Raw genomic sequence first — 230,686 nt, 5'->3', positions numbered from 1 at the left:
ATCACGCCACATTGCGCATATGCTGGGGGACCGACGATGTCTGATGCCATCACCGTCATCACCACCATCCGCGATGGCGACTGTTTTCGTGATCGTTTTTTTGAAAACCTTGCCGCGACCTCACGCGACCAAGACTTTGCGGTAATCGTTGATGATGGCTCGAAACATCCAGTGCAATTGCCGGAATATCTTGCGCAAGACCCGCGTTTCACCCTGATCACGCCCGGTAAAATTGGACGGGGTGCGGCACTTAATATAGCCATCAAAGCCGCCCCAACCGATCTGATCGCCATTCAGGATGTCGACGACCTTTCCCGACCCAATAGGCTGGCCGCGCAAACAGCGTTTCTTATCGCAAATCCTGACTGCTTGCTCTTTGGCCGCGCCACATCTGATCGACCTTGGCTCTGGCCGATGCCCCATCGACATATTTCCGCCAAACGCCTTTATCGCAGCAACCCGCTGCACCATTCAACACTGGCGTTTGATAAATCAGTTTGGCAGCGTGCCGGTGGATATGATCCTGATCTTGCCTGTTGCATTGATCTTGATTTTTATCTGCGGGCCGTGACCTCAGCCGGGGCAAAAATGATCCAGTTGCGCGCCAAGATCGTTGACCGCAACCTTGCCCCGCAAAACCGCTTCTTTGCCCAAATCAAACCAGAGATCTATCACCAGACCCATGATCAGGTGCTGGCACGCTATCGCGATAAAATCGCCGCTCTGCCATTTTCAGAACGGGTCGCTAAACCAAAATGCATTGCCATGGTGCAATTGCCCCCGCCGATGCATGGTGCCGCAGCGATGAACCTGCATGCGGTTGACGCACTTGCGCGTTGCACGGACTTAACCGTCCTTGAAATGCGATTTGGCAAAGAGCTTGGCGACATTGCCAAATTCTCTCTGCGCAAAGTCGCCATTGCCCTGTGGCTTCTGGTTAAACTGGGCTTTCACCTGCCCCGCGCCAAGGCATTTTACATCTGCTTTGCGCCCAACGGGGCCGCCTTTTACCGCGATTGTCTTTATGTCCTGCTGGCCAAGTTGTTTGGCGTTCCGGCGATCTTGCATCTGCACGGGCGGGGCTTGGCGACAATGCGTCAAAACCGAGGGGTTGCCCGACTGCAACGGTTGGTTTTCGCCAATCAAACCGCGATTGTGCTCGGCTCAAGATTGATGGATGAAGTTGACAGCCTGCCCTGCACCAAAGTCATCATCCCAAACGCCCTACCCACTCGCGCCTTTGCGCCCCAAGGCACCACAAAGTGGACGGCACACCAACCGGTCAGACTGCTGTATCTCTCTAACCTGTTCCGCGCCAAGGGCATAGAAACCCTGCTCAAAGCAACCGCACGACTGATCAAAGACGGTGTTGCGGTGACACTCGACATTGCCGGTGCGCCGGGCGACATCACCTCACAGAAACTCAAGCACCTTCTGTCCGAACATGGGATTGCGCACATCGCGACCTATCACGGGGCAGTCAATGCGGATCAGCGCATGGGATTGTTTGAAACCACCGACCTGTTTGTCTTTCCCAGCAATTATCCCAACGAAGCCCAGCCGCTTGCTGTGCTGGAGGCCATGGCCGCCGGTGTACCGGTGATCACCAGCAACATCGCCACCCTGCCCGAATTTGTCCGTGATGGTGAAACCGGGCGCTTATGTCAGCCCGATGACCCTGATAAATTAGCACACACCATCAAGCAGGCCATCAACAGCCCCGACCAAACACATGCCATGGCACAGGCCGCGCGCCTGATGTGCCAAACCGATTTCACCATGGATCGTTTTGCACGTGATATCTGCGGCGTTATGGGTAGAGTCTGTAAAATCGAACCTGCCCCGAAAGAAGGACCCGACAAAAATGACCCGTGACGAGTTCAACGATTTTTGCAAATCCCTGCCCCATACAACCCATGTGGTGCAATGGGGTGGTGCGGATGTCTGGAAAGTCGGCGGCAAGGTTTTCGCCATCGGCGGCTGGACCAAAACCGATACGCTGGGCATCACGTTTAAAACGTCCGAAATCGGATACGAGGTCCTAAAGGATCAACCCGGTTTGCGCCCGGCGCCCTATCTGGCGTCGCGTGGGATGAAATGGATTCAGCATTTTGACGAACCGGGGCTTGATGATGATGACCTTAGAAGTCACATCGAAAGTTCGCACCGCATTGTTTTCAAAGGACTAACCAAGAAACTGCAGCGCGAGCTTACTCTTCACCAAAAATGAATAATCAGGCCGATTATATCGGTCTACAGACGCCAAAGGTCGATATCAGCCGGCACCGCATCACGCGGCAAAACAGCACGCACATCAGCAACAAATCCCTTGCCGTCTTTCAACAGGCTTTGCACCAGCGGCCAGCCCTTGGCGACATATTCCTTGTGCGATACCGCCAGCACCAGTGCATCGGCAGGTTTAAGGTCGTCATCCCCACACAGGTTCAAGCCATCAAACTCATGCGCGACTTCCGCCTTGTCGGCATGCATGTCATGGACCTGAACCGTGATGCCGGCATCTTCCAGTGATCGGATGATGTCAATCACGCGGGTATTGCGGATGTCTGGCACATCTTCCTTAAAGGTCAGGCCCAGCACCGTCACGGTCGGGTTTTTGGTTGCCCCTTTACGCAGCAACGCGCGGATGACTTTATTGGCAACAACCTCGCCCATGCCATCATTCACCCGACGCCCGGCCAGAACCACCTGCGGGTAATAGCCAAGTTCTTCGGATTTATGGGTCAGGTAATAAGGATCAACCCCGATGCAATGCCCGCCAACCAGCCCCGGCGTGAATTTCAGGAAGTTCCACTTGGTCCCGGCTGCTTCAAGTACATCACGGGTATCAATCCCCGCCCGGTCAAAGATCAGCGACAATTCATTCATCAGCGCGATATTCAAATCACGCTGGGTATTTTCAATCACCTTGGCCGCCTCGGCGGCCTTGATGGTTGGTGCCTTGTGAATGCCTGCCATAACAACGCTGCCATAGACATCAGCCACAATATCAAGCGTCGCCTTGTCCTGGCCCGAGACAACCTTGGTGATCGTGGTAAAGCGATGTTCGCGGTCGCCCGGATTGATCCTTTCGGGCGAATAGCCGACCGTAAAATCACTGCCCGACTTCAGCCCCGACATCTTTTCAAGGATCGGCACGCAGACTTCTTCGGTCGCACCGGGGTAAACCGTGCTTTCATACACAACGATGTCGCCCTTTTTAAGAATGGCGCCAACGGTTTTTGAGGCCGAACGAAGTGGGGACAGATCGGGACGGTTGGAACTGTCAATCGGGGTCGGCACGGTGACGATGTGGAAATCGGCCTTCGCCAGATCCTTCGGATCGTCACTGAGCAACAGGTCGGCTGCCGCCAACTCATGCGCGTCAACTTCACCGGTGGCATCATGACCAGCTTTAAGCTGCGCAATACGTGCCTTGTTAATGTCAAAGGCAACAGTGCGCCCGATGGCCGCGCCAAAAGCCACCGCAACCGGCAACCCGACATAGCCCAGACCGATAACAGAAATCTTGCGCCCGTGGCTCATTGCTCAACCCTTGAAATGAAGTCTGACTGACTTCTAGCCAGACTGGCCATACCCGTCAATAAAAGAGCAAAGCCCAAACTGCTTTAAGGAATCAAAAAAAAATGTGTTAGAATAAATCTTTGGCAAATCAATACGTTGCTCATGCGAAAATTATCTTCCATCATTCTCATGGCTGTTTTTTGCCTTGGCGTCGGCATCCACGGTGCCCGCGCAGACAGTACCCCGGTCAGTACCCCGGTGCGCATTGTCCTGCCCTATATCCCGCTGATGGCCGAAGGCCCGACCGAGGGATTTTTCATCGAGATGTATCAGGAAATCGCCAAGCGCACGGATAAGGACATCGTGATTGACGTTGCGCCCCCTCGCCGCGCGGTTCAGGCCTTTGTATCTGGCGATTATGATGCCTTGGGCGCCTTCCCGTCGCTGACCGCCCTACCGGTATCACTGGCATCCGTGCCCTTTTACCTGCGCGAAAACCTGATTTTCTATAAATCAGGCCACTTTCCCGCGAACAGCCTTCAACATCCTGACAATCTGGCCGGACACACTGTTGGCCTGTCGGCCTATCCTTATCCCCCCGCCATCACCAATCTTGCGGGGGTTAATTTTGAACGCGCCCCCAATGATCAATCGCTTTTGCGCATGCTTGCCAATGGCCGACTTGACGCCGCGATCCTTGAAAAGTTCTCGGGCTTTCATCTGCGCGAGCAGTTGGGTCTTTCCGATGTGATTGATATCGCGGATGTCTCGGTCACAACGGAAAATATATTCCCCCTGTTTCAGGCCAACCGACAGGGCATTGAGAACCAGAAGGCATTTAATCTGGCGCTCTATGACATGCTGTGCGACGGAACGTTAGCGACCCTTTTTGGGCGAGATGACGTTGTGCCCGACTTATCGCTTCTTGAACGCGACATCCCGGCGCAAAACCAGCGCAAGGACTGTGTTGCCTCCGGCTCCAACAAGACCCGGTAAACAAAACAGGGCGCGTCATATCAACGCGCCCTGCTTGAAAACCGATCACAGTAAGGGGCTTACCCCTTGACCACGATATTGAGCAATTTCGGGGTTGGCTTGGCGATGTAGATCACCTTCACAATCTCCTTGCCTTCAAGATGGCGGGCGATGTTTTCGTCCGATTTGGCAAGGGCTTCGACCGTTGCCTGATCGGCGCCAGCGGCGACCATCACCGATGCACGTTTTTTGCCATTGATCTGAACCGGCACTTCGAATTCATCATCCTTGGCTTTTTCGGCATCAAATTCCGGCCAGTCAAACTTGATCACCGATTTTTTGGTGCCAAACTCGTCGGCGGCCAGTCGGCTCATAAGCTCCTCGCCCAGATGCGGGGCAAACGGGGCCACCATCAACGCCAGTGCCTTGGCATGATCATCATGCACCGCATCCTGTTTGGTCAGGGCATTGGTCAGTTCGATCAAGGCGGCAATGGCGGTGTTATGGCGAAGTTCGGCAACGTCCTTGGTCACCTTGGCAATGGTTTTATGCAGGATCGTTTCGATCTTGCCATCCACCGCGTCGGTGCGTTCCATCTGGGTGGTCACTTTCCAGACGTTGGACAGGAACCGCATCATGCCAATGATCGCATCGGACTGCCACGGTTTGGAGCTATCGAGCGGCCCCATATACATCTCATAGGTCCGGAAGGTATCAATCGTATATTGGTCGCAGATTTCTTCGGGCGGGATGCCGTTTTTATAGCGCTTGCCCATCTTGCCCGGAACGGTCGTCAGGGCCTCGTTGGTCTTGGCGTTAAACGGTGCCTTTTTGCCATCGACATCGCGCATTTCAACGTCGTGAATATCAACATAGACACCACGCGCATCGGTGTAGGCATCGGCGGTAATCATGCCCTGATTAAACAGTTTCTGGAACGGCTCGGGCGTGCCGACATGGCCAAGGTCAAACAGAACCTTATGCCAGAAACGTGAGTACAGCAGGTGAAGCACGGCGTGCTCCGCCCCGCCAACATAAAGGTCAACAGCCCCCGGCTTGGCATGGCCCGCATCATCGGTGGTGTTGGCCCAATAGGCCGCAGCCGCATCGGATGCAAAGGCGTCCGTGTTGTTGGCATCGAAATAGCGCAGGTAATACCAGCACGACCCGGCCCAGTTGGGCATAGAGTTGGCATCGCGTTTAAACGCGCGCACTTCATAGTCCGCACCGTCATGGGTATGGGTCGAACCAACCGCCGCATCAACCGGCAGAACCGAACCATCAGCCAACACAATCCCGGTCACCGCCATCCAGTCCTTGGCACGTGCCAAAGGTGGCTCTGGCTCAGAATTGGGGTCTTCGTTTGATTGCGGTTTGAAATCGGTCATTTCGGGCAAGACAACCGGCAACGCCGCCTCGGCAACCCCATGCACCTGTCCGGTTTCTTCATCAAACAGCACCGGGAAAGGCTCGCCCCAGTAACGTTGACGCGAAAACAGCCAGTCGCGCAGTTTATACTGTACGCGGCCCCGGCCAATGTTCTTGGCTTCCATCCAGTCAATGATCGCCGCCTTGGCATCCGGGGTCGAAAGCCCGTTTAGCGAGACTTCGTCATTGGCCGAATTGATCGTATCGCCGGTATCGGTCTGGGCGACCTTAAACTGACCCGGTGCGGTTTCATAAAGGGCGAGCAAGGCCGCATTATCAAGATCATCCGTGCCATCGGGCGCATTGGTACGCAGCCAGCCATCGGATGGCTTGGTGGTGGCCTTGATCGGCAGATCGAACTTATGGGCAAATTCAAAATCGCGCTGATCACCGGCGGGTACGGCCATGATCGCACCCGTGCCATAGCCCATCAGGACGTAATCGGCAATCCACACCGGGATGTCTTCGCCGGTGACCGGGTTGGTGGCATGCGCGCCAATAAACACGCCGGTTTTTTCGCGGTTGGCTTCGTCCTTGGACGACACCGGCCCTGCCAGCTTGACCTGTTCACGGTATGCCGCAACCGCATCCTTGGCATCCACGCTCGTCAGTTTATCAACCAACGGATGTTCCGGGGCGAGTACCATATAAGTCGCGCCAAAGATGGTATCGGGGCGGGTGGTATAGACCGCGATTTTGTCCTCGATGCCATCGGTGCGGGTGACCGGGAAGTTCACGCGTGCGCCAACCGAACGCCCGATCCAGCCCTTTTGCATTTCAACAACGCCGTTGGGCCAATCAAGCCCTTCCAGATCGCCAACCAGACGGTCGGCATAATCGGTAATGCGCAACATCCACTGTTTCAGCGGGCGTTTATAGACCGGATAATCACCACGTTCGGATTTGCCATCGTTGGTGACTTCCTCGTTCGACAGCACCGTGCCCAGCATCGGGCACCAGTTGACCGGCACCTCATCGACATAGGCCAAACGCCCACGATCAATCGCCCGGTCAATTTCCGATCCCTCGGCCTTGGTCCCATCGCCAATTACGGCTTTGGGCTGCGGCACGCCATCCTCATCAAGCAACCAGACGCCGGATTCCAAAAGCGGGCGCAGCTCGGCAATCGGGCGGGCACGGCCTGAAATGGTCTGGCCTTGCGGGCCTTTCCATTCAATCGTCGGGTCATAGAAGCTGTTGAAAAGTTGCAGGAAAATCCACTGCGTCCATTTGTAATAATCAACGTCGGTCGAGGCAAACCGACGATGCGGATCATGACCAAGCCCGATGACCTGGAGCTGACGCAGCATATTTTCGATGTTGGCTTCGGTGGTGATGCGCGGGTGCTGGCCGGTTTGAATGGCGAATTGTTCCGCCGGCAGGCCAAAGGCATCAAAGCCCATGGAATGAAGCACATTATAACCGCGCATGCGCTCAAAGCGCGCCTTCACATCGGTCGCGATATAGCCCAGCGGATGGCCGATATGCAGGCCCACCCCGCTTGGATAGGGGAACATATCAAGGATGACGCTTTTCTTTTTGGTCGCGTCAAAATCGGCATCGCCCGGATTGGGGGTGCGATAGGTATCGTTTTCGCGCCAATACGCCTGCCACCGCTTTTCAAATTCCCGCGCACTGTCCTGATAGTTCGCCACGCCGTATCCACTCCTGCCTATCGGGGCCCGTTTGTTGGCCTCGGGCGCGGATCATAAAAGCGCGCCTGCGATACCAAATTGGGTTACATATAAATCTGAACCTGTGTTCATAAGCGGGCTTTGGCCGCTGTGCAACATCAGATCACATGAAATCGGCGCAAATACTGTCAATTTGCCCCTTGGCCCAGACTGTTCTGGTCCATACAACATCGCCCTTCCCGCAAGATGAAACATGACGCCGGGAACCTCATCGCAGCACATGCCCCACACCAGAGTTGCCCGCCTGCGCGGGAAGGGCGATTTTTAACGCGTTATCCATCCCTCGTCAGAACCTCAGACCATCACAGGACTGGATTTTTACCCCCATTCATGCCATATTAGGGGTTGGTATTTGCCAAGTAGTTGATTGTGCACGGATTTGGTGTGCGCATCAGTACTTGGGTCCACGTGCAGTCGTGTGGCACAGCTTTCAACGCTCTCGTCCAGGGAGGACGAATATGGATATCACCATTGGCGGCCTGACGTCCCAGCAAACCGGCGCTTCTTCGCGCTCGGCGCAATCGTATTTGCCCGGTCAAAGTGACGCGGACAAAACCGGGAACAACGGCACATCGGCCTTTGCGGCCGCGACATCGGTTTCCCTGTCCTCTCAATCGGCCAATCTTTTATCGGCTGATAAGATCGTCGCAGCGATCAATGAAAGCCTGTCGTCAACCGGCATTTCCATTCAGGGTGCCGATCCCAGTGATTACACCCCCGAAGCCGTGGCTGATCGTATTCTGGCCCGCGTTGGTGATTTGATTGCGGCCAATTCCGATACCGAAGGCGAAGCCCGCGAGATTTTCGAAAAGGCCAGCGAAGGCATTAAACGCGGCCTTGATGATGCGCGTGAGTTCCTTGAAGGCCTCGGTGCGCTGAATGAGCAAATCAACGGCAACATCACCGAAACCGAAGACCGCCTGAACGAAGGCCTTAAATCCATCGAGCAGCGCCTGACCGAGCTTTATAACAGCAGCCCGTCAGAAGAAGCCGCCAACATAACCCCGGAACGTGACGAGCAGGTCCTGCAATCGCAGGTCACCCAGACCGCACAGGCGAGCCAAGCCTATGCCGAGTCCGCCACCAACGCCCAGCGCAATGCGCCGCGGTATGGGACGAACGGGTAACCTCAAGACCGACTTCAAGTTTGGAATTTATTAGAAAGCCGGTCGAAATTTCGACCGGCTTTTATCTAAAGAAATGCCGAAGCGATGATGTAATCAGCCACCGGCCAGCCAACTCATTACCGAGCGGACGCCGTCAATACCCGGTATTTGCTCTATGAAGTTCTCATCTTCAAGGCGCTCAACAAATACTCTGTGAGCGGAAGTTTGCTTTGATTCCAAGCCAAGTTGCTTTTCGATAGCCCCCATCGGCCACACCCAAATTGCATGATCATCTTTGAGACGTTGGTGAAGTTGAAGGACTGCGGCTGCGTTTTCGTGAGCTAACATCTCGTAAGCACGAGCTGCGGGTTCGCCATTATGTTTTTTCGGCAAACCAGCCTCATCAAGACTAATGACACCCTTGCTTGCCAAAGCGGCAAAAGTCTCTTTACATGAAATGACATCCCCATTATCCGCATCAATTAGATCATTTTTTATAGCCCCCCGACATGCGAAATCTAGATCAACAACAGCAAAGACTGGGATTCCCATTTTCAATAAGATTTGACGAGTCTTAACAACGCTATCGACGCTATCAACTTCGACCAAAGCCATCCTACGTTCGTCAAAACTATGACCTGTCAACTTTTTGAACAGCTCAGGTAACAGAACACGCTCAGTTTTCCCCTCACACAAGACAACCTTGTCAGTGAAAAGAATTCGTGATGCGTTCCCGAGCGAGAACAAAATGTCTGATTGATGGTCAGCGTTTTCAATCGCGTCCGACACAGCCTCTGCTACACGAGGCAGAGCATATGTGCCTAGATCGGCTGTCCTTCGCATCAACAGAGTGTTAGGTACATCTTTTCTGTGGATCATTGCTGGCGAGTGGGTAGAGAAAATTAATTGATACTGATTCCCAGCCAGAGCCGCGAAAGCCGCTCTGATTGCCTCAATTGCTTGTGGGTGAAGATACAGCTCCGGTTCATCAACCAGAATAACGGTCGTACGGCCTGCATTCCTGTCTCCTGCCCTTGTTCTTGCAAGGCATTTAATAAGCGCTATCTGCACAGACCGTTGAACTCCATGTCCAAACGATCCAACATCCCGCTCTTGATCGATAGCGTCGCCTTCGGATATTCGAATTGTTGCCCCCTTAAAAAAATCACTAAAAGAAGGCAACGGAATATGCGTCTTTGCTGATACCCCCGGAAACAAGGGTGACAACTCATCTGCGATCATTCTGTCAAAATTGAGCAAATCCTCATCTTTATCAGTACCATTAGACGAGATTTTCACACCAACAGGGGACAAAGCCTCGGAAACTTCCTCAGCATATCGTGCACTAATAGGATCGATCACTTCTTTAAGTAGCTTTCCTATCGTTGAAGTACTTGAGAACTTAGCGACATCGTCAGTTGCGTTTTCCATAGCTCCAATAACGATAGGCTCAGGAAGCAAGCCAGAAATAGAACCTTCAATTCCATTTGGATTTACCACCCAACTAGGATTACCGTCTAAATCTTCCGCCAAAACTTCAATATTGAGATCTCTGGTCGAGACCCCTGGTGCAATTTGTGTCCTGCGAACAACTAGTTTACCATCGCGCACATGAGGTTCGATCCTATCGCGATGCCTCGGCTCTATGCTCCCAAGAACCCGCTCATCAATTCCATCAATAGTAGCTTCCACCGTCACCGACATTCCCTCATCACAGAAATCGCCAGCCTGTAAGCTAGATTTTTTTAGTAGCCATCCAATTGCCTTTAATAGGTTCGATTTACCGACATTATTATTCCCGACCAATGCCGTATATTCAGACAAAGCAAAGTCTGCCTCACGAATGGACCTAAAGTTTTGGACGGAAACCTTTGTTAGTTTATGCATTTCACCCTAAATCAAGCAGTTGAACGCTCATTCAACCCTAAGCCGAAAAGCCAAATCCATCACGAACTAAATTAGTTTTTTGTTGGGTAACGAATATCTAGCGACGACTTAGGACAACCTTTCCCCTGCTCAATCGTCTATGATTGAAGCGGTTGATCTAGCCAGCCTTGCCGATCACGATCGTATCAAATCGGCCTCAAAGCCCCATACCAGACGCGTCGTCATTGTCGCGGATTTTGAAAATCTTGTGCCCGGCGTCCTGAATTTTGCTGAAGGCGTCCTTGGCCATAAAGCCCGAGACGAAGGCCATGAAGGTCACAAGATACGGGCTGATATCGACCTGCCCGCTGCCATTCGGCCCGCCTTGGGTCAGCATCAACATCCCGGCTTCCGAGAACAGGAAGATTGCAATTGCGGCGGCAATCCCCTCCCCCGTCATCATCAGCAGACGGGCCGAGGCCATGAGGCCATACGCGGTGTCATCCGGTGCGACGTCAGAGGACGTATGGGGCATATAGGCCGCATGTGCTGCTGGGTCGGGCGGGTCTGAGTTTGGTTGGTCTGAGCTTGGTTGGTCTGAACTGGGCACATCTGAACCGGGTTGAGGGGGGCCGGGGCCTGTGTTTGGGGCCGTCTCTTTTGAGCTGTGCCCAAAATTCTGGCGGGTGAAGGCAACCACCGCCCCCAATCCCCCGGCGGCGACCGTGACCAGCAGGGTCAGCATGATGGTCGGCAACTGCACCAGAATGGACAGAAACCCGCCAATCGGGTTCTGAAACAGGGCGACAAGGGCGGAAAGATCGATCTCCTTTTTGCCCGTGCTCAGGGCAAGTTCTTCTTCGATCTCGTCAATCTGGGCCTGCATGTTGCGTAAAATCTTGTCGACCTGGCGTTGCTCCGCCCGGATGTTTTCCCACACGACCCGCGACTGGATGTTTAGACCCTCAAAATGTCGAAACGTTTTGCCAAGCTGATCAACCGTGTCATAGACCCCTTGTTCAAACGGGCTGACAACCGTTAAGCCGATGTCGCCTGTCGTGTCTGCAAAGGCCAGTTTGGCCAGAGCAGCGCGCAGGGCGGCGACGATCTGTGCCCCGTCATCTGTGTGCAATCGCCCGGATGTCTGCGTGTCGCCGTTGTCTTGACCCGAAGGCGGGTTTTGACCAGAAGACGGGCTTTGCTTTTGCGCCTGAAAGCTGGCGACAAAATCATGCGCCATCGTCATGGCTTCAAGGTAGGCGGCAACAAAATCATCCTCAAACGTTGCGCGGTTTTGCATCAGGATTGAGCTTAGGGCGGCGGCACCGTCATAGGCCTGCCAGAAGGCCGCCATCGCATCTTTGCGAAGGGTTAGTCCGGTGCGGAATTTTTCAAGGGCTGCGGTATTTGTTTTGCGAATATCGCTTTGTAATTGTTTGATTTCTTCGCGAAGCTCGGCCTCGTAAAAGCTTTGGCGGATCATGCGTTCCAGATCACCGGGCGCGGATGTGGCGATTTCACGGCTGAGCATGTCGCGCTGTATATCGGCGGTGAACCCGGCAAACAGGGTCCCGACAAATCCAAGATACAGCACGCAGGCCAACACCATCAGAACCCCTGATTTGGCAAGGCGTGCTATTGCGGTTTCTGGGTCATTTTGTTGTGCCATCCATCACCTGTCGCCAAACGTCTGCTTATTGACGCAGACCGCGTTTGGATGTGAGGCAACAGATAATCCAAAACTGCCTTTATTTCGGGCCGTCTTTCCCCCTATTGTCGTCGCATCTTTAAACCGACAGCTCGGATGATCATGACCCATCAGGACCAAACGACGTGGCACAACCTTTCCTCTGACTGGATCAACTGGGCCGATCGCCTTGCCCCGGCGGCGGGGAAAATCAATCGTCATATGATTGAGGCGGTTGATCTGCCCGCCCTTGCCCATGCAAGAGGCGGGGCGGATTTGGCGGTACTTGATCTGGCATCCGGGGTGGGTGAACCGGCATTCACCTTTGCCCGTGCGCTTTCGGGGCAGCGCGATGTTAGCGCTAACACACCGGGCATGACCGGCCATGTCACCGCCACCGATATCGTGCCCGAAATGTGCGACGGATTAAGTGCGCGCGCCCAAGAAGACGGCATTGCCAACATCACCGTCATGCCCGCCAATATGGAAAACCTGCCGTTTGACGACCAGTCGTTTGATGTGGTGTCGTGCCGGTTTGGCGTGATGTTTTGTGAGGACCCCGATCTGGCGTTGCGCGAAAGTCACCGGGTGTTGCGGGCCGGTGGCCGGGCGGTATTTATGGTCTGGGCGCCGTTGATTGATAATCCGTTGTTTGCCGCGATGGATGCGGTGCTGGGCAATATCCTTGGCATCGGGTTCGATGCGGCCGGGCTTGATCCGTTTAGCTTTGGCAATGTCGATCAATCGATGATGCGCCTTGAAAGTGCCGGGTTTCGGGGCATTCAGGCCACCACCCACAGCCCGGCGGGGCGTATTCCCGAAACCGTTGCCTTCTGGAAACCGCAGATGGACATGCTGTTTGGTCATATCCTGCGCGAAGCATCGGATATGGAGATGGGATCGATTAATGCGGCGATGTTTGAAACACTTTCCCCCTATATCGAAGACGGCCATTTCCAGGTTCCGATTTGTTTTCATGTGCTTAGCGGGACGCACGCCTAATCAACCGTGTTTTTAACCGGCAATTTTGATCAAAAGCCAAGCATCCCTGCCAATGTGACATGGTCGAGGTGCTTGGTTTTTTCTTGCCTTTTTACCGATGGCGTGGCACACCGCGCAGCCTTGGAACGATGTACGTTCCCCTGTCGTAGCACCAGGTTAAAAACACGAAAGACATATGACTATGAAGACGATTGTCGTCTGCTCTGGCGGGCTGGATTCCGTCACCCTGGCCTATAAGGTCGCGGCCGAGCACAAACTCCATTCCCTGATTTCGTTCGATTATGGCCAACGCCATAAAAAGGAACTCGATTACGCCGCACGTACCGCGCGTGATCTTGGGGTTAAACATCACATTGTTGATTTGACGTCGGTCGGTGCGCTTTTGGGCGGATCGTCCCTGACCAGTGATGACATTGATGTGCCCGATGGCCATTACGCGCAAGAAACCATGCGCATCACCGTAGTGCCCAACCGCAATGCCATCATGCTGGCCGTGGCCTTTGGTGCGGCGGCAAGTGCCGGGGCGGATGCGGTGGCGACCGCCGTGCATGGTGGCGATCATTTCATCTATCCCGATTGCCGCCCCGATTTCATCAGTGCGTTTGGCACGATGCAAAACCATGCGCTTGACGGTGTTAAGGACGTTTCGCTCTATACCCCGTTTGTCCATGTATCGAAGGCCGACATTGCCCTTGAGGCTGGGCGCCTTGGCGTGCCGATTGACCTGACATGGTCGTGCTACAAGGGCCATGACACCCATTGCGGGCGATGTGGCACCTGTGTTGAGCGGCGCGAAGCGCTTGAGCTGGCGTGTGTGAAAGATCCGACGGTGTATGAGGATCGCGATTACTGGAAACAGGCCCACGCCGAGCATGTGGCGCGGAAATTTGCCCGTCAGAACGCACCGGGATAACACCGCAAAGTAATCCTCATACAATTTATGTGCAGCGACATGGACCATGGATGCCCGCCGAAGCTGTCATGACGGGGCTTCCTTTGTAAAAAGGAACGTAGGTCATTCCCGCCAAGGCGGGAACCTCGCGCCGCATGGTCGCCGCACCAAAGAAACACCGAAAGAAAACCGATGTTTACCATCACCAAACAATTCGCCTTTTCCGCCAGCCACCAGCTGGCCGGACTTGATGCCGATCACCCCTGTTCGCGCCTGCATGGCCATAACTATATTGTCGAGGTGGAGCTTAAGGGGGCGACCCTTGATGCGCGCGGGTTCGTGCGTGATTACCGTGAACTTGGGCCGCTTAAACGCATGATTGATGATGAATTTGATCATCGGCACCTCAATGAAGTTCTGGGTCACGATCATCCGACGGCGGAACAACTAGCCCTGTTTTTCTATGACTGGGCCCATGATCGCTGGCCGGAAGTATCGGCTGTGCGGGTTTCGGAAACCCCGAAAACATGGGCGGAATATCGGCCATGACCGTTCAAGACCCGCACTTGGCAGATATGTCGCAGTCGCGCGATAAAATCCGCATATCGGAGATTTTCGGCCCCACCGTGCAGGGCGAAGGCACCCTGATTGGCACGCCGACGGTGTTTGTGCGCACGGGCGGCTGTGATTTTCGCTGTGCGTGGTGTGATACGCTCTATGCGGTTGATCCGGCCTTTCGCGCCGACTGGAAACCGATGAGCCCGGATGCGGTGCTTGATGAAGTCAAAAAGCTGACCGGTGGTGCGCCGATCCTGATTACCCTTTCGGGCGGCAATCCGGCGATCCAGCCATTGGGCCGGTTGATTGAGCTCGGTCAGAAAGAAGGCTTTAGCTTTGCGATTGAAACGCAGGGCAGTATCGCCAAGGACTGGTTTGCCGATCTGAATTACCTGACCATCAGCCCCAAACCGCCCAGTGCCTCGACCAGCTTTGACGCCGATGCGCTTAACGCCTGCATTGATGCGGCCAATGCCAAGGGGATGCTTTCCGGCCCGGCGATCACGTTGAAATTTCCGGTGCGTGATGAGGCTGACCTTCTGTTTGCCGATCATGTGCGAAAACTTCACACCGGCATTCCGGTCTGTGTGCAGCCGGTCAATACAACGCCCGCCGAACCCCATCCCGATGGCGCGGACGGTGTTGATCTTGACGGGCTGACGGCGCGCTATCGCTGGCTGGTCGATGAAGTCGCCAAACGCAAATGGTTTGATGTGCGCGTGTTGCCGCAATGGCATGTGCATGTCTGGGGCAATCTGCGCGGGGTATAGGGATCGGTGGTTGGGCGCACTGGTTTTATTTCATCTGATGATATGAAAATATATTTTATCCCAAATTGCTGATCCTTATCATGGGGATGGCGGTTGCCGATGCCACTGGATTGATCATCGCGATTTGCTATTGCGCCGATCCTCTACATTTCCAACAAGGAAGCGCATTTTGTGCTTCACCATGGAAAGTACAGATCATGTCATTTCGCGATTTTTCCAAAACCCATCCCGAAACGGTCAAAAACATCCCCATTCAGCCATTGGACGGCGTCACACGCGATGCGCCCGGATCGCTGCCCGATAAATCGGCCGCAGAACACGCCCCGATGCCCGCCCCGCATCAAGGTGCGAACGACTGATCTTTGATCTTTGCACGGACGGAGGGGCATGCCCCTCCGTCGTTGTTTTACCGTTCGCCAACGTTACAGGGCACCAGAATCATGACCATTTCGCGCACATCCAACCAGACAGTTACGTTTCGCCATCCGTTTCAGCTTAGCGGGTTTAAAGACCTTTTTCCGGCGGGAAAATACGTGGTCGACACCACCGAAGAACTGATCGAAAGCGTCTCGATCACGGCCTATCGCCGGGTGTCGACGGAACTGCACCTGCGGACCAAAATCAACGGCATGATGTCCGAACGGATTTTAAGCGTCACTCCGACGGATCTGGACGCCGCCCTTGCCAAGGACGCGGCCTTTCTGGGTGCACCATCCACCCCGATAGAGGTTTCAAACCGCTAAAAATATGTTTGATGTCAAAGACATAGCGGGTATGGAATTGCACATTCGCAGCAACCTTACCATATTATAGGTAGAAGCTATTTCGCGCCTAACTTGCAAAATAGCACGCATGTTGTTTCAGGGTCCCTGCCCGCAACAGGATGCCCCGAAAGATCGGGATCAAAATCGGGAACACGGGCCCTGTCAAACTGCCGGAACGCTGTGCGTATCAACAGATCGCATCGCGACGCGCCGGTTGCTCGAAGGAGCCATGATCATGAGCATTACCCGCACAACCCATCGCACGGTGACGTTCTTTCATCCAACCCACCTGCCCGGTCATGACGGATTGCTGCCCGCAGGTGAATATGAGATCGATACGCTTGAAAAGCTTGATCTTGACGCGCCCATGCGCCGCTACATCGCGCTTGAATGTCATGTCCATATCTGGTCGGACAAAGACAAAAGCGAAGCCACCAACATCCTGACTGTTGATCCGCAAAAACTTGAGGCGGCACTTGCCCTTGATTCTGATCCGCTGCGGGCTTCTGATCGCAAGCAAATGATCATATCGCATGGTGGCCAGCCAGAGGATGATGCGGCCTGAGAAAGCCTTAGCCAAACCCGATAGAGGCTGCTCACCCCCAACCCCGGAACCTCGCCCCGCCCGTATATGTTACGGCAACCTGATCTGTGGCATCAGCCAGCCGTGATCTTGCAAGAGCTTCACACCTTCAAACACCGGGATTGCGATTAGAAACCACAGGGCATCGCGTGTGGTGGCAAGATATAATGATGGTTGGCAGATCAGTTTGTTTTCATCTTGCCAGCGGAACCAGGTCGGCCGAAAGCGTGCCACCGTGTTTTGATAGCGCGTGAAGACCACGCCGAACCGTTCAGCCAACATTGCCTCTTCACGCAAAACGACGCTTCGAAGTACCAGCCAGCATCCCAGAGCAAAGATAAAACCCATCGTCACACTGCCGGTCTGTGCCCCACACCCGAAAGCGCCAATAAAGCTGAAAACATAAAGCGGGTTACGACAGATAGAATATGGACCACGCGTCACCAGTTCGGTTCTCTTGCGTCCGCCAATATAAAGCGAACACCACCCCCGACCGAAAATACAGATTGCAATCGCAACAATTCCAATCGTCGTGATCATCTGGTGAAGATAGCCTTCGCGGGCAGCCATCGATTGACTTCCGGCCACCAAAACCAAGAGCATCACGACCCCAATCCGCAGAACCAGTTTTCGACGACGCTGTATCTGTCGCAGATCATCGGCCGTCGGTGCTACGGTTTTTGTCCCTTTATTGGGGGAATGGGCCTTAGACTGGCGATACATTTTCTTGGGCTCCTGCACTAAAAACTGCAGAAGCTCTATCGTCAAATTACTGTTATGGCGTCCTATGCTGCGCATCTGGTCGTTCGGGTGCTACACCGGACGCGTCGGGTTGTTGATTTTCCGCCTTCTTTGCCGCCTCGCGCACCGCACTTGGGGTTTCACCGGTCATTTTCTTAAACGCCAGATTGAACGTCGATTTCGAATTGAACCCGACACTGAGCGCCACATCAAGAATGGTGCGATCAGGTTCCAGCAGCAAGACCGATCGGGCTTCCTCGATCCGGGCACTGTTGACGAAATCAAAGAAATTCTGCCCAATATGATGATTAAGCACATAAGACAGCTGATTGGGCGATACGCCAACTGCACGTGCAAGCTTTGGCATCGACACCAGCGGATCATTCAGGATGTCACCACGCCGTTGAAAATCCCCCAGTAAGGCGACCACCCGTTCAACCCCGTCCTCATCGAGTAACGGCCGCACGCCTGTCGGCTCGGTTGTTGCCGGACGTACTTTTTCTGTCGCATCAGCACTTCGGGCCGCCACACTGGTAATTGAGCCGGTACTCGCATCGGACATGTTACGATTGGGCAGATTTGATACGTTTGATGGACGTGAAAGGTCGCCGCCGCCCCTGATGTCGTCGGATTCAAAATCGGATGGCCAGTCGGGCATGACAAATAGAACCGGGCGGGTCGCGGTTTCATAACTCATGGCAAACAGCGCGAGGGTGAAGGCGATTTCGGTGCCAAACATGTCCGTACTGTCAGGCATATAAAGTCCGATAATCCGCCCCACGGCCACGGAAATAAAAGCAAACGTCACGCCGCCCAGAATAACCCACATCCAGCGTTGCATCGCCTTTCGATCCGCGCCGAGCTGTACTTGTGTCTGGCGGAAGTAACGACATGCCACACGCCACAGAAGTGCTATATAAGCCGATATCTGAACGAAAATGGCGCCCCAGCAAATTGCATCGACGATCTCGGCCATCGAAAGAGCCCCGGTCTGTTCTTCCTGACGGAAAACCGTCCAGCCCATCAGATTGAAAACAATCAGGGCAGGAATGAAATGCACCCATGGTCGGCGTGACGGGTTTCCCGATATTTCACGGAAGTACAGATAGACAGCGGGTGCGATCACGAAATTGACTGGCCCGAAAAACAGGTTCAGCAGCCTTTCACTGTCACCAATGACGAAGATATCGGCAACGTCTTCGATCAAATTAAAAGCGATGGTGATGATAAACAGGATCATCCAGCGGTTCGCGCCAAACGCCCGCCCGCCTTCGGAGCGTAGCAGCAGACATAAGAATACCGCCTGCGCCAATCCGATCACCGCAACCACGACACTTACATAGTCCGTCCAACCCGCCATTCCGGCATGCTCCTGATCATTTATATTGCATCTGCGTTGGTCCGTTTTGCCCCATCAGTCCAACTATATCGTTTCAATAGACATAGTCGGACGTGAAAAGCGTCCGACTATGTACAAACGGACGCAGGATGTCGCATTTTAAGACAATTTGGCGACCAACCGATCAACATCCCCTTGATGTGCGGCCATAGAATTTTACGGGCTGTCTGTAACATCGCACCATCATGGATCGTCCTGGTGGAAAGATCGTCACAGAATTTTCGCCCGTATTCTATTGACTATATCAGTTCGATATATGACACTCCGACATATATCGAGCTGATATAGTCGTTCTGGCATCTTCCCCCGCCAGTACGCCGTCAGTTCGGGGGAAGTCAAAAAGGACACTGAACAGAATATGGATGTACGTACACTTTGCCTGGGCGCCCTGATGGGCGGGGAAGCGACCGGATATGAAATCCGCAAGATGTTTGAAGATGGCCCGTTTAGCCATTTTCAAATCGCGTCGCTTGGCTCGATCTATCCGGCTTTGACCAAACTGACACAAGACGGGCTTGTGACGTTTGTCGAACACGAACAGGAAAACCGCCCGGACAAGAAAATCTATCGGCTGACGTCTGATGGCCGACAGAAATTCATCCGCACCCTGTTGCAAAACCGTCCGGCGGAAGATCGGTACCGTTCCGATATTCTGTTCACGCTGACCTTTGCCGAGGAGCTTCCGATTGAGCTGACCGAGGCGCTGATAGATGAATTTGCCGTTCGCTATGAAACCATGAACAACCTGATTGATCCGAACAACCCGGACAAAGAGGACTGTGCATCGGGCCCCGGCCGAGATGATGACGGCAATATCAAGCCCGGTTGCAAGTTCGTTGCCGGACTGGGTCAGGCAATGTGCGATGCCACGGTGAAATTCATCAAAGACAACAAACAGGACCTGATCAAAGATTTGAAGGCCTTCAAGTCCAAAAAGTCCTGATCAGACGGCAAGCCCCGAACGGCCCCGGACGACATCTGATCACCAGCCAAAGACGTGCCTACGCCTAAATGTCAAAGACGCATTCCGCCACCGGAATATTTGAGGGAACAAGAACATGAATGCATCACGGCTTATTGCCATTTTTCTGGTCGTTGGGACCGTCATATGGATTGGCTCGGCCTATCTGGTCGGAGACGATACTGCCGATGACGCCGCCATGGCACAGGGTGATGACGCCAGCACGACAGGTGCAGGTGCGTCAGGGACTGCGAACGCAACCGGCACCGATGGAGCTGAGCAGCCGCATGCCAGTGTTCGAACCATCACCAGCAATGCGGTTGATCATGTTGATTTCCTAAGAGTATCGGGTCGAACAGAGGCGGTCATTTCCGTTGAAATTCGCGCGGAAACCGAAGCAAGCGTTGTTGAACTTGGCATCGCCAAAGGTCAGCCGATCAACAAGGGCGATCTGATTGCCAAGCTGGCCGTTGATGGCCGTATGGCACAGGTCGAAAAGGCGCGTGCGCTTGTCGCCCAGCGTGAACTTGAAAGCAAGGCCGCCGAAAGTCTGGCCGAAAAGAACTATCGGTCGAAAACCGGTGTTGCCCAAACGTTGGCCCTGCTTGAAGAAGCACGTGCTGACCTTAAAATCGCGCAAACCGAATTGAACCACACCGAAATCCGCGCCCCGTTTGACGGCATTATTGAAAACCTGCCCGCAGACATCGGCGATCTGATGTCGATTGGGGATCCGGTTGCAACCCTAATCAAGGCAGACCCGATGTTGGTGGTCGCCCATGTGCCTGAACATTCGATCCGGGCAATTGATCTGGGCCAGCTTGCCCATGTGCGGCTGTATGACGGAACTGAATATGACGGCATCGTGCGGTATGCCGCGCGGGTTGCTGACAACAGCACGCGCACTTTCCGGGTCGAAGTTGAAATCGACAATAGCGATCTTTCCATTCCCGACGGCATGACTGCCGAGATGGAAATTCCAGTTGGCACCAAACGTGCCCATCAGGTTCTGCCATCTGTTTTGACGCTCAATGACGAAGGCGCACTTGGTGTGCGTTCTGTGGTTGATGGCAACAAGGTCGATTTCCTGCCGGTCGAGCTTCAGGGCGGCAATCGTGAACGGGTCTGGATTGGTGGCCTGCCCGAAAAGTTCGAACTGATCGTTGTCGGCCATGACTGGGTCAAGGAAGGGGCGACTGTCGATGTCGTGCATCTGGAAACAGATGAAAACGGCCTGCCGATCCCGACCAAGGTGAAAGACGCCAAGACGGATGCCGATGACCAAAGTGCGACCACCCTGTCGGAAAAAGTCGCGCGCTGATGCGTGGACATGAGGAGCAATGAAAATGTCCCTGATTGATCACGCATTACACAGATCACGCACGGTTATTCTGGTTCTGATCCTTTTGCTGGCGGCGGGTTGGGTTGGCTATAACACCATCCCCAAAGAAGCCGATCCGGATGTTCAGATCCCGGTTTTATACGTTACCATGCATCATGACGGCGTATCGCCCGAAGATGCCGAACGTCTTTTGCTGCGTCCGATGGAACAGGAACTGCGCAGCATTGAGGGCGTGAAGGAAATGAGTTCCCAGTCCTATCAGGACGGGGCCTCGGTCACGCTTGAATTTTATTCCGATGTCGATATCGACGAGGCTCTTGCCGATGTCCGCGAACGGGTTGATATCGCCAAATCCGAATTGCCTGATGACACCGACGACCCCGAGGTCCATGAGGTCAATCTGTCGCTGTTCCCGGTTCTGGTTGTCACCCTGTCAGGCGATGTGCCAGAGCGTGCATTGCTGCGCATGGCGCGCGATCTGAAAGATTCTATCGAAGGATTGCCTGCGGTTCTTGAGGCCAACCTTGCCGGGGACCGTGAAGAACTGGTCGAATTCATCATTGATCCGATGAAGATCGAGGCCTATCGGCTGAATGGCATCGACATCGTATCGCTTGTGCGTAATTCGAACGCACTGGTGGCTGCGGGGGCGGTCGATACCGGCACGGGGCGCTTTAACATCAAGGTTCCCGGCCTGTTTGAATCGGTCAATGACATCCTTGATATGCCGTTGATTGTTGATGGTGATTCCGTCATTCGTTTCCGCGATATCGGTGAAGTCCGCCGGACGTTTAAAGATGCTCAGAGCTTTGCCCGTTTGAACGGACAGCCCGCAATCGCGATTGAAGTATCCAAACGCGTTGGTGAAAACATCATCGAGGTGATTGACGCGATCAAAGCCACCACGGCCGAAGCTCAACAGGCGTTTCCACCCAACCTGACCATCAGCTATTCGCAGGACAAATCATCTGACATTCGAACGATGCTCAATGACCTGCAAAACAGTGTGATCCTTGCGGTCTTGCTGGTGATGGTTGTGGTGATCTGGTCGCTTGGCTGGCGGTCGGGTTTGCTGGTCGGCCTTGCGATCCCCGGGTCGTTCCTCACAGCCATTTTGATCCTTTGGGGGCTGGGCATGACGGTCAATATCGTTGTGCTGTTCAGCCTGATTTTGGCGGTCGGGATGCTGGTCGACGGGGCGATTGTTGTCACCGAATATGCCGATCGTAAGATGATCGACGGCCTGCATCGTAGCAAAGCCTATCCACTGGCGGCCAAACGCATGGCAATGCCAATCATTGCATCGACGGCAACGACACTTGCGGCCTTCCTGCCTCTGGCATTCTGGCCAGACGTGGTTGGCGAATTCATGAAGTTCCTGCCGATTACGGTGCTGTTTACCCTGACCGCGTCGCTTGCCATGGCATTGATATTTGTCCCGACCGTTGGCGCATGGTTTGGCAAGCCCGGTGCAACATCGAATGAAAGCTTGCAGGCCATTGCCGCCGACCATGCCGATGACATTGACAAGGTCAAAGGTGGCACCGGGTTCTATATCCGGCTACTGCGCGGGTCGCTTCGTTATTACTGGGCGATTGTTCCGGCGGCCTTCATCGTTCTGGGGACGGTCTGGTATTCATTTGGTGTTCTTGGCAAGGGGGTTGAATTTTTCCCCGAAGTTGAACCGGAACTCGCCGTTGTTCAGGTCCGTGCACGCGGCAACATGTCTTATTACGAACAGGATGCGCTGCTCAAAGAAGTCGAAGACCGTATTCTGGCGCTTGATACCCATCACGAAGGTCAGAACTGGTTTGATACCGTCTATGCCCGGTCAGGCAATGGTGCGGGGGGTAATGAGGCCGCCGAAGACGTGATTGGTGTGGTCCAGCTTGAATATGCCGATTGGCAAACACGGCCCAAGGCCACCGAAATTGAAAAACGCATTCTGAGCGAAACCGCCGATCTGGCCGGCATTCAGGTAGAGGTGCGCGCCGCAGAAGCAGGACCGCCGCAAGGCAAGGATATCCAGATCCAGTTGCGGTCGTTCTATCCCGAACTTCTTGACGAAACCGCAAGCAAACTGGTTGCGGGATTGCAGGAAATCGGCGGCATGTACAATTACGAGGACGGTAAGTCACCACCCGGTATTGATTGGGAATTTAGCGTTGATCGCGCACAGGCGCTTAAATTTGGCGCCGACATCAATCAGATTGGCAATGTGATTAAACTGGTGACCAACGGGATCGATTTTTCGACCTATCGCCCCGATGATTCCACCGAGGAAATCGACATTGTCGGGCGGTTCCCGGCCAAGTATCGATCCCTTGATGAGCTTAACAACCTTCAGATTGCGACCGAAAAGGGATTGGTGCCGCTGGCGAATTTTGTCAAACGCACGCCAAAACTTAAAACCGGTACGCTGACCCGTGTTGACAGCCGCCGTGCGCTTACGGTCAAGGCCGACGTTCAGGATGGTGTTCTGGTCGATACCAAGCTTGGTGAAGTCAAAGCATGGATGAGCGGCCTTGATATCGATCCACGCGTGTCGGTCGAATTCAAAGGTCAGGATGAAGAACAGCAAAAATCGGCTGACTTCCTGGTGAACGCCTTTACGGTCGCGCTGTTCATTATGTTCATTATTCTGGTGACCCAGTTTAACAGCATCTCAAGCTCATTGCTGATCATGATTGCGATCATCATGTCGACAGCAGGCGTGTTCCTTGGCCTGATGATAACCGGGCAGGCGTTTTCCATCGTGATGAATGGCATCGGGGTGGTGGCACTGGCGGGGATTGTTGTGAACAACAACATCGTTCTGATTGATACGTTTGACCGGCTTAAACATACCGCTGGCAGTATCGAGGCGGCGATCCTGCAAACCGGTGCGCAACGTTTGCGTCCGGTGATGCTGACCACGGTGACGACCATTCTGGGTCTGGTACCGATGGTGCTTCAGATCAATATCGATTTCACCGCCCGCGACGTCAGCATCGGTGCACCATCGACCCAGTGGTGGGTGCAGCTTTCAACCTCCATTGCGTTTGGTCTGGCGTTTGCCACTGCCCTGACACTGATCTTTACCCCGTGTGCGTTGATGATGCGCCACAAGATGGGGGGCAGTTTCAGGCGATTTAAACCATGGATTGGACAAAAGGCGTCCGGGGTGATGGGCAAGGTCAGGCCCGCGACCTCGCGTTAACCCAATAGCCGCGCGACACTTCCCCCCCGACCCCGCCGCGCGGTTAGACCAGCCCCCAAACTTCCCCGTTTGGGGGCTGGTTATCTTTAGGCTCATGGCCCAAAACACTGCCGGAACGGTTTTCTGGTCAGTTTTTCACCACGACAGCGCCCCTCTTTAAGGTTTGTATCGCCTTACATACATATTTTGATAAGGGTTTCTGGCTTATCCTTATCGCTAAGAAGAAGGCGCATAAGAATAGTCCGTGTGGGAAGATCGAATGGAAACAGCGGTTAAAAAATGGCTGAGGTGCACCGCGTTTGCCGGTGCGTTTTTGATGTGCGCCTTTGCACAGCCAACCGCGCCGTTGGCAAAGGAAATGCTGACATGGGCCGTTCCCCCGTTTGCGCCTGCTTTCATCACTGAGCAGTCAAACCTGACAGGCTATGCCGCCGATACCCAGAACTGGTTCGTGCAGCGTTTGACCGATTATGACCACACTGTCCTGCACATTCCTTTGTCACGCCTGCTTGCAGAAATGCGCAATACGGCGGATGGCATCCGGTGCAGCACCACCCTGATCCCGACCCCGGACCGGCGCGAATTCATTGTCTTTGCGAAAACGGTTCTTTTGCATCTGCCGATTTCGATTGTTATCCGCCAAGAAGATTTTGATCGTTACAAACCGTTCATGAATGATCAGGGCCACCTTCTTTTGTGGCGGTTACTGTCAAACGTTCATTTTCAAGGTGCGGTACGCCTTGGGCGTGCTTACGGCGGGCTGATTGACAGCCATCTGGCGCGCTATCGCAGTTCCGATCAGGTGATGGAAGTTGTCGATGACACCGCGTTTTTAAAGATGCTGGCGTTAAAGCGGATCGACTGGACCCTTTATTTCCCGTCCGAAGCAGAATATTACCGCCGCCAGTCGACCCCTGATCAGGCAATCATGGCATTGCCGATTGAGGGCAACACCAACTTGCTTGAAGCAACCATTGGCTGTGCCAACACGCCAGCGGGGCGGACAGTGATTAAGCGGATCAATGCGATCATTGATGCCAACCCGACCATGCCCTGGACCGACTTTTACGCCGCATGGCTTAATACCAAGGACCGCGAGTGGTTTGAGCAGGCCCGCCAGCAATTTATCAGTGCCAGCGTTTTCTGATCTTGATCCAACTTCCCCTCAAGCTGGACCATTCATCTGAGCAAGCATCTGATTAAAATCAGAAAAAATTTGCAAATTCCATCTGCAGTACACTTATTACTAAAGGTAGAATAGATTTTAATGAACAACCGGTTTGGTGTTGATGCTGTTATTTCGTTCCTGCCTTAAGCGCGCCCGACGGATGGCGCTGGGATTGTTTGCCCCAGCATTATGCGCCCCGGTATTTATGTCCCCGGCTTTTATCACCCCGGTGTTGGCCCAGCCGGTGAATGAAATTGTCTGGACCCTGACGCCATTACCCCCGGCGATGGTCGAAAAAGACGGCAAGATTGTCGGTTATGGGGTTGATACGCTTGACTGGTTTATTGATCGTCTGCCGGCCTATCGCCACAAAAAGGAAATCGTGCCACTTCCGCGCTTGATGCAGTCGCTTACCGAAGGCGGGACGCTTTGCAACATCGGCATGAACAAGACACCGGAACGCGAACAGATCCTGGTTTTTTCCGATGCTGTTTTACCCCATCTCCCCGTCAGTCTGGTGACACAGACCAAGAACGATGATCGCCTTGCGCCGTATCTTGATGATGACGATCATGTTGATCTGGTGCGCCTGATCAAAAGCGGGAAACTCAATGGTGCCATTCGCGCCCAACGGTCCTATGGCGCGGTCGTTGACCCGATCCTCAAATCATTTTCGGGCAATCCAACCATGACCGTCATCGGAACGGATGAGCAGTTTCTCCCGATGATCACATTGGATCGCATTGACTGGACGCTCTATTTCCCGGCCGAGCTTGAATATCACCGGCGTCAAAAAACACCCGACACCCGCTTTACCACTTGGCCGATTGCAGGGAATGATCATGTTATTCCAGCATCGATTGCCTGCACTAAAACCCAGACCGGGCACGCGGTCGTCAATGACATCAATGCACTGGTTGTTGAACACCCCGAAATGCCGTGGGTCACATTCTATACCGCGTCACTGTCGCAATCAGACCGCAAACGATATGCCCGTGAAGTCCGTTTCTGGCAGGCGCACAAAGACGACATCACAGAGTAAGCATTGCTTTGCCTTGCCGTGTCACACACGGACATGACTTCAAACACAAAAAAGCCGGCACGTGATGCCGGCTTTTGCGTAACAGATCACAGCATTTTAAATTCAGTTCTGATGAACGCGGTTAAGACCCTCTTCGGGGTCTTCGTCAGATTCCCCGTCATCGTCTTCTTCGTCTGCCTTGTCCATCTCGTGCTGATTTTCAACGCCCATACGGCGGTAAGACCGATAAGACAGCGGCATGCTGATCAAATAAATCGCCGCAATCGCCGACAGTGTCAGCCACGGTGAGGACACCAGAAACGCCACCGATGCGCCAAATGCCAGCATCAAGGGCAAGACCCATGCACGCGGGATTTTGACCTTTTTAAATGAATAGGTCGGCAGACGCGACACCATCAGACAGGCAATCAAAACACCATAAGGTGCAACGATATAGGGGCTGTCAAAAATGCCTTCGCCAAACTGCAGGGTCAGGACAATCGGCCACATTGCAAGGGCCGCCGCCGCCGGGGCCGGAACACCGGTAAAGAAGCGATAAGCCCATGTCGGCATTTCCGGTTCGCCCAGCATCTGGGTGTTGAACCGTGCCAAACGTAGCGACATGCAGACCGCAAACAAAAGCGACAAGGCCCAACCGATTGGCCCCAATTCATGCAGCGACCAGAAATACAGCATCATCGCAGGTGCGACGCCAAAGCAGACAAAGTCCGAAAGACTGTCCAATTCGGCACCAAAGCGGCTTGAGGCGTTCAGCATACGGGCCAGACGGCCATCAAGACCATCAATGATCCCGGCAATCAGAATGGCGGCAACCGCGGCTTCCCAGCGATCCTGCATGGCAAAGCGGATCGACGTCAGGCCCGTGCACATCCCCATCAGGGTTGCGACATTGGGCACAAGGCGGGTCAAGGACAGGGCCTTGAACCTGCGCGGACGGTTGATCGGTCGGATGCCGCCAGCCATTAACGGATCTCCCCGATGGCGGCTTCCTTATCCTTGACCGACACATCGGCAAGGATGGTTTCACCGGCAATCGTGGTCTGACCGACAATCACGTTCGGCGAGACACCTTCGGGCAGATACACATCAACGCGCGAACCAAACCGGATCAGGCCGAAACGTTCACCGGCCTTAAGCTGCGATCCGGTGCCAACGTCACACAGGATGCGGCGTGCCACCAGACCGGCAATCTGGACAACACCAAACTCGCGGCCTTCCTTGTCACGGACAAGCAGGATCTGACGTTCGTTGTTGTCTGATGCCTTATCAAGTTCAGCATTCACAAACTTGCCGGGCACATAGGCCTCACCCACCACTTCGCCATTGATCGGGCAGCGGTTGACGTGAACATTGAACACATTCATGAAGATCGAAACGCGCGTGCGCGGCGTTTTATCGTCAAGTTCAAGTTCCTTGGGCAAAGGTGCCTGCGAGATCATGCATACGCGGCCATCTGCCGGAGAAATGACAAGGTTTTCGTCGGTCGGGGTAATACGATCCGGGTCTCGGAAGAAATACGCGCACCACAGCGTCAGGATCACACCGGCCCACCCCAGTGGTTCGGCGATCAAAAACAGGATCACAGTGATCGCCGCGAAGATCGCAACGAATTTCCAGCCTTCTGGATTGATCGGCACAAGAACGGATTTCAAAGTCTTAATTCCCTGGTTGCCATGGGTTGGGCACATCAAATTGGTACGATTGGTACCGTTCGGGCGCGTTCTTAGCATCTAGTGATGATACAGGGCAACGCAACCCGGACAAAACTGTTCTTCTTTTCAAAAAGAAAAGGGCAAAACACACTTATCATGTGTTTTGCCCCTCGCAAAGAACAGCTGTTACTCCGCTGCATTTTCCGTGGTCGGCAGGGCGAAAATCTGCCCCGGGTAAATCAGGTCAGGATCGCGGATCTGTTTGCGATTCTGCGCATAGATAACCCAGTATTTCAGCCCTTCGCCATAGGTGCTGCGCGCAATCCGCCACAGGCTGTTGCCCGGCTGAACCACATAACGCGACCCCGGCTCAAGAATTTCTTCCGGGCGCGCCCGTTCAAACGGAATTTCAACACGTGCGGTCACCTTGCCCGCCGGATCAAGCTGATCGGCACGCATGGTATAATTGCCCGGTTCAATCGGCTCACCAATCGTTAGCGCCCAATTGCCGTTTTCATCGGCCGGTGCGGTCCCGACAAGCTTGTTATCAAGATATACCTGAACGTCATGGTCCATGTCGGCATTGCCCGACATCGCAACGCGGCCTTCGGTGTCATAATCAACAACCCCAATCGACAGGCGCGGCATTTTTTCAGCCGCGTCTTTGCTGTCTTGTTTGGGTTCGGCGGCTTTTTCGGCTGCCGGTCCCTGCATCACGGTGACAGCACCGCCTTCATTCGGGACTTTCAGGGCAATGATCGGCTGATCTTTTTTATCTGCACTGGTATCGGCAGCGTCGCCGGTATCTTTAGTGTCGCTGCTATCCGCGGTCGCCATGTCAGTGGCGGCGTCAGTGGCGGGGGCCGGTGCATCCGTCGGTTCAGCAGCCTCATTTTTCTTTGGCGCTTCATCCGGGATCAGGACAACGATCTTGTCGTCGGCCTTGCTGACGGTTCCGGTGTCGTCTTCGGCTTCAAGCGAAAGTTCACGGTCACCACTTGTCAGCGGCTTACCCGGCAAAACAACCCATTCGCCACGTTCATCGGCCGTTGCTTCGCCAATGACTTCTTCGCCTTCGCGGATGCGAACTTTGCTGTTGGGTTCCGCGCGACCGGCAATCACCGCATTGCCATCCGGGCCAATGCGCACGACATCAAAACTTGGATTTTTGATTTTCGGCGCAACAGGGTCCGATCCGTCAGATGGCTCTGCCGGGGGCGTCGGTTCTTCGGTGCTTGAAACCGTTGGCGGTGCTTGCTCTGCGGTCGTCGCCAGATCTTCGTCGGCGGTCTGCGTCAACATGTAGTTGAGCACAATCGCGGCCAGGATCAGTACAACGCCGATAATGACGAGGATATAGGGTCGTTTCACCGGAAATATCCTTGAACGATGTTTATGTTATTTACGGACGCGACCAATGCTTTGAATTTGCTTGTCATATTCCCCCCAAACAACCGCCTTGGACGCGAGAAGTAGAAACTTGTACTACGTTCGTCCCTCGGTTTCCATACCGTAACGAACTTACGATATCTTGCAACCGTTAGGTAAAGATGAATAGAATCAGTCTGTTTGCTGTTTTCCTAATACGCACTGACGCGCATCATTGCCCCGACATAGGCCACCAGTGCCGCCATCACCAAAGGCAACCCCAAAACTCCGATGCGGATCACCGCACCAAGCAGTGCGGTTTGTGCCGGGTTATCTTGTGGTAAAATGACTGAAATCCGGGCCGCCGCCGGACCGGCAGAGACCACCAGCAACAAGACAGCCACCGCAAAGCACGACGCGGGCATCAAGATCATAACGCCGGTCGCACTGGCCATCAGCGCACATACCACCGCCAGCCAAACTGCCGCGCGATATTGTGGTGCAGCCTTTTCCGATACCAACGCCACCAGCAAGGCCACGGTCAATGCGGCCTGAAAGACAACAAAATCGCTTAAGCGAAACTGATCAGCAATGATCCCCTGCCCCAGTGACAGGGTCATCAATACCGCAACAGGTCCCGGTGTTGCAAAACCAGCAACATCACCGTCACTGACAGAAGACGCGGCTTTGCCAGCCTTGACCGTTTTGGTCGATTTGGCAGAACGGGCTTTGGTTTTCTTTCCTTTCGGCGCATCGGCGATATCGTCTTGTGAAAAGTCGGGCCGCGTTACCCACAGGAAACATCCACCGACAATCACATAGGCGCTCCACGCCAGAACCTTGATCGATGTGGGGTGATAGGCAAGCCCGCTTACCGGGGCGGCCAACACCATCCACGCGCCAAGCAGCAGTAAAACCGCCGCGACACCCAAACAAATGCGTTCGGAAATCTTTGAAAAATCAAGGATCGCACCGCAAACCCCGCCCAGGACCAGCATCAGCAAGGCAGCACCAATACCGCCGCGTGCGGTTTCAGGCAGCCCGATGGCCGCAGGGACCGCCACCGCAACAGCGGGAATAACCGCGCCCAGCACAATACGCCGCGCAATCGCACGGTCCAGACCAAGCCATAAGGCCAGCATCAATACAGCGGCAATGACGGCTGACACCAAAATGGCCAGCCAAAAAGGATTGTCGACAAACACGTTGGGCGATCCTGCCTTCTTTTCGTTTGATATTATGTGATGCGAGAAGGAGCTCGCATGGAACTACCCTTCCCACAATCAGGTTCAGAACTTGTTAACCATCGCGCGAAACTTTGCCGATTAATCTGACAGTACGGCCGAAATTCCGATGCGCGCGTTTCAGGTCTCCTATCGTGCAGGCAAAAGCAACCAAATTGCGGCAGTCGCGCGTCATTTAGGGTCAGAACCCAGATTTAATATACTGCAGCACGGAAAATCTTGGCCCTGCCTGCCTGTCATCGGCTATGGTCACCAATGTACGCACGAAGTTACGTCGCGTACAGCCCCCGTACGGGGCGGATACCCGGCACATCCCGGTGCCGTCCCGCTACCTGCGAAACAAGAAACAAAAGGCAGGTTGCCATGACAAATGTAAAATCAATCTGTGTCTTCTGCGGTGCTTCGGACGGCAAAGACCCCCGCCATATGGAAAACGCCATAGCGTTTGGCAAGATGATGGCCGAACGCGGCATCACGCTGATCTATGGTGGTGGGCGCATTGGCCTGATGGGGGCCGTTGCCGACGCTGTTATGAAAAATGGCGGCAAGGTTGTCGGGATCATCCCGGCACATCTTGATGACATCGAAGTCGGGCATACCGGACTTTCGGAATTGATTGTGTGCAAATCCATGCATGAGCGCAAAGTCGAGATGTTCAAGCGCTCGGACGCGTTTGTCACCCTTGCCGGTGGATTGGGCAGCCTTGACGAAGCGTTTGAAGCCATGACGCTGCGCCAGCTTGGCATTCATGACACCCCAATGGTGTTTTTCAACGCCCTTGGATATTGGGACAAGTGCCTTGCGATGATTGACGGCATCATTGCCGATGGCTTTGCACGTGAAAGCCATAAAAACCTGTTTACGGTGGCCGATACGCTCGACGAAATCTTTGAGCAACTTGCCGCCGAACCGGCCCCGAAATTCGACCCGCGTGAAAAGCTGTTCTGATTTTCGAAGGACCACGCCGCTAAACCAAGCATGACATACCAATGTTGCAGGGCCTTTTAAGGCCATGACGACGCCGACAGACCGCCCTTGTGAAAGGGCGGTTTTCTTTTGTCTCGTCCTGTCCGGCCCATTCCCCTGCCTTTTCTGTAACAATAAAAGTTACAAGATAATTGACATCAATCCATCATGATACTTATAAAGTTACATGAATAGTGCCATCGCATGTCATTCCAACAGGCAGGACCCCAACCATGACTGACCACATCGCCGTCACCGCCCCCCATGCAAATGCCAACGCGTCACCCGATACCCCGCCCTTTGATGTTGCCATCATCGGCGGTAGCTTTGCCGGACTTTCAGCCGCAATGCAGCTTGCCCGTGCGCGGCGCAAGATTTGCGTGATTGACGCGGGCCAACCGCGCAACCGGTTTGCCGCCACCTCACACGGTTTCTTTGGTCTGGATGGTAAAAGCCCGATGGAGATTCGCGATATCGCCATGTCGCAACTTCGGGCCTATCCAACCGTGACCGTCCGCGACGGGTGGGTAAGTCATGCCAGCCCCAGTGCCAAATCCAGTTCCCGGTCCACCGCCGGAACGGATGACGGGGATATGCGGTTTGACATCACAATCAACGACCGCGACGTCATCACCGCACGGCGCATCCTTCTGGCAACCGGTGTCCGCGATATCCTGCCCGATATTCCCGGCATGACGGACCGTTGGGGAACTACGGTTTTACATTGTCCCTATTGCCACGGCTATGAAGTGCGCGATGAACAGATCGGTGTTATCGCCACCATGTCCCATTCAAGCCATCAGGCGATGATGCTGCCTGACTGGGGACCGACCACCTATTTCACCCAAGGCATCCATCTTCCCGATGCCGAGACACAGACCGCAATGATCCAGCGCGGCATTGCGATTGAAAACAGTCCGGTGGTTGAACTTCTGGGCACTGCCCCGTCCCTTGATGCGGTGCGTTTGGCCGATGGCCGTACTTTGCCAATGACGGCGATCTTTACCGGGCCGAAAGTCACCATGCCGTCACCGGTTGCAGAAATGCTGGGCTGTGCCTTTGACGATGGCCCCCAAGGCCCATTTATTACGGTCGACAGTACGCAGGAAACCAGCGTTCCGGGCATCTTCGCCGCCGGGGATGCTGCCACCGCGCGCCACAATGCGACACTGGCCTCAGCAGCAGGTGTCATGGCCGGGGTCGGAGTACATCAATCACTGATTTTTGGCTGATCGCGTTTTCGAAAACCACTCAATGCGGCGGGCCAAGCAATGTTTTTTGAGCCCGTCACATTTTCAAAGCACATTCCGCTAGCGGTTATCAAGAATGCGCTCGGCAATGCGTTTAACATACTTGTCGACATCGTCGTTACTACCGATCTGGACGGCAACCTGCGCCCCTTCTAGCAGGAAATTGAACTCAGCCGCAGCAAGGTCCGGTTCAGCCAAACCAGCCTTGCGGCACAGCTCCAGCATCCGTTGCGACTGAATGCGTTTGTGGGTTTCGATTGCACCACGGATCGGGTGTTCCGGGTCGGGAATCTCAGCTATGGTGTTGATGAAGTTACAGCCGCGATGCGAAATATCGGTTAGTGAATTTACCACATAATCAATCCAGCCTCTGAGCTGTGCATTGGCATCGTCGGGATAATCGGCTTCGAGTCCATCCAGAACGGCACGGTAACTGTTAATCCAAGTTGTTACCCACAGTTCGACCAAATCGTCTTTGGTCGTGAAATGACGATACACGCCCATACGCGTCGTACCCGCATGAACGGCAATGTTTTCAAGCGTCACGTGGTTGATTCCATTTTGTTCGAACAATTCGAAAGCCGCCTGTGTGATCCGCTCGCGCAGGGAAATACGGGCGGCTGTTTTGAACATCGGTTGCTGGTCCACGCGAAGAATTCCTTGACATGATACTCGAATGCATCATTGATACATCAACGTATCATTGATGCAGCAATGTATCTCCCATTTTATCCAGAACAAAGGATGACGAGCAATGATGGAATTGCGCGATTATGTTTCTTATGACGGCGCCGGGCTGGCCGAACTGATCAACAAGGGCGATGTTTCCGCCCCTGAGGTCGCAGATGCCGCCACGCGGGCAATCATCGCAACCAACGACAAAATCAATGCAGTGAACAATCACTGGAGAGCGGCCGAAGCGGGCAGTTCATCACAAGAGCTCGGCACCGTTTTCAAGGGCGTCCCGTTTCTGATCAAGGATCTGGCCGTCAGCATGATCGGCAAGCCAAGTGAGCTAGGCAGCCGCCTTGCCCAAGGCATGATTGCGGATGCCGATTCCCATTTGATGACGCTTTTTCGTAAGGCCGGTCTGATTACACTCGGCCGCACCACAACACCAGAACTTGCTATAAGCACCACAACAGAAGCCGTTTTTGATGGCCCGACACGCAATCCATGGAACCCCGATTACAATTCAGGCGGATCAAGCGGTGGTGCCGGTGCTGCTGTTGCGGCGGGCATGGTCCCACTGGCCCATGCAACAGATGGTGGCGGTTCCATCCGCGTTCCGGCGTCGGTCAACGGCCTATTTGGGATGAAGCCGACACGTGGACGGGTCTCAAACGGCCCGGCAATTGACGAAGGCTGGAACGGGATGGTGACCCAACTTGGCGTCAGCCGGTCTGTTCGTGACAGTGCTATTTTGCTTGATGCCATCAGTATCCCGCAAATTGGCGAGCCCTATTATATTGCAACTCCACACCGGAGCTTTGCCGCATCGGTCACAACCCACCCCCGCAAACTGCGGATCGGGACGATGATGGCACCGCTTAACGGTGGTAATGTTGCCCCGGAAGTCCGCAAGGCTTTCGAAGATACGATGAAACTTTGCGCCGACCTTGGTCATGATGTTGAGCATGCCCCCCTTGATCCCGGCATCAGCTGGCAGGCCTTCGTCACAGCCAATGCACGCATATGGAACGTCAATACCGCAGCATGGATTGATCTGATCGCATCGCTTACCGGTCGCGACATTTCGGATGCGTATCTTGAACCGGCAAGTCTTGCGGTCTATCACCATGGCAAAACAGTCAGCGGTACCGATATGGTCGAAGCCCTTGGCCTGCGCAACGCTGTAACACGTGCATTCGGTGCCTATTTTCAGAAATATGACCTGCTCCTGACGCCGACCCTGCCAACCTTACCTCTGCGCATCGGCGAATATAACAAGATCCAGTGCGAACCCGACGGGCATGGCTGGATTTCCCATGTGTTTGATCAGTCGCCCTATACTGCCCTTGCCAATGTGACCGGTGTTCCGTCGATGTCGGTACCGCTGGCACAAGACAACCATAGCCATCTTCCGATCGGCTCTATGTTCACCGCCCCCTTTGGTGATGAAACAACCCTGTTTGAATTGGCCGGACAGCTGGAACGGGCGGCCCCCTGGATCGAACGGAAACCAGAAATCTGGGCCGGGGAATAACCAAGGCCACATTACATGCGCCACTACTGGGTTGATGGCCAAACTCGCCCCGTCATCTACCCATCTGACATCTGCCGCCCCACACCTTGGGGCGGCATTTTTTGTCACGAAGCAGCCCTTTTGAGCGGTGTTTGCAGCCGTATTCGGAAAAACACCCACCGCCAAAGCAAGGTTTTCTGCGACTTTCACCGTCCAGATCAACATTCATCTGAATGTCATGCTTCTGAAATCTTAGTGACAACGAAGCCGCGTATGATCGTTTTCATGTTCAAAACAACAAATTGAACGATCAAATGAATATATCAACGCGACAGCGTGACATTATCGACATCCTGCGGCGCGATGGATTTGCCTCCATCGATGCGCTGGCCGATCATTTTGACGTAACGCCGCAAACCGTGCGACGCGACGTTAATATCCTTAATGATTCCAACCTGGTCCGGCGGCGTCACGGCGGGGTGGAATATGCCGGGGAACCGGGCATGAACCTGTCGTATGAAAGTCGTCAGGTCACCAATATTGCGCCAAAGCATGCCATATCCCTTCATGTTGCCAACCTGATCCCCGATGGGGCGTCGATCCTGATCGGGATTGGCAGCACGCTGGAACTTGTCGCGTTGAATTTGGTCAATCACCGCCATTTGACGGTGATCACCAACAACATGAATGCCGCCATGGCGCTGGGCAATAATACCGGCAACCGGATTGTGGTGCCGGGCGGGACGCTGCGTCTGCCTGACCGCGACATCATCAGCCCGGAAGCCGAGGCAATGTTTCACAATTACAAGGTTGATTATGGCCTGTTTGGCGTTGGCGGGATCGAACCCGATGGCACCTTGACCGATTTTGACCATCGCGAAGTGTCCTTGCGTCAGGCCATTGCGGAGAATTGCCGCAATTCCATTCTGGTCGCCGATCAATCGAAATTTGGCCGCCCGGCCCCGGCCAAGGGCGGGCATATCACCGACCCGGATGTTGTGGTTGTCGACCGCATTCCCGGCGGACCTTTTAATCCCTTGTTTGAACGCCAGGACGTCCGTGCGCGCCTTCAACTTGCAAAAAGCGAAGTTCTGAAATGACGGCCCAATCCCCCTTTATCGAGATCCATTCCGTATCGCGCGTTTTCAACGGCGGTAACGGGGTCCATGATCTGTCCATTGATATTCCACGCGGCAGTTTTGTCGTTCTGCTGGGCCCGTCGGGATGTGGCAAGTCAACAACCCTACGTCTGATTGCCGGGCTTGAAACCGCCGATCAGGGAACGATCAGGATTGATGGCAAGGATGTCACCAACACCCCGCCGTCCAAGCGCGGATTATCCATGGTGTTTCAATCCTATGCGCTGTTCCCGCACCTAAGCGTTGCTGAAAACATCATCTTTGGCCTGAAGGTACGTAAAACCGACAAGAGCGAAATCAAAACCCGCCTTGCCGAGGCCCTCAGTGTGACCGGCCTTGACGGATGTGAAGACCGTAAACCGTCTGAACTGTCGGGTGGGCAGCGTCAGCGTGTTGCCCTTGCGCGCGCCATTGTCGCGGGCCATCCGCTGTGTCTGATGGATGAGCCACTTTCCAACCTTGATGCCAAACTGCGCCATGCCGTGCGCAAGGACATCCGCGATTTGCAGCAGCGCCTTGGCATTACGGTGGTCTATGTCACCCATGATCAGACCGAAGCCATGAGCATGGCCGACATCGTTATCCTGATGAAGGATGGCCGTATTGAGCAGGCAGGCGACCCGGCAGAGCTTTATCTTCAGCCCGCAACCGCCTTTGCCGCCGGGTTCGTCGGCAGCCCGCCGATGGCACTTTTGCCTGCCACGGCGTTGCCAAATGACGTTTTGCCAAATGGCATTCCCCCCAAGGGTCTGACGTTTGGTATTCGCCCCGAGGACCTCAAACTTTCAACTGATCCGGCGAGTGAGGCATGGGGCATTGCCGCCACCGTCACGGGCAGTGAATTTTTGGGTGCGGAAACATTTGTTTATGTCTCGATCGCCGGAACGGACGGGGCGACAGCCCGCCTTCCGGGACGTGTTCACATTTCGCCCGGGACGGAAGTCTCGCTCAGTTGGGCTGGCGTTGCGGCCCACTGGTTTGATCGCGAAACCGGTCTTCGTCATGCACAGGCGACGACCGATATAGCAGCCAACGCACCATCACAGACGACAGAATTTCAAACTTCACCTTCGACAGTTTCGACACTCTAACAGGGAAGATATCTTCATGCGTAACATCGTAACCCGTGCTGCGTTTGCCGCCGGATTGATGGCAACGGCGGCGACACCTGCCTTTGCTGCGACTGAGCTCACCATGTATTATCCCGTCGCCGTTGGCGGCCCGCTGACCGACGTGATCGACGGCATGATTGACGGTTTTGAGTCCGAGCACCCGGACGTCAAGGTCAATGCCATCTATGCCGGCAATTATGATGACACCCGCCTGCGTGCTGTGTCCGCGATCAAAAGCGGCGATCCGGCACAGCTTTCGGTCATGTTTTCCATCGACGTTTATGACCTGATCGAGCAGGACCTGATTGTTCCGTTTGACGATGTTGTCAAAACCGCCGAAGACAAAGAATGGCTGAACGGCTTTTATCCGGCCCTGATGGCCAATGGCAAAGTCGATGACAAAACCTGGGGCATCCCGTTCCAGCGGTCGACCATTGTCATGTACTACAACAAGGACATGTTCCGCGAAGCTGGTCTTGATCCTGAAAGCCCGCCGCAAACCTGGGAAGAACTGGTTGCCGATGGCAAAGCCCTTGCCAAAGACGGCAAATGGGGCCTGATGGTGCCATCAACCGGGTATCCTTACTGGATGTTCCAGTGCTTTGCCGTTCAGAATGGCAAAGAGCTTATGAGCAACGATGGCACGGAAACCTATTTCGATGATCCGGCCGTAGTTGAGGCGCTTGAATTCTGGCGCGGACTTGCGACGGATGAAAAAATCATGCCTGAAGGCACGATTGAATGGGGCACGCTGCGTCAGGCCTTTGTTCAGGGTCAAACAGCCATGATGTGGCATTCAACCGGCAACCTGTCGGCTGTGAAACGCGAAGCCAAATTTGATTTCGGTGTTGCGATGTTGCCAAAACACAAACAATCGGGTTCGCCGACCGGTGGTGGTAACTTCTATCTGTTCAAGAACTCAACCGACGCACAGAAAGAAGCATCGCTTGAACTGATCAAATACATGACCGCACCGGACCGTGCCGCGGAATGGTCGATTGCGACCGGCTATGTTGGTGTGACGCCAGAAGCATACGAAACCGATGCGCTTAAATCCTATGCGGCTGATTTCCCGCAGGCATTGGTTGCCCGTGATCAGCTTGAAGTCGCCATTCCGGAATTCTCCACCTATGACACCGCGCGTGTCCGCGATGGGCTTAACAACGCCATTCAGGCGGCTTTGACCGGTGAAAAGACGCCGAAAGAAGCCCTTGAAGGGGCGCAGGCCGAAGCAAACCGTCTTCTTCGGGCATTCCACTAAGACTGTCCGTCTGCACGCCGGAGCGGGACCCCAATGCCCGCTTCGGCACCTTTTTTCTTTAATGCCTTTCAGTTTTTCGGATTGCAGGACGTGCCGACCATGAACGAGATGGCCCAACTTCAAAAACGCCGACTGGCGCTTTATGGCTGGATGCTCGCCGCCCCGGCCTTGGCGTTGATGAGCCTGTTTGCCTTTTACCCGGCCATTGCGACCTTGTGGCACAGCCTGTTTTCGCGCGGCACCTCGCGCCGTCCGTCGGTGTTTGCCGGGCTTGATAATTATGGTGATCTGTTTGCCGATCCGACCTTTTGGACGGTGGCGTCGAACAATCTGATTTATGCGGGCATCACCATTCCGGTGTCGATTTTCTTTGCGCTGGCCATGGCGCTTTGGGCCAATGCGCACATTCCTGCGCGCAGTTTTGTGCGCAGCGCCTATTTCACGCCGACCATTTTACCGATGATTGCCGCGGCCAATTTGTGGCTGTTTTTCTATACCCCCGATCTGGGTGTGATTGATCAAATCACCGGTTTTTTTGGCGCGGAACCGACCAACTGGCTCGGCCAGCCTGAAACCGCACTGGCATCGATCATTATCGTGACGATCTGGAAAGAGTCCGGGTTTTTCATGATCTTTTATCTCGCCGCCCTTCAGACCATCCCGCCCGACTTGCGCGAAGCCGCCCATATTGAGGGGGCTGGTCGCTGGACATATACCCGGCGGATTTTACTGCCGCTTTTGATGCCGACGACGATCTTTGTTTTTGTCAATGCGATGATCAATTCGGTCAAACTGATCGACCATCTGTTCATCCTGACCAAGGGCGGCCCCAATAACGCATCCAAGCTGATCCTGTACTGGATTTGGGAAATGGCCTTTGCCTATTTCGACAGCCCGCACGCCGCGGCCATGACCATCCTTGTCCTTCTGACCCTTGGCATTGTTGCCGTCATTCAGTTCCGGCTGGTGGAAAAACGGACCCATTACCGATGAACACGATTGTTACATCAATATCATCCAAACGCCGTCTTCCCGACCTTGATAAGGTTTTTGATGCCGTCGGGGCGTGGGTTTTGGCCATTGTCTGGATTTCGCCATTGCTGTTTGCCACATGGGCGGCATTGCAGCCATCAGGCACGGCCCTTGGCATGGATTTTTCAAACCCGCTGACGTTTGAGAATTTTGTCTATGTCTGGAACGCGGTGCCATGGGTTGGCTATTTCACCAATACCGTCGTGCTGGTGACACTTATTCTGGCAGGTCAGCTTGTGCTTTGTACGCTGGCCGGGTTTGCCTTTGCCCGGTTTGAATTTAAGGGCCGCGATACGGTCTTTATCCTGGTGTTGCTGCAACTTTTCATTCTGCCCGAAGTGCTGATTGTCGAAAACTACGCCATTGTTTCCAAACTTGGCCTGTTTGATACCGCCCTTGGCATTGGGCTTCCTTATATGGCCAGTGCGTTTGGCATCTTTTTGCTGCGCCAGGCATTCAAGTCCGTTCCGATTGAACTGGAAGAAGCAGCAAGGATTGAAGGATGCAGCTGGATGGGGGTTTTGTGGAAGGTCTATGTGCCTGCCGCCAAGCCGGTCTATCTGGCCTATGCGCTGGTGTCGATCGCGACACACTGGAACAACTTCCTGTGGCCGCTGATTGTTACCAATTCACCCGATACCCGCCCCCTCACCGTTGGATTGTCCTTATTCGGCGCGCCGGAAACCGGGGTCGACATTTCGGTCATCAGTGCGGCGACCCTCATGACGATCTTGCCATTGCTTGTCGCCTTCCTGATTTTCCAGCGCCAATTCATTCAGGCGTTTTTGCGCGCAGGTATTCGATAACGTACGATGAACCGGCTAGGTCTATGAACCTGTCCGGTTTCTTTTGGTTAGATGCATCAAAACGAGCTGCTACCAAGTCGCTTTCAGGACATCAAGCAAGGCCGATATGGTCGGATTGTCCTTGCGGCGTTCCATCGTGATCAGACTGAGCGACGCCGGGATTGAAACGGTTTTGCAAACGGCAAGGCCGTAAGTTTGCTTTTCATGCAAAGCAATTGAATCCCGACACAAACTAAGCCCGACACCGGATCGCACCATTTCAAGCATGGATGCTTCCTGATCGACAAGGGCGACCGAGTTTTGTGCGCAATCAAACTCATTAAAAATGCGTTTGAGAAGGCGGGAATGCACAGACGCTGGCGTTGTTCCAATCCAAGGCAAGGCCGCAAGCGCTTTCCAATCAGCATTTTCCACCCTGCTTTCCCAACCGACCGGCGCAATCACCCGATAGCTGAAGTCGGCAAGCTTCACCGCGGACACGGGTTCCGGCGTATCCGCACCAAGCTCGTCGTCAACATCAAGGCCGCTCAGATAAAAGCCCGCATCAATCTGATTGCGTTTTACGCCGGTCAGGATGTCACCACTAACCCCATGCATAAGCTCGGTCTCGATATCGGGAAAATCAATGCGTAGTTGACTTAACAGACGCCCAAGGCGGATGAATTCCGGATCGACAATCGTGCCAATTCTAAGCTTTCCGCTTATGCTGCCCGCCCGCTTGCGGGCACTGCGGCGAAACTCTTCCATGGCTTCAAGCACCTGCTCGGCTTTTTTGAGCATCGCCTGACCATCATGGGTGATCTGAAGCCCCGTTGATGTGCGCTTAAACAGGGTAATACCAGTTTCTTCGCCAAGACGTTTGATCTGATGGCTAATCGCGGGTTGCGTTAAATTAAGCATCGAGGCAGCACGCGACACACTGCCTTCACGGGCCACCGTAACAAAGGCAAGCAGCATATTGATATTGGAAAAACGGGTCATATAAATAACTTTAATATTGCTCTTCAAGTTTTGTCATTAGATTTGTGCATCCCTTCGGCTCTAAATGGAAAACTGCAATTCGCAACGGAATATGCCAGCTTGTCACTGACCGCTCAGACGATCTTTAACGGCCCGTCATGCACACGTTAATTTCAGGCAGTTTCCTTAGCGAAAAATCAGCTAAAAAAGCGAAGGGAAAGCGTCACAATGAGCCAAACCAACCCGACGTTTGACTATATCGTTATTGGCGCAGGATCTGCGGGCAGTCTGGTCGCCAACCGGCTGAGTGCAGTTCCATCAAACAATGTTCTTCTTCTTGAAGCCGGAAAACCGGATCGCTATCCGTGGATTCACATTCCTGTCGGATACCTGTATTGTATTGGTAATCCGCGTACCGACTGGATGTATGAAACCGAACCTGACAAGGGTCTCAATGGCCGCGCCTTACGCTATCCGCGCGGTAAAACGCTTGGCGGGTGTTCGTCGATCAACGGCATGATTTATATGCGTGGTCAGGCCCGTGACTACGACAACTGGGCAAAGCTGACCGGTGAAGACGCTTGGGGCTGGTCGCAATCGCTTGGTGACTTCAAACGTCACGAAAACCATTACAAGCTTGATAATCGCGCAGTCCCCAAAACGTCTAATGGCAAACCATTCTCTGATACCCATGGCCACGGCGGCGAATGGCGCATTGAAAAACAGCGCCTGCGCTGGGAGGTGCTCGATAGCTTTATCAAAGCTGCCGGCGAAAACGGGATCGAGCCAACCGATGACTTTAATACCGGGGACAATACAGGCATCGGGTATTTTGAAGTTAATCAGCGCGCCGGATGGCGCTGGAACACATCAAAGGCATTTATCCGACCGGTGAAAGAACGCCCCAATCTGACAGTCTGGACTGAAGCACAGGTCGAAAAACTGACCTTTGCCAAAAAAGCCGACGGCCAGTTGGTTTGTAACGGTGCCATAGTGAACCGGGCAGGAATATCGCAACAAGTTTCAGCAACCAAAGAAATCGTACTGTCTGCCGGAGCGGTCAATTCACCACAGATTTTGCAAATGTCTGGGATCGGCTCGGCTGATCTTTTGAAACGGCATGGCATTGATGTTGTGCTTGATGCGCCAAATGTCGGCGAGAACCTTCAGGATCATTTGCAAATTCGTGCGGTATACAAGGTGCGTGGTGCACGCACGCTCAATACGCTTGCCAACAGCCTTGTCGGCAAGGCCAGGATCGGCCTAGAATATCTGCTGAACCGGTCCGGTCCGATGAGCATGGCACCAAGCCAGTTGGGTGCCTTTACGCGTTCTGATCCTGAACAGCAACATTCAAATCTGGAATATCACGTTCAACCCCTTAGCCTAGAGGCCTTTGGCGGTGACTTGCATGATTTTCCGGCCATCACGGTTTCGGTCTGCAACCTGAACCCCACCAGCCGCGGTAATATTCAAATCACGTCTGATGATTTTCGCGATGCGCCGAAAATTGCCCCGCGATATCTTGATACCGATAAGGACCGCAAAGTCGCGGCCGACAGCCTGCGTCAAATCCGCGACATCATGGCCAAGCCTGCCATGGCCCGCTATGAACCCGAAGAATTCAAACCCGGCGTTCAATATCAAAGTGACGAAGAATTGGCCAGGCTGGCAGGTGACATCGCCACGACGATTTTCCACCCGGTCGGAACCGTCAAGATGGGTCACAAGGACGACTCATCTGCCGTACTCGACCCGCATCTTCGCCTGAAAGGCGTTTTAGGTTTGCGCGTTGTCGATGCATCCGTAATGCCCGAAATCACCAGCGGCAACACCAACTCCCCAACCCTTATGATCGCTGAAAAAGCGTCTGGCTGGATCTTGTCCGGTCAGTAGCCTTCATCTGCAGATCCCTACGACACAAGCAGACTTTGGAGGAAAAAATGTACACCCGGTTCTCCCAACTCCCACTGACTGGGGTCAAAGTCGTCGATTTCAGTCAATATATTGCTGGCCCGGCGGTCGCCATGCTGCTTGGCGATCTTGGCGCCACAGTGGTTCACATTGATCCCCCGGATGGCCCAATGTGGGACAGTCCGGCAAATGCGACGCTTAACCGCAACAAGGTGATCCTAAATCTGGATCTAAAATCCCATGATGGCCGGGAGAAAGCGCATGCTTTATGCGCCGAGGCCGACATCATCATTGAAAATTTCCGACCGGGGAAATTTACGAAGCTTGGCTTTGACTTTGCGGAAATGCGCAAGGAACGACCGGAACTGATCACCTTGTCCGTACCGGGATTTGCATCAAACGATGAGGAACGCCGCGAACTGCGCGCCTTTGAAAGCATCGTTGCGGCAAGTTCTGGTGTCTTTACCGATATGGGGCTAAACCGCGTTCTGATGGGGCTGAATCCGTCCTTCTCTCCGCTTCCTTTATCATCGGCATATGCGTCGCAAATCGCCGCATCCTCGGTTGTCCTCGCACTGCAATCGCGACAGGTCACCGGCCTTGGCGATCAGATCGAAGTACCCCTTGCCGCTGCGGTGATGGAAGGGCTTTGCTATAATTCGATCAAGGTATCGGACATGCCCAAACGTTATCTTACCCAGCGCGAACTGGAGATCGAACGACGCCGCGTCGAAGGCCTGCCAATGAATGTCAGCTACGAGGAATTGCAGGAACTTCTCGACCCGTTCTTCAGAAGCTACATGTGCAAGGACGGAAGAATGTTTTACGTGGTTTGTCCAAGCCACAAATTCCACGCCAAACGGTGCCTTGAAGTTCTTGGTCTGCATGACGAACTCGTCGCCGACGGCCTGACATCAGAAGACAACACCTACAAACCCCAATCGGAGTGGGAGTCTGAAACATCCCTTGGCGTCTATCCGATGCCAAAAGACTGGGCCGACAAGATTGCCGCACGCATGAAGGACGTGTTTATGACCCGAACATCGCATGAATGGAAAAAGATGTTTGGCCGTGGCGGCATTCCCGGTGCGCCACAACGCTGGCTGCAAGAATGGATCCACGACGAATACGCCGAAGGGTCGGGTTTGATGATTGACACCTGGGACCCAGAATATGGTGAGATGACAACGCCCGGCCCAGTTGTCTGGATGGAAGAAAGCGGTGAAGAGGCCCTTAAACCCGAACCTCGCCGCTGGATTGAGTTCGACGAGGCGCTTAAAATCCTCAAAAAGCATCGGACCGAAATCCCTGAACCATCTAATGAAAACGCACAGGAGGGATGGCTATCTGGTGTTCGCGTCCTAGATCTTTGCAACGTGATCGCTGGCCCGCATTCGGCAAGTTATCTTGCGCGGTTTGGCGCAGATGTCATCAAGCTTGATCCATCCGTGCCCCTTTATGACAGCTGGAACACGGTTATCTATGGCCTGTCGCAAATGCGCGGCAAACGATCCATTCTGGCCGACATCAAAGCCGAACACGGACGCAAGGTCTTCGAAGACCTAGTCAAGACCGTTGATGTGATCGTATGGAACGCCCCGGACAGTCAGATTAAGCGGATGGGCCTTGATGCCGAAAACCTGCGCAAACTCAACCCAAACGCCCTTTTCTGTAAACTTGATTGTTTCAGCGGTGTAAATCGCGGTGTTCGGACCGACTATATCGGTTATGACGATCTGGTGCAGGCTGCCACGGGTATCATGTTGCGGTTTGGTGGTGCCATGGATCGCCCTGAAGAACACGCCCATGTCGGGACGATTGATGTCATGTGCGGCTTTGGGGGTGCCCTGGCGGTTGCCGCAGCACTCTATCAGAAGTATCGCTTTGGTCGTATCGGACGTGGTCGTACGTCCCTGACAGCCAATAGCGGTCTTCTACAAATCCCGTTTGCCTATGATTTCCGCGGACGCGGGCTGTTTGACGAACCATCGGGTCCGGAAATGAACGGCAATGATGACCTGAACCGCTTTTACAGCACGGCCTCGGGCGTCTATCTACTGCTCAGCGCCTATGAAAGCGACCTGCCAAGATTTCGCAATGTCGAAGGCCTTGAAGACTTGCCCGATATTCCAGCCGACGAACGCGCAGTTTATCTTGCAACGGCGTTTCAGACCATGCCCGCCATTGAATGGATTGAACGCCTTCGCACGGCGGATATCGGTGTTGCCATTTGTGACAATATTGATGCCTTGCGCGCGGAAAACTGTCGCGATGCAGACGGAACGCCCGGAACGGAAAACGGAAGCTACTCCTTCTCGCTCTATTCTGACCACCCGAGTGGCCACGAGGTTACCCAGCTTGACCCCTATGCGGTTCGCACGACCCGCTCCAAGGTCTTTGCCCTACCACCATCCGAGAAATTCGGTGCGTCAACGCGCAGCATTCTTAAGGAACTGGGATATGCCGATCAAGCGATCGAGATCATGCTCGAATCTGGTGACTTAAGTGTTTCATGGAGCGATGAGTATATCCCAAGCTAAGGGGAAATAACGCAAGCATCTCCAGTGGTGCGACATAAAACACTCCTACAAGCACCCTGTTCCTTGTATCCCGTCACAGAACTCCTCTGTGACGGGATTTTGGTTTCATGAATTAATTTCAGATGTTTACCTTAAAAATCTGGTCGTCATTTTGGCGGAACGGGTGCAGAATGCTCGATCAATCATAACTTTTATGAATTTATCATATGCCTGTATTGGTCCTGCTTTTTACCACCACCTTGTTCTGGGCGATGTTGCTGGTGTGCAACCGAATTGCGCTGACCAGCTTTGACATTGATCCCTATGCCATGACCTGCTGGCAGTTGGTGTTTGGCGGGATTGCACTTGTGCTGATGGCACCGGGCAGACGCATTCCGTGGCGGCAGTTTACCCTGCCGATCAATTGGGCCTATGGTATTTTGCGGGTGATGACCGGGGTGACATGGACCGCTGCACTTGTCTATATCAGCGCACCCCAAAGCGGTATTTTGTCACAAACCGGCATGCCATTGGCGGCCCTTGCCGCGACCTTTATTCTGGGCAGAGCCCCCGGACGGTCTGAATGGCTGGGTCACGCAACCTTGATTGCCGGGGCGGTTTGGCTGGCGTGGCATCTGCCCGGTGGCTTTACCAATCCTGCCGTGCTGCTGATGCTGGCATCCGAGGTCACGGCCATTTCATCATCGGTTCTGGCGGAAAAACATCCCGATAATCAGATCAAGGATGCATGGGCGCATCTGCGCTTTACCGGGGTGTTGTTGCTGATTACAGCATCGATCTTTTTGGCGGTCCCGCCACTGGTTGACCTGATCAGTCCGGTGCCGATCCCCTATATCTCGACAGCGGGTCTTTTTGGCACCGAAACGCTGATTGCCGGACTTTTGATTGGTGTTCTGTTTCGCGGGCCTGCCATGGTGTTATCGCTGCGATCAATCAAAACTGCCGGGATTGAAAAATACATCCTGTCGACATCGGTCCTGCCCTTTATCCTGCTGGGGCTTGAGATGATCGCAGCGCGTCTTGGCCTGACCCCGACGCCCGCACATGACAGTGTGTTCTGGATCTCTTCCCTTCTGGTGATGATCGGGATAGTCCAGATTACCGTTTCAAAACAACGTCATTCGGCAAAACTTCGGGCCCTTGCCACAGAACCAATACGGATCGAAACCTGATCACCATTTGCATCGCTTAGCCGATGTCACCGATGCAAACGATCCCAGACAAGGTGTGGTTCCCTTTCCCCGGGGGAGCATCATTTCAACCGTCCCCCAATCTTGTGGTTGGAATGTCACCCCACCTTGTCGTCTTCCGGCAACCTCCCTGCCGGAAACCAGAAACGCCCGGGATTTCCCCGGGCGTTTCGTTTTTTCACTTCACAATAAAAATGCCGGCCCCCGGGGGACGGGGACCGGCCAAGCCGCACTCAAGCTTGCGCTTGCGGGGTCGGGGGAACTGTGTGCGGCCTGTTTCGTCGCCCACGCCTGTCGGCTTGGGCTATTTGGGATGCGTTAGTGACCACCTCCGCCTGCCGGTGCCTGCCCTGCGGGGCGTGCAAGCGGCAAAAGGAGGAACGCGATAAAGAATGTCGCGGCCATCGCCAGATACACGTCGTTAAACGAAATCATCGATGCTTCGCGCGTAACAAGGTTAACGATGAACTTCATTGCCGCCGCATGTGGATCGGCAATGCCCATGTCCGAATAGCGTGCCATGATGGTGGCAAGATATTGCTTGAACGCGGTGCTGGCCGGGTTGATGTGCTCGGCCAGATGCGAAAAGTGATAATCAATCCGCTTATCGAGCAACGTGTTGATCCCCGCCATGCCAATCGCCCCGCCAAGGTTGCGCATCAGGTTATAAAGCCCGCTGGCGTTTTTGATCTTTTCGGGCGGTAAAGTACCCAGTGCCAGATTGGTCACCGGCAACATGCAGAACATCAAAGCCGCCCCACGCACGATTTGCGGGAAGATCAATTCATTGAACGACACTTCGCTGGTGTTAAAGCCGTGCATGGCAAGACCAATCGCAAACATGATCAACCCAATGCCCAACACAACACGCGGCGGGTATTTCGCCGTCATTTTCCCGGCAATCGGGGCGCAGATGAATTGCGAGATTCCGGTCACGGCCATGACAATGCCGATTTCAAGACTGTCATAGCCGCGAATACGGCCCAGCATCAGCGGCATGATATAGACACTGCCATAAAGCCCGATGCCAAGGGTGAAGCTGAATACACAGCCCATGGTGAAATTGCGATCCGCAAAGGATTTCAGATCGACAATCGGCTTGTCATAGCGAAACATCCGCCAGAAGAAATAGATCCCGGCAATCACACAGACAATGGTCCCGTAAACGATTGCAGTTTCATCAAACCAGTCGTCTTTCGGCCCCTCGTCGAGCACATATTCCAGACTGCCCAGAAACACCGCCATGGCAATCAAACCTTTAAGGTCAAACCCCTTAAGCAGGGATCGGTCGCCCTTATCAATCCGAAGGGTCATGCCAACCACGGTGGCAATCAAAATCCCCGGAATAACGTTGATCAGAAACAGCCAGTGCCACGACAGCGACTGGGTCAGAAACCCGCCCAATGTCGGGCCAACGGTTGGGGCCATGGTGGCAATCAGGCCAATCATCACCGATGCGGTATTGCGTTTTTCCGGCGGGAAAATGATATAGGTCGTCGCAAACACCGTCGGGATCATGGCTCCGCCGAGGAACCCCTGCATGGCCCGGAACCAGATCATGCTTTCGATTGACCACGCAAAGGCCGATGCAATCGACATCACCGTGAAACCGATGGCCGAAATCACAAACAGCCAGCGGGTCGACATCAGGCGCGACAGGAACCCTGAAAGCGGGATCATCACCACTTCGGCAATCAGGTAACTTGTTTGCACCCAGCCAATTTCATCGGGGCTTGCCGAAAGGCCTGCCTGAATGTTTTCAAGCGAGCTTGCGACGATCTGAATATCAAGGATTGCCAGAAACATACCGACAACCATCGCCACCCAGCCAATGAACTGGATACGATCAACCTGTCCGCTTTGCACGGGCATGGCCCCTTGCGCGGATGAGGCGGATGTATCAGATGAACTGGGGACGGTATTGCTCATTAGTTAAGCTCCGAAACTTCCGTGCTGGCAATCACACCGGGCACAAGTCCGGATCCGGCAATATGCTGTGTGCCGTCGGCATCGCGGGTATCGACATCGACCACCACCGACAGACCGGGCCGCAGGGCCGTTGCCCATTTGCTGTTATCAAGGGCAATGCGGATCGGGACACGCTGGGTAATCTTGGTGAAGTTTCCAGTCGCGTTTTCAGGCGGCAACAGGCTGAACTGAGCCCCCGTGGCGGGTGCGAAACTTTCGACATGGCCGGTGATATCGGCATTGGGAAAGGCATCAACCTCCACCCGGACGGTTTGGCCACGTGCCATGTGACCGATCTGGGTTTCCTTGAAGTTTGCCACGACGTAAACGCCCGGCAACGGGACAAGGACGAGCAATTGCTCACCGGGCTGAACCAGTGCGCCGGTCTGAACCGACCGGTTGCCAACCACACCGTCAAACGGTGCATAAATCTTGGTGTCATCGAGTGCCTGCATGGCAAGGTCACGTGCAGATTCTGCCTGACCGACAGCACGTTCAGCTTCGATTTTTTGGGCCTGCAAAACGCCAAGGCGGCCTTTTTCAACCGCCATGGTCGCATTGGCAGCAGCAACCTGCGCCTGTGCTTTCTGGCGGTCGGCTTTGGCATAGTCAAATTTCTGGCGGCTGGCAGCCCCCTTTTTGACCAAATCGTCATAGCGCTGGAAATCTTCGGTCGTGCGATCAAGCTCGACCTTGGCGATGCGCACATTGGCATCGGCCTGCGTGATCGCGGCTTCCTGAAGCACGATCTGCTGATCCATCGTGGTCACTGCTGCACGGCGTGCTTCGAGGGTTGCATCTGTCTGGGCCAGTTCAAGACGGTAATCTTCGTCCTTGATCGACAGCAACAGATCGCCTTTACGGACCGACTGATTTTCATCAACACGCAATTGCCCAACATAGCCAGATACCTTGGGCGAAATGGCAACCTCGTCGGCCTGCAAATAGGCATTGTCGGTATTTTCGAAATACTGACCCTCGGTCACCCAATAGAACCCGTAATATCCACCGCCACCAATAATCGCCGCTGCGATCAGGGGCAGAATGATTTTCTTCACACTCATGACTGTCTTAATTCCTTTTGGTATTGCCTAGTACCATTTGCACCTTTATGGTACCAATCAGTACCAAACGTCAAGTGCAGAATTGGAACAGATCATTTGCCCGACGCAAAAAAGCCGGAAACACGAAAAATAGACCCCAGAACGCTCAAACGCCGTGACGTCATGATCGACGCGGCAAGAGAACTTTTTTGTGAGCACGGTCTTGCGGGCACGACACTTGAAATGATCACCGCCGAGGCGGGCGGATCACGCCGGACAATTTATGAGTTGTTTGGTAATAAGGACGGGGTTTTTGAGGCCGTTATCCGTGATTGCACGGGGCGGGTAACGTCTGTCATGGCGGGGCTTGAGTTGACCGACCTGCCGTTGCGCGCGGCCCTTATTCATTACGGCGAAACCCTGATGACGCTTCTGACAACGCCCGATACCATCCGGTATATGCGGCTGTTTCTGGGCGAAGTTCCCCGTTTTCCCAAGCTTGGAAAAGTGTTCTATGAAAGCGGATTGATGACCGGGCGCAAGTTCATTGCATCCTATTTCGAACGCCAAATGGCCGAAGGAAACTTTCCCAAGGCCGACCCAAAACAGGCTGCGGTGTTTTTCTCAAGTCTGGTCAAGGCCGATTACGACATTCGCCAGATGTCCTATATCGACTGGGAACCTCAAGCCAAGGATTTGCATAGCCACGTGATTGCGGCAGTGGACATGTTCCTGCGCGGGTATGGGATTGATCCGCAACAAACCCGCTAACACCAACCGCGCCAAAGTGCTGCAAACCCAAAGTACTGCAAACATAGCCCCCCGACCCCGTTTACAGATAACTGACCGCGTTACGCAAACAGGGTCAGCAAGCGCCATGCAATGGGGGCCAGCATTGTCACCAGACCGCCCCACATCATGGCAAGGCCCCAGCCCCGGTCACGGTTGTTAAACCCCACCGCCAAAAATCCAAAGCCGACCACACACAGGACGAGGATGATATTGTTTTCGGTTGCCATGTTTCTGACAGTCCCCATTTTAAAATGATTGCACACTCACCGGAGTCTTCATCCTTTTAGCGCAACAGCCCTAGTTTAGAACTGTTTGGAATGTGTTTTCTTTGATCCGTGTCAGACGGCTTTGATTTTTTGACACAGTGGCGTCCTGTTTTAAATTTCGCACTGCTTTGCGCTAAACAACGGGCAACTTTGCCTTTTTGTCGGTCAAAACCGCTGGCCGCGACATGTGCAAACCCAACAGAATCCTCGGTTTCGACGTGCGACGACGATGATGTTGCGTCGCCCTCTTTGATTTTCTGATGGCTTCCTGTATGTTCGGGCTCCCGACGCGGCCAGGGCGCTCCCTCGCGCGCCGGAAGACAAAGATTTAACCATCTTGAATGGCAGCCGCGCTGTATTCCGGCAGCGGCCAGCAAGGGAGTATTCTATGAGCAAGATTCAAGTTAAGAATCCAGTCGTCGAGCTTGACGGCGATGAAATGACCCGCATCATCTGGGACTTCATCAAAAACAAACTGATCCTGCCGTATCTCGACATTGACCTGAAATATTACGATCTTTCGGTTCAGAAACGTGACGAGACCGACGATCAGATCACCATTGATGCGGCAAACGCCATCAAGGAACACCGCGTTGGTGTTAAATGTGCGACCATCACCCCGGACGAAGAACGTGTTACGGAATTCGGCCTGAAAAAGATGTGGAAGTCGCCAAACGGCACCATCCGTAACATCATCGGTGGTACCGTTTTCCGTCAGCCGATCATTTGCTCGAACGTGCCGCGTCTGGTTCCGGGTTGGACCCAGCCGATCGTTATTGGCCGTCATGCATTTGGCGACCAGTACCGTGCGACCGACTTTAAAGTTCCGGGCGCAGGTAAACTGACGATTAAATTCCAGCCGGCAGACGGCGGTGAAGCCATCGAACACGAAGTCTTCGACTTCCCGTCTTCGGGCGTTGCGATGTCGATGTACAACCTTGATGACAGCATCAAGGGCTTTGCACGTGCAAGCTTGAACTATGGTCTTAACCTTGGCTGGCCGGTTTACCTGTCGACCAAAAACACCATCATGAAAGCCTATGATGGCCGTTTCAAAGACCTGTTCGAAGAAGTCTATCAGACTGAATTTGCTGACAAATTCAAAGCTGCTGGCATTACCTATGAACACCGCCTGATCGATGACATGGTCGCATGTGCCATGAAATGGAACGGTGGTTTTGTCTGGGCCTGTAAGAACTATGACGGCGACGTTCAGTCTGACACCGTGGCACAGGGCTTTGGCTCGCTCGGTCTGATGACCTCTGTTCTGATGACCCCGGATGGGCAGACCGTCGAAGCAGAAGCCGCACACGGCACCGTGACCCGTCACTATCGCCAGCACCAGCAGGGCAAAGAAACCTCGACCAACCCGATTGCATCGATCTTTGCATGGTCGCAGGGCCTGAAATACCGTGGTGAATTCGACAGCACGCCAGAAGTCGTCAAATTTGCTGAAACCCTTGAGAAAGTTTGCGTCGACACCGTCGAAGCCGGCTTCATGACCAAGGATCTGGCACTTCTGATCGGCCCGAACCAGAAATGGCTGACCACCACCCAGTTCCTCGACAAACTGGACGAAGGTCTCAAAGCTGCAATGGGCTGATCCGTTTACTGATCTGCCACCGTTAAATTGACGGGCAGTTTTACGCTTTAGGAAAGCCCCTGCTGTTTGATATCAGCGGGGGCTTTTCACATTGGGGCTTCTTGGTATGAAGACCAATTGTTCCACGCTGAAATGCGCGATCGCCATGAGAGGACCATGATTTCAGATCTCTGGTTGATGGAAAAACTGTACGATTGAAATTGCAGGCGCAGCCCTGTTGATCGACTTTTGGCCCTATGCCTTGCCTGCAAATCAATCTTAAATAGATTATTACATTCTTTTTGAATATGATCCGGGTGTCTTCCTTGATCGGACGTTTGGGTCGTCATTGCTCTATTATCTGGGCAATGGCCCATTATTCGGGGGATGGACATTGGGGGCCGCAATGACCTATCTGCAAAACCATACGATTTTGTCTTCGAACGATTTAGATGAGGTTCGCGAGTCCATCAGGGATCTCGCCTCGCGGCATGACTTTGATATTAAGGGGCCGAATGCGGAATTGAATGTCCGTGTTGCCGCCGTGGAGTCTGGTGACATCAGCCTCATGCATGTGACTCTCGATGCGACCAAACTCAGTGTGACTTCTTCTGAACAGGATCCGGACGGGTTGCTGTTATATATGCTTACCAGTGGCTCGGGGGTTGCCCACCATTGTGGAAAAGACCTGACATTCTCAGCCGGTCGGGGGTTCATGCGTGACTTGGCTGCACCGGTAAGCGCCACGGAAGATAACTTCGGCGCCTTCGTCCTTAGATTATCAAAGGACAAATTGAAGAATCATGCGCGTTCTCTGGTTGGAGATGACGTTGATTTGATGGGATTGAGTTTCGATCCCGCGATTGATTCCTGTGCGCTTGGTTGGACTATTTTCCGCAATACCGTTCACTATGTCGCCGAAGCACTTGATGGTCCCTTGCGCGAAATGCACAATCCGATCGTCACAGCACAGATGGAAGACATCCTGTTAACCCAGTGTCTAAGCCTTCTGCCCAACAGCTATCAGGACAGCATGAATGGCCGTGACGCCACGACGGTTGTTCCATTTTACATCAAACGTGCGCGTGATTACATCCACGCCCATGCCGACAAGAAAATTGGGCTTGCCGATATCGCGGCTGTGGCCGGGTGTGGGTATCGCGGAATACAACGGGGGTTCGTGGATGCATATGGTAAGACCCCGATGGCCTATTTGCGCATTGTTCGATTGAAACGCGTCCGGGCAATCTTGCTGGCAGAGTTAGACGGCCATGCGATCTCGGACGTCGCGAAACAGTGGGGGTTCACACACATGAGCCGTTTTGCGCAGGATTATCATCGGGAATTCGGCGAACTTCCTTCAGAGACGATCCGTAAAAACGCATAGAGATTCCTCCTTCAATATCCGAAAAACGGCCGCAATATCCGAAAAGCGTCATAAACGTATGATCGCTTGTGAATACGTGTTTCCTTATCTCCGCACCTGTTCAATTCTCTGCGCGGGGATTGGGCCGTCTTGTCTTCATTTTCAGACGTGACGGAGAGTGGGGGAACACTTTGTTCAAAGGACAGTCCTGAAATTTGTCAGGACTATCCACCCAACAGCAATCAAAGCGTTGACCTTGCTCTGCAAAGACTTGGTGTGTCGCTGTTTGATCTGCTGCCTGGCAATAATTTCGGGGTATCCCGGTTCATCTCATCCCCAATGCAGTCCATGGGAAAATCCCGTGGCATTTTGCGCTTTGATCTCTGATCCATCGCAGGATTACAGGCGCAAACGACAATATATTTTGGTTGAGGAATGACCCATGCGAACCCGTTTTCGGCCTGCGAAGACAGTCTGGCGCAGCTTGCTTGTCCTGACTGTTTTCATTATCGGTGCTTTGACAAATGCGTCTGATGCAAAAGCACAATCACTGGAGATCATATCCGGATCGACCGCAACGGAAGGCCATGTGATTTGCGGTGCAATGGATTTGAAGACAGGTAAGCTTATGCCGCCTTGTGGTTTTGATAAGGCGATGAAAACCCGGAATGCCGTCGGTAGTTGCCCAAGCGGGTCTTTCTTTGATATTGGAACGTGGTCCTGTTTCTCCTGCCCAAGAGGCTACAACCGAACCGGTTTCGCGGTCGATACGCCGAAAGCCTGTTCCAAGCAAATTTCCGCGCAATACACAGGCGCGACGCGAACAGGCAAGCATAAGGCTTGTCCTAAAGGGTCGTTCTTTGATGGTCGCAACGGTGGCGAGTGCTGGGCTTGCCCAGCCGAGTTCGGACGCACCATGTCCTCGGTGGATTCTTGGGATGCCTGCGGCAAGATTTTTGAAGATGCGCGCCGGGCCGAATTCATCGATAGGATTTGTCCCGAAGGGTCGTTCCCCGATCTCAATGGCAGCTGCTACACCTGTCCGGAAGGTTTTAACCGTACCGGCAATGCGGTAACAGGAAACCAAGCGTGTTTCCGAAATGAATCATTGGTGCCGGCGACCAAAATGGCCTCTTTATCATGTCCGGCCGGCGAACATTTCGATTTCATCGACGGGGGAACCTGCTGGTCATGTCCGGTGAATTCGGTCCGGTCGGTTTATGGCGTTAAGACCAATCAGGCTTGTGAATACCTTACCATGCGTTGGGAACCCGCAAGACGCACGCCGAATGGGTTGTTCGGTCTGCCTGGCGCCCATGAGATCGTTGCCGAGGTGATTAAGGACCGTACGCTGATCGATGAAGGCATCATCAATTACATCGCAGCAGCCGGACTCAATAAAGCCAAAACAGACGAGCTAAAAGCCGAAGCTTGGAACCTAATCCTGACGGAACCCGAGGACTCAGCGGTCCTAAAGGCGGCCGTTTATATGCATGTTTTCAACGTGATCAAAAGAGGGCCAAAGACCAAGCCAGAACGGGACTTGTTGAACTATATGGCCGTGTACGTCCAAAAATCCCGACTTTTGGTGGCGACAGAAATGCAAAGCGTCTGGCAAAGCTGGGAGCGCGGCTTGAAGGTCGTGCGGCCAGGTATGTCAGACGGCTTGAATCCCAATGATATTGGTGTTCGTCCGCCACAAATGGAAGACCAGGTAGGCGACATCATGTTGCTTGCACCTGGTGCTGCAATTGTCGTCGCATATGCAGGGTTTGGAGGCGCAACGCTTGTATCAACGTCCGTCGCCAAAGCGGTGGGGGCGGTTGGCAAAGCAATTTTTCCCTACCTGAAACAAGGCTTGAAAGAAACAGCGAGAATAACAGTAACGACGACTAGTATTGGCACCACCTCTATGGCCTTTATGGCGCCAACAATGATTATTTTGACCGCAAGCTCGATTGTCGCCAGCATCGGAACCGATATTGCCCTGGATCAGATCAAACAGTCATCCATTATCACTGACGCCCTGGCGAACTCGCAAAAGCCCGTAAACTTATCCCGCCTTCTATTGACCGATAACGGCCGGACAGAGGTATTAACGAACTGGGCCCTGATGACGCAAGAGCCCATCAAGCCAAACACACGGACCTGGGCGCAATTGATGCAGTCTGATAAGGCACAGAGCGGCGTGACGTTTGAAAACGGCAAGGTTGTTGTCGGCAACTTCGAAATCGATACTGCTATTGATGGCGGCCAACCTAATACTGACACGATCACGTTAACCCAGATTGAATCGATCAGTATTGACGCCTCGGCCGGGCGTTCGGCGAAATGGGATCTTATACCGGGAGAAGCCACCGATGTCGCAATTGGCACGGATGGAACGACGTATGTAATCGGCATGACCAAGGCCGGTGGCGGGTATGAAATATTTAAACGTGCGAAAACCGCAAAGCGATGGACCAAAATGGCCGGTGCGGCAACCCGTCTTGCCGTTTCCGATAATGAGGCCTGGGTCGTCAACGAAACGGGGCAGATATTTTCCCAATCGGGGTCCAAATGGCGGCGTATTCCCGGCCCGGCGGCACAAGACATCGGTGCCAGTGCCAAGGGTGTCTGGATCATTGGTGTAGATGGCAGCATCCATTTCCGCGACGGAAACCGCTGGCAAAACGTTGCCGGATCGGCAAAACGGATCGACATTGATCAGAATGGTCGACCCTGGGTCGTGAACGACAAAGGCGATATCTATGTCCATGACAACAACAGGAAGTGGGAAAAGCTTCCTGGTACTGCTGTCGATATTGCGGTTGATATCCCAGGTGCAGCGATCGTCGTTGGCACGAACGGCAAGACTTACCTGTTCAATGGCAAGAAACGCGATTGGGATATGATTGCACAAGACACGGAGTCTAACGCCGTCGGTGCTGGCGGCGGGCAGGTATGGCGCCTGACCAAGAACAATCAAATTTACCAGATGGAATAAGGGAAAAGGGCTGAGGCAATTTCAGCCCTTTTCGTTCTGTTTTTCAATTTTTGATGGCTTTGGCAATCCGGACAGTCTCGTACCCCGGATTGCCAAAGATCGAATGATAAATGGCCGTCGGCGCCGGGGGGCGCTTTGCATTTAAGCAATAAGACGGTTGATTCTTTGTGGGGAAGTGGCGCTTGGTCCAGATACGTAAACAATTTAAACGCGATCCGATACTTAAGACATCCTTTAGGGGCGCATTGGTTCTATCAACGTTGCTGGTTGCGGGTTGTCAGACAGCAGGTTTGATGTCTGATGGCGCCTTGGGTGGTAATGCAACGCCGTCAGTGGCGCGCGATATTACCCAAAAACCGGTTCTCACACGTTCCGTCGTCCAAGATGATGCCGTTCAAGCACTAGTGCGCGAAAGTATTAACGCACTGGAAGCCCAGAACATGGATGAAGCATCACGCTTGATCAATCTGGCTTTGAAACTTGATATCACCAATCCGGACTTGCAGTTTCTCAACGGTTTGACCTATCACCTGATGGGGGTTCAGGGCGACGCCAGCAAGTTTGAGCTGGCCGAGCAAGGATACAAACAGGCGCTTAAATTCGACCCGGGGAACTTGTCGGCCAATTATCAGTTGGGCCTTTTGTATATGGACCAGCGACGCTATGTCCTGGCACAGGGCTATTTTGCGGCCGTCGCGCTTCATCGTGGTGACGACCCGGCGGTGCTGTATAGTCTGGCATCCGCATCATATTATGCCCGTGACCCCAAAACTGCGGAAGCCGCCCTGAAACATTTGCTGGCTGTGGCCCCAGAGACCAAAGAGCAGCCCGAAGTCCTGAAAGCCGCCGCATTGTCGTTGGCGGCGATGGATGATCGTGCGGGGGCATCGGCGTTTGTATCAGCCTATCGCAAGGCCGTTCTGGGACCGGAAACCATCGCATATCTCGAAGACCGGGTTCAGGGATGGCAATCGTTCTATGACAATGATGCCAAGGTTATGATGGCACAATATGGCAATGATCCATATGGTCCGGGCAATAATCCATACGGTTCCAGTGATCCCTACGGTGCGGCGGCACCCGCTCCTTATGGCGCAGCACCCGATCCCTATTCTCAGCAGCAGGGGGGATATGGCGCCCCCACCGCGCAAGGTAATTCAGGACAGCAAGGTTTTGCCGATACAAGCATGGTGGTGGTCGATGTTGTCTTGATCGGCACGCAGGAAGATGTTCGCAATTCGCGTGGGATCAATCTGTTGAACGGATTGCAGTTGCAATTTGGCGACCCCCTGACCGGGACGGCGGGGTTCGGCTATGGATCGACACGCACCAAGGACTATTTGAATACCGGGCTGGAGGAAAGCACGCAAACAATCACACGCGCAATCAGCATTCCGGCCGTGACATATTCATTGAATATTGCCAATTCTGCCGATGCAAACAATCAGGTCTTGGCCAAACCAAGTTTGGTCGCGCAGGCAGGGCAAACGTCGGAATTCTTCTCGGGAACTGAAATTCTTGCTGCGGCGGTTTCGGGCGGAAATGGTGACAGCGTGTCGGTGCAAAAGGAGGTTGGTGTCAAACTTGCGGTGACACCGGAAATTCTGCCTGATGATATGATCCGCTTGCATGTGGTCGCAGAACGTACCTTCCTGACCGACCCGTCCAATTCAGTGGTATTTGAATTCCGTCTCGACACCACCAAAACCAATGTGAACTCCACCGTAACCATGAAGTTCGGTGAGACCCTTGTGCTGGGCGGATTGAGCGAGCGCGAAACATCCAAATCAGCCGATGGCGTGCCAGGCTTGATGGATATTCCGATCCTTAATCTGTTGTTCTCGCAGCGGGTTGAACGCCACTTCGAACGGTCTGTCCTGATTTTGATGACGCCACGCCGCCCCCTTTATGCCCGTCGCGCACAGGTTGATCGCGATGGCATGATCGAGGAAATGTCAGATCTGGAACGTGACATTGAACGTCTTGAGCAACGTCACAAGGATTGGTTTACACCGCGCGCGACCTTTAGCGAAGTCATTGAAAAGCTTCAGGGACGTGAATTCTTTGAGGAATTCAGAAACGGGGATGTGAAAATTCAGTCTTGGCAAAACGATGCCACCGGCCAGCAACACATTGCGATGGTGCGTGACCGGTTGCTTGATCAATAACGTTTTATTTTTAGAAACTGTGATGCGAGGTCGTCCGATGACGTTGGCGATAGTGCGGTTTTGTCTGGTTTTGTTCTGCGTCGTGCTTGGTGCCGTCATGCTTCTCAAGGGTGCTTGGGCGCAAGAGACACCAACGGCTGCGAATTGGACCCGTCTGCCCGGTACGGCTGTTGATATATCTATCAACAGTCAGGGGCAGGCCTATGTTGTGGCCCCGGATGGCACGCCGTGGCGCTGGGATGCGCTGGAACAACGCTGGCGCAAAATGTCCGGGGATTTTGTCCGGATTTCAGCAGCAGAGGGAAACCGTCCATGGGCGGTCAACGCAGATGGCGCGGTTTTTCGCTATAACGGTTTGTGGTGGGAAAGCAAAGACACAGACGTTGCCGATGTCGCCGCCGACGCGCAGGGCAATGTCTATATCGCCAAGGTAAATGGCGACATCAAAAAATGGAACCCGTTGCGCAGTGAATGGCAACCCGTTCAGGGTCAGGCGTATCGCATTGCATTGGACATGGCGGGCAATCCGTGGACCGTAACCCGTGATCGTCGTATTGCCGCGTTTGATGGCAAAAATTGGGTCCCCATGCCCGGACGTGCCGTCGACATTGCCATTGGCGGGAACGATACGGTGGTAATTGCCGATGCCGAGGGGCGAATACGGTTTTGGAACGACGGTCAGCGCAGTTGGCAGGCAGTCGCCGGAGTTGAAGGTGTAACAGCGGCGGCGGCAACACCCGACGGCGGGCCATGGGCTGTCCTCGCGGATGGCGTCATTATGGCGACCACCTTGTTGGTCGCACCAGAGAAAATCAAAACCGAAGAAGGCCGGGCACCAGAAATCAAGGCACCTTTGGCGGTCGCCCCTGTCGATACCGCCCCCGTCGCCATTGCCCCGGGGGTTTCGGCGGCACCTTTAACACCATCAGGAGCGATTGCGCCTCCAGCCCAAGTCCCACCGGCGACCACAGCGCCGGTTCAAACTGCAGCGACGCTAAGCGCGTCGCCGGTTTCCCCGCAAACAGGCACAACCGGGCAAACTGGCACCAAGAGCGTCGCCCCCGCAGCAGGGAACGATGCAACGATTGATCCGGTCGCGGTGACAACGAACGAAAATATTACCTTTGTGAACACTCAAAAGACCGCCTCGGCACTGGCGATCGGGCGCGATGGCAGTGTGTTTGGCCTGGATGCTGCGGGCAATGTCCTGCGCTGGTCGAACAGTCGCAAACAGTTCGAAAGTTTCCCCGGCACCTTGGTGCGTGTTGCGGTTGACGCACTGGGCAACCCATGGGGTATTTCCACGTTGGGACGGGTGTTTCGCCATACCGGAAATCAATGGAAACAAATCACCGGCGCGACGGGGTCTGACATTGCCATTGGCGGCGACGGGTCGGTGGTGATCGCTGATGCTTCGGGCACTTTATCGAAACTCAATGACGCCATGACCCGGTTTGACCGTATTTCCGGACAGGGCCTTCTGGTGGCGGTAGCCCCGGACGGCATCCCTTGGACCATCCGTTCTGACCAATTGGTGCAGCGTTGCGCCTCATCACCCTGCGAAATTTTCGCGCAAAAAGCTAAAAGCATCGCAATTGGTCCGGATGGCAGTGTCTATGTGGTGTCCGACAAGGACCTTCTGATGCGTCTGGACACGGATACAACGACCTTTGACGTGGTGCGCACACCCGGCCATACACCACAAAGTGTCGCAGTGGGTCCAAATGCGTATCCTTGGGTAGTAACCAAGGATACGCTTGTTCTGGCCTCCAAATTCTTTGAACGTGATGAACAGGCTGACCGTCTTGTCGCCGCGTCAACCGTCGGCGATACCACCGGCACCGGCGACACTGCCGCAGTGGTGGATGTTACATCCGAAAGCGCCTTTACGTTTTCGAAAAACATAACCTTCGAAACATTCTCCGCAAACCTCAATACGATTGATGAAATCGTCGTCGGACAAAATGATGGTTTCTATGTTTATGGCAGCCCGCAAGATCAGGGGCCAAGACAGCTTTTGACGTTCAACACCAAGACAAAGAAGCTTGAGGAAGTTTCCCTGTCCTTTAATCAGGAACTCGAGAATTTCGATTTTGCCAGTGACGGCAGCATCTGGACAAATGGAAACAGTTCGAATTCGATCTATAAACTGTCATCAACGGGTACTATCCAGCGGACCTATTCGGTCACGTCGGGCAACATTCGAAATGTGTCGATTGGATCGGACGGCACCGTCTATGTCGTCATCACCGACAGACTTTATCACTTAAAGCCCGGAACCAATGCGTTTACCAAATTCAGCAACGATGACGTTGTCAAGGTTGCGATTGGTCGCGCAGGTGACCTGTGGATTGCAGATTCCAGCAACATTGTGCAGCAGTTTACCGGGACAAGGTTCGAAAATCGTCCATTGGGGCAAGGTATAAGGATCGAGGATATTGGTGCCGGAACCGACGGCAGTGTCTATGTCAGCTTGTCCGAGAACAATGCGTCCGTTTTGAAAAAATGGAATGCAACAAACGGCTCATTTGACAAGGTCAACAACGTAAATGCGAACAAGCTAGATGTGCTGTCAGATGGACGTCCCTGGATTGCCAACACCAGCTCAGGTACGGACGTAAGGCGCGCAAAAGATTAGGGTAGAACACATACATGCTGTCCATAGCGCGGCCAGATCAGTCGCGCCCTAATACCGTTCTTGAGACAGGATTTTCTCAAGTTCACCGTTCGCACGCAGTACCGCAAGACCGGCATTGAAATCCTTGATAATTATTTGTGCTGATGGGTGATTGACGCCGACAACGAAATAAAGCGGCATGTTCGACAGGCTCTGCCCGATATGGTCGAACTCATCGGGCGAAAAGCCTGCTTCTGCCATGGCATTGAGGGCCTCTGGCACCGGAGACACGACACTGTCGACCCGTCCTGCGGCCAGCAGCTTAAAACAGGTTTTCATATCGGGCGGCGACACGCGTTTTGCCTGTCCCGATGCCAAAAGTTTTCCGGTATGGCCAAGTTCCCCATGCCCCAATGGCAGGCAAAGCGACTTTCCCAGAAGATCTATATTGTCATCGTAGGTTTCGTGTTTTCTGGCAAACCAGCCATAGGCCGACAAATTGGTAATCGGTTCGGAAAACAGCACCAGTTTTTTGCGTGATGGCGTCTGGGCATAGGGGAAAGTACCATCCACCTCCCCCTCGACGGTCATCTCAAACCCTTTGAGCCATGACCGCCAGATGATCGAGACATTCTGATAGCCCATGACCTCAAAACTGTGGCGGACAACTTCGGTAATAATGCCGCCCCCATCAGACGCCCGGTCAGCAAAAGGCGGGAAAGCATCGCCTGTGACCAAACGCATTTCCGTACGCAGGTCATGTGCATTTGCGGGCACATTTACAGGCATCACTGCCGCAAAGCTTGCCAATATCACGGCAGCATAAAAGATGTGTCGCACTGCAAATATCATCGCGCAGTCTTCACCGTCTGTTTCGTACATCCTATAGGTTAGAAAAACCCATCGTCTTTTCAAGGTTACAGTTGCACCAAAACGGGCTTTAAACCTTTGAGATACAAAAAGCCCCGACCAGACCAGACGACTGAATAGACGACTGAACAGACCGGGGCTTTTGCAGTACAACGTGACGCGGTAGTAACGTAAAACTTTACGATGCCGCCTTGCGGACAAAGTTTCCGTTCTGGAAATCGTCAAACGCCTGCATCAGATCTTTCTTACTGCTCATGACAAACGGGCCATAGCGCACGACCTCTTCACGCAAGGGGCGCGCGGCAATCACCAGCATCCGGCCGCCATCTTCACCACCCGTAAGTGTCACGCCCTCCCCATTGGCCAGAACAGCCAGATGATGGGTCGGGACATCCTTTTGCGCAACCACGGCATCGCCGATAAAGACATAGACCACGGCGGCATGCCCCTTGGGCAACGGGATGGTGACCTCGGCCCCCGCATCAAGTTTGACATCAACAAAAACAGGGTTCGTCGAAATGCCATTGATCGGGCCGGTTTTGTCAAACATTTCACCCGCCAGCAAACGCAGGTTTACCCCCTTACCCGGTGAGAATTCCTGTACTTCGTTTGGCTCAAGGTTCTGATAGCGCGGATCAATCATTTTGTCCTTTGCAGGCAAATTGATCCAAAGCTGGAACCCTTGCAACAGGCCGCCTTCCTGTTCAGGTTTTTCCGAATGAACGATCCCGCTTCCCGCGGTCATCCACTGTGCACCGCCAGAACGCAAAACGCCCTCATTGCCCATGCTGTCCTGATGGCGCATCGCCCCTTCGACCATATAGGTCACGGTCTCGAACCCGCGATGGGGATGTTCGGGGAAGCCTGCGATATATTCATCGGCATTATCGGTCGAAATCGAGTCCAGCATCAGAAACGGATCAAGCATATCAAGCTCTGGCGTGCCGATGGACCGTTTAAGCGACACACCCGCACCATCGGATGTATCCATCGCCCGTAAAACCTTGGCGACATTGCGCAAATTGGAAACAGCGTCGGACATGGGTGACCTCCTGTATTTTGATGCGCCCGCAAAACCGGGCAAATTTCATAGCCCCACTTTCGCACAAAACTGTCGCCAAACAAGGTTCAATCAGGCACCTGATTGTTTCCCTATGACCAACAAACACGTCTGAAGGCCGCCTTTGGGCCCAAGCCCATATCAAAGGCAGCCCCGGTTTCCCAAGGCTGCCTTTGGTGGTTTACGTGATTGCGACTGATCGTGATCAGCCCGCCAGTTTTGCGGCCAGTTCGGCAACGTGATTGCCCTGGAACTTGGCGATATCGAGTTCGTTTTGCGACGGTTGGCGCGAACCATCCGCACCCGCAAGCGTACCCGCGCCATAAGGCGACCCACCGGTGATTTCGTCCATATTGGTCAGGCCCGCACAGCTATAAGGCACACCAACAATCACCATTCCCTGATGCAGAAGCGTCGTATGGGTCGAGGTGATGGTGGTTTCGTGACCGCCATGCTGGGTTCCGGTGGATGTAAAGACAGAACCGATTTTACCAATCAGTTTGCCCTTGGCCCAAAGACCGCCAGTTTGATCAAGGAAGGTGCGCATCTGGCCGGGCATATTGCCAAAGCGGGTCGGCACGCCAAAGATGATCGCATCATATTCAGGCAATTCGTCAACCGTGGCGACCGGGGCTGCCTGATCAAGTTTGGCACCCGCACCCTTTGCCACGTCTTCGGGCATGGTTTCAGGCACACGTTTAACATCGACATGGGTTCCGGCCACACCGCGCGCACCGTCGGCCACGGCATTCGCCATGGTTTCGATATGTCCGTACATCGAATAATAAAGCACGAGAACTTTAGCCATTATCGCCTCCTTGGTTGAATTTTATCGCCTGCAATAGTGCCGCTGCAGGCACGCATTGGAAACGCGAAAGTTAGAAACAGTCTGGTGCACATAACGCAACAGACTGCACACTGTTTCAGTTTATCAGCACATCAGGATGCGGGATGTTCCGCCAGATATTGCACAACCTGATCAGGGAAATCGGTGAAGATTCCATCAATCCCGGCATCATCAAAAATTGCATCGAGCGCAATATCCATATCTCCCGCCCATTTCGGCAGGCTATCGGCACGCAGGGTATAGGGATGGATCATCAGCTGCGCGCGCTGGGCGGCAATCAGGGTTGGCGTCATGATGGCCTTACCTTCCGCACTTAGTCCTTCGATAACCTGGGGCAACCATGGACCGATCCCGTCAACCACACCTGCCATTTCGACAACGCCTTCGTCGGATTTCAGATAGTCGTAATCGGTACCTTCGGGCGCGCCCCACTTGTTCTCGCCAATCAGCTGAACCAGTTTACCCTGATAGTTAAGTTCATTGCGGATGCGCTTGGTTTCCGCCCAGTCAAAGGACTGCACAAAGGAATTGGACGAAGGATTGTTATATCCCCATTTTTCCAGCACCGTGATCACGGTCTTGGCGATGTCCTTGCCTTCGGCATGATGGAATGCCGGATCCTTGATTTCCGGGTAAATTCCGACTTCACGTTTGTTGGATTTATTCAGCCCCTGGATCATCATGATTTCTTCATCAAGGGTCGGGATTTTAAACATCCCGAATTCCTTGGGAAAACGTCCGCCAAAGACCTGCTCACCGGTATCGGCTTTGAACCGTTCGGTGACGTTTAGGGCTTTGAGTTCAGCAAGCGTGAAATCAATTGCATAATACCGCCCGTCTTCGCGTTTGCGATCGGGAAACTTGGCTACGACATCGGTGGTGGTATCAATGTGAATATCATGCAAAACAACCGGCACACCGTCCTTTGACAGCACCACATCCTGTTCGATGTAATCCGCCCCCATGCCATAGGCCAGTGCCACGGCGGGCAAGGTATGCTCAGGCAAATAACCCGATGCCCCGCGATGGGCAATCACCATTCTTTCCTGGGTAATATCCTGTGCCGCGGCAGGTGTGACACCCAGTCCCGGCGCCATCAGAAAACCACCAACCGACAGGCCGACACTCAACAGCGCCGTGCGGATCATTTTTTGTACCAGCATCCCAAATTCCTTAAATTCCATGTGCCACCGCCCTTTTTCAGGCTGTGTTTTCTGGACTATAGGCTCAGTGTCATGACAGACAAACGCGCCAATGCGCCGTTTTTATGTTCTTCATGAAACTGTTACACGTTAGGGACAACGCATGGTGATCGATTGAGTTCCACAATCACCTATCAGAGGTATCTGCACTGCCTAGAAATTCCGACGCAATCTCCGCCAGAAAATCAGGCAGCACGCCGTAAGCATACGGCGCGTAAAGCCGTTCATGGCGCTGATGATATTCGCGCCCCCATGGTCCGATATTGACCACCGGATAGCGTAGCGCATCCTCCACCGGATGATCGACCAATTCTGCAATCGGGGTGTTCGCGGCGATGATTTCAGTATTGCCCACGTCCGGTGCATGCCCAAAAAAGCTCATATCGGAAATTCCCATGAAATAGCCACGGTGACAAATCTCCGTTTCATGCCGGGCCTCTATCGTGGATCGAGCCCGATCAATCGCATCCAGGAAAACTCGGTCGGCTTCCTTGGCCGGATCGACATGGACCGGCGGGTAATGCAACCCGGCAACCCCGACCACCACGGCGGGACCGCGTAAATGGGCCTCGTCAAGCATCGCACGGACCAGCTTGCGGCTGCGGTTCAGTGGATTACCCTCCGCCGCACTTGCCGTTGAAACGGCGTCAATCCGCTCAAGCGCGTCCGCCCCACCAGCGGCAAATGCCATGTCACGCAATTGCGCCACCGTTAAAACACGCAAAGGCGGCATCGGTGCGGGGGCGTCTTGCTGGTTTGCTTTGGCATAGGACTTGGCATTTTGTTCGAACCGCTCCAACGCCCGGTTGCCCGCCGTGGTCACGATGTCGGTAAAATCGGTCATCAGGTCCGCACAGCTTTTGCCCATCACCAGCCAGTTAAACGCCATCCAGACATGTTCCGGCGTGGTGACCTCATAATTATCGCGCAGGTCACGGGCTTCGAGACAGACCGGGGGTGGGGCCGTTTCATGCGCGCCGCTATCACATAAATCGCTGTTGGCTTCAATCGCCCCCATGATTTCAGATGCCATCGCGTGGGCAGAAATGCCGTCAAACGGATATCCAACATGGGTCGGCAACCCGGCCACCAGTGCAAAAGGCAACAATTTGCCGACCGATCCATGGAAAATGGCCCTGCCGATTTCACCATTTGCCGGATCGCTGCTGGCGTCCAGATTAACCCCGCCGACAATCTCGATATTCCAGCGCCGGGTCAGTTCGGGCAAGGCATTGCGCAAACTGCGCATCCCACAGGAATTGCGTTCCTCATCGGGGGTCAGGAACAAAACCACATTGCCCTGTCGCTCAGACTGCTGGCTAAAATGTTCAAGAAAAGCTATGCCCGCGGCATCCCCGCTTTTCATATCCAGCAACCCGCGACCGGGAATGAAATCGCCGCTTTGAAAATCACGCAGTGCCAGTTTTTCCGCCTCGCTTGGCGTCGCCTTTCCTGACAGATCGCGTATCAGGGCATCACGCAATTGATCGGGGCTGAAAGCCAGATGTTTCAGATCGTGATAGTTTTCAATCGACACCACATCGAAATGGCCGGCCAGCGCCAGAGTCTTGACCTTAGTCTGTCTCGATGCCTGTCGCCCGGTGCCCCGCACCAGCGCCACGACACTTTTGGCCATTTTTGCACCGCCGGCAACCGGATGGCTGTCGATCACGGCGATATCGTCGGGATTGTCCCGGAAATAGGGAATTTCACTTAGAATTTCGACAATCAGACCGGTGATATCGGCTTCGCCAGCCGTGCCGGTAACACTGCCAAACCGGGTCAGTCGGTCGGCAATTTCAGCAGTCCGGGCAAAAGGCGCCCACGGATTGTCAGACGTGGCCATGTGATTACTCCCTGATAACGTGAGCAATAATATGCCGCGCCAAAATCATTTAAAACGTCAATTTAGTGGAGTTTTACGCGATAAACTGACATTTTCATCAGGATAATTGGTGAAATCGTCAAAACCAAAGAGCCCGCCATGGATGATCTTGACCGTCGCCTGCTTGCCGAACTGCGTATCAATGCCCGGGCTTCGGTCCCGAAACTGGCCCAACTTCTGGGGGTGGCAGCCGGTACAGTCAAAACCCGGATGGACCGCCTGACCGAACAGGGCGTGATTGCCGGTTTCACGGTCCGGCTACGTGATAATGCCGCGGATGGGACCATTCGTGGGATGATGATGATTGAGCTGTCGGGCAAGAACGTCAAATCCATGGTGGCAACCTTGCGCAAGAACCTTGGATTTTCTGCCCTGCATACCACCAATGGCCAATGGGACCTGATTGCAGAAATTCAGGTCCCCGCCCTTTCCGATTTCCATCAGACCGTGACCACGGTCCGCGCCATGGAAGGCATCGCCAAAACCGAAAGTTACCTGTTTCTTGGCCCGGCCTGATCGGGAGCCAGAATGTGCGCATGCATGGACTGCGGGTGGGCTTAACGATTAAGTTCCCCGGTCATACGGTCCAGCCCATCAAGCGTCAGGGGGAACATACGCCCCGCCATCAGTTGATGCATGATCTGGATTGACTGGTGGTACGGCCACCAGTTTTCGGCCTGCGGGTTAATCCACGCGGCATGGTCGAAATGATCAAGCAGGCGTTGCATCCACACCGCCCCGGCTTCTTCGTTCCAATGTTCAACTGCACCACCGGGATAGGTAATCTCATACGGGCTCATGGTGGCATCGCCGACAATCACCAGCTTATAATCCGATCCATAGGTATTGATCACATCCCACGTCGAGACCTGATCGGACCGACGGCGTGCGTTGTCCTTCCACAACCCTTCGTAAGGGCAATTGTGGAAGTAGTAATATTCAAGATGTTTGAATTCGGTTTTGATCGCGGAAAACAGTTCTTCGCAAACCTTAATATGGTCATCCATAGACCCGCCAATATCAAACAGCATCAGGACCTTAACCGAATTGTGCCGTTCGGGGCGCATTTGCACATCCAACCAGCCCTGCCGCGCGGTTGATGTGATCGTGCCGGGCAGATCAAGCTCATCGGCCGCCCCGGTGCGCGCCCATTTGCGCAATCGACGAAGTGCGACCTTGATGTTGCGCGTCCCGATTTCAACACTGTCATCAAGGTTCTTAAACTCGCGCTTGTCCCAGACTTTTACCGCGCGGCGATGGCGCGATTTGTCCTGCCCGATCCGCACCCCTTCGGGGTTATAGCCATAGGCGCCAAATGGCGATGTGCCCGCCGTTCCAATCCATTTATTCCCACCCTGATGGCGGCCTTTTTGCTCCTCAAGACGCTGTTTTAACGTCTCCATCAGCTTTTCCCAGCCGCCAAGCGCTTCGATCTCGGCCTTTTCTTCCTCAGACAGAAATTTCTCGGCCAGTTTATGCAGCCATTCCTCGGGGATGTCGGTTTCAGGCACCTCATCCATCCCGTCGGCCAGATCAATCACCCCTTTGAAATGCTCGGAAAAGACCCGGTCAAACTTATCAAGATTGCGCTCGTCTTTCACCAGACTTGCGCGCGCCAGATAATAGAAATCCTCAACCGAATATCCCGCCAATCCCTTTTCCACCGCCTCAAGCAATGTCAGGTATTCACGCAACGATACCGGAACGCGGTTTTCTTTGAGCTTATAGAAAAAGCCGGTGAACATCGCCGATTATCGACCTTCGCGCCGGGTCATGAAGGCCAGCCGTTCAAACAGATGCACATCCTGCTCATTTTTCAAAAGCGCGCCATGCAGCGGCGGAACAGCCGTTTTGGCATCCTTGGCCCGAAGTGCCTCAGGCGGTAAGTCCTCAGCCATCAGGAGTTTTAGCCAATCAAGCAGTTCGGACGTCGATGGTTTCTTTTTCAGCCCCGACACATCGCGCATGTCGTAAAACAGGGTGAGCGCCTCGGCGACCAGTCGTTTCTGAATACCGGGGTAATGCACCTCGATAATCTGGTTCATGGTATCGGCATCGGGGAAACGGATGTAATGGAAAAAGCACCGGCGTAAAAACGCATCGGGCAGTTCTTTTTCATTATTCGACGTAATGATCACGATCGGGCGGTTGGTTGCCTTAATCGTTTCCTGTGTTTCGTAAACGAAGAACTCCATCCGGTCGAGCTCTTGCAGCAAATCATTGGGAAACTCGATATCGGCCTTGTCAATCTCATCGATCAACAATACCGGCGCGCTTTCATCCTCAAACGCTTCCCACAATTTGCCCTTTACGATGTAATTGGCAATGTTATGAACCCGCGCGTCACCCAACTGGCTATCGCGCAGGCGCGACACCGCGTCATATTCATACAGCCCCTGCTGCGCACGCGTAGTGGATTTGATCGACCATGTGATCAGTTTTTTGCCCAATGACTTGGCAATTTCTTCGGCCAGAACGGTCTTGCCGGTACCCGGCTCCCCTTTGACCAAAAGCGGTCGTTGCAACGTGATCGCCGCATTGACCGCCACCATCAAATCGTCGGTCGCGACGTAATTTTCTGTGCCTTGAAACTTCATGTTGCCCTGCAATAGAGGTTGACGTTTACGTTAACCTAAGACGTTGTGCGCCTTTGAGCAAGGGATCAGAAAAACTTCGTGATGATCATGCCGATAAGCAGGCTTTACCGGTCTTTCCAGCGCAAGGCACTGGCCGGGCTTTCGCCAAACCAGTCGCGATAGGACCGGGAAAAATTGCTGACATGGTTAAAGCCGACTTTTTCGGCGACCTGCTTAACGGTCATATCACCCGCCATCAACAGCTCTTGCGCAAGCGCCATGCGTTCACTGCGGATAAATTCGCCGCAGGATTTTCCCGTTTCGATCTTGAACAAGCTGTTTAAACGGCTTTCGGAAACACCAACATCAACGGCCAGCTGGGGAACCGATATCGCCGCCCCCGGATTGCGGGTGATCTGTGAAACCGCCGCGTCATGCGCGGATTTTTCAAAAGTCGTTAATTCTGGTGCAACATTGTCCACCTCGGACAGGGCGCGGTAACTGTCAATAAGTTCGGCGAGAAACAGGGTCGATAGGCCTTCAAGTTTGAATTTGTGGCCCAGCCCCGTCACATGCGGTGAAAACATCGCACTGACAATGCTGCGCATTCGATTGGACGGCGGCACGGGCTTGATCAGGACCACATCTTGACGATCCGACAAAAACGGCGCCATCGCCTCTGGCAACATGTCACCAAACCTTTGACGCAAGGGATCAAGCGTGGTGACCACACCAACATGGCGGATCACTTGTCCGGCGGGCAGGAAATACCGCGTTCCAAGCGGATCAACCCGCATCACCATCGCCGCGTCGGGCGACTGTGAATGCCGCTTGCCATCGGGGCTTTCAACCTCAAGCTTGCCCATCACGTTGGTCGAACCGGACAACCATCCCGGCGGCAACGCATTTTTCACGTTGAAGTATGAATCCTCGCGGACATGAAGTTCGGCACGGTACAGATACATGCCGTTGCCAAAATCAAGACGTTCCAATCGGCCTTGCGCACCGGGCAACTCAAACAGATCACCATCGGCAAGGATCAGGTCGCCGACATCAGCATCGCGTTCGTACGCCGATACATCGTCAAACGCACCCCGCGCCGGGTCATCCTTTATCTGCGGCATTCGCTTCCCCAACGTCACGCCATGCATTTTGTCCACGGCTTTGTTGTCGCTTTATCACAGCTTATCTTATTGAAGTTGTTATCATTGATTGACGATTTCAACTGTGATGTGGCGCACGCTGGTTTAACGACCCTTGCTTACCAATGGATATGGGCTGTCGATCAAGAGGCGACATTTGAAACAAGCAAGGCAATCGGCTCATTTTGCCGGGCGACTTCTGCTTTTAGGCCCGCAACATCCATTTCCTCGTCTTTGACAAACTCGATGAACATCATGTTGACGTTGTTAAAGATCAATTCGCCCATTGCATCGCAATCAACATCCTTGCGCACGACCCCGCGTGACTGCAAAGACCGGAACAGATCGCAAACCTGCTTTGACAGACGATGATCAAGGGCTGTGTAGCGTTTGGAAAATGGCGTTTCGGGCTGTCCGATCGAAAGTGACATCGCGGTGCGCCACATTTCTTTGGATAAATATGTCAGTGAATGATCGTAATATTTACCGATCAAGTTGGCCAAAGCATCCCCGACATTTTCAATGTCACTTTCAATGATCGCATTGCCCGTATCCAACACTTCCTCGACCTCCATCGAGACCGTGGCCATCAGCATATCGCCCTTGTTTTTATAGTAATTATAAAACGTTCCGACCGATACACCGGCCATCTCGGCAATGTCTTCGATGCGCGCAGCATCATAGCCGACTTTGCGAAACAGGGTTGTTGCCGCGTCGAGAATGCGGCGGTTCTTGTCGGCTTTCTTTTGGGCACGCAAACCTAACATTCTTACTCCGACGAAAACTGAACAGGTTCAAAATTTACATTGACTCAAAAAATGAACACGTTCAATATTTTTTCAACGGCACCGCAACGAGTGCCGGGATATCCAAGAAAAGGGAGGCCTCAATATGAAATCAGGGAGAGCCAATGTTTCGTCACGTTTCCACGGGGAAAACCCGCAATAAGCTGCTTGGCGGCGCTGCGACCATGCTTTTGGGCGCACTTGCCATCGTTCCATCTGCGCAGGCAACCGAAGAACTCAACGCGCTTGTCTGGTGCGACCATACCGACCCGGCCTTGATCGCGCCGTTTGAGAAAAAATACGACGTCAAAGTCAATCTGAAGGAATACGAAGGCACGGGTGCTGGCCTTTCGATCATTGAACAATCGCGCGCCGGTGACTGGGATGTGATGGTGATTGACGGCGTTGATGTCCACCGCGCGGTTGACATGGGCATTCTGGCCGAAATTCCGGCCGATGCCTTGCCAACAGCCGATCTTTTCCCCGAAGTGGTTATGGCAGACAACAATATGGTCGATGGCAAAACCTATGCCGTCACCGAAAAGTTTGGCTACAACACCATCTCGTTCGACAAAACCAAAGTCGATCCCAAGGATATGGAAGACATGTCGGTGATCTGGTCGGACAAATATGCCGGGCGGATTGCAGTATATGACTATTACCTGCCGGTCATTGGGCTTGTCGGGCTGGGGCTTGATATTGATACGGCTGATCTTGGTGCGGATGACATGCCCGCCATCAAAGAAAAGCTGTTCGCCATGAAAAAGGCGTCCAAACAGGTCGGTGAAGTTGTTTCATCCCAAACCGCCCTTGCCACAGGTGAAGTCGATATTCTTGTTGGCGGTGGTGAATGGATCACCGCAGTTCTGTCCGAAGACAAACCGAACCTTGATTGGGTCATCCCCAAACAGGGCGGGCTTCGCTGGGCTCAATCAATTGCGGTGATGAAGGATTCCGAAAAGCCTGACTTGGCCCTGAAGTTCGTTCAATACATCCTGAGCCCCGAAGGTCAGGCGCGTCTTGCGACCTCGTCATGCTATTGGGGGATGCCCGCCAACGCCAAGGCTGGTGCGAACCTTACAGATGCGCAAAAATCCGCCCTTCGCTGGGACGATCAGGAAGGCTACCTTGCGAATTCGCAACTTTATCCGATCCCGGATGCCGATCTGGATGCCCAAATGCAGGATGCCTGGGTCGAGATGCTTCAACAGTAAGCCCCTCCCTTGCTTATTGTGTACCCACCATTGCCCCGTTTTTTTTTGCGGGGCAATGGTTCGAACTTGCGTTACGCTTGATCGACGGTCGCCCCCATTCCCACGCCACCAAAGAAAGCAACCGGGCCTTTGCCGGTCTTAATCGTTGCTGACAAGGATACCGTGATGGCTTCTGCCACGCTTGAAACACGCGAAAATCGCCGGGCATGGGGTTTTGTGACACCGGCCCTCCTATGGACCGTCGCGTTTTTCGTGATCCCGTTCATCGTCATGGCCGCCATCAGCCTTGCCACCCGCAAGGGCCGCGAGCTGGTCATGGCGTGGAATCTGGACAACTACATCGCATTTTTTGAAAAGGCCCATTTGCTTAAAGGGCTTTTTGTATCGCTTGAAATCACCTTTACCGTCACCCTCATTTCCGTCGTGCTGGCCTATCCGCTGGCATGGATCATTGCCGAACGGATCCCGCAAAAATGGCAACGCATGGCGCTGATCATGGCGATCCTGCCCTTTTGGACAAGCTACGTGGTGCGGTCCTATTCGTGGCTTTTGGTCTTGGCCAAAAACGGGGTAATCAACAATACCCTGATGCACATTGGCCTGATTGCCGAACCGCTTGAACTGGCCAGCACACGCTCGGCCACGGTAATTGGCTTTGTGCATTTCTTTGTCATGCTGCTGACCTTAACCATCTACGCCAATCTGGTGCAGATGCCACCAAACTACCGACGTGCGGCCGCCGACCTTGGAGCCAACGGGTTTCAGGTGTTTTGGCATGTGGTGTTACCGCTAACATTGCCGGGCATTATGGTCGGTGCGTTTCTGACCTTTGTTCTGTGCATTGGCGATTACATCACCCCGCAAATTCTGGGTGGCAATAACGAACTGGCTTTGCCGCAAATCATCATGCTGCAACTTGGTCGGCGCGCCGATTTCCCGATGGCCGCGACCCTTTCGATCATTTTGATGGTGGTGGTGACACTGGCCTATATCGCCTGTGCCCGCTGGCTTAAAATGGAAAGGACGTGATCATGATTTCATCGCGCTTTTCCAAGGTTCTGTCGTGGGCGTATCTGATCGCGCTGTATGGCTTTATCTTTTTACCAGTCGTGGTGCTGGTGCTGTTTTCGTTTCAGGATGGCCGCCTGCCGGTCCCGCCGTTTAATGGTGCGACCTTGAAATGGTACGGGGAGGTTTTCGCCGACAGCCGCCTGATGTCCGCCCTTGGCAATTCATTGATGGTCGCTATCGGGTCATCGACCATTGCCTGCGTTCTTGGTTTCTGTGCTGCCTATGGTCTGGCCCGGTTCATGTTACCGGCATCGCGGCTTCAGCGCGGGCTTCTGGTTGCACCAATGACGGTCAGCTACCTGATCATTGCCCTTGGTTTGCTCTCCACCTTTAACTGGCTCGGCGTGTCACTGTCACTTTGGACAGTCGCGATCGGCCATGTGGTGATTAATTTGCCGCTGTGCTTTGCCATCATTTATGCATCCATGGGCGACCATCAGAAAAACATCGAACGGGCCGCACGTGATTTGGGGGCAGCCGAATGGCAGGTCATGACCCAGATCAGCGCACCGATGTTGATGCCATCGATCCTCGCGGCATTTTTCCTGTCGGTGACCTTTAGCTGGGATGAATTTATCATCTCATTCCTGCTGTCGCGCTTTGACGTCACCCTGCCAGTTGAAATCTGGAGCATGCTGCGGTCGGGCCTGAACCCGAAAACCAACGCGGTCGGAAGCATTGTCTTCCTTGTATCGGTTGCCCTGCTGCTTATTCTTGAATTGAGTATCTTTAGAAGGACGGCAAAGAAATGACCGCCCCAGTCTCCATCCGCAATGCCACTAAAATCTTTGGCGATTTCACCGCCCTTAACGATGTCAGCCTTGAGATTGAGGCCGGTGAATTCATCGTTCTGCTGGGACCATCTGGCTGTGGCAAAACGACCCTTCTGTCGCTTCTGGGGGGCTTCCTGTCGCCAAGTTCCGGCACGGTTGAAATTAACGGGCAGGACATGGGCCATGTGCCGCCATCCAAACGCCCGACCACCACGATGTTTCAGGACTACGCCCTGTTTCCCCATATGAGCCTGCGTGACAATGTCGCGTTTGGCCTGAAAATGCGCAAAATCGGCAAGGCCGAACGCCATACCAAGGCCGAAGACCTTCTTGATATGGTCGGGCTGAAATCATCGGCCGATAAAAAACCGCACGAACTATCGGGCGGGCAACGTCAACGTGTTGCCCTTGCCCGTGCGCTCGCCGTTGAACCCGATGTGTTGTTGCTTGATGAACCGCTGGGCGCGCTTGATCTAAAACTGCGTCGCCAAATGCAGGATGAACTGAAAGCCATCCAGAAACGGGTTGGTACCACATTCGTTCACGTCACCCACGATCAGGAAGAAGCCATGGCGATTGCCGATCGGATTGTCGTGATGAATGCTGGTAATATCGAGGACGTCGGACGCCCCGAAGACATTTACATGCGGCCCAAAACCCTGTTTTCGGCAAGCTTCATGGGCGAGGTCAATTTCATCCCCGGCACCCTTGGCAAACGTCATGACGGTATGGTCGATGTTGATACGGTGCTGGGTCCTGTCAGCTTGGCCGAAACCGCACTTCGCGATGAGAACCTGACCAAGGGCACAAAAGTCACCCTTGCCATTCGGCCCGAACATTTCCGCGCCAGCACCGGAACCGGCCCGCGTATTACCTTTGGCAAGGCCAAGGTCACCGATGGTTCGTTCTTTGGCACCCATCACCGCGCCCATCTTGAACCCGTTGACGCGCCAGACATCGTCCTCACCGCTCATATGCCCCAATCAGCCGTGATTGAAGCCGGGGCGTGGATTGATCTGACGATTGATCCGGCATCGGTGGTTGTTCTGGCCGGGCACCCTGACACCACAAGAACCGAGGACGCGGCATGAGTATGGAACGCGCCAAAGCCGAAGACTGGTACAGCCTCAAACGTGTCGGTGATGACATCACCTATATCGGGGAGCCGTTTATCGAAGAGTTCTATCGTTGCAACATCTGGCACGTCCGCGGACGTGATGGCGATATGCTGATTGATAGCGGCATGGGGGTTGTGTCGCTCACCGAATGGGTGCCACTTGTGACCGAACGATCCGTTCAGGCCGTTGCCAGCCACACCCATTTTGACCATATCGGCTGTCATCACGAATTTGAAAACCGGATTTGCCATCGCTGCGAAGCCGACCTTCTGGCCCATCCAACCCGCCAAAACACCCTTGCCGATCCGTATGTCACCGATGACATTTTCACCAAACTGCCGCCCGCCCCTTATGCCTCAACCACTTATGCGGTCAAGGCCGCCCCGGCAACGCGGATTGTTGAGGACGGCGATGTGATTGATCTTGGGGATCGCACGTTTGAAGTCATTCACACACCGGGCCATTCACCGGGCGGCATTGCCCTTTGGGAAGCCAAAACCAGCATCCTGTTTTCCGGTGATATTGTGTATGATGGGCCGTTGATCGAAGACACCTATCATGCCAACGCAAAGGACTACGTTCGCTCCATGGAACGGCTTTATGACTTGCCCGTCCGTGTGGTTCACGGCGGACATTTCGCCAGTTACAGTGGTGAGCGCCACCGCGAAATTATCAAAAACTGGCTGCGGGAACGGACCTGAAAACAGGCCCGCTGCATTGAATGCAAAGACCACGGCACGGCCAACCAACCCAATATGATCAGGAAGACTTCCGATGCAAAACGCAGGTAAATTCTATATCGATGGCAAATGGATTGATCCGATTTCGTCGCAAAAAATGGACGTTATCAATCCCGCTACCGAACAGGTCATCACCCAGATTACGCTGGCCAGCGAAGAAGATGTCGATCTTGCGGTTGCCGCCGCCAAGCGCAGCTTTGAAAGTTACAGCCAGACCACCGTTGACCAGCGTCTTGGTTGGCTTGAAAAGCTTCTGTCGATCTACAAGCACCGGTATCACGACGTAGCCCAAACCATCACCGCCGAACTGGGCGCGCCGACCACCATGTCGCACGAACAGCAAGCCGCCGCAGGCGTTGATCATCTTGAAGATTTCATCAAGGCCCTCCGCGACCTTAAAACCGAGGAAACCCTGTATAATGGTGAAACGCTTTTGCGCGAACCGATTGGGGTGTGCGGCCTGATCACGCCGTGGAACTGGCCGATGAACCAGATTGTGCTCAAAGTCATTCCGGCCTTGGCGACCGGCTGTACCTGCGTGCTCAAACCATCCGAATTCACTCCACTGAACGCGATGCTTTATGCCGAAATGATCCATGAGGCCGGCTTCCCGGCCGGTAGCTTTAACCTTATTCAGGGGGCTGGCCCGATTGCTGGTGCTTCCATGTCACGCCATCCCGATATCGCCATGATGTCCTTTACCGGATCAACCCGTGCGGGTAAGGCGATTACCAAGGATGCCTCAGAAACCATCAAACGGGTTACTTTGGAGCTGGGCGGAAAATCGCCCAACATCGTGTTTGACGATGTCGATATCGAAGACCGCATTACCTTTAGCGTTCTCGATGTCTTTAACAACACCGGTCAAACCTGCGACGCGCCAACCCGGATGCTGGTGCAACGGTCGATCTATGACGATGCGGTCAAAGTCGCCAAGCGCGTTGGTGACGCTGCATCCGTCGGTGATCCAACGGTTGAGGGCAATCATATCGGCCCACTGGTCAGCCACATCCAATATGACCGGGTTCAAACCCTTATTCAGGCTGGTATTGACGAAGGGGCAAAACTTCTGGTCGGGGGTGTGGGCAAACCTGATGGCATCAACGAAGGATACTTCACCAAACCAACCATCTTTGCCGATGTGAACAATAATATGCGCATCGCACGCGAAGAAATCTTTGGTCCCGTCGTCGTCATGATCCCGTTTGACAGCGAAGAAGACGCCATCAAGATCGCCAATGATACGCCCTATGGTCTGGCGGCCTATATCCAGACCCCCGATGCGGCCAAGGCGGGCCGGGTTGCCCGTAAATTGCGGGCGGGTATGGTCCGCATCAATGGTGCCTTCCCGCGCGCCGGAAGCCCGTTTGGCGGCTACAAGCAATCGGGCGCTGGCCGTGAAGGTGGTATGTTCGGCCTTGAAGATTTCATGGAAATCAAAATGCTACACAAGCCCTGATCACAGAGAAAAAACCTTACTCTAACAAGGCCCCGGCATGTTCCGGGGCCTTTTGGTTTTGAGACAAAATATACCGCGCAACCGGTTGCAATCCTCCCCACATGATATAGGGCTGGTAATGATTGAGCCGGGCACTATAATCCCATCGTTAATCGATAAAGTGAGGGGTCCGGACAACGGATCGTCGAAGGATTGGGAGACCACAAATGAACGCAATGTCCTTTTCTGAAATGGGACTTTCGGCCCTGAAAAGGCGACAGTTTGATGCGGCGATCAACATGCTGCGACAGGCACTTGGCGAAGATGAAGACAATTTGAATGCCCGGTTTGGCCTGGCCCGGGCCCTGCATGAAAAAGGTTCGATCACCGAAGCACTTGGCGAATATCGTACGGTGCTGCAATCTGATGAAGGCCACGAAGACTGCCTGCATCACATTGCACGCGCTCTGCTGCAAAACGGGGATGCGCGCAGCGCCCTTAACCACGTTGATATCCTTTTGCGCAGCAAGCCAACCGACGCGGAATTTCTGACATTGCGCGCGCAAGCCTTGATGGAACTTGACCACGCCGAAAGTGCCCTGGCGAGTTTGCAAACCGCAGCCCATCACAATCCGGGGTCGGAAAAAATCCATCGGCTTATGGCCGCATGTTACCGGATCAGCGAAGATGGCGAAGGCGAACGCCGTGCTGTCGAACAGCTGTTGCGGATCGACCCGACGTCGATGACCGCAGCCAACGACCTTGCGGTGATTGATCTGCGCGAAGGCCACCCGATGACGGCGTTTGAAACCTATGAGAAAATCCTTGCCCAACAGCCAGAACATGCGCAAGCCACCCTTAACCGGGCGATTGCGCTGACGGTGATGGGCGGCATGGATCATGATGCGATCTGGGATCGGGTGATGGATGTCTGTTCCGACATCGATGATCTTGACGACATCCGCGCCCTCGCCGACACGCTGGCGAAACTGCCCGATGCCAAACGCAAAGGCAGCTCCGAGGCCGCCGCCCTGACAGCGCGTGCCGCCTTGGCCAAAGTTGCCTATTAAAAAAAACAAATGCCCGTGTAACAGCACGGGCATTTGCCAAATCATAATACAGTCATAAGGATGCACAGCAAATGCTGACGTATCCTTTTTTATTGGGATGGTTAAGACACCGCGACAGTTTCCGCCGTTGGTGTCACCGAACGGGTTTTCACCCAAGCCAGAATACCCGCCACACAGATGAAGGCTGCAATACATCCGACGATAAAGGGTGCATTGCTGTTCATTCCGGCAAGAACCCCACCCAGCAAGACGGCAACAGTTTCCGCCAGAACGTGGACGGACCGATAAATGCCAAGTGCCTGCCCCTGTTCATGCGCCCCGGTCCCGTTGGAAATAAACAGGCTGGTGGTGACCTCACACCATGCAATCCCGAATGCCGCAATACACATCGGCACGAATATCCAGACCAGCCCATCGGGCAGGATAAAGGTCAACAACCCAATGCCAAGGAACAAGTGCCCAAGGACCGCAACCCCGCGCAATCCAATCGGACGCTGGGCTCGTTCGACGGTTAAGCCGGCAATGATCAACGGGATCGAAATGATCGCCGAGCACATGCCAAGGAAGCTGCTGGTCACATCGTGGTTTTGAACCAGATACACCCCAAAGAAACAGAAGAACAAAAAGATCGCGCAATAACTAAAGAACGATACGACAAAGGCCGGTAACAGCCCCGGATCGGTCAAGGTTTGCCAGATAGTCCGACTGGTTTGCGGACCGTCGTCGGGCGTGCGTCCCCGGCGCCGCGCATATTCAGGGATCCGTAAAACAACTGCGACCACCAGCAGGTTAAAGCCATACATACCCGCAGCAAAAAAGAACGGCCACGACACGTTAAAGGATGGATGGATTGTCGGGTCCGAAAAGAACCCGCCCATCAACGGACCAATGATCCAACCGACATTAATCGCCACCGTCAGAAGACCGAAATTGCGCACCTTGTTTTCGGGTGTGCTGATATCTGATGCAATCGATTGTGCAATCGCCATGTTGCCTTCGCACAGGCCCGACACAAACCGACCGATCAACACCATTGGCAGGTTCGCGGTCGCAACCCCAACCGCCACCACGATATAGCCACTGGCCGCCCCCAAAAGAGACGCTAGCAAAACCGGCTTGCGCCCGATTTTGTCCGACATCCGTCCCAGCCACGGCGCACCGACAAACTGCCCAATTGGATAAAGTGCCATCGCGACCCCAAGCAGGATGGTGCGGTATTGTTCCGGCACAGATGGGTCAAGAAAGCCAAGCTCAGGCTTTAAAAACATCGGACCGAAAACAGGATAGGGCAAACTAAAACCGGCAAAGCCAAAAAGAACAGTCAGAAAGACTGCTGACATTGCCTTGTTTTCCTGCGACATGAGAACTCCGTGGGGCTTTGGTATTATGTGTAATTAACGTGATCAAGGTGGTGGAGGCAGGCAGGCGCACTCAGGGTTGGGGCATTTCGGTCGCCGGGGCGGCATACCGCCGGGCAAGGGATCGCACCTTTTGATGTGCATCATCGACCTGCCATCCGGCACCAATCAGCAAATCGGCCAACGCATCACACAGGATATTGACCGCATTTTTGCGCAATTCCTGCCCGTAATGCCGGTCGGTGATTTCGGATAAAACCAGCACATTGATGCCGTATCCCAATCCCCAACTGCCAAGATTAAGGTTCCGCGCACGGTCCGTCCGCTCGGGAAGGTCACCCGAAATACCCAGTGCATCCGCGCCCGCATTCAAAAACGTCTGAAACATCTCGGTCACGGCACCAATCTGGTCAAGCTGCGCCTGATGACGGGCCGGTGTTGCCCGTTTCCAGACCGATGGTGCCAAGGCCAGATATTCGGCCTCGAACAATTGCGGATGATCGATGGAAAAGCGCAGATCAAGCAAACTGGCGATGATGTATTTCTCAATCGCACTGCCGTCATGATTGCGCGCAATGTCAAATTTTTGCGCCCGTTTGGCCCCCGCCATGACGGCCAAGCCAATCAGAAGGTCTTCCTTGCTGGCAAAATGTCCGTACAGGGTCCCAACCGAAATCCCGCACATCTTTGCCAAATCTGATATTTTCAGCTCAAAGAAACCGACTTCTGAAATCAGTTTCCCTGCGTTATCAAGGATTAATTCTTCGCGGTTTTGGCGTTTTTCCATGCGGTTCTGGGCTACCATGTCAGGCCAGTCTTCCATCCATTGGATCATAAATGACGTAAAATCGAATTTGGTTCATTTTTTAATTTGAAACAATCGCTGTTTTTGCATAGGTGGGTTTCCAACTGATATTCGCCCCTGTTTTCAGTGATGAGCATACCTTCACCTTACCTGCACGCACGCCAATATCTGATTGCGCAAGAACGGACAGGCCAAACACGCAACCCTTTGTCAGAATGCAGTCGCCAGCTTATCCATAACCCATCGGATTTTTATCGTGACACCACTGCCCGACGCCACAATTCCAGACCGCTTTATCCGGGTGATCGATCATATCGACAGCCATCTTGAAAGCGTTCCGGGTGTTAAGGTTCTTGCGGGCATTGCCGCCTATTCGCCCTATCACTTTCACCGGCAATTCGCGGCCCTGTTTGATATCCCCGTCGCGCAATATGTTCGGCTGATGCGACTGCGCCGTGCGGCCCATGCATTGGCATTTCGCACCAATCAGCAAATCATCGAAATCGCGTTTCAGGCCGGGTACGAAACACCCGAAGCCTTTGCCCGCGCCTTTCGCAAAATCCATGATCAAAGCCCGACGGACTTTCGCGCCGCCCCCGATTGGGAAAACTGGCAAGCCCCCTATGACAAACTACGCACCGTCAGAGCCAGGAGCAACAGGATGACCACCCCCTCTGTCGGCGACATCGCCGTCATCGATTTTCCGCGAACCCGCACGATCTGCCTTGATCATCACGGACCACAAGCACACCTTGGCCACACCATTCGGCGTTTCATTGACTGGCGCCGTGCACACCACCTGCCCCCATCAAAGGCTGCGACATTTAACATCATCTGGTGTCATCCCGATGATACGCCGCCCGCCGATTTCCGGTTCGGACTTGGAGTTGCCACACCCAACCGCCTTACCGCGGATGATGCAAATATGGGACTGTATGAATTGATGTTACCGGCAATGCGCTGTGCGAAGCTGCGCCATATTGGCAGTGACCAAATGATCGGCGACAGCGCCCTACGCCTGTATCGGGACTGGTTGCCCCAAAGTAGCGAAACACCGGGCGACTTCCCGCTGTTTTTTCAGCGCGTTTCGTTTTACCCCGACGTTCCCGACCACGAGGCCATCACCGATATCTTCCTGCCGCTGGCGTCATAGCCATTTCACAAGGAACAGCCCCCATCGCTCGGCCCATTAGAATTACAGGACCGCACGAAGGGGTGTCGGGTATATAATACACCGACAAGGGAACTGATTTTCTCATCGAACGTTTAAAGTAAGGTACTCATTCCTCTCACCCGCAGTTCTTTGGGCTGCAGCAAAAAGAACGGGGCTGTTTCGAAATGTTCCAACGCTTCATCCGAATATGGGAATTTCTAAGTCACAGCCTTTGGTTCACTCCACTGCTCTATGCGTTTGGCGGCGTTATTCTGGCCTTGCTCTCTGTGCGTGTTACCGATGCGGATATTGCGGCAAGCCTGCCCGACTTCTGGCCGCAGTTTAGCACCACCGAAACCGCACGCGATTTGATATCAACCTTGCTGGCGACCCTTGTCACGATGACAACGTTTGCCCTTTCAATCACAATGGTTGTCCTGACTTTGGCCGCCGGGTCCCTTGGCCCCCGAACCATTCGCAATTTCATGGGTGATCCTAAAACCCAAAACGCGATTGGCTGCTTTGTCGGATCAATCCTGTTTTTCATCGGCGTGCTCGTCATCATGGGGGGTGCAACCCAACCCGATCAGGTTCCGCAAATCGCAACCATGTCGGCCATCGGGCTTTTTGTGGTCTGCCTGTTTGTGCTGATCCTGTTTGTCCATAACCTCGGACGATCGATTGTCGCCGATCAGGTCATTCACCGGGTTGGCAGCAACCTTGAAGACACAATTTCTTCTGCCCTCGATACCCTTAAAAGCCCGATTGAGGCCGCCCAAAAAGATCACTGCACCCTGCCCGAGAGCACCGACATCAACGATGTTAGCGCTATCATCGCGGCAAAATCGGGCTATGTGCAGGGACTTGATTACGATCATTTGCGCGATGTCGCGATCAAACACGACATCACGATCGCGCTGATTGTTCACGCCGGACAGCACGTCATTAAAGGCGAAACCATCGGTGAAATAAAATCCCCTGACGATGAGGGCGCATCAAACATCGATATGTCGGCCTGTCAGGAAGACACCGCCAAGCACATCATGATCGGCAATCAACGCACCGAGATGCTTGATATCGAATTTGCCCTGCGCCAACTTGTTGAAATCGCACTGCGCGCCCTGTCCCCGGGGATCAATGATCCCTTTACCGCCATTGCCGTGATTTACCGTCTGGGTCGGGCCCTGCCAAAGGCAATGTCATTTCATTACCCTGTCGGGTTGTGGAAGGATGACGACGATCAGAACCGCCTTTACGGCTACCTTCCCGATTTTGGCGGCATGCTCGGCGCGGCCTTTAACCAAATCCGGCAAGCCGCCACGGCCAAGCCCGATGTTTTGCTACCGATGGCCGAAGTGCTTGAAAGCCTGATTGGCTTGACCGAAAACACCGAGCAACGTGATATTCTATGTCGTCATGCAAAATTGATCGGCCATGCCGCCGCACGTGACATCCCCGAAGCATCAGACCGTCAGGCTGTTGAACGCGCTGTCAAATGCATCTTGCGCAAGAGAACGGCCTAACCCGATCATTTGGTCCGTTTAACTGGTGGTACCGTCCCAGTCACTTACCTGAATCCCATAAAAAAGGGTCCCACGCGGGGACCCTTTTTTACATTCGTTTCTGGGGCGATCAGCCTGCGATATGGGCTTCAATCGCGGCCAGTGCGGCGTCCGCCTGCGACGGGTCTGAACCACCGCCCTGCGCCATGTCCGGGCGGCCACCGCCACCTTTGCCACCGAGTTTTTCAACACCGATACGCACCAGATCGACAGCACTGTATGTGTCTTTGAGGTCTTCGGTCAGGCCAACCACGATGGACGCCTTGCCACCATCGTTGGAAATCAGGGCAACGATGCCCGATCCCATCTGATCGCGCAACTCATCAACCATGCCTTTGAGTTCCTTGGCCGGAATACCGTCAAGCGCACGCAGGGCCATTTTAACGCCGTTAACGTCCTTAAAGGCATCGCCACCCGATGCCTCAGCCGATCCTGCGGTTGCCAGCTTTTTGCGAAGGTCGGAAACTTCGCGTTCCAGACGGCGCCGTTCATCGACAAGCGCCTTCACACGGGCCGGGACGTCTTCGGGGGCGGCTTTAAGGTCGGCTGCCACCGTGCTCAGCACGTTTTCGCGTGCGGCCATATAGTTCGCCGCGTCCGATCCGGTCAGGGCTTCGATCCGGCGCACGCCGCTTGAAACCGCGCCTTCGGAAACGATTTTAAACATACCGATATCGCCGGTGCGTTTGACATGCGTACCGCCGCAAAGTTCAAGCGAATAGGCATGTTCGTTGGCTTCGGGCAGGCCCATCGACACAACACGGACTTCATCGCCGTATTTTTCACCAAACAGCGCCATCGCGCCCAGTTCAATCGCCTCATCGGGCGTCATCAAACGGGTTGATACTTCACTGTTTTCACGGATCAGGCGGTTGACATCGGTTTCAATCAGCGCGGCCTGCTCGGCCGTGACCGGTTTGGGATGGGACACGTCAAAGCGCAGGCGGTCGTTGGCCACCAGCGACCCTTTCTGGGTCACATGATCGCCAAGATGTTTGCGCATCACCGCATGCAGCAAATGGGTTGCCGAGTGGTTGGCGCGCAGCGAGGATCGGCGCGCATGATCAACGCGGAATTCTGCCGCATCGCCAACTTTAACAGAGCCCTCAATCACTTTGCCAAGATGCACATGCAAGGTGCCGAGCTTTTTCTGCGTCGCGCTGATTTCAATCACCGCACCGGCTTCGGTTTTGATGATGCCAGAATCGCCCTGCTGGCCACCAGACTCCCCAAAGAAGGTCGTCTGATTGGCAACAAGCGCGATTTCGTCGCCCTTGGCAGCAGTTTTAACTTCGGCACCGTCCTTGATCAGGGCCGTGACCACACCTTCGGCGGTTTCGGTTTCATAGCCGAGGAATTCTGTCGCACCATCGCGGTCCTGAATATCAAACCAGACTTCTTCGGTTGCCGCCTCGCCCGAACCCGACCATGCGGCACGCGCCTTGGCCTTTTGTTCTTCCATGGCGGTGCTAAAGCCGTCTTCATCAATACCGATTTTGCGTTCCTTGAGCGCATCGGCCGTCAGATCAAGCGGGAAGCCATAGGTGTCATAAAGCTTGAACGCGACATCGCCCGAAAGGATTGCGCCTTCGTCCATGCCATCGGTCGCATCGTCAAGCATCTTAAGCCCGCGATCGAGCATGGTTTTAAAGCCCTGCTCTTCAAGCTTGAGTGTTTCTTCGATCAAGGCCTGCGCACGCACCAGTTCGGGGAAAGCCCCGCCCATTTTGCGGACCAGTGCCGGGACCAGTTCATACATTACCGGGTCTTGCGTCCCGACCATATGAAGATGACGCATGGCACGGCGCATGATCCGGCGCAGAACGTTCCCGCGACCGGCATTGGACGGCAAAACACCATCCGCAATCAGGAAGCTGGTCGAACGCAGATGGTCGGCAACCACGCGGTGCGACACATTATGCGGCCCATCAGGGTCGGTATTGGTGAAATCAGCCGATGCTTCGACCAAGGCACGCATCAGATCAATGTCATAGTTGTCGTGCTTGCCCTGCAAAACGGCGGCAATACGTTCAAGCCCCATGCCGGTATCAATCGACGGTTTTGGCAGATCGACCCGATCCCCATTTGCCATCTGTTCATACTGCATAAAGACAAGGTTCCAGATTTCAATGAACCGGTCACCGTCTTCTTCCGCACTGCCCGGAGGACCACCCCAGATGTGATCGCCATGGTCAAAGAAGATTTCCGAACACGGGCCGCACGGGCCAGTATCGCCCATCGACCAGAAGTTATCGGATGTCGGAATGCGAATGATGCGGTCATCAGGAAGACCAGCGATCTTTTTCCACAGCGAATAGGCCTCGTCATCGGTGTGATAGACAGTCACCAGCAGCTTATCCGCCGGGAGGCCGTATTCCTTGGTGATCAGATTCCAGGCAAATTCAATTGCGTTTTCCTTGAAATAATCGCCAAACGAAAAGTTGCCGAGCATTTCAAAAAAGGTGTGATGGCGGGCTGTTCGACCGACATTTTCAAGGTCGTTATGTTTGCCCCCGGCGCGTACGCATTTCTGCGACGTGGTCGCGCGCGAATAGTCGCGCTGTTCCTGACCGGTGAAAACGTTCTTGAACTGAACCATCCCGGCGTTGGTGAACATCAGGGTGGGGTCATTGCGCGGCACCAGCGGGCTGGATGAAACAACTTCATGGCCGTTCTTGCGGAAGAACTCCAGAAACGTGGTGCGGATATCATTAACGGTCTGCATATCTCTCCAACCCGGAAAACGCGGAACAAACACACCCGCAACACCGCGGGCAGGACTGCCCTATTTAGCGGCTCGGCCCTGCGCTGTCCAGTCGGGGAAAGGCTTTGCGGTGTTTAAGTCAAGATTTCCGCATTTATATACGGCAGATATGCCGTCGTCAGGCCATCGCGGGTGAAACGTTATTCAAGAACCGGGCGCATAAAACTGCGTTCATAGCTGATGATGCTGCGGTTGCGTTTTTCAAGGTCGAGCGTTGCGACACAATCGGCGTCATCGGCCATGCGGTTGCGATAATCCTCATAGGCCGCAAGGCTTGGGAAGCTAAACAGCGCATAGGCGATGTTGCTTGCCCCTTCGTGGGGCAGGAAATAGCCGTGATGGGTGCCACCCATGCGATTGACGATGGGAATCCAGCGACGGGCATAATCCTCGAACTCGGGGATCTTATGCCCATCAATGATGTATTTCAGATAGCAGGTGATCACGGCCAAACCCTTTGGAAACCGTATGTATCAACGAATGCCTAGTTGGTGCCTTCCTGAATCTGCTCACCCAGTTTTTCAACATCACGGCCAAAACCGGCTGCGGTTTCACACGCGGCAAGTGACATACCAAAACCGGCAATCAGCGCCAGCGCCAAAATACGTTTCACAAGGACCGACATCGTTTCTTTGCTCCTGCCTTTAACGACATGTTGATTTTGAAGCACGAAGCTTCGGGTTCAACCAAGTTTATACACGATTGATGATGCTTAAAAGCGGCAAAAATCAGGTTGTTATATTGTCCCCGGAGCATGCAACTGGCAACTGTTTACTTGGTATTTGCCCAATGGGCACACAGCAAAACGGGCGCGCCGTAGCACGCCCGTTCTGGTTTGCTCGTGTTATTTTTGCACCTGATCAGACAGGTGGGCCGCGCCCACGCAACGCATTGACCAGAAGTGAAACGAGGAACAGCACGATAAAGACAAAGAACAGTATCTTTGCAATTCCAACGAATGTCCCGGCCAGACCACCAAAACCAAGAACGGCGGCGATCAGGGCAAGAACCAGACAAAAGATTGCCCAACCCAACATAGCTTTCTCCTTATTCTGTGCGGTTTATCCCCCGCCCCAACGGAACGGGATCACACCGGAATGGTGCGATAAAACTTAACGCACGGAAGAATGAATGGCTTACTCAGCTTCTTCCTGAATGGCTTCGCCGGCATCTTCGACGTCCTGACCAAAGCCTTCTGCAGTTTCACAGGCGGCAAGGCCGAGCCCCATACCTGAAATCATTGCAATGGCGAAAATCTTTTTCATAATATCAGACATCTTGTTTGCTCCTGTTTGCTTGCAGATGTTTGTATTGATTAAACTGTTCACACTAAACAAACGGGGCAGTTGCAAACTTGTTCCACTCCCCACTGCCAAGTTGTTGATTTGGCAAGATTAAGGCAGGCGAAATCATAGGTTTTCTATTGACTTACACCAATCGTGATCATTTTGGGGCACGTGAAACTCTGGGTGTTTAATCCGTATTTTCGACATATAGAAACAACGGGCGTGCCAATGCACACCCGCTTTAGTCACCTTGATCGTATGGGGCGCACACCAAGCCCCCACTGGCTGTTTACGGCAAACCAAGGAATGTTGCGATTTGGTCGGCAATCTGCCGATGGACTAAACTGCGATCAGTTCCCATCGGGTCCGTGCAAATCGGATCATCGTCCATTTCTTCAAGAAGCTTGGCGGCACCGGGTTCACATTCCGCCAGAAATGTCAGGTGATAGGCCGGGGCAAACACCGCCAAGGATGCATCTTTTACCTTTGCGACAAGGTTGCTACCTGACGCACTGACATCCCCCGCCAGCCAGCCGTGCTCTTTGCCCAGCTTGATAAACAGCACGGGATTTGACACATCGGCCAGACTGTCGGGTTTGACGGCAAAGGACATTCCCGGTTCGATTGCGACGGTTTTGCTAATCCGCGTGTCGCGATAGCCGTTTGTGAAATCGTCGGGCAAATGCGCGAAATCCACCCCGCCCTTTTTATAGAAAATGCAATCTTGCGCGCTGTCTTGATATTTAACGCAATAGTCGCGGTAAGCCGCGCGATCAAACTGCATCCCCGCAAGATTAAGAACCGTTGTCCCGCCAAGTGAGAACCCAACGGCAGATATGTTGGTGGTGTCGATGTAGGGCGCAAACTCAGGATTGGCGAGAACCTGATCAAGGGCGGCTGTGACATCAAGGGCACGTTGCCCCAGATACATCGTCCGGCGCGGGGATGAGTCGCCTGTGGTGGTGCCGGGGTGATTAACCGCCAGAACAATCGCACCGCGCAATGCCAGTTGCGATGATAGCCAGCCGATCCCATCCATATTGCCCCCCGATCCATGCGACAGTAATATGAGCGGATGTTTGCCCGGTTCGACTGCCGCCCCGATATAGGCATTCGTACTTTGCCAGATCGCACTTTTGCCGACCGGGGCCACATATATGTGGCTGCCCGCAGGATACCAGATTGATGCTGCAAGCGGTCTGGACCGGTGGGCAGCCTGCACGTCGAACCGATCATACCCGGCAATGTCTTGTCCGGCCGTGGCAGGCATGGATGTCGCCGCGGTAAAAAGACCCAGCCCCAAGGCCAGCAGCATCGCAAAAGTTACATGTTTCATGATTTCAATCCGTGTTTTAATGTTTAACGGTTTGAAATTGCGCCGGTTTGCGCGGTGTGGCGTCCTCGAACCGGTTTTAGGACACGCAAAACCGGTTTCAGGACATGGTTGATAAGTTGATTAAACGCCGATGATCGTTTTACCCGTTCCGATGGTTGTTGCCCTGCTGCTGGGTTTTCTGTTCTTGCGCGCAACCCTGTTTACCGAGACGCCCCGGCTTCTGGCAGCGTTGCTTTTGGCGTGTGCATGCCAAAGTGTGACGGTATCGGTTGTGCAATATTACGGGGTCAGCGAATTACGCTTGCTCCAACCGATCACCGCATCACTGATCCCGGCATTGGCGTGGGTCGCCTTCCTTGAAGGCGCGATAAGATCGCAACCCAAATCCCGTGATCTGCTTCATTTTCTGATCCCGATTGTGATGGCATGTGCGGTGTTGGCCATTCCGGTCACCATCGACGCTTTGCTTGCCGTGATATTTGTCGGCTATGGGGTGGCGATCCTTGTGATGTTGCATCGTCATAGCGATGACCTTGCCAATACGCGGCTGGCATCGGGGCATTTCCCCGCTGTGATCTGGCGGATCATTGCCATTGCGCTGATTGCATCCGCGATCAGCGACATTTGCATCACACTTGCGCTCAGCTATGGCTACCGCGGGGCGCCGGGCCTGATTTTGAGTGTTTTTTCATCTGTGGCGCTCTTGATGATCGGTTTTTTGTGCTTGTCGCCCGACATCGTCACCGAACCTGTTGAGGGGGACGGTGACGAATATGACGCCCCATCAAACGCGCCCGGACTGCACCGACAGGAAAACGCGCCTCATAAAACCAATGAGGATGTGCCCGTTCACGCCATCATGGAACAGCTTGAAGCACTGGTCATTGGCAAGAAGCTTTATCTTGATCCTGATCTGACGCTGGCACGGCTGGCGCGGCGGTTGGGCTTTCCGCTTAAGCAGGTTTCAACCGCGATTAATCTTGTCACTGGCGAAAACGTGTCGCGCTATATTAACAAGCTGCGCATTGAACATGCCTGCCGGGAATTGGAAACGGGACAGAACGTCACCACCGCCATGCTGGCAAGTGGCTTTAATACCAAATCAAACTTCAACCGCGAATTCCTGCGTATCACCGGCAGCACGCCAACCAAATGGCAAAGCCATTCGACCGTGACACAGCAAACCAGCATCTCACAGTAATCAGCCCCCAGACACCTCGGCACACAAAAACGGGCGCGCCCAAAGCACGCCCGTTTCTTAGTCGTAGATCAAAGAAGATCAATCGTCGTTTGACGGATCTTCTTCTTCTTTCATGTTGGTCATGGCCTCAGAAATCAGACCGGCACTTTCGCGAATGCTGGCTTCGATTTCCTTGGTCATTTCGACATTTTCGCGCAGGAAGCTTTTGGCATTCTCACGGCCCTGCCCGATGCGGGTCGAGTTATAGGAGAACCAGGAGCCTGATTTTTCGACAATGCCAGCCTTCACACCAAGATCAAGGATTTCGCCCATCTTGGAGATGCCTTCGCCGTACATGATATCGAATTCGACCTGTTTGAACGGCGGTGCCATTTTGTTTTTAACAACTTTGACACGGGTCTGGTTGCCCACGACCTCGTCACGGTCCTTGATCTGACCGATGCGGCGAATATCAAGGCGGACAGACGCATAGAATTTAAGCGCGTTACCACCAGTCGTGGTTTCCGGGCTGCCAAACATCACACCGATCTTCATACGGATCTGGTTGATGAAGATCACCATGCAGTTGGACCGGGAAACCGAACTGGTCAATTTACGCAGCGCCTGGCTCATCAAACGGGCCTGCAGGCCAACGTGGGTATCACCCATCTCGCCTTCAAGCTCGGCGCGCGGCACGAGGGCTGCGACCGAGTCAATGACCAGAACATCAATCGCACCTGAACGCACCAGCGTATCGGCGATTTCAAGTGCTTGCTCACCGGCATCTGGCTGCGAAATCAGCAATTCGTCGGTGTTAACACCCAGTTTGCGAGCATATCCCGGATCAAGCGCGTGTTCCGCATCGACGAAGGCACAGGTGCCGCCCAGTTTCTGGGCCTCGGCCACCGTATGCAGCGCCAGTGTGGTTTTACCCGAACTTTCCGGACCATAAATTTCAACAATACGGCCCCGCGGCAAACCGCCAATGCCCAGTCCGATATCCAGACCAAGCGAACCGGTCGAAATCGAGGAAATATCAACGGCGCTATCGCGCTGGCCGAGCTTCATAATCGAGCCCTTGCCAAATGCGCGTTCAATCTGCCCGAGGGCGGCTTCGAGTGCCTTCTGCTTATCCATAGTATCCTTATCCACCAAATGCAGCGCGGTCTGAATCATTGCTCGAACTCTCTTATTCCACAGGGCCGGGTAGGATGCAACGCAGGCGGTTCCCCGGACCTAAATGCGGAACGCCACCGCTTAAGAAGCCTGCTGCCTTAACAGATTGAATTGCCTGTGCACGCCAGCAGAGCGCTTGAGAACATAATGCGAACATTTACATAGAATTTCCGATGTTGCAAGTTTGTTCTCATTTGCGGTTCTGAATATTTGGATCAAACACCCCCGTATTGACCGCCCTCTCATGCCCCACCATACCGTGATGCTGCGGAAAATAAGGAAATTACGTCGTGATTTTCAGATGTTCGTGCTTATGCGCATGACCATGATGATCGCCACCGTGGTGATGGGATTCCACATGCATCTCGCCGGGCACGGAATAAAGTTCACCGTGGCGGACACCGGGCTGGGCCAGAACCTTATCGGCAAAGGCACGAATTTCGGCAAGACTGCCGCGCAGTGTCACGCTTTCAAGGCAGGTATCATGATCAATGTGAAAATGAACTGTCGATACCGTTAAATTATGATGTTCGTGCTGAGTACTCATCAGGCGGGATGCCAGCATGCGTTCTTCGTGATCATACACATAATTCAAGACCGCAATCCCCACCCCGTTTGCATCTTCAGCAAGCTTGGTGTTTTGCAGTTTTTCACGGATCAGGTCGCGAAATCCTTCGGATCGGTTGGTATAGCCGCGCTGATTAAGAAAGGCATCGAAGGCCTCCATCAAATCATCTTCAATCGATACGGTGACGCGGGTCATCACAATTCCCTTTTCAAAATCATCGGCTTGACTCGTATGAACAAATTTGAAAAGTTCATACTTCCTTTTCTATAGACCTAATTTCCCAAAGGATAGCAGATGTTTCAATCAAAGTTCGCACCCGGTGTGATTATTGCCGCCCTTGGCTGTATTTTGAGCGGTGTGGCAACCGCCCACGAATTCACCACAACCAGCAGCCCAACCGATGTCAAACCGGGCGATACGGCGACTTTCACGCTTGATTCAAGCCATCTGTTTGGCACCCCGGAAGAAGCCGAAGCCGCCAAGCATCTTCGTGCGACTTTGATCACGCGCGATCAGAAAACAGCCCTTGATTTCAAAATCAACCCTGATGCCCCCAACCTGATCGGGACGTTTGATGTGCCAGAAACGGCCGCGTGGCTGTCAGCGCATCGCCTGCCCGTCGTGTGGGCACAGACTCCCGATGGTTGGCAGGAAGGCGGTCTTGATCAACATACCGATGCGATTGCCGCGGTCCGCTATGAAAAATTTGCCAAACATCTGGTTGGCGCAGCGTCCGGCGATGGCGCCGATGATTTCGTCAAAACCCCGATTGGCGACAAACTTGAAATTGTCCCGCTTTCTGATCCCCGCGATACCGCGATCGGTCAGGATGCCACGTTCCAGATCCTGCTTGATGGGCAGCCCCTCACAACCACGGTCTTGGCGACTTACGGCGGATTTACCGATACGCCGTCGTCATGGGCCTATGCCAGTGAAACACTGACCGATGAACGCGGCAGCGGCATTGCCAAGGTCCGCATCAGTGCGCCGGGCATGTGGGTGGTACGGGTTGCCACCGATGTTTCTGATCAGGAACAGGGCATTCGCGGTCATAACCTGCGGGCGACCCTGACCTTTAATGTCGCAGATTAAATCGATGCCCTCAGAGGTCAGATGCATGGTCAGACTCATGGCAAAACGAATAGTCATACAAATGATCAAACCACTGCCCGCTGTGGTAATGGCGTTGACGGCCCTGCTTTGTGCAGGGTCGTTAACCGCACATGCCCACGGGGCCGGATGGCAGGTTGCAGACAATAGTCATACAATTAATTATCGCTTTGGCTATACCGACGGGACGCCAATGGCCTTTGCCGAGGTCGTGGTAACCGGCCCGAATGGCAAAACATGGCAAAAGGCCCGCACCGACCGTACCGGCCATTTTGCCTTTGGGGTTGATCGCGAAACGATCGGCGAAGATATATCCGGTGCGCTTTCAAACGGTTGGCAGATCAAGGTTGCCGATGGCATGGGACACATCGTCAACCTAACCCATCATGCACCCGAGCTCGGCCCCAAAGACGCAACGGCGACAAAGGCCAGCCCCACAAAACAACATACATCGCTACGCGGAACATCCGCCCTGTTTGATTTGCCCGTTTGGGCAGGTGCTCTGTTTGGCATGAGCCTTTTGGTCAATCTTTTTGGCGGCGTGTTCCTGTGGTCCCGGCGGGTCAAACCAACCTAAGGTTGGCCCGAAATACATCAGTGCATAAACAAAAGCGCAACACCGCAAAAGGCAAGGCAGGTGCCCATCACCGCCTGCCAGCCGACCGGTTTGCGCAAGATCGCCCCTTCAAAGACAATCAGGATCACCGGCGGCAGCGCCATCAAGGTTGATGCAATCCCGACATTGGCATTTTGCACCGCCAGCATCGACAACCACACCCCCACCGCCGGCCCGATCAACGCCCCCAGAAACAGCCATTTGCCGACATCAGGCGCAATACAGGCGGTCACAGTCCGGCGAACCCGCCCAAGCAAAAGCGCAAAGCCCCACATGGCAATCACCGCCACCATGGTCCTGATCCATGTTGCCGACAGGGCAGAATAGCCGCCGATCAGGGCATATTTGGCCGTGATCAGATTGCTGACCTGACCAATCGCCCCGCCAAGACCAAACAGAATACCAACCACATAATTGCGTCCGGCCAATCCCACCGGACGGCCTTTTTTACCGACAATCACCAGCAAAACGCCACCAACCCCACAGGCAATACCGGCAATTTCAATTGGTATGAGGATTTCATCAAACAACACCCAGGCCAACACCGCCCCCATGATGGGCACGGTTGACATCAACAGCATCGAAAGACGCGCGCCCAGCATGACAAACGCCTGAAACAGCATGGCATCGCCAATCACAAGGCCGAGGATGGATGACAGCGATAGCCAGCCAAGCTGTTCCCATGTCACTGCGTTCGGCCAAGGTTGTCCTTCCATCACCCAATGCAGGATCGTCAGACAAAAGATCGAACAGGCCAGCCGCCCGCGATTAACCGTTTGCGCCCCGACCTTGCCGCCGATATTGGAAAAAATCATGCTTGATGTCGCCCAGCACAGGGCAGCACTAAAAGCGGCGGCTTCGCCGAGGAAGGGAACCATGGGGCGCGTTTCCAAAGAGTGTTTTTGTGACCGGCAGTGGTGGCAGCCGGACGCCATGATAAGCGCGATTTTTCACGGTGTTGCAACTTCAAATTACACACTTGGTGCGTGAGACAAAACGCACCTCGAACAAATCGCTCAATGGCTTGCGATTTTTCCAACCCACCGTATGCTCATCTCAACACATCGCAATCTGGATATCGCAGCACCAATGGCATCCCCCCGTAACACCCCCCAGAACAAAACGACTGGAAAACCGTTCAAAGGCATTCGCCGCCATCTTCAGGATGGTGAAGTCGTGATCATGGACTTGCCGATTTCTGGCGTGTCGGTTCTGGTGCCGGGCGTTATCAAGATCATCTGGATTGCGGTTTTGATTTATGCGTCCTACCACTGGCGCACAATTTACGATTTCCTGATGCCACAGTTCAGAAACCTTCTAACCGGGCCCGAAGCATTCGAAGCCCTTGATCAGGTTTGGGAAGACTATGAATTTGTCTTTTCCATTGCCCTGTTTGGCGTGATCATTGCCGCGATTTCAATTGTCTGGAAAATCCTGCGCCGCGCACTTGGCATATCCACACAGGCCGCAAAGGACAGCATCCTTTTGCCGCTTACGGCCATACGGGACCTGTTTTTCTTTGAACGTGTGATCACCAACAACCGCATTGTCACGCGCAGCGGTGTGCTACGCAAAGATCAGGATGATCGCGGATTTGAATCGATCAAATCGACCCGGATCAGCAAAAGTGTCGTCGGCAATATTTTTGATTACGGCAACTTGCACATCACCGACCGGTTGGGGCACAGCTTTACCCTGCGTCAGGTCAGCAAACCCGAAGATGTTGCCAAGAAACTTTCCGATTATTTTGGTCGCGTGCGCCCCAGCCATAATACCGGGGATCCGATTGACATCACCCATCGCGGCACGGAACAGGCGATTGAGACCAATCGACAAGACAGCATCGAACATCTTGATCGTTAAAGCATGTTGCTTAAGGGTCAGGGCTCGCGCGATAGAGCAAGCAGCTTTTGTTGATATGCGCGTGTGCCTTCATCAAGCTTGGGCAGGAATTCGGAAAATTCGGCACGCAGCCAACTGTGGACGACGATATCTGCAATCGGAATGCCCTTGTACCCGTCCGGCACCCCGCCAGAAATCTTAAGCGAATAGGCATCCATGAGCATGGCATCAAGTCGGCCTTCGCGCAGCATTTGCTGCATCATTTGCGGGCCACGCGGAACCCCGATGACGTTTGGGTAACTGGCAATCAGGTCTTTTGACCAGGTTTCACCAAGCCAGATACCAAGGAGCTCGTCTTTTAGATCCCCTATCCCGGCAATATCGCCGCTGCGGACAATCAATAAGCCCTTGACGTTCCCCAGTGTAACCTTACCCGGCACAACCGCGACACCGGCGAGAACAGGCAAATCGTTCACAGCAGCAAACAGCCCATCAATGTCGCCCCTGCGTATCGCAAGAACCGACCTTGCATTGGGCATTGGAACGGGTTGAACACAAAGCCCGGCCTCGGCCATGACAGTGCGATAGGGCTCAATACCGCGTTGGTCGGTGTAAACTTCAGGCATGCCTATGCGCAGGCATTTTTCCGCGGCATGCGCTGCGGGTAATAGGCTGAAAGAAAGGAAAAGAGCGATTACAAAAATTACGGCAACGAAACAGGATCGAACGAACCTGTTCTTTGGATTACGCGCCATCTAAAACCCCACGGCATTTCGTTTTTTTTGTTCTTATCCCTTGCGGGACATATGCCGTTCCAACCAATCCCACCCCGGATAATTACAATCAGGGGTATTTCCGAACCTTATTTTCCGATCCGGTGTACTGCCACAGTAATATCTAAGATTAAACTTGGCTATATCGTATGGATAAAGTTGCCAGACTTTATTTTATCGCTCGGAACAAGAAGCCCCGCCAGAAGTTAGAAACATGGAAGCATGACATACTCGAAAGCGCCCCATGCCCCTTGAAATTTCTGAGCTGACCCTGCCGATAACCAGCGTGATTTTTGCCGTTTGCGCATTGGTCATCGGCTTTGCCGGAACCCGACTGGCCAGCGTTGCCGTCAAACTGGCCGAACGTACTGGCATGGGGCAGATCATTGCCGGTGCCCTGTTTGTCGGCATGTCAACCAGCCTACCGGGCAGTGTGCTGTCGGTCACCACCGCATGGCAGGGATATACCGATCTTGCGATTGGGAATGCGCTGGGGGGCATTGCAGCGCAAACGACTTTTCTTGCGGTTGCCGACCTCGTTTACCGCAAAGGCAACCTTGAACACGCCGCCGCCAGTGCAACGGGACTGGCACAGGCAACCTTGCTGATGAGCATGCTTGCAGTACCTGTTCTGGCATACGCCGGACCGGATTGGATGATTTTTCATATTCATCCTGCATCAATCCTGCTGTTTGTCATCTATGGGTTCGGGTTGTCGTTGCTTGCGGAAATACGTAACGAGCCGATGTGGCACCCCAAGAAAACCGATGTAACAGACGAAGACGCCAAAGAGGACGACAATGACATCTACCCCGAGAGTAGCCAGCGTCTGTGGGGCGAGTTTTTTGCCCTTTCCGTGATCACTGCACTTGCCGGGTTTGTCATCGGTCAAAGTGGTCTTGCAATTGTTGCAAAGACAGGCATGAATGAAACTGCTGTGGGCACCTTCCTGACCGCAATTGCAACGTCACTGCCGGAACTTGTTTCTGCGGTTGCCGCTGCTCGCCTTGGGGCGGTCAACCTTGCCCTTGGTAACATCATTGGCGGGAATGCATTTGACGTGCTGTTCCTCGCCGCATCCGATATTGCCTATCGCGATGGATCGATTTATGCCGCCTTTACCGACCAGCACCTGTTTACCATCGGGCTGGTGATCCTGATGACCGGGGTGTTGTTGCTCGGCATGCTTAACCGCGAGAAACGCGGGATCGGTAATATCGGCTGGGAAAGTGTTGCGATGCTGGGACTTTATCTGAGCTCGATCTTTTACCTGTCAGCTTAACAGGACATCGACGTCCGACGGCCTCAAAGCACTTCCTTGACCTTGGTCGCCAGATCCTTGAGCGAGAATGGCTTGGGCAGGAAATGTACGCCGTTTTCTTCGTCAAGTTCATCGCGATAGGTATCTTCGGCATAACCGGAGATAAAGATGACTTTAAGTTCCGGTTTCTGTTCACGCAGCATGCGGACCAGGGTCGGGCCATCAATCCCGGGCATCACCACATCGGAAATCACCAGATCAATCGTCTTGTCGGTCTTGTTTAAGACCTCAAGCGCGTTTTCGCCGTTATTGGCCTCAAGCACCTCATAACCCTTGCTACGTAGTGCGCGTGCGCCAAAGGTCCGCACCGCGTCTTCGTCCTCGACCAGAAGGATCGCACCGGTGCCGGTCAAATCGCGGGACGGGGCTTCTTCGGCGACGGCCTGTGTTTCAGCCAGCTCTTCCTCGGTCGCCTCATAGCGCGGCAGATAGATGGTAAAGGTTGTGCCTTTGCCTTCTTCGCTGTCGACGGCGATAAAGCCACCGGTTTGTTTGACAATGCCATAGACCGTTGAAAGCCCAAGCCCGGTTCCTTCGCCGCGTTGCTTGGTCGAGAAGAAGGGCTCGAAAATACGGGTCAGATTGTCCTTGGGAATACCAATACCGTTATCAGACACCTTGATGCCGATATAATCGCCCGGCGGGATAACTTCGGTGCCAGTTGCCTTGGGCTCGTCAATAATTTCGGTGCTGGTCTGAACCGTCAGGACCCCACCCTCGCCTGCCATCGCATCACGGGCATTGACCACAAGGTTAATGATCACCTGATCAAGCTGGCCCGGATCAACCTTAACCAACCCGATGTCCCGGCCATGATTGACCTTAAGATCAATCTTCTCACCAATCAGGCGACGCAGCAGGTTCGACATTTCCGCCAGCGCATCGGTGATGTTGATGATTTTAGGCTGCAGGGTTTGACGGCGTGAAAACGCCAACAGCTGCCGAACCAGATTGGCCGCACGGTTGGCATTCTGTTTGATCTGCATGATGTCGGCAAAGCTCGGATCACCCGGCCCATGACGCGATAGCAACAGATCACAGAAGCCAATCATCGCGGTCAGAAGATTATTGAAATCATGCGCCACCCCACCCGCAAGCTGACCAACCGCCTGCATTTTCTGGGACTGGGCAAATTGTTCCTCAAGGTTCTTCTGCTCGGTCGTATCAAGGAAGTTCAGAAGCAACGCACCGGCTTCACCCGAACGCCCGGCAACCCGTTGCAGGTAAATCTGTGCCGCGACACCGCGCGCGCCCGAAAGGCGGGCTTCGATCTGTCCGCCCTTGCCCATGCCCATAACGGCCTTGGACAGATAACGCGCAACCTCGTCGCGGTCTTCGGGCAGGATCAACTCAAGGATCGACCGGCCGACCACATTTTCATGGCGCTGCCCGGCGGTAACGATAAAGGCCCGGTTGGCATCGGTCACCGTGCCCGACATATCAGCCAGCACAATCGACAGCGGGCTTTCATCAAAGAACCAGCGTACCCGGCGCTCGGTTTCCGCCAGTGCATGTTCCCATTCGTGGGCTGGCATCGGATCGGGGAAGATCACGGCCTGACTGCGAACCGGCCCTGTACCCGGGGCATTGATCGAATGGGTGACAAAGCATCGGATCGGCTCGCCGCCTTTGACCTTAAGCTTGACCTCACCGTTGATCCCGTCACCGACAATCAAATCGGCCAATTCAAGCGATCCACTATTGAAATCTTCTGGATCGCCGCCAAGCCAGCTTGCCAAGCGGCGGTTAAGATACAGAATACGGCCTTCTTCATCCAGACCACACACCCCGACCGGCAGACGTTCAATCATCTGATCAGCATGTTCAAGCCCCCCCGCAATCGCACCGGCAACAGCGGGCAGCAGTGCGGGCATATCGTCGGCCTGCTGGGCGGCAATCTGGAATGGGGCATCCTCGCCATGCGACGGCATCAATACCGACGCACCGGTTTCTGTCATGACAGACGGATCAACACCATCGACTGTCCATAACATTTGGCCGGAACGGGCATTGCCCGCCGTAACCGCGATGCGCAGGCACGCGCCATTTGCCATTGCAGCCGGCGCAGTGTCGTCACTTGCATCGGTTATGTCTTCGCGGTCGCTCTGAGCATCATCGGGTGTAGCAAGATGATCAGCCGCAACAAACTTTTCAGATCGCGACAGGTCGATATACATCTCCCCGCCTTCGCCGCGCATGGCACGGGTGCGAAGTTCGGCCAGATCGGCACTGCCAATATCAAGATAGGAAAGACGTGCTTCAAGGGCAGACAGCATATCCGCCCCAGGTTCGATCGCCAGTTTGCGCGAGAACGCCGGGTTGGCATAGATCGTCCGACCATAGGCATCAATCAGCGCAACGCCGATATCGGATTTCGAAAGACCATTGATCACAGGGCCGAGTTCATCATGGCCGCCATTGCGCCAACGCGCAGACAGCGACAATGCCCCGACCGCAACAATTGCGACCCCGGTCACCATCGACCCGATGATCCACATCAGACGCGCATCAAGACCTGCCTTTGCCATGACCTCAAGCAGGACATAGACAAACGCAACAAATGCGACACTTACAGCAAGGATGAGCCCCCGAAACAGCACGCGACCGCCTTTAAAGCCAATAACTTATCACTATAGTCTATACTTTTAGCTGCTTATCGCCCGACTGGCTACCGACAAGTTTTGTTGCCGTAAAACAAAAGGCAGGACTCTTTGCGGAGCCCTGCCTTTCCGGTTAAATCGACTTTATGAAGCCAATGTCGACGGTATGATTTCTTACGCCGCGCGTGCCGGCCGATCAGAAAACTTCCGGATGTCAGCCTCAGAGATTTTCATGGCGTCAAATTCCACGCTAACCTTATCGTTCATGACATTGCGGATAATTGCACGTACCGCCGTGCCGTTTGCTAGCAAATCAAGTTCAACCTTGCCTCCGGCGCTCATATTCATATCCGTAGTAAGCAAGGCCCCCCCTTCGGAGATATTCTCAATCTTTGCACGACCGGACTTGCCATTGTGGCGCAGATTGATGGACTGCGATGCCACGTGTCGCTTCGTCCCACGACGATCAACATCTGTTGTCGAGGTCCGCACAACTTCGATCAATACAGTACGCAGATCGCGAACCGCCTCTGCTACCTTTTCGGACAACAGACCAACGTCAGCAGCCATTTTACCGGTCACTGATGCTTCGTCAGAAACTTCGTTGATACGGGTGGAAACTTCGCGTGAAGCCTGTGCTGTCTCATTGACGTTTCGGGCAATTTCGGCGGTCGCGGCACTTTGTTCCTCAACAGCGGCAGCAATTGCCGTTGAAACCTCATCCATTTCGTGGATTTTTTCTGCGATGGTCGCGACGGCTTGTACGGCAGTATCGGTCACACTTTGGATTTCGTTGATTTGGCGGGTAATTTCATCTGTAGAACGGCTGGTTTGCGTCGCGAGATTTTTTACTTCCTGTGCCACAACAGCAAAACCTTTACCCGCGTCACCGGCACGCGCCGCTTCAATCGTTGCATTCAACGCCAGAAGATTAGTTTGTTCGGCAATCCCGGAAATCAATTCAACCACTTCACCGATACCACGCACACTATTGGCAAGCTGCGATACTGTTTGCTCGGTCGATCGACTTGCGTTCACGGCATCCTGGCTGACCCGATTGGCACGTGAAATCTGACTGTTGATTTCACCAAGCGACGAGTTCAGTTCCTCGCCTGCGCCAGCGACCGCCTCAACGGTAGCAAGTGCCTGTGCCGACGCCGCGGCGACGGTTTCAGAGTTACCCTGAACAAGGTTAGCAGACCCCGACATACGTTTGGCCGCCGCTGCAAGCTCACCTGTTTGACCAGAAATCGTTTCGACAACCCGACGCGTTTCAGTTTCAACTTTTTCGGCCATCTTCATCAATGACTGTTGACGCTGTTTTTCAGCCTGCTCACGTTCGACTTCCGCCTGCGCGCGCATATTCACGTTGTTGCGCCCAGTTTCACGGAAAACCTCCATCACGCGGACAAGATCACCGATTTCGTCACCGCGCGTGGATTTATAGATGTCGACATCATAGTCCCCATCGGCAAGACGGCGCAAAAGCGCGACACTGCCCGCAACAGGTTTTGCTATCCGACGGTGCATGACAAAAGCGATCAGTGCACAGATCAGAATAGAAGCAACCGTTACCGAGTTCGTCAGCCAGAATACCGATTGAACGTTCGACTCTAGGCCACTAAGTTTTTCAACCAAATCATTCTTTATTGAACTACTGTATTGTTCGGTTTTTGAAACAGCGCCCGCAAGCGCATCTGACATGTTTGCCGCTGCGCCATCAAAATTGGCCATCATTTTGTTGCCGACCTCTGGGCCACCGTCGATATAGCCCTGTGCCATTTGTTTGCCGGCGTCGTAATAAGCCGGAAAAGCGGCTTCGACTTTGATGAGAGAATCATAAAGGTCAGTTTGGCCAAGTTTTTGCGCAAGGTCCTTGGCTTCTTTCAGGTTCTCGGCAAATCCTATTGCAGCAGACTTGGCTTCATCAAAACCGTCATTCAAGCCATCAAGGCCACGCGTCGCAGAAATGTCCGTCAGCCATTGCTGTACCTGAATAACATTGTAGCGTGCACCTGCGATTGCGTTGATAAGTTGCGGCACATCTGTGCTGGCAACAACACCTAGTTTGGTCGCTTCGCTGGTCGCGTCACGTCCTTGCGAATTGACGACACCAATGCCAATTGCAACCGCGATCAACATGATAACTATGATCGCATTCGACAATGCAATCTGCCCGGCAATTCTAACTTTCATTTGTTTTATTCCAATTCTGACAACACACACGCTTCAAGACATGCCAGCTGCATATAAGCAAGTTGCCATCTGCGTGAAATCAATACTTTCGTATAGCATCGCATATACTGTAATTTAGTCAGTTGAGAATTGATCTAGATCATGCCGGTGCAAAATTTCTAACGCAGCATTCCTGAATGCTGGACTGATATCAAAATCGCCCGCATACGCAGGTCCGCCATTGGCGTCACCCCAGTTTCTTGCCCTTTTGGCGGAAGACGAAGGAAATGATTTCGGCGACTGCCTTGTAGTGTTCGGGGGGAACTTCCTGATCGATTTCAACCGTGGCAAACAGCGCACGGGCAACCGGCGGGTTTTCCATCACCGTGACACCGTTTTCTTCGGCCACTTCACGGATTTTAAGCGCGATGTTGTCCTGCCCCTTGGCGACACACATCGGGGCACCCATCGTATCGATGTCGTATTTCAGTGCGACGGCAAAATGGGTCGGGTTGGTAATCACCACGTCGGCAGAGGGAACGTTTGACATCATGCGCTGTTGAGCGCGTTGCATACGGATTTGACGGACTTTGGCCTTGATTTCCGGGCTGCCTTCGGTCTGCTTATATTCGTCCTTGATTTCCTGCTTGGACATTTTCATCTGCTTGTTGAACTCATACCGTTGGTAGGCAAAGTCCAACCCGGCAATCACGGCTGTCAGTGAAATGGTCGCAATCAGCAAAATCACGATCATGTCGTAGAGACGCTCAAGCGTTAAAGCCAGTGGCATTTGGGGGTACAGTTCGACGTCAACCAGTTCTGGCATGATTACAAGCGTGAGAACCACCCCAACCAGCAAAAGCTTTGAGACATTCTTGACGAACTCAACCATCGTTTTCATCGAAAACTGATTTTTAAGCCCTTTAAGCGGATTAAGCTTTTCTGGCTTTGGTTCGATCCGGTCAAGGGCGACCACAAGGCCATTCTGTAACAGATGACCGGCCGCCGCAAAGAAAACCAAAAGCACAAACGGGATGCCCAGAACCCACAGCATGCCCAGCATCACATCCTTAAACAGGATCGGCATGCCTGCCCTGCTGACATCAATCATGTGCGGATGTTCAATAAAGCCAAGCGAAAGGTCGCGAACAGCTTCGGCCATGCTCGGCCCAAGCATCATCAGGACAAGACCGCCACCAAACAACAGCATGAAGTTACCGACTTCCTTGGAAACCGGCACCTGACCCTTTTTGCGCGCGTCTTCAAGCTTTTTACTTGTGGGGTCTTCTGTCTTTTGGCTGTCGTCTTCTTCTGCCATTGGCTACCCATTCATGGCCAGAGCATCACCCCGACAATCGGAGCACTCTGCCCTACGGATTGATAAATGCCTCAAGTCCGTTTTCGTAGTATTCAAGAAACACCATCATCATGGATGGCAATGCCAGCGTCAATAAAAGCAGCGCCAACCCAATTTGAACAGGCATGGCAACGAAGAAAACCGGTAATTGCGGCATCAGTTTATTTAACAATCCGAGTGCGATTTGCAATACCAGCGCAACAATCAGGAACGGTGCTGATATTTGGGCGGCAATCATGAAGCTGTCACTGATCGCATGGGCGAAAAACTCACTCATATCGCCAACCGGCAAGGCCCCGCCGGGCGGAAACAGCGAATAGCTTTCAAACAAGGCCTGGATCATCAAATGGTCCATCCCGGTGGCAAACAACAAGACAATCCCGACCTGAATCAACAGGTTGCCGGTCACCGCGCTTTGCGCGCCTGATAACGGGTCCGATGAAAAGGCGTTCGCCATCGATGACAGGTAGGCAATAATGCCCCCCGCTGTTTGCAAACCGGCCAGCATGACTTGCGCGAACAAGGCAAAGAAAAGCCCGACCGTAATTTCATACCCAATAGCCAACAGCAAAGACGCCGCATCCGCAGGCTGAGGCGGGAACAAAGGCCCCGCAAGCGGGGAAATCACGACCGCGACCCAAAAGGCAAACAAAAGACGGGCGCGTGCGGGAACACTTCTCGCCCCGATGCCGGGCATATACATAAAGGCGGCCCCGACCCTGGCGAAACTCATCAGGACGACATAGACGTTAAGAGTAAGAAACTCCTGAAGATCCATCTTGCCTTAGGTGCCTTGGGTTACGAAACGGAGCGAATGATAGTGCCGGGACGACGGGGACGTGTCGCGGTTAAAAGAAGAAACAGTTCGTGCGAGCCGTCGCTAATTTGGCAGTCCGATGAAATGATCAACCATCCGGCCCATAAATTCGACCATTTCCGTCATCATCCACGGCAACAACACCAGAAGAGCCACAAAAATCACCAGAATTTTGGGCACAAACGTCAGTGTCATTTCCTGAATCTGTGTCAGGGCCTGAAACAGCGCGATGACCAGACCGACCCCAAGTGCGATCAACATCAGCGGCGTGGTCACCTTGAGCAGCGTCCAAACTGCGTCATAGGCCACATCCATGATTTCCGCTTGATCCATCTGGTCTTCCCGCCTCGTCGTGCTCTTGCTGGCGATCATGCCGCCGGTTCATTCTTCATACAGGATATGGCCGCCCGATTGCCATGATTTCCTGTTGTATCAAATGGTTCTTCAAAAACAAAAAACCGCACGGTCTATCGTGCGGTTTCGTCTTTACGTCATAACGCCTGCATTCAGACCGGCATGTTCAGGATGCTTTGATACGCCTCAACAGCTTTGTCACGCACCCCAACCACAGTTCTCAGTGTCACCTCAGCCGCCGAAACCGCCGTCACAACTTCATGGAGTTCAGCATCGCCGGTAATGGCCTTTTGGGTCATCTGTTCGCTGTTGACCATGGTATCGCGGGCATCATATGCCGCCCCGCGGACCATGTCGGCAAAACTTTCCCCCGGATCAACGGTATTGCCCGTACCGGTGACACGTTCGGCAACGGTATCGGTCTTGCCCGCAGCCGCATTGCGGTAGGCAGAAATGGCATCGTTGAAGCTGGAGACCATCGGTTGAGATCCTTAAACTTGTCTTGGTCCTTTAGATATGACTGCTTACTGCAGGATATCAAGGGTCTTGAGCAACATGCTGCGCGATGACTGGATCACATTGAGGTTGGCCTCATAGGAACGCTGTGCTTCGCGCATGTCCATCATTTCAACCAGTGTTTCGACATTCGGGGTCTGAACGTACCCCTGATCGTTGGCTGCTGGATGGCTTGGTTCGTACTTCATACCAAAATCGGAGCGATCAGGCACGACCTTATTGACCTTAACCATCTCAACACCGACTTCGCGGTCCATGACATTTTTAAATGTCAGAAGTTTACGGCGATATGGGTCCTGTCCCGGCTGGGTCGGAAGGCTATCGGCGTTGGCAACGTTTTCCGCGGCAATACGAAGACGGGTCCCTTGGGCGCGCATACCAGCAGCAGAGATTTGAAAAGCTTTGTAAAGTTCCATGATTTTAACTCTCTACGATCGGGTTAGATGCGGCCGAGGGCGGAAATGAACATCGATTTCTGCTTGGAATAAAGACGGGTCATGGTCTGATAATCGACTTGGTTTTCGTTCATCTTGACCATCTGTTCTTCAAGGATGACGGCGTTTTTACCCGGTGCGACTTCGTAGTTCTTGCGCACTTCCTCGTCCTTGAAGTTTTGCGGTTTATGCAGGCCCTGGCTGTGGCCCGGCGTGGTCGCGTTCATGGCCAGAATGAACTGGCGATCGCGGCCGATATTCTTAGGGTCGAATTTTTTCAGATCGTCGGGGCGGTAATTTGGCGTATCGGAGTTGGCGATGTTCTGCGCAATGACTTCCTGACGCTGTGTCAGCCAGTCCATCTTTTCTTTAAGGTTGGCGAACATGCCAAGTTTGCCGATATCCATTTTCTGCTCCTTGTCTGCGCATTGCTCAGTATTGGGTGCGCGGGTAAAGCCGACGTTAACGCCATCGCCCTTGCGGGGCCGGTTTGATCAAAGAGGCGATTTTTGCCGCGCCGAACATTCCTGCCAACCTAAATGCATGAAGCGTGCCAGAGCCGAAAACATCCTTGAATTCGCATAGATTTCCCGCAAATGAAGGCTGGTACTAGACCGCGCGTTTGAAAGCGGGCATATTGTGCACGATCTGGTAAATTATGTTTGCCATCTAGCGAAACCGGGACACCGTATGCTCTATCTCACACGAAAAGTCGGCGACTCCGTTGTCATTGACGACAATATCGAGGTCACTGTCGTTGAGGTCCGTGGCAAGACCGTAAAGCTCGGCTTCACATTCCCTGAAGACGTTCAGGTCCTGCGACGCGAACTTTATGACCGCATTCAGGAAGAAAACCGTTCTGCTGCCGTCAGCGAAGACCTTATCCGTCATCTCGGACAATCTTCATCGCCATCCGCCAAAACGGTCGAAAAAGAAGCTGACATCGGCAAGGACGCCGATGATAGCTGACGTTTGATCCGTTCCCCCGCGCCGGGCGGCACCATTTCCAGTGCCCGTTTAACCGATACCCGCCGTTAACGTCGCGGATATCCTAAATCCGGCCCGGACATCTGTCCTCCTATATTGCAACTTTCTGTGGTGAACTGGTTCGACAACGATTTGTTGACCATCTCGGGTCTATGGTCGAACCTGAGATTTGAAATTCAGGCAAAAGCGTCCCGGGTTGAAGGGCAGTATGAGCGGGAAAAAACCCACATATGACATAACGGACGCACCGGCATCCAAAACGGAAAAATTTGCCGCGCCCGGAACGTCTGAGCAAAAGGCTGTTGCCCTTCGCTATGCGCATGGTCGTGACAACGCCCCGGTCCTTAGTGCAAAGGGCGAAGGCGGCGTTGCGGAACAGATATTGCAGGTGGCCTTTGCCAATGGGATCAAGGTCCGCAAGGACACCGATCTGACGGAAATACTGATGGCTGTTGAAGTCGAAAGCGAAATTCCGCTTGAAGCGTTTGCTGCCGTCGCCGAGATTTTGAACTATATATACCGGATCAACCGTATTTACGGCGATCCATCGCGCAGTCAGACCGAGCCGACCGACAGGGTCTCGGCTGCACCATCAGGTGATCGAAACGGGGAAGGCCAATCATGAGCCCTGAACATTTCAAACCCGATCAGTTCAAGAAGGATCTAAAGCGCGTATTGTCGCTGATCCGAACCAGTCAGCGGTATCTTGAAGACGGCAAGGTTGTCGAGCTTTCAGCCCTTGAAACCAAAGTTGCCGATCTGTGTGCGCAGGCCCGTTCCATGAACCCGGAACAACGCACCGATGTGACACCGCTGCTTGCAGCCCTTACCGATGAATTGGCCCTGTTTGAAACCAATATGGAACAGGAATACGCCGACCTTCAACGTCAATTACGGGGCATCAGTAACACTGCACAGGCCACAAACGCCTATGCCCATGCGGCCAAAACCCGATAAGGGATTTTGATTTCCATGGTGGCAAAAGGCTGATTTCAAACGCCTTACCAGTGCGAACATCGGTTTGACATCTTGTGTGACCGGTGTGGTCGCGGTAAACAGAAATATGGTCGTTGCGGGTAAGACGTCACTTTTGGACAGTCTCGGGTCGATCACGGGGATGACTACCTGATGGAACTAAGCGCTTATTTCCGGTTTGTTGCTGCCCTGATTTTTGTTCTGGGCATTATCGGGGTGTTTGCCCTGATTGCACGGCGTTTTGTGCCTGGTGCACGCAACATCAACCGGCGCGGTATTAAACGCCGCCTGTCCATTGTCGAAGTGGTTCCTGTTGATACCAAACGCCGTCTTGTTCTTCTGAAACGTGATGATACCGAACATCTGGTCTTGTTGGGGCCAAATGGCGATATGATCGTTGAGCGCAACATCGGCACCCATTTTACCGACCTTCTCGACAGTGACGTTACAGATCCCCCGGAAACCGCGGAAAAAGATGCCGATATCCTGTCTGCCACCCGCAAGACCCTCGACACGTCCGACAGGAAAGCCCCCGTATGAGCCGTTCTTCTGATCATAACGATACGTCGCACAACACGGTCGCGTCATCGCCCGCACGATGGCGTGCACCACGCTGGTTGACGCTATGTGCGATCTGGTCACTGCTGCCCCTGATTGCCATTCTGATCGGTGGCGATACGGTTCATGCGCAAACGTTTAATTTTGATCTGGGCGAAGGCCCGGGGGTGACATCATCGGGGCGCATGATTCAGTTGATCGGTCTGATCACGATCCTGAGCATCGCACCGGCCATCCTGATGATGGTGACATCCTTTACCCGTATCATCGTAGTCCTCAGCCTGCTTCGAACAGCCCTTGGCATTCAGCAGTCCCCACCCAATCAGGTTCTTGTCAGCCTGGCGATGTTCCTGACCCTGTTCATCATGATGCCAACCCTTGAAAGGGTCTGGGATGAGGGCATTCAGCCGATGATCAATGGCGACATTGATGAATTCGAAGGGTTTGAGCGTTCTGTAAGCCCGGTCCATGATTTCATGATGACGCAGGTACGCGACCGCGACCTCGAATTGTTTGTTAATTTGGCAAAGGTCGAAATCACCACCCCCGAAAGCATTCCGCTGCGCGCCCTGATCCCGGCCTTTATGATCAGCGAGCTCCGTCGGGCGTTTGAAATCGGCTTCTTGTTGTTCATTCCGTTTTTGATCATCGACATGGTGGTTGCAAGTATCCTGATGTCGATGGGGATGATGATGTTGCCGCCTGTCATCATCTCGCTACCATTCAAGTTGATTTTCTTTGTGATGGTCGACGGCTGGTACTTGATTGCCGGGTCTTTGGTGGAAAGTTTCGGGGGGTAGCCCCCGAAAGCGCCGAACCCCAAAAATCACCCACCCAAAACAAAAGCCGCCCTGCATGTGCAGGCGGCTTTTTTAGTGCGTTGGACGTTTCGTCCCGACCATCATCTCCGCAACGAAAACGCTACGCTTTGTATTTACCGGACTTGGTACCCGATTTGAAAACACCATTTTCGAGCGGTTTCAGACCAAAGCTGCCGCGGCGTGGGCCGGGATTTTCGGCAACGTATTTTTCGGCCACGCGACGTTCTTTTTCACTCATGCGGGCCAAAACGGCTTCCATTTCGCGGTATGCCTGACTGCCTTCGGCAGGGGACGACATACGTAGCCAGTAATAAGCCAGCACATTGTCCTGTTCCACGCCACTACCAATGGCATACAGGCGACCAAGGCCAGCCTGACCGTTGGCAGACCCTTTGCGTGCGGCACGCTCAAACCATGTCGCCGAACGCACCATGTCAACAGGCACGCCAAGGCCATGCTCGTACATCACCCCAATCAGGTGATAACCGCCGGGATGGCCAAGCTCAGCCAAATCCATCGCAATATCAAGCGCTGCGGCGTAATCGGGTTCGCGATGCGGCACGCCAAAAATCAGGATTTGCGTCATTTGATATTTGGCGGACACATCGCCCTGATCACAGGCATGTGTCAGCATCGTCCAGCCGCGGTTAAACAGCTTGAGATCCGAGGAGTGACAGAAATACATCGCAAGGTTGGCCTGCGCGTATGCGTCACCCTCGCTGGCGGCCATTTCAAACCAACTGATGCTTTCGGCCACATTGCGCTCCGCACCAAGACCAACGCCAAGCGCATAGCCAAGGGCCGATGCGGCTTCGACGCTGCCCGCACGTGCCGCGCGCATGTTGTATTCAAAAGATTTGGACGGGTCGCGGCTGACACCACGGCCTTCAAGATAAAGATAGGCAAGAACACTGGCTGCAGACGGATCGTTCAGTGCGCTCGCGCGCTGCAGATACTCGATTGCCGTTTCATCATCCTGGGGAACACCCCAGCCGTTCAGATAGCACACACCAAGATTGTAAAGCGCTGCCACAGAGCCAAATTCAACAGCTTCTTCAAACCAGTGCGCGGCGGTTTCGGCATTTTCCTGAACGCCAAGCCCCTTGGCATAAAGATAGCCAAGATTGTTGGCCGAAATAGACTCACCCGATGATGCTTCTTCGTTAAACCAGTACGCCGCTTCGCGGTACCATTGCTGGCCTTCGCCAAGGTCCTCGGCAACGCCGATTCCCTTACTGCGCATGTAGCCATAGCAGATCGCAGCAAACGCACGGCTTTGACGGTGAATCTGGTCAAGGATACGTCGAGTCGCACTTTCGTCACGCGGCATTCCCGCGCCCTGAAAATGCTTTTCGGCAAGCGAAAGCTGCGCAAAGATGTCTTTTTCCACCTTTACGTCATCATAATAGACCATCTTTAAAGCACGATCCATCACAGCAACTCTTTCGCCATAACCAAAACATCAACGGAAAAAGGGCGCAAATCGGTGCTTTTTAGCTCCGCATGCGGCTCACACCATTGTTCGAGCTTTAATTTATAGCACTAAGCTGAGATTTTTCCAACTGATCGCGATAATTTGCGAGGAAGCCCTGGAAGTTCTCCACCTCGTCAACCTTGTCTGCCAAGGTCCGATAATCGATCAACCCTTGTGTCGGTGACGAGGTAATCAGATTAAATGCCTGTGCAAACGGGCTTGCGGCCATGACCTCGCCATAGCGACGTTTGAGCATATTAAGCGTCCGCTCCTGCCCGCCCATCGCAAGGTTCACAGCCCAGTTCAAGACATAGCGCGCACGCTCGTCAGAGAACCCGTCAATCACATCGCCTTGATCCCCACCGACCAGACGCTGGAAGGTTTCTGCCGCTGACAAGAAATCACGTGTTCCACGATAGTAGTCGACCCGCAGCAGTTCGGCATTTTTGGAATAATCACCTTCAAGCGATGAAATGGCTTCGGCCCCGCGATCAACATCCAAAAGAGCGCGCGCCTTAAGATGACGCCGTTGGGTATCGAGCTCTTCGGAAATGCCCGGTTCTTCGGTCTTTTCAATCACACTGATGGTTTGTTCAGGTTTGCTGTCGAGCAAATAGACCAAGCCAAGGCGTGCCCCGACACGTGCCTTTTCCACCCCATCAAGGCGGAAATCAACCTGATGTTCGAGTAACTCTTCGGCGCGCTCAAACAGTTCGACACTGACCATCCGATCGGCAAGACGGCGGATCAGCTCATCACCCTTTTCACCGGCCGGGGTCAGTTCGCGGAACTCGTCATACAGGGCCACCGCCTTGATCGCCGAGATATTGTTGATGTCGTCGCCCAGATAGAGGTTATCAAACGTCTTGTGCATCAAGTCGGTTGCTTCTATGGCAACCGGCATATTCGGGAAGAAGATCGCAACCTGACGCAGGGTATTTAATCCATCGCGGAAATCTTTGTTTTCGATCTGCAGTTCACCAATACGTTTGAGCAACGCCATCTCAAAGGCATCGCCACGCCATGCAAACCGCAACTTTTGAAGCTGTTCGATCGCATCATCGGCTGTTAACCGCTCCAAACGCATCAAAAGTTCTGTTCTGTCAAAGATAGCATGGGCACGGGCTTTGCGGTTTTCGCCCTCGGCCACCTGATCCCAGGTCGCAACCGCTTGTTCCAGTTCGCCAGCTTCCTCTTCGAAGATGCCTTTGAGATACTGGATGTCCATGATCTTGCTTTCGGACAACCCGCTGGTCAGCAACATTTTTTCAATCAGGTCCATGCCTGCTTCGGGATTGCCAACCAAAAGCGCCTGTTCGGTCGCAATCGGTCCAATCCGCCCCAGAAGTTCCGGCGGATAGAAATCAAGGATATGGACGCTTTCAAGCAAATCACGTGCGCCTTCGTTCGGCCGCCCGCGTGCAGCAAGGGTCACCGCCCGCCATAACTGCATTTCCGGGATCGCCTTCAGACGGTCGTCGTCAAGCAGTCGTTCGGCTTCGGCGTAATCACGATTCAGGAATTTGACCGCCGCCTTCAGGGCACGGAACTGAACTTTCTGCGCAATCAGCGGATCGTCTTCTTCCATAACGGAAACGATGGCATTTGCTTCTGGCCCAAGACCGTTGGCCAAATAATATTCCGCCAGTTCCAGTCGGGCCTTGTTACGGTGTTCGTCACCACTTTGCGCAATCGCCCGGCGCAACTTATGAATGGCGTTGTTGTAATTATCGAGCCCCCCGCGTCGCCAGTCATCAAGCTCGAAGATCAACCCTTCGCGACCATCGCCGGTTGCGGCCCGGACCCCGGTTGCGGATGCCAGCAACCGCGCGCCTTCAGGCGAGATGTTAAGACCATCCTCGGCAGTAACAACCACGGCCTGACCGTCGCCACGACTGGTGACCTGTACAGTTTCGTTCATGGGCGCGACCACAACCCCCTGCACGGATGGCAACACTTCAAATTCCGGATAGCGCAGGGCAACCTCGATGCCGTAACCGCGTTGAGACGTGGTCACAACACGCAACATATCGCCCACTTCCGGGTCATCAATTGGAATGGTTGGCCCGATATCATCAAGTGGCACAATCAGGCGCGCGCGGGTCTGTTCATCAAGCTCAATCGAGGGGCCAAGTTTTTCGATTGGCTGCAGAATACCTTGTTGCAGCGTGACCCGCCAATCACCGGCGTCATTGACAGTGGTATAAAGTCCCACACCTTCAGGGATGGTCAGACGCACAACGGTCGCATAGGGACTGTCGATCTGCTCAATCACCCCAACAATCTGGGCGGCTTCCTGTCGGACGGCTTCAAGGTCAAGATTGGCCCGAACATCAAAGACTGCCCACAAGAATCCGGCACGTGACCAGATTGCCGCCCCACCGGGCTGACCAAACGGGAAGTTAAGGGACATCTCTGTTGCCGTTTGCTCAACCGTAACCGACAGATCACCAATACTTTCACGTTCTTGCGCACCACCGCCAGTCGCAATACTTTGCTCAGCATCCGCTAGCGCTTTTGCGGCCAAGGCTTCTGGTGACGTCGGATCGATCCCGTCGTTTACCGCTGGACTGGACCCATCTGGCGTTTGCGCGGAATCGGTATTGGCGCTTGCCGGTGGAGCAGCAGGCGCAGTCGGTGCTGTGGCTTGAGATGCAGGTGCTGTGGGTGCAGGTGGCGTTGCTGCGGCGCCAGGGGTCGTCGCCGGGCGGCTGTCTTCGGCCGTGGTTACCGGGGCGCGCTGTGCCCCCATAATATCAACTACAACCTTGTTACCAGACCGGAAATGGCGCAACGAGCGCGGTGGATCTGTATCAATAGCCACAGCAAGCGGGTTTGTCGCAGATTGACGAATGCGTACGCCTTCGGGGAGACGACGCGAAATTGCCGCCCCGTCAATACGCGCGGGGGCCCCAAATGCAACTTTTTGCGATCCTTGCGCACCGCTTAACTCATATTCGGTGCGATTGGGCCAATCAAAAACCAACCGGTAGAAGGTTGGGTGGCGGCCAACCCGCACATCAAGCGTGCGCAAATCGGGATCAGTGTTTTCAATATTTGTGGTTTCAACCGGCACGGTCGGCGCAGGTGTGACTTGCGGTGATGTTTGTTCTTGCTGAGCAGGTTTGCTTACCGGCACCGGCGGTGTTGGCGCAGGTGGAGTGGCTTGTGGCTTATCAAGGATATCAAGAACCACGTTGCTGCCGACATTAAAGGCCCGCACTTCGAAATCATCGCGCAACACAAACGCAACTGTGCGACCGTCCGGATCAAAGAAACCGTCTTCAACATACTCGGAAACCGGAGAAAGCACCCCGCGCAGGGATGCGACAAGCGGCGCGTCAAATCGCACAACGAGCTGATCACCGATGATTTCAGCGGTGTAATTGACCGGCTTGCTCCATTGCAGAACAATTCGTCCATAGCCGCTATGCATCCCGGAACGGATGATCACTGGATCAACCGCCTGGGCCATTGCAGGGCGCATTCCGCTAATGGGCAATAAAATTGCCGTGGCAGCCGTGATCGCAGCCGCCAGCAGGATGCGCACAGCAAGATTTGCCATACTTACGTGCCTCCGATCCCGCTTCCGCCATGGGGTTCGATGACGATATCGACCCGACGCGCCATTTCAAAGCGCGTATCTTCATCGACCGTTTCAGGAAGCTGGTCGTATCTTGATGCAGCAAATCCGTAAATATTTATGTAATCTGTGTAACCTGATTTTTTCAATTCGTTCGCAACAGCCGCAGCACGCGCCAGCGAAAGTTCCCAGTTTGACGCATAAACGCCCCGTCCGCTGAGCGGTCTGGGGTCCGTGTGCCCCTGCACACCGACACGGTTACCAATATTTCGCAAAACGCCGCCCAGCACAAAAAGCGCCTGCCGGGCCTTTTGGGTCATTTCCGAACTGCCACTGACAAACAGAAGATCACCCGGAAGTGAAATCACAAGTTTGTCGGCATCACGCGACATGCGTGCATCGCCAAGTACCGGGTTATCATCAATCGCATCATCAATAACCGCACTGAGATAATCAAGGTTCATTGCCGGTTTGCGATAAACGCGCGGAATGTTGAGGCTGGCCATCGGTTCGTCATTTTCTTCGCGCGGCGATGGTTTGATCGATTGCGACAAAGAATCGACAACCTCGTCCCAGCGGTCAATTTTGACTTTCGACATTGCAAACAGCATGACAAAGAACGTCAGCAGCAACGAGATCAAATCTGCCAGACTGAGCATCCAGACCGGTGGACCACTTCGAGTTTCGTGCTTTTTGAATTCTTCTTCAGCCATCAGCTCCCTCCCCCTGCCTGCGGTCCAAGCGGGATTGGTTGATTGACAGCAGGCTGGTTCCCCCCTGGAAGCGGGATGGTCATTCTTTGCGGTGCAAAGATACCGGTGTTCCCGTTTCCAGTTGGCGCGACGCCAGCAGGCGTTGCACTGCCATTTGCGCCATTTGGTGTATCGCTTTCACGCTCAATCGGCTGGGGTGGTTCTTTCGGCCCCAGGTTCCAGAAGAACCGGAAGGTCACGATAAATGGATCAGCGCCGGGATCAATACCCACAAAAAGATGATCCTGTGGTGCGCCAACGTCGATCAATTCACGGGCGAATGATCCAGCACGGGCGATTTGAAGGTTGTTTTCAATTTCGACCGTCCCCTTGGAGCCGACTTCACTGCCCATCACCATTTCCATTTCATAAGACGCATAGCCCTGATCATCGGCCAAAACCCTTGCCAGCTGATCCATGAACTCTGACTGACGTTCGCGAATGAGAATGGAATTGGGATCAAACAGCTGATCCACATGCATGATGACTTCCATCAATTTGCCGGGCTGGATGACCTGAACCCGAACAACTTTGATTGCCGTCTGGAAAAGATGTCCCAGCTTTTCCTGCATGTCCTCGGCCGCAACAACCGGACCTTCGATTGAGGTCACGGTCTGCAAGCTGGTCGTGGGGGGTAAAATAGACGCGAACGCAGAAGAAAGACTTTCCTGCACTTCGCGTGTTTTGACCTCTTCAAAGGTCGAAATGGTATTGAGCAGAATAAAGAACGCCAAAAGCAACAGATAGAGAGCGAGAAACAGCGCCACCGCACCATTCGCAGGAGGTGTTGGTGGTGTTGGTCCGTCGTCCTCTATCTCCGCCATATCAACGCCACTTAGTTAAACATCGCGTCAATGTCAGCCTGCGAAACGCCTTTGCCCTCAAGCTGCGGGCCATTCAAAAGTGATTCATCACCTTCTGGCTCTTTTTTGGTTTTCGGATTGGCTGCTGCGTATTTGGCAATTTCATCACCAAATGCCGCCACCAGTCCTTCAACACGTTCCTCAATGGATTTAAGAGCCTTAATGACCTTGGTCGTGCGCTGCCCTGTAATATCCTGGAAGTTACAAGCTTCGTAAACACGCATTGTTGCGCTGGTTACGAGCTCAGCCTGTTCGGCGGGCAACGTTCGAGCGAATTCTTCAAGTGCATCCATGGCATCAAGAATTTCATGGGTCGCCCCCGCTGTCGCATCCACAATCGCATCAAGTTCGTCTGTTGCGTTGGGAATGTATTCAGCCTTGATATCGTCCGGACGCAGCGACGCGATTTCCGACTTCATCTTGCGAATGATGCCTGAAAGCTCGTCAAGTTCACCAAACAGACGCTTCTGATCCCCGGTCGGCTTGTCACCCACAAAGCGTGACAGCTGATCCATCAGTTCAGAGAGTTGTTCAATCTTCAGATCATCCCCTTCGAGACGCTCGTGAAGATCATTCAACAATTGGCGTATTTCGTCCTTGGACGCTTTGGACATAACGGTATCGCGGGACTAATGTCCCGCGCCCCTGATCAGAAATCACCAATAACAGTCTTCATTTTACCCTTCAACGTCTCTGCGTTGAACGGTTTAACGATGTAATTGGATACACCTGCTTTTTTCGCCATGACCACATTTTCGGTCTTGGCTTCTGCCGTAATCATGATGAAGGGCAGGTCCTTCAACTTGGCGTCTGCACGGACTTCTTTAAGAAGCTGAAGGCCGGTCATCGGCTCCATATTCCAGTCAGAAATCACGAGGCTGCACGGAGCTTCACGCAACTTACGAAGCGCCATGCTACCATCGGTCGCTTCTTCGATATTCGTAAAGTTGAGCTGCCGCAGAAGGTTACGGATGATACGCAACATGGTTTTGTAATCATCCACAATCAGGATCGGCATATTCGGATCGACGGCCATTCACAACTCCATCAGCTATCTGATCTCTTACCCTTACCGCACGAAACGCGCATGTTGGTAAGGCCCCTAATAATCGTGATGTACATATTTAATAATGGTTAATCAAGGTTTTTGACCATTACCAGTTTGCGCCATCACATTGACTATACTCGAATAATTGCACGTTCCAACCTTTCAATGAAAAGGTGCAACGCAATATTAGTGCAAATTAAACTGCCATCTATTGCAACGGCAGCATGTTGATGTCCTGCTTATAAGCCAGCTCCGAGGTCAAGGCCCGCGCGCGGTCTGGTGTCATTTCTGACAACACGGCTGCGGTGTTTGCCTCGCGCATGCCCAGTGCGACCTGCAGCAAGATATTCATATCAAGATCATTCCAGATGCGGGCTGCATCCTTCGGTTTCATTTTTTCATAGACGCTGATCAACTTTTTGATCCGGTCGTCTTCCTGAACTTCCTTGGTCTCGACAAGCTTTTCAATCGCCGTTTTCAAGGATTTCATTTCGTCGATCTTGGCATCAATGCGGGCTTCTGCCGCGGCAATCAGGCTTTCACGTTCATCAAGGCGCTGTTCCTTACGGTCAAGTTCGCCGCGACGCACCGAAAGGTTCTGTAGCAGATCGATTTCTTCCTGCGTGAAAAGGGTCGGATCGCCGCCAAGTGTTGGCGGAACGTCGCCTTCTTCCATGGGTTCACCTTCCATGGTCAGGCCAGCCGGATTATCCAAGCCGGGATCCCCGGCATCCGGTGTTTCAGGCGGCGTTGCGGCCTCTTCGGTGGCAGGGGCCTGCGCCTGCGCCATCTGCACCATGCTCACACCTGTGTTTTCGGCGATTTCGGCTTTATCCGAACTTTCCGAGAACAGGTTGACCACCCGCATTGATAACACCATCAGGCCGACAAGAACGACCAAAGGCAGGATACGCACACCAGACATTTATTCACCTAAGCAATTTGGCATCTTGTGCCCATGCTCCTTCACGCTTGTTTTGTCTTTAATCTAACAGAATGACATCACACTCTTTAGATAAAAACGAATGTCATAATAACAAGTCCGGCAGCCCCGAACAGTGTTCGGCCCCCCCCCTATCGAACCGATCGCAATGCCGCAAGCAATTCGCGCTCTGCCTCGGAACGACCGGCGTCTTCATCCTGATCATAGACATCAGATGACATGCCACCGTTACCGGTTACTGAACCGCCATTGCCATAACCGCCTCTGGACCGGCCACCGTCATCATCATATCCACCGGCTGGTTTTCCCATCCGTGGTTCAGGGTCCTGGTCTTGGGCGTCACTGCGGCCACCGCGTTCCATATCGCGCACCATGCGGGCGGCTAATTCTTCGGCCCGTGTTTCCACGCCATATCCGTCGCGATCATCAATCACATCGTTGCGATCTTTGCCCGATGACGCCAAATCAGACACCCCGGCAGTGTGTTTGCCCGACGCGGCGTTACCCGATTTTGATGATGGGCTCGAACTGCTCGCAGAATTTCCACCCCGGCGCCCCGCGTTGACATCGCTTGCCGCTTTTTCAAGACGGTTGGCGATGCTTTCACCGCGATCCACCATAAAGGTCAGGTCTTCGTTAAGCGCCTCAGCCTTTTCGATATCTTCGCGCAGCTTTTCGCCGGAATCCTCTGCCATTTCCTTAAGCGCCCTGATCGAGGTTTCCGCGCGTTCGTTTGCGGCATTAAATGCTGTCAGGAAGTTCTGCATGTCTTCGCGGCTGCGCCGAAAAGCCGCCAATTTTCGGTTCAGGATCACGGCATAGATGATCGTTGCGATTAGCAAAACAATCATCACAAGATCCAGATAGAACGCGAAGTCCATTGGCTAATCTTCCTCGTTTATGCGCGCACGATCACGCACCTGGATCGCAATGCGGTCGCCTTTGCGCCCCATCATCCCTTTAAACAGCGGGACATCACCACAACGCACCTCAACTGGCGACGTCGGACTGGTATTAAGGATCAAACGGTTGCCAACCTCAAGGTTGATAACATCGCCCAGCGACATCACCTGCTCGTCGAGCACTGCCAACAAGTTGATATGGGTCTGCCAAAGCTCGTTTGCGAGGTGATTTTCCCAGATGGAATCGCGACCGAACTTCTCGCCCATGAACATTTGAAGCAGCAGTTCACGAACCGGCTCAAGTGTCGCATAGGGTATCAGAAGCTCAAGCCGACCACCGCGATCTTCCATATCGATGCGCAACTTGGCCACAATGGCCGCATTGGCATGACGGGCAATCGTTGCAAAACGCGGGTTGGTTTCCAGACGTTCAAACCGGAAGGTCACAGGGCTCAGCGGATCAAACGCGGCGGAAAGGTCGCCCAAGACCACATGGATCATGCGTTCGACAAGGTTGCGTTCAATTGTTGTATAAGGACGCCCTTCAATACGCATGGCAGCCGTACCACGGCGCCCGCCCAGCAGCACGTCAACGATGGAATAAATCAGGGCCGAGTCAACGGTCAAAAGACCATAGTTGTCCCATTCTTCCGCCTTGAACACACCCAGCATCGCCGGCAACGGGATCGAGTTAAGGTAATCCCCAAAACGCAGCGACAAGATGTTATCAAGCGACACTTCAACGTTGTCAGATGTGAAGTTACGAAGCGACGTCGACATCATACGTACGAGGCGGTCAAACACCACCTCAAGCATCGGCAGACGTTCATAGGCGACCATCGATGAATTGATGATGGCCTGAATGCCCGACTGATCACCCGCACCAGACCCATCATCAAAACCAAGCAGACTGTCAATTTCGTCCTGATTTAGGACACGCGCAGATGGCCCGCTGCTGACCGCGGTTTCATCGCCAGCATCATCCTCATCATCGTCGCCGAGCATGGATTCCCATTCGGCGGCCATATCCTCGCCGCCGTCGTCTCCACCCTCGTCATCACCACCGGCCATGGCTTCCCATTCGGCGGCGAGTGCATCATCATCTTCGTCTTCATCAGCCATCAGCAATTGGTTCCTGATTTTGGCATTCGGGCTGTTACAAGATTACTGTACCAGCATTTCCTTGAACAGAACGTCGTTAATTTTCGCTGGTTTCGCCGCCGCACTGACACGGATCAGCAATTCTTCACGCAGCCGGAACATGCCCTCGGACCCGGACAGGTCTTCGGGGCGTAATTCGCGAAGGTAAACCTGAAAGTTGTCGACAATACGCGGCATCATTTCTTCGACTTGCGGCAGCATTGCCTGATCGGCAACTTCAAGACTGACCCGGATTTTAAGGTAGCTCTGCTTGCCGCCCCCGGCATTCAGGTTGACCAGAATCTCGGGCAGATCGACAAAGCCAACATTCTCGGGAACACCCGGTGCGTCTTCGATCGAACTTTCTGAAATCACTTCTTCGGTCGGCGCGCTATCGCCGCCCGACAACATATCAATGACTGGCTGAAGCAACCCGGTGAAATAGGCTGCCGCAGCGCCGCCAAGCAAAAGCAGCACGATCAGAATGACAACGACCAGCATCTTTTTGCTGCGCCCACCGCCACCTTCGTCCATTTCGATTTCGTCGGCTTCTTCGCCCATTGGTTCGCAAATTCCTGCGTTCTGGATTTCTGACTTTCCATCCAGCAAACACTGTGCCGGATTAAAAGCCATAACGCTATCACGTTAAAAATCCGTTTCTCTTCTGATCATTAGCTCGTAACACTTGCCATTCACGACCGACAGTCAGAACTTGCCGGGTCAGGGCATCATACGCGCTCAATCTCTTACCAGCACACCTTCCTTACAGGATATGGCTTAAGAACTGCCATTTTTCGGTGGTTTTCTTTGTATTCTCAGTCTTCATAAAATTTTGCACAAGCAACTAAACCACGATTTAGCGTCATTGTGATTTGACGGCGTATCTTTGATTTGGTGCGGGTTTACGACCATACCATCACCCAAACCGGAAAACTTTTTCCGTCTTGCCAATGACACGCGGCACTTTCTGCAATTACCGCGATGATTGCGCCCGGCAACAAATGCCGGATCTAGTTTTTATCATTTTAAAACAATGCATTAATCATACTGGCATGCCGTTCGCATTTGTCTTGGGGAAATTCACAGCCTTAATCGGCCTATCTGCCCCAACTGGGAAGTCGACCATGGAAAACGTTTCATATATCGCTCTGTCGCGGCAAAAGACGCTCCGCAGCATGATGAACAACATTTCGCAGAACCTGGCGAACATGAACACGACCGGGTACAAAGAACAGCGGATGATGTTCACAGACTGGGTGGCCAAGAACAAGGATGCCCCATTCCGCGGCGAACGCGAAATTTCGCTGGTTCAGGACATCTCGCAGTATCGTGACACCACGGTCGGCAATATTGAACATACCAATAGCCCGCTCGACGTGGCATTGAGCCAACCAGACATGTTTTTTGCCGTCGAAACCCCGTCGGGCACACAGTATACCCGTTCGGGTAATTTCAACCTGGATCCGGGCGGGCAGCTTATCACCAATGATGGCTACCCTGTGTTGAGTGACGCTGGTCAACCTCTGTTCTTTAACGAAGCAGACGGGCAGATCGAAATCAAAGGCGACGGCACGATTTCCACGGACATTGGTCAGGTTGGCAAACTTCAGGTCGTCACCATCGACAACGTTCAGGAAATGAAAGTAACGGGCAACACCCTTTACCGCGCACCGGATAATGCAGATGGCAACCCGGACAATGCCGCAATGGAACTTGTCGAGAACCCCGGCATCGTTCAGGGCGCACTTGAAAAATCAAACGTCAATTCGATCGGGGCCATGACCCAGATGATTGACGTGCTTCGCACCTATCAATCCGTTACCCGTTCGCTCGAAAGCGAGAACGAACGGATGCGTAATATGATTAGCAAACTTGGCGATATTCGCGCCTAAGGGCTTGCGAACACGGCCTTGATTAAAATTTGGCGCACAGTCTGCGCAGACGAAGGAGACAAGAAATGCGGTCACTTGACATTGGCGCCCTAGGGATGCAGGCCCAATCCACCAACGTGGATGTAACCTCACACAACATCGCCAACATGACGACCACTGGCTATAAGCGCCAGCGTGCCGAATTTCAGGATTTGCTGTATCAGGACATGCGCCGCGCGGGGTCACCCTCGTCAGACACCGGCACGATTGTCCCGGTCGGCGTTCAGGTTGGCCTTGGTGTGAAAACGGCCGCAATTGGCCGTTACATGGGGCAAGGGTCCTTGAGCCTGACGGAAAACGAACTTGATATCGCCATTCAGGGCCGTGGCTATTTCCAGATCGACCTGCCCAGCGGTGAAACTGCGTATTCGCGCGATGGTACGTTAAAGCTCGATGCCAATGGTGCGCTGGTGACCAAGGATGGCTATGCCGTTCAACCGGGCATTACCGTTCCAGACAATGCAACTTCCGTCACGATCAACAGCAATGGCGAAGTATTTGCCGAGATTGATGGTCAGGTCGCGCTTCAGAACCTTGGCCAAATTCAGTTGGCCACCTTTATCAACCCACCGGGTCTTGATGCGTTGGGCGACAACCTGTTCCTTGAAACCGAAGCATCTGGTCAGGCGAATGCCGGTGCGCCGGGTGATGTTGGTTATGGTACGGTTTTGCAAGGTTACCTCGAAGCTTCGAACGTCAACGTGGTTCAGGAAATCACCAACTTGATCAAGGCACAGCGTGCCTATGAGATGAATTCCAAATCCATCTCCACCACAGATGAAATGATGAGCGCAGTCAGCAACCTACGTTAATCTCGCGTCCTGACTGATCGTAGCAAATTTACGCAGACCACGTTCTGACCGCACGTGTGTCTGCGTAAACTGTGTTTACGCCCTATATACAGTTCCGTGGTATAGTAGGCTCATGAAGACAAAGAAAATAATCCTCACGCTTGCGATTGCGTTTCTAGCACTCGGTTCTGGACTGGGGCCTGAGATTGCCTTTGCGCAGAGTTCGCAGAACGGACAAAGTGGCCTGTCTCGCAACAGTCAGCAGCTTGATGAAAACATCTTGCTCAAACCTGACGCACTGGTTGACGGGCAATATGTCACGCTTGGGGATCTATTTTCCGGGATCGACCCGCAACAGGCCGACATCTCCGTGGCCCATGCCCCGCAACCAGGTAAACAGGTTGTGCTTGATTATCGCTGGCTTTATGGCATCGCGCAGCGCCACAACATAAACTGGCGCCCACGCACGACGGCCGATCAAGTCATGATCACGCGCGCAAGCCAAGTTATCACCATGGAAGAAATTCAGGACGCTGTCGAAGATGCCCTGACGCAACACGGTGTTGAACGGCCTTTTACAGTCGATCTTTCGAGCGAGAATTTCCAGATCCACCTGCCCGTTGATGCCCAAACCACAGTTGACGTCACGGGTCTTGATATCAATAGCCGCACGAACCGCTTTGTCGCCAGCATTACGACTGGCGCACAAACCGCACAAAGACGCACATATCGCATCAGCGGCAAATATTACCCCCTTTCAAGCGTACCGGTACTGGTTGAACCCATCTCACGCGGTAGTATCATTCGGCCCGATCAGGTGGAATATCGTGATTTTCGTACAGAACGCGTTCCGTCCGGCGCAATCCGCGACATAAACGATTTGATTGGCAAGGAAGTGATCCGCCCTGCCAATCCGAATGAACCGCTTATGTTCCGTGATTTTACCAATCCCATCCTTGTTCGACGCGGTGCACTGGTCATCATTCGCCTCGTGACGGCCAACATGTCACTGACAGCACGTGGTAAAGCATTGGAAAATGGATCAAAGGGTGACGTCATCCGGGTCGTAAACCAAACAAGCAACAAAACCGTTCAGGTGGAAGTCGTCGGCGAAAATGACGTTCGCGCATTGCCAGCCATGTCCCAATAAACCAGAAACAACCTGAGCCGGATACGTTTGGCACCTAATATACCGAACAAGACCAAAGACATGGCTGAAATCAGTCTCTCCTCAGCTCCACGCACGGCATCAATTTCCCAAAGGCGAACCTTCAAACTGGCACGCTGCTTGCGTAATGTTTGGCAGGAACCCAGGAGGACGACATGCCCGGAAAAAATACACACATATCATGGCGGCGTATCGCGCTTGTCTCAGGAATGATCGGCGCGACAGCCTTACTTTCTGGCTGCAACGCGATGAAACGCCTTTCTGAAGTTGGCGAACCGCCAAAACTGTCATCTATCGACAACCCGACCCAGTCAGAAGCCTATCGACCGGTCAGCCTGCCGATGCCTGCCCCGCAGGTTGCGGAAAGCAACCCGAACTCCCTGTGGCGGTCAGGTGCACGGTCATTCTTCAAGGACCAGCGCGCCAGTCAGGTCGGTGACATCCTTACCGTGGTTGTCGATATGGCCGACAGTGCAGCCTTTGCCAACACCACAAGCCGTTCGCGCACCAACAGCGAAGATCTTGCAGTGCCCAACCTGTTTGGCCTTGAAGCCGAAATGACCAAGGTCTTGCCCGAAGCGATTGACCCTTCGTCCATGTTTGACATGGATAGCGCCACGTCAAACCGTGGTGCAGGCTCATTGGATCGAAACGAAGATATCAACCTTCGTGTCGCCGCCCTTGTCATTCAGGTTCTGCCGAACGGGAACTATGTCATTCACGGCCGTCAGGAAATCCGCGTCAACAGCGAAGTCCGCGAAGTCCAGATTGCGGGCGTGATCCGGGCGGCTGATATCAGTTCGGCCAATGAAGTCGGCTACGACAAGATTGCTGAAGCTCGTATTTCCTATGGCGGACGCGGGACGATTTCCGATGTTCAGCAGCCGCGCTACGGCAGCGAAGTACTTGACATCATTCTGCCATTCTAACCGACAGACATTGATTGGTGGCCTGCTCCGTTCTGGGTTCCCGCAGACCGCACAAGCCCTCCTCAAAAGACCACCTTCGGGTGGTCTTTTTTCGCCCGAAGACCACTATCGTAACTTGGTTTTGTAAGTTGAAAACTTGGCTGATTGTCTGAAACGAGAAAAGCCCGGCCATAAAGACCGGGCTTTTTGATTTTGGTTATCCCTAACCAGTAATCTCCCACAAGGCCATGACGTTGCATGGCATGGACCGGCATTCGCACGGTCCTTTATCTTTTTTATCACCCGGCGCGATCAATCGTCGCGACGTGTGCGCTCCATCCGTTCGTGACGTTCCTGGGCTTCGATGCTCAGGGTCGCAATTGGACGAGCTTCAAGTCTTTTCAAACTGATCGGTTCTTCGGTTTCTTCACAGTAACCATAAGATCCGTCTTCAATTCGACGCAAAGCAGCATCAATTTTTGAAATCAGCTTGCGCGCCCTGTCACGAGTACGAAGCTCAAGTGACCGATCGGTTTCCGCAGATGCGCGGTCACTCAGATCAGCTTCTTGAAGCCCGCCATCTTGCAGGTTCGCTAATGTTTCAGATGATTCATGCAGAAGTTCTGCCCGCCAGGTCAGAAGTTTCTGACGGAAATATTCGCGCTGACGCGGGTTCATGAATTCTTCGTCCTCAGCAGGACGATAGTCTGGTGGCAGAGTGATAGTCATGTATGCCCTCTATACAGGACTGTTCGATCGCGCGGCAATATAGATGCAGCACGCCAACGGTGCAAGATGATTGAACAAATAAATATGAATGAATACGCATAGCCCCAGAACTCTGGGGTTCTCAGGTGCGACACACAGGAAATTTCAGACTTAAATCAGCCCGGAAACTTCCAGTTTGGCCAGTTCGACCCGTGCACGCAGATCAATCTCGTCGAGTACGGCGGAAAGTTCCGGATCGTCAATATTTTCACGTTGCTGATCAAGTAACCCAACCAACTGCTGCAAACGCGCACCAGACAAGGCCCCACTTAAAAGCCCGTCACGCACGGCCTCAAGCTGTTCAAGCACGCTTTTGGCGCGCAATACGCCTGCTTTTTTGGGCGAATCAAGTGCATCACCACTTTGCTGAAGTGCGAGGAGCGCATCCAGTGCACTAACACCACTAGCACCATGAACGCTTCCCGCACCGCTGGCTTCTCCGCCAGAATCGAGCGAACGCATGGCATCTGCAAAACCGCCACCACCAGACGTGCCAGACGCCTTTTTACGCGTCGCCCCGCTCGTACCGGCAGCCTTGGAACCGCTAACCTTCATGACCCGTGCCTGTCCTGTCTGTGGTAATATCTTGCATTTAACGCCTTATGACGTTTGGGTTCCAAACTGCTATATTCTTCCAGAATAAAACCCACGCCTCGATACGTTATATATGTATGAGATAGAGTCTCCCTCAATCTGGGAAACCGCGCAACGGGAAAAAAATGCCGAGTGGCTAAAACGGCTCCGCACTTTTGGTCCCCATATCTAAAAACAGTCGTGATTTTCGCCCGATAAACTCGGCAAAGACGACAGCTTGCAGGTCAAGCCCGCACAAAGCGGTAGTTGGCACGATTTTCGCAAAACAGCTTACAAACGCGATTAACATGATCGATCGCACCATTTGTTGGATGCCAAGGCATCCCAAGTCGAAGCGGAACAAACAGTATGATCACAGGTCTTGGCAACATAGCACGCAAAGCGACGATCGCCGTCGCGCTGGGTATGCTCGCCCTGACGCAGATGGCCCCGGCCCATGCTCAGTCGCGCATCAAGGATATCGCCGATTTCGAAGGCGTCCGTGACAACATGCTGGTTGGTTATGGCCTTGTGGTCGGCTTGAACGGTACCGGCGATGATCTGGGCGATGCAGAATTTACCCGCCAAAGCATGGTCGCCATGCTCGAGCGCCTTGGGATCAACGTCCGCGATCAGATCGAAGATATTGACTCTGATAATATTGCCGCCGTCATGGTAACCGCAACACTGCCCCCCTTTTCCCGTCAGGGATCACGCATTGATGTCAGCATCAGTGCCATCGGCACCTCTGAAAGTCTTCAGGGCGGTACATTACTGGTAACCCCGATGGTTGGTGCAGACGGTGAAGTTTATGCCGTCGCCCAGGGCAACCTTGCAGTTGGCGGTTTCTCGGCTGGTGGCAACGCAGAAACAGTTGTCAAAGGCGTCCCAACGTCCGCACGGATCGCCAGCGGCGGCATTGTCGAACGTGAAATCGATTTCAATCTCAACTCCATGCAAGACATGTCTGTTGTTCTGCGAAATCCGGATTTCACCACCGCACGTCGCGTTTCAGATGCCATCAATGCTTATTTGGGCCAGGTTGCAGCACGCGCCAGCGATCCGGGCACTGTTCGCCTGGTCATCCCTGACAGCTACAATCAGGATGTCGTTGCACTGTTGACCGATATCGAACAGCTGCGTGTTGAGCCAGATCAGATCGCCCGCGTGGTGATTGACGAAAATACCGGCACAATTGTGATGGGCGAGAATGTCCGCATTAACCGGGTCGCTATTGCGCAAGGCAATCTGACCATTCGTGTTACCGAAACTCCTCAGGTTTCACAGCCTTCTCCATTTTCTCAAGGCGGGAATACAGAGGTTGTAGACCGCACCAATATTGAGGTCGATGAAGGCGAAGACAACCAGCTTGGTGTCCTCAATAGCGGCGTTAGCCTGCAGGAACTGGTTAATGGCCTTAATAGCCTTGGTGTCGGACCACGCGATATGATCACCATTCTTCAGGCAATTAAAACGTCGGGTGCCCTTCAGGCTGAAATCGAGGTGATGTGATGATGGCTGATAGCTCCACGGCCCTTATGGCTCAGGCACAAGCAAGTGCACAGAACGGCGCTCAGAACAATATCTCGGCACGCGTAAACTCGCTGACCGATGGCCATATTAAATCCAAAGAAGAAGCCATCAAGTCCGGCAAAGAATTTGAATCCATGTTTCTTGGCCAAATGCTCAATCATATGTTCTCGGGCATCGAAACCAACGAAATGTTTGGTGGTGGCCATGGTGAAACGATGATGCGTTCCATGCTGGTCGAACAATATGCCCAAGAGATGACCCGTGCAGGTGGCATCGGAATTGCAGATGCTGTCACACGTGAAATCCTTAAGATCCAGGAGGGGTGAAAAAATGACCACTCAAGAGTTGATTGCAGAACTTAAAAGCGTGACATACGACCTGATGTCCCTACTGGAACGTGAAACCACGGGCCTTCGGACCATCGCACGCGATGAATACGAGCAGTTCCTGTCGGAAAAATCTGCCCTGTCGATGCAATACGAACAGATCGTCGTTAAATTGCGCGCGCGCGGCGAAGAACTTCGGGAACTGCCCGAAGAAGAACGCACGGAACTGCGCGATCTTCAGGCCGATTTTCAAGAGACCGCCCGACGCAATATGACCGTGCTTCAGGCCGCCAAGGCAACCAACGAACGCGTGGTGCAGGCCATTGTCCGTGCGGTAAACGATAAATCCAAAGACGACTGCACGACCTATAACCGCTCAGCTCAGGCCAGCAAGGCATCAATTGGCGGATATGGTCGGACCATCAACAAGACTGGTGGTTCATTCAGCGTCAATGAAACGCTTTAAGGTTAAAGGCAAACATCATGTCACTAACCCAGGCTCTTAACACAGCGATCTCAGGCCTTAACACGGCGCAAGCTCGTATTGCGATTACGTCTTCGAACATCTCGAACGTAAACACCCCGGGCTATTCAAAAAAGATCGCCGGACAGGAAACCCTTACCCTTGATGGTCAAGGCGCTGGTTCACAGGTTGCTGATATCTATCGCAACGTGAACGAGGGCCTGGTGCGTGAAATGCGTGGAGAACTGGGTAAAGCCGGCCGCGAAGAAGTCCGCTATGAATTCTTCCAGCGTATCCAGACCCTGTTTGGCACCCCGCAGTCAGATGCCGCCATCAGCCAACGCATTAATGACCTGGCAGATGCATTTGAACAACTCGGCGTTACCCCCGATCAGAACTCGCCGCGCGTCGAAGCGATCGAGAGCGCCCTTCAAGTCATGGAATCGTTCGAGAAGCTGTCAACCCAGCTTCAGGACATGCGTGATGATATTGACGATCAGATCACCGATGAGGTCGACAACGCCAACACGCTTCTGAGTGAAATCTCCGAGCTCAATACCGGCATTGTACGCCTCAACAACCTTGACCAGCCGACGACCGAACTTGAAGATCAGCGTGATCAGAAGCTGAACAAGTTGTCCAAAATCATCGACGTCACGACGTTCAGTCGGAATGATGGTTCGATCGTAATCTATTCGGCTAATGGCGCGAACACGCTACTGGACCGCACGCCGAATAACCTGTCCTTCACCCAAACCGCAGGCTTCGAACCCGGTACAGGTGGGTCCGGCATATCACTCAATGGTGCAGATATCACTGATACGCTGCGCACAGGCACACTGAAGGGCCTGTTTGATATGCGCGATTCGGAAATTCCCGCCCTGAACGACCAGATCAATGAACTGGCAGGCGAATTGCGCGACGCGATTAACGAAGAACATAACAAAGGCACGGCATTCCCACCGCCGACCAACCTTTCAGGTAACCGTATGGTCGCCGCCAGTGACCCTTTGACCGCAACTGGGGCATTTCGGGTCGCAGCACTTGATGACGATGGTCAACTTGTCGCCGCTGACAGCTGGTCCGACATTACGCTGCCGACAACCCCGGCAACAGTGCAAGGCATCATTGACGCCATTAATGGTTCCGACGCCGGTGGTTACCTCACGGCGTCTCTGATTGACAATCAACTCGTGATCGAAGGATCCGACGGCAACCGTGTCGCAATCAATGAACTTGATGGACAAATCACGACCAGTGATGGTCGCGAGCAAGGTTTTTCACATTATTTTGGTCTGAATGACTTTGTCGCCACAGTCAAACGTTCCGATACGATGACGTCATCGGCACAAAGCAGCTCTACCACAGCCCTGAATGCAACTGCGAGCTCCTTCACTATCTCTGCCGGATCAGGCGTTCTGGCTGGTGGAATCACGGTGAACTATGCCGCAACAGATTCACTTGAAGATGTGCGTGACAATATCCGTACTGCTCTTCAGGGGGCAGGCATGACGGTTGCTGCCTCAGAAGAAGCAGCCTTCATCATTGAAGATGGCAACAGATACCGCCTTGTACTTGATTACACATCCAACATGACGATCACGGATGCAGGTACACTCACTGGTAAAATCGGCATGACCGAAGACCAGCCGACTCTCGCTGGTAACATGGACGTATCTGCCGCCATCCAAAACGACCCATCGCGTATTGTGCGCGGCCAGATGAATGCCGATACCTATGAAACGTCAACCGCGGTCGTAGACAACGCTGCGGCCATCCCAAACCTTGGTCCGCTGGTGCCACCGCCGCTTAACTACACTTTGACTGTCAGCGGAGACTTCACCGACGTCAACATTGATTATGACAGCACGACATCGCTTGACGATATCGCCAATGCAATCAACAACAGCGCAACACTGACCGATAACAACATCACTGCAAGTGTCGTATTTAACAGTCAACTTGGCGGTTACACGCTAAGCGTTAAAGATGCCGACGGCGACCCCTTCTACTTCAGCGATAGTGGGCTACCCAATGCAGATAGCCTTACCACCGTCCTAGGCTTGGGGATTGGCTTTGGCGTTCACGAAGGCGACAACACTTCCGCTCTAGCGCTAAGCAACACCTTTGAACGCTCCGACATCCAGTTTGAAGCCGCTGGCGGCCTCTCTGGAGAACGCACCTCGTTGACCGATTTTGCTGCTGGTATTGTTGCCACTACGGCAACCAAGGCATCCGTATCGCAAGGTGGTTATGAATTCCAGTCAAACCTGGTGACTGACTTGAGCACACGCATACAGAACGAAGCGGGCGTTAACCTTGACGAAGAGATGTCAGATCTTATCATCTTCCAGCGCGCCTACACCGCATCAGCCCAAGTCATAACGACGGTTGATGAAATGTTTGATGCATTGCTCAGAGCAGTTTAAACTGCGAGTTAGAAAAGTGAGGCTCTCATGGTAACCCGCGTCGCAACATATACGAACCATACATTGCTTTCGGATCTCGCGCTCCGAAACGCAGCGCGCGTAACTGATCTGCAAAACCAAGCATCGAGCGGTTATAAATCACGCGACTATTCGGGCATTGCCGACAGCACCCAGCGCCTCCTTAATCTTGAGGGTGAGTATACCCGCACAGAACAGTATTTGCGCAACACGACGCAAGCTAAGCTGCGTCTTCAAAGCATGGAAACAGCTGTCGACAGCATGATAACCATTGCGACGCAAATGAAGACGCTTCTTATTCAAGCAAGTTCTGCTCTACAGGGCGACGACGTTAATATTCGCGGACAGGCTCGTCAGGCCATGGAGCAAGTCGCCAACTTGCTCAATACTAACCTTGACGGCCGGTATCTGTTTGCCGGTGGCCGCTCTGAAGAACCGGCTGTTGATCTTGATAAGATTTATGCGCCAGATAACTATATCAGCGACGCCGATGTTACTCTGACGGATGCAACCACGCTAACCTCGCTCGGCATTACTTCGGGGCAAATTCAGATTGTTAGTACAGATGTCGATGGCAACAGCGTCACTACAACTGTCAATTATAATGCCGCAACCGATGATATTGGAGACCTGCGTGACGCAATCAACAGCGTAACGACCAATGGCGCGATTGCGTCCATGCGTGGCTTGGGCGGTGAAGGAGATCCACGCCTAAATATCGAAAATGTTGGAAATGGGTCGATCACCATCTCAGAAAGCGGTGTTGGCAACCTTCTTACGGTTCTGGGAATGGAAAAAATCCCCAATCCGCGGGAAGATGCAGATTATTATGACGGCGACCAACTCATCCTCAATGCGCGCGTTGATGATCAATATGAGGTGTCTTATGGTATTCTGGCCGACAATCCTGCATTCAAGAAATTGATCCAAGGACTTGGCGTTGCCGCCGGAACCGAAGATGAAGATGCTCTTGTCGTCGCGATTGGTTTTATTTCCGACGCAATTGATAATCTGCCTAACGTACAGGGACAGATTGGTCTTGATATCTCCAATATTGAACGCTTCGAAGCACGCCACGAAGACTTTAAAGTTTTTGCCGCGCAGGCGATTTCTGACATTGAAACCGTTGACGTACCGTTGACCCTTGCTGAGTTGTCTCAGCATGAGACGGCACTCCAGGCAAGTTTCATTTCGATTTCGCGTGCTGCAGATTTATCATTGGCTAACTATTTGCGTTGATTATCTAATATAATAATTTGTATCTTTAACTGTTTTGCCTGTTCAATCACTTGCCAGTTGCACAGCTAAAACATTGGACCGTCGGAGTAAAGCGGGCATGGAAACCGAAAACGTTGCCGAGACTGAAACCCCTGAATTCGTGACTGTAGAAACACGATTCGGCGATATCGAATTCAGCTGGGAAAAAGGCATTTACATGCCTGTTGGCCTACTTGGCTTCCCGGAACATCATGTCTTTGGGCTTGCCAATATCCCGAACAGTTCGCTTGATCAGTTCAAGCTTTATCAAAGCCTGACAGATGCCAACCTGTCCTTCATCGTCGCACCATACAATATGGAAAGCGAAGTTTATGACGATAAGGATTTGATGATAGCGCATAAAAGCTTGGCTATTAATTCCGACGACATGGCCATTTTAATGGTCGTCACCATTCGTAGTGCACCGGATGGCAAAGGCATCAGGCTGTCCACCAACGTGCGTGCGCCAATTCTCGTTGATACAGGTCGTCAAGTAGCATGGCAACACGTCATGGGCAATGACCGCTACCCTGTACAAATGGACCTTTAAAAAGACTAGGCACCAAATGAACAGAAGTGAACGTCGTCGCAACGAAAAAAAGTCCACGTCAGGTTCTTCGAAACTATCGGCACGTTCCCTTCGTGCGAGTATGCCAGCACCATCTGTTGAGATACAGCAGCTTATTGCCGCAGGAAAACAGCACCATTCTAGCGGCAACCTTTCGAAGGCGCTGGAGGTGTACAAGCATATTCTGGCAATTGACCCCAAACAGCCGACGGCGCTGTACTTGGCAGGTATCGCACTTCATCAAGCTGGGCAACATGCCAAAGCAATCGAATGCTTGCAGGGTTCACTTTCGATTTTTCCCGACAACCCTGAAGCATATAACAACTTAGGTGTGGTTTTTAACACAACTGGTAATACTGCTGCGGCTGAAGAATGCTATCGTCGCGCCATAGCGTTGAAACCCGAATATGCTGCTGCCTATAAAAATCTTGGCGCGCTCCTTGCGTCCGCAGACAAACTTGACGCGGGACTTGAATGCTACCGCAAAACGGTAAGCATTGCACCAAACCACGCCGAGGGCCTCAAGGCTATTGGCGAAATTCTTATCAAACAGCAGAAATACGATCATGCACTTGAGAGCTTTCTAAAAGCCCGGGCAATAAGCCCGACGGACGCGGATATCCTGACATCAACAGGCATCGCTCTGCAATATCTGTCACGCCATCAGGAAGCCCTCAAACTGCACAGTCAGGCCGTTAACTTTCAGCCAGATAACGATCGCCATTGGGACGCTTTTCGCGACTGTGTCGCTGGCATGTCCTTTTCCGGTACGAGTGACGGCCTGGAACAATCATTGCTTGCACTTCTCGACAAGCAAGACATGTCGCCCGCCAGCCTGATGTTCCCAATTATCAGCGCCTTAAGGCATCGCAGTGAATTTTCGCGCCTTCTCGACAATGCTGATAAAGCAATCGTTGAAGACTTTCCAATTCAAGACGATATAAAGATTCTTAGCCAAATAACGCTTTTCATGCGCTTGATGACAAAGGTTCCGGTAGCAGATTTACGTATAGAAAGGCTGCTGACCAATCTAAGACGCGCCCTACTTGCTCGTGCATGTTGCGGCGAACACAACGATCAAGAAATAAACTTCATATCGGTATTGGCGCAGCAATGTTTTATCAATGAGTACGCCTACGCTGTCGATGCGAAAGAACAAGAACATCTGAAGAATTTGAAACAGAAGGTCGAAGGTCTTTTTGCCCAAGGAAAAGCTGTTTCCAAAGACCTGTGGTTGCTGATTGCGTGCTATGAACCGCTCAACACCATGCCATGGAAGTCGCAAATCCCGCAGACTAAAGATAACGATGAGGGCGCGGCTGTGTATCGCCTTCAGATCACAGAACCTGAGACCGAAAAGACATTACGCAAGTCAATTCCTCAGATAGCCGATATTGAGGACGCAACCTCTCAAAACGTTCGAGCTCAGTATGAGGAAAACCCTTATCCACGCTGGATTCACACTTCGCATCTAACTCCCAAACCGGTAAAGGACGTGCTTTGCGCGCCGCCGCTTTCATTCAAACTCGATGATTACACTGCACCTGAGAATCCAGAGACACTCGTTGCAGGATGTGGGACCGGCCAGCATGCAATTCAGGCCGCATCACGATTTGTAAACACAAAGGTAACTGCCGTTGATTTAAGTCTTGGCAGCCTTTCCTATGCGCTGCGTAAAACACGTGAAGCCGGGATCAAAAATCTTGAATACATACAGGGTGACATTCTCAAACTTGACAAGATTGGCAAACAATTCGACATGATCGAATGTGGTGGTGTTCTGCACCATATGGCGGATCCGCTGGCAGGATGGAAAGTTCTGGTCGACCTCCTGCGTGATGGCGGATTGATGAAAATCGGGCTTTACAGTGAAAAAGGCCGACCCGACATCATCGCTGCCCGTAAGTTTATTGAGCAAGGTGGCTATGGATCTTCTGCCGAAGAAATGCGTCGATGTCGGCAGGATATCATTGCCGCCGCAGAAAAAGGCGACCCGCAACTCATACAGCTTTGCATGCGCGGTGACTTTTACAGCCTGAGTCCTTGCAGAGACTTGATCTTTCATGTTCAAGAGCATCGTTTTACAATTCCTGAAATTGCAAGCGCCCTCGACAAACTAGGGTTGGAGTTCCTGGGATTTGAAACACCTACGCCACAAACACTGATCCAGTTCCGGAAAGAAAACCCGAATTGCCCGGAAAGCCTTCAACTTGATCGATGGTGCCGCTTTGAGGAACGTTTCCCTGACACGTTCAGGGGCATGTACCAGTTTTGGTGTCGCAAACCTGCTAGGTAACATTTGCCTGCTTGCGGGATAAAGGCAGGCTGTAGATGCCAGCAGGGCATAGAAACAAAACATTAGACAACCCTAACACGTCAACAAATACAACCTCCACAACACGCATGACGCAAACTGGCACATCTATTGAATGATTAACTGGCAAATACTATACTTCGCTCGGGATGACTTCCTGAGCAACGGGCTTGAGCAGCATTCCTAAGTAATTGCAAAGCCCAGTGAAACACCGGTGAATTGTGTAAACTCGCCGCACGCAACCAACGTAGGAATAGAAAGATGGCTCTTAATATTATTTCCAACTATGCCGCCAACGTTGCTCACCGTAACCTGAGCAATTCTGACGAAATGGCAACCCGTTCACTTTCGAAGCTTTCATCAGGTACACGCGTTGTTTCCGCACGCGACGATGCTGCTTCGATGGCAATTGGGGCCCGCCTGAATTCGCAGGTTGAGGCGCTCAAGACTGCAACGGTCAACGTCGGCCAGGCAAATTCCATGCTTCAAATCGCCGATGGCGGCATGTCAACCATCAACGATATTCTGACCCGCATGAAGACACTGGCCGTACAGGCAGCCTCTGACAACCTGTCCTCCACAGAACGTGGCTTTCTGGATGATGAGTTTCAGGCACTTGACCAAGAAGTCAGCCGTGTAGCAGACTCAACCTCTTTCAATGGTGTTCAACTGCTTTCCGGACAGACAACGTTCGGCGTTGATCCTGCTGCAGTTGGTACGAACATTGAAGCTGCTGATGGTTTCGCTGCCTTTACTATTAATAGCGATGCAGGCTTGGTCGCCGCCGACACGATTTCGATCACCTTCGACAATGCTACTAACATTATGACCCTCACCAATACGAACCAGGCGAACTTCTCGCAGTCAGTTGATCTGGATGATATTGGCGTTACAGCATTGACTGGCGCCCAAACTGCAGATGTCGAGTTCGGGTCGCTTGGTATCACCCTTACGCTGAACTCGGCGTTTGCGTTCGGCACCGACATTACTGCCAACAACACCTTTGATGTTGCGGCACAGACCGGTCCTGCGTCCCTGACCTATCAGATTGGTTCCGGCAATAATGCAGCAGTTGACCGCCTCACCTTCAACCTGACCTCGGTGAGCTCTGCAGCACTTGGTGTTGCAGCCCTTCAGGTTGACACACTTGCCAACGCTCAGGCGGCCATTACCGGTGTTGATACAGCAATTGACACATTGCAGACGGCACGTTCAAACGTCGGCGTCGGGCAGAACCGTCTTGATTTCGCGGCCAAAAATCTGGCGTCCTCACAGGAAAACAACGAGGCAGCTCGATCAACATTGCTTGACCTTGACGTTGCATCGGAGATGACCCAATTCACCTCCAAGCAGATCCTCGTTCAGTCTGGCGTGGCCATGCTGGCTCAGGCGAACCAGATGCCTCAGAACCTGCTGCGTCTTCTACAGGGCTAACCGCCACCACAAGCGTTCTCTTTCGAACAATTATCAAAGAAGGGCTCTCGCGGGCCCTTCTTTACTTTTACCTGCATAGATAGATAGACATATAATTGGGGACAATATTAAGCGATCATGCGTCGATCAAATCGATTCGCGAATCTGATGAAAATGAACTAAATAGCTGTAATTCAAACAGCAACATTGAACCAAGACGTGATGCTCGAAGCACAGAACCCGAACTAACGCGCTGTTTTTATTAATTAATTTTTTATTCACTTTTTGCTAGACAACAAAACCATACATACGTATATTTCAACGTAGAAACAAACCCGTTTCCATGTGATCAGGAAGATCTTTTTGGAAACAGTTCTGGTAATGTTGCCAGTCCTCGAACGGCAGTAAGCTGTTCCGAGCTATCCATGTAGGAGAAATACAATGGCTCTTAATATCATTTCCAACTATGCCGCTAACGTTGCTCACCGTAACCTGAGCAATTCTGACGAAATGGCAACCCGTTCGCTGACCAAACTTTCGTCAGGTACCCGCGTTGTTTCCGCACGCGACGATGCCGCTTCGATGGCAATCGGTGCACGTCTTAACTCACAGGTAGAAGCGCTCAAGACTGCCACGGTTAACGTTGGTCAGGCAAACTCCATGCTTCAGATCGCCGATGGCGGCATGTCGACCATCAACGATGTCCTGACTCGTATGAAAACACTGGCCGTACAAGCAGCATCTGACAACTTGTCGACCACCGAGCGTGGCTTCCTTGATGACGAGTTCCAGGCGCTTGACGCCGAGGTTTCGCGTGTTGCTGACTCAACCTCCTTCAACGGCATTCAGCTGCTTTCTGGCCAGACCACCTTTGGTGTGGACCCTGCTGCAGTTGGTACAAACATCGAAGCCGCTGATGGTATCGCTGCATTTAAAATCAACAGTGATGCTGGTCTTGTTGCAGCTGACACGATTTCGATCACGTTTGACAACGCTACCAACACCATGACCTTGACCAATACGAACCAGGCGAACTTCTCGCAGTCGGTTGATCTGGATGATATCGGTGTTACGGCTTTGGCCGGTGCGCAAACTGCGGATGTTGAATTCGGGTCGCTTGGTATCACCCTTACGCTGAACTCGGCGTTTGCGTTCGGTACCGATATTACCGCCAACAACACCTTTGATGTTGCGGCACAGACCGGTCCTGCGTCCCTGACCTATCAGATTGGTTCCGGCAACAATGCTGCAGTTGACCGTCTTACCTTCAACCTGACCTCGGTCAGCTCTGCTGCACTTGGTGTTGCAGCCCTTCAGGTTGACACACTTGCCAACGCTCAGGCGGCCATTGCAGGTCTTGATACCGCGATTGATACACTTCAGACTGCACGTTCTAACGTGGGTGTGGGTCAGAACCGTCTTGATTTCGCAGCCAAAAACTTGGCCTCGTCACAGGAAAACAACGAGGCAGCTCGTTCGACACTGATGGATCTTGATGTTGCTGCGGAAATGACCAAGTTCACTTCCAAGCAGATTCTGGTTCAGTCCGGCGTGGCTATGCTGGCTCAGGCGAACCAGATGCCTCAGAACCTGCTGCGTCTCTTGCAGTAATCCGGATATCCGAGTTGGGATGAGGGTTAACCCTCATCCCATATCCGGTTTATCCTTTGCCCCAGGATGGCATAGGAGGGTCAAATGGAACTTGTTAGCACATATACTTCAAGCACCACTCAGAGCAATAGCTCTTCTGTTAAGGCTCCTTCTGCGCCGACGAGCAATGCTCCAAAACAACTTGATCTGGCAGCCGTACGGCCTCAGACCACTGACAATGGCCCAGCTTCAAAGTTTCAGCAGGCTCTTGCCAACCTTGATATTCCGGAAATTGCAAACAACGATGCGCGTGTTGAATTGAATTTCAATCAAGACACCGGACGCGTCGTGGCAAAAATCACAGATCGCGCCAGCGGTGAAATCCTGCGCGAACTTCCGTCCAAAGAACTGCAGCAGCTGTTTTCCCAGATGCGTGAATACCTCGGCAGTGTTGTGGACGAAGAAATTTAATAAGGTGATTGGGCACCAGTCGGCACGCTTCTTGCTCTAACCAATTGGTTGATGGAAATGCAAGCTTACAGCGAAGCCTACTGATAGCGCCCAGGGAGCTAAACCAATGAGTAGCTTAAACCTAAATAACATTTATGTCGGCGAAAATGGTCGCGTACAGCTATCTGGTGGGTCTTCGAATATCGACTTTGTCGATACCGTTGACCAGATGATTGCAGCACGTCGTATTCCGGCAGACAATCTTGAATCTCGTATTGAGAAAAATGACGAAAAGCTTGTCGCGCTCAAAGAGCTGCAGACGCTTATCGGAACACTTAAGGACTCGATGGCAAACCTTTATGGTGCCACGAGCTATGACAATTCCAAAAATATCTTCGAATCGAAGCAAATCTTTGCCTCTTCCGACGGTTCGACTGCAGCATCTCTGATCGGTGTTACTGCAACAAATGCTGCCGAGTCCGGTAGCTACACCTTCGAAATTGATCAGATTGCCAGCAATCACAAGCTTTCAAGTGACACGCAGGCTGTGGCGGCAGGCGCTGACGTTACCGGCCTTACCGGAACGGGTGAATTTACCATTACGGGTGGTACCGGCAGTGCCAGCATTACAGTAAATGCTGGTGATACGCTTCAGGATATTCGAGACAAAATCAACAATGCCAAGGATAACACCGGCGTACAGGCGTCTGTAATCAAAGTTTCCGCTACCGAAAGTACAATCATCTTCACGTCAACTGAAGAAGGTGTCGCCAATCGTATGTCCTTTAGCGACGATACGGGTTCGGTTCTTCAGAGTCTTGGCGTTTTGACTGATGCAACCACCATCGATGCAGCAAATGTCATTGATGATGGCAATGATGCGTTGATCAAGCTTGACGGCATTTCAGTAACCCGTGGATCAAATGAATTTTCCGATCTGATAGATGGCCTATCTATAAGCCTGTACGATGCAGAACCTGGAACAACGGTGACCATTGGCATTGAGCAGGACCTTAATCAGGCCAAAACAGCCATCCTTGATTTTGTCGAAGCTTATAATGCAGTTCAATCCTTTGTGAACGAAAAAACATTTGTCGATACGTCTACAGGAAAGGCATCTGACGATGCGATATTGCTGGGCAACTCCTCAGTCAAAAGTATTGAAGCCGCATTGCAACAGATTGCTGGCTCATTCGCTGACGGCGTAACCGACCGACCGGGCAAAGACGATTATACTGTGCTTGCGGAAATTGGAATCGATTTCGTTAGCTATGGTGCAAATGCAGATCCGACACTTTCGAAAACGCTGGAAATTGACGAAACCGCTTTAAACGCAGCACTTCTGAACAATCCAGGCGAAGTGATGGACTTATTCCTATTCCGGGGCAAGTCGGATAATTCTGACGTCAGCATGACCAGTTTTAGTGGCAAGACAAGTGCCGCAACGTACGAATTTACCATTGATGCATCTGCTGGTGACATCAACAGTGTCACCTATGACAAGACGGTCAATGGCGTTACAACGTTTGGTAATGTTGCAACGATCAATAGTGGATCAAGCTTTACAACCGAAGACGGCCTTAAGTTGTTTTACGGTGGTGACAAAATGGCTGCAGACACTGCAACCATTACCACCAGCAAGGGTTTGGGATCTCAGTTCTTCTTTGAACTTGATTCCATTCTTGACGACGAAAACGGGCTTTTGTCTCAGGAAATCTCGGAAATCGAGACGCAAAATACATCTTATGGCGACAAGGTTGATAGGATTGACGAACGCCTCGCCGGACAGCGAGAAGTCCTTATGGATAAGTTCATTGCGATGGAATCTGCCCTTGCGCGAATGAAGAACATTCAGAGTTCTCTCGATGAGTTGATGGCTGCAGGCAAAGAAAAGAGTTAACTTTTGTCCGCCATACATGCACACTAGCATGTCGAGCCGTAGACTAAGGAGTGTCTCATGAACGAACACGCCGCCCATACTTACAAGCAGCAGCAAGTTAATACAGCCTCACCGGCCAAGATGGTGTTCATGTTGTATGAGAAAATTTTGTCGCGCCTGCAAGAAGCCCAAAGCGCAATTGAGCGTAAAGATATTCAGGCCCGTTGTAATGCGAACTCCAACGCGCAGGAACTGATCGCCCATTTATCGAAGACCCTCGATATGGATCAAGGGGGTGAAATCGCGTTCAATCTTGAACAGCTTTATTCCCATTGTCTTATTCGACTGATGGATGTTGATCGCCACAACGACCCTCAGGCAGCAGAAGAAGTCATCGGGCTTCTCAGGCCGATTAGAGATTCTTGGTATGTTTTGTCTGAAAAAAGTGAAGGCGAACTTCGTCAAGCGATCATGGCGGTACAGCAAGGTCGCCCGGCGGCACAGCCGACTGGCGAAAGAAAATCGGCAGGTGATGAAACTCCGGCCCCTGCCAAGTCAACCTTGTCGATCTCGGCCTAATTGGCCTGTGTAGACCTTAGACATATTAAATAAGATTTTGAAAGCCTCCGTGATGCCGGGGGCTTTTTCTTATTGTGTCCTCTACCCTGCTTCTATCTTCCATCTCACCTATCAGACGTGCCTCACCAAACTCACACGGGCGTTTTTGCCCTGTTGGGCGCATAGCATCCGCTCGGCAAAATTTACCCCAAGGACCTAATGTGCGCTAACTCGCTGACAATCTAAGGATTCTGTTAACACTTAAAACTGGCCCGCCAATTGCAAATGTTCTGACACTGTTTCGATGAGGACCGAAATTATGAACAGCTCTGCGATTACAAACAGCATTATGCCAACCGTCTCTATTCCCGGCGCTAGCGCGCAGGAAAGTGCCGGTTCTGGCTTTGGCGACGTGATGAATTCAGTCAAAGATAATTGGTCTGAACGGAACGCACAGATCAAAAATGACGCGGCAAAATCTGCCCAGAGCAACTGGGAGAAAAGCCGCTCAGACGCAAAAGCGCATCTTAACAACAACGATGCCGCTGAAGAGTACGACGCACGCAACGCGCGCCGCGACGACGAACCGCGCCATATCGACAAAGACGATCATGCCGAGGTCCGCGAACAGAAACCCGATGAACATCAAGATGTCAGCGCTGATCGCAGCGACGATACGCCGCGCGATCCGGACGCACAGGCAAGCAACGAACCCGATGCATCGGGCGATGACGCCAACACCGCCAAGGAAATATCTTCTGATACTGCAACCAATGAAGATAGCCAGGGTACAGGCGAAGCGACAAAAACAGACGCCGTCACCGATAACACAGTTGTCGACCCGAATCAGCCTGTTCAGGCGGTCCCACTTCCAGGATCGCCAGAAGCACTTGCCCTTGCAAATGCCAAGGCCCAGACGGTCGCAGCAGCATCTGGTACAGCACAAAACTCAGCTGCAGCGAATAATGGTCAACCTGCCGCTGGCATGACGGCCAATGGCGCTGCTTCTGACGGCACCACCGACGGATTGATGAGCTCAACCGCACTATCGCAGCCCGCCGCTGGCGCATCGGCCAAAATGGCAATGAACGCCGCTGGTGAAGGGGATGCCAAGGGAGACGAGTTGTCATCTGACAAGTTCCTCTCGCGCGTTGTTGACTCCATGAGTGGAGACGGCAAAGGCAAAACGGAAACCCCGTCAAATGCGTCGACAGCCAACAATACCGCAGCATCTGGCGCCAATGCAGGCACCACACAACAGTCTGCAGGCAATCCGGCACAGGCAGCACAGCAAGCCATGGCCGCAGCTGCAGGCGCGCAAGCGCCCACCAATACACCAGCTCAGCCACAGGCGGCGACAGCTAATGGAAATGCCGCTGTTAGTGCAACAACAACGACAGATGGATCAGCACAAGCAGTTAACGGGCAGGTCAACAGCACCAATAGTCTTAATCAGGCTGGTACAAACGGCCAGACAGCGCGTCATGCGCCAGCCCAACCGGTTCAGCAGCAGGTCGCGGTTTCAATCCGCAATGCGGCAAGTGAAGGGGTCGATAAAATTTCGGTCCAGCTTCGCCCTGAACATCTGGGTCGCGTCGATGTGAAACTTGAAATCGGTCACGATGGCCGTGTTCAAGGTGTCATTCAGGCAGATACCCGTGAAACGCTGGATATGCTGCGTCAGGATTCTCGTGCGTTACAGCAGGCTCTTAAAGATGCCGGCCTTAATGCAGACAGTCAAAGCTTCACCTTCGAGCACAGGAATGAAGGTGGCCAAGGTCAGGATGGCAATGGTCGATCTCAGATGACTGCCAATCAGGGAAGTAGCCCCGATGATGGCGATGTCCTGAGCGGAGCCGAACTCGCCGAACATGTTGGCATTGGCTATGGGATCAATCCCAACGGCCTTGTCGATATTCGGATATAGGAAAGGTAGAGGGATAAGCCCATGGCCATTTCATCCTTAACAAACGTTGGTCTTTCAACGAATGATACCAACGCCGCATCAAACAGCTCTGCCAATCAGCTTTCGGCGAACTTTGATACGTTCCTGACCCTGCTAACCACGCAGCTCAAGAATCAGGACCCGACATCGCCAATGGAAAGTGACAAGTTCACTGACCAGTTGAGCCAGTTCGCCCAGGTTGAGCAAGGTATTCAGAGCAACAAGAACCTCGAAAACCTGTTGGCCATGCAAAGTCAGCAGCGTCAACTTTCCGCACTGTCCTATGTCGGTGCCGAAATTGAAGCCGTTGGGGATACCAACTGGCTCAAGGATGGCGGCGAGCTTAATTACAAATACAACATCTCGCCCGAAGTTCCACGCCTGCAGCTGCAGGTTCAGGATCAGTCCGGTGCAACTGTCTATTCCGAAGAACTCACCGATGTTTCCGGCCTTCAGAGCTTCCACTGGGATGGCAAGAACAACAGCGGTGTTGCGCAGGATGAAGGTGCCTACACGCTGGTTCTCAAACCGATGGCTGCAAACGGCGATACCTTCAAAGATGAAAAAGGTAAGCCTGCCTCTACGGCGATTGGCATCATCGGCTCTGTCGATAGTGTCGATATTAATGATGACGACATTTATCTGCGTATCGGCGATGTCGCTGTACCGTTCTCGACCCTTACCAACGTTAAGCTGGGGGCGAACAGTACGGATACCGGAACGGATCCGGGAACTGATGATGGTTCCGATACCGATGAACAAGACGAAGCAGCCTAAGGCCGCATTCAACTGGATTTGATGAACACCTTATAGGTGTAGGAGAAGAAAAATGAGCCTTTTTGGTGCAATGATTTCCGGTGTTTCCGGCCTGAATGCGCAGTCTCAGAACCTGGGCGTCATCTCGGACAACATCTCGAACCTCAACACGGTCGGCTATAAAGGCACGGTTGGGCGTTTTTCAACGCTGGTAACAGAACCCGCAAGCAATACGCGCTATACGCCGGGCGGGGTTCGCTTCCACCCGACAGCATTGATCAGCAAACAGGGTTTGCTTCAGGCAACCTCCTCAACCACCGCTGCGGCAATTTCCGGCGATGGTTTCTTCATTGTCCGTGACAATGCCTCACCGGGTACGAATGATGAGCTGTTCTTTACCCGTGCGGGTGATTTCAAGCCCGATGATGATGGGTATCTGCGCAATACCGCTGGCTACTATGTTCAAGGGTGGGCGACCGATCGCGAAGGTCAGCTGCTTGATACAAGCGGCAACCTCACCACATCGAACAGCTCTGCCGTAACCGACCTTCAGGTTCTTGATATCAATTCGATCCTGACCGCGGCGGCATCTACAACATCACTTGAGTTTGGCGCAAACCTGAACTCAGATGAGACGGCTGTTACTGGCGGCACAGCGACTTCAGCCACTGCTGGCATCGATTATGATACCACGGACCTAACAGCATTAGCCGGCATCGCCAACGGCGACCAATTCACAATTACGCATGACGGCACGACCTCTACAATCACGATCAATACCGGCGACACGCTCGAAGATCTTGCATCTGCAATCAGTGCGATAACAGGGGTTGCAGCAACCACCACCACGACAGGTACAAATGATACACTAACCCTTACTGGTGCATTTGCCGATCAGGATGTGGTCTTTGCCAACGTGACCGGCACACCGCTCACCGCTCTTGGCATCCCCGGCGTACCTGGCACATTGGCCGCCACCTACACTGCGGGTGATTTGGCAACCGGAACAATTGCCGAAGACAACACCATGCCGGTCACGATCTATGACTCGCTGGGTTCCGCCCATACCGTCAATTTGCAAGTTGTCAAACTGGGTCAGAACCGCTGGGGCTTTGAGCTGACCGGCAACACCACAGCCGGTCAACTTGATGCAACCGACCATCCAAATGGCTTGATCCAGGCCGGGACCATCACCTTTGACGGTTCAGGGAACTTGCAATCCTTTGATGGTGTCGCAGCCACCATTGGTGCTGTCACGGTCGGTACGACCGGTGATTTGACCGATGCCGACATTTCAGCAGAATGGACCAATGGTTCTGACGCCAGTGCCATCAATCTCGATTTTGGCACCATCGGCCTTGGCAACGGCATCACACAGTTTGCTGCTGGCGCAGATGCCAACGGCAACAACGTTGACTATACCACGCACTTCATCAATCAGAACGGTGCACAAGCTGGCACCATGGTAAACTATGCCCTCACCGAAGAAGGCTTCCTGCAGATCGAATTTGCCAACGGCGTCAAACGCCCGGTCTACAAACTGGCAATTGCGACCTTTGAGGCCGCCGATGAGATGGAAAACCATACCGGTAACGTCTATCGCCAAACCCGTGAGTCGGGTGACTATCTGCTGCGTGAACCGGGCTTGAATGGTGCAGGCAACGTTGTTGCCTCTGCACTTGAAGGGTCAAACGTCGATCTGGCTGAAGAATTCACCAACATGATCGTCACCCAACGTGCTTATTCGGCAAATACCAAAACGATCACAACGACCGACGAAATGCTTGATGAGCTGATCCGTATCAAACGGTAATTAGACTGAGTTTGCGGAACGGGGGATGAAAATCAACCGTTCCGGTTTTTCAAAAATCGCAATTCTGTGCTGGGAGAACACACATGAGCCTTTTTGGTGCAATGATTTCCGGTGTTTCCGGCCTGAATGCGCAGTCTCAAAACCTGGGCGTCATCTCGGACAACATCTCGAACCTCAACACGGTCGGCTATAAAGGCACGGTTGGGCGTTTTTCAACGCTGGTAACAGAACCCGCAAGCAATACACGCTATACGCCGGGCGGGGTTCGCTTCCACCCGACAGCATTGATCAGCAAACAGGGTTTGCTTCAGGCAACCTCCTCAACCACCGCTGCGGCAATTTCCGGCGATGGTTTCTTCATTGTGCGTGACAATGCCTCACCGGGTACGAATGACGAGCTGTTCTTTACCCGTGCGGGTGATTTCAAGCCCGATGATGATGGGTATCTGCGCAATACCGCTGGCTACTATGTTCAAGGGTGGGCGACCGATCGCGAAGGTCAGTTGCTTGATACAAGCGGCAACCTCACCACATCGAACAGTTCAGCAGTAACCGACCTTCAGGTTCTTGATATCAACTCGATCCTGACCGCGGCAGCATCTACAACATCACTTGAGTTTGGCGCAAACCTGAACTCAGATGAAGTTGCCGTTGCTGGCGCAAGCAATGTCTCAACGACCGCTGGTATTGATGGCACAGCAGCCCTTGCCGGGCAGGCTGGCATCAACGCAGGCGACACCTTCGATATCACCTATAACGGCACCACAACAACGGTAACGATCAATGCCGGCGAGACGCTTGCCGACATCGCCAGCGAGATTTCCGCAATTACCGGCGTCACCGCGACGGCAACGACGACAGGCACGAATGATACTTTGACCATTACCAGTTCGGTTGCGGATCGCGACGTGGTCATCACCAACAATAACAACACCCCCTTAACCGCACTTGGTTTCACGGGGCCGTTTCCCAACACATTGGCCGCCACCTACACCGCAGGTGACTTAGCGTCTGGGACAATTGCCGAAGATAACACCATGCCAGTCACGATCTATGACTCGCTGGGTTCCGCCCATACCGTCAACTTGCAAGTTGTCAAACTGGGTCAGAACCGTTGGGGCTTTGAGCTGACCGGCAACACCACAGCCGGTCAACTTGATGCAACCGACCATCCAAATGGCTTGATCCAGGCCGGGACCATCACCTTCGACGGTTCAGGGAACTTGCAATCCTTTGATGGTGTCGCAGCCACCATTGGTGCTGTCACGGTCGGTACGACCGGTGATTTGACCGATGCCGACATTTCAGCAGAATGGACAAATGGTTCTGACGCCAGTGCCATCAATCTCGATTTTGGCACCATCGGCCTTGGCAACGGCATCACACAGTTTGCTGCTGGCGCAGATGCCAACGGCAACAACGTTGACTATACCACGCACTTCATCAATCAGAACGGTGCACAAGCTGGCACCATGGTAAACTATGCCCTCACCGAAGAAGGCTTCCTGCAGATCGAATTTGCCAACGGCGTCAAACGCCCGGTCTATAAACTGGCAATTGCGACCTTTGAGGCCGCCGATGAGATGGAAAACCATACCGGTAACGTCTATCGCCAGACCCGTGAGTCGGGCGACTATCTGCTGCGTGAACCGGGCTTGAATGGTGCAGGCAACGTTGTTGCCTCCGCACTTGAAGGATCAAACGTCGATCTGGCTGAAGAATTCACCAATATGATCGTCACCCAACGTGCTTATTCGGCAAACACCAAAACGATCACCACGACCGACGAAATGCTTGATGAACTGATCAGCATCAAACGATAATTGATACTCTGCGCCGCGCGATCATGCGTCTTGCAGGGCGCCAAATGCAAAGAGACTCGCCCGGCAAAACTGCCGGGCTTCTTTTTTGGCAAAGAATCACTACATAAAGGGCAGTCGAACCCGGTCAGAAAACATCCAAACGATTCAAATCACTGACGAATTTGAATCACCCAACCCGGCAAAAATTGCCGGTTGTTAACCTGTTCTTCAGCATGGAGAACTATTCGTTGTTGATACTGGTCTCTTTCTGTGTGAAGCGATCGGTACCGGGGACAGTATAAATCTAGGTGCGGGGCAGTCGAAAGTGAGCGGCTTGTTACAAACGCTAAAGACTTTGGGACCAACACGTCTGATGGCCATGAGCGGCGTCGGGGTGTTGCTGCTTGTCTTCTTTGCTTTCCTGATCCTGCGTGTTTCAGCACCCAACATGGAACTGCTGTACCGCGACCTTGATCCAGCTGATGCCAGCCAAATCGTCAACCGGCTCGAAGACCAGCAAGTCAGCTACCAGCTGCTCAATAACGGCACAGAAATTCTTGTCCCGTCTGATCAGGTTAACCGCATGCGTCTGACCATGGCCGAGAGCGGCCTGCCCGCAGGTGGTTCCGTCGGCTATGAAGTTTTCGACAATGCCGACGGCTTTGGCGCGACAAGCTTTGAACAAAACATCAATCATGTCCGCGCACTTGAAGGTGAACTGGCCCGTACCATCGCCTCAGTCCAGTCGGTCCAGCATGCCCGGGTTCATCTTGTTCTGCCCAAACGTCAGATGTTTTCGCGCGAAACCCAGCAAGCCAGTGCCTCTATTGCGGTGAAAATGTCGGGTGGGGAACTGAAACCCGAGCAGGTCGTCGCCATTCAACATCTGGTCGCCGCTGCGGTTCCCCAACTTGATCCCGGTAAAGTGTCGATCATTGATGAGCGTGGTCGTCTTCTCGCACGTGGTGATGGCGAACAACAGTCTTCAACGTTCCTGACACAGTCAGCCGATGAGATGCGCATTCGCAATGAGAGCCGCCTGCGCAACACCATCGAAGACCTTTTGTCGCGATCCCTGGGGTATGGCGAAGTCCGTGCCGAAGTATCGGTCGAAATGGATTTCAACAAGATCACCACGGCCAATGAACGCTTCAATCCCGATGAACGGGTTGTGCGGTCCAGCCAGACCATTGACGAAAATTCCACCAATTCAGAGACCGAGGGGGCCGATCCGGTAACCTTGCAAAATAACCTGCCCGATCCCAACCTTAATGGCGGTGCGGGTGCAGGTACGCAAAGTCAGGAAACCCGGTCCGAAGAAACGGTGAATTACGAGATTTCCAAAACCACCACGACGCAGGTTAAGGAAATCGGCGAGATTTCACGGGTAACTGTCGCGGTTTTGGTTGATGGCACCTATACCACTGATGAAAATGGCGAACGCCTTTATCAGGAACGCAGCCCCGAGGATCTGGAAAAAATAGCCGCACTCGTGCGAAGTGCAATCGGCTATGACCCACAGCGTAGCGATCAGGTCGAAGTCATCAACATGCAGTTTGTTGATACCGCCGATCTGTTCCCGGATGAAGACATCGAAACCTTCCTCGGTCTCGACAAGGCTGAAATCTTCCGCATCGCAGAAATGCTGGTGCTGGCCATTGTCGCGATCCTCGTCATCCTGCTGGTGGTACGCCCGCTGCTCACACGTGCGTTTGAAACCCTGCCAAGTGCTGCTGATATGGCACAGCGCCAGTTGCTTTCTGAAGACATGACAGCAGACGGCACACCAGCACTCGAAGGCCCGGCACCCGTACCAATGGCACCGGGCATGGATGACGGCGAAGAATTGATCAATCTTTCCATGGTCGAAGGTCGCGTAAAAGCATCCTCGGTCAAGAAAATTGGCGAGATTGTCGAAAAACATCCTGAGGAAGCTCTCGCGATTATTCGCAACTGGCTGTATCAGGAAAGCTAATGATCCAGCCAGCTGTACGTCTCACGGGCAGCTTAGTGGCTGCCCCCTTATGTTGCTCAAGGCGGTTTAGCGGTTCGATATGACGGCCATTGAAAAGTTCACATTTGCTCTAAGCTTCGATGATGCAGACAATGTCATTCGCTCATCGGGCGGGGATGATGAGCATTACGAAATGGGCAAAAAGAAGAAAAAGAAAAAAGAGGAGGAAGCACCACCTCCCCCACCGGCGATCTATACCGAAGAACAATCTGCACAAATGATCGCCGAAGCCGAAAATACCGCCCGCGAGCAGGCATTGGCCGAAGGCCACGCACAGGGCCTGGAACAGGGTCGTCAGGAAATCCTGTCGTCACTTGAAAAAGCGTCGGCAGACTGTCAGGCCGTTATTGGCGAAAAACTTGCCCAAATCGACGAACAGCAAAAACGTGCCAACGCAGGGATCAACGAAGACGCCATCCATGTTGCCCTGGGCGTGATGCGCAAACTGGCCCCGGCGTGGTCAAAACAATATGAACTGACTGAAATCGAAGACATCGTCCGGCAATGTCTGGCCAATCTGTTTGAAGCACCCAAAGTCATGATCAAGGTCCATCCCGATCTTGAACAGACAATTTCAGACAGCGCCCAGCAGATCGCCCTGTCACGCGGTTTTTCCGGCAATGTTGTGGTGGTCGGAGAGCCGGATGTCGCACCGGGTGACTGTATGGTGTCATGGGGTGATGGCACCGCTGTCCGTGACAGCAGCCGTGTATGGGCGGAAATCAACAACATCATTGATACCGCACTCGACCTTCACAGCGAGGAACACGACCTTGCCGAGAGTGATATGGGCGATCCCGACATTCAGGAGACCCGCCTGCCCGATGAGGCACCGGCTGCCGACCCTGAGCATCAACAAGCGTCTCAGGTTCCCGCAGAGGAAGAAGACAACGAGCCGAATCCGGTACCAAACGCCTCGGACCAAGTATCCTCGTCTGTGGATGGTGCACCTGTGATAACGGATTTATCGGCAGATGACGCAGGCGAGGTCCCCTTGGATGTTGCCCATGAGGTTCCGCAAAATGTTACCTCGGACACATCCCAGGACAGCGCACCTTCCGAGCCATCAGAACATCAAGTAAAAGAAGGCGATGGCACCAATCTGCGGAATGTGCAAACATCGCCAGATGATGCAATGCCCACACTTGATAATGCGCTAAAAACACCGGTCGATCCTGTCGCAGAAACCACATCGGCAGAGCACACAGAACCAAACCATGATCAGGCAGCGGTAACTGCGCCGACACAACAAGATGCCGCCGACTTGGCGCAAAACACGAACGAGGATGCAACGCCACAGACCAATCAGGGCGACGGTGCCACCCATCAGGCGCATAGCGCTGAGACCGGCGAACCGACCAAACCGCAATCTGCCAACCCGACCCCGGGCGCGTCTGCTGGGCAGGACGGAAATCCTGAAAATGAACAGGCGCAACATTCGCCCCAAGCAGATGATCGGGCTGCTGTAAAGCAATCGACCAAAGACGCAGGAGACGAAAATGGCTGAAGACGACGATATTGAACTCTCGGATCTCGAAGACAGCGACAACGATTTTGAAGGCGAAGGCACGGAACTTCTGGCGGCTGCAGATATCGGCAGCGAACAGATGAAGACGTCCAAAGACCTTGAAGCCGTCTATGATATTCCCGTTCAGGTTTCAGCGGTGCTTGGAAAAGCAACCATGCAGGTAAGCCAACTGCTGAAACTTGGTCGTGGTGCTGTCGTAGAGCTTGACCGTAAAGTTGGTGAAGCTATTGATATATATGTGAACAACCGTTTGGTCGCCCGTGGCGAAGTGGTGGTTGTGGAAGATCGTCTTGGTGTCACCATGACGGAAATCATCAAGTCTGAAAAAAGCTAACGCAAGAAGGGATACGGGACTATGGCGGAAGGGGGGACGAAGACGTCATTTGACATTGCGACAGTCGGGGGACTGGTCGTTGGCTTTGCACTTGTGATTGCCGCAATTGTATTCGGTGGTTCACCTGGCGCCTTTATTGATATCCCGTCTGTTCTGATTGTTATTGGCGGCACTGCGGCGATTACGGCCGTCAGTTTTGCGCTTGGTGAGTTTCTTGGTTCCGGCAAGATCCTCATGCGGACGATTTTTCATAAATCACGCAACCCGGGAGACGCCGCGTTACAGATTTTGCAATTGGCTGAAATCGCCCGTAAAGGTGGGGTTCTGTCTCTGCAAGGACATCTCGACAGCCTGCAAAGCGAAGAATACCTGTGGAAGGGCCTTTCGCTTGTTGTCGATGGCACCCCGTCCGAAGAAGTCGAAGCGATCATGCGCAAAGACATGAACGCCACCATCGGCCGTCACCAAAAAGGTGCCAATATTCTGCGTAAGGCTGGTGACGTTGCCCCGGCAATGGGCCTGATCGGCACACTGATCGGTCTGGTTCAGATGCTTGGTAACCTTGATGATCCGTCTTCCATCGGCCCGTCGATGGCGGTTGCACTTTTGACAACCTTCTATGGCGCAGTTTTGGCCAACATGGTCTTCATGCCGCTGGCGGGTAAACTTGAACGCAACTCGAACGATGAAGAACTTCTGAATTCGGTTTACATGGTGGGTGCAGTATCCATCGGTCGTCAGGAAAACCCCCGTCGTCTGGAAATGCTGATCAACTCGATCCTGCCGCCATCGAAACGCGTGAGCTATTTTGATTGATCAACACCTTGGAACTTCCGGCCCCGAACTTCTCTTTGTCAAAGCGGCTTTCGCGGCCAATTGAAAATGATCGGAAAGAGATGAGACTATGCAGGTACTGATCGTTGGTGGACTGGGCGGACAGATCGGCGCAGCCAGCAAGATCGCTATGGCGCGCGGCGCTTCGGTACAATTGGCCGAAAGCGTAACAACTGCGCTTAATATCCTGCGGGCAGGCAACCGTATCGACGTTGTAATGGCCGACATCACCCTTGATGTCGCAGCCCTTATTGATGCGATTTCTCAGGAACGCATCAATGTGCCGGTTGTTGCCTGTGGTGTCGGAAATGACGTTAATGGTGCCGTAAACGCCATTAAGGCCGGTGCTCAGGAATTCATCCCACTTCCCCCCGAAGCCGACCTGATTGCCGCCATTTTCGAAGCCGTTACCGAAGAAAGCCATGCGCTGATCCATCGCGATCCCAAGATGGCCGAAACCCTGCGTCTGGCAACACAGGTTGCCAAAAGTTCGGCTTCCATCCTGATCACGGGTGAAAGTGGTACCGGTAAAGAAATTATCTCGCGCTTTGTCCACCGCAAGTCAAACCGCGCGGACAAACCATTTGTCGCGGTAAACTGTGCAGCCATCCCTGATAATCTTCTGGAATCTGAACTGTTCGGCCATGAAAAAGGCGCCTTTACCGGCGCGCAGGCGCGGCGGATCGGTAAATTCGAAGAAGCCAACAACGGCACCCTTTTGCTTGATGAAATCAGCGAAATGGATGTCCGCCTGCAGGCAAAATTGCTGCGTGCCATTCAGGAAAAGGAAATTGATCGGCTTGGCGGCAAAAGCCCGGTTAAAATCGATGTGCGTATTCTGGCAACCTCGAACCGTAATCTTGAGGCCGAAGTCAACGCAGGCAACTTCCGAGAAGACCTTTATTTCCGTTTGAATGTCGTTAATCTTGATATTCCGTCTTTGCGTGAACGCCCTGACGATATTCCTGTTCTGGCCGAATTCTTTGTCAAAAAGTATTCCGAAGCCAACGACATGCCACTGCGCCCAATCAGCCCGTTGGCGATCCAGCGTTTGCTGTCGCATCACTGGCGCGGCAACGTGCGTGAACTTGAAAATACTCTGCATCGCGCTGTTCTGGTTGCTGGCCCGGATGAAATCGGTCCCGAAGCAATCTTACTGACGGGCAGCACTGCAAGCGCACCCGCCCCATCCCCTGCGCCGGCGGCAACTGAACCAGCGTCGCCTGCCCCTTCTACCACCTCGCCGTCCAGCCGGGCGAGTTCGGCCTATGCCAATGCCAACGCGGCATATGGTGCGGCATCATCGGCCTATAAGCCAAGCGCCCCACCAGTACCCGCGCAACACTCGGTTGAGTCTGATGACACGTCCTCTGCCGATGACAATACAGACAACGTCGATGCCCAAAACACAGTAGAAAACGGATCGGGCACATCCTCCCTCGTTGGGCGGACTGTGGCTGCGGTTGAACGCGATCTGATCATTGATACGCTGAAGCACTGCTTTGGCAACCGGACGCATGCGGCAAACATTCTTGGCATTTCCATTCGGACATTGCGTAATAAGTTGCGGCAATATACCGACGACGGACTTGCTGTGCCCGCCCCGGGTGATGGTCACGACTGACCATGAAATCATGATCATCACTCCCCATATGCAGGGGTAAAAGAACCGTCACCAAACACGCGCAACCAACAGGATAACCAGCAAACACAATGGCCGAAGGTCAAGACATCACACCGACTGGATCAGGCGGGTCTGACGGCTCCGGCGGTGGCGGGCTGAATATGGCTGGTATTCAGGCGCGTGTTTCCTCGGCGTTGAAGCGCGGCGATATCGCAATGGCGCTTGGTTTCATCATGATCCTTGTGGTCATGATGTTCCCGATGCCGCCTTGGTTGCTTGATTTCATGCTCGCTCTGTCGATCAGCTTTTCCGTGCTGATTTTGATGACGTCGCTGTTCATTCAAAAACCGCTTGAATTCAACTCATTCCCGATGATCCTTCTGGTGGCAACCTCGTTGCGACTGGCATTGAACATCGCGACCACGCGTCTAATTTTGGGCCACGGGCACGAAGGCACCCATGCCGCTGGTGCAGTGATCGAGGCTTTCGGCAGTTTCCTGATTTCCGGTAACTTCGTGATCGGGATTATTGTCTTTGCCATTCTGGTCATCATCAACTTTGTCGTGATCACCAAGGGTTCAGGCCGTATCGCCGAGGTCGCCGCCCGCTTTACTCTTGATGCCATGCCCGGCAAGCAGATGGCCATTGATGCGGATCTGTCATCAGGCCTGATCAACGAAGAACAGGCCAAGGCGCGGCGTAAAGAACTCGAAGATGAAAGTTCGTTCTTCGGGTCTATGGATGGTGCATCCAAGTTCGTCCGTGGTGATGCCGTTGCCGGTATCCTGATTACCTTTATCAACGTGGTCGGCGGTATCATTATCGGCACCGCGCAGATGGGTTTGTCGCTTGGTGAAGCGACCGAAACATACACGATCCTGACGGTTGGTGATGGTCTGGTATCGCAGATCCCGGCCCTTATTGTATCGACCGCTGCTGGCCTTCTGGTCACCAAGGGCGGTCTTGACGGGGCAACGGAAAAGGCTGTTTTCGGCCAGATCAGTAACTACCCGGCAGCTCTTGGCGTTGCCGCAGCCCTGATGGGTGGCATGTCGCTTCTGCCCGGTATCCCGATGGTCTGGTTCCTCGGCCTTGCCATAGGCTTGGGGTATCTTGCCTATCGCATGGGTAAGAAACAAAAAGAAAGTGCGAATCAGATCGTCGCACAGGAATCCAAAGCCGCCGCAGATGCCGCCGCACCGCCGCCCGACGAACCCATCGCCAATTCCCTTCGCATGGACTATGTGCGGCTTGAACTGGGCTATGGCTTACTATCGCTGATCAGTACCGAACGCGGTCAGAAACTCACCGACCAGATCAAGGCACTTCGCCGTCAGCTTGCCGGTGACATGGGCTTTGTCATGCCGTCCGTCCGAATTCAGGATAACATGCAACTGCCAGCCAATACCTATGTGCTGCGGGTCAAGGAGATCGAAGCCGGTCGAGGTGATTTACGCCCCAACATGTTGCTGGTGATGGACCCGCGCGGCGAGGAAATAACGCTTTCGGGCGAAAAGACGATGGAGCCAACCTTTAACTTGCCTGCCATGTGGATTGAACAGGGCATGAAGGAAGAAGCCATGTTCCGCGGCTATACGGTGGTTGATCCGCAAACTGTGATCACGACGCATATCACAGAAGTCATCAAAGATCACATGCCTGAACTTCTGTCCTATGCGGAAACCCAGAAGCTGATGGATGAACTTGATGACGATCAGAAGAAACTGGTCGAAGACATCGTACCGGGTCAGGTATCGGTCGGCGGTGTTCAGCGCGTTCTGCAAAACCTTTTGACCGAACGCGTGTCCATTCGTGATCTGCCTACCATCCTTGAAGGCGTGGCCGAGGCAACCGCCTTTACCCGCAACCCGACCTTTATGACCGAACATGTTCGTTCACGGCTTGCGCGTCAGTTGTCGGATGTGAATACCAATATGGATGGTGTCATCCCGCTTGTGACCATGTCCCCGCAATGGGAACAGATTTTTGCCGAAAGTCTGGTGGGGTCGGGCGAGGAAAAGCAACTTTCCATTCCGCCAAGCCAGCTTCAGGAATTCATCAACAAGGTGCGCACCACGTTTGAACGGCTGGGCATGATGGGGGAATCACCCGTCCTTCTGACCAGTCCGGGCATTCGCCCCTATGTCCGTTCAATTGTTGAGCGTTTCCGCCCGACCACTGTGGTCATGTCGCAAAACGAAATTCACCCCAAGGCGCAACTTAAAACCCTGGGGCAAATCTGATGGTCCGCATGAAATCCATACGCCCGATGGCGGGCACAACCAGCAAGGAGGGTATGAATGCGTCTTAAGACCTTTACAGCCCCCACCATGACAGAAGCCATGGCGCTGGTTAAGGAACACATGGGATCTGATGCGATCATCGTATCAACACAGGATATCCCGGGAAGTGGCGTGCGCCTGACGGCTGCCCTTGACCATGATCCTGATATGGATGTTGGGGATGACGGCACACCGGCCCCTGCCCTGCAGGAACAACTTGATGCCGCAGAAGAAGCTTTGACCCGGCATAATTTTCCCGAACGGCTGCGCATTCGCCTGTGTGATCTGATGGCGCGTGAAACCGCGGCGGCCTCTGCCCAGCAATTGCTGGCCGGGGCACTTGATGAAATTTTCGATTTCTCGCCACTTCCGGAAAAAAATACGCCCCGTGCATTGGCCTTTGTCGGCCCGCCGGGATCAGGAAAAACGTTGGCTGTTGCCAAAACCGCCGCCCGTGCTGTGATGAAAAAACGTAAAGTTGCGGTGATTACAACTGATTACAAACGTGCCGGTGGCATGGCGCAACTTTCTGCGTTCACCCGCATTCTAAGCATTGATCTGGTTCAGGCCAAATCAGCCGACGAGCTCAAAGCCCGATTTGGCGAAATTCGCGAAGCCGATATGATCCTGATTGATACAGCCAGCTGCAATCCGTATCTCGAAAGTGAAATTGGCACGCTTTGTGAATTCCTTTCGGCAATACCAAACGAGACAATACTGGTTAATCCTGCGGGAATTGATGCAGATGAGTCTGCTGATATCGCCAATGCCTTTGCCGATGGCGGCGCAACGCGTTTGATGATATCACGCCTCGATGTCGCCGCCCGCCTTGGCGGTGCGTTATACGGGGCGGATTCAGGAAATCTTTCCCTTTGTAATGTAAGTATGACGGCACAGGTTGCGGATGGTCTGACAGCGCTTAGTCCCCTTGCCTTAGCCAAACTTCTCATACCGTCCCATCGCGCCAAAACCGCGAAACCGAGCTTCTCCGAGGTCATGAAATGACGACCAAGTCCGATGCCACACCAAAATCTGCCCCGCGCACCAGAGGCCGCAATGTTCTTGCCGTCGCATCTGGCAAAGGCGGCGTGGGCAAGACCTGGTTTTCCATTACCCTGACCCATGCCATGGTTCTCGAAGGGCACAAGGCATTGCTGTTTGATGGTGATCTTGGCCTTGCCAATATTGACATCCAGCTTGGCCTGATGCCCAAACATGATCTGGGCGGGGTTATCGCCGGGCGCATCAGCCTTAAGGACGCCATCACCAAGTTCCCTGATGGCGGCTTTGACATCATTGCCGGGCGCAGCGGTTCGGGCAGTCTTGCCAATCTTCCGGCCACCCGACTTCAGGCTCTGTCTGATGACCTTATCCAGACAGGGAAATCTTATGACAAGGTTCTGATCGACCTTGGTGCCGGTGTGGATCAGGGTGTGCGTCAGATGACCGGTCTTGCCAATACCGTCATTGTCATCACCAATGGTGACCCGACGTCTTTGACGGATGCTTATGCCTTTATCAAGATCACCCATATGGCCCGACCAAAAACCGATATTCGGGTTGTGGTCAATATGGCCAAGGACAAAAAAGAAGGTCAGGCGATCTATAACAAATTGCTGAAAGCCTGCGAGGGATTTTTGAAAATTTCCCCGCCTTTGCTGGGTGTTATTCGCTCAGATACGCGTGTGTCGGAATGCATTCGCAATCAGACACCGCTTTTGATGCGTCATCCAAATTGCGATGCAGCCCACGATATAGAGGCCATCGCGCAGACCTTGCTCGAGGAATAATTTGTCATGACCCTGCCGCCGCAAGCCATATCGCCAGGCCCTTCTGTCGGTGGACAGGCTTCGGCTGGCACCAGCGGCCAAGGCGGCCAGGCGGGCACACCGGCACAGGTCACAGCAACCGTCACCAACGACACGCCGCAAAAAGTCGCGGCGGCAATTGCGAAATTACCGGTGGAAACCCTGCTTCAGGCAAGGGTCCAATCGCAATCGGGAAACCAGTTGACCCTTGCGACTGCACTGGGTCAGGTCACGGTTAAGGTGCCAACTCAACTTCCATCCACTCTGGGTGATTTAATTTGGGCGCGCATTCCGACCGCAAACCAGACAACAGCGCAAATGCCGGGCGGAGGAACAACACCCCCTGCCGATGGCATGCGGCTGCAATTGCTTCCCCAGACTCTAACACCCGGTGCAACCGCCACCGGAAGTGCCATAACAGCCGGTAACATCACCAGCAGTACCCTTACCCCCGGCCAAACGTTTTCGGCGGTGACCACATCGGTCCTTACCATGCCCAACGGAACCCAGCTTCCTGTCGGCAGCCAGACACAGGTGATTTTTCTTGGGCAGGGAACTGTCACCGCACAACAGGCCGCACAGGTCCTAAACCCTGCCGCCGGCGGTGCCGCCACCGCCGCAATGACAACCGCACCAAACCAGACGGTTCTGCTTCAGGCCGGCGGGCAATCCTCATCCGCCTTGCTTTTGACCGGCACGGTTTTACCATCCAACAGTGCCGAAGCCCGCATGTTGCCAAACGGCTTTACCGCCTTGCGCACATCCGCGGGCATTGTCGGCATCAAACTCCCGATGCCTGCTCCAACGGGTGCGACACTGTCCTTTAGTGTCGATGCATCGGGCAGTGGCCGCGTTGCCACATCCATGCCCATGACCGAGGCTGATTTGATGATGCGGGGTCAAACTGCTGCCTTGTCACGCGACTGGGGCAGCCTGCAACAGGCCATCAGTGCATTACAGCAACATGATCCGGGTGCGGCGTCATCCTTGATGAACAACCTGCCACAAGCAGGCCCGAAACTAACCGCCACCATGATGTTCTTCTTTGCCGCGATGACCGGACCGGGTGGCAATTTGCGTGGCTGGCTGGGCGATCGTGCAGCAAACAGCCTTGCTGCACTTGGCGATACAGATGGTGCTGGCGGATTTAAAAGGCTTGAAGGTGATTTTGGTCATCTGCGCGGCATGGCCGCAGAAGAACGCCCCGATGGTTGGCGTGTTATGGCAATGCCGTTCAACATGGGCGATAAAATTGAACAGCTGCAACTCGGCTGGCGCCATGGGGATCGGGAAAACGAAAAAGGCGAAAAGGAAGAGCCTGGTACGCGCTTTCTGCTTGATCTATCCTTTAGCGAGGTCGGCCACACCCAGCTTGATGGCTTGGTCAAAGGCGAAGACAGCACATTTGATCTGATCATCCGCACCGAAAATCCGCTTAAACCCCATAACCGCGACGACATCCGCGGCATCTTTCGCGATGCATTACAAATCTCTGGCTACAAGGGCCATATGGTGTTTCAGGATGGTTCACGCTTTGTCGAAATTGGTCCGATTGCAGACGATGATAGCCCAAATTCTCATCACGGGATTGAGGCTTAGGGCCTTCGGCCCGAAACCATCAGAATACCAGCCAGTATTCCGAAGGAAGGTTCACCAATCTTTCCGGCATGCTGGGGTTTTCGATGAAGAACCGTTTGCGTTTGGTCGTCTGGCTGTCCCGTAAAACCCGTCGGATCATCGGATGATCAAAGAAGTATGCGTCAAAGGCGCCGTTTTCATGCGCACGCAAAAGGCCCTGTGTCAGGATTGCATGACGCTTGGTGTCATTGCGATTGAGATACAGGAAATAATCAAACGGATAGACAACCTGTACGGACTGATCAATTACCAGATCACGCCCGTTTGCACGCTGTTGCGCAATCTCGATGAATGCTTCGTGAATGCCCCGGTTAAAGATATCAAACCGGTCTTTTTCCAGCATCCCCCAAAGATTGGCATAGGTGCTTGGCACCACATTAAATCCGTCCGCCTTAAAAATGCTGGTGTCAGGCCAGTCTGTTCCCGAGCCGACTGTAAAAGCACGCAGATCCTTGAGTGTCTGAACCTGACGGAGTTCTGGCAGCACATCCGGGCGTGTAATGAAAATGCGATTGCCAAGTAACCCGCGCGTCATCGGGAAATCGACCTGCAGGAATTTTCGTTCCCGTTCCCGCGAATGGCCGGTGAAAAACACATTGATCTCGCCGCCCTCTTCCATCAACAACAACAAGCGTTCCTGCGGCGTACGTGGCAGTAAAACAAGTTCAAGGTCATGATCCCCGTCGGCATACTCAAGCGCCAACCGGATCACACCAATTTCGTAGTCAAAAATATCGACATCACCATGAAGGATCGCCAGACGAAAGATCTCCGCCCGCGTCGTTTTGGTCATCATGGCGATAGATGCCAGCATCAAAAATGATACAAACAGAATACGCCAGAACACGGCCATTTCACGTTCCTAAGAAACTTTTACCGTTCTACACATGGGGACCGATCACACCGCAACAAGCCACCAACATGACTTTCGTGTCGGCAAGGCCATGAAATGAAAGCTTTCTCCTCTGCCCGCGACAGCGTATTCTTATATTTGAAAACGCACGAAACGGTAGGGAATACATGCTTGAAATCTTCCAGCGCCGAAACCTTATCCTGACCGAACCCAATCCCGGTCCGCAGATTGACTATGTCGTGACGCTGCAAAGCAATTTGACCGGTGCAGACAATGTCTTTCCCGCGCGCATGACGCTGCGGTATGTGCCGGACCGATTAATCCTTAGAACCAATACGCTGGCCGAATATTACGCCGAAATTGCCAATATTCCGTTTCAGAACTTTGAAAGCTCGGCCGTTCTGTTGATGGATGATTTCAACAACGAACTGGTGCCGCGCTGGATCAGCCTGCGTCTGGACAAACAAACCGCCGATAACGATCAGATTTTCCATCATGAAACCGCACTCGAAGACCGCCAGCCCAAATGGGGCAACCCGCGTTTGCTTGATCGGCTCGAAAAGTACTAATTCTCCTGCAGGACGAAACCTTCAATTGAACATGGCAAGTTCATATCAGAGGAGCATGCGTTGCCCCCACACGTGAAAGCAATAATCGCACCTCTGCTTGCTATTTTATTAATATCCTGTGACGATGGCACAGGATATTACAGAAAAAAAATCAATGAATTAGTGCCGATTGGGACAACAGAACAAGTTACTTTAGAAGAAGTAACCGGTATAGGATGGATATATACTTACGACCCATTAGACAATGCATATCTCGTTTATGACCCCAAGCAAAACGAAAACACTTTCGTCAGAGTTGGAATCAAAATTTACCTTGATGATCAGAGAAAAGTAAAAAATATTAATATAAGATCATTTGCAAACTTCATGTAACTATCGACTGCAAAAATTAAAACACATTCGGTTAATACTAATTCATTCGCGGCTATTCATCTTCCCAAAAAATTCAATCATGGAATTTTATGAGCAGATGCGACTACCACCTCGCAGAACCGAACCAGTTTCTTCTAGTTTTCATCGGAACGGATTGCCGTGCACCCATTGCGTCAGGGAATAGCGCAGGCCCGCCGTCGTTGGCGCGACCCGGTGCAAAACAAAACTCGGAAAGAAAATCGCGGTTCCGCGTGTCATTGGCGCATCAAAAACGTTGCCCGCCGGATTGAGCTGCAATGCACCGCCTTCATACTCATCGGGATCTGACAGCTGGATCACCAGTGTCATTTTGCGCCGCCGTGCGACGTCGGATGCGCCAACATCACTGTGCCAGTCATAGTGACCGCGTTGATCGCCGGAATAGCAGGCGATTTGGGCATCTTCAGCAAAATCGGTCAGCATGAAGTCGAACACGTTGCGGTTTACATCTGCGACCAAATCAATGATCCGACGCGAAACAACCGGTTCCTGTTCTTCGTTAAACCATGTGATTTTGGACCGACGGATATGCGTGGCTGTTTGCCCCTGAACAAGGCCGCCGTCGTCCATTTCATGGGCAAACCCGGTAATCAGACGATCACAGGTGGCACTGTCCAATGCATCGGGAACAATTGCATACATTTCTTCGGGAAACATGCACGACATTCTCCATGCCGCGTGGGCCATTTTATGGCAAAGACCCAAGAAAATTCTTTGCGGTAGGATGCTATAGGGCCAAACGGCCCGATTGACCAGAACATTTGCCACATGGCAAAGACGCGTTAATCAAGCGCAATCACCCTGCCGTTTGCCGCCTGCCCATCTTCGGGATCATGGGTTACCATCAAAGTCGGCAAACCATTTTTGCGGGCAAGATCAAACACAAACGATCTGATTTGATCGCGCAATCCACGATCAAGTTTTGAAAATGGCTCATCAAGCAACAAGACACCGGGTTCAGAGAGCAACACCCGCATCAAGGCAACACGCGCGCGCTGTCCACCTGATAAGGTTACCGGATCACGCTCGGCAAGCCCGGCCAATCCCGCACTTTCAAGTGCCGCGGCAACCCGTGCACGCCGTTCTGTTTTTCCCCTGATGGAGGATGGCAGCGCAAACGCCAGATTGCCACCAACCGATAAATGCGGAAACAGCAAATCATCCTGAAACAAAATGCCGACATGCCGATCCTGCGGCGCCAGGCCATCCAGCACAGTATCGTTCAGGCGAACAACGCCCCGCACATCAAAAACCGGGGGCAACGTTCCGCAAATATGCCCCAGAAGGCTGGACTTTCCCGACCCGCTTGGCCCCATAAGGGTGACGATCTCGCCCGGTGCGATCACAAGATCAATATCCACCAGCAACCGATCCCCCAACCGGATCGATAGATCACGCAGCTCAAGACCGCTTTTCATCTGCGTATTGCTCATGCCGCCTTCATATCCTGTTGTTTCCCCCCATGCCACGGCGCCGTGCAAATAGAATTGCCGGGATCAGCAATGCCAACGCAAAACCGGCAAAGGGCAACATCATCTGCAACAACCCATATATGCCAATCATCCTGCGATCGCCGCCTGTCGCCAGTGCGACCGCCTCGGTCGTCACGGTTGCGAACCGTCCCGCTCCGATCAGAAGCGTTGGCAAATATTGCCCCACGGTCACCGCAAGCCCAACCGCCATCGCCGTAAGGACAGCACGGGTCAATAGCGGCAACCGGACATGCCAGAATACCCGGTTTGGTGACGCGCCAAGGCACAACGCCGTTTGCCCATAGCGCGGATCAAGTGCGCGAAACGGGTCAGACAGCGACAAAAACACGTAGGGCAGAACAAAAACAAGATGTGCCAGCACCACTGAAAACAATGTGCGGTCCAAGCCGACAAGGGTGAAAAACACCTGAAGGCCAAACATGAAACTGATCTGGGGCACCAAAAGCGGCAGGTATATCAGCCACATGACGCGCTTGCGCGGTCGAAAACCGGTGCGCACTTCATTTTCCAGACATCCCAAAACCAGTGCAATGGCGACAAGGACGCTGGGCACACCGATCATTAATGTCACGGCAAGACTATCGCCAAGCGCGTCAAACTCACGTGCCCAAAGTCGCAGACTGAAGTTGCGCGGCAAGACATCCGGAAAAGCCCAGAACCCGGCAATGCTCCAGACCAAAAGCACCACCAGCCCAAGGATCACGGCACCAGCAGCAACAATCGCCAATATGGCCGCCCCATGCCGCAGCCATCCGTCATGGGCCAACCGCCTGCCATCAACAGCCCAGTTACGCCCCAGTGCACCAACGATCTTTTCCCCGCCAATCCAGACACCCATAGCAACCAAAACGATCCCTAACTGCAAAACCGCGCCGCTTGATGCCATGAAACGATACGACAAATCCGGGTCAGACAGCCAACCAAGGATACGGACGGCCAGTGGGGCGGGCGTTGTCGGGGCTAAAATGATCGCAACATCAACCACAGACGTCGAATAAGCCAGAACGGCCAGAACCGGCAGACGAATTTGCGGATAAATGCGCGGCAAGGTGACCTTGAACCATCCGGTGATACGACCGTAACCAAGGCTGGCAGTAACCTGTGCAGTACGATCCGTATCGGCCTGAGGCAAGGCTGCCAAAGTCATCAAGAATAAAAACGGGATTTCCTTGATCACCAAACCAACAATCATAGCAAGACCAAGCGGATCATGGATAATCGCCAGATCAGGCGGGCGGTCCCACCCGGCGGCCTGCGCAACCAATCGGGCGATCCATCCCGATGGCGCGATTAAAAATGCCAGCCCAAAGGCCGCCGTTGCATGCGGCACGGACAAGATCGGTGACAGCAACCGCTGGAGCACCCGAAACACACGTGTGCCTTGCCATGCGGCACAAAACAGCATGACAATCACAACCGAGATCAAGGTCGCGGCAAGGCCATTGATCAGTGACAACCCAATGGAGCGATCCAAACCCGGCTGGGCCAACAATGCCTGCCATGGATCAAGACTGGCCCCATCGCCCCCCAAGGCCGGCAGAATGCCAAAGGACGGTAAAATAGTCCCGATCAGCCCGGCGGAAACCGGGCCGACCATAAAGAAAAGAGTGATGATCGGTACAAACCGCAGCATGTGCGATTACTGCACCACGCCATAGCGTTTCTGCCATTCGGTCTCGACCAAGCTCATCCAACTTGGATGGGGTTCTGGCAGAACCGTACCGCGTTCAGCCGGTGACAGGGATGCGATTCCAAGATCAAGATTGGCAAAGGCATTTTGCATATCGGCAGGCAGCTTATCCATCGCAAGGACGGTATCCGCCCCCCAATATTGCGGGTCCTGTTTGCGCAGTTGTGCCTCGGGTGACATCAGGAAATCTGCCAGAACCACCGCACCGGCCTTGGCCGACGCGTTATAGGGAACGGCGACAAAGTTGGTATTGCCCAACGTGCCCGTATCAAAAACATAGGACCGAACAGTATCGGGAAGTTCAAACGCCTCAATCGCCGAAGATACCTCGCCCGAGCTAAATGAAAACGCGATATCGACTTCGTTATCGGCCAGAAGGGTGCGCATAGCCGCCCCGTTTTGCGGATAGGCCTGCCCATTGCGCCACAACAGCGGCTGTAAATCTTCAAGATATCCCCAAAGTGGAGCCAGAACCTTTTGCGCGTCCACTTCGTCGGCGGGCTGCTGCAACACTTTCGGGTCGTCAACAACCTCGGTCAAAACCTGTTTGAGGAAGGTCGAACCCATATAGTTTGGTGGTTGTGGGTAGGTAAACCGTCCGGGATGTTTTGCCAGCCATTCAAGTAATGCCTGTGCTGATTTTGGCACGCTATCAAGCTTTGCCGTATCGTAATAAAAACTGACCTGTGCCATCCCCCACGGCGCTTCAAGCCCGTTGGTCGGTACGGTAAAATCATTGATCACGGTTGGCTTGCCTTTGACATCGACATAGTCAAAGTTTGGCGTTTCCTCGACCCATGGACCAAACAGCAAATCATTGCGCTTCATCGCAGCAAAGTTTTCACCATTAATCCAGATCAGATCAACCGCACCACCATCATCAACACCTGCGGTCTTTTCCGACAAAACCTTGGTCACCGCATCGGCGGTATCGGTCAATTTAACCTGAACAACCTCAACGCCATAGCGTTCAAGAACTTGATCACCAGCCCATGCGATATAATCATTGATGCGTGGTTCCCCGCCCCAAGCGTGCCAATAAACGGTTTGGCCCCGCGCCTGTTCAAGAACCGATTGCCAATTTCCAACATCGGGTGCCGGGTCGGCAACAGCAGACATTGGCATCGACGCCACGGCAATACCGGTTGCCACCGCAAAACCTGAAACGAAACTGCGCATCTTTGACCGCATCCTAAATGATCCCTTTGTCTGATAACCGAGCAAACCGCAACACCCGCGACAGGCACGCGCATTTGGTTAGCCGATTGTTTTTGTTATGGTCATTTTTTCAACACTCGAACGCCAAAAGCAATTCACGCTTGCGTTAGATGCTGTGCCCTCACATTTTATCTGCAATCGACCATGTGCCAATAACGCCTGTTTGGGAAAAAAATCATGTTTGAATGGATCAGTGATCCTCATATGTGGATGGGTCTTGCGACCCTGACTGCGCTTGAAATTGTTCTGGGGATCGACAATATCGTTTTCCTGTCGGTCATTGTTTCCAAACTCCCGCAAAAACAGCAGGCTTCTGCGCGGCGGATCGGTCTTATTGGTGCTATGGGCATGCGGCTTGCGCTTCTGGCCTGCATTGCGTGGGTCATGGAACTCACCACGCCGTTATTTTCCGCGTTTGGCAAAGACATCAGCGGGCGTGATTTGATCCTGATCATCGGCGGATTGTTCCTGATTGCCAAGGCGTCTAAGGAAATCCATCACAGCATTGACGAACCCGAAGAACACGGTCCGGGGAAAATAATGTCGGGCTTTGCCATGACCATCGCACAGATCATGTTGCTAGATATCATTTTCTCACTCGACAGCGTGATCACAGCCGTTGGGCTTGTTGATCACATCTCGATCATGATGATTGCCGTGGTTTTGTCTGTTCTGGTGATGCTGGTCGCAGCTAAGACCATTGGCGAATTTGTCGAAAAGCATCCTTCGGTCAAAATGCTGGCGCTGTCTTTTCTCATTCTGGTTGGTTTCGTGCTGTTGCTTGACGGGCTCGCAATCCACATCCCGAAAGGCTACATCTACTTCGCAATGGCATTTAGCCTATCGGTCGAGACGCTGAACCTGCTGAACAGGAAGCGAAAACTCAAACGCCGCGCGCAAGAGAGTGCATAATGCAAAAAGTTGCTCCCCCTCAGTGTTTGCAGAACGCCTTTGACGAACATGGTCTTGGCGATATCGATGTGTTCTCTTTTCCCGATGGCACCCATTCCGCAGCAGATGCTGCCGCCGCAATCGGATGTGACATCAGCGAGATCGGCAAATCACTGGTCTTCGTCACCGAGCCAGGGCGGCCGGTGCTGATCATCATGAACGGTGCTGATCAAGTAGATGAACATCGCGCAGCAGGCTTGATCGGCCTTCCAATGCGTAAGGCAACCGCCCAGGAAGTCCGCGAACTGACAGGATATGCCATCGGCGGCGTGCCGCCATTTGGCCATGCCAAACCCGTTGAAACGCTGCTTGATCAAAAGCTTTTGACAAAAAAAACCATCTGGCTGGCCGCAGGCACGCCAAAAACCGTATTTGCACTCGCACCAGATGAATTGCGACGGGTAACCGGGATCGAAACCGGGGTGGATATTGCCGCTTAAAGCACCATCAAAATCCAACATTGCCGCGTTCATTGACATGCTGATTGACAAGGGACCTGAATTGTCCGGGGAAAAGATCGCGTCTAAATAAGTCCGTCGTCGCGGGTAGCCGAACGCATGCCAATTTCGTCGAGTTCTTCCTGTTCTTTACGATCTTCTTCCGCGCGTTCGGCTTCTACCCGATTGCGTTCTGCAATCTCGACCGTTTTCATGTCCTTAAAGGCATCTGCCACTTCCTCGCGAAAGGCGTCAATCTTGCGTTCCTGTTCGGCAATGTGCCCGTCCAATGCTTCGCGTTCGGCAATGACTGCATTGGCAAAACTGGCATAAGCAAACCCGACCAGTTCGGGATTCTCGGATGCTATTTTCTGTTCGGCAATCAGCGCCTGTGCAAGGGCTTCTTTTTCCGAAATCAGCTTTTCAAGCACCCCCATCATCTCGCCCAGCTCACGGCGCTTGTCATCAAGCGTCCATTTACGCATGCGCAATAGGGTTTTGAAATCCTTGGCCATAGCGGCTTACTTATCTCTGCCAAAATGTGCGGTGTGCTGAATACTCATCCACCACCCCCGCCTTTGGCGTTATTCTGTTCGCGGCGAAGCGCCCGTTTGGCTTCGTTCAGGTCCTGCTCGTTGCCGCGATTAGAACTGCTGGTGACCTTGGAACGTGGTTCGCGGGGTTTAAGAATGGGTCCTGTTGACGGTGGCGGCGCCGGTGCGGCACCGGGCAACTCATCGGGCGCCATTTGCCCCGTTGCTGCGGGCCCGCGGCCACCTGCCACACCATTTTGCGCCATCTGGGGCGCGTCATCCTGTGGTGCGACCAGATCAAGACGGCGCGCAAGATCAAGATACCCGTCATTGAGCCGCATGCATTCGGTTTTGCGCTGTTTGAGGAATTCTTCGATCAGCGGGAAATAATGGATTGCTTCATCAACCTTTGGATCGGTCCCCTTGCGATAGGCACCAAGCCGGATCAACTCGGCCATATCGTCATAGGTCGCCAGCAACTGACGGGCACGCGAAACGATCTGATTTTCGCCCTCGGTGTTACAGCCGGGCATCGTACGCGAAACACTGCGCAGAATATTGATCGCCGGGTAACGACCCTGCTCGGCGATGGAGCGGTCCAGAACCACGTGACCATCAAGGATACCACGCACCGCATCTGAAATCGGCTCGTTATGATCATCGCCATCCACCAGAACCGTAAACAGTCCAGTGATGGATCCCTGCCCCGGCCCGCCGGGTCCGGCACGCTCCAACAAACGCGGCAGTTCGGCAAACACGGTCGGGGTATAGCCCTTTGACGCGGGCGGTTCGCCGACAGAAAGACTGATTTCACGCTGGGCCATGGCAAAGCGGGTGACGGAATCCATCATGCACAGCACATCGCGCCCGACATCGCGGAAATATTCCGAAATCGCCATGGTCATATAGGCTGCCTGACGGCGCATTAATGGTGGCTCGTCAGACGTCGCCACAACAACTACCGACCGACGCAATCCTTCTTCGCCCAGATCATCCTCGATAAATTCGCGGGCTTCGCGGCCACGTTCCCCAATCAACCCGACCACGGAAACATCCGATGTTGTATGGCGCGTCATCATCGACAGCAGGCTTGATTTACCAACGCCTGACCCGGCAAAAATGCCCATACGTTGCCCACGGCAACAGGTCAGAAACGTATTCATCGCCCGCACGCCCAGATCAATCTTGCCAGCGACACGCTGGCGTGAATGGGCCGATGGCGGCATGTTGCGGATCGGATAGGCCTGTTGCCCCTCACTCAGCGGTCCTTTGCCGTCAACTGGCTGACCAAATGCGTTGACCACGCGGCCAAGCCAGCTTTCATCGGGGTAGACCTGCGGTTGGGTATCGGCCAGCTCAACTTCGCAGCCAATGCCGATCCCATCTAGAATACCAAACGGCATCAACAGTGCGCGTTCATTGCGAAACCCGACGACTTCGCAGACGACGGCTTCGCCATCGCGACGCTTGACCTTACACCGGTCACCGACAGACAGCGCGCCTTCAACACCACCGATTTCAACCAATAGACCCAAAACAGCGGTCACCCGCCCGACAATACGGTAATCGGGGATGCGGCGAAGATCTGCGATAATGTTGCGACCGATCTGGAACACGTTTAGGGGCTTTTCCGGTTGCTGTTACTTTTACTGGGCGTCGTATCGACAGTGACCCGATATTAATCAGAATGACAATTGCCGGTTGGGGTGGCAAATCGAGCCGCGTCGTACCAAATATATAGGCATAATTGGCGTTAAAAAGCTGTGTATACGGAAAATTCGCAAAAAAAAATCATTTGCGCCCCTTGTTGGTTAACGCTGCAAACCGTTGGGAAGTCTCGCATTCCGCCTCCGAGTCGTATTCGGAGATGAAAAAAAGTTAACAAGATGCGACTCGGCTGCTTGCCACGAGTCGCAAAGCAACGTATCGTTAACGGAATGGGATAAAATTTCCCGACCGACAATCGTTGGGGCGCTTGTCGAATAACCGGATAAACACGGACTTATTGCGGAACACGGTAACGGAGCAGAAACATGCGGGTGCTGCTGGTTGAGGATGACAACACCTATGCTGACAGCATTGAGCTGATGCTCAAGTCTGAAGGCATGGTAATCGATACGACCGACCTTGGCGAAGATGGCCTTGAGATCGGTAAGCTTTATGACTACGACATTATTCTGTTGGACCTGATGCTGCCAGATATTGATGGCTACGAGGTCCTCAGACGTTTACGCGATGCACGCGTCGACACCCCCGTTCTTATCCTTTCGGGGCTGACGGAAACCGAAGACAAGGTCAAAGGCCTTGGGTTTGGCGCTGATGACTATCTTACCAAGCCGTTCGAAAAAACCGAACTTCTGGCACGCGTACAGGCAATTGTTCGCCGTTCACGTGGCCATGCCCAGTCGATGATTGCGACCGGAAAACTCAATGTGAACCTGGATGCTCGTACTGTCGATGTCGACGGATCACCGCTGCATCTGACCGGCAAGGAATATGGTATTCTTGAATTGCTGTCGCTGCGTAAAGGCACGACACTGACCAAGGAAATGTTCCTCAACCACCTGTATGGTGGCATGGATGAGCCGGAACTCAAGATTATTGACGTTTTTGTCTGCAAACTGCGTAAGAAAATTCAGTCTGCAACCAAAGGCGACAACTACATCCATACGGTTTGGGGCCGGGGCTATGTCCTGCGCGATCCTGACACCAACAGCGCTGCGGCCTGATCTTGCCCTTTCCCAAAGCACGATGGTGCTGGGAAACGTTACAAGAGTGCCCGTAATCAAAAAACGCCCCGGATCTGCACCGGGGCGTTTTTGTATCTAAAGCATTTTGCATTAGGCCCAAGATGACCCTGAACTCCGACCGACTTTAGGGCAGATGAACAATCGGGTGCACGATACCGCTTATCTGCAGCCAGTCGATCAATTCAAACAGTGGCACCACCATCAAAAACACCAAGCCATCACAAAGTGTTCGCCACAAAAGTTTTGGTCGAATATTAAGTGTTTCCATATCTTGCCATGCTGAAAACCGTGGACCGAAACGCGGTACGTCAGCCTGATACGCAACAAACGCATTACCAAAAATTTCGGCCAAGGCGCGTTCTTCACGCAGGATCACGGGTAAAAACACAGCAATAGCCACCAGAACAAACAACAGTGTCATCAAAAGACTGCCGGTCTGCGCACCAATCCCCGCCGCACCAATAAAACTGAAAACATAAAGCGGATTTCGGCTTAGTGAATAGGGTCCGCTATCGGTAAGTTCCTGTGCCTTTCGGCCTCCAATATAAAGCGTGCACCATGCCCGCCCCAGAATGGCAATCGCAATCAAAAGCACCCCGGCGGTTTCAACAGCTTCATGGGTAAACATCCCCACAGCAGCATTTGACTGTATCAGGGGCAATGCCCCTATCATGAGGAGAGAAAGGCAGCTGATCGCCAACTTACGACGACGTTGCAGATCGGTTAACGCCTTGCGCGGTGCTGCGGTAGTGGAAGAAGAAATCATACTCGTTTCCGACTTTCAGTTCATCACCGAACAGTCGGCAATGCACCGGCTGCCGGTTATTTTTTGTCGTCCGGTTTCCCGAAACGGGACCGATCATAGGTCGATGACGGGCGGGTCGTCCCGGTGGCACCACCTGTATTCCCCGTCCCGTTTGAGGGCCGCGGCGGCGTGCCACCAGCACCAGTACCGGTTGTCCCGGTTCCTGCGGAGCCAAGCGGCCGACGATAGGCAGAACCCGTCGAACCCGTCCCGGTCGTTCCTGTTGATCCCGGCCGTGCTGTAGAACCCGTACCAGTCGAACCTGACGGCTTACTGAACGAACTGCCTGTGCCGGTTGTCCCGGTCCCAGATGGACGGGTGGTCGTGCCCGTCGTTCCCGGACGCGCCGTTGTTCCGGTTGTCCCTGTCGTCGTCGGGCGCGCTGTTGTACCAGCCGCACCTGTCGTACCGGTGGTGCCAAACGGACGTGCGGTCGTGGAACTTGTTGTTGGGCGGGTGGTCGTCGCACCTGCCGCCCCCGGTGCTGCCGGACGGGCAGCCGTCCCGGTCGTCGCACCTGCCGCAGTTTGCATATGCTTGGGCTTCTGGAAGGTAAGACCACCGGTTGCGGCACCACTTGATGCCGCCGCAGTCCCACCAGCCTGTGCTTTTTCAAGTGCCGTCAGATCAACTTCCGGTGCACCGGGACGGTTGAGCTGATAAATACCGCGCTGACGTGCGAGCGGTTTGAACTTATCTGAAATACCCAGAACCGTTTCCGCACCACCAAGGAACAGGAAACCGTCATCTGGCATCAATGCCGAAACGCGGGCAAGAACATCGCTTTTGGTTGGTTGATCAAAATAGATCAACACGTTACGGCAATAAACAATATCGAACTGCCCCAGCGGACGGAAATCTTCCAGAAGGTTGAATTCCTTGTACTGAACCTTGGATCGGATATCGGCTGAGATCTGCCACTGATCTTCTTTTTTCTGGAAATATTTGACCAGAAGATTGATCGGAAGGCCCCTTTGGACTTCGAACTGGGAATACATCCCGGCCCGTGCCTTGGTCAATATCTCGCGCGAGATATCGGTCCCGATAATTTCAATACGCCATCCCGAAAGCTGGCTTTTGAATTCATCTAAAATCATCGCCAGCGAATAGGGTTCTTGGCCCGAAGACGCCGCAGCACACCAGATGCGCAAATGACGTTTCGCTGCACGCGCCTTGATCATGTGTGGCAGAACAACATGTCGGAACTGATCGAATGGTTTGGTATCGCGGAAAAAGAAGCTTTCATTGGTTGTCATCGCATCGACGACATCTTCAACCAGCTGGCGGTCGCCGCCGCGCATGGCACCGATCAACTCGCCCAAATCTTTCATGCCGCGCTTACGCGCAATCGGCATCAGCCGGCTTTCGAGCAGATAAGTCTTGTCCTCACTCAGAACGAGTCCGGACTTTGACTTTATCAGTCTGCTTGCGAAATCGAAGTCTTCCGGCTTCATCATTGTGGGTTAACGACCCCCCGCGAATTTTTTAATATAGGCCGCAATCCCGCCGACTGGCAGAACAGCAGAACAGATACCAGCATGCGCGGCAGCGCCCGGCATCCCCCATACAACACTGCTTTGTTCGTCTTGCGCCACAACCATTCCCCCGGCACCGACAACAGCACGTCCACCAAGCATACCATCCTGTCCCATTCCGGTCAGTATCGCGGTCAGAATATTTCCACCATAACTTTCAACGATACTGCGCAACATCGGATCGACCGACGGGCGGCAGAAGTTTTCTGGTGGATTTTGGTTCAGCTTGATATGGCGCGACGCACCGCGCCCTTCCACTGTCATGTGGTAATCACCCGGCGCAAGATAAACCTGTCCACCAACAATAGGCATCCCATTTTGACCTTCCTGACACTTAAGTCCAGTCAGACGGGTGATATGTTCGGCCAAAATCGTCGTAAAGGTCGCAGGCATATGCTGGGTAATGAAGATCGGCTGACGCACACCGGCGAGCCCGCGCAACACTTCAAACAATGCTTGCGGCCCCCCGGTCGAACTGCCGATGGCAATCACTTCAACGTTCAGACGCTTTTCCGGCAACAACGATACGGCCTTACCGCCACCAACACGTGCCCGTGTCGGCGCAGGGGCAGAAGACCCGCGCGCTGTGTTTGGCCGTTGTTGTTTGGGTGCGGGCCCACTTGGCGCTCTTGCAGCCGGGGCTGCCGATGGCTTGGCCGTGCCTGGAACACTCGGTTTTCCGGGCATGGCCGGTTTGGCAACGGCAGCCCTGCCCGCCGTATTTCCGACAGCAATGGCAGCATCGCGAATAAGCCCGCCGGGATCACGCGGCGCACCTTGCACGCGCGGATTTCCCGGCACTGTCGCCGCACGCTGGCCCGGATCGGCAGCGCGAGCAGACTGCGGTGATTGCGACGAAGGTGCAGGCTGGGCTGGTGTTTGCGGTGTTGGGCGCATTTGCACCTGTTGCGGACGTGGATGCTGCTGCATCGGACGCGGCCGCAATTCGGCGGTAAAACGTTTGCGCTGAATACGTCCGACTTTTTGCATCTGCTGATGCTCGACCGACATTTGAGCACGGAACGGTGCCTGATCCTTATCGTGCTTGTCATCCGAAGCAGGAGTACCGGCGGCGGCGGCATCCTCCCCTGCTTCAGGATCTTGGGGTATCTCTGCCACCTGGGGTGTGTGCGGATCGGCCTCAGCGGGGTGCTCAGCAGCCGCCTCTAATGCCGCGTATTCCTCGGCACGGGCAAGAGCATGTGCTTCCTCGACTTCGAGCATCTTGCGACGCTGCTCGGCCCATGCCTTTACCTTGTCGAGAAGTTCGGCCCGGAAGCCTTCCCCGACATTGAGGTCTTTTGCTGAACTGGGTTTGGGAATGTAGTCAACTGCGCCAAGGGTCATTGCCTGAAAACTGATATCGGCATTCCGCTTGGTCAGGGTAGAAGCCATGATCACCCGCACTGTTGGGTCAATTTCCAACAGCTTTGGTAAGGCCGTCAGTCCGTCCATCACCGGCATCTCGATGTCGAGAACCACAACCTCAATGCCACCGCCTTCCATGACAGCAAGGGCTTCTTCACCATTATTGACCGATCCTACGACGTTGATTTCGTCGTCCTCGGCCAACATGCGTGTCACAAGCCCCCGTACAATCGCGGAGTCATCGACAATCAGGACTTTGTATGGCGAATGGACAGGCACTTCTTCCACGTAGCAGCATCCCCGCTAGACTCTCAGGAGATCAAGGACAGGTTGCCAAGACGGCAACATCAAAACAGGCGATCTAAATCAGACCAACCTGTTCAAATTTTGCCTGAATGATCTCGCTGTCGAACGGTTTCATGATGTACTCATTCGCACCGGCTGTAATGGCTTCCTGAATATGCTCCAGATCGTTTTCTGTCGTGCAGAAGACAACCACCGGCTCATCCCCACCCGGGGATGCCCGAAGTTCCCGCAGGAAATCAATCCCGCTTTTGATCGGCATGTTCCAATCAAGCAGCACCGCGTCGGGCATATCTTCAAGGCACTTTTCAAGTGCCTCCTGACCATCGACTGCTTCAACAACCTCGAAGCTCATTTCTTCGAGGATGCGGCGCGCGACCATTCGGATGACTTTTGAATCATCGACGACGAGACAACTCTTCATCGACTTCCTTCTCGTGTTTCTAGGTCGTTAAGCCAAGAACGGCATCGCACCGGACGCATTAAGGCGCCCGGCACACTATCCAAGATCAGACAGCCTGCTTTACTGCAGCATTAAAATCAAGCAGTCGCGTCACATCAAGAATAACCAAAAGCTTTTTATCCAGCCGGAAAATTCCATCGGAAAATTCCCGCCAGCGTGCATCAAGGGTTGCCGGGTTCTGTTCAAACGCCTTTTTAGGTACGCTTAGAACTTCTCCTACCTGATCAACCATCAAACTGTAAAGTTCGCCACCTTGATCAACAACGATGCTCATGCCCGGATCTTCGTCTTCCTTGTCACGAAGCCCCAAACGTTTGCGCACGTCAATTGCGGTCACGATACGCCCACGCAGGTTCAGCGAACCGGCAACTTCGGGCGGCGCAAGTGGGATACGCGTAATACGCTGCGGCCCCAAAACATCCTGAACCGTCAGAACCGGAATACCGAAAAGCTGTTTGCCGATATACGCGGTGACGAAATCCTTGGTGTCACCGCGAAGATCAAGAGCTGCCCCACGTTCATGGCTCGGGACAAGTGCCTTATTGTCACTCATTTGGAAAATCTCCCGATTAAATGGTGCTCAATGTCTGGATCAAGGTCGAGACAAGCGCATCACGGTCAAATTTGGCCACATAATCGCTGAAGCCGACCTGGCGACCGCGCTCGAAATCTTCGTCTTTCGTATGCGACGACAGGGCAATGATCGGAGTCTCGCCCCAAAGCTCGTCATTCTGCAATGCTTCAGCAAACTCAAAGCCGTTCATACCGGGCATTTCGATATCACTGATGATCGCATCAAAGACTTCGCCACGGTTTTTAAGTTCCATGGCCTGCTCGGCATTTTCAAGTGCCGTCACACGGAACCCGGCAACCGAAAGCATCGGCGTCAGAAGGTTACGGAAGAACGGGCTGTCGTCGATCAGAAGAACACGCTTCTTCTCGCCACCATTTTCTTCGGTCCCGAACCAGTCACTAAAGGCCAGTTCAAGATAATACCCCGCATCGATCAGATCGGTTGCCTTGCCGTCAATCACGGCCGAGCCAACCAGACCATCCTGATCCGCTGTCAATTCAACATTCAGCACGTCATCGACGATATCAACAATCTCGTCGACCACAAGCCCCATGGTCCGTTCGCGATCCTGGAAGACAAGGGTCGGCTGGCGACCTTCGGTCTTCATCTGATAGCCACCGTCAATAAAGACCAGCGGCATCAGCTTGCCACGATACTGAACCAGCGGACGGCCATTGGAATGCTCAATGTTCTCGACATCGATTTCCTCAAGACGCGCCACCAGTGCAAGCGGCACGGCGCGGACTTCATTGCCCCCGGCCCGGAACACCAGCATCGAGGTGGTTTCGCCATCGGATGCGTCGGCTTTGGCTTTGCCTTCGACACCTTGCGAATCCCCAACAGTGATTTCGCCGGTGCGGTTGGCAATGCCGTTCGGGTCAAGGATCATGATCACGCTACCATCGCCAAGGATGGTATTGCCCGAGAACAGCGACAGATCACGCAGGATCGGTGCAACCGGTTTGACCACGATTTCCTCGGTGTCAAACACACGGTCGACAATAATACCGAATGAATATGTCCCGACCTGAGCAACAACGATGAAGGCTTCTTCATCAACCCCGTCATCGGCCTCCTCGGTGGTATCAAGCCCAAGAATTTTCTTGAGCGTGACCAGCGGAAGAAGACGATTGCGCAGACGCAACACCGGGGTGTCGTGAATGCGTTCGATGGAATGTTCGGAATTGTTCGATGCGCGAACAAGCTCCAGAACGCTGATCTGCGGGATGGCAAAACGTTCGCCACCACTTTCAACGATCAGAGCCGAGACAATCGCCAGGGTCAGCGGAATTTTAATGATAAAGGTCGACCCGCGGCCTTCGACCGATTTCAGTTCAACCGTACCACCGATTTTTTCGATGTTGGTACGAACAACGTCCATACCCACACCACGTCCAGACACCGATGTGACTTTTTCCGCGGTCGAGAAACCGGCTTTGAAAATAAACTGCTGGATCTGCTGGTCGCCCATGCTTTCCAGCTCACTCTCGGTCGCCAGACCGTTGGTGATGGCTTTGGCCTTGATCCGTTCAAGGTTCAACCCACGACCATCATCGGAAATCTCGATGATGATGTGACCACCCTCGTGATAGGCGTTCAGCGTGACCGTACCGGTTTCAGGCTTGCCAACTTCACGACGGCCCGGAATGTCTTCCAAGCCATGGTCGGCAGAGTTCCGCACCATGTGAGTCAACGGATCTTTGATAAGCTCAAGCACCTGACGGTCAAGTTCCGTATCGGCACCGATCATCTGCAGATCGATTTTCTTGTTCATCTCAAGGGCAAGGTCGCGAACAATACGCGGCAACTTGGCCCATGCATTACCGATTGGCTGCATACGGGTCTTCATCACGCCTTCCTGAAGGTCGGTCGTGATGTGGGACAGGCGCTGCAACGGCACAGTAAATTCGCTGTCGTCCTTGCCGCGCACCATCTGCAAAAGCTGGTTACGGGTCAGGACAAGCTCGGAAACCAGCGTCATCAGGTTTTCAAGCAATTCAACGTTCACGCGGATCGTCTGGGCCGCAACCGAACTTTCCTTGACTTCGGCACGCGGTGCTTCGGCTTTCGGACCGGCTGCCTTGGCAGGTTTGGCCGGCGCGACTTCCTGTGACTTGGCCGCAGCCGGCGGAGCCGCCGCAGGTGCTTCTGGTTCGGCAACTTCCGGGTCGACTTCTGTCGCGTCAAAGATGGCCTGCAAACGTTCGTCGTCAGTCATCTCAGGCGCGTCATCGGCAGGCGCTTCTTCAACAGCAGCCGCCGGTGCAGCGTCCCCGCCCATGATCGTGCCGGTATCGGCAAAATGGTTCAGGCGCGCAATCAGATCGGCGTCATTGCCGTCCGGCTCTGCTTCGTTCTGTTCAAGCTCACCGAGCAAATATTTAATGGTATCGATGGATTCCAGCACCAGCGTCACCGCAGGCGGTGTGACAATCAGTTCACCATCACGGATTTTCCCGAGCACGTTCTCGCCAGCATGCGCGACAGCTTCCAGTCGCGGCAGGCCAAGAAATCCGCACGTCCCTTTGATGGTATGCACCAAACGGAAAATGTTGGACAAAATATCAGGATCATTCGGGTTCTGTTCAAGCTTCACCAGCTCGACGTCAAGCGTCGAAAGGCTTTCCGAAGTCTCGGTCAGAAATTCACTTAAAAGATCGTCCATATACCCCCTCCAAAACTCCAACAATCAACCGTTTGCCGGAACCGGAACTCCCATTAATGCCCAAACAGCAAGAAACACACATTACGTCGGTTACTTACGTAGAAGCTACCACAACTGATTACCAGACCCGCAGGTCAATTTTTTATACATAGATCAATGCAATATTTGCTTCCTGTTGCAAGACCGAAAGCGCCCCGCCGGAACGTTTCGCCAGGTTTCTGACGAAAAACCCATGCACAGTGCGCGGATCAAGCTCATCTGCAGATACTTCGTTTTCAAGCACATTCATCACTTCGGCACGTAATGCCGCGCGCTTGCCTTCTGCACGGACCGTTGTGCGGCCACCGGAGTCGTGCGTAACAGAGATTGTCCCACCGAACGGCAATGCCTCACGGGCCAGCATGACCATATTCAAAACAACACGTCCATGCGATGGATCAAATGCAAGGTCCTGCCAGTCAAGCGTCACCTTGCCTTCCGCCTCATAAGCATGGCGCGCAGCATCGCGCATAGAGGCGGTATCAACACTGTTGCCTGCCCGACCAAATGCCAAACGAAACAATTGCAGGCGCCGTGCAGCTTCAAGGCCACTTTTGCGCATCAACGCCAGTGCTTCATCATCGGAAACACCTTCTTCGCCCATCAGTTCGGCCCCGGCATTTACCGCACCAACCGGCCCGACAAGGTCATGACAAATGCGCGAACTGATCAACTCGATCAGCGTCATCTCAAGGGCGATGTCATCATCCATTGCGGCGGTACTCCAAGGTGTTTTTTCTGTTCACCGCATTGCGTCCCCAAACACAATGCCCGTTTCCATAACCGGCCACGACGGACACACGACCTGCTACGAAGCGCCAAGATTGCCCCTGATATGTTAAGAGCTTATTTAGCCAATGCGAAATTTACAGCTTGATAGGTTGAACGCATCCTGCATTCATCAAGATCATCGCAGTTGATAACCTGCCCGTCTGCGACGTCGCACCACCCGGCAAATTTTGCCGCCCAGACGTCAAATGCCCCAAACGGCGCAAGTCGTGCTTGCCTGTTTGGGCAATCTGCATTTTCATCATACCCTGATTTATGCGTTGATTTGTGTCCCCGGCATGATGAGCCTATATAGAAACCATAGACACGGCAGACAGAGTACCCAATGGATTTTTTGCTAACACCCGGCACCATCGTTCGCCATCCCAATCAACCCGATTGGGGGCTGGGCCGCATTCAGGCCGTTGATGGGGATCGCATCGCGGTTAATTTCGAAGAAGCCGGGCGTCAGATTATTCGCCCGCGCCATGTCGTTCTGGAAATCGTCGAGGCGGCAATCGATTACGAATAAGACCGCCCCGATCCGGATCGCCACATTTGGGCACATCATAAAGCCCTGATTACGCTGCCCCTTGGCATGTGAATTGCTGACACTAAATTATTAATGAATTCCGCGTATTAAATGGGCTTATTCTGACAAGATAAATGCACCATTCATCTGCGCAACCGTCTTAACCGAGGTCTGGACAGCTTTATGATTGCAGTCAACAAACCACCACGTGACAGCTTTAAGCAGCGCCACCACGTCGCCGCCTTCTCTGTGCTGGAACATTTTGCCCAGGGGCTGGTGCATCATGCCCGAGACCATGGCGGTGTGCTTACCGAAGAACAAATTCTAAAAGCCGTCGACAGCCTGCGCGATCAGGAAAACCTGTTTGACGGGGCATGGTCCGTGCTTGAAAGCGACATGGAATCGATCAAGGCCCGCGAAAAGGCTGCGGTGCGCCACGATCCATTCGGCCGCCTTTTGGTCAGCCGTTTTGAATACCTTCTCGAAGGTGGTGAGGCTGGCGACCTTGAACATGGTGCTTTGTCGCGCAGCATCCTGCAACCCTTCTTCAAGGTCATCCGCATGATGGTCGGCATGGATATGCTTCAGGAAATTGACGGCGAAATCCACGCCATCATCGAAGCCCACGCCGATGAAGACGACGAACTGCGTGATCCAACCGAATATTGGGACCATCTGGCCAAGGAACCTGCTGTTGCGTTGCGCATCAATCTGGTCTTTGCCCGCATGGCCCTACATTTCAAGAATTACGAGCATCGCAAAAAATGGCTCATGCAGTTGGTCAATGACAACCTGCCGTCAGGCGCGGACAATTGGACCTTTACGGAAACCCATTGCATTCTGATGCTCCATGCCCTGTTCCGCGATGTGCGCGAAACCCTTTCTGTTCCCGAACATTCGGCTGAACTGGTGGCAAAGCTTGGCAGTGAAAATGTCGCGACCCTGCGTACCGTGGTTAAGGCGATTGAGAACGACTATGCCGTGCTCAAAAAGGAAGGCTAACGCCATTTGACGCGCGCCAAGGCAGAAATGCCGTTACCCCACGGTTACCCGCAAATAGCTTACAAAAGCCGCGTCCGATATGTTGGGCGCGGTTTTTTCGTCCCCGTGTCGTGTGGTATATGATGATATCCCACCTGACGGAAAGGTGATCGGACGCGATTGAAACAGACTGGTCAAAACCGGGTCTGCTATGCAACAGTCAGCGTCCCGAAGATTGTATTTTAAACAAACGAACAGTGCTGAGCCCCACGCCATGACAACACCGCTGATCGATAAATATGGCCGCCATGTTTCCTACCTGCGCGTTTCGGTAACCGATCGCTGCGATTTCCGCTGCACCTATTGCATGGCGGAAAACATGACGTTTCTGCCAAAATCAGAAGTTCTTTCACTCGAAGAACTCGATCAGCTCTGCACGGCCTTTATCAATCGCGGTGTGCGCAAACTGCGCCTGACGGGCGGCGAACCACTGGTGCGTCGTGGCATCATGGATTTGATTGCTGATTTGTCACGCCATCTTAAAACCGGCGCGCTCGATGAATTGACCATGACCACCAATGGCAGCCAACTTGCGACCTATGCCGATGATCTGGCCCGGCTTGGCGTCAAACGGCTTAACATCTCGCTCGATAGCCTCGATTCACAAAAATTCACCGAAATCACCCGCCGTGGCCGCCTTGAACAGGTGCTGGCCGGGCTTGAAGCCGCCAAACAGGCAGGCATTCACATCAAGATCAATACCGTCGCCCTTCGCAATTTCAACGAAGACGAAATGTCACGCCTTGTCGCGTGGTGTGGCAAAGAAGGATTTGATCTGTGTTTGATCGAAACCATGCCGCTTGGCGACATTGACGGCGACCGCACCGATCAGTATTTGCCGCTAACCGTGGTGCGCGAACGGTTGGAGCAGGAATACACCCTGATCCCGTCCGAATATGTCACCCCCGGCCCGGCACGCTATACCACCGTGGCCGAAACCGGCGGACGTCTGGGCTTTATCACGCCGCTGACCCATAACTTCTGCGAGGGCTGCAACCGTGTGCGCGTGACCTGCACCGGCACGCTTTATATGTGTCTGGGTCAGGAAGACCACGTTGACCTGCGCGCGGCCCTTCGCACCGGCGATCCGCGCGCCCTCAATCAAATGCTGGATGCCGCCATGGTCCTCAAACCCAAGGGCCATGACTTTGTCATCGACCGCAAAGGTGCGAAACCTGCTGTCGGTCGGCACATGAGCATGACGGGCGGTTAAGCAGCTCCGGCAACTTTTGGAAGCTGCCGGAGGGTTTCATCGTTTATGTCTGTGACAAACGTGTTCACACGCTATCAGCATCACGCAACAAAAGATCAATCGAAAGCCCCGGACCGGACCTGCCATTGGTCAGGACCGGTTCGCAGTTTTCATTGATGCGCGATGCAATGCGTTGGCGATAGCCACTAAAGCGTTTTGATTCCACCACATCAACCGGCTCATCAAGATGCACCTCGACGCGAAACACGCCGCCAACCGGTGTGGCGGTCACGCTGCGGATTAATCCGGTGACCGCGTGGCCAAGGTATGATCCGGCAAAGCGTTTACCAATGCCAAGATCGGCGACATTGGTCGGGATGTTACGCCGTGCCATGGCGATGGCCGTGTTCCAGTCACGATACCCATGACTTTGCGCCAACAGTTCGAGCGAGCTGGCATGCGAGATTGAGACATCGCGCGCGGCCAGGGCTTTGCGCAGGCGTTTTGCCTGTGCCTTGAACTGTTCGGTGGCATCCGTGTCGATATCGGCACGGTTGATATTTAAGGTATTTGAAGTCATTCATCGTCTCCATACAGGAGGCCGGGCGTCCGCGTTGCCGGGCCGTTGCCTGATCTGGAAACGGGTCCGATACATTTCATCTGCGTCACTTTACCAAAGGCATAAACCTTGCGGACGGCGGGTGTGCGCAACCCTGTTTCGCTGTTTAGCCAATTATCGCGGGCAACACAAGCATTAGCGCATCTTCAAGCAATGATGCTTAATCGATGCTGCGCAGAAATTGACAGCGCCGGGGGCAACAACATATACCAAACAAAACAGATCCCATCGAACGGGCAGATGTGCCGCTCGATCTATTATAAGGAATAAACGCCATGGCCATGGAAGCCTATGAAATTGAAAGCATGATCAAGGAAGCGCTGCCCGATGCACAGGTCCGCATCGAGGATTTGCGCGGCGATGGCGATCATTATGCGGCAATTGTTGTCTCTGAGCAGTTCCGCGGCAAAACCCGCGTGATCCAGCATCAGATGGTCTACTCCGCGCTTAAGGGCAAAATGGGCGGCGATCTGCATGCGCTGGCGCTGCAGACATCGGCCCCAGACTGATCGTCTAAACCACTGCCACCACCATCGTCGACATGACGAAGATTTTCGACATCTGCCCACGCCACCATGACCGGGCCGATGTCAGACGCTTACGGGCGCCGGATACAGTTCGGCGCCCTTCGTCTTGAAGCTCGACCAAACCTGCGTACCCATCCCGGCCGACCGTTGTTGCCAGCCGGACACAGCCTCATTAACGGATCACGGCCCAACACCCATGTCATCAACCGAAAAACCAGCATTAGTCGGCGCAGGCCCCCTCGCCGGACTTGGCGCTTTTGTCATCTGGGGCACCTTTGGCCTGTATTTCAAACTGGTCGGTTTTGCCGGGCCGCTTGAAATCCTGTCCCATCGTATCGTCTGGTCAGCGGCCCTGACACTCGTTCTGGTGTTTGCGCTGGGAAAACGTAAACAGCTCTGGGCGTTGATTTCATCATCCAGAACACTTGGCTTGCTGTTTCTCAGCAGCCTTCTGGTGGCGGGAAACTGGGTGATTTACATCTGGGCGATCAATAGTGGCAACGCGCTGGAAGCCAGCCTTGGCTATTACATCATGCCGTTGGTCATGCTCATTCTGGGGCGGATTTTCTTTGGCGAAAAGCTCAACCGGATTCAGATGCTATCGGTGGCGATTTGCACCGTCGGGGTTTTGAACCTTCTGGTGTTTTATGGCCACCTGCCATGGATTGCGCTCAGCCTGTCTACCCTGTTTGCCTTTTACGGTGTGATCCGCAAATTTGTACCCGCCGATCCGATTGCCGGTCTTTTTGTTGAATGCGCTCTGCTTACGCCGGCCTCCCTGATTTATTTGGTCTGGCTGCAACGCCACGGTGAATTGGCATTTGGCAATATCGGAATTGAACAGGACGCACTGTTGATCGGGCTTGGCATCTGCACGACGATCCCGCTTGTGCTGTTTGCCTTTGCCGCACGCAATATGAAGTTTTCCGCTCTTGGTCTGATGCAGTACCTCAACCCGACGATACAGTTCATCATCGCGGTTATGGTCTTTGGCGAGGCTTTCACCACAGCCCATATGGTGACGTACACCTTGGTTTGGATCGGACTTGGCGTTTACAGCTGGGATAACCTGCGCACAGCACGCCAAAATCGCCGCAAGAGTTGACAGAACCGCAGGTTCCAGCCATATCTTCGACCATAAAGTTTAACTATTCCCGCGGCGGAAAAATCCCCGCCCAAAGCCAAGGACAATCATTATGACCGACAATCCGGTTTTCGAGCGTATCCAGAAGGACATCAACGATAACGATATCGTCGTGTTCATGAAGGGGACTGCCATGTTCCCGCAGTGTGGTTTCTCTGCTGCTGTTGTTCAAGTCATGGCTGAACTTGGTGTTCAGTTCAAAGACATCAACGTTCTGGTTGACCCGGCAATCCGTCAGGGCATCAAGGACTTTTCAAACTGGCCGACCATTCCGCAGCTTTACGTCAAGGGCGAGTTCCTTGGTGGCTGTGACATCGTCCGTGAGATGTTTGCATCGGGCGAATTGGCCCAGCACCTCAAAGAAAAGGGCGTTGCGGTTGCGGCCTAAGGCACCTGACCGGCATCCCAAAGAATTTAAAACGCGCTGTGCTTTGGCCAGCGCGTTTTTTCATGCATGCATGTCACCAATGCGGTCGGCCTTGACGCATCATCTTACGCGCCAACGCCACACCTTTTGCGATCATAGCCGCATGTGTCGTGAAACTATTTCTTGATGCTTGTCCGAAATGTCCCCATCTTTGTCAGATAGAATTCTGCGCGTAACAGGGGACAATGAGCGGGATGAAATCAGCAATCAAAACAACGATCTGTCTGGCACTTTGGCTTTTTGCCATTTGCGTCATCACCCCGCCTCCCCCCGCACATGCGCAAATGGCCGCCGTTGCCGCGATGGCCGGTTCGGGCGATGATGATCAGACCAGCATTGATCAAGCACCCCCCACCGACGATGTCGCAGCAAACACCTTTAGCTACTACGGATTCCTTGACGCGGGTGTCGCGCGCACCAAAGAGCGGATTGAACGCACAATAGAAGGCCTCTCGGCCTTCCCTGATGAACTTGATGCCACTGGCACCTTCATGTCGTCTGACATGGGACGCACCGGGCTGATGAAGTTGATCCTCTTTACCGCTGTTTTTGTTGCTGTCGGGGTGATTGCTGAAATCATCTATCGCCGGGTGGCTGCTCCGATGTGCGCCCATCTTGAAGCTCAGTCCCCCGTTAAATTTGCGGATCGTCTCAAACAGATTGTCACGCTTTGTGTTCTGTCGCTGCTTTCGCTTGGTGTGTTTGCCATCGGATCGATCGGGACGTTCATGATTTTTGACTGGCCGCCGATTATGAAAAGCGCGCTGATGTCGCTTTTGATGGCGTTCTTCCTGCTGCGTATCCTCATGATCGTTCTTCAGTTCCTGTTCGCACCCAAGGCTGAAGGCCTGCGCATGATCAATGTGGATCCGGATGCTGCCGCAGTCCTGACCCGCAGCCTGACACTGGCCGCAGGCGTTTCACTGTTTTCCTTTGGCCTGGCCGGTGTGTTTAGTGCCGCGCCCACCATGGTTCTGGGCGATATCATCCTGTTTGATATTGCCGTGGTGATTTCGGTGATTTCATTTTGCGTGGCCGCTGTTTCGCTTGGCCGCTTTTTTGCTGCGAACAAAGTCAGCGGCAATGTTGAAAAGCTTGCCTTGCCAACGTCCATCGCACGGCTTTGGCCCGTCATTGTCTGTGCTTGGCTGGTTCTGGTTGGTGGCGTTGCGGTCATTGGGGCCGAACGGATGCTAAAGGCCCTGCTGGCGATTGGCCTTGCCTGCCTGTTTGATGTCATCCTGCGCAACATCATCGAAAGCCAGCATCACAAAAAGGTCCTGATCGCCGATCAGGAAGCCGCCGACAAAAATGCCGCCGCACTGGCACATGCGACCGAACATGACGAAGAGTTCGAACCGGTAAAACCAAAACACCCGGTCTTTACCAAGGTTCTTAAACGTGGTGTGCGGTTGCTCGCCCTTGTGTTTGTTCTGGCCAGTATGTGGCGCATCTGGGGTCTTGATCGTCTTGCCACGGCCAACGATGCCGGGATACTTGCCCGCATCATTGATGCCTCGACCGAGATCATCATGATCTTGCTGATTGCTGATCTGATCTGGTCGCTGATCAAGGCCTTCCTTGATGAACGCATGAACGCCTCAGGAGGCGATCACGGCGACGGTGAAGGCGGTGGCACCGGCCTATCGCGGATTGAAACGCTGCTGCCGCTGCTTAAGAACTTTTCCTTCACGGTCATCGTCATCATGGTCACCATGGTCACATTGTCCTCGCTGGGCGTTGATATCGGCCCACTAATTGCCGGTGCTGGCGTGGTTGGTCTCGCCCTTGGCTTTGGCAGTCAGGCGCTTGTGCGCGACGTTGTGGCGGGTGTGTTCTTCCTGCTGGATGATGCGTTTCGGCTTGGCGAGTATATCGAGGTGGAAAACCTGCGCGGACGGGTGGAAAACATCTCGATCCGCTCGATGCAATTGCGCCATCACCGCGGCCCGCTTCAGACCGTACCGTTTGGCGAGATTAAATCCATCGTCAACCACAGCCGCGATTGGGTGATTGTCAAACTTGAATTCCGCGTGCCGTTCGAAACCGACGTCAACAAGATCAAAAAGCTGATCAAGAAACTCTCGGCTGACTTGCTGGAAGATCCGCTGATTGGCGACAGCTTCATCGAGCCACTGAAATCGCAAGGCGTGCGTCGGATGGAAGAGTTCAACATGGTCATCGGGTTGAAATACACCTCAAAACCGGGCGAACAATTCACCATCCGCAAAACCGTCTATCAAAGCGTGCTGGCGATGTTCAAGGAAAACGGCATCCAGATGGCATCGCGCAATGTGAAGGTCGATGTGCCGCCCGATGCCACGCCCGAACAAAAAAGCGAGGCTGTTGCCGCTGCGGCCCAGCAGGCCTCCGAACAACTCAACGCGTCAAAATCGTAACCAGTCGGTTCGATCCCAACATCGCGAACATAAAACAGCCCGGTGCCGTCCATCTGCACCGGGCTGTTTCGTATGTTGGGGGCCGCTGGCCGCACCCTAGGGCGCAATCGCCAAGCCCTTCGTAAAACAGGGATGTTAGCGCTAACATGTCCTAAGACGCCGATCCTTTAGACAAACAAAAACGCCCGCTGTTTCCAGCGGGCGTTTTTGTTTGGATCGTCGCGAAATCCGGTAAGGATTAACGCGAGTAGAATTCGATGACCAGGTTCGGCTGCATCTGAACCGGGTAAGGAATTTCTGCGAATTTCGGTACGCGAACGAAGGTGCCTTTGAAGGCCTTCGCGTCAACGTCGAGATATTCCGGAACGTCACGTTCGTTCAGGGTCGCAGCTTCGATAACCATCGGGATTTCACGTGAAGCCTGTTTGACTTCAACAACGTCACCTTCTTTAACGAGGAATGACGGAATGGTTACTTTCTTGCCGTTGACAAGAATGTGGCCGTGGTTAACGAACTGACGTGCAGCAAAAACGGTCGGAACGAATTTCATGCGGTAGATCACAGCATCAAGGCGCTGTTCAAGAATACCAACGAGGGTTTCGGAGGTATCACCCGGACGACGCGATGCTTCTTTGAAGTAACGCAGGAACTGTTTTTCAGAGATGGAGCCGTAGTAGCCTTTGAGCTGCTGTTTGGCAAACAGCTGGATACCGAAATCGGTCGGTTTTTTACGGCGGGTTGCGCCGTGCATGCCCGGTGCATATTCGCGCTTGTTCAGCGGCGATTTTGCACGGCCCCAAAGGTTCACACCAAGGCGGCGGTCAATCTTATGCTTTGCAGCAATACGTTTCGACATTTGATAACTCTCTTTTTTAAGATCACTTTATTGTCCCGATAGTTTCCGTAACCCCAAACGCTTTAACAGCAGGACATACGGAACGGGGACGAAAACACCTGTTTCGACCCACTTTCTCGGAAGTGAGGCGCAATATAGAGATGATTGACCAAGAGTCAAACATTAATCACCGCATCCAAGCCCTGCATTTCTGCCGGTCTGTGCCGCTTTGCCTGACGCCATAGGTATGCCCGACATCGCCTGTTTGTGCAATTGGCTGGCTGCCTTTGCATAACCCTTTGGCAAAAAAACATCATCCCTGCTGAAACCCGAAGGCAACCTTGTGCGTACCTTCGCCCGTAACGCGCTCAAAAACAGGAATGATCAATACGAAATCCGCTCTTGGGATCGAATTTGAAAACCGGGTTGCGTGGCAAAGTGCGCCGATAAAAACAATGCGCCACGCAGGCAGACTGACAAGGACACGTTTTACATGATTAAGAAATCCATGATGGTATTTGCCGCTTCTGCGATTGCACTGACACTGGGTGCATGCGCCAATGACATGAAATCTGAAAGCTCAATGGCGGGCGAAAAGATCGTAATGGTCGGGGGTGCCCCGATGTATCCGTCCAAAAACATTGTTGAGAATGCGGTAAATTCCGCAGATCACACAACATTGGTTGCCGCGGTTAAGGCGGCGGGTCTGGTGGACACTCTGGCAAGTGCCGGGCCGTTCACCGTCTTTGCACCCACCAATGCCGCCTTTGACAAACTTCCTGCTGGCACGGTTGAAACCCTGCTGAAACCGGAAAACAAGGCGACCCTGACCAATATTCTGACCTATCACGTGGTTCCGGGCACCATGACCGCAGCCGACCTGATGGAAAAAACCAAGGCCATGGGCGGGATGTATAAAATGACCACTGCATCCGGCGGCACGATTACCGCCGAGATGAAAGACGGTGCACTTTATATCGTCGATGCCAAAGGCCAGTGGTCAAAAGTCACCATTGCCAATGTCATGCAGTCCAACGGTGTGATCCATGTGGTCGATACCGTCCTTCTGCCGGGCTGATTGGCCGTACCTGATCACGCTGCTAAATCGTCTGGCACTGCGCGGCTTTAACCTGTTGCAAAGCCCCCAGACGAAGACACCCGGCCACGTAGGCCGGGTGTCTTATTTTGGCAATTTTTCTACGTACTGACACAACAGTACAGATCAATCTTCTGGCTTGTACTTTCCACCGCGCATCGCAACAATCATCCCGCGCAGGGTCTGGACTTCCTGATGGGTCAGGTTGGACCGGTTAAAAATATTGCGGATGTTGCGCGCCATATTGGGGCGCTTGGCTTCAACACGGTAAAACCCGGACTCATAAAGTTCGTGTTCAAGATGAACAAACAGCCGCTCCAGATCTTCCTTGGTGGCCGGGAACGTATCATTCATCAGCATCTGATAATCGGGCACGTCAACACCAGCCTGCCACCATTCATACCCGATCAATAAAACCGCCTGCGCAAGGTTAAGCGACGTAAAGCCGGGGTTCAATGGCACGGTAACAACCGCGTCGGCCATCGCAATATGTTCGTTGCGCACCCCTGTCCGTTCCGGCCCAAACAACACGCCAACCTTTTCACCCTTGGCGACAACGCTGCGCAATTCAGGTGCCAGTCCCTTGGGCGTAAAGACCGGTTTAATTGCATCGCGGGTGCGCGCGGTGGTCACATAAACCCGGTTTAAATCGGCAACCGCATCTTCGTCGCGCTCAAACACCTTGGCATTGTCGATCACGATGTCAGCACCGGCCGCATTCGCAGTTGCGCGTTCATTGGGCCAGCCATCGCGCGGGCGCACCAGCCGCAGATCAACCAGCCCGCAATTGAGCATCGCGCGCGCGGCTTTGCCGATATTATCGCCAAGCTGCGGTTCAATCAGAATGATCACTGGCGGATTGGCAATGCCACCCGTTTCGGGAATAGCAGCACCTCGGGCGTCGCTCATCGCGTGGTTTCTCCGGTCGTCAAAGAAAGTCTGGGTACCGACATTCGGTCAATATTGGCGTTTCTTTAGCAAAAGCCAACTGGCAACGCCAGCATCCTTTGCGCCCCCACTCATCCCCAAAACAGCAAAACGGCCAGACAGAAAACCTGCCCAGCCGTTTATAAAGAGATCATCTGTCTTGAGCGAACGTCTTAGCCGTGCTGGCTGCGCACGCCGGACTTAAACAGCTTATAGGTAATTGAATCACGCAATGCGTTATAGGACGCCTCGATAATGTTGGTTGAAACACCAACGGTGGCCCAGTTGTTGCCCTCCGCATCGCGGCTTTCGATCATCACACGCGTTACCGCACGTGTGCCATCCCCGCGCGTTATAATGCGGACCTTATAATCGATCAGTTCGATCTGTTCGACCGCATCCCGATATTCCGGCACCGTCAACAGCACCTTACGCAGCGCTGCATCAAGGGCGTTGACCGGCCCATTCCCCTCGGCGACCGACATGAATTGATCATCGCCGACAACGACCTTTACGGTTGCTTCGGACATGGTGATGACCTGTTCATCCTGCTCATCGCCCCAGCGCCGTTCATCAATCACCCGAAATGATGTGACGCGGAAATACCGGTCAAGCTCACCCATGGCTTTGCGCGCCAGAAGCTCAAAACTGGCCTCGGCCCCATCATAGGCATAGCCATCAAATTCGCGCTGTTTGACATTTTCAACCAGCTTGCCGACCGCTTCGGATTTCGGATCGACATCCACCCCGATTTCACGGAACCGTGCCAGAATGTTTGACCGTCCCGCCTGATCGGACACCAGAATATGGCGCTGATTGCCAACCAGTTCAGGTTCGACATGCTCGTAACAGGCCGGGTTCTTTTCAACCGCGGACACATGCAACCCGCCCTTATGGGCAAAGGCACTATCCCCAACGTAGGCGGCCTGACGGGTTGGTTCGCGGTTTAGCCGTTCATCAAGAATATGAGAAATCCGGCGCAACTGGGTCAGTTGATCTTTGGAAACACCAACATCAAATCCCATTTTCAGCATCAGGGTCGGAATGATCGAAATCAGGTTGGCGTTGCCACACCGTTCCCCCAATCCATTCAACGTTCCCTGCACTTGACGCGCGCCGGCACGGACGGCGGCCAGTGAATTGGCCACCGCATTTTCCGTATCATTGTGGCAATGAATGCCAACGTGGGCACCGGGGATCTGGCTGCAAACGTCGGTCACGATGTCGAAAATCTCGTCGGGCAGCGTGCCACCATTGGTGTCACACAAAACAACCCAGCGTGCCCCAGCTTCATAGGCCGCCTTGATCGCGGATAACGCATAGTCGCGGTTGGCTTTATACCCGTCAAAGAAATGCTCTGCATCGAACATCACTTCGGACACTTTGGTTTTAAGGTGTGCGATGGAATCCGCAATCATCGCAAGGTTTTCATCAAGTTCGATGCCCAAGGCCTCGGTCACCTGAAAATCCCAGCTTTTCCCTACCATGCAGACAATCGGTGCATTCTGCGCCAAAGACGCAAGCCCCGGATCATTCGATGCCGACCGCCCGGCACGGCGCGTCATGCCAAAGGCCGTCAGCTTGGAATTCTTCAATTTCGGCGGATTGGCAAAGAATGCATCGTCCGTTGGATTGGCGCCGGGCCACCCGCCTTCAATATAGTCAATCGACAATTCGTCCAGCGCCTTGGCAATTGCGGTTTTATCCGCTGCCGAAAAATCCACGCCCTGGGTTTGCTGCCCATCGCGCAAGGTACTGTCATAAAGATAGACGCGCTTGTCTGACATATTCATTCCAACTGATCGTAGTCTTTCGAATCCAGAAACCGACCGGTCCCGGTGGGTCAGGCAAATTGCCGGAAAAGTGCCATCAGCGCAACAGCATTACGCAAATCCGACAATCGGAGCCGTTTTCCACTCATTTCGGTGAAAATACCCCTCTTTAGGATAGCAAACCTGTCCCCTTGGACTGTTGCACCCCTCCTAATTCAATGCTTAACTCTACCATACATTGCAAAGTGTTTGGTTACTGCTCCACCAATTGATGTAACCATCCACTGTCAAAGGACAAACGCCATGGCATTGAAAGCCACCACCGGCATCGACGTCATGATGCTTGCAGGACTGACTTGGGAAAGATCAGGTAAGAACTGCTGGACGGCAACGGACCGGTTTGCCCATTACACCATTTTCCGCGACATTGACCAACGCTGGTACGGCGAATGGGAACGTGACGGGGAAAAAACCCGTGCCGACTGGTCATGCCCCATTTTGGAAACCTTTGCCGAATATATGGTTGATCACGCACGCCGTCAGCCAAACGAAAACGCCCACTAAGCCTACGCCATTGGACGCGCTTTACCTCTCCTCGCGACATCACCGTTTTTGATCATTTATGTGCGGCCCATGACGTGCGCCCGACAGGAAAATGACATTTTTTCTGTTATGTGATCGATGATCTGTTCTTGCGTTTGCTGTCACAGCGATTATGTGATGGACCATCACACGGTTTCATAACGCAAGGAAAATTCATGACGGACGCCATCCCTTTGCAGATCGACATTGTTTCAGACGTGGTCTGCCCATGGTGCATTATCGGCTATAAAAACCTAGAAGAGGCCGTTGCGCGGCTGGATGGACAAGTTGACATCACAGTCCGCTGGCACCCGTACGAGCTGAACCCGAACATGGCGCCAGAAGGTCAGGACCTGTCCGAGCATATTACCGAAAAGTACGGCCTCACGCCCGATCAAAGCACCGACAACCGTGCGCGCATCACCATGATGAGCGAAAATGTCGGCTTCCCGATCCATTTCAGTTCCGACAGCCGCATCTACAATACCTTTGATGCCCACCGCCTGCTGTATTGGGCAGGGAAAGAAGGCAAAAGCGGCCAACAAACCGCGCTGACAATGGCCTTGTTCACGGCCTACTTCCAGGATGCCGAAAACCCAAGCGATCATGGCGTTCTAAACCGTGCCGTCGAAGAAGTCGGCCTTTCGCCGGAACGTGCTGCTGAAATTCTGGCGAGTGACGAGTTCGCCAAAGAAGTCCGCGCCGAGGAAGAAGAATTTGGCAATGCCAGCATCAGTTCGGTACCGACTTATGTGGTTAATGGCAAGTTCGCCATTTCCGGTGGCCACCCGCCAGAAGTCTTTGAACAGGCGCTGAGCGAAATTGCCCGCCAGGGCGATGATATTCTGGCTGATGCAGAGGCCGACCAGTAAGCATTACAGAGCTGAACGCCCCATAAAAGAAGAGCCCCAGCAAAATGCTCGGGCTCTTCTTTGTGCTTGGGATCAATGCGAAGCATCGAAACCTAGGGCAGGTAATCGGCCATTTCGGCATTAAAGTAGGTTTTCGACCGTGGGCCAGTGATGATCGGATCAATCCGGCGCACGCATTCCTTGTAATGCTCGGTCTGGCGATGTGCCTGAAAATCTTCTTCAGAACGAAACACTTCATAGATCATGAATTTGTGCTTGTTTTCGGGATCGCGCAGCACGTCAAAACGAAGGTTCCCCTCTTCGTGCGCGCGCGTTCCTTCGTAATTGATACGGAACGCTTCGATAAACTCATCGACATGGCCCGGTTTAACTTCGATATGCACCATTTGTACAAGCATGATGTGTCCTGTTTTTGTTTCTTGCATGTAAATCAATTTCTGTGCGCGATTACTTATAGTCCCGGCGCCTTCCACATAGAGGTCGTCACCCCCTGATCAACCAGTTGGCGCTGTGCGGCATATGCCTGCGCCCAGCGATCCCCCAACTGGTCATAGTCGGATTTAAGGGCCGCATTGGGCTCAAACGTGTTTTCCCAACGCACCCATTCCCGACCAAGCGCTGCCAGATCGTCATGAATCCCACCGCCAACAGCGGCGGCGGCGGCACAGCCAAGCGCGGTTGCCTCCTTGATCACCGGCGTCGCGACTGGAATACCGGTGACATCGGCCAGCATCTGTGACCAATGCGGGCTTTTCGCCGCCCCTGCGGCAAAGACGATCTTGTCCGGGCGCTGACCACTAAGTGCGAAAATCGCATCAAGATTACGGGCCGCAACAATGCAGGCGTTTTCCTGCAACGCACGGAACAAAACAGCCTTGCCCGATTTCGCTGGATCAATACTCAGGTTCAAAAACGAAGGTGCAGCGTGATACCAACTGCCATAGCGCATCACATCGGAAAAAATCGGAATCACCCCATGCGCACCAAGCGGCACCTCTTTCGACAATTTTTCAAGAAGGGTATAGGCCTTGCCCGGATCGTCGACCTTGGCCAATTCTTCCTGGCCAAACGCATCACGGAACCAGCGCATTACTGCGCCGACAAAGAAGCTGATGGCTTCGGCTTGATTAAGCCCGGTGATCACATGCGGGTTGATCCGCAGGTTCATTGATGGATCGATGAGACTGGAATCAACATTGACAATCTGCTGCCAGAACGTGCCCCCCAGAACGGCACAATCACCAATCCCGGTAACACCAAGCCCCGCCGTGCCAAGCTGGCAATCGCCACCGCCGACAACAACGGTCGTCTTGGTCGATAACCCGGTTTCCGAAGCGGCCTTTGGCGTGACATGACCAACGGCCGTTCCGGTTTCATAGGCAGGCGGGAAAATATCATCGCGCAGGTCCACCGCGCGCATGGCATCGGGCAACCAATTGCGTTCGCGCAGCCCAAAAATGCCTGTTGTCCCGGCATTGGACGGATCAGACGCAATCACCCCAGACAGGCGCGCCACCACCCAATCTGACAGCATCGCAATGCGATCAATCTGATCGTAAATATCGGGCATCTGCTGGCGCAGCCACAAAAGCCGTGGCAACGCACCAAGCGCAAAGGTCTGGCCGGTTTGTTTATAAAGGTCTTCTTCAACGCCGGGATATTCGTCTTTAAGTTCGCGCACCTGATTGACCGCCCGGCCATCGACATTGGCACAAGCCCAAATTTCCCGACCGTCTTTGTCAAACGCGACAATGGCCTCACGCATGGATGTTGCACTGACCGCGGCAATATCATCGCCGCTGATCTTGGCTTCTGACAGGGCACCCGCGATACAATCGCAAATCAGTTGCCAGTTGCCATCAACATCGAAATCCATTGAACCGGGAAAACGCAGATCTTCCTTGTGCCACCATTCACGTTGGCACGATCCGCGTTGATTTCCGTCTCGATCAAACACTACTGCCCGACCACTGCCTGTTCCGGCATCGATCGCAAGCAGGTAATCACCCGCTGACATTTCCTAGACGTCCTCCAACAATTTTTCTGCCGTTTTTTCATCCGTGATCAGGATGTCGACATATTTTCCTTTAAGGGCGGCACGAATGGCGCGCACCTTTGCTTCCCCGCCGGCGGCGGCGATCACATTTTTGGATTTATTCAGCGATGCCAGACGCGCACCAATCACCCGCTCATGCAGTGAAAGGTCCAAAACATCGCCGTTATCATCGTAAAATTGGCACAGAATATCGCCCACAGCGCCCTTCCGGCGCAGGGGTTCAACTTCATCGGGCGTGACATAACCGCTGCGGACAACGGTCGACTCGCTATTAAGTTCGCCAATCCCGACCAGCTGATAAGCCGCATTCATCGCCATTTCGAGAACATTGGAAATGCCCGCTTCCCCCATCAGGGCCGATGCCACTGACGGGTCCGACACCACAAGTGGGGCGGGCAAAAGATGGACACTACTGCCCCAGTTGGCGGTGCGCATACCATCGACATAGGTCGCCACACCGCCGGTCAAACTGACCAGCGACACATTGCGTTCATTTGCCATATGGCCAAGACGCTGGATGGTATGACTAACCGTCGAGCCCCAGCCAACAGCAAGCAAATCATCATTGCCCAAACGCTGCATCAGAAACTGCGCCGCCGCTTGACCCAGCCGTTCATTCAGATCGCCATTTTCAAGATTGGGCACAACCCGCACTTCGCGAAGCCCCCAGACATCTTGAAGACGCTGTTCATATTCAAGGCACCCTTGATGGCGCGAATTAATTCGGACTTGAATGATCCCGGTGCGTCGGCCACTTTCAAGCATGCGCGAAACCTTGATCCGCGACAGGCCAAGCTTGTCGCCGATTTCGCCCTGGGTCATGCCGTCGTTATAGTAATACCATGCGATACGGGTCAGAGTTTCCTCTTCCGCGTCTGCATAACTCCAATCACTTCCTTCCGACGCCATAATCCGTATCCCCAAATTTTCATATGTTGTTCATTTGATTATTCATAAAACAAATGATCACGTCAACCATTGTCAGCACTACTAAAAATGGCAACGCTTCATGCTGCAATGCAGCACCAATTTTCACTGATTACTGGCAGATAATTGCCGATATATTAAAAAATCATGGTTGTTGACGGATTTGGAATCCTATGATCAAATGTTTTTCATAAAAACAAATGAACAGGCTTCTAGGGATGGAAAACAACATAACACCCCGGACATCGGTCCGTGTTACCGACATATGGAAATCCTATGGCGGCACAGCGGTTCTTAAGGGGATTAACATCGAATTGCTTGCAGGGCAGGTTCACGCGCTTTTGGGCGGGAACGGTGCAGGTAAGTCGACATTGATGAAAACCATTGCTGGTCTGGTCAGCCCGGATCAGGGTTCGGTCGAAATCAATGAACAGGTGCTCGGCACCCCGTCCCCTGCGGCGGCACAGGCCCTTGGGCTTTATCTGGTCCCCCAAGAAGCCCACATCCTGCCCAATCAATCTGTTTTGGAAAATATCTGCCTTGGCCTTAAGGCCAAACCGCGCGCGCTGCGGGCACAGGCAGAAGCCCTGCTGCGCGATCTTGCCGTATCGCTTGATCTTGATGCGCAGGCCGCCACCCTTGAAATTGCCGACCGCCAGATTGTTGAAATCATGCGCGGGCTGATTCGCAAGGCCAGCGTTCTTATTCTTGATGAACCGACATCCGCCCTGACCCCGCACGAAGCAAACGCACTGTTTGATCGCGTCCGTCAGCTTCAGGCACAAGGCGTTGGCATCTTCTTTATTTCGCACAAGCTGCGCGAAATTCGCGAAATATGCAGCGTCATTAGTGTTCTGCGCGATGGGGCAATTGTTCTGTCGGGCGCGCTTTGCGATTACGATGACAACCACATCGTCGAAGCCATGACCAAAACTGTGCAATCGGCGGCCCCAACCGCACGTGCCGATGCGGATATCGATTTTGACACCCGCGACGTGGTGCTTGAAATCGATGGTTTTAGCGGCGAAGGATTTCGCGACATTTCCTTTAATGTCCGGGCCGGTGAAATTGTCGGTCTGGCTGGGGTTGTGGGGGCGGGTCGTTCGGAATTGGCCGAAACCCTGTTTGGCTTGCGCGATGCGCGCAGCGGCACACTCCATTTACATGGCGCGCCACTGACCAAACGTTCCCCACGTGATTGCGTTGATGCTGGGCTGGTTTATCTGCCCGAAGATCGGCAGCAAAACGGCCTGTTCCTTGAAGCTTCCCTTGCTTGGAATATGTCGGGCTACACCATGCATCGCCTTGGCTTTTTCCCAAAACGCAATGCTGAAACAACGGCATTTAACACGTTCCGCGAAAGCCTTGGCATCAAATGCGAAGGCGAAGATCAGTCCGCTGGGCGCTTGTCTGGTGGTAATCAGCAAAAAGTCCTGCTGGCCAAATGCCTTGCCGCCAATCCCAAGGTTCTGATTTTGGATGAACCTACACGCGGTGTGGATGTTGCGGCGCGTAACGATATTTATCGTCTGATCCACGAACTGGCCGCCAAGGGCCTCGGGGTTGTTTTGATTTCATCGGACTTTGACGAAATCGAACAGCTTGCCGACCGGGTTGTCGTCATGGCGCATGGCCTGCAGTGCGGCGCACTCGAACGTGATGCCGTCACGGTTGATGCCATTGCCCATCTTGCCTTCGAGTCCGGGAGCCCTTCACATGCTTGATTTCTTCGCACGCAACCGTGTGGCGACCCTGTGTGCCGTAACCGTCCTTGCATTCCTGCTCATCGGGGCTGTCGCACCGGGCTACTTGTCGCTTTCGACCGCATCAGTTGTGATGTCCAACAGCCTTGTTTTGATGTCGGTCGCACTTGGCACCATGCTGGTCATCCTGACCCGCAATATTGATGTTTCAAGCGGATCGGTACTTGGCCTAAGTGCCGTTGTACTGGGCCTTATGCTGAATGACGGTCACAGCCTTGGCGTTGCGATCATCGCCTGTCTTGTGACCGGTGCGGTTGCCGGGCTGATCAATGGTCTTTTGGTCACCATGCTTAATGTGCCATCGATCATCGCGACATTGGGCACCCTTGGCCTGTTTCGCGGTGTGATGCTGATCCTGACCGGTGGCAACTGGATCGAAGAACTGCCGCAATCGCTTAAGGGATTGGCGATCAACGGCCCGTTGGGCATTTCCATTCTGACGGTGGTTGTCGTTGTCGCACTTGTTGTTGTTGGCTTTTGCGTTCGCCAGACCCGATTTGGCCGCTATTTCTATGCTGTAGGCGATAACCGCGAAGCATCCCGCCATCTGGGTATCCCGGTTAAACTCGTACAAATCGCAGCCTTTGTGGCCGCGGGGATCCTCGCGGCCATCGCCGGAATGATCTTTGCGGCACAGATCGGCTTTATCCCCAATCAGGCTGGCAACGGACTGGAACTTAAAGCCATTGCTGCCAACGTTCTGGGTGGCGTCAGCCTTTTGGGCGGGACCGGCACGGTTCCGGGCATTTTCGTCGGTGTGATTTTCCTAACTTCCATCGACAGTGCGCTGGTGTTCCTGAAAATCCCGGCCTTTTGGAATGATTTCATTGCCGGTGCCGTGTTGCTGTTGGTGCTGCTTCTGGATGGGCGCGTGCGCATGGCCGTTGACCGTGCGATCCGTGCCAAACGCTATGCAGTTCATCACCACGGCCCGAGCCCAACCAACATCGACCAACCCGATACATCCAATCCATCCAATCGCGACGGCGCATCCGCGTCCCGCCCGCAGGAGGCAGGTGAATAATGAAACGCTATGTTCTGCGCTGGGAAACCGCCCTTCTGTTCATGCTGATTGCTGAATTTGCCATCTTTGGCATGATCAATCCGCGTTTTCTGAACCTGTCCAACCTGCTCTATAGCACCAGTGACTTTGCCCAGATCGGCATTGTTGCCCTGCCCCTGACCATTGTGATCATCGCTGGCGGAATTGACGTATCCTTTGCATCGGCAGTTGGCTTGTGCGCCATCGTGTTTGGCATAGCCAATTTCTTTGGCATGCCGTTGCCGATTTCGATTTTGGCATCGCTTTTGACCGGTGCGATGGCAGGCCTGTTTAACGCCACCATGATCCATGTGTCACGCATTCAGCCGCTGGTGGTCACCCTTGGCAGTCTGTATCTGTTTGGCGGTGCGGCAACGGTTCTGTCGGGTGTTGTGGGTGCAGGCGGCTATGAAGGGATCGGCAACTTCCCCGATGTCTTTACATCCTTTGCCTATGTTGAACTGGCCGGTCTGCCCGCACCGTTTTTGGTGTTGCTGATCGAAGCCCTGATCTTGTTTATCGTTTTGCACTATTCGCGCTTTGGCCGGTCGGTCTTTATGTGCGGGCTAAGCGAACATGCCGCGCGCTATAGCGGCCTTCGCATCAAAACGATCCAAACCATCACCTATGTCCTGACCGGCGTTTTTGCTGCGGTCGCAGGGCTTGTTTTGTCATCCTATTTTGGATCGGCGCGTGTTGATCTTGGCACGGCGACATTGTTGCCCGCCATCACGGCGGCCGTTCTTGGTGGGGCTTCTATTTACGGTGGGCAAGGGTCGATTGTCGGCACCCTTCTGGCCACCCTGGTCATCGGTTATCTGCAGCAAGGCCTGCAAATGAGCGGTGTTCCCAGTCAGATTTCCAGTGCGCTCTCAGGTGCGTTGCTGGTGGTTGCGGTCGCATTGCGCCACGGAAGCGCAGTGTTGGCCGATTTTATAGCTGCGCGAATAATGGCGACGAACCGCAAACGCGCAGCATCATGAGGAGGAAAGAAATGTCAGGAAAAACTTTTAAATGGATGACGGCAGCGGCCTTCGCAGGCTCGCTTCTGGCAGCAGCTCCGGCCTTTGCCGAAAACCAGATCGCGTTCATCCCGAAACTGGTGGGCGTTGGCTTCTTCACCAGTGGCGGCAATGGTGCGACCACCGCTGGTAAAGAACTTGGGATTGATGTCACCTATGACGGCCCGACCGAACCAAGCGTTTCCGGTCAGGTCCAGTTCGTGAACAACTTCGTCAATCAGGGCTATAATGGCATCATTTTATCGTCCGTCTCCCCCGATGGTCTGTGCCCGGCTCTGGAACGCGCGATGAAACGCGATGTCCTGGTCATGACCTGGGACAGCGACGTGAAACCAGAGTGCCGCAGCTACTATGTCAACCAGGGCACCCCGGAACAGCTGGGCGGTCTTTTGGTCGATATGGCCAATGACGGCATCACCAAAGAAAAGGCAAAAGTCGCCTTCTTCTATTCCAGCCCGACCGTCACCGACCAGAACGCATGGGCCAATGCTGCCAAGGCCAAAATCGAAGCAGAACATCCGAACTGGGAAGTTGTTACCACCCAGTATGGTTATAACGATGCGCAGAAATCGCTTCAGACTGCTGAAAGCATCCTCAAAGCTTATCCGGATCTTGATGCCATCATCGCACCGGATGCCAATGCCCTTCCGGCGGCCGCACAGGCGGCTGAAAACCTCGACCGCGCGGGCAAAGTCGCCATCGTTGGCTTCTCCACCCCGAATGTGATGCGTCCATACGTCAAACGCGGCACGGTGGAACGTTTCGGCCTTTGGGACGTCACCGAACAGGGTAAAATTTCGGTCTATGTTGCCAACCACGTTCTTGATAACGGCCCGATGAATGTTGGCGATACGCTCGACATTCCGGGTGTTGGCACCGTTGAAGTTTCCCCGAACAGTGTTCAGGGTTACGACTACGAAGCAGACGGCAACGGCATCATCTTGCTGCCAAACCGCACTGTCTTTACCAAAGACAATATCGACGATTTCGATTTCTGATCTTTGGATGAACGGGTACGGCCCTCCTGGGGGTGGGCCGTACCCGGATTTTCTTGCTGATTTTTTGATAGATTTACGGATACAGCCCGATGGAAAACCTTTGGAACGATAACGACGCGGCACACTATGCCAACGAAGCCAAAACGGCCGGTCAACCCGAAGCATTGGGCTTGCGCGTTTATACATCCCGCATCATTGGCGAGGTTGCCGATCTTGTTTTGCATGGCGGTGGCAATACATCGGTCAAAGTAACCGACAGCGATAGCAACGCCATCATGCATGTCAAAGGCAGCGGCTGGGATCTTGAAACCATCGAAGCCCCTGGCTTGCCAGCCGTGAAGCTCGCCCCGCTTCATGCCGCACGCAAAGAAAAAAAGCTGTCAGACTCTGAAATGGTTGCCCTTCTGCGCAGCAACCTTCTGGACCCCTCCGCGCCAAACCCATCGGTCGAAGCCTTATTGCACGCCTATCTGCCATTTGACTTTGTCGACCACACCCATTCGACCGCTGTCTTGGCCCTTGCCAACCAGGACAAATCCGAAGACATCATGCGCGAAATCTACGGCGACCGTCTGGCATTCCTGCCTTATGTGATGCCGGGTTACGACCTGTCGATTGCGGGTGCTGATCTATTTGATCGCTTTCCCAACTGCGAAGGTCTGTGGCTTAAAAACCATGGATTGTTCACCTTTGGCGATACCGCCAAACAATCCTATGACCGTATGATTGATTTCGTCACCGATGCGGAAAATTATCTGGCCGCCAAGGGCATTTCCCTTCCGGGACCAGAAACATCAGATCGCGATCTTGATCCGGCCATCGCTGATAAACTCAGCACCGCCCTTCGTGCTGACGGATCGCCCTTTGCCGATGCCATCGGAATGGATTTCCGCAGCACGCCATCGATCCGCACATATCTGTCAAACGATGACCTTGAAACCATCGCGGCACGCGGTACGGCAACCCCCGATCACGTGATCCGTATTAAACCATTCCCGCTAATCATTGATGCCGATGCTAGCCTTGACGACATCGCATCCGCGCTTGCGGACTACAAATCCCGCTACCGCGCCTATTTCGACCGCAATGCGCCCAACGCCAGCGAAGAAAAAGTCATGCTTGATGCTTGGCCGCGCATGGTCTTGATCAAGGGTCTTGGTCTTGTTGGACTTGGCGCCAATGACAAAGCTGCGCGCATCGCAGGCGACCTTGGCGAGCAAACTGCACGCATCATCAATGCCGCCGAACAAGTCGGAACGTTCCAGCCGATCAACGAGGCCGATCTGTTTGATATGGAATACTGGTCGCTTGAACAGGCAAAACTTCAGAAGAAATAACTCCCGCGGCTTCGGTGTTTTTCCCTTTGTTTCACACCAAAGCTTAGCAAACTCCCTTGACCCCTGCCTTTTGGCGGGGGTTCTTTTTTTGCATGCTCGACAGGTGGGAATGACCGGCATAGTCTTTGATACTACCACCGCCAAACAGGAATGCCCCCATGCCTGAGCTTACTGAAATTACACAATACCTGCCCGGTATTTTGCTATCGTACCTTGCCTTGCTTGTTGGCGTCGTCAGCCCCGGCCCGGCCTTGCTTGGACTGATGGGTGTTTCACTTGATCGCGGACGCCTTGCGGGGCAAAGCTTCGCCTTGGGCATCGGCACCGGATCTTTTTCCATCGGACTTTTAACCCTGACCGGGTTGTCTGCGGTCTTGGCAGCCTATGCAGATGCGATGACCGCCATTCGTATTTTTGGTGGGCTTTATTTGCTGTGGCTGTCGTATCGCGCATTTCGCACCGCCTTTCGCAAACCCGTTCCCGCCAGTGCAAATGACGATGTTCCGGCAAGCGATCCGATCACACGCAAAGGCTATTACCTGCGCGGGCTGGCATTGCATCTTACCAATCCAAAGGCAATCCTGACCTGGATCGCGATCATTTCAATCGGCTTTACCCATGGTGCACCGCTTTGGGTGGGAGCTGCCATCGTGATCGGGTGTGGGATGATTTCAACCTGCATGCATCTGATCTATGCTACCGCCTTTTCAACCGCCCCGGCGATTTCGATTTACCGGCGTGCCGCCGGATGGATCAACGGGGTACTTGGCGTTTTCTTTGCCATGGTCGGTATCAGGTTGCTGTTTAATCGATAAAGTTGGCGTCAGGGCCGCGCCGGATCTTCTTTCTCGGTTTCAGCTTCGGCCTCTGCTTCAGCCTGTTCTGCGGCCCACACGCCTGCGGTTTCCACAGCCATCGGTGACGCTGTTGGCAACACGCCCAGATAACTCTCGGTCTCATCGGCCGGCATTGCCTCGCGCTTGGTCATGCGATAGAGCGCATAAAGTGCAATGGCACCAAACGTTACAACAAGCACCAACCAGAATGCGTATGGACCGAACTGCTGCATCGCCCAACCGGTGACAAGCGGGCCCGAAATAGCCCCAATGCCAAAAGTCAGAACCAGCGCCCCAGACGCGGCTGGCATTTCCTCAAGCGTCAGAAAATCATTGGTGTAAGCCAAGAACAATGCGTAAAGCGGCGTTGTCATCCCACCGGCAAAGAATGCCGCGGCCATCAGGGGCCAAAGCTGATCGCCGGCCATCCAGCCCAGTGCACAGGATATCCCTCCCATTAACGCCGCACCAAAGATCAGCTTGCGCCGATCCATCCGGTCCGACAACCAGCCGATGGGATATTGAAACAGCAACGCCCCCGCAAACAGCATCCCGATAAACAACGCGATCTGTGCTGTGGTCAGGTCAATCTTGGTGCCAAAAACAGCCCCCATGCCCGATTGCGTGGCATACACACTGCCCAGCAGGAAAATCCCGACAGTACTCAGCGGTGCCTCGACAAACAATTCGCGTAACGGCATTGCTTTCGCAGCTTCGGTCACCGGAACCGAGGATACCGACAAAAGGATCGGCGCGAAAGAAACCGACACAAGGATCGAGGCCCCAATAAACAGCACCGATGTCGCGGCATCACCCAGTGTCAAAAGCCCCTGTGCACCGATAATGCCCAGCGTCTGTGCAATCATATAGGCCGACAGAACCTTACCGCGTGTTTCATTGGTCGCGGCATCATTAAGCCAGCTTTCCGCCGTGACATAGATGCCCGACATGCAAAACCCGACAAGAATGCGAAGTGGCGTCCACGCCCATGGCTCCGTCAATAAGGGGAAGGCAATCAGTGCCGCCGACATGAAGCTGCCAAGAGCGGCAAAAACACGCACATGCCCCACACGACGCAGCATCACCGGCGTCAGGCGCGCACCCGACAAAAAGCCGGCAAAATAGGCCGATGTGACAATGGCCAGTTCTGCTGAGGAAAAGTTTTCGATCCCGCCACGGACACCGATAAGGGTCGAATGCATGCCATTGCCCAGCATGATCAGGACGATCCCAAGCAAAAGCGCCCAGACACTAGACAAAACCTTAAACATCGAATGCCCTCTTACGCATGACAGTGGCGCCAGATCGTTGAGTTATGGATGGCTCAACGGACTGCTTGGCACCTTGTCCACCATGATCGGCATCGGGCTTTTGATCAACCGATAATACAGCACGACAACACAGTAATTAATCAGTTGGTTCAACCAGTTCTGCCTGCGTCATCCGGCGGGTCGTCACCCCGTTTTTAAGATCAAGCCAGCAGCAAAAGACCGTTAGCCAAACCGCAATGAGCGGGACGACGGCGATTTCCTGATCCATCACCCACAACGTGGCACTGGCAATCAAACACCAGATCAACGGAACCGGCACCAAAAGCCATCGCCAGGTCCCGCGTGCCATCAAAACAAAACCAAGCGTACCGAAGGCTGTTGGATCTGCCGCACTGCCAAACAGCTCGGCCTGCATAAGGTCCCGTCCTTCGAACAATCCGACAAACGGATAGACCACCAAGGCAATGCCGATAAACGCGGCCCCAACCATGGATGAAAAATCCCCGCGCCAGCCAAACCGCAACGGCAACGGCCGCGAGGCAAAAACAGCCAAAAGCGCGACCTCCGCAACAAAACCGGGCAGGACATAGGGCACAACCCAGTTGATCGGTTGATAGTATTGCCACATAAACCCGTAACTTACCCATGCCCAGATCAGCGAGAGCACCACCAGAATAACCCGGTTGCCGCGATGGCCATGGCGCATTGCCAAACCCGCCGCAATGGCCCCGGCAATAAGGGCCGATATCACCGCCAGCCCCCATGTTGTATTCATCGTTTCAAACAGCCGGAAATACACCCGCGGTGAAAACAGCAGGAAATCGGCCAAGCCATAGCTCCACCATTCGCTCATGACCGTGCCCCCTTCATATTAGAACCCCGATCACAGCCGCGATCTGTTCGCGCATTTTGTCATCGGGTAAAAGCCCCGTGGCCGCACGCATGTTTTCGGCTGCATGCGCCGGTTTGGTGGTGGCCGGGATCGGGCAGGTCACCGCCGGATGGGCAATCAGGTATTTTAAAATCAGCTGTGCCCAGCTTTCTGCCCCCAGTTCGGCGGCAAATTCCGGCAGCGGCTCACCTTCGAGTTTTTCAACTAAGCTGCCGCCTCGAAACGGGCGGTTCACAATCACCGCAATCCCGCGATCATAGGCCATCGGCAACAGGTATTCTTCGACATCGCGGTCAATCGGGTTGTAGGTCACCTGAACGAAATCAAGGCGTTCGTTTTTCATCACCGCCATCACATCCTCGGTGCGCCGTCCGTGTGACGTCGTCACCCCGACATAACGCAGAAGACCTTCGTCTTTCAGCTTGAACAAAAGCGGCAGGTTTTCGTTTATGCCAACAAGGTTATGTACCTGCAAAAGGTCGAAACTTTTGATGTTCCAGCGTTCCTCGGTCTGGGCAAGCTGTTCCATCCCGTCGCCCGACGTCCAAACCTTGTCGGTTGAAAAGACCTGATCGCGGGCACCGAGCTTATCAAGCCCATAGCCGATAACATCCTGCGACGATCCATACATCGGGGAACTGTCAATCATCCGCCCGCCTGCAGAAAAGAAGGCCGACATCACGTCCGCACATTGATCGCGCAGTTCCATATCATTGCCGACATTAAAGGTGATCCAGCTGCCCAGTCCGACCGCCGGAATTTCTTCACCGGTTGACGCAATCGCCTTGCGGATCACATCGGGGCGTTTTTGCCCGGCAATTGTTTGCGCCCACAGCGGGCCCGCCCCGCCAAGTGCCGTCGCAGCGCCCAAGGCACTGAACGCACTGGCCGATTTCAAAAATGTTCGACGATCAATTTCAGACATGGTCCATCCTGTCTTACTGTTTGCGCACCCATCATCCATATGAATTGGGCAAAAATCTGCCCATCCGCAACCGCACCGAAAACCAGTCTTGCATAATGCGTACCAATGCCAACTGGTGATGCGAAACCAGATGTGCGCAGATTAATGCTTGACCTCGAGCACACTCTAGCACTTAGCCTGATGCAGGATTGAATAAACCCAACACAAAAAGGTACCCGTCATGATGATTGGCGAAGTGGCAGAGAAAAGCGGTTTTTCTGTTCACACCTTACGGTATTACGAGAAGATCGGCCTTCTGCCAACGTCGCATCGCGACGGAGGTGGTCGACGGTCTTATGACGATGATGTTCTGCGGTGGCTTGAATTTCTGAGCCGTTTAAAGGATCTCGGCATGCCGATCCGTGACCGGGTGCTGTATGCCCGATTGCGCGCAGAAGGTGACAGCACCATCGAAGCCCGCCGCCGGTTGCTTCAAACCTATCGTGATGCACTGGCCAAGCGGGTAATCAGCTTGACCGAAACGCTTGACGTCCTCGATGCCAAAATCGCCAGTTACGACACGACGGGTACCCCGTTAAAAGGACCCCGAAAATGACCACCCAAAAATCCGCCCTTGATGCCGGCCGTGACATCGTTGCGACCCTGAACTCACCACTTGAAGGCCAGTTGGCTGAAAAGTATGACACGCTGGTTCCCGACTTTGCCGAAAGCCTTGTCGAATGGGCCTATGGCCGTCATTACGCCCGTCCGGGGCTTGATCTGAAAACCCGGCAACTGTGCACAATTTCCGCCCTGACCGTGCTTGGCGGCCAAACCGCCCCGCAACTTCAGGTCAATATCCGGCATACACTGGCAGCCGGGGCTTCGCGCACCGAGATTATCGAAGCCATATGGCAGATGGCCATTTACGGTGGTCTCCCCGCTGCCATTAACGGATTGAATGCCGCGCAGGAATGCTTTGACGTAATCGATGCTGAAGCCGCCTGAACCAAGCGCGCTCATCACATAGCAAACACAAAAGGCCGCAGCAAGAAGCTGCGGCCTTACGTATGTCAGTTCAGAAAACCCGGATGCTTAAACGCGTTTCCAGCTCGTGCCATCTTTGAAGTCTTCCAGCAGAATGCCGCGTGCCAGCAAATCATTGCGGATTTTATCGGCGGTTGCGAAATCCTTGTTCTTTTTGGCGTCCGCCCGCTGTTCGATCAAATCATCAATCTCGGCGGCTTCGTCTTCGCCCGCACTGCCGGTAAACCAATCTTCCGGGTCGGCTTCCAAAATACCAAGCAACTTGGCCGCAGCAAGGATTTCACCCTTGGCTTCCGCACGCTCGTATTTCTTTTCCGCCTTGTTGAACCGGGTCACCAGATTGTGGAATTCGGCAATCGCCAGTGGCGTATTAAGGTCATCACAAAGCGCTTCAAGGAACAGACGCGGTACCGGCATATCTTCCGGGGTCACATCGGCACTTTGACGCAATGCTGTATAGAACCGATCAAGTGATTCCTTAGCCTGACGCAGGTTATCTTCGGTCCAGTTGATCGGCTGGTGATAATGGGTACCGATCATCGCAAGGCGGATTGCTTCCCCCGGCCAGCTTTCAAGCAACTCATGCACGGTGACGAAATTGCCCAAAGACTTGGACATTTTTTCGCCTTCAACCATCAGGTGGCCGTTATGCATCCAGTATTTGGCATAGCTCGACCCCTGATTGGCACAGCAGCTTTGCGCCAATTCGTTTTCATGGTGCGGAAATACAAGGTCCGACCCGCCGCCATGAATGTCGAAATTCTCACCCAAGTAACGCGTCGACATGGCCGAGCATTCAATATGCCAGCCCGGACGACCCCGACCCCATGGGCTTTCCCAGCCCGGAATGTCGTCCTCAGACGGTTTCCACAAAACGAAATCTGCCGGGTCTTTCTTGTACGGGGCGACTTCAACCCGCGCACCCGCAATCATTTCCTTACGATCACGGCGCGACAGCTTGCCATAGTCATCAAACTTATCGACCGAAAACAGAACATGTCCCTCGGCGGCATAGGCAAAGCCCTGCTCGATCAGGCTTTCGCACATGGCAATCATTTCAGCGATATGCTCGGTCGCACGCGGTTCGATATCGGGTTTGGCCGCGTTCAAGGCCCCCATATCATCAAGATAGGCCTGATGGGTGCGTTTGGTGATGTCAGAAATCGTCTCGCCGCTGTCTTTGGCGCGTGCATTGATTTTATCATCAACGTCGGTGACGTTTCGAACGTAGGTCACATTTGGATAGATATGGCGCAAAACACGCACCAGCGTATCAAACACAACAACCGGGCGCGCATTACCAACATGGGCGTAATCATACACCGTCGGCCCGCACACATAGAGGCGCACGTTATTGGCATCAATCGGCTCAAACACCTGTTTTTCGCGGGTGAGCGTGTCAAAGATACGAAGGGTCTTGTTCATTATAATTGTCCGTTTGGCTGTGGTGTCGGGTTAAATGCAGGCATTTATCGGCGATCAAAGCAGAATGCTTAGACCGCCTTCCCACACAGCCGGTTACGTGCTTTATCCCCGCCAATCAGAACCAGCATGGTCGACATTTCCGGGCCATGTTCACGTGCGGTCAGCGCCTTGCGCAATGGCATGAACAATTCCTTGCCCTTACGACCAGTCGCATCCTTAACCGCCGTCGTCCAAGACTTCCAGCTCGTCCCGTCAAGCGCGCCGTCAGGCAACAGTTCAGCCGCCTGTTTTAAGAACTCGGCATCTTTATCGTCAATTTCCGGCACCACGGGCTGATGGATCACATCCCACCATTCCAGTGCCTCTGACACGCGCCAGCAATTGCCACGCACCGCGTTCCAGAACGTCTCATCGGCGGTTGCCATACCCGCAGTAATCAGTTTGGGCCGTGCGGCTTCAAACGACATGTCATGAATGACTTTTTCATTCAGGCTGGCCAATTCGGCCGGATCGAATTTCGGGGTTGAACGCCCGTAATGATCCAGATCGAATTTCTCAAGCACTTCAGACAGGCTTGCCGGTTCGATTTTATCGGACGCGCCAAGACCGGTCAAAAGACCGACCAATGCTTCGACCTCAAACCCGTCATTGCGCAATTCACGAAGCGACAGGCTGCCCAACCGCTTGGAAAGCTGCGATCCGCCAGGCCCCGCCAAAAGCGGCATATGGGCAAATTCAAGCGCACCGGGTTTCCCGCCAAGGGCCAGATACAGCAAAATCTGCGACACGGTGTTGGTCACATGATCTTCGCCGCGAATGATGTGGGAAACACCCATTTCAAGGTCATCCACCACGGAACCAAGCATATACAGCAACGACCCGTCTTCACGGATCAAAACCGGGTCCGACACATGTTCGGTATCAAACGAACAGACCCCGCGCGCCAAATCATCCCATTCGACCATGCCGTCGGTCAGGATGAAACGCCAATGCGGTTTGCGGCCTTCGGCTTCCAGCGCAGCAATTTCATCATCGCTCAGCGTCAATGCCTTGCGGTCATAGATAAACGCCTGATGACGCTGGCGGGCGGCCTTGCGTTTCCAGTTAAGTTCACCTTCGGTCTCGTAACACGGATACAGCAACTCGCGCTTTTTCAGATCAGCGATCGCCGCGTCGTATTTATCCTGACGCAGGGACTGGCGTTCTTCACGGTCCCAGTCAATGCCAAGCCATCTCAGGTCTTCACGGATGGCATCGACATATTCGTCTTTGGAACGAACCGGATCGGTGTCATCAAACCGCAGAATGAATTCGCCGCCCGATTTACGGGCATAAAGCCAGTTCATCAGGGCAACACGGGCGTTCCCGACATGAAGAAGCCCGGTCGGGCTGGGTGCAAATCGCAGGACAGGTTTTGTCATTTCAAACTTTTCAGTTCAAGTGGTTCAGGTCACGAGGTTCGTGAAACCATTTGTAATAGGATAGCGTCTGTCACGGCCAAAGGCGCGCGGCGTAATCTTGACCCCCGGCGGGGCCTGACGGCGTTTATATTCCGCCCGATCGAGCAATCGCCAAACCCGACGCACAGTCGCCTCGTCATGACCGCTATCCACGATATCGCGTACAGACCGCTCACCTTCAATCATCTGATGCAAAATATCATCAAGAACATCATAAGGCGGCAGGCTGTCTTCGTCTTTCTGATCCGGCCGTAATTCAGCAGATGGCGGCTTGGTAATGATCCGTTCGGGGATCACCATACCATCCGGGCCCATCGCACCAGCCGGTGTATTTTCATTGCGCCAATGGCACAGGTCAAACACGGTCGTCTTATAAAGGTCTTTCAAAACAGAATAGCCACCGCACATGTCGCCATACAGTGTCGCATAGCCGACCGACATTTCCGACTTATTACCGGTCGTCAGCACCATGTGGCCAAACTTGTTTGAAAGCGCCATGAGGATCATCCCGCGCGAACGGGCCTGAATGTTTTCTTCGGCAATATCAGGATCACGTCCTTCAAATGCCGGGGCTAGCATTTGATCAAACGCGCCCATTGCCGGACCGATATTAATGCTTTCGATCCCTGTTCGCAGCATACCGGCACACAGTTCGGCATCCTCAAGGCTATCAGCCGAGGTATAAGGTGACGGCATCATCACCAGCCGCACGCGATCCGATCCCAGCGCATCAACCGCAACCGCGGCCGACAACGCACTGTCGATCCCGCCCGACATGCCAATGACAACACCGGGAAAACCATTTTTATTGACGTAATCACGCAAGCCCAGAACAAGGGTCTGATAAATCGCATCAAGGCCGGTCGGGTGTGCAGCCTTGGGTGCATCGGACGCACAGGCCCATGTGCCATCATCGCCCTTGACCCAGTTTGATGTGACAACCCCCTCGGCAAAGCACGGCAATGCAACGCCAAGCGATCCATCCCCGTTCAAACCAAACGATCCGCCATCAAAAACCAGCTCGTCCTGACCACCCACTTCGTTGCAATAGATCATCGGCGCGCCGGTTTCACCGACGCGGTCTGCAATCAGTTGACGACGCAAGCCCCCCTTGTCGGCCTCAAACGGTGATCCGTTGGGCACGAGGAAAATCTCGGTCCCAGCCTTGGCAAGATGGGCCACCACATGGGGCGTCCAGACATCTTCACAGATTGGCACGCCAATTTTGACGCCCTTGAATGAAATCGGCTCGGGCATGGGACCGGCGGCAAAAACCCGCTTTTCATCAAACACGCCATAGTTCGGCAGGTCCTGCTTGGCCCGGACGTCAACAATCTTGCCCTGCTCGATCAGAAGAACTGCATTAAAGCGTGTGCCATCAATGTCCCATGGTGTCGTCAACAGCAATGCCGGACCATTGGTGCGTTTGGCCGTATGGGAGCAAATCGTATCCACCGCGTCGCGCAGATGGCGCATGAACGCAGGCTTCATCACCAGATCCTCGGGCGGATAGCCCGACAGAACCAGTTCAGAATACAAAACGATATCCGCGCCCTGATCAGCCGCAGTTTCCCAGGCCGCCACAACCTTGTCCCGGTTACCGGTTACATCACCGACAATCGGGTTGAGCTGGGCAATCGCAATGGCAAGCATATTTGTCATGATGTTGGAATAGGAGCCCCCCCGCGTGCTGTCAATTGCCGAATAACGAATATCGCCTGTTCCAAACTTGCAATGCCGGTAAAATTTCACCCAAAATCGGGTCAAGTCATTGTGTTTAAACGCCTTGGATCAGCAAACCCTAATTGATAATGACTTGCAAAATCGATCAAATATCGCTCTATTGCCCGCGCTGTAAAATGCAGCGCACAAAAAATCAAAATTTAAAATACGAGCAAACACATGAGCACCACCAAAAATTCAACGGCACCTATGCCCGCCGTCACCGTTTCCTATATCCCCGGACGCGAAGCTTCCGAAAACCTTGGCATTGTTTTTGGCAGTTCGGTCAGAAGCCGCAACTTCCTGTTTGATATTTTTGCCGCATTCAAAAACCTGTTTGGTGGTGAAGTACGCTCCTATACCCGTCTTCTCGACGACGCGCAGAGCGAAGCGACCAGCCGCATGCTCGAACAGGCCAAAAAGCTTGATGCAGATGCCGTTGTTGATGTGCATTTTGCCACGTCACAGGTTGCCTATAAAGCGGCTGAAATCTTTGCCTATGGCACTGCTGTTCGCCTGAAATAACGGTTAGGATTCCCAAAAATGGAAGAAGTCATTCTTCCGGGAATTTTGCTGACCATCCTGATCGGAATTGCCTATCTGACCGGCCGCGTGGCCGATGGGGTACATGACCGCGCGCTAAAACGCGATGAATCGTTACTGCCCCGGCAGGTTCTTGATTCAGGAAGCAACATTCCCGGTGACATAAAACTGCACGACACTGCCATGGTAACCGGCAAAGTCGTGATTGCCGAAGATCGTTTTCGCAATCTTCTGGCACGTTTGCGCATTTTTGTCGGCGGGCGCCTTAGTGCGCATGAAGCATCGATAACCCGCGCCAAACGCGAGGCCATGTTGCGCCTGCGCACCAACGCCAAGGGTGCCAGCCATATTATCGGTATTCGGTTTGATTCCACACAACTAAGTCGCGGCATGATCGAAATGATTGTATCTGGCACCGCCCTTTATACCGATCATCGACCAAAGGGCGGCTTTCCATCCGCGCTGCCCGATGACGGGGTCAATATTAGCCACCGCAACCTGCTCATCGAATTCCTGTCGGCAAGCACGGCATTTCTTCTGATTTGCTGGGGAATTTATGCGGCCAGCGGCCTGTTGGTCGAATGGGCCAGCCATGAAATCTCGGTCGAGGACGAAGTTGCCATCTGGTCGCAGCTTGAACCCGAGCTGATCAACCATCATCGCACGGCAGACGACCGCAGTCTGGCGGAAAACTATCTGGTTGATCTCATCAATTCGATCCCCAAAACGGCTCTTGGTCCGGCGGCGGCCTATGATTTTGACGTCGTGATCGTTCCCGATCCGACACCAAATGCTGCGGCCCTTCCCGGCGGATTGATCCTTGTTCATACGGGCATGATTGATCTGGTCGAAAGTGAAAATGAACTGCTGTCGATCCTTGGTCATGAAATCGGCCATTACAACGGGCGCGATCACCTTGAAGGATTGGGTCGCGAAGTTGTTGGCGTTGCCCTGTCAGCCATGATGTTTCAGACCGATGCGGTTTTGACCACCTGGATTGCCGGTTGGCCAAAATTGCTGACCGACCTTGATTATTCACGCAGTCAGGAACTTGATGCCGATAATTGGAGCCTCAAGATTTTGATGGCTAAATACGGCCATGTTGGTGAAGTTGCCCGAACGTTTGAAAAGCTCGGCAACATGCAGGGCGGGCACAGTGTGATGGATTATCTGGCAACCCACCCGCACCCCCAGGACCGGGTTGACCGGCTGTATAAAATGGCCCGCGACCAAAACCTTCCGATGGGCGAACCTGTCGACCTGGAAGAAGCCTTCGAAGACTTCCTTGTGCGTACCGGTGAAATCCCGGAAAGCGCGCGTGAGGAAGGCCGTAAATTTAGCCTCACAACCACGAAAGACTGATACCCATGCGTGGATTTCTTTTCCCCTTCCGCTTCCTAAGCGTAAGTGGTCGCCCGAACATCGAGTTTTGGCTCACCCAATGCGTCATTTTGGCATCTACGGTTATCGGTGTGTATCTGGCAAGTTTTGCGGGTTTCCAGATCGCCGTTGACTTTGATCGGTATCAGACGATGTCCGATGTCAGCAATCTGGAAAAATCGCTCGAAGCTGAGTTTGGTGACAATATCGAAAAGGTCGAAACATGGATCGCCAATTATCCAGAGGCCCCGATGACGTGGCACGCCCAAACGCTAGCTCCGCGCGAAGCCCACAAACTCGACGATATGGTTTGGCAAACCATGCGCTATTCCGACCGCACGCTTGAGGTAAACCCAAAAGTTCTGACCGGTGTGCGCCGCTTTTATGGCGATATCGAAGCACAGATGACCATTTTGTTCATGCAGCAGAATGCAAATGGCTATGCCCGCAAAGCCATGGAAAAAATGACAACAATCGTTGCTACGGCCCGTCAAGACGTCTTGCCGTTACTGCAATCGGAAATCAAACGTTTGGATAGTGAATTGGCCGATATGGCCAATTAGGCTCGATTGACACCGAAACAAGACACATCAAGCAAACCGGGGCGGCATCAGTGGCCCCGGTTTTGTCTTGTCTTCGATGTGATTTTGGTGGGAACCGTGAAAGCTACAAATCCAGTGCAGCGTCGATTTCGTCCTGGCTCATGGTTTTGGCCGATCCATGGATGATCCCGCTGGCAACATCCATGAACCGTTGCAGCGATTTGGTGACCGCATTGGCGGTTTCACGCAGCAGTTCCTCGTTGCCCTCAGCAATGATCGCATCAAGCTGCGTATTGGCGTGGCCGACAATCGTATTGAGGTGATTAATGGTTTCTTCAAATGGATCGCGGAACCGGCTTGGCACATGATCATAGGCCTCAATCGCCAGTTCGCGGTCGGAAAACGCACTATCGCGGAAATGATCCTGATAGCTTTTGGGTGCCCACTCTTTGCAATCCTCGATCATGTCAGGCATGTCAGGGACCATTTCGAGCAACATGACGATTTCGTTGAAGTGATTCAGATAATCGGTCGCCAAAAGCGTCGTGGAGGAAATATTCGTTCCCTCAACCTTTTTCTGCCACGCAGCAAAATCCGCTTCATCCGTCATATTTATGTGCGACCCTCAATCCCTAATATCCATCAGGTATTAGCCTGTATTTGTCTATACTTAAGAATATTCGATGCCGTTGGGTAGAGGTAAAATGAAACAATCGGCGTCAATTGATGCGGATTTGCTGTTTTTCAATCGAATGAAGACCAACAAAATCACGTAAAACGTGTTCTAACCTCAAAGTTGACGTCTAAAGGATGTCATGGACCTCATCAGTACCAAGTACCAAACGCCGGTCCACCATGTGCCATCCCGACAAAACAAAGGCGCCCGGTTTCCCGGACGCCCTTGCCAAAATACATCAATCCCAAGACAGATCAGGCAGAAGCCGCAAGCAGCTCACGCGCATCATCGCGTTCCTGTTTGATCATCTCAGCCATCAGGAACGCCAGTTCCAATGCCTGCCCGCCATTCAGGCGCGGGTCGCAATGGGTATGATAACGATCCGACAGGCTGTCGACGGTGACTTCACGTGCCCCACCGATGCACTCGGTTACATCGGTTCCGGTCATTTCAAAATGAACACCACCGGCATGGGTTCCTTCGGCTTTATGCACGTCAAAGAATGATTTCACTTCCGACAGGATCGCATCGAACGGACGGGTTTTATAGCCGTTGGTGGCCTTGATCGTGTTGCCATGCATCGGATCGCACGACCAAACCACCTTGCGGCCTTCAGCCTTAACACGCTTGACCAGACGCGGCAGATGATCATTGACCTTCTCTGCGCCCATGCGGGCAATCAGGGTCAAACGACCAGCTTCGTTTTTCGGGTTCAGAATATCGATCAGACGGATCAAATCATCCTCGTCCATCGTCGGGCCGCATTTCATGCCGATCGGGTTGTTCACACCGCGCAAGAATTCGACATGAGCCTCGTCGGCCTTACGCGTCCGGTCCCCGATCCACAGCATGTGCGCCGAACAGTCGTACCAATCCCCAGTCAGACTGTCCTGACGGGTCAATGCCTGCTCATAGCCCAGCAAAAGCGCCTCGTGGGAGGTATAGAAATCGGTTTCGCGCATCTGCGGTGCTGTTTCCGCGGTAATACCGCACGCCTGCATGAAGGCAACCGCTTCATCAATCTGGGTGGTCATCTTGCTGTAGCGCTCACCAGCCGGGCTGCCATCAACAAACGACAGGTTCCAACGGTGGATCTTACTCAGATCGGCAAAGCCCCCTTGTGCAAACGCACGCAGAAGGTTCAACGTCGATGCCGATTGGTTATAGGCACGGATCTGGCGCTGCGGATCCGGAATGCGGGCTTCTGGCGTGAACTCAATCCCGTTAATGTTGTCACCACGGTAACTTGGCAGTTCAACACCATTGATGGTTTCAGTATCGGCCGAACGCGGTTTGGCAAACTGACCGGCCATGCGCCCGACCTTGACCACCGGGCATGCTGCGCCATAGGTCAGAACAACCGCCATCTGCAACATCACCTTGAATGTGTCGCGGATGTTGTTGGGGTGAAATTCCTTAAAGCTCTCGGCGCAATCGCCGCCCTGCAGCAGGAAGGCCTTGCCTTCTGCAACCGCACCAAGCTTTTCTTTCAACGCGCGTGCTTCGCCAGCAAATACCAAAGGAGGATAGCTGCCGAGCTCTTGCTCTACGGCCCCGAGGGCCTGTGCATCCGGATAAGTCGGCATCTGCTTTACAGGCAGGTTGCGCCAGCTATCAATGCTCCAGCTCTTGCTCATTTGCTTCCTCTCAATCGTGCATGATCATTGTCATGCCGCATTATAACACAAATCCACTTCGCCAGCGGAATTCCGCCGTGCCGTCGGTCATTTAACCGGGCCAAACTTGATACGGGTTTTACCGCTGCATTTCCACCCCTTCTCGACTTAAGGATGATAAAAACCCGCAATTTTTTGCCAAGACACATAAAATTCACGCAAAATTCCACTCAAAACCAGAAATTTGCGATGGGGTGGTCGCCGATTGCCTCTTGGTCCTCACATTGATGTATGTGCGAATCCGCCGATCCGCAATCATCAGACCATTTGCGCATCGCAAAGATAAAGGGCACACTGCGCCGCGCCAGCCACCATCATTCGGAAACCCGATGTCCATAGAAACAATTGCCATTATTGCCTGCGCCTATTTTATTGCGGCATTCGTAAAGGGTGCAACGGGCTTGGGGTTCTCGACATCAGCCCTGCCAATTCTGGCACTTGGCATCGGCTTAAAGGCCGCCATGCCGCTTGTGATCATTCCATCCTTGGTCAGCAACAGCATTATCATGGTGCAGGCCGGACACTTCCGCGAAACCGTCAGTCGCTTCTGGCCGATGTTTCTGGCGACCATTCCCGGCCTTCTGATCGGGCTTGCTGTGCTTGAAATGGTTGATGGCCTGATGGCGGGGGCCATATTGGGGCTGGTGCTGATGAATTACGGGGTGTTTACGCTATTGCGCCCTGGCCGCCCGATGTCAGATCGCGTTGCCGACCACATTGCCCCGATTTCGGGCTTTGCCACCGGATTGGTCAATGGCATTACCGGGTCACAGGTTATGCCGGTTTTGCCATTTCTATTGTCGGTCCGGCTTGATCCGAAACGCTTCATTCAGGCGATCAACATTTCCTTTAGCTTATCAAGCATCGTCATGGCCTTTGGCCTATCGCGTCTGGGGCTGATGACACTTGATTCTGTCTGGATATCGCTTGCCGGACTGATACCGGTGTTTTTGGGGACCAAACTCGGCGGCATCGTGCGTAACCGCATGGATGCCGCCACCTTCCGCAAGGTCGTTCTGGTCATGCTGATCATTTTTGGCGTGATGCTGATTGGTAAGTACGCGACTCTTTAGCACTATCTTCTAGCGACACCTTACTAGCGATCCTGCCAAGGCTTTGCTATCAACGCATGATGAAAACAATCGCCCGACCGGCATATGCCGAAACCGAAGAAAAGAAATCACGTTTTCTGGCCGAGCTGGTTTTCTACGAAGACCTTGCAACGCGCGTCGGTGAACTGCGCAGTCTTCACCCCAAAGCCAATCACCATGTCACGGCCTATCGTTATCTCAATGATGAAGAACAGCTAATTGAACATGGCAAGGATGACGGCGAACCATCCGGCACATCGGGTGTTCCGTGCCTTAAGGTCTTGCAAGGACGCGACCTGATCAATGTCGCGGTCATTGTTACGCGTTATTTCGGCGGCACAAAACTTGGTACGGGCGGGCTTGTGCGCGCCTATAGCGGTGCGGCCAATGCCGCCTGTAGCGAAGCCGAGATTATCGATTACATCCCGCAAGGCGAAGCTGAGCTTTTTGCCGAATTTTCCGATGCCGGAACACTCGAACAAGCCTGTGGTCAGGATGGGATCACGGTGCTGGACCGGCAATTTGACACCACAGGCACACGTATCAAAATCGCCGGACCACGCGAAATACTTTGCGAACTTGCCGAACGGTTTCCGCTTCCTTAGCTTTGGTCGCGAAATCAGTTCACTTTCAGTGGCTCAAAGTTGTCCAACTCGTCTTGGGTCAAACACAGAAACGCCGCCGAATTCGAATATCGGTGAGATATATCTCTCGGTATCGCGTACTTGTCTAGACGCGCACAGTATTTTTCAGCCAAAGCAACAACATCGGTAGGCAATGGCTCGTCAAGCGGAACATGATGATGGCGAACAGTGACAAAATCACGGCCTGAAAATGTGATTGCCTCGACGGAACTATTCACGGTGCCGTTGCCGTCTTTCTTTGCCTTCCAATACCATGTGTAGGGCCACGTGGGACCGATCGGGTCATCCCGAATTTCAACGGGTGAATGCAGGCAAGCACTCAACAACATCATGATGCCACAACTTAAAAGTGTCTTTCCGACCATCACACCAGATAGCTCTCATACTACTTCGCACGTGACGTGCTTTGGCGGACCTGTAATTCAAATCCGAGATCGACAATCTTTTTGTCCGGGGTTTCGCCCGAAAGGACGGATTGAATCATTTCAACCGCATGTCGGCCAATCGCATAGCGATCGGTGCGGATTGAGGTCAGCGATGGGTGGGCCGCCGCCATCATTTCCAGATCGTTAAACCCGATAATCCCGATGTCGTCGGGAATTGAAAGCCCGGCCTTCTGGCAGCCGAACAAGGCACCAAGCGCCATGTCATCATTGTTACAAAAAACCGCGTCCAGATCCGGACGTCGGGCGCAAAACTGTGCGATCAGTTCAGCACCAAGTGAAACACTTGATGATACGGTGGTGGTCATAATCAGATCAGGGTCATAGCGCCCCCCGAACTGAAGGGCTTCCTTAAATCCTTCAAGACGGCGATATGACCTTGGGTCCATACGCGCACCGAGGAAACCAATGCGCTTATAGCCTTGCTGCACCAGATGAACCCCCGCGGCCTTACCGCCCTCAAAATGCGAAAAGCCAACAATCATATCAATCGGGTCATCGCCAACATCCATGATTTGCACCACCGGACATTCGGCATTTTCCAACAATTGGCGGGTCACATCCGTTTGATCGGTTCCGGCAACAATCATCGCCGACGGGCGCTGGCCCAAAAAGGTGCGCACCAGTCGTTCTTCTTCTGCCGGGACGTAGCGCGAGTTGCCCAGTTGAACCTGAAACGCGCCCTGACCGAACGCGTCGTAAATCGCGCGCAAACTTTCGGCAAAGACGTTGTTGGTCAGCGACGGCACGATCACACCGATAATATTGGACCGGGTTGATGCCAGCGCACTGGCATGCGAATGGGGCACATAATTGAGTTTTCGCACCGCATTGTTGATTTTACGGCGCAGGTGATCGGACACCATCGCGGGATCGCGCAAGGCGCGTGAAACGGTGATGGTGCTGACCCCGGCCTTGTTGGCAACATCAGCAATTGTTGGCCGCCCGGCCCCTTTGCGTTTCCTCATACCCTTACATTTATTACGTCTTTTGATAATGGACAAGTCTCTTGTGAATTAGGCTGTTGACTCGATGTTAGCGCTAACATTATGTTAGCGCTAACATCGCAAACAATAGGGCAAACAAAAGCGTAAAGCTGCCCTGATAAAAAAGAGTCGGGCGGAAATATCTTGATGGATCGGCAGATCAGCTATGTCGTTGTTATGGGCGTCTCGGGGTCGGGAAAAACCGAAATCGCACGGCGCGTTGCGAAGGCAACCCGCAGCCAGTGGCTTGATGCCGACGATCATCATCCGATTGAAAACGTCGAACATATGCGCAGCGGCAAACCGCTTACCGATGACATGCGCTGGCCATGGCTAGCCGCGGTTGCCGATGCGGCCCGTGCAAAGGCAGACGCCCGTGCGTCGGACCTGTGTTCAGACACCGTTTTTATCGCCTGTTCTGCGCTCAAGCAAAGCTACCGCGATTTTTTGAGCCGGGAACTCAGCCCGGCGACTTTTGTGTTTTTGGACGGCACACGTGATGTGATCCAGACACGGCTTGAAAGCCGGGTAGGACATTTCATGCCGTCCGCACTGCTAGACAGTCAGCTTGCAGTCCTCGAACCGCCGGGGCCGGACGAGAACTGCGTGACTGTCTCGATAGATGCCCCGATCGATACTGTTGTTGCCACGGTCACCGAACGTTTAAAGGCCAGCGAAAACAGCAGTCCTTCCTTTGTCAAAGAAAACACCGCCGGAAAACCGGTATTCCAGGGAGAAGATACATGACCAAGACCCTTAAATCGCTCGTAGGAGCAACCTTTGTTGCCAGCCTGATTGCAGCGGCCCCGTTTTCGGCCAATGCGCAGGAATTCACCCTTAAAATGCAGTCGAGTGACTCTGCTGGCGTTCCAAACTTTGAATTGGAACAGGACTGGGCCAAACGCGTTGGCGTTATGACCGGTGGCCGTGTTGAAGTTGAAATGCTTCCGGTCAACTCGATCGTTGAACATGCCGAAACACAGGATGCCATCGCAGCCGGCATTCTTGACGGCCACATCACCGATACCAGCTATTTCTCCGGCAAAGATCCGGCTTTCGGCCTGATTGCAAACCCGGTCGGTGCATGGTCTGCACCATCTGAAATGCTGCGTTTCGTCGAATATGGCGGCGGCAAAGAACTGATGAACAGCCTTTTGAACCCACGTGGTTTGCAGTTCATCGGTGCCGTTACTCCGGGTCTCGAAGCCTTTGTATCATCGGTCCCGCTTGATGGCGTTGCCGATCTTAAGGGCCTGAAAATGCGCGCCCCGGAAGGCATGGTACAGCAGGTATTTGCCGCAGCTGGTGCTTCGCCGGTGAATATCCCGCAGTCCGAAGTCTTTACCTCGCTTGATAAAAAAGTGATCGACGCGGCCGATGCGACCGTGTTCTCGACCAACCAGGCGATGGGCCTGCATGACATTGCCAAACATCCTGTCTATCCGGGCTTCCATTCCATGCCGATGCTGGAAGTTTCTGTCAACAAGACCAAATGGGATTCGATGCCAGCAGACCTCCAGGCCATCCTGGAAATGTCCATCCGTGATCTTGCCCATGACATGGACGCACGTCTTGCGATGAAAGACATGGAAGCTGTTGCTGCTGCCCGTAAAGACGGTGGTGTCACCATCCATAACTGGTCTGCCGAAGAGCGTGCCAAATTCCGCCAGATTGCCACCAGCCAGTGGGAAAAAGTGGCAGCACGTTCAGAAGACGCACAGCGCGTTTATGACACCCTGGTCAAATACCTGACCGCACAGGGCATGATCTAATCTTTTGATCACAAGATGGTTTACCGGCGGCATGGATCATGTCCGCCGGTAACGACTTGAATACAATCCGGCCGCATCCTGTATAAGAGACGATACCGGGTGACGAGGTCCTCCCTGTTGCCGGATTGTATTCACCGCATCGCAAGGAATGCTGAATATGGCTGTCAGCCCTGTAGACCCGACACATAGTGATATCCCCGCAAGCATCGTACCTGATGCACTCCCCGAACAGTTTCCGGAAGTTTCCGGCCTGATGGGTCACGCAGTGGATAAGGTTAGTTCGGTTTTTGCCTATGGCTTCATACTTGCCATGGGCATTCTGATTTTTGAAATTTTCATGCGTCATGTTTTCAACAGCCCCACCCTGTGGGTCCATGAAACCACGACCTTCCTGTCTGCCATCGGCTTTGTGTTCGGCGGGCTTTATTGTGCCGCGCGTGACAAACATATCCGGGTTGTCATTTTCTATGACATTGTCGGGCCGAAAATGCGCAAATCCCTTGATGTCGCCATTTCGATTGTCTGCATGACGGCATCGGGTTTCTTTGCCTGGGCGGCATGGCTCATGGTCAAACGCGCAACACTCACCCCGACAGGTGACATTCATTTTGAAACCACAGGCAGTGCGTTTAACGCTCCCTATCCGGGCATACTGAAACTGTTCTTGCTGGTAATCCTGATCCTGCTGGTGGTTCAGTTTCTGATACATACCATCAATTATGTCCGCAAAACGCCTGTCATGCCCGCGACCGCGAAAGAATGACACCCGTTTCAAGTTGATACCCCCATCAGTCATTGCACGGTCACCCATCTGATCGGTGCGACAGGATAGATTAAATGTTTGAATTACAGTCCCTAGGCATTGAATACGGCACACTTGCCATGTTCGTCCTGCTGCTTGGTTTTCTTCTAACGGGCATGCCGCTTGCGTTCGTAACGCTTCTGATCGCCCTTATATTCACCCTTGGCTGGTTTGGCCCGATGGCGGTGCCATTGATCACCAGCAGGGTATTTTCATTCGTTTCATCCTTTGTTTTTGTTTCCGTCCCGATGTTCGTCATGATGGCGGCCATCCTAGATCGATCGGGCATTGCCCGCGATCTGTTTGATGCCATGCGCCTGTTTGGCGGGCGTCTTAAGGGCGGGGTTGCGGTTCAGACGATCTTTGTTGCCGTCATTCTTGCTGCCATGAGTGGCATTATCGGTGGCGAAATCGTGTTGCTTGGCATGCTTGCCCTGCCCCAGATGCTGCGTCAGGGGTACGATAAAAACCTTGCTATCGGGGTGGTTTGTGCCGGTGGGTCGCTTGGCACCATGGTCCCGCCATCGATTGTCCTGATTATTTATGGTCTGACGGCAAACGTATCTATTGGTGATCTGTTTACCTCGGCCTTTATTCCGGGCTTCATGCTGGCGGGCTTTTATGTCGCCTATATCCTGTTCCGTTCTTATACCGGCAAAAACATTGCCCCACCGCCGAAAACCGAACATATCCCGCGCGAAGAGAAACTGCGCCTGCTTAAAGGTCTGTTCTTGCCGATGCTGGTCGTGTTCTGTGTTCTTGGCTCGATCTATGGCGGCATCGCATCCGTGACCGAGGCATCGGCCGTTGGGGTTGCCGGGGTTATTGCATCGACCATTGTCCGGCGTGAATTTTCGCTCGCGATGCTTAAAAGTGCGGCCCTTCAAACACTTTCGACCTGTGGCATGATTGTCTGGATCGGAATTGGCGCATCCGCCCTTGTCGGTGTGTTTAACCTGATGGGCGGGATCAAGTTTGTTTCGGCCCTGATTACGGGCATTTCGGACGACCCAACCACCATCATTCTGTTCATGATGCTGATCCTGTTTATCCTCGGGATGTTCCTTGACTGGGTCGGCATTGCGCTTTTGACCATGCCGATCTTTGTCCCGATCGTTAAAGACCTCGGTTACGACCCGGTCTGGTTCGGGGTGCTGTTTGCCATGAACATGCAGGTCAGCTTCCTGTCACCACCGTTCGGGCCCGCCGCGTTTTACCTTAAATCCGTAGCGCCCCCCGACATATCACTGGGCGATATTTTCAAGTCATTGCTGCCGTTTATCTGTTTGCAGATTTTGGCGGTCGCCCTGCTGATCATCTTCCCGGGCATTACCGGACGCTAACACACAAAGGCGGAGCCAACAGGCTCCGCCTTTGTTCATTTTTGCCATCCAATATTATCTATCCGTGCTAGCCGTTGCGATACAGATAGCTATAGGCATTGATCGCGGGCACCCCACCAAGATGGGCGTAAAGGACTTTGGAGCCTTTGGGGAAATAGCCCTTTTTGACCAGATCAATCATGCCCTGCATCGATTTACCTTCGTAAACCGGATCGGTCATCATGCCTTCAAGACGACCGCAAAGACGGATCGCTTCGTTGGTTTCATCGGACGGTACACCGTACAGTGGATAGGCATAATCCTCGATTAATGTAATGTCGCGATCAGAAATGCCACCATCAAGCTCGACCAGGTCGGCGGTTTTCTGCGCAATTGCCAGAACCTGTTCACGGGTCTGTTCTGGTGTGGCCGAGGCATCAATTCCCACCACCTTGTCCGCCCGACCATCGGCAGCAAAGCCAACCGCCATCCCCGCATGGGTTGACCCGGTAACGGTACAAACAACGACATAATCGAACTTAAAGCCAAGCTCGGCTTCTTGGGCGCGAACCTCTTCCGCAAAGCCAACAAAGCCAAGACCGCCATATTTATGCACCGATGCGCCAGCCGGGATTGGATAAGGCACCCCGCCCTTGGCCTTTACATCGGCAAGGGCGGCTTCCCAACTTTCGCGAATACCAATGTCGAAACCTTCATCGACCAGCTCAATCTCCGCCCCCATGACGCGGCTCATCAAAATGTTGCCAACCCGGTCATAAACCGCGTCGTTAAATGGCACCCAGCTTTCCTGAACCAGACGGCATTTCATGCCGATCTTCGCGGCAATCGCGGCAACCTGCCGTGTGTGGTTGGATTGCACGCCACCAATCGTCACCAACGTATCGGCACCCGATTTGATCGCATCAGGCACGATATATTCCATCTTACGGACCTTGTTACCGCCAAAAGCCAGACCGGAATTGCAATCTTCGCGCTTGGCATACAATGCAACATCGCCGCCAAGATGTTCGGACAAACGCGGCAGAGATTCAATCGGCGTCGGGCCAAAGGTCAGCGGGTATTTTTCAAACTTGTTCAAATTCATCGAGCACTCCCTGAAAACGGATTGGAACCGTGTTCAGGCTAGCGCAGCCAATATGAAAGGTGCTCTCGAACTTGAGACAATAATTTCTGCCCAAGACTTACTTTGACCATCTAATATGGATATCCTTCCACAATATCACATCAAAGTGAAAGGATATTGCATGTCCGCAGAGCTAGACAAGATTGATTACAAGATTTTACGCCTGTTGCAGCAAGATGGCCGCACGGGCAATGCGGAAATCGCCAAACGGGTCAATGTCAGTGCCGCAACTTGCCACCGCCGAACCCAGCGTTTGTTTGAAGACGGCTATATCCAGAACGTCCGCGCTCAGATCGCGCCCGACAAAGTAGATCGCGGCGCGTTGGTCATGGTCGGAGTAGTGCTGGATCGCTCAACACCAGAAAGCTTTGGCGCATTTGAAGCCGCCTGCCGCGCGTTGCCGTTTATCCTGGATTGCCATCTCGTGGCCGGGGATTTCGATTATTTCCTTAAAATCCGCGTGCGCGACATGGCGGATTTCAACCATCTGCACGGCGATCAACTGATTGCCCTGCCCGGTGTGCGCCAAACGCGGACATTTTTTGTCATGAAAGAGGTCGTCGATAACGCGCCGTTGGCGTTTTGACCAATATCAGGAAACAAAAAAGGCGACATCCTGATCAATGAATGTCGCCTTGGGATCACATCCAGCTTCCTTGGTTATATTTAATCGCCAACCGGGAAGCGCATCGTCACAAATTCTTCGGCCGCCGAAGGATGAACCGCCACGGTTTGATCGAACTGGGCCTTGGTTGCCCCCATGCGCACCGCAATGCCAATACCCTGAATGATTTCAGCAGCATCCGGGCCGACCATATGGGCGCCAAGCACAACGTCCGTGGTTTTATCGACGATCAATTTCATCAGCGTTTTTTCATCGCGGCCTGAAAGGGTATGACGCATCGGCTTAAAGGTGGATTTGTAAATCACCACTTCACCGCCCTTGGCGCGTGCTTCTTCTTCGGACAGGCCGACGGTGCCGACGGGGGGCTGACTGAAAACAGCGGTCGGGATGGCGTGATACGACATCGCGGATGGTTTGCCACCATAGATGGTATCGGCAAAGGCCATGCCTTCCTTGATCGCAATCGGAGTCAGTTGAACATGGTCGGTGACGTCACCGACTGCATAAATGTTTTCAACACTGGTTTGCAGACCCTTGTTGATTTTGATCGCACCATTGTCCTTGGTGTCAATCCCGACCTGTTCAAGCCCAAGCCCCTTGGTGTTGGGTGCGCGTCCGGTGGCGAACATGATGGCGTCCACCTCCATCTCGCCGCCGCCGGTCAAGGTCAGCTTCAGGGTGCCGTCCGATTGTTTGGTAATCGCGGTGACATTGGTGTTGACCCGAAGATCGACACCCTTTTTAACAATTTCCTCGGCCAGATGATTACGGATGTCGTTATCAAAGCCGCGCAGGATTTGTTCGCTGCGGTAAAGTTGGGTGACCTGAGATCCCAGTCCAGCAAAAATACCGGCAAATTCGACCGCGATATAACCACCGCCAACAACCACGATGCGTTTTGGCTGTTCCTCAAGGTGGAACGCCTCATTCGAGGTGATCGCGTGCTCAGCACCGGGGATGTCTGGCGTGGTCGGGTGGCCGCCCACTGCAATCAGGATACGTTCGGCGGTGACGTCCTTGCCATCGACAACAACGGTATGTGCATCCTTAAACGTCGCACGATGTTCAAACAGTGTGACGTTCGATCCGGCCAGAAGCTTGTGATAGATGCCGTTCAGGCGATCAATTTCCTTGTCCTTATTGGCAATAAGGGTTTTCCAGCTAAAGGTCGGCTCGCCGGGAAGGGTCCAGCCATAGGCCGATGCATCTTCGAAATCCTCGGCAAAATGCGCGCCATAGACCAACAGTTTCTTGGGCACGCAGCCCCGGATAACGCAGGTGCCGCCAACGCGGCTTTCTTCGGCGATGGCGACCTTGGCCCCATAGCCGGATGCAACACGGGCCGCACGCACACCGCCCGATCCGGCACCAATAACAAACAAATCAAAATCATAGTCGGACATACGACGATCCTTATTCTCGGTCATTTCATGATATGGCGCCAAATGTAGGCAGATAATCCCAAGAGTCGAGGCATAATCAGGGATTATGGCCGTAAAATTCCCGTTACCGCATATGCCAATCGCAACAGGATCGCAGTACCGCCAACCAGAGATAGCATTTTTAAACTTTCTCGCTATATGTTGAATAGACGCAATGGGGATTGCAAAAACGATACAGGATTATCTTTATGAACGACCAAATGCACGGTCAGGACGCGTCCTTTAACAATGCACCAAGCTTTGTCGATGAGCGTGGCGGCAATACCGCCCTTGTTTGCTATGGCTTGATGATTGCGACCTTGTTTACCGCCTTTGCCACCGGGTTGATTGCGCTGATCGTGTCTTATGTCGCACGCGAAGACGACGATCACTGGACCAACAGCCATTACACGTTCCTTATTCGCACCTTCTGGATCAGCATCCTCTATGCCATTATCCTTGGGTTCTTTACCTTCGTGATTGGCTGGATTCCGCTTATTGGCTGGGCTGTTGTCGGGCTGATGGGGCTTTTCGTCACCGCATGGTTTGTCGGTCGCAATGTCATTGGTCTTTTGCGGGCCCTTAGTGGTCGCCCGATTGATAACCCGCGCAGCTGGTTGTTTGGCTAAGCCCAGCCGGGTTTAAGGCAATAACTTGGTGCAATCGGCTTTGTCTGATTGCACCCGACTCCCCACACCGCTAAAGTCACCCGCAAGAACATTGGTTTGATACGGACAGGGAGTCGCACCGCCATGACATTGGCGTCGCAAGCCCCCGGTGACAAAATGCGCTGGGAAAATCTTCTTTCATCACATCGGCTGGAATTTCGGGATGGCAAAATACGCCTGCCCGAGGGTGCGCCTTATCCAACGCCTGATGGCAGAAGCCCGTTTCAGATTGATGTCGACCGGGTGATTTTCTCATCCTCGTTCCGGCGTTTGCAAAACAAGACGCAGGTCCATCCGCTGTCCGAAAATGACCATGTTCATACCCGCCTGACCCACACGATTGAGGTCGGGTCTGTCGGACAATCACTGGGCCTGATGGCCGGGGCGCATATTGTCAAACAGTTGCCCGAAGACAGTGAAACAACCGTGGCCGACATCGGCTATATGGTACAGGCGGCGTGTTTGGCGCACGATATTGGCAACCCACCCTTTGGCCATTCCGGCGAAGATGCCATCAATGAATGGTTCACCACATCACGCCTTGCCAAGGATGAACTGACATCACGTTTATCAGGCCCCGAACTTGAGGACCTCCGCCATTTTGAGGGCAATGCCCAAGGGTTGCGGATCATCAGCCAGCTTGAGATGAAGCGGTTTGACGGGGGGTTGAACCTGACCTACGGGACGCTGGGCAGTTTTATCAAATACCCGCGCAGCACATCGGTGCCAGACAGTCGCCGCCGCGAATATACCGGCCTTAAAAAACCGGGTTACTATCAGGCCGAACGCGATATTGCATCTGCCATCGCCAAAGTATGCGGCATGTCACCGCTGGACGGGTTTGATGGCGCGTGGCGGCGTCATCCGCTGGTCTATCTGGTCGAGGCGGCCGATGACATTTGCTATTCCGTGGTCGATCTTGAGGATGGCTGGGAATTGGGCTGTGTGACGTTTGAGGAAGTCGAACGGGCCCTAGCCCCGATTGCGCGTCATCCTGATAAATATGAGGGTGATGCCAATCAACGCTGGACCGATTTGCGCACGGAAAGCTGGTACACCGAAAAATCGGAAAATGACCGCATCGGTTTCCTGCGCGGCAAGGCGATTGGCAATTTGGTCAAGGCCGCTGTTGATGCCTTTATCGCCAATGAAGACGCGCTTTTGACTGGCACAATTGAAGGTGACCTTCTGGCCAACACTCCACTTGGCGTTGATGCCAAGGCGTGTAAAAAACTCGCCGTCGAAAAGATTTATAACGCGCCACATGTCCTGCCGATTGAAATGGCCGGGTTTGAGGTCATCAATGGCCTGCTCAACAGCTTTGTCCGCGCGGCCATTGATATTGACGAACATATCAATCACGGCAAGCGCCTGCCGCCGCAGGCAGACCGGATTGATAAGCTGCTGTCTGGCAAGATTTCAGATGCGTCCGATCTTTACAGCCGCCTGATGCGGGTGATGGATTACATTTCAGGCATGACAGATCGTTATGCCGTGACTTTGTTCCGCAAATTGCAGGGCATTACGATCTGAGTGCGCAGACGTCACAGTGTTGTGGGCAACCATCTTTATGTTTCGAGCATCCAGTCAAACAGGCGGTGAACAGATGAAAACAGGCCGCCACCAATGTCGAGCTTGGCAAAAAGCGGTGGATGATGTGCATCATCAGCAATTTTGACCTCGGCAATCTGGGCCCGACTGGTCGGTTGAAAAGATCGTTGGAATTCTTCGGGCAATTGTTCTGATACCGGTAAAAGCGACGTCACCGTCCCGCGCAGGGTTTTGGTGCCGTAATGCATGGTAACTTCCTGCCCCGGCTCAAGTTCATACAGCGATCCGTTCTCGAAATACGCCAGAACATAGGGCTTCCCCGATGCAATTTTCATGATCGGGTTGCCCGGACGGATCACGCTGCTTTCGATTGCTGAAACCTCGGTAATAATCCCACTAGCCGGAGCAACAAGCCGTCCTTCGTCGTAGGAGCGTTCAATCCTGTCAATCAGCACATAGCGTTGATCAATCTGTTGATACAGAGCACCGAGTTCCGCGCGAAGCGAGGTGATATCAGACGTAATCCGTTCAAGGTCCTCACGCGCAGTATATTCACGTTCATAAGCCGTGTTTAACGCCGTGCCGGTCGCAACACCATCCTCAAGCCCGGTTTCCATGCTTGTGCGAAATTTAGCCGCCGATTTCAGGCGTTTGCGCGCAAGTTCAATAAGTTGGCGTGCCCCGCCGATCTTACTGGTCATGCGCGCACGGTCGGCAGACAAGGTTGCCAGCTCAAACTGCAACCGTGCCAGTTCTTCATCATACTCGCGTGAGCTTAAATGCGCGACAACATCGCCGCGTTCAACGCGGTCACCCTGACGCACGGCAATATCGCGCACCGTCCCGATATATTCGCTCGCCACCACATAGGGGCGCGCAATAACAAGACCATTGCCACGCAGAAAGAAGAACTGCCCAAAAAAGACATCAAAGGCCCAAAGCCCGAC

The 230,686-nt window shown here is 53.5% G+C and carries 207 protein-coding genes and 1 pseudogene (2 of these 208 only partly in view); 118 read left to right on the top strand and 90 right to left on the bottom strand.

From position 1 onward, the window contains the following. The 3 genes in view from COO92_RS11380 to COO92_RS11370 are tightly spaced (each overlapping or abutting the next) and all read left to right on the top strand, a layout consistent with a single transcriptional unit that may run on beyond the window. A protein-coding gene (locus tag COO92_RS11380) for a hypothetical protein (RefSeq protein WP_101302183.1) crosses the window boundary here: on the top strand, nucleotides 1–44 show its final stretch. 1,441 nt of this gene lie to the left of the window's left edge; 44 of the gene's 1,485 nt are visible here — the last part of the coding sequence; the start codon falls outside the window, past its left edge; the stop codon is at nucleotides 42–44. After that, nucleotides 37–1,875 carry a glycosyltransferase gene (locus COO92_RS11375; RefSeq protein WP_165792332.1) on the top strand — a complete coding sequence of 613 codons (1,839 nt, stop codon included), beginning with the start codon at nucleotides 37–39 and terminating at the stop codon, nucleotides 1,873–1,875. The genes COO92_RS11380 and COO92_RS11375 overlap by 8 nt, the downstream gene beginning before the upstream one ends. Beyond that, on the top strand, nucleotides 1,865–2,230 hold the full coding sequence (locus COO92_RS11370; protein WP_101302179.1) for an MmcQ/YjbR family DNA-binding protein: 366 nt from the start codon (nucleotides 1,865–1,867) through the stop codon (nucleotides 2,228–2,230). Before COO92_RS11375 ends, COO92_RS11370 begins: the two co-directional genes overlap by 11 nt. A gap of 23 nt (nucleotides 2,231–2,253) precedes the next feature. On the opposite strand, the gene COO92_RS11365 is transcribed toward COO92_RS11370, so the two are convergent. Next, nucleotides 2,254–3,543 (bottom strand): nucleotide sugar dehydrogenase, encoded by a 1,290-nt coding sequence (locus COO92_RS11365; RefSeq protein ID WP_101302178.1) that lies wholly within the window; start codon nucleotides 3,541–3,543, stop codon nucleotides 2,254–2,256. Between the two features lie 168 nt (nucleotides 3,544–3,711). On the opposite strand from COO92_RS11365, the gene COO92_RS11360 reads away from it, so the two are divergent. Then, nucleotides 3,712–4,518, top strand: coding sequence for a substrate-binding periplasmic protein (locus COO92_RS11360; RefSeq protein WP_165792331.1), 807 nt, complete (start codon nucleotides 3,712–3,714; stop codon nucleotides 4,516–4,518). 59 nt (nucleotides 4,519–4,577) lie between these two features. Here the strand turns inward: COO92_RS11360 and COO92_RS11355 are convergent, their stop codons facing one another. Then, nucleotides 4,578–7,580: a leucine--tRNA ligase gene (locus tag COO92_RS11355; protein WP_101302175.1), complete on the bottom strand. Its 3,003-nt coding sequence runs from the start codon at nucleotides 7,578–7,580 to the stop codon at nucleotides 4,578–4,580. Nucleotides 7,581–8,077: 497 nt separating this feature from the next. Here COO92_RS11355 and COO92_RS11350 point away from each other — a divergent pair, with 497 nt between their 5' ends. After that, the gene (locus tag COO92_RS11350; protein ID WP_101302173.1) at nucleotides 8,078–8,746 is read left to right on the top strand and encodes a DUF5610 domain-containing protein; all 669 of its coding nucleotides are present in this window, start codon (nucleotides 8,078–8,080) and stop codon (nucleotides 8,744–8,746) included. 93 nt (nucleotides 8,747–8,839) lie between these two features. Here the strand turns inward: COO92_RS11350 and COO92_RS11345 are convergent, their stop codons facing one another. Next, the gene (locus COO92_RS11345; protein ID WP_101302171.1) at nucleotides 8,840–10,612 is read right to left on the bottom strand and encodes an ATP-dependent nuclease; all 1,773 of its coding nucleotides are present in this window, start codon (nucleotides 10,610–10,612) and stop codon (nucleotides 8,840–8,842) included. Between the two features lie 196 nt (nucleotides 10,613–10,808). Continuing rightward, a complete protein-coding gene (locus tag COO92_RS11340) occupies nucleotides 10,809–12,260 on the bottom strand; it encodes a hypothetical protein (RefSeq protein WP_101302170.1) in 1,452 nt (483 codons plus the stop codon). Nucleotides 12,261–12,401: 141 nt separating this feature from the next. Between COO92_RS11340 and COO92_RS11335 the strand changes: the two genes are divergently transcribed. From COO92_RS11335 to COO92_RS11305, 7 genes are all read left to right on the top strand, one after another. Beyond that, nucleotides 12,402–13,280 (top strand): class I SAM-dependent methyltransferase, encoded by an 879-nt coding sequence (locus COO92_RS11335; protein WP_240626408.1) that lies wholly within the window; start codon nucleotides 12,402–12,404, stop codon nucleotides 13,278–13,280. Between the two features lie 175 nt (nucleotides 13,281–13,455). Continuing rightward, nucleotides 13,456–14,193, top strand: a complete 738-nt coding sequence (gene queC / locus COO92_RS11330; RefSeq protein ID WP_240626407.1) for a 7-cyano-7-deazaguanine synthase QueC — start codon at nucleotides 13,456–13,458, stop codon at nucleotides 14,191–14,193. A gap of 171 nt (nucleotides 14,194–14,364) precedes the next feature. Beyond that, nucleotides 14,365–14,721 (top strand): 6-carboxytetrahydropterin synthase QueD, encoded by a 357-nt coding sequence (gene queD, locus COO92_RS11325; protein WP_101302164.1) that lies wholly within the window; start codon nucleotides 14,365–14,367, stop codon nucleotides 14,719–14,721. Continuing rightward, nucleotides 14,718–15,500 carry a 7-carboxy-7-deazaguanine synthase QueE gene (gene queE, locus COO92_RS11320; RefSeq protein WP_101302588.1) on the top strand — a complete coding sequence of 261 codons (783 nt, stop codon included), beginning with the start codon at nucleotides 14,718–14,720 and terminating at the stop codon, nucleotides 15,498–15,500. Before queD ends, queE begins: the two co-directional genes overlap by 4 nt. Nucleotides 15,501–15,697: 197 nt before the next feature. Continuing rightward, a complete protein-coding gene (locus COO92_RS22080; RefSeq protein ID WP_165792330.1) occupies nucleotides 15,698–15,859 on the top strand; it encodes a hypothetical protein in 162 nt (53 codons plus the stop codon). Between the two features lie 81 nt (nucleotides 15,860–15,940). Further along, nucleotides 15,941–16,243 (top strand): hypothetical protein, encoded by a 303-nt coding sequence (locus COO92_RS11310; protein ID WP_101302161.1) that lies wholly within the window; start codon nucleotides 15,941–15,943, stop codon nucleotides 16,241–16,243. 256 nt (nucleotides 16,244–16,499) lie between these two features. Next, a complete protein-coding gene (locus COO92_RS11305; protein ID WP_101302587.1) occupies nucleotides 16,500–16,829 on the top strand; it encodes a hypothetical protein in 330 nt (109 codons plus the stop codon). A 69-nt stretch (nucleotides 16,830–16,898) separates the two neighbouring features. Here COO92_RS11305 and COO92_RS11300 read toward each other — a convergent pair whose 3' ends face one another. Both COO92_RS11300 and COO92_RS11295 read right to left on the bottom strand, forming a co-directional pair. Then, on the bottom strand, nucleotides 16,899–17,645 hold the full coding sequence (locus tag COO92_RS11300; RefSeq protein ID WP_240626406.1) for a methyltransferase family protein: 747 nt from the start codon (nucleotides 17,643–17,645) through the stop codon (nucleotides 16,899–16,901). After that, nucleotides 17,623–18,948, bottom strand: coding sequence for a helix-turn-helix domain-containing protein (locus COO92_RS11295; protein WP_101302158.1), 1,326 nt, complete (start codon nucleotides 18,946–18,948; stop codon nucleotides 17,623–17,625). The genes COO92_RS11300 and COO92_RS11295 overlap by 23 nt, the downstream gene beginning before the upstream one ends. 397 nt (nucleotides 18,949–19,345) lie before the next feature. Between COO92_RS11295 and COO92_RS11290 the strand changes: the two genes are divergently transcribed. The 5 genes from COO92_RS11290 to COO92_RS11270 all read left to right on the top strand — a co-directional run bounded on the left by COO92_RS11290 (nucleotide 19,346) and on the right by COO92_RS11270 (nucleotide 26,699). Then, complete coding sequence (locus tag COO92_RS11290; RefSeq protein WP_101302156.1) at nucleotides 19,346–19,930, top strand: PadR family transcriptional regulator; 585 nt, start codon at nucleotides 19,346–19,348, stop codon at nucleotides 19,928–19,930. A gap of 115 nt (nucleotides 19,931–20,045) precedes the next feature. Then, nucleotides 20,046–21,269 (top strand): efflux RND transporter periplasmic adaptor subunit, encoded by a 1,224-nt coding sequence (locus COO92_RS11285; RefSeq protein WP_101302154.1) that lies wholly within the window; start codon nucleotides 20,046–20,048, stop codon nucleotides 21,267–21,269. A 25-nt stretch (nucleotides 21,270–21,294) separates the two neighbouring features. Beyond that, entirely contained in the window at nucleotides 21,295–24,489 is a 3,195-nt protein-coding gene (locus COO92_RS11280; protein ID WP_101302585.1) for an efflux RND transporter permease subunit, read from the top strand. Between the two features lie 259 nt (nucleotides 24,490–24,748). Continuing rightward, the gene (locus COO92_RS11275) at nucleotides 24,749–25,636 is read left to right on the top strand and encodes a transporter substrate-binding domain-containing protein (RefSeq protein WP_101302153.1); all 888 of its coding nucleotides are present in this window, start codon (nucleotides 24,749–24,751) and stop codon (nucleotides 25,634–25,636) included. Between the two features lie 142 nt (nucleotides 25,637–25,778). Next, nucleotides 25,779–26,699, top strand: a complete 921-nt coding sequence (locus COO92_RS11270; RefSeq protein WP_133125060.1) for a TIGR02285 family protein — start codon at nucleotides 25,779–25,781, stop codon at nucleotides 26,697–26,699. A 102-nt stretch (nucleotides 26,700–26,801) separates the two neighbouring features. On the opposite strand, the gene pssA is transcribed toward COO92_RS11270, so the two are convergent. From pssA to COO92_RS11250, 4 genes are all read right to left on the bottom strand, one after another. Further along, nucleotides 26,802–27,662, bottom strand: coding sequence for a CDP-diacylglycerol--serine O-phosphatidyltransferase (gene pssA, locus COO92_RS11265; RefSeq protein ID WP_022731968.1), 861 nt, complete (start codon nucleotides 27,660–27,662; stop codon nucleotides 26,802–26,804). Next, nucleotides 27,662–28,387 carry a phosphatidylserine decarboxylase gene (locus COO92_RS11260; RefSeq protein WP_101302150.1) on the bottom strand — a complete coding sequence of 242 codons (726 nt, stop codon included), beginning with the start codon at nucleotides 28,385–28,387 and terminating at the stop codon, nucleotides 27,662–27,664. The genes pssA and COO92_RS11260 overlap by 1 nt, the downstream gene beginning before the upstream one ends. A gap of 150 nt (nucleotides 28,388–28,537) precedes the next feature. Next, complete coding sequence (locus COO92_RS11255; RefSeq protein WP_101302148.1) at nucleotides 28,538–29,722, bottom strand: Ig-like domain-containing protein; 1,185 nt, start codon at nucleotides 29,720–29,722, stop codon at nucleotides 28,538–28,540. A 209-nt stretch (nucleotides 29,723–29,931) separates the two neighbouring features. Continuing rightward, nucleotides 29,932–30,924, bottom strand: a complete 993-nt coding sequence (locus COO92_RS11250; RefSeq protein WP_101302146.1) for a hypothetical protein — start codon at nucleotides 30,922–30,924, stop codon at nucleotides 29,932–29,934. A 402-nt stretch (nucleotides 30,925–31,326) separates the two neighbouring features. Here COO92_RS11250 and COO92_RS11245 point away from each other — a divergent pair, with 402 nt between their 5' ends. Both COO92_RS11245 and COO92_RS11240 read left to right on the top strand, forming a co-directional pair. Next, a complete protein-coding gene (locus COO92_RS11245; protein WP_022731964.1) occupies nucleotides 31,327–31,911 on the top strand; it encodes an LOG family protein in 585 nt (194 codons plus the stop codon). A gap of 251 nt (nucleotides 31,912–32,162) precedes the next feature. Further along, a complete protein-coding gene (locus COO92_RS11240; RefSeq protein ID WP_101302144.1) occupies nucleotides 32,163–33,161 on the top strand; it encodes an NAD(P)/FAD-dependent oxidoreductase in 999 nt (332 codons plus the stop codon). A gap of 78 nt (nucleotides 33,162–33,239) precedes the next feature. Here the strand turns inward: COO92_RS11240 and COO92_RS11235 are convergent, their stop codons facing one another. After that, on the bottom strand, nucleotides 33,240–33,827 hold the full coding sequence (locus tag COO92_RS11235; RefSeq protein ID WP_206186398.1) for a TetR/AcrR family transcriptional regulator: 588 nt from the start codon (nucleotides 33,825–33,827) through the stop codon (nucleotides 33,240–33,242). A gap of 106 nt (nucleotides 33,828–33,933) precedes the next feature. On the opposite strand from COO92_RS11235, the gene COO92_RS11230 reads away from it, so the two are divergent. From COO92_RS11230 to COO92_RS11205, 6 genes are all read left to right on the top strand, one after another. Continuing rightward, nucleotides 33,934–35,385, top strand: a complete 1,452-nt coding sequence (locus COO92_RS11230; RefSeq protein WP_206186397.1) for an amidase — start codon at nucleotides 33,934–33,936, stop codon at nucleotides 35,383–35,385. Nucleotides 35,386–35,678: 293 nt separating this feature from the next. Further along, a complete protein-coding gene (locus COO92_RS11225; RefSeq protein ID WP_101302142.1) occupies nucleotides 35,679–36,464 on the top strand; it encodes a DeoR/GlpR family DNA-binding transcription regulator in 786 nt (261 codons plus the stop codon). After that, entirely contained in the window at nucleotides 36,461–37,594 is a 1,134-nt protein-coding gene (locus tag COO92_RS11220) for an ABC transporter ATP-binding protein (RefSeq protein WP_101302141.1), read from the top strand. Before COO92_RS11225 ends, COO92_RS11220 begins: the two co-directional genes overlap by 4 nt. A 16-nt stretch (nucleotides 37,595–37,610) precedes the next feature. Further along, nucleotides 37,611–38,876 carry an ABC transporter substrate-binding protein gene (locus COO92_RS11215; protein ID WP_101302139.1) on the top strand — a complete coding sequence of 422 codons (1,266 nt, stop codon included), beginning with the start codon at nucleotides 37,611–37,613 and terminating at the stop codon, nucleotides 38,874–38,876. Between the two features lie 99 nt (nucleotides 38,877–38,975). Beyond that, nucleotides 38,976–39,869 (top strand): carbohydrate ABC transporter permease, encoded by an 894-nt coding sequence (locus COO92_RS11210; protein ID WP_101302578.1) that lies wholly within the window; start codon nucleotides 38,976–38,978, stop codon nucleotides 39,867–39,869. Continuing rightward, nucleotides 39,866–40,714 carry a carbohydrate ABC transporter permease gene (locus COO92_RS11205; RefSeq protein ID WP_206186396.1) on the top strand — a complete coding sequence of 283 codons (849 nt, stop codon included), beginning with the start codon at nucleotides 39,866–39,868 and terminating at the stop codon, nucleotides 40,712–40,714. The genes COO92_RS11210 and COO92_RS11205 overlap by 4 nt, the downstream gene beginning before the upstream one ends. 69 nt (nucleotides 40,715–40,783) lie before the next feature. On the opposite strand, the gene COO92_RS11200 is transcribed toward COO92_RS11205, so the two are convergent. Continuing rightward, on the bottom strand, nucleotides 40,784–41,695 hold the full coding sequence (locus tag COO92_RS11200; protein ID WP_101302138.1) for a LysR family transcriptional regulator: 912 nt from the start codon (nucleotides 41,693–41,695) through the stop codon (nucleotides 40,784–40,786). Between the two features lie 207 nt (nucleotides 41,696–41,902). On the opposite strand from COO92_RS11200, the gene COO92_RS11195 reads away from it, so the two are divergent. The 3 genes from COO92_RS11195 to COO92_RS11185 all read left to right on the top strand — a co-directional run bounded on the left by COO92_RS11195 (nucleotide 41,903) and on the right by COO92_RS11185 (nucleotide 47,300). Beyond that, entirely contained in the window at nucleotides 41,903–43,570 is a 1,668-nt protein-coding gene (locus COO92_RS11195; RefSeq protein ID WP_101302136.1) for a GMC family oxidoreductase, read from the top strand. A 47-nt stretch (nucleotides 43,571–43,617) separates the two neighbouring features. Next, nucleotides 43,618–46,128 (top strand): CoA transferase, encoded by a 2,511-nt coding sequence (locus COO92_RS11190; protein ID WP_101302134.1) that lies wholly within the window; start codon nucleotides 43,618–43,620, stop codon nucleotides 46,126–46,128. Nucleotides 46,129–46,334: 206 nt separating this feature from the next. Beyond that, nucleotides 46,335–47,300, top strand: coding sequence for a DMT family transporter (locus COO92_RS11185; protein ID WP_101302133.1), 966 nt, complete (start codon nucleotides 46,335–46,337; stop codon nucleotides 47,298–47,300). A gap of 336 nt (nucleotides 47,301–47,636) precedes the next feature. Here the strand turns inward: COO92_RS11185 and COO92_RS11180 are convergent, their stop codons facing one another. Further along, on the bottom strand, nucleotides 47,637–49,247 hold the full coding sequence (locus COO92_RS11180; protein WP_338063615.1) for a DHA2 family efflux MFS transporter permease subunit: 1,611 nt from the start codon (nucleotides 49,245–49,247) through the stop codon (nucleotides 47,637–47,639). Then, entirely contained in the window at nucleotides 49,247–50,350 is a 1,104-nt protein-coding gene (locus COO92_RS11175; RefSeq protein ID WP_101302131.1) for an HlyD family secretion protein, read from the bottom strand. Before COO92_RS11175 ends, COO92_RS11180 begins: the two co-directional genes overlap by 1 nt. Nucleotides 50,351–50,446: 96 nt before the next feature. Between COO92_RS11175 and COO92_RS11170 the strand changes: the two genes are divergently transcribed. Continuing rightward, entirely contained in the window at nucleotides 50,447–51,100 is a 654-nt protein-coding gene (locus COO92_RS11170) for a TetR/AcrR family transcriptional regulator (protein ID WP_240626405.1), read from the top strand. A gap of 80 nt (nucleotides 51,101–51,180) precedes the next feature. On the opposite strand, the gene COO92_RS22075 is transcribed toward COO92_RS11170, so the two are convergent. Beyond that, complete coding sequence (locus COO92_RS22075) at nucleotides 51,181–51,348, bottom strand: hypothetical protein (RefSeq protein ID WP_022731950.1); 168 nt, start codon at nucleotides 51,346–51,348, stop codon at nucleotides 51,181–51,183. A 427-nt stretch (nucleotides 51,349–51,775) separates the two neighbouring features. On the opposite strand from COO92_RS22075, the gene COO92_RS11165 reads away from it, so the two are divergent. From COO92_RS11165 to COO92_RS11145, 5 genes are all read left to right on the top strand, one after another. Continuing rightward, the gene (locus COO92_RS11165) at nucleotides 51,776–52,990 is read left to right on the top strand and encodes an NADP-dependent isocitrate dehydrogenase (RefSeq protein ID WP_022731949.1); all 1,215 of its coding nucleotides are present in this window, start codon (nucleotides 51,776–51,778) and stop codon (nucleotides 52,988–52,990) included. A 385-nt stretch (nucleotides 52,991–53,375) separates the two neighbouring features. After that, nucleotides 53,376–54,356 (top strand): AraC family transcriptional regulator, encoded by a 981-nt coding sequence (locus COO92_RS11160; RefSeq protein WP_101302129.1) that lies wholly within the window; start codon nucleotides 53,376–53,378, stop codon nucleotides 54,354–54,356. A gap of 421 nt (nucleotides 54,357–54,777) precedes the next feature. Then, nucleotides 54,778–57,321: a tectonin domain-containing protein gene (locus tag COO92_RS11155; RefSeq protein ID WP_101302128.1), complete on the top strand. Its 2,544-nt coding sequence runs from the start codon at nucleotides 54,778–54,780 to the stop codon at nucleotides 57,319–57,321. 293 nt (nucleotides 57,322–57,614) lie between these two features. Further along, nucleotides 57,615–59,489, top strand: coding sequence for a type II and III secretion system protein (locus COO92_RS11150; RefSeq protein WP_101302126.1), 1,875 nt, complete (start codon nucleotides 57,615–57,617; stop codon nucleotides 59,487–59,489). A 37-nt stretch (nucleotides 59,490–59,526) separates the two neighbouring features. Then, nucleotides 59,527–62,127 (top strand): hypothetical protein, encoded by a 2,601-nt coding sequence (locus tag COO92_RS11145; protein WP_101302124.1) that lies wholly within the window; start codon nucleotides 59,527–59,529, stop codon nucleotides 62,125–62,127. Between the two features lie 48 nt (nucleotides 62,128–62,175). Here the strand turns inward: COO92_RS11145 and COO92_RS11140 are convergent, their stop codons facing one another. From COO92_RS11140 to COO92_RS11120, 5 genes are all read right to left on the bottom strand, one after another. Next, entirely contained in the window at nucleotides 62,176–62,946 is a 771-nt protein-coding gene (locus tag COO92_RS11140) for a substrate-binding periplasmic protein (protein WP_165792329.1), read from the bottom strand. 208 nt (nucleotides 62,947–63,154) lie between these two features. Then, nucleotides 63,155–64,018 (bottom strand): pirin family protein, encoded by an 864-nt coding sequence (locus tag COO92_RS11135; protein ID WP_101302120.1) that lies wholly within the window; start codon nucleotides 64,016–64,018, stop codon nucleotides 63,155–63,157. A 223-nt stretch (nucleotides 64,019–64,241) separates the two neighbouring features. Continuing rightward, a complete protein-coding gene (gene wrbA, locus COO92_RS11130) occupies nucleotides 64,242–64,844 on the bottom strand; it encodes an NAD(P)H:quinone oxidoreductase (RefSeq protein ID WP_022731941.1) in 603 nt (200 codons plus the stop codon). A gap of 131 nt (nucleotides 64,845–64,975) precedes the next feature. Further along, nucleotides 64,976–66,046 carry a glycerophosphodiester phosphodiesterase gene (gene glpQ / locus COO92_RS11125; RefSeq protein WP_101302575.1) on the bottom strand — a complete coding sequence of 357 codons (1,071 nt, stop codon included), beginning with the start codon at nucleotides 66,044–66,046 and terminating at the stop codon, nucleotides 64,976–64,978. Between the two features lie 166 nt (nucleotides 66,047–66,212). After that, nucleotides 66,213–67,931, bottom strand: coding sequence for a M20/M25/M40 family metallo-hydrolase (locus COO92_RS11120; protein WP_101302118.1), 1,719 nt, complete (start codon nucleotides 67,929–67,931; stop codon nucleotides 66,213–66,215). Nucleotides 67,932–68,069: 138 nt separating this feature from the next. Here COO92_RS11120 and COO92_RS11115 point away from each other — a divergent pair, with 138 nt between their 5' ends. After that, nucleotides 68,070–68,486, top strand: a complete 417-nt coding sequence (locus tag COO92_RS11115; protein WP_022731938.1) for an Lrp/AsnC family transcriptional regulator — start codon at nucleotides 68,070–68,072, stop codon at nucleotides 68,484–68,486. Between the two features lie 41 nt (nucleotides 68,487–68,527). Here COO92_RS11115 and COO92_RS11110 read toward each other — a convergent pair whose 3' ends face one another. The 4 genes from COO92_RS11110 to COO92_RS11095 form a co-directional block, all read right to left on the bottom strand. Then, nucleotides 68,528–69,715, bottom strand: a complete 1,188-nt coding sequence (locus COO92_RS11110) for a vWA domain-containing protein (protein WP_101302116.1) — start codon at nucleotides 69,713–69,715, stop codon at nucleotides 68,528–68,530. Nucleotides 69,716–69,721: 6 nt separating this feature from the next. After that, on the bottom strand, nucleotides 69,722–70,567 hold the full coding sequence (locus tag COO92_RS11105) for an AAA family ATPase (RefSeq protein ID WP_101302115.1): 846 nt from the start codon (nucleotides 70,565–70,567) through the stop codon (nucleotides 69,722–69,724). A gap of 104 nt (nucleotides 70,568–70,671) precedes the next feature. Next, nucleotides 70,672–71,670 (bottom strand): helix-turn-helix transcriptional regulator, encoded by a 999-nt coding sequence (locus tag COO92_RS11100; protein ID WP_165792328.1) that lies wholly within the window; start codon nucleotides 71,668–71,670, stop codon nucleotides 70,672–70,674. 161 nt (nucleotides 71,671–71,831) lie between these two features. Next, nucleotides 71,832–72,455: a TetR/AcrR family transcriptional regulator gene (locus COO92_RS11095; protein ID WP_101302111.1), complete on the bottom strand. Its 624-nt coding sequence runs from the start codon at nucleotides 72,453–72,455 to the stop codon at nucleotides 71,832–71,834. A 143-nt stretch (nucleotides 72,456–72,598) separates the two neighbouring features. Between COO92_RS11095 and COO92_RS11090 the strand changes: the two genes are divergently transcribed. The 7 genes from COO92_RS11090 (at nucleotide 72,599) to COO92_RS11060 (ending at nucleotide 79,897) form a co-directional block, all read left to right on the top strand. Further along, nucleotides 72,599–73,687, top strand: coding sequence for an extracellular solute-binding protein (locus tag COO92_RS11090; protein ID WP_101302110.1), 1,089 nt, complete (start codon nucleotides 72,599–72,601; stop codon nucleotides 73,685–73,687). 165 nt (nucleotides 73,688–73,852) lie between these two features. Continuing rightward, complete coding sequence (locus COO92_RS11085) at nucleotides 73,853–74,716, top strand: ABC transporter permease (RefSeq protein WP_022731932.1); 864 nt, start codon at nucleotides 73,853–73,855, stop codon at nucleotides 74,714–74,716. 2 nt (nucleotides 74,717–74,718) lie between these two features. Then, the gene (locus COO92_RS11080; RefSeq protein WP_028791481.1) at nucleotides 74,719–75,510 is read left to right on the top strand and encodes an ABC transporter permease; all 792 of its coding nucleotides are present in this window, start codon (nucleotides 74,719–74,721) and stop codon (nucleotides 75,508–75,510) included. Then, nucleotides 75,507–76,622 (top strand): ABC transporter ATP-binding protein, encoded by a 1,116-nt coding sequence (locus tag COO92_RS22400; RefSeq protein ID WP_101302108.1) that lies wholly within the window; start codon nucleotides 75,507–75,509, stop codon nucleotides 76,620–76,622. Before COO92_RS11080 ends, COO92_RS22400 begins: the two co-directional genes overlap by 4 nt. Beyond that, nucleotides 76,619–77,350, top strand: coding sequence for an MBL fold metallo-hydrolase (locus tag COO92_RS11070; RefSeq protein ID WP_101302107.1), 732 nt, complete (start codon nucleotides 76,619–76,621; stop codon nucleotides 77,348–77,350). Before COO92_RS22400 ends, COO92_RS11070 begins: the two co-directional genes overlap by 4 nt. Before the next feature lie 73 nt (nucleotides 77,351–77,423). Beyond that, nucleotides 77,424–78,848 carry an aldehyde dehydrogenase family protein gene (locus COO92_RS11065; protein WP_101302105.1) on the top strand — a complete coding sequence of 475 codons (1,425 nt, stop codon included), beginning with the start codon at nucleotides 77,424–77,426 and terminating at the stop codon, nucleotides 78,846–78,848. 206 nt (nucleotides 78,849–79,054) lie between these two features. Further along, nucleotides 79,055–79,897, top strand: coding sequence for a tetratricopeptide repeat protein (locus tag COO92_RS11060; RefSeq protein ID WP_101302104.1), 843 nt, complete (start codon nucleotides 79,055–79,057; stop codon nucleotides 79,895–79,897). Nucleotides 79,898–79,998: 101 nt separating this feature from the next. Here COO92_RS11060 and COO92_RS11055 read toward each other — a convergent pair whose 3' ends face one another. Together COO92_RS11055 and COO92_RS11050 are read right to left on the bottom strand one after the other, a co-directional pair. Continuing rightward, nucleotides 79,999–81,237 carry an MFS transporter gene (locus tag COO92_RS11055; protein ID WP_165792327.1) on the bottom strand — a complete coding sequence of 413 codons (1,239 nt, stop codon included), beginning with the start codon at nucleotides 81,235–81,237 and terminating at the stop codon, nucleotides 79,999–80,001. Nucleotides 81,238–81,328: 91 nt separating this feature from the next. Next, the gene (locus COO92_RS11050) at nucleotides 81,329–82,060 is read right to left on the bottom strand and encodes a TetR/AcrR family transcriptional regulator (RefSeq protein WP_165792326.1); all 732 of its coding nucleotides are present in this window, start codon (nucleotides 82,058–82,060) and stop codon (nucleotides 81,329–81,331) included. Between the two features lie 256 nt (nucleotides 82,061–82,316). Between COO92_RS11050 and COO92_RS11045 the strand changes: the two genes are divergently transcribed. Together COO92_RS11045 and COO92_RS11040 are read left to right on the top strand one after the other, a co-directional pair. Further along, nucleotides 82,317–83,213 carry an AraC family transcriptional regulator gene (locus COO92_RS11045; protein ID WP_206186395.1) on the top strand — a complete coding sequence of 299 codons (897 nt, stop codon included), beginning with the start codon at nucleotides 82,317–82,319 and terminating at the stop codon, nucleotides 83,211–83,213. A gap of 185 nt (nucleotides 83,214–83,398) precedes the next feature. After that, nucleotides 83,399–84,736 (top strand): DUF2254 domain-containing protein, encoded by a 1,338-nt coding sequence (locus COO92_RS11040; protein ID WP_101302099.1) that lies wholly within the window; start codon nucleotides 83,399–83,401, stop codon nucleotides 84,734–84,736. A gap of 109 nt (nucleotides 84,737–84,845) precedes the next feature. Here COO92_RS11040 and alaS read toward each other — a convergent pair whose 3' ends face one another. The 6 genes from alaS to COO92_RS11010 form a co-directional block, all read right to left on the bottom strand. Further along, complete coding sequence (gene alaS / locus COO92_RS11035) at nucleotides 84,846–87,500, bottom strand: alanine--tRNA ligase (RefSeq protein WP_101302097.1); 2,655 nt, start codon at nucleotides 87,498–87,500, stop codon at nucleotides 84,846–84,848. 179 nt (nucleotides 87,501–87,679) lie between these two features. Next, nucleotides 87,680–87,985, bottom strand: a complete 306-nt coding sequence (locus COO92_RS11030; protein WP_022731921.1) for an NIPSNAP family protein — start codon at nucleotides 87,983–87,985, stop codon at nucleotides 87,680–87,682. Nucleotides 87,986–88,023: 38 nt separating this feature from the next. After that, nucleotides 88,024–88,164, bottom strand: a complete 141-nt coding sequence (locus COO92_RS11025; protein WP_028791480.1) for an entericidin A/B family lipoprotein — start codon at nucleotides 88,162–88,164, stop codon at nucleotides 88,024–88,026. A gap of 235 nt (nucleotides 88,165–88,399) precedes the next feature. Then, nucleotides 88,400–88,576: a DUF1328 domain-containing protein gene (locus COO92_RS11020; protein WP_022731919.1), complete on the bottom strand. Its 177-nt coding sequence runs from the start codon at nucleotides 88,574–88,576 to the stop codon at nucleotides 88,400–88,402. 99 nt (nucleotides 88,577–88,675) lie between these two features. Continuing rightward, on the bottom strand, nucleotides 88,676–88,816 hold the full coding sequence (locus COO92_RS11015; RefSeq protein WP_101302095.1) for an entericidin A/B family lipoprotein: 141 nt from the start codon (nucleotides 88,814–88,816) through the stop codon (nucleotides 88,676–88,678). Nucleotides 88,817–89,114: 298 nt separating this feature from the next. Beyond that, the gene (locus COO92_RS11010; protein WP_101302093.1) at nucleotides 89,115–90,161 is read right to left on the bottom strand and encodes an alpha/beta hydrolase family protein; all 1,047 of its coding nucleotides are present in this window, start codon (nucleotides 90,159–90,161) and stop codon (nucleotides 89,115–89,117) included. 130 nt (nucleotides 90,162–90,291) lie between these two features. Between COO92_RS11010 and COO92_RS11005 the strand changes: the two genes are divergently transcribed. Beyond that, entirely contained in the window at nucleotides 90,292–91,362 is a 1,071-nt protein-coding gene (locus tag COO92_RS11005) for a helix-turn-helix domain-containing protein (RefSeq protein ID WP_101302091.1), read from the top strand. Between the two features lie 78 nt (nucleotides 91,363–91,440). Here the strand turns inward: COO92_RS11005 and recA are convergent, their stop codons facing one another. Then, on the bottom strand, nucleotides 91,441–92,517 hold the full coding sequence (gene recA / locus COO92_RS11000; RefSeq protein WP_101302090.1) for a recombinase RecA: 1,077 nt from the start codon (nucleotides 92,515–92,517) through the stop codon (nucleotides 91,441–91,443). 283 nt (nucleotides 92,518–92,800) lie between these two features. After that, nucleotides 92,801–93,280, bottom strand: coding sequence for a nickel-responsive transcriptional regulator NikR (nikR, locus tag COO92_RS10995; protein WP_022731914.1), 480 nt, complete (start codon nucleotides 93,278–93,280; stop codon nucleotides 92,801–92,803). Between the two features lie 99 nt (nucleotides 93,281–93,379). Between nikR and COO92_RS10990 the strand changes: the two genes are divergently transcribed. Beyond that, nucleotides 93,380–94,177: a DUF4198 domain-containing protein gene (locus COO92_RS10990; RefSeq protein ID WP_101302088.1), complete on the top strand. Its 798-nt coding sequence runs from the start codon at nucleotides 93,380–93,382 to the stop codon at nucleotides 94,175–94,177. A gap of 61 nt (nucleotides 94,178–94,238) precedes the next feature. Then, nucleotides 94,239–94,772, top strand: coding sequence for a hypothetical protein (locus tag COO92_RS10985; protein ID WP_101302086.1), 534 nt, complete (start codon nucleotides 94,239–94,241; stop codon nucleotides 94,770–94,772). Between the two features lie 17 nt (nucleotides 94,773–94,789). On the opposite strand, the gene COO92_RS10980 is transcribed toward COO92_RS10985, so the two are convergent. Beyond that, nucleotides 94,790–95,689 carry a DMT family transporter gene (locus COO92_RS10980; protein ID WP_101302084.1) on the bottom strand — a complete coding sequence of 300 codons (900 nt, stop codon included), beginning with the start codon at nucleotides 95,687–95,689 and terminating at the stop codon, nucleotides 94,790–94,792. Between the two features lie 211 nt (nucleotides 95,690–95,900). Here COO92_RS10980 and COO92_RS10975 point away from each other — a divergent pair, with 211 nt between their 5' ends. Continuing rightward, the gene (locus COO92_RS10975) at nucleotides 95,901–96,674 is read left to right on the top strand and encodes a PH domain-containing protein (protein ID WP_165792325.1); all 774 of its coding nucleotides are present in this window, start codon (nucleotides 95,901–95,903) and stop codon (nucleotides 96,672–96,674) included. 17 nt (nucleotides 96,675–96,691) lie between these two features. On the opposite strand, the gene COO92_RS10970 is transcribed toward COO92_RS10975, so the two are convergent. Next, entirely contained in the window at nucleotides 96,692–97,279 is a 588-nt protein-coding gene (locus COO92_RS10970) for a type 2 periplasmic-binding domain-containing protein (RefSeq protein WP_101302081.1), read from the bottom strand. A 391-nt stretch (nucleotides 97,280–97,670) separates the two neighbouring features. On the opposite strand from COO92_RS10970, the gene COO92_RS10965 reads away from it, so the two are divergent. Then, entirely contained in the window at nucleotides 97,671–98,708 is a 1,038-nt protein-coding gene (locus COO92_RS10965; protein WP_101302079.1) for a sodium:calcium antiporter, read from the top strand. A gap of 23 nt (nucleotides 98,709–98,731) precedes the next feature. On the opposite strand, the gene COO92_RS10960 is transcribed toward COO92_RS10965, so the two are convergent. From COO92_RS10960 to flgB, 8 genes are all read right to left on the bottom strand, one after another. Next, on the bottom strand, nucleotides 98,732–101,347 hold the full coding sequence (locus COO92_RS10960) for a hybrid sensor histidine kinase/response regulator (protein ID WP_101302077.1): 2,616 nt from the start codon (nucleotides 101,345–101,347) through the stop codon (nucleotides 98,732–98,734). A 174-nt stretch (nucleotides 101,348–101,521) separates the two neighbouring features. Next, on the bottom strand, nucleotides 101,522–103,543 hold the full coding sequence (locus tag COO92_RS10955) for a methyl-accepting chemotaxis protein (RefSeq protein WP_101302076.1): 2,022 nt from the start codon (nucleotides 103,541–103,543) through the stop codon (nucleotides 101,522–101,524). Between the two features lie 226 nt (nucleotides 103,544–103,769). Next, complete coding sequence (flhB, locus tag COO92_RS10950) at nucleotides 103,770–104,840, bottom strand: flagellar biosynthesis protein FlhB (protein WP_101302074.1); 1,071 nt, start codon at nucleotides 104,838–104,840, stop codon at nucleotides 103,770–103,772. 52 nt (nucleotides 104,841–104,892) lie between these two features. Continuing rightward, complete coding sequence (gene fliR / locus COO92_RS10945) at nucleotides 104,893–105,657, bottom strand: flagellar biosynthetic protein FliR (RefSeq protein ID WP_022731899.1); 765 nt, start codon at nucleotides 105,655–105,657, stop codon at nucleotides 104,893–104,895. A gap of 102 nt (nucleotides 105,658–105,759) precedes the next feature. Continuing rightward, nucleotides 105,760–106,029: a flagellar biosynthesis protein FliQ gene (fliQ, locus tag COO92_RS10940; protein WP_022731898.1), complete on the bottom strand. Its 270-nt coding sequence runs from the start codon at nucleotides 106,027–106,029 to the stop codon at nucleotides 105,760–105,762. A gap of 173 nt (nucleotides 106,030–106,202) precedes the next feature. Further along, nucleotides 106,203–106,529, bottom strand: coding sequence for a flagellar hook-basal body complex protein FliE (gene fliE, locus COO92_RS10935; RefSeq protein WP_022731897.1), 327 nt, complete (start codon nucleotides 106,527–106,529; stop codon nucleotides 106,203–106,205). 45 nt (nucleotides 106,530–106,574) lie between these two features. Further along, nucleotides 106,575–106,982 (bottom strand): flagellar basal body rod protein FlgC, encoded by a 408-nt coding sequence (flgC, locus tag COO92_RS10930; RefSeq protein WP_022731896.1) that lies wholly within the window; start codon nucleotides 106,980–106,982, stop codon nucleotides 106,575–106,577. Between the two features lie 23 nt (nucleotides 106,983–107,005). After that, the gene (gene flgB / locus COO92_RS10925; RefSeq protein WP_022731895.1) at nucleotides 107,006–107,407 is read right to left on the bottom strand and encodes a flagellar basal body rod protein FlgB; all 402 of its coding nucleotides are present in this window, start codon (nucleotides 107,405–107,407) and stop codon (nucleotides 107,006–107,008) included. Between the two features lie 283 nt (nucleotides 107,408–107,690). Here flgB and csrA point away from each other — a divergent pair, with 283 nt between their 5' ends. The 5 genes from csrA (at nucleotide 107,691) to fliP (ending at nucleotide 110,320) form a co-directional block, all read left to right on the top strand. Further along, the gene (gene csrA / locus COO92_RS10920; RefSeq protein ID WP_028791477.1) at nucleotides 107,691–107,969 is read left to right on the top strand and encodes a carbon storage regulator CsrA; all 279 of its coding nucleotides are present in this window, start codon (nucleotides 107,691–107,693) and stop codon (nucleotides 107,967–107,969) included. A gap of 226 nt (nucleotides 107,970–108,195) precedes the next feature. Then, nucleotides 108,196–108,612: an EscU/YscU/HrcU family type III secretion system export apparatus switch protein gene (locus COO92_RS10915; protein ID WP_101302072.1), complete on the top strand. Its 417-nt coding sequence runs from the start codon at nucleotides 108,196–108,198 to the stop codon at nucleotides 108,610–108,612. After that, complete coding sequence (locus COO92_RS10910) at nucleotides 108,609–108,944, top strand: hypothetical protein (RefSeq protein ID WP_022731892.1); 336 nt, start codon at nucleotides 108,609–108,611, stop codon at nucleotides 108,942–108,944. The genes COO92_RS10915 and COO92_RS10910 overlap by 4 nt, the downstream gene beginning before the upstream one ends. A gap of 171 nt (nucleotides 108,945–109,115) precedes the next feature. Beyond that, entirely contained in the window at nucleotides 109,116–109,502 is a 387-nt protein-coding gene (locus COO92_RS10905; protein ID WP_101302071.1) for a FliO/MopB family protein, read from the top strand. Next, on the top strand, nucleotides 109,499–110,320 hold the full coding sequence (gene fliP, locus COO92_RS10900; RefSeq protein WP_240626404.1) for a flagellar type III secretion system pore protein FliP: 822 nt from the start codon (nucleotides 109,499–109,501) through the stop codon (nucleotides 110,318–110,320). Before COO92_RS10905 ends, fliP begins: the two co-directional genes overlap by 4 nt. A gap of 121 nt (nucleotides 110,321–110,441) precedes the next feature. Here fliP and COO92_RS10895 read toward each other — a convergent pair whose 3' ends face one another. The 10 genes from COO92_RS10895 to COO92_RS10850 form a co-directional block, all read right to left on the bottom strand. Then, on the bottom strand, nucleotides 110,442–111,773 hold the full coding sequence (locus COO92_RS10895) for an SEL1-like repeat protein (protein ID WP_101302069.1): 1,332 nt from the start codon (nucleotides 111,771–111,773) through the stop codon (nucleotides 110,442–110,444). Between the two features lie 97 nt (nucleotides 111,774–111,870). Continuing rightward, the gene (locus COO92_RS10890; protein WP_101302067.1) at nucleotides 111,871–115,380 is read right to left on the bottom strand and encodes a tetratricopeptide repeat protein; all 3,510 of its coding nucleotides are present in this window, start codon (nucleotides 115,378–115,380) and stop codon (nucleotides 111,871–111,873) included. A gap of 2 nt (nucleotides 115,381–115,382) precedes the next feature. Further along, nucleotides 115,383–116,111: an OmpA/MotB family protein gene (locus COO92_RS10885; protein WP_022731887.1), complete on the bottom strand. Its 729-nt coding sequence runs from the start codon at nucleotides 116,109–116,111 to the stop codon at nucleotides 115,383–115,385. Continuing rightward, a complete protein-coding gene (locus COO92_RS10880) occupies nucleotides 116,111–116,974 on the bottom strand; it encodes a flagellar motor protein MotB (protein ID WP_101302066.1) in 864 nt (287 codons plus the stop codon). Before COO92_RS10880 ends, COO92_RS10885 begins: the two co-directional genes overlap by 1 nt. A gap of 11 nt (nucleotides 116,975–116,985) precedes the next feature. Further along, nucleotides 116,986–117,627, bottom strand: a complete 642-nt coding sequence (locus tag COO92_RS10875; RefSeq protein WP_101302064.1) for a protein phosphatase CheZ — start codon at nucleotides 117,625–117,627, stop codon at nucleotides 116,986–116,988. 35 nt (nucleotides 117,628–117,662) lie between these two features. After that, a complete protein-coding gene (locus tag COO92_RS10870) occupies nucleotides 117,663–118,049 on the bottom strand; it encodes a response regulator (protein WP_022731884.1) in 387 nt (128 codons plus the stop codon). 220 nt (nucleotides 118,050–118,269) lie between these two features. After that, a complete protein-coding gene (locus tag COO92_RS10865) occupies nucleotides 118,270–118,986 on the bottom strand; it encodes a MotE family protein (protein ID WP_101302062.1) in 717 nt (238 codons plus the stop codon). A gap of 149 nt (nucleotides 118,987–119,135) precedes the next feature. Next, nucleotides 119,136–119,885 (bottom strand): DUF6468 domain-containing protein, encoded by a 750-nt coding sequence (locus tag COO92_RS10860; RefSeq protein WP_101302060.1) that lies wholly within the window; start codon nucleotides 119,883–119,885, stop codon nucleotides 119,136–119,138. A gap of 3 nt (nucleotides 119,886–119,888) precedes the next feature. Further along, nucleotides 119,889–121,028 (bottom strand): flagellar motor switch protein FliM, encoded by a 1,140-nt coding sequence (fliM, locus tag COO92_RS10855; RefSeq protein ID WP_101302059.1) that lies wholly within the window; start codon nucleotides 121,026–121,028, stop codon nucleotides 119,889–119,891. Between the two features lie 42 nt (nucleotides 121,029–121,070). Further along, nucleotides 121,071–121,607, bottom strand: coding sequence for a flagellar basal body-associated FliL family protein (locus COO92_RS10850; RefSeq protein WP_022731880.1), 537 nt, complete (start codon nucleotides 121,605–121,607; stop codon nucleotides 121,071–121,073). A 563-nt stretch (nucleotides 121,608–122,170) separates the two neighbouring features. Between COO92_RS10850 and COO92_RS10845 the strand changes: the two genes are divergently transcribed. The 4 genes from COO92_RS10845 to flgH all read left to right on the top strand — a co-directional run bounded on the left by COO92_RS10845 (nucleotide 122,171) and on the right by flgH (nucleotide 125,865). Continuing rightward, entirely contained in the window at nucleotides 122,171–122,938 is a 768-nt protein-coding gene (locus COO92_RS10845) for a flagellar hook-basal body complex protein (RefSeq protein ID WP_101302057.1), read from the top strand. Between the two features lie 65 nt (nucleotides 122,939–123,003). Continuing rightward, nucleotides 123,004–123,789, top strand: a complete 786-nt coding sequence (flgG, locus tag COO92_RS10840) for a flagellar basal-body rod protein FlgG (protein WP_101302055.1) — start codon at nucleotides 123,004–123,006, stop codon at nucleotides 123,787–123,789. A gap of 112 nt (nucleotides 123,790–123,901) precedes the next feature. Next, on the top strand, nucleotides 123,902–124,918 hold the full coding sequence (gene flgA, locus COO92_RS10835; RefSeq protein ID WP_101302054.1) for a flagellar basal body P-ring formation chaperone FlgA: 1,017 nt from the start codon (nucleotides 123,902–123,904) through the stop codon (nucleotides 124,916–124,918). 173 nt (nucleotides 124,919–125,091) lie between these two features. After that, on the top strand, nucleotides 125,092–125,865 hold the full coding sequence (flgH, locus tag COO92_RS10830; protein WP_101302052.1) for a flagellar basal body L-ring protein FlgH: 774 nt from the start codon (nucleotides 125,092–125,094) through the stop codon (nucleotides 125,863–125,865). Nucleotides 125,866–126,156: 291 nt separating this feature from the next. Here flgH and dksA read toward each other — a convergent pair whose 3' ends face one another. Then, nucleotides 126,157–126,573: an RNA polymerase-binding protein DksA gene (gene dksA / locus COO92_RS10820; protein ID WP_022731875.1), complete on the bottom strand. Its 417-nt coding sequence runs from the start codon at nucleotides 126,571–126,573 to the stop codon at nucleotides 126,157–126,159. Between the two features lie 150 nt (nucleotides 126,574–126,723). Next, nucleotides 126,724–127,167 (bottom strand): flagellar assembly protein FliX, encoded by a 444-nt coding sequence (locus tag COO92_RS10815; protein ID WP_101302049.1) that lies wholly within the window; start codon nucleotides 127,165–127,167, stop codon nucleotides 126,724–126,726. 387 nt (nucleotides 127,168–127,554) lie between these two features. On the opposite strand from COO92_RS10815, the gene COO92_RS10810 reads away from it, so the two are divergent. The 25 genes from COO92_RS10810 to COO92_RS10690 all read left to right on the top strand — a co-directional run bounded on the left by COO92_RS10810 (nucleotide 127,555) and on the right by COO92_RS10690 (nucleotide 160,322). Further along, nucleotides 127,555–128,697: a flagellar basal body P-ring protein FlgI gene (locus COO92_RS10810; RefSeq protein WP_022731873.1), complete on the top strand. Its 1,143-nt coding sequence runs from the start codon at nucleotides 127,555–127,557 to the stop codon at nucleotides 128,695–128,697. 2 nt (nucleotides 128,698–128,699) lie between these two features. Next, nucleotides 128,700–129,044: a rod-binding protein gene (locus tag COO92_RS10805; protein ID WP_240626403.1), complete on the top strand. Its 345-nt coding sequence runs from the start codon at nucleotides 128,700–128,702 to the stop codon at nucleotides 129,042–129,044. 4 nt (nucleotides 129,045–129,048) lie between these two features. Then, nucleotides 129,049–129,510, top strand: coding sequence for a hypothetical protein (locus COO92_RS10800; protein WP_101302045.1), 462 nt, complete (start codon nucleotides 129,049–129,051; stop codon nucleotides 129,508–129,510). 17 nt (nucleotides 129,511–129,527) lie between these two features. Beyond that, complete coding sequence (gene flgK / locus COO92_RS10795; RefSeq protein WP_101302044.1) at nucleotides 129,528–131,936, top strand: flagellar hook-associated protein FlgK; 2,409 nt, start codon at nucleotides 129,528–129,530, stop codon at nucleotides 131,934–131,936. 27 nt (nucleotides 131,937–131,963) lie between these two features. Continuing rightward, nucleotides 131,964–133,193, top strand: a complete 1,230-nt coding sequence (locus COO92_RS10790; RefSeq protein ID WP_101302042.1) for a flagellin N-terminal helical domain-containing protein — start codon at nucleotides 131,964–131,966, stop codon at nucleotides 133,191–133,193. A 97-nt stretch (nucleotides 133,194–133,290) separates the two neighbouring features. Beyond that, a complete protein-coding gene (gene fliW / locus COO92_RS10785; protein ID WP_022731868.1) occupies nucleotides 133,291–133,761 on the top strand; it encodes a flagellar assembly protein FliW in 471 nt (156 codons plus the stop codon). A 16-nt stretch (nucleotides 133,762–133,777) separates the two neighbouring features. Continuing rightward, entirely contained in the window at nucleotides 133,778–136,075 is a 2,298-nt protein-coding gene (locus COO92_RS10780; RefSeq protein WP_165792324.1) for a class I SAM-dependent methyltransferase, read from the top strand. A gap of 237 nt (nucleotides 136,076–136,312) precedes the next feature. Continuing rightward, nucleotides 136,313–137,527 carry a flagellin N-terminal helical domain-containing protein gene (locus tag COO92_RS10775; protein ID WP_309471163.1) on the top strand — a complete coding sequence of 405 codons (1,215 nt, stop codon included), beginning with the start codon at nucleotides 136,313–136,315 and terminating at the stop codon, nucleotides 137,525–137,527. A 420-nt stretch (nucleotides 137,528–137,947) separates the two neighbouring features. Beyond that, nucleotides 137,948–139,117: a flagellin N-terminal helical domain-containing protein gene (locus COO92_RS10770; protein ID WP_022731865.1), complete on the top strand. Its 1,170-nt coding sequence runs from the start codon at nucleotides 137,948–137,950 to the stop codon at nucleotides 139,115–139,117. Nucleotides 139,118–139,201: 84 nt separating this feature from the next. Beyond that, a complete protein-coding gene (locus tag COO92_RS10765) occupies nucleotides 139,202–139,567 on the top strand; it encodes a flagellar protein FlaG (RefSeq protein WP_022731864.1) in 366 nt (121 codons plus the stop codon). A gap of 106 nt (nucleotides 139,568–139,673) precedes the next feature. After that, complete coding sequence (fliD, locus tag COO92_RS10760; protein WP_101302039.1) at nucleotides 139,674–141,446, top strand: flagellar filament capping protein FliD; 1,773 nt, start codon at nucleotides 139,674–139,676, stop codon at nucleotides 141,444–141,446. Nucleotides 141,447–141,503: 57 nt separating this feature from the next. Further along, entirely contained in the window at nucleotides 141,504–142,004 is a 501-nt protein-coding gene (gene fliS, locus COO92_RS10755) for a flagellar export chaperone FliS (protein WP_101302037.1), read from the top strand. Nucleotides 142,005–142,302: 298 nt separating this feature from the next. Beyond that, the gene (locus COO92_RS10750; protein ID WP_165792323.1) at nucleotides 142,303–143,910 is read left to right on the top strand and encodes a flagellar hook-length control protein FliK; all 1,608 of its coding nucleotides are present in this window, start codon (nucleotides 142,303–142,305) and stop codon (nucleotides 143,908–143,910) included. A 21-nt stretch (nucleotides 143,911–143,931) separates the two neighbouring features. Continuing rightward, the gene (locus COO92_RS10745; RefSeq protein ID WP_101302033.1) at nucleotides 143,932–144,705 is read left to right on the top strand and encodes a flagellar hook assembly protein FlgD; all 774 of its coding nucleotides are present in this window, start codon (nucleotides 143,932–143,934) and stop codon (nucleotides 144,703–144,705) included. Nucleotides 144,706–144,757: 52 nt separating this feature from the next. Then, nucleotides 144,758–146,497 (top strand): flagellar hook protein FlgE, encoded by a 1,740-nt coding sequence (locus COO92_RS10740; protein ID WP_101302031.1) that lies wholly within the window; start codon nucleotides 144,758–144,760, stop codon nucleotides 146,495–146,497. 83 nt (nucleotides 146,498–146,580) lie between these two features. Further along, nucleotides 146,581–148,320, top strand: a complete 1,740-nt coding sequence (locus tag COO92_RS10735) for a flagellar hook protein FlgE (RefSeq protein WP_101302029.1) — start codon at nucleotides 146,581–146,583, stop codon at nucleotides 148,318–148,320. Between the two features lie 352 nt (nucleotides 148,321–148,672). After that, nucleotides 148,673–150,274, top strand: coding sequence for a flagellar basal-body MS-ring/collar protein FliF (gene fliF / locus COO92_RS10730; RefSeq protein ID WP_240626402.1), 1,602 nt, complete (start codon nucleotides 148,673–148,675; stop codon nucleotides 150,272–150,274). A 79-nt stretch (nucleotides 150,275–150,353) separates the two neighbouring features. Further along, on the top strand, nucleotides 150,354–151,820 hold the full coding sequence (locus COO92_RS10725; RefSeq protein ID WP_101302025.1) for a FliH/SctL family protein: 1,467 nt from the start codon (nucleotides 150,354–150,356) through the stop codon (nucleotides 151,818–151,820). Beyond that, the gene (gene fliN / locus COO92_RS10720; RefSeq protein WP_022731856.1) at nucleotides 151,813–152,175 is read left to right on the top strand and encodes a flagellar motor switch protein FliN; all 363 of its coding nucleotides are present in this window, start codon (nucleotides 151,813–151,815) and stop codon (nucleotides 152,173–152,175) included. Before COO92_RS10725 ends, fliN begins: the two co-directional genes overlap by 8 nt. Nucleotides 152,176–152,196: 21 nt before the next feature. Further along, complete coding sequence (locus COO92_RS10715; protein WP_101302023.1) at nucleotides 152,197–152,991, top strand: motility protein A; 795 nt, start codon at nucleotides 152,197–152,199, stop codon at nucleotides 152,989–152,991. 88 nt (nucleotides 152,992–153,079) lie between these two features. Further along, the gene (locus COO92_RS10710; protein ID WP_101302021.1) at nucleotides 153,080–154,633 is read left to right on the top strand and encodes a sigma-54-dependent transcriptional regulator; all 1,554 of its coding nucleotides are present in this window, start codon (nucleotides 153,080–153,082) and stop codon (nucleotides 154,631–154,633) included. Between the two features lie 89 nt (nucleotides 154,634–154,722). After that, nucleotides 154,723–156,876 (top strand): flagellar biosynthesis protein FlhA, encoded by a 2,154-nt coding sequence (flhA, locus tag COO92_RS10705; protein WP_206186394.1) that lies wholly within the window; start codon nucleotides 154,723–154,725, stop codon nucleotides 156,874–156,876. A 57-nt stretch (nucleotides 156,877–156,933) separates the two neighbouring features. Continuing rightward, complete coding sequence (locus tag COO92_RS10700) at nucleotides 156,934–157,920, top strand: flagellar biosynthesis protein FlhF (RefSeq protein ID WP_101302019.1); 987 nt, start codon at nucleotides 156,934–156,936, stop codon at nucleotides 157,918–157,920. After that, a complete protein-coding gene (locus COO92_RS10695; RefSeq protein WP_101302017.1) occupies nucleotides 157,917–158,705 on the top strand; it encodes a MinD/ParA family protein in 789 nt (262 codons plus the stop codon). Before COO92_RS10700 ends, COO92_RS10695 begins: the two co-directional genes overlap by 4 nt. A 6-nt stretch (nucleotides 158,706–158,711) precedes the next feature. Next, on the top strand, nucleotides 158,712–160,322 hold the full coding sequence (locus tag COO92_RS10690) for a hypothetical protein (protein ID WP_101302016.1): 1,611 nt from the start codon (nucleotides 158,712–158,714) through the stop codon (nucleotides 160,320–160,322). Nucleotides 160,323–160,341: 19 nt separating this feature from the next. Here the strand turns inward: COO92_RS10690 and COO92_RS10685 are convergent, their stop codons facing one another. Continuing rightward, nucleotides 160,342–161,214, bottom strand: coding sequence for a hypothetical protein (locus tag COO92_RS10685; RefSeq protein ID WP_101302014.1), 873 nt, complete (start codon nucleotides 161,212–161,214; stop codon nucleotides 160,342–160,344). Between the two features lie 167 nt (nucleotides 161,215–161,381). Here COO92_RS10685 and COO92_RS10680 point away from each other — a divergent pair, with 167 nt between their 5' ends. Together COO92_RS10680 and COO92_RS10675 are read left to right on the top strand one after the other, a co-directional pair. Continuing rightward, a complete protein-coding gene (locus tag COO92_RS10680; protein ID WP_101302012.1) occupies nucleotides 161,382–161,783 on the top strand; it encodes a hypothetical protein in 402 nt (133 codons plus the stop codon). Between the two features lie 60 nt (nucleotides 161,784–161,843). Beyond that, nucleotides 161,844–162,155: a hypothetical protein gene (locus COO92_RS10675; protein WP_101302011.1), complete on the top strand. Its 312-nt coding sequence runs from the start codon at nucleotides 161,844–161,846 to the stop codon at nucleotides 162,153–162,155. 141 nt (nucleotides 162,156–162,296) lie between these two features. On the opposite strand, the gene COO92_RS10670 is transcribed toward COO92_RS10675, so the two are convergent. The 4 genes from COO92_RS10670 to COO92_RS10655 form a co-directional block, all read right to left on the bottom strand. Further along, a complete protein-coding gene (locus tag COO92_RS10670) occupies nucleotides 162,297–162,851 on the bottom strand; it encodes a prolyl hydroxylase family protein (protein ID WP_101302009.1) in 555 nt (184 codons plus the stop codon). A gap of 125 nt (nucleotides 162,852–162,976) precedes the next feature. After that, nucleotides 162,977–163,627, bottom strand: a complete 651-nt coding sequence (locus COO92_RS10665; RefSeq protein WP_240626401.1) for an ATP-binding cassette domain-containing protein — start codon at nucleotides 163,625–163,627, stop codon at nucleotides 162,977–162,979. 7 nt (nucleotides 163,628–163,634) lie between these two features. Continuing rightward, complete coding sequence (locus COO92_RS10660) at nucleotides 163,635–165,320, bottom strand: ABC transporter permease (RefSeq protein ID WP_101302007.1); 1,686 nt, start codon at nucleotides 165,318–165,320, stop codon at nucleotides 163,635–163,637. A 6-nt stretch (nucleotides 165,321–165,326) separates the two neighbouring features. After that, entirely contained in the window at nucleotides 165,327–166,556 is a 1,230-nt protein-coding gene (locus COO92_RS10655; RefSeq protein ID WP_165792322.1) for an ABC transporter substrate-binding protein, read from the bottom strand. 216 nt (nucleotides 166,557–166,772) lie between these two features. On the opposite strand from COO92_RS10655, the gene COO92_RS10650 reads away from it, so the two are divergent. Both COO92_RS10650 and COO92_RS10645 read left to right on the top strand, forming a co-directional pair. After that, complete coding sequence (locus tag COO92_RS10650) at nucleotides 166,773–167,507, top strand: TerC family protein (protein ID WP_101302004.1); 735 nt, start codon at nucleotides 166,773–166,775, stop codon at nucleotides 167,505–167,507. Continuing rightward, entirely contained in the window at nucleotides 167,507–167,986 is a 480-nt protein-coding gene (locus COO92_RS10645; RefSeq protein ID WP_101302002.1) for a YbaK/EbsC family protein, read from the top strand. Before COO92_RS10650 ends, COO92_RS10645 begins: the two co-directional genes overlap by 1 nt. 83 nt (nucleotides 167,987–168,069) lie before the next feature. Here the strand turns inward: COO92_RS10645 and COO92_RS10640 are convergent, their stop codons facing one another. Together COO92_RS10640 and fliI are read right to left on the bottom strand one after the other, a co-directional pair. Next, nucleotides 168,070–168,498 (bottom strand): flagellar export protein FliJ, encoded by a 429-nt coding sequence (locus tag COO92_RS10640; RefSeq protein WP_101302000.1) that lies wholly within the window; start codon nucleotides 168,496–168,498, stop codon nucleotides 168,070–168,072. Nucleotides 168,499–168,542: 44 nt separating this feature from the next. Beyond that, nucleotides 168,543–170,132, bottom strand: a complete 1,590-nt coding sequence (gene fliI / locus COO92_RS10635) for a flagellar protein export ATPase FliI (RefSeq protein WP_101301998.1) — start codon at nucleotides 170,130–170,132, stop codon at nucleotides 168,543–168,545. Nucleotides 170,133–170,549: 417 nt separating this feature from the next. On the opposite strand from fliI, the gene ctrA reads away from it, so the two are divergent. Beyond that, nucleotides 170,550–171,245, top strand: coding sequence for a response regulator transcription factor CtrA (ctrA, locus tag COO92_RS10630; protein ID WP_022731839.1), 696 nt, complete (start codon nucleotides 170,550–170,552; stop codon nucleotides 171,243–171,245). A gap of 145 nt (nucleotides 171,246–171,390) precedes the next feature. Here ctrA and COO92_RS10625 read toward each other — a convergent pair whose 3' ends face one another. The 7 genes and pseudogenes from COO92_RS10625 to COO92_RS10595 all read right to left on the bottom strand — a co-directional run bounded on the left by COO92_RS10625 (nucleotide 171,391) and on the right by COO92_RS10595 (nucleotide 179,730). Beyond that, complete coding sequence (locus COO92_RS10625; protein WP_101301997.1) at nucleotides 171,391–172,032, bottom strand: methyltransferase family protein; 642 nt, start codon at nucleotides 172,030–172,032, stop codon at nucleotides 171,391–171,393. Between the two features lie 683 nt (nucleotides 172,033–172,715). Continuing rightward, a pseudogene (locus COO92_RS22275) lies at nucleotides 172,716–173,525 on the bottom strand (CheR family methyltransferase); the annotation flags it as partial. 9 nt (nucleotides 173,526–173,534) lie between these two features. Further along, nucleotides 173,535–175,262, bottom strand: coding sequence for a chemotaxis protein CheB (locus COO92_RS22395; protein WP_101301994.1), 1,728 nt, complete (start codon nucleotides 175,260–175,262; stop codon nucleotides 173,535–173,537). A 73-nt stretch (nucleotides 175,263–175,335) separates the two neighbouring features. After that, the gene (locus COO92_RS10610; protein ID WP_101301992.1) at nucleotides 175,336–175,701 is read right to left on the bottom strand and encodes a response regulator; all 366 of its coding nucleotides are present in this window, start codon (nucleotides 175,699–175,701) and stop codon (nucleotides 175,336–175,338) included. An 85-nt stretch (nucleotides 175,702–175,786) separates the two neighbouring features. Then, the gene (locus COO92_RS10605) at nucleotides 175,787–176,293 is read right to left on the bottom strand and encodes a chemotaxis protein CheW (RefSeq protein ID WP_101301991.1); all 507 of its coding nucleotides are present in this window, start codon (nucleotides 176,291–176,293) and stop codon (nucleotides 175,787–175,789) included. 16 nt (nucleotides 176,294–176,309) lie between these two features. Beyond that, nucleotides 176,310–178,979 carry a hybrid sensor histidine kinase/response regulator gene (locus COO92_RS10600; RefSeq protein WP_022731833.1) on the bottom strand — a complete coding sequence of 890 codons (2,670 nt, stop codon included), beginning with the start codon at nucleotides 178,977–178,979 and terminating at the stop codon, nucleotides 176,310–176,312. A 142-nt stretch (nucleotides 178,980–179,121) separates the two neighbouring features. Continuing rightward, nucleotides 179,122–179,730 carry a histidine phosphotransferase family protein gene (locus tag COO92_RS10595; protein ID WP_101301989.1) on the bottom strand — a complete coding sequence of 203 codons (609 nt, stop codon included), beginning with the start codon at nucleotides 179,728–179,730 and terminating at the stop codon, nucleotides 179,122–179,124. A 402-nt stretch (nucleotides 179,731–180,132) separates the two neighbouring features. On the opposite strand from COO92_RS10595, the gene COO92_RS10590 reads away from it, so the two are divergent. From COO92_RS10590 to moaA, 3 genes are all read left to right on the top strand, one after another. Continuing rightward, on the top strand, nucleotides 180,133–180,318 hold the full coding sequence (locus COO92_RS10590; RefSeq protein WP_022731831.1) for a DUF3553 domain-containing protein: 186 nt from the start codon (nucleotides 180,133–180,135) through the stop codon (nucleotides 180,316–180,318). A gap of 183 nt (nucleotides 180,319–180,501) precedes the next feature. Further along, nucleotides 180,502–181,320: a hypothetical protein gene (locus tag COO92_RS10585; RefSeq protein WP_101301987.1), complete on the top strand. Its 819-nt coding sequence runs from the start codon at nucleotides 180,502–180,504 to the stop codon at nucleotides 181,318–181,320. A gap of 253 nt (nucleotides 181,321–181,573) precedes the next feature. Continuing rightward, complete coding sequence (gene moaA / locus COO92_RS10580) at nucleotides 181,574–182,572, top strand: GTP 3',8-cyclase MoaA (RefSeq protein ID WP_206186393.1); 999 nt, start codon at nucleotides 181,574–181,576, stop codon at nucleotides 182,570–182,572. 64 nt (nucleotides 182,573–182,636) lie between these two features. Here moaA and COO92_RS10575 read toward each other — a convergent pair whose 3' ends face one another. Further along, on the bottom strand, nucleotides 182,637–183,131 hold the full coding sequence (locus COO92_RS10575; RefSeq protein ID WP_101301984.1) for a glyoxalase superfamily protein: 495 nt from the start codon (nucleotides 183,129–183,131) through the stop codon (nucleotides 182,637–182,639). Between the two features lie 314 nt (nucleotides 183,132–183,445). Between COO92_RS10575 and COO92_RS10570 the strand changes: the two genes are divergently transcribed. The 4 genes from COO92_RS10570 to COO92_RS10555 all read left to right on the top strand — a co-directional run bounded on the left by COO92_RS10570 (nucleotide 183,446) and on the right by COO92_RS10555 (nucleotide 187,667). Continuing rightward, nucleotides 183,446–183,679 carry a BolA family protein gene (locus tag COO92_RS10570; protein WP_101301983.1) on the top strand — a complete coding sequence of 78 codons (234 nt, stop codon included), beginning with the start codon at nucleotides 183,446–183,448 and terminating at the stop codon, nucleotides 183,677–183,679. Between the two features lie 214 nt (nucleotides 183,680–183,893). Continuing rightward, nucleotides 183,894–184,802, top strand: a complete 909-nt coding sequence (gene rarD, locus COO92_RS10565) for an EamA family transporter RarD (protein ID WP_101301981.1) — start codon at nucleotides 183,894–183,896, stop codon at nucleotides 184,800–184,802. 91 nt (nucleotides 184,803–184,893) lie between these two features. Next, on the top strand, nucleotides 184,894–185,229 hold the full coding sequence (gene grxD / locus COO92_RS10560; RefSeq protein ID WP_022731825.1) for a Grx4 family monothiol glutaredoxin: 336 nt from the start codon (nucleotides 184,894–184,896) through the stop codon (nucleotides 185,227–185,229). A gap of 233 nt (nucleotides 185,230–185,462) precedes the next feature. Next, nucleotides 185,463–187,667, top strand: a complete 2,205-nt coding sequence (locus COO92_RS10555) for a mechanosensitive ion channel family protein (RefSeq protein ID WP_101301979.1) — start codon at nucleotides 185,463–185,465, stop codon at nucleotides 187,665–187,667. 238 nt (nucleotides 187,668–187,905) lie between these two features. Here the strand turns inward: COO92_RS10555 and rpsD are convergent, their stop codons facing one another. After that, a complete protein-coding gene (gene rpsD / locus COO92_RS10550; RefSeq protein WP_022731823.1) occupies nucleotides 187,906–188,523 on the bottom strand; it encodes a 30S ribosomal protein S4 in 618 nt (205 codons plus the stop codon). Nucleotides 188,524–188,995: 472 nt separating this feature from the next. Between rpsD and COO92_RS10545 the strand changes: the two genes are divergently transcribed. Next, nucleotides 188,996–189,580, top strand: a complete 585-nt coding sequence (locus tag COO92_RS10545; protein WP_101301977.1) for a fasciclin domain-containing protein — start codon at nucleotides 188,996–188,998, stop codon at nucleotides 189,578–189,580. A gap of 144 nt (nucleotides 189,581–189,724) precedes the next feature. On the opposite strand, the gene COO92_RS10540 is transcribed toward COO92_RS10545, so the two are convergent. Both COO92_RS10540 and cimA read right to left on the bottom strand, forming a co-directional pair. After that, a complete protein-coding gene (locus COO92_RS10540) occupies nucleotides 189,725–190,507 on the bottom strand; it encodes an RNA methyltransferase (RefSeq protein WP_101301976.1) in 783 nt (260 codons plus the stop codon). Between the two features lie 191 nt (nucleotides 190,508–190,698). Next, complete coding sequence (gene cimA / locus COO92_RS10535) at nucleotides 190,699–192,312, bottom strand: citramalate synthase (RefSeq protein ID WP_165792321.1); 1,614 nt, start codon at nucleotides 192,310–192,312, stop codon at nucleotides 190,699–190,701. 288 nt (nucleotides 192,313–192,600) lie between these two features. Between cimA and COO92_RS10530 the strand changes: the two genes are divergently transcribed. Together COO92_RS10530 and COO92_RS10525 are read left to right on the top strand one after the other, a co-directional pair. Then, on the top strand, nucleotides 192,601–192,861 hold the full coding sequence (locus tag COO92_RS10530; RefSeq protein ID WP_022734021.1) for a hypothetical protein: 261 nt from the start codon (nucleotides 192,601–192,603) through the stop codon (nucleotides 192,859–192,861). Nucleotides 192,862–193,055: 194 nt separating this feature from the next. Further along, nucleotides 193,056–193,751, top strand: coding sequence for a DsbA family oxidoreductase (locus COO92_RS10525; RefSeq protein WP_101301972.1), 696 nt, complete (start codon nucleotides 193,056–193,058; stop codon nucleotides 193,749–193,751). Between the two features lie 92 nt (nucleotides 193,752–193,843). Here the strand turns inward: COO92_RS10525 and COO92_RS10520 are convergent, their stop codons facing one another. From COO92_RS10520 to COO92_RS10510, 3 genes are read right to left on the bottom strand one after another with little or no spacing between them, the layout of a single operon-like run. Next, nucleotides 193,844–194,149: an antibiotic biosynthesis monooxygenase gene (locus tag COO92_RS10520; RefSeq protein WP_101302566.1), complete on the bottom strand. Its 306-nt coding sequence runs from the start codon at nucleotides 194,147–194,149 to the stop codon at nucleotides 193,844–193,846. A 53-nt stretch (nucleotides 194,150–194,202) separates the two neighbouring features. Then, the gene (gene lsrK / locus COO92_RS10515) at nucleotides 194,203–195,768 is read right to left on the bottom strand and encodes an autoinducer-2 kinase (RefSeq protein ID WP_101301971.1); all 1,566 of its coding nucleotides are present in this window, start codon (nucleotides 195,766–195,768) and stop codon (nucleotides 194,203–194,205) included. Between the two features lie 3 nt (nucleotides 195,769–195,771). Then, entirely contained in the window at nucleotides 195,772–196,716 is a 945-nt protein-coding gene (locus COO92_RS10510; RefSeq protein WP_101301969.1) for a sugar-binding transcriptional regulator, read from the bottom strand. Between the two features lie 236 nt (nucleotides 196,717–196,952). On the opposite strand from COO92_RS10510, the gene lsrA reads away from it, so the two are divergent. The 6 genes from lsrA to COO92_RS10480 all read left to right on the top strand — a co-directional run bounded on the left by lsrA (nucleotide 196,953) and on the right by COO92_RS10480 (nucleotide 203,711). Further along, nucleotides 196,953–198,458: an autoinducer 2 ABC transporter ATP-binding protein LsrA gene (gene lsrA, locus COO92_RS10505; protein WP_101301967.1), complete on the top strand. Its 1,506-nt coding sequence runs from the start codon at nucleotides 196,953–196,955 to the stop codon at nucleotides 198,456–198,458. Beyond that, entirely contained in the window at nucleotides 198,451–199,521 is a 1,071-nt protein-coding gene (gene lsrC, locus COO92_RS10500; RefSeq protein WP_101301965.1) for an autoinducer 2 ABC transporter permease LsrC, read from the top strand. Before lsrA ends, lsrC begins: the two co-directional genes overlap by 8 nt. After that, entirely contained in the window at nucleotides 199,521–200,522 is a 1,002-nt protein-coding gene (locus COO92_RS10495; RefSeq protein WP_101301964.1) for an ABC transporter permease subunit, read from the top strand. Before lsrC ends, COO92_RS10495 begins: the two co-directional genes overlap by 1 nt. A gap of 11 nt (nucleotides 200,523–200,533) precedes the next feature. Then, entirely contained in the window at nucleotides 200,534–201,559 is a 1,026-nt protein-coding gene (gene lsrB, locus COO92_RS10490) for an autoinducer 2 ABC transporter substrate-binding protein LsrB (protein WP_206186392.1), read from the top strand. A gap of 89 nt (nucleotides 201,560–201,648) precedes the next feature. Continuing rightward, nucleotides 201,649–202,896, top strand: a complete 1,248-nt coding sequence (locus COO92_RS10485; RefSeq protein WP_101301962.1) for a class II aldolase — start codon at nucleotides 201,649–201,651, stop codon at nucleotides 202,894–202,896. A gap of 158 nt (nucleotides 202,897–203,054) precedes the next feature. Further along, complete coding sequence (locus COO92_RS10480) at nucleotides 203,055–203,711, top strand: LysE family translocator (RefSeq protein ID WP_101301961.1); 657 nt, start codon at nucleotides 203,055–203,057, stop codon at nucleotides 203,709–203,711. Nucleotides 203,712–203,719: 8 nt separating this feature from the next. On the opposite strand, the gene COO92_RS10475 is transcribed toward COO92_RS10480, so the two are convergent. The 3 genes from COO92_RS10475 to COO92_RS10465 form a co-directional block, all read right to left on the bottom strand. Then, on the bottom strand, nucleotides 203,720–205,003 hold the full coding sequence (locus COO92_RS10475) for an MFS transporter (RefSeq protein WP_101301959.1): 1,284 nt from the start codon (nucleotides 205,001–205,003) through the stop codon (nucleotides 203,720–203,722). Nucleotides 205,004–205,139: 136 nt separating this feature from the next. Next, on the bottom strand, nucleotides 205,140–205,856 hold the full coding sequence (locus COO92_RS10470) for a DUF6064 family protein (RefSeq protein ID WP_101301958.1): 717 nt from the start codon (nucleotides 205,854–205,856) through the stop codon (nucleotides 205,140–205,142). 13 nt (nucleotides 205,857–205,869) lie between these two features. Further along, on the bottom strand, nucleotides 205,870–206,820 hold the full coding sequence (locus COO92_RS10465; RefSeq protein WP_101301956.1) for an aldo/keto reductase: 951 nt from the start codon (nucleotides 206,818–206,820) through the stop codon (nucleotides 205,870–205,872). A 220-nt stretch (nucleotides 206,821–207,040) separates the two neighbouring features. Here COO92_RS10465 and COO92_RS10460 point away from each other — a divergent pair, with 220 nt between their 5' ends. Then, on the top strand, nucleotides 207,041–207,415 hold the full coding sequence (locus tag COO92_RS10460) for a MerR family transcriptional regulator (RefSeq protein WP_101301954.1): 375 nt from the start codon (nucleotides 207,041–207,043) through the stop codon (nucleotides 207,413–207,415). Beyond that, nucleotides 207,412–207,807 (top strand): carboxymuconolactone decarboxylase family protein, encoded by a 396-nt coding sequence (locus COO92_RS10455; RefSeq protein WP_101301952.1) that lies wholly within the window; start codon nucleotides 207,412–207,414, stop codon nucleotides 207,805–207,807. The genes COO92_RS10460 and COO92_RS10455 overlap by 4 nt, the downstream gene beginning before the upstream one ends. Before the next feature lie 87 nt (nucleotides 207,808–207,894). Here COO92_RS10455 and cysS read toward each other — a convergent pair whose 3' ends face one another. From cysS to COO92_RS10440, 3 genes are all read right to left on the bottom strand, one after another. Next, entirely contained in the window at nucleotides 207,895–209,271 is a 1,377-nt protein-coding gene (cysS, locus tag COO92_RS10450) for a cysteine--tRNA ligase (protein WP_101301951.1), read from the bottom strand. 68 nt (nucleotides 209,272–209,339) lie between these two features. Next, a complete protein-coding gene (gltX, locus tag COO92_RS10445) occupies nucleotides 209,340–210,692 on the bottom strand; it encodes a glutamate--tRNA ligase (protein WP_101301949.1) in 1,353 nt (450 codons plus the stop codon). 24 nt (nucleotides 210,693–210,716) lie between these two features. Then, entirely contained in the window at nucleotides 210,717–212,393 is a 1,677-nt protein-coding gene (locus tag COO92_RS10440; RefSeq protein ID WP_101301948.1) for an NAD+ synthase, read from the bottom strand. A gap of 240 nt (nucleotides 212,394–212,633) precedes the next feature. Here COO92_RS10440 and COO92_RS10435 point away from each other — a divergent pair, with 240 nt between their 5' ends. Genes COO92_RS10435 through COO92_RS10425 form a run of 3 tightly spaced genes read left to right on the top strand, consistent with a single transcriptional unit; the run spans nucleotide 212,634 to nucleotide 214,939 of the window. Further along, nucleotides 212,634–212,978, top strand: coding sequence for a YbjQ family protein (locus tag COO92_RS10435; RefSeq protein ID WP_101301946.1), 345 nt, complete (start codon nucleotides 212,634–212,636; stop codon nucleotides 212,976–212,978). An 18-nt stretch (nucleotides 212,979–212,996) separates the two neighbouring features. Then, a complete protein-coding gene (locus tag COO92_RS10430; RefSeq protein ID WP_101301944.1) occupies nucleotides 212,997–214,358 on the top strand; it encodes a M48 family metallopeptidase in 1,362 nt (453 codons plus the stop codon). A 5-nt stretch (nucleotides 214,359–214,363) separates the two neighbouring features. Further along, entirely contained in the window at nucleotides 214,364–214,939 is a 576-nt protein-coding gene (locus COO92_RS10425) for a hypothetical protein (protein WP_101301942.1), read from the top strand. A gap of 103 nt (nucleotides 214,940–215,042) precedes the next feature. Here the strand turns inward: COO92_RS10425 and COO92_RS10420 are convergent, their stop codons facing one another. Beyond that, on the bottom strand, nucleotides 215,043–215,528 hold the full coding sequence (locus tag COO92_RS10420; protein ID WP_101301940.1) for a hypothetical protein: 486 nt from the start codon (nucleotides 215,526–215,528) through the stop codon (nucleotides 215,043–215,045). 320 nt (nucleotides 215,529–215,848) lie between these two features. After that, on the bottom strand, nucleotides 215,849–217,231 hold the full coding sequence (locus COO92_RS10415; protein ID WP_101301938.1) for a class II 3-deoxy-7-phosphoheptulonate synthase: 1,383 nt from the start codon (nucleotides 217,229–217,231) through the stop codon (nucleotides 215,849–215,851). A 368-nt stretch (nucleotides 217,232–217,599) separates the two neighbouring features. On the opposite strand from COO92_RS10415, the gene COO92_RS10410 reads away from it, so the two are divergent. Together COO92_RS10410 and COO92_RS10405 are read left to right on the top strand one after the other, a co-directional pair. Beyond that, a complete protein-coding gene (locus COO92_RS10410) occupies nucleotides 217,600–218,343 on the top strand; it encodes a sulfite exporter TauE/SafE family protein (protein WP_101301936.1) in 744 nt (247 codons plus the stop codon). Nucleotides 218,344–218,399: 56 nt separating this feature from the next. Beyond that, a complete protein-coding gene (locus tag COO92_RS10405) occupies nucleotides 218,400–218,966 on the top strand; it encodes an IMPACT family protein (RefSeq protein ID WP_240626400.1) in 567 nt (188 codons plus the stop codon). Between the two features lie 14 nt (nucleotides 218,967–218,980). Here COO92_RS10405 and COO92_RS10400 read toward each other — a convergent pair whose 3' ends face one another. After that, the gene (locus COO92_RS10400; protein ID WP_101301933.1) at nucleotides 218,981–219,370 is read right to left on the bottom strand and encodes a hypothetical protein; all 390 of its coding nucleotides are present in this window, start codon (nucleotides 219,368–219,370) and stop codon (nucleotides 218,981–218,983) included. Between the two features lie 20 nt (nucleotides 219,371–219,390). Next, a complete protein-coding gene (gene gntR / locus COO92_RS10395; RefSeq protein WP_101301932.1) occupies nucleotides 219,391–220,416 on the bottom strand; it encodes an HTH-type transcriptional regulator GntR in 1,026 nt (341 codons plus the stop codon). A gap of 165 nt (nucleotides 220,417–220,581) precedes the next feature. Here gntR and COO92_RS10390 point away from each other — a divergent pair, with 165 nt between their 5' ends. The 4 genes from COO92_RS10390 (at nucleotide 220,582) to COO92_RS10375 (ending at nucleotide 224,351) form a co-directional block, all read left to right on the top strand. Continuing rightward, the gene (locus COO92_RS10390; protein ID WP_101301930.1) at nucleotides 220,582–221,181 is read left to right on the top strand and encodes a gluconokinase; all 600 of its coding nucleotides are present in this window, start codon (nucleotides 220,582–220,584) and stop codon (nucleotides 221,179–221,181) included. After that, on the top strand, nucleotides 221,178–222,206 hold the full coding sequence (locus COO92_RS10385; protein WP_022734042.1) for a TRAP transporter substrate-binding protein: 1,029 nt from the start codon (nucleotides 221,178–221,180) through the stop codon (nucleotides 222,204–222,206). The genes COO92_RS10390 and COO92_RS10385 overlap by 4 nt, the downstream gene beginning before the upstream one ends. A gap of 157 nt (nucleotides 222,207–222,363) precedes the next feature. Next, nucleotides 222,364–222,969 (top strand): TRAP transporter small permease subunit, encoded by a 606-nt coding sequence (locus COO92_RS10380; protein WP_101301928.1) that lies wholly within the window; start codon nucleotides 222,364–222,366, stop codon nucleotides 222,967–222,969. 74 nt (nucleotides 222,970–223,043) lie between these two features. Then, a complete protein-coding gene (locus COO92_RS10375) occupies nucleotides 223,044–224,351 on the top strand; it encodes a TRAP transporter large permease (protein WP_101301926.1) in 1,308 nt (435 codons plus the stop codon). A 67-nt stretch (nucleotides 224,352–224,418) separates the two neighbouring features. Here COO92_RS10375 and COO92_RS10370 read toward each other — a convergent pair whose 3' ends face one another. Further along, nucleotides 224,419–225,435 carry a 1-aminocyclopropane-1-carboxylate deaminase gene (locus COO92_RS10370; protein WP_101301925.1) on the bottom strand — a complete coding sequence of 339 codons (1,017 nt, stop codon included), beginning with the start codon at nucleotides 225,433–225,435 and terminating at the stop codon, nucleotides 224,419–224,421. 160 nt (nucleotides 225,436–225,595) lie between these two features. Between COO92_RS10370 and COO92_RS10365 the strand changes: the two genes are divergently transcribed. Then, nucleotides 225,596–226,060: an Lrp/AsnC family transcriptional regulator gene (locus COO92_RS10365; RefSeq protein ID WP_101301922.1), complete on the top strand. Its 465-nt coding sequence runs from the start codon at nucleotides 225,596–225,598 to the stop codon at nucleotides 226,058–226,060. 80 nt (nucleotides 226,061–226,140) lie between these two features. On the opposite strand, the gene gor is transcribed toward COO92_RS10365, so the two are convergent. Next, a complete protein-coding gene (gor, locus tag COO92_RS10360; protein ID WP_101301921.1) occupies nucleotides 226,141–227,502 on the bottom strand; it encodes a glutathione-disulfide reductase in 1,362 nt (453 codons plus the stop codon). A 227-nt stretch (nucleotides 227,503–227,729) separates the two neighbouring features. Here gor and COO92_RS10355 point away from each other — a divergent pair, with 227 nt between their 5' ends. Next, entirely contained in the window at nucleotides 227,730–228,149 is a 420-nt protein-coding gene (locus COO92_RS10355; RefSeq protein WP_022734050.1) for a DUF4870 family protein, read from the top strand. Between the two features lie 123 nt (nucleotides 228,150–228,272). Beyond that, a complete protein-coding gene (locus COO92_RS10350) occupies nucleotides 228,273–229,721 on the top strand; it encodes a deoxyguanosinetriphosphate triphosphohydrolase (protein ID WP_022734051.1) in 1,449 nt (482 codons plus the stop codon). Nucleotides 229,722–229,756: 35 nt separating this feature from the next. Here COO92_RS10350 and COO92_RS10345 read toward each other — a convergent pair whose 3' ends face one another. Then, on the bottom strand, nucleotides 229,757–230,686 hold the 3' portion of the coding sequence (locus COO92_RS10345) for an HlyD family secretion protein (RefSeq protein WP_101301919.1). Its footprint extends 108 nt past the window's final position; only the last 930 of its 1,038 coding nucleotides appear in the window; its start codon lies beyond the right edge, outside the window; its stop codon occupies nucleotides 229,757–229,759.

Source organism: Thalassospira lohafexi (genome assembly GCF_002844275.1).
Lineage (GTDB): Bacteria > Pseudomonadota > Alphaproteobacteria > Rhodospirillales > Thalassospiraceae > Thalassospira > Thalassospira lohafexi.
This window is presented reverse-complemented; position numbering and strand designations above follow the sequence as displayed.

Coding starts and splice junctions, on each gene's coding strand:
- COO92_RS11375 (WP_165792332.1), top strand. CDS start 37: ATGTCTGATGCCATCACCGTCATCACCACCATCCGCGATGGCGACTGT.
- COO92_RS11370 (WP_101302179.1), top strand. CDS start 1,865: ATGACCCGTGACGAGTTCAACGATTTTTGCAAATCCCTGCCCCATACA.
- COO92_RS11365 (WP_101302178.1), bottom strand. CDS start 3,543: ATGAGCCACGGGCGCAAGATTTCTGTTATCGGTCTGGGCTATGTCGGG.
- COO92_RS11360 (WP_165792331.1), top strand. CDS start 3,712: ATGGCTGTTTTTTGCCTTGGCGTCGGCATCCACGGTGCCCGCGCAGAC.
- COO92_RS11350 (WP_101302173.1), top strand. CDS start 8,078: ATGGATATCACCATTGGCGGCCTGACGTCCCAGCAAACCGGCGCTTCT.
- COO92_RS11345 (WP_101302171.1), bottom strand. CDS start 10,612: ATGCATAAACTAACAAAGGTTTCCGTCCAAAACTTTAGGTCCATTCGT.
- COO92_RS11340 (WP_101302170.1), bottom strand. CDS start 12,260: ATGGCACAACAAAATGACCCAGAAACCGCAATAGCACGCCTTGCCAAA.
- COO92_RS11335 (WP_240626408.1), top strand. CDS start 12,402: ATGACCCATCAGGACCAAACGACGTGGCACAACCTTTCCTCTGACTGG.
- queC (WP_240626407.1), top strand. CDS start 13,456: ATGACTATGAAGACGATTGTCGTCTGCTCTGGCGGGCTGGATTCCGTC.
- queD (WP_101302164.1), top strand. CDS start 14,365: ATGTTTACCATCACCAAACAATTCGCCTTTTCCGCCAGCCACCAGCTG.
- queE (WP_101302588.1), top strand. CDS start 14,718: ATGACCGTTCAAGACCCGCACTTGGCAGATATGTCGCAGTCGCGCGAT.
- COO92_RS22080 (WP_165792330.1), top strand. CDS start 15,698: ATGTCATTTCGCGATTTTTCCAAAACCCATCCCGAAACGGTCAAAAAC.
- COO92_RS11310 (WP_101302161.1), top strand. CDS start 15,941: ATGACCATTTCGCGCACATCCAACCAGACAGTTACGTTTCGCCATCCG.
- COO92_RS11305 (WP_101302587.1), top strand. CDS start 16,500: ATGAGCATTACCCGCACAACCCATCGCACGGTGACGTTCTTTCATCCA.
- COO92_RS11300 (WP_240626406.1), bottom strand. CDS start 17,645: ATGCGCAGCATAGGACGCCATAACAGTAATTTGACGATAGAGCTTCTG.
- COO92_RS11295 (WP_101302158.1), bottom strand. CDS start 18,948: ATGGCGGGTTGGACGGACTATGTAAGTGTCGTGGTTGCGGTGATCGGA.
- COO92_RS11290 (WP_101302156.1), top strand. CDS start 19,346: ATGGATGTACGTACACTTTGCCTGGGCGCCCTGATGGGCGGGGAAGCG.
- COO92_RS11285 (WP_101302154.1), top strand. CDS start 20,046: ATGAATGCATCACGGCTTATTGCCATTTTTCTGGTCGTTGGGACCGTC.
- COO92_RS11280 (WP_101302585.1), top strand. CDS start 21,295: ATGTCCCTGATTGATCACGCATTACACAGATCACGCACGGTTATTCTG.
- COO92_RS11275 (WP_101302153.1), top strand. CDS start 24,749: ATGGAAACAGCGGTTAAAAAATGGCTGAGGTGCACCGCGTTTGCCGGT.
- COO92_RS11270 (WP_133125060.1), top strand. CDS start 25,779: ATGCTGTTATTTCGTTCCTGCCTTAAGCGCGCCCGACGGATGGCGCTG.
- pssA (WP_022731968.1), bottom strand. CDS start 27,662: ATGGCTGGCGGCATCCGACCGATCAACCGTCCGCGCAGGTTCAAGGCC.
- COO92_RS11260 (WP_101302150.1), bottom strand. CDS start 28,387: ATGTGCCCAACCCATGGCAACCAGGGAATTAAGACTTTGAAATCCGTT.
- COO92_RS11245 (WP_022731964.1), top strand. CDS start 31,327: ATGACAAATGTAAAATCAATCTGTGTCTTCTGCGGTGCTTCGGACGGC.
- COO92_RS11240 (WP_101302144.1), top strand. CDS start 32,163: ATGACTGACCACATCGCCGTCACCGCCCCCCATGCAAATGCCAACGCG.
- COO92_RS11230 (WP_206186397.1), top strand. CDS start 33,934: ATGATGGAATTGCGCGATTATGTTTCTTATGACGGCGCCGGGCTGGCC.
- COO92_RS11225 (WP_101302142.1), top strand. CDS start 35,679: ATGAATATATCAACGCGACAGCGTGACATTATCGACATCCTGCGGCGC.
- COO92_RS11220 (WP_101302141.1), top strand. CDS start 36,461: ATGACGGCCCAATCCCCCTTTATCGAGATCCATTCCGTATCGCGCGTT.
- COO92_RS11215 (WP_101302139.1), top strand. CDS start 37,611: ATGCGTAACATCGTAACCCGTGCTGCGTTTGCCGCCGGATTGATGGCA.
- COO92_RS11210 (WP_101302578.1), top strand. CDS start 38,976: ATGAACGAGATGGCCCAACTTCAAAAACGCCGACTGGCGCTTTATGGC.
- COO92_RS11205 (WP_206186396.1), top strand. CDS start 39,866: ATGAACACGATTGTTACATCAATATCATCCAAACGCCGTCTTCCCGAC.
- COO92_RS11200 (WP_101302138.1), bottom strand. CDS start 41,695: ATGACCCGTTTTTCCAATATCAATATGCTGCTTGCCTTTGTTACGGTG.
- COO92_RS11195 (WP_101302136.1), top strand. CDS start 41,903: ATGAGCCAAACCAACCCGACGTTTGACTATATCGTTATTGGCGCAGGA.
- COO92_RS11190 (WP_101302134.1), top strand. CDS start 43,618: ATGTACACCCGGTTCTCCCAACTCCCACTGACTGGGGTCAAAGTCGTC.
- COO92_RS11185 (WP_101302133.1), top strand. CDS start 46,335: ATGCCTGTATTGGTCCTGCTTTTTACCACCACCTTGTTCTGGGCGATG.
- COO92_RS11180 (WP_338063615.1), bottom strand. CDS start 49,247: ATGAGCAATACCGTCCCCAGTTCATCTGATACATCCGCCTCATCCGCG.
- COO92_RS11175 (WP_101302131.1), bottom strand. CDS start 50,350: ATGAGTGTGAAGAAAATCATTCTGCCCCTGATCGCAGCGGCGATTATT.
- COO92_RS22075 (WP_022731950.1), bottom strand. CDS start 51,348: ATGGCAACCGAAAACAATATCATCCTCGTCCTGTGTGTGGTCGGCTTT.
- COO92_RS11165 (WP_022731949.1), top strand. CDS start 51,776: ATGAGCAAGATTCAAGTTAAGAATCCAGTCGTCGAGCTTGACGGCGAT.
- COO92_RS11160 (WP_101302129.1), top strand. CDS start 53,376: ATGACCTATCTGCAAAACCATACGATTTTGTCTTCGAACGATTTAGAT.
- COO92_RS11155 (WP_101302128.1), top strand. CDS start 54,778: ATGCGAACCCGTTTTCGGCCTGCGAAGACAGTCTGGCGCAGCTTGCTT.
- COO92_RS11150 (WP_101302126.1), top strand. CDS start 57,615: ATGTCTGATGGCGCCTTGGGTGGTAATGCAACGCCGTCAGTGGCGCGC.
- COO92_RS11145 (WP_101302124.1), top strand. CDS start 59,527: ATGACGTTGGCGATAGTGCGGTTTTGTCTGGTTTTGTTCTGCGTCGTG.
- COO92_RS11135 (WP_101302120.1), bottom strand. CDS start 64,018: ATGTCCGACGCTGTTTCCAATTTGCGCAATGTCGCCAAGGTTTTACGG.
- wrbA (WP_022731941.1), bottom strand. CDS start 64,844: ATGGCTAAAGTTCTCGTGCTTTATTATTCGATGTACGGACATATCGAA.
- glpQ (WP_101302575.1), bottom strand. CDS start 66,046: ATGCTGGTACAAAAAATGATCCGCACGGCGCTGTTGAGTGTCGGCCTG.
- COO92_RS11120 (WP_101302118.1), bottom strand. CDS start 67,931: ATGGCCACGTCTGACAATCCGTGGGCGCCTTTTGCCCGGACTGCTGAA.
- COO92_RS11115 (WP_022731938.1), top strand. CDS start 68,070: ATGGATGATCTTGACCGTCGCCTGCTTGCCGAACTGCGTATCAATGCC.
- COO92_RS11110 (WP_101302116.1), bottom strand. CDS start 69,715: ATGTTCACCGGCTTTTTCTATAAGCTCAAAGAAAACCGCGTTCCGGTA.
- COO92_RS11105 (WP_101302115.1), bottom strand. CDS start 70,567: ATGAAGTTTCAAGGCACAGAAAATTACGTCGCGACCGACGATTTGATG.
- COO92_RS11100 (WP_165792328.1), bottom strand. CDS start 71,670: ATGCCGCAGATAAAGGATGACCCGGCGCGGGGTGCGTTTGACGATGTA.
- COO92_RS11095 (WP_101302111.1), bottom strand. CDS start 72,455: ATGTTAGGTTTGCGTGCCCAAAAGAAAGCCGACAAGAACCGCCGCATT.
- COO92_RS11090 (WP_101302110.1), top strand. CDS start 72,599: ATGTTTCGTCACGTTTCCACGGGGAAAACCCGCAATAAGCTGCTTGGC.
- COO92_RS11085 (WP_022731932.1), top strand. CDS start 73,853: ATGGCTTCTGCCACGCTTGAAACACGCGAAAATCGCCGGGCATGGGGT.
- COO92_RS11080 (WP_028791481.1), top strand. CDS start 74,719: ATGATTTCATCGCGCTTTTCCAAGGTTCTGTCGTGGGCGTATCTGATC.
- COO92_RS22400 (WP_101302108.1), top strand. CDS start 75,507: ATGACCGCCCCAGTCTCCATCCGCAATGCCACTAAAATCTTTGGCGAT.
- COO92_RS11070 (WP_101302107.1), top strand. CDS start 76,619: ATGAGTATGGAACGCGCCAAAGCCGAAGACTGGTACAGCCTCAAACGT.
- COO92_RS11065 (WP_101302105.1), top strand. CDS start 77,424: ATGCAAAACGCAGGTAAATTCTATATCGATGGCAAATGGATTGATCCG.
- COO92_RS11060 (WP_101302104.1), top strand. CDS start 79,055: ATGAACGCAATGTCCTTTTCTGAAATGGGACTTTCGGCCCTGAAAAGG.
- COO92_RS11055 (WP_165792327.1), bottom strand. CDS start 81,237: ATGTCAGCAGTCTTTCTGACTGTTCTTTTTGGCTTTGCCGGTTTTAGT.
- COO92_RS11050 (WP_165792326.1), bottom strand. CDS start 82,060: ATGGTAGCCCAGAACCGCATGGAAAAACGCCAAAACCGCGAAGAATTA.
- COO92_RS11040 (WP_101302099.1), top strand. CDS start 83,399: ATGTTCCAACGCTTCATCCGAATATGGGAATTTCTAAGTCACAGCCTT.
- alaS (WP_101302097.1), bottom strand. CDS start 87,500: ATGCAGACCGTTAATGATATCCGCACCACGTTTCTGGAGTTCTTCCGC.
- COO92_RS11025 (WP_028791480.1), bottom strand. CDS start 88,164: ATGTCGGTCCTTGTGAAACGTATTTTGGCGCTGGCGCTGATTGCCGGT.
- COO92_RS11020 (WP_022731919.1), bottom strand. CDS start 88,576: ATGTTGGGTTGGGCAATCTTTTGTCTGGTTCTTGCCCTGATCGCCGCC.
- COO92_RS11015 (WP_101302095.1), bottom strand. CDS start 88,816: ATGTCTGATATTATGAAAAAGATTTTCGCCATTGCAATGATTTCAGGT.
- COO92_RS11010 (WP_101302093.1), bottom strand. CDS start 90,161: ATGAAACATGTAACTTTTGCGATGCTGCTGGCCTTGGGGCTGGGTCTT.
- COO92_RS11005 (WP_101302091.1), top strand. CDS start 90,292: ATGATCGTTTTACCCGTTCCGATGGTTGTTGCCCTGCTGCTGGGTTTT.
- recA (WP_101302090.1), bottom strand. CDS start 92,517: ATGATTCAGACCGCGCTGCATTTGGTGGATAAGGATACTATGGATAAG.
- nikR (WP_022731914.1), bottom strand. CDS start 93,280: ATGACCCGCGTCACCGTATCGATTGAAGATGATTTGATGGAGGCCTTC.
- COO92_RS10990 (WP_101302088.1), top strand. CDS start 93,380: ATGTTTCAATCAAAGTTCGCACCCGGTGTGATTATTGCCGCCCTTGGC.
- COO92_RS10985 (WP_101302086.1), top strand. CDS start 94,239: ATGATCAAACCACTGCCCGCTGTGGTAATGGCGTTGACGGCCCTGCTT.
- COO92_RS10980 (WP_101302084.1), bottom strand. CDS start 95,689: ATGGTTCCCTTCCTCGGCGAAGCCGCCGCTTTTAGTGCTGCCCTGTGC.
- COO92_RS10975 (WP_165792325.1), top strand. CDS start 95,901: ATGGCATCCCCCCGTAACACCCCCCAGAACAAAACGACTGGAAAACCG.
- COO92_RS10970 (WP_101302081.1), bottom strand. CDS start 97,279: ATGCCTGAAGTTTACACCGACCAACGCGGTATTGAGCCCTATCGCACT.
- COO92_RS10965 (WP_101302079.1), top strand. CDS start 97,671: ATGCCCCTTGAAATTTCTGAGCTGACCCTGCCGATAACCAGCGTGATT.
- COO92_RS10955 (WP_101302076.1), bottom strand. CDS start 103,543: ATGAAAGTTAGAATTGCCGGGCAGATTGCATTGTCGAATGCGATCATA.
- flhB (WP_101302074.1), bottom strand. CDS start 104,840: ATGGCAGAAGAAGACGACAGCCAAAAGACAGAAGACCCCACAAGTAAA.
- fliR (WP_022731899.1), bottom strand. CDS start 105,657: ATGGATCTTCAGGAGTTTCTTACTCTTAACGTCTATGTCGTCCTGATG.
- fliQ (WP_022731898.1), bottom strand. CDS start 106,029: ATGGATCAAGCGGAAATCATGGATGTGGCCTATGACGCAGTTTGGACG.
- fliE (WP_022731897.1), bottom strand. CDS start 106,529: ATGGTCTCCAGCTTCAACGATGCCATTTCTGCCTACCGCAATGCGGCT.
- flgC (WP_022731896.1), bottom strand. CDS start 106,982: ATGGAACTTTACAAAGCTTTTCAAATCTCTGCTGCTGGTATGCGCGCC.
- flgB (WP_022731895.1), bottom strand. CDS start 107,407: ATGGATATCGGCAAACTTGGCATGTTCGCCAACCTTAAAGAAAAGATG.
- csrA (WP_028791477.1), top strand. CDS start 107,691: ATGCTCTATCTCACACGAAAAGTCGGCGACTCCGTTGTCATTGACGAC.
- COO92_RS10915 (WP_101302072.1), top strand. CDS start 108,196: ATGAGCGGGAAAAAACCCACATATGACATAACGGACGCACCGGCATCC.
- COO92_RS10910 (WP_022731892.1), top strand. CDS start 108,609: ATGAGCCCTGAACATTTCAAACCCGATCAGTTCAAGAAGGATCTAAAG.
- COO92_RS10905 (WP_101302071.1), top strand. CDS start 109,116: ATGGAACTAAGCGCTTATTTCCGGTTTGTTGCTGCCCTGATTTTTGTT.
- fliP (WP_240626404.1), top strand. CDS start 109,499: ATGAGCCGTTCTTCTGATCATAACGATACGTCGCACAACACGGTCGCG.
- COO92_RS10895 (WP_101302069.1), bottom strand. CDS start 111,773: ATGGATCGTGCTTTAAAGATGGTCTATTATGATGACGTAAAGGTGGAA.
- COO92_RS10890 (WP_101302067.1), bottom strand. CDS start 115,380: ATGGCAAATCTTGCTGTGCGCATCCTGCTGGCGGCTGCGATCACGGCT.
- COO92_RS10885 (WP_022731887.1), bottom strand. CDS start 116,111: ATGGCTGAAGAAGAATTCAAAAAGCACGAAACTCGAAGTGGTCCACCG.
- COO92_RS10880 (WP_101302066.1), bottom strand. CDS start 116,974: ATGGCGGAGATAGAGGACGACGGACCAACACCACCAACACCTCCTGCG.
- COO92_RS10875 (WP_101302064.1), bottom strand. CDS start 117,627: ATGTCCAAAGCGTCCAAGGACGAAATACGCCAATTGTTGAATGATCTT.
- COO92_RS10870 (WP_022731884.1), bottom strand. CDS start 118,049: ATGGCCGTCGATCCGAATATGCCGATCCTGATTGTGGATGATTACAAA.
- COO92_RS10865 (WP_101302062.1), bottom strand. CDS start 118,986: ATGTCTGGTGTGCGTATCCTGCCTTTGGTCGTTCTTGTCGGCCTGATG.
- COO92_RS10860 (WP_101302060.1), bottom strand. CDS start 119,885: ATGGACTTCGCGTTCTATCTGGATCTTGTGATGATTGTTTTGCTAATC.
- fliM (WP_101302059.1), bottom strand. CDS start 121,028: ATGGCTGATGAAGACGAAGATGATGATGCACTCGCCGCCGAATGGGAA.
- COO92_RS10850 (WP_022731880.1), bottom strand. CDS start 121,607: ATGGGCGAAGAAGCCGACGAAATCGAAATGGACGAAGGTGGCGGTGGG.
- COO92_RS10845 (WP_101302057.1), top strand. CDS start 122,171: ATGGAAAACGTTTCATATATCGCTCTGTCGCGGCAAAAGACGCTCCGC.
- flgG (WP_101302055.1), top strand. CDS start 123,004: ATGCGGTCACTTGACATTGGCGCCCTAGGGATGCAGGCCCAATCCACC.
- flgA (WP_101302054.1), top strand. CDS start 123,902: ATGAAGACAAAGAAAATAATCCTCACGCTTGCGATTGCGTTTCTAGCA.
- flgH (WP_101302052.1), top strand. CDS start 125,092: ATGCCCGGAAAAAATACACACATATCATGGCGGCGTATCGCGCTTGTC.
- dksA (WP_022731875.1), bottom strand. CDS start 126,573: ATGACTATCACTCTGCCACCAGACTATCGTCCTGCTGAGGACGAAGAA.
- COO92_RS10815 (WP_101302049.1), bottom strand. CDS start 127,167: ATGAAGGTTAGCGGTTCCAAGGCTGCCGGTACGAGCGGGGCGACGCGT.
- COO92_RS10810 (WP_022731873.1), top strand. CDS start 127,555: ATGATCACAGGTCTTGGCAACATAGCACGCAAAGCGACGATCGCCGTC.
- COO92_RS10805 (WP_240626403.1), top strand. CDS start 128,700: ATGGCTGATAGCTCCACGGCCCTTATGGCTCAGGCACAAGCAAGTGCA.
- COO92_RS10800 (WP_101302045.1), top strand. CDS start 129,049: ATGACCACTCAAGAGTTGATTGCAGAACTTAAAAGCGTGACATACGAC.
- flgK (WP_101302044.1), top strand. CDS start 129,528: ATGTCACTAACCCAGGCTCTTAACACAGCGATCTCAGGCCTTAACACG.
- COO92_RS10790 (WP_101302042.1), top strand. CDS start 131,964: ATGGTAACCCGCGTCGCAACATATACGAACCATACATTGCTTTCGGAT.
- fliW (WP_022731868.1), top strand. CDS start 133,291: ATGGAAACCGAAAACGTTGCCGAGACTGAAACCCCTGAATTCGTGACT.
- COO92_RS10780 (WP_165792324.1), top strand. CDS start 133,778: ATGAACAGAAGTGAACGTCGTCGCAACGAAAAAAAGTCCACGTCAGGT.
- COO92_RS10770 (WP_022731865.1), top strand. CDS start 137,948: ATGGCTCTTAATATCATTTCCAACTATGCCGCTAACGTTGCTCACCGT.
- COO92_RS10765 (WP_022731864.1), top strand. CDS start 139,202: ATGGAACTTGTTAGCACATATACTTCAAGCACCACTCAGAGCAATAGC.
- fliD (WP_101302039.1), top strand. CDS start 139,674: ATGAGTAGCTTAAACCTAAATAACATTTATGTCGGCGAAAATGGTCGC.
- fliS (WP_101302037.1), top strand. CDS start 141,504: ATGAACGAACACGCCGCCCATACTTACAAGCAGCAGCAAGTTAATACA.
- COO92_RS10750 (WP_165792323.1), top strand. CDS start 142,303: ATGAACAGCTCTGCGATTACAAACAGCATTATGCCAACCGTCTCTATT.
- COO92_RS10745 (WP_101302033.1), top strand. CDS start 143,932: ATGGCCATTTCATCCTTAACAAACGTTGGTCTTTCAACGAATGATACC.
- COO92_RS10740 (WP_101302031.1), top strand. CDS start 144,758: ATGAGCCTTTTTGGTGCAATGATTTCCGGTGTTTCCGGCCTGAATGCG.
- COO92_RS10735 (WP_101302029.1), top strand. CDS start 146,581: ATGAGCCTTTTTGGTGCAATGATTTCCGGTGTTTCCGGCCTGAATGCG.
- fliF (WP_240626402.1), top strand. CDS start 148,673: ATGGCCATGAGCGGCGTCGGGGTGTTGCTGCTTGTCTTCTTTGCTTTC.
- COO92_RS10725 (WP_101302025.1), top strand. CDS start 150,354: ATGACGGCCATTGAAAAGTTCACATTTGCTCTAAGCTTCGATGATGCA.
- fliN (WP_022731856.1), top strand. CDS start 151,813: ATGGCTGAAGACGACGATATTGAACTCTCGGATCTCGAAGACAGCGAC.
- COO92_RS10715 (WP_101302023.1), top strand. CDS start 152,197: ATGGCGGAAGGGGGGACGAAGACGTCATTTGACATTGCGACAGTCGGG.
- COO92_RS10710 (WP_101302021.1), top strand. CDS start 153,080: ATGCAGGTACTGATCGTTGGTGGACTGGGCGGACAGATCGGCGCAGCC.
- flhA (WP_206186394.1), top strand. CDS start 154,723: ATGGCCGAAGGTCAAGACATCACACCGACTGGATCAGGCGGGTCTGAC.
- COO92_RS10700 (WP_101302019.1), top strand. CDS start 156,934: ATGCGTCTTAAGACCTTTACAGCCCCCACCATGACAGAAGCCATGGCG.
- COO92_RS10695 (WP_101302017.1), top strand. CDS start 157,917: ATGACGACCAAGTCCGATGCCACACCAAAATCTGCCCCGCGCACCAGA.
- COO92_RS10690 (WP_101302016.1), top strand. CDS start 158,712: ATGACCCTGCCGCCGCAAGCCATATCGCCAGGCCCTTCTGTCGGTGGA.
- COO92_RS10685 (WP_101302014.1), bottom strand. CDS start 161,214: ATGGCCGTGTTCTGGCGTATTCTGTTTGTATCATTTTTGATGCTGGCA.
- COO92_RS10680 (WP_101302012.1), top strand. CDS start 161,382: ATGCTTGAAATCTTCCAGCGCCGAAACCTTATCCTGACCGAACCCAAT.
- COO92_RS10670 (WP_101302009.1), bottom strand. CDS start 162,851: ATGTTTCCCGAAGAAATGTATGCAATTGTTCCCGATGCATTGGACAGT.
- COO92_RS10665 (WP_240626401.1), bottom strand. CDS start 163,627: ATGAGCAATACGCAGATGAAAAGCGGTCTTGAGCTGCGTGATCTATCG.
- COO92_RS10660 (WP_101302007.1), bottom strand. CDS start 165,320: ATGCTGCGGTTTGTACCGATCATCACTCTTTTCTTTATGGTCGGCCCG.
- COO92_RS10655 (WP_165792322.1), bottom strand. CDS start 166,556: ATGCGCAGTTTCGTTTCAGGTTTTGCGGTGGCAACCGGTATTGCCGTG.
- COO92_RS10650 (WP_101302004.1), top strand. CDS start 166,773: ATGTTTGAATGGATCAGTGATCCTCATATGTGGATGGGTCTTGCGACC.
- COO92_RS10645 (WP_101302002.1), top strand. CDS start 167,507: ATGCAAAAAGTTGCTCCCCCTCAGTGTTTGCAGAACGCCTTTGACGAA.
- COO92_RS10640 (WP_101302000.1), bottom strand. CDS start 168,498: ATGGCCAAGGATTTCAAAACCCTATTGCGCATGCGTAAATGGACGCTT.
- ctrA (WP_022731839.1), top strand. CDS start 170,550: ATGCGGGTGCTGCTGGTTGAGGATGACAACACCTATGCTGACAGCATT.
- COO92_RS10625 (WP_101301997.1), bottom strand. CDS start 172,032: ATGATTTCTTCTTCCACTACCGCAGCACCGCGCAAGGCGTTAACCGAT.
- COO92_RS10610 (WP_101301992.1), bottom strand. CDS start 175,701: ATGAAGAGTTGTCTCGTCGTCGATGATTCAAAAGTCATCCGAATGGTC.
- COO92_RS10605 (WP_101301991.1), bottom strand. CDS start 176,293: ATGAGTGACAATAAGGCACTTGTCCCGAGCCATGAACGTGGGGCAGCT.
- COO92_RS10600 (WP_022731833.1), bottom strand. CDS start 178,979: ATGGACGATCTTTTAAGTGAATTTCTGACCGAGACTTCGGAAAGCCTT.
- COO92_RS10595 (WP_101301989.1), bottom strand. CDS start 179,730: ATGGATGATGACATCGCCCTTGAGATGACGCTGATCGAGTTGATCAGT.
- COO92_RS10590 (WP_022731831.1), top strand. CDS start 180,133: ATGGATTTTTTGCTAACACCCGGCACCATCGTTCGCCATCCCAATCAA.
- COO92_RS10585 (WP_101301987.1), top strand. CDS start 180,502: ATGATTGCAGTCAACAAACCACCACGTGACAGCTTTAAGCAGCGCCAC.
- moaA (WP_206186393.1), top strand. CDS start 181,574: ATGACAACACCGCTGATCGATAAATATGGCCGCCATGTTTCCTACCTG.
- COO92_RS10575 (WP_101301984.1), bottom strand. CDS start 183,131: ATGACTTCAAATACCTTAAATATCAACCGTGCCGATATCGACACGGAT.
- COO92_RS10570 (WP_101301983.1), top strand. CDS start 183,446: ATGGCCATGGAAGCCTATGAAATTGAAAGCATGATCAAGGAAGCGCTG.
- rarD (WP_101301981.1), top strand. CDS start 183,894: ATGTCATCAACCGAAAAACCAGCATTAGTCGGCGCAGGCCCCCTCGCC.
- grxD (WP_022731825.1), top strand. CDS start 184,894: ATGACCGACAATCCGGTTTTCGAGCGTATCCAGAAGGACATCAACGAT.
- COO92_RS10555 (WP_101301979.1), top strand. CDS start 185,463: ATGAAATCAGCAATCAAAACAACGATCTGTCTGGCACTTTGGCTTTTT.
- rpsD (WP_022731823.1), bottom strand. CDS start 188,523: ATGTCGAAACGTATTGCTGCAAAGCATAAGATTGACCGCCGCCTTGGT.
- COO92_RS10545 (WP_101301977.1), top strand. CDS start 188,996: ATGATTAAGAAATCCATGATGGTATTTGCCGCTTCTGCGATTGCACTG.
- COO92_RS10540 (WP_101301976.1), bottom strand. CDS start 190,507: ATGAGCGACGCCCGAGGTGCTGCTATTCCCGAAACGGGTGGCATTGCC.
- cimA (WP_165792321.1), bottom strand. CDS start 192,312: ATGTCAGACAAGCGCGTCTATCTTTATGACAGTACCTTGCGCGATGGG.
- COO92_RS10530 (WP_022734021.1), top strand. CDS start 192,601: ATGGCATTGAAAGCCACCACCGGCATCGACGTCATGATGCTTGCAGGA.
- COO92_RS10525 (WP_101301972.1), top strand. CDS start 193,056: ATGACGGACGCCATCCCTTTGCAGATCGACATTGTTTCAGACGTGGTC.
- COO92_RS10520 (WP_101302566.1), bottom strand. CDS start 194,149: ATGCTTGTACAAATGGTGCATATCGAAGTTAAACCGGGCCATGTCGAT.
- lsrK (WP_101301971.1), bottom strand. CDS start 195,768: ATGTCAGCGGGTGATTACCTGCTTGCGATCGATGCCGGAACAGGCAGT.
- COO92_RS10510 (WP_101301969.1), bottom strand. CDS start 196,716: ATGGCGTCGGAAGGAAGTGATTGGAGTTATGCAGACGCGGAAGAGGAA.
- lsrA (WP_101301967.1), top strand. CDS start 196,953: ATGGAAAACAACATAACACCCCGGACATCGGTCCGTGTTACCGACATA.
- lsrC (WP_101301965.1), top strand. CDS start 198,451: ATGCTTGATTTCTTCGCACGCAACCGTGTGGCGACCCTGTGTGCCGTA.
- COO92_RS10495 (WP_101301964.1), top strand. CDS start 199,521: ATGAAACGCTATGTTCTGCGCTGGGAAACCGCCCTTCTGTTCATGCTG.
- lsrB (WP_206186392.1), top strand. CDS start 200,534: ATGTCAGGAAAAACTTTTAAATGGATGACGGCAGCGGCCTTCGCAGGC.
- COO92_RS10485 (WP_101301962.1), top strand. CDS start 201,649: ATGGAAAACCTTTGGAACGATAACGACGCGGCACACTATGCCAACGAA.
- COO92_RS10480 (WP_101301961.1), top strand. CDS start 203,055: ATGCCTGAGCTTACTGAAATTACACAATACCTGCCCGGTATTTTGCTA.
- COO92_RS10475 (WP_101301959.1), bottom strand. CDS start 205,003: ATGTTTAAGGTTTTGTCTAGTGTCTGGGCGCTTTTGCTTGGGATCGTC.
- COO92_RS10470 (WP_101301958.1), bottom strand. CDS start 205,856: ATGAGCGAATGGTGGAGCTATGGCTTGGCCGATTTCCTGCTGTTTTCA.
- COO92_RS10465 (WP_101301956.1), bottom strand. CDS start 206,820: ATGTCTGAAATTGATCGTCGAACATTTTTGAAATCGGCCAGTGCGTTC.
- COO92_RS10460 (WP_101301954.1), top strand. CDS start 207,041: ATGATGATTGGCGAAGTGGCAGAGAAAAGCGGTTTTTCTGTTCACACC.
- COO92_RS10455 (WP_101301952.1), top strand. CDS start 207,412: ATGACCACCCAAAAATCCGCCCTTGATGCCGGCCGTGACATCGTTGCG.
- cysS (WP_101301951.1), bottom strand. CDS start 209,271: ATGAACAAGACCCTTCGTATCTTTGACACGCTCACCCGCGAAAAACAG.
- gltX (WP_101301949.1), bottom strand. CDS start 210,692: ATGACAAAACCTGTCCTGCGATTTGCACCCAGCCCGACCGGGCTTCTT.
- COO92_RS10440 (WP_101301948.1), bottom strand. CDS start 212,393: ATGACAAATATGCTTGCCATTGCGATTGCCCAGCTCAACCCGATTGTC.
- COO92_RS10435 (WP_101301946.1), top strand. CDS start 212,634: ATGAGCACCACCAAAAATTCAACGGCACCTATGCCCGCCGTCACCGTT.
- COO92_RS10430 (WP_101301944.1), top strand. CDS start 212,997: ATGGAAGAAGTCATTCTTCCGGGAATTTTGCTGACCATCCTGATCGGA.
- COO92_RS10425 (WP_101301942.1), top strand. CDS start 214,364: ATGCGTGGATTTCTTTTCCCCTTCCGCTTCCTAAGCGTAAGTGGTCGC.
- COO92_RS10420 (WP_101301940.1), bottom strand. CDS start 215,528: ATGACGGATGAAGCGGATTTTGCTGCGTGGCAGAAAAAGGTTGAGGGA.
- COO92_RS10415 (WP_101301938.1), bottom strand. CDS start 217,231: ATGAGCAAGAGCTGGAGCATTGATAGCTGGCGCAACCTGCCTGTAAAG.
- COO92_RS10410 (WP_101301936.1), top strand. CDS start 217,600: ATGTCCATAGAAACAATTGCCATTATTGCCTGCGCCTATTTTATTGCG.
- COO92_RS10405 (WP_240626400.1), top strand. CDS start 218,400: ATGATGAAAACAATCGCCCGACCGGCATATGCCGAAACCGAAGAAAAG.
- COO92_RS10400 (WP_101301933.1), bottom strand. CDS start 219,370: ATGGTCGGAAAGACACTTTTAAGTTGTGGCATCATGATGTTGTTGAGT.
- gntR (WP_101301932.1), bottom strand. CDS start 220,416: ATGAGGAAACGCAAAGGGGCCGGGCGGCCAACAATTGCTGATGTTGCC.
- COO92_RS10390 (WP_101301930.1), top strand. CDS start 220,582: ATGGATCGGCAGATCAGCTATGTCGTTGTTATGGGCGTCTCGGGGTCG.
- COO92_RS10385 (WP_022734042.1), top strand. CDS start 221,178: ATGACCAAGACCCTTAAATCGCTCGTAGGAGCAACCTTTGTTGCCAGC.
- COO92_RS10380 (WP_101301928.1), top strand. CDS start 222,364: ATGGCTGTCAGCCCTGTAGACCCGACACATAGTGATATCCCCGCAAGC.
- COO92_RS10375 (WP_101301926.1), top strand. CDS start 223,044: ATGTTTGAATTACAGTCCCTAGGCATTGAATACGGCACACTTGCCATG.
- COO92_RS10370 (WP_101301925.1), bottom strand. CDS start 225,435: ATGAATTTGAACAAGTTTGAAAAATACCCGCTGACCTTTGGCCCGACG.
- COO92_RS10365 (WP_101301922.1), top strand. CDS start 225,596: ATGTCCGCAGAGCTAGACAAGATTGATTACAAGATTTTACGCCTGTTG.
- gor (WP_101301921.1), bottom strand. CDS start 227,502: ATGTCCGACTATGATTTTGATTTGTTTGTTATTGGTGCCGGATCGGGC.
- COO92_RS10355 (WP_022734050.1), top strand. CDS start 227,730: ATGAACGACCAAATGCACGGTCAGGACGCGTCCTTTAACAATGCACCA.
- COO92_RS10350 (WP_022734051.1), top strand. CDS start 228,273: ATGACATTGGCGTCGCAAGCCCCCGGTGACAAAATGCGCTGGGAAAAT.